General features: G+C 53.7%; 175 protein-coding genes, 2 tRNA genes and 1 rRNA gene (1 of these 178 cut by a window edge). 99 read left to right on the forward strand and 79 right to left on the reverse strand.

Going from position 1 to position 230,686, the window contains the following annotated elements:
• Positions 1–101, forward strand: a 5S ribosomal RNA gene (rrf, locus tag P1X16_RS22730); the annotation flags it as partial.
• A 525-nt stretch (positions 102–626) separates the two neighbouring features.
• Here rrf and P1X16_RS22735 read toward each other — a convergent pair.
• Together P1X16_RS22735 and P1X16_RS22740 are read right to left on the reverse strand one after the other, a co-directional pair.
• The gene (locus P1X16_RS22735; protein ID WP_277234119.1) at positions 627–2,825 is read right to left on the reverse strand and encodes a BamA/TamA family outer membrane protein; all 2,199 of its coding nucleotides are present in this window, start codon (positions 2,823–2,825) and stop codon (positions 627–629) included.
• A gap of 292 nt (positions 2,826–3,117) precedes the next feature.
• Entirely contained in the window at positions 3,118–8,313 is a 5,196-nt protein-coding gene (locus P1X16_RS22740; protein ID WP_277234121.1) for a translocation/assembly module TamB domain-containing protein, read from the reverse strand.
• 182 nt (positions 8,314–8,495) lie between these two features.
• On the opposite strand from P1X16_RS22740, the gene P1X16_RS22745 reads away from it, so the two are divergent.
• The 11 genes from P1X16_RS22745 (at position 8,496) to P1X16_RS22795 (ending at position 37,686) form a co-directional block, all read left to right on the forward strand.
• Complete coding sequence (locus tag P1X16_RS22745; RefSeq protein WP_277234123.1) at positions 8,496–11,222, forward strand: 4-alpha-glucanotransferase; 2,727 nt, start codon at positions 8,496–8,498, stop codon at positions 11,220–11,222.
• 353 nt (positions 11,223–11,575) lie between these two features.
• Positions 11,576–16,198, forward strand: a complete 4,623-nt coding sequence (locus P1X16_RS22750; protein ID WP_277234125.1) for a right-handed parallel beta-helix repeat-containing protein — start codon at positions 11,576–11,578, stop codon at positions 16,196–16,198.
• Between the two features lie 512 nt (positions 16,199–16,710).
• Positions 16,711–26,505, forward strand: a complete 9,795-nt coding sequence (locus tag P1X16_RS22755) for a T9SS type A sorting domain-containing protein (RefSeq protein ID WP_277234127.1) — start codon at positions 16,711–16,713, stop codon at positions 26,503–26,505.
• A 173-nt stretch (positions 26,506–26,678) separates the two neighbouring features.
• Entirely contained in the window at positions 26,679–27,668 is a 990-nt protein-coding gene (locus P1X16_RS22760; protein ID WP_277234129.1) for an NAD(P)/FAD-dependent oxidoreductase, read from the forward strand.
• Positions 27,669–27,795: 127 nt separating this feature from the next.
• A complete protein-coding gene (locus P1X16_RS22765) occupies positions 27,796–28,800 on the forward strand; it encodes an SDR family oxidoreductase (RefSeq protein ID WP_277234130.1) in 1,005 nt (334 codons plus the stop codon).
• Between the two features lie 70 nt (positions 28,801–28,870).
• A complete protein-coding gene (locus P1X16_RS22770) occupies positions 28,871–30,400 on the forward strand; it encodes a M20/M25/M40 family metallo-hydrolase (RefSeq protein ID WP_277234132.1) in 1,530 nt (509 codons plus the stop codon).
• Between the two features lie 111 nt (positions 30,401–30,511).
• Entirely contained in the window at positions 30,512–31,114 is a 603-nt protein-coding gene (locus tag P1X16_RS22775) for a gluconate 2-dehydrogenase subunit 3 family protein (RefSeq protein ID WP_277234134.1), read from the forward strand.
• Positions 31,115–31,260: 146 nt separating this feature from the next.
• Positions 31,261–32,940 carry a GMC family oxidoreductase gene (locus P1X16_RS22780; protein WP_277234136.1) on the forward strand — a complete coding sequence of 560 codons (1,680 nt, stop codon included), beginning with the start codon at positions 31,261–31,263 and terminating at the stop codon, positions 32,938–32,940.
• Positions 32,941–33,262: 322 nt separating this feature from the next.
• Positions 33,263–34,597, forward strand: coding sequence for a family 1 glycosylhydrolase (locus tag P1X16_RS22785; RefSeq protein WP_277234138.1), 1,335 nt, complete (start codon positions 33,263–33,265; stop codon positions 34,595–34,597).
• 125 nt (positions 34,598–34,722) lie between these two features.
• Positions 34,723–36,165 (forward strand): pitrilysin family protein, encoded by a 1,443-nt coding sequence (locus tag P1X16_RS22790; protein WP_277234140.1) that lies wholly within the window; start codon positions 34,723–34,725, stop codon positions 36,163–36,165.
• 60 nt (positions 36,166–36,225) lie between these two features.
• On the forward strand, positions 36,226–37,686 hold the full coding sequence (locus tag P1X16_RS22795) for a pitrilysin family protein (protein ID WP_277234142.1): 1,461 nt from the start codon (positions 36,226–36,228) through the stop codon (positions 37,684–37,686).
• A 399-nt stretch (positions 37,687–38,085) separates the two neighbouring features.
• On the opposite strand, the gene P1X16_RS22800 is transcribed toward P1X16_RS22795, so the two are convergent.
• The gene (locus P1X16_RS22800) at positions 38,086–39,606 is read right to left on the reverse strand and encodes a catalase (protein WP_277234144.1); all 1,521 of its coding nucleotides are present in this window, start codon (positions 39,604–39,606) and stop codon (positions 38,086–38,088) included.
• Positions 39,607–39,807: 201 nt separating this feature from the next.
• Here P1X16_RS22800 and P1X16_RS22805 point away from each other — a divergent pair, with 201 nt between their 5' ends.
• From P1X16_RS22805 to P1X16_RS22820, 4 genes are all read left to right on the forward strand, one after another.
• Positions 39,808–40,737: a LysR substrate-binding domain-containing protein gene (locus P1X16_RS22805; RefSeq protein ID WP_277234146.1), complete on the forward strand. Its 930-nt coding sequence runs from the start codon at positions 39,808–39,810 to the stop codon at positions 40,735–40,737.
• 464 nt (positions 40,738–41,201) lie between these two features.
• Positions 41,202–44,372 (forward strand): fibronectin type III domain-containing protein, encoded by a 3,171-nt coding sequence (locus tag P1X16_RS22810; RefSeq protein WP_277234148.1) that lies wholly within the window; start codon positions 41,202–41,204, stop codon positions 44,370–44,372.
• 187 nt (positions 44,373–44,559) lie between these two features.
• Positions 44,560–45,336, forward strand: coding sequence for an alpha/beta hydrolase (locus P1X16_RS22815; RefSeq protein ID WP_277234149.1), 777 nt, complete (start codon positions 44,560–44,562; stop codon positions 45,334–45,336).
• Between the two features lie 70 nt (positions 45,337–45,406).
• Positions 45,407–46,210 (forward strand): aquaporin, encoded by an 804-nt coding sequence (locus tag P1X16_RS22820; protein WP_277234151.1) that lies wholly within the window; start codon positions 45,407–45,409, stop codon positions 46,208–46,210.
• Between the two features lie 24 nt (positions 46,211–46,234).
• Here P1X16_RS22820 and P1X16_RS22825 read toward each other — a convergent pair whose 3' ends face one another.
• The 4 genes from P1X16_RS22825 to P1X16_RS22840 all read right to left on the reverse strand — a co-directional run bounded on the left by P1X16_RS22825 (position 46,235) and on the right by P1X16_RS22840 (position 49,909).
• Positions 46,235–48,574 (reverse strand): patatin-like phospholipase family protein, encoded by a 2,340-nt coding sequence (locus tag P1X16_RS22825; RefSeq protein WP_277234153.1) that lies wholly within the window; start codon positions 48,572–48,574, stop codon positions 46,235–46,237.
• A gap of 179 nt (positions 48,575–48,753) precedes the next feature.
• The gene (locus tag P1X16_RS22830) at positions 48,754–49,104 is read right to left on the reverse strand and encodes a DUF2752 domain-containing protein (RefSeq protein ID WP_277234155.1); all 351 of its coding nucleotides are present in this window, start codon (positions 49,102–49,104) and stop codon (positions 48,754–48,756) included.
• 60 nt (positions 49,105–49,164) lie between these two features.
• On the reverse strand, positions 49,165–49,461 hold the full coding sequence (locus P1X16_RS22835) for a CD225/dispanin family protein (RefSeq protein ID WP_277234157.1): 297 nt from the start codon (positions 49,459–49,461) through the stop codon (positions 49,165–49,167).
• Positions 49,462–49,540: 79 nt separating this feature from the next.
• Entirely contained in the window at positions 49,541–49,909 is a 369-nt protein-coding gene (locus P1X16_RS22840; RefSeq protein ID WP_245120476.1) for a DMT family protein, read from the reverse strand.
• A 688-nt stretch (positions 49,910–50,597) separates the two neighbouring features.
• On the opposite strand from P1X16_RS22840, the gene P1X16_RS22845 reads away from it, so the two are divergent.
• Positions 50,598–52,235, forward strand: coding sequence for a PA14 domain-containing protein (locus tag P1X16_RS22845; protein ID WP_277234161.1), 1,638 nt, complete (start codon positions 50,598–50,600; stop codon positions 52,233–52,235).
• Between the two features lie 120 nt (positions 52,236–52,355).
• On the opposite strand, the gene P1X16_RS22850 is transcribed toward P1X16_RS22845, so the two are convergent.
• The 3 genes from P1X16_RS22850 to P1X16_RS22860 form a co-directional block, all read right to left on the reverse strand.
• On the reverse strand, positions 52,356–53,093 hold the full coding sequence (locus P1X16_RS22850) for a phospholipase D-like domain-containing protein (RefSeq protein ID WP_277234163.1): 738 nt from the start codon (positions 53,091–53,093) through the stop codon (positions 52,356–52,358).
• Between the two features lie 126 nt (positions 53,094–53,219).
• Positions 53,220–54,425 carry an amine oxidase gene (locus P1X16_RS22855; protein ID WP_277234165.1) on the reverse strand — a complete coding sequence of 402 codons (1,206 nt, stop codon included), beginning with the start codon at positions 54,423–54,425 and terminating at the stop codon, positions 53,220–53,222.
• A 194-nt stretch (positions 54,426–54,619) separates the two neighbouring features.
• Complete coding sequence (locus P1X16_RS22860; protein WP_277234167.1) at positions 54,620–55,582, reverse strand: cation diffusion facilitator family transporter; 963 nt, start codon at positions 55,580–55,582, stop codon at positions 54,620–54,622.
• 200 nt (positions 55,583–55,782) lie between these two features.
• On the opposite strand from P1X16_RS22860, the gene P1X16_RS22865 reads away from it, so the two are divergent.
• Positions 55,783–57,261, forward strand: a complete 1,479-nt coding sequence (locus P1X16_RS22865; RefSeq protein ID WP_277234169.1) for an APC family permease — start codon at positions 55,783–55,785, stop codon at positions 57,259–57,261.
• Here the strand turns inward: P1X16_RS22865 and crcB are convergent.
• The 5 genes from crcB to P1X16_RS22890 all read right to left on the reverse strand — a co-directional run bounded on the left by crcB (position 57,224) and on the right by P1X16_RS22890 (position 60,825).
• Entirely contained in the window at positions 57,224–57,601 is a 378-nt protein-coding gene (crcB, locus tag P1X16_RS22870) for a fluoride efflux transporter CrcB (protein ID WP_277234171.1), read from the reverse strand. The two genes, P1X16_RS22865 and crcB, sit on opposite strands and share 38 nt — an antisense overlap.
• Positions 57,602–57,694: 93 nt before the next feature.
• A complete protein-coding gene (locus P1X16_RS22875) occupies positions 57,695–58,108 on the reverse strand; it encodes an EamA family transporter (protein ID WP_277234173.1) in 414 nt (137 codons plus the stop codon).
• Positions 58,109–58,186: 78 nt separating this feature from the next.
• Positions 58,187–58,693 carry a GNAT family N-acetyltransferase gene (locus tag P1X16_RS22880; RefSeq protein ID WP_277234175.1) on the reverse strand — a complete coding sequence of 169 codons (507 nt, stop codon included), beginning with the start codon at positions 58,691–58,693 and terminating at the stop codon, positions 58,187–58,189.
• 106 nt (positions 58,694–58,799) lie between these two features.
• Positions 58,800–59,792, reverse strand: a complete 993-nt coding sequence (gene hemB / locus P1X16_RS22885; protein ID WP_277234177.1) for a porphobilinogen synthase — start codon at positions 59,790–59,792, stop codon at positions 58,800–58,802.
• A 310-nt stretch (positions 59,793–60,102) separates the two neighbouring features.
• Positions 60,103–60,825 (reverse strand): glycosyltransferase, encoded by a 723-nt coding sequence (locus P1X16_RS22890; RefSeq protein WP_277234179.1) that lies wholly within the window; start codon positions 60,823–60,825, stop codon positions 60,103–60,105.
• A gap of 1,402 nt (positions 60,826–62,227) precedes the next feature.
• Between P1X16_RS22890 and P1X16_RS22895 the strand changes: the two genes are divergently transcribed.
• On the forward strand, positions 62,228–63,238 hold the full coding sequence (locus tag P1X16_RS22895; protein ID WP_277234180.1) for a glycosyltransferase family 2 protein: 1,011 nt from the start codon (positions 62,228–62,230) through the stop codon (positions 63,236–63,238).
• An 88-nt stretch (positions 63,239–63,326) separates the two neighbouring features.
• Positions 63,327–65,066, forward strand: coding sequence for a hypothetical protein (locus P1X16_RS22900; protein ID WP_277234182.1), 1,740 nt, complete (start codon positions 63,327–63,329; stop codon positions 65,064–65,066).
• Between the two features lie 24 nt (positions 65,067–65,090).
• Here P1X16_RS22900 and P1X16_RS22905 read toward each other — a convergent pair whose 3' ends face one another.
• From P1X16_RS22905 to rocD, 10 genes are all read right to left on the reverse strand, one after another.
• Entirely contained in the window at positions 65,091–65,843 is a 753-nt protein-coding gene (locus P1X16_RS22905; protein WP_277234183.1) for a class I SAM-dependent methyltransferase, read from the reverse strand.
• A 128-nt stretch (positions 65,844–65,971) separates the two neighbouring features.
• Positions 65,972–67,216 (reverse strand): WcaI family glycosyltransferase, encoded by a 1,245-nt coding sequence (locus P1X16_RS22910; RefSeq protein ID WP_277234184.1) that lies wholly within the window; start codon positions 67,214–67,216, stop codon positions 65,972–65,974.
• Positions 67,217–67,265: 49 nt separating this feature from the next.
• Positions 67,266–67,802 carry a colanic acid biosynthesis acetyltransferase WcaF gene (locus P1X16_RS22915; protein ID WP_346771262.1) on the reverse strand — a complete coding sequence of 179 codons (537 nt, stop codon included), beginning with the start codon at positions 67,800–67,802 and terminating at the stop codon, positions 67,266–67,268.
• 520 nt (positions 67,803–68,322) lie between these two features.
• Complete coding sequence (locus P1X16_RS22920) at positions 68,323–69,468, reverse strand: glycosyltransferase (RefSeq protein WP_277234188.1); 1,146 nt, start codon at positions 69,466–69,468, stop codon at positions 68,323–68,325.
• Positions 69,469–69,470: 2 nt separating this feature from the next.
• Positions 69,471–70,613: a glycosyltransferase gene (locus P1X16_RS22925; protein ID WP_277234893.1), complete on the reverse strand. Its 1,143-nt coding sequence runs from the start codon at positions 70,611–70,613 to the stop codon at positions 69,471–69,473.
• Positions 70,614–70,716: 103 nt separating this feature from the next.
• Positions 70,717–72,078 (reverse strand): hypothetical protein, encoded by a 1,362-nt coding sequence (locus P1X16_RS22930; RefSeq protein ID WP_277234190.1) that lies wholly within the window; start codon positions 72,076–72,078, stop codon positions 70,717–70,719.
• A 28-nt stretch (positions 72,079–72,106) separates the two neighbouring features.
• On the reverse strand, positions 72,107–74,473 hold the full coding sequence (locus tag P1X16_RS22935) for a tyrosine-protein kinase (RefSeq protein ID WP_277234191.1): 2,367 nt from the start codon (positions 74,471–74,473) through the stop codon (positions 72,107–72,109).
• Positions 74,474–74,511: 38 nt separating this feature from the next.
• On the reverse strand, positions 74,512–75,312 hold the full coding sequence (locus P1X16_RS22940) for a polysaccharide biosynthesis/export family protein (protein WP_277234193.1): 801 nt from the start codon (positions 75,310–75,312) through the stop codon (positions 74,512–74,514).
• 437 nt (positions 75,313–75,749) lie between these two features.
• Positions 75,750–76,451, reverse strand: a complete 702-nt coding sequence (locus P1X16_RS22945; RefSeq protein ID WP_277234894.1) for an exopolysaccharide biosynthesis polyprenyl glycosylphosphotransferase — start codon at positions 76,449–76,451, stop codon at positions 75,750–75,752.
• 478 nt (positions 76,452–76,929) lie between these two features.
• The gene (gene rocD / locus P1X16_RS22950; RefSeq protein ID WP_277234195.1) at positions 76,930–78,180 is read right to left on the reverse strand and encodes an ornithine--oxo-acid transaminase; all 1,251 of its coding nucleotides are present in this window, start codon (positions 78,178–78,180) and stop codon (positions 76,930–76,932) included.
• A gap of 205 nt (positions 78,181–78,385) precedes the next feature.
• On the opposite strand from rocD, the gene P1X16_RS22955 reads away from it, so the two are divergent.
• Together P1X16_RS22955 and P1X16_RS22960 are read left to right on the forward strand one after the other, a co-directional pair.
• Positions 78,386–79,693, forward strand: coding sequence for an LEA type 2 family protein (locus tag P1X16_RS22955; protein WP_277234197.1), 1,308 nt, complete (start codon positions 78,386–78,388; stop codon positions 79,691–79,693).
• 147 nt (positions 79,694–79,840) lie between these two features.
• Entirely contained in the window at positions 79,841–80,338 is a 498-nt protein-coding gene (locus P1X16_RS22960; protein ID WP_277234199.1) for a methylated-DNA--[protein]-cysteine S-methyltransferase, read from the forward strand.
• 35 nt (positions 80,339–80,373) lie between these two features.
• Here P1X16_RS22960 and P1X16_RS22965 read toward each other — a convergent pair whose 3' ends face one another.
• Positions 80,374–81,261, reverse strand: coding sequence for an alpha/beta hydrolase (locus tag P1X16_RS22965; protein WP_277234201.1), 888 nt, complete (start codon positions 81,259–81,261; stop codon positions 80,374–80,376).
• 251 nt (positions 81,262–81,512) lie between these two features.
• Between P1X16_RS22965 and P1X16_RS22970 the strand changes: the two genes are divergently transcribed.
• Positions 81,513–82,232: a tetratricopeptide repeat protein gene (locus P1X16_RS22970; RefSeq protein WP_277234203.1), complete on the forward strand. Its 720-nt coding sequence runs from the start codon at positions 81,513–81,515 to the stop codon at positions 82,230–82,232.
• Between the two features lie 221 nt (positions 82,233–82,453).
• Positions 82,454–83,188, forward strand: coding sequence for a hypothetical protein (locus P1X16_RS22975; protein ID WP_277234205.1), 735 nt, complete (start codon positions 82,454–82,456; stop codon positions 83,186–83,188).
• 102 nt (positions 83,189–83,290) lie between these two features.
• On the opposite strand, the gene P1X16_RS22980 is transcribed toward P1X16_RS22975, so the two are convergent.
• Complete coding sequence (locus tag P1X16_RS22980; RefSeq protein WP_277234206.1) at positions 83,291–85,741, reverse strand: M4 family metallopeptidase; 2,451 nt, start codon at positions 85,739–85,741, stop codon at positions 83,291–83,293.
• Positions 85,742–86,005: 264 nt separating this feature from the next.
• On the opposite strand from P1X16_RS22980, the gene P1X16_RS22985 reads away from it, so the two are divergent.
• Positions 86,006–86,794, forward strand: coding sequence for an SDR family oxidoreductase (locus P1X16_RS22985; RefSeq protein WP_277234208.1), 789 nt, complete (start codon positions 86,006–86,008; stop codon positions 86,792–86,794).
• 112 nt (positions 86,795–86,906) lie between these two features.
• Here the strand turns inward: P1X16_RS22985 and P1X16_RS22990 are convergent, their stop codons facing one another.
• Both P1X16_RS22990 and P1X16_RS22995 read right to left on the reverse strand, forming a co-directional pair.
• Entirely contained in the window at positions 86,907–87,797 is an 891-nt protein-coding gene (locus P1X16_RS22990; RefSeq protein ID WP_277234210.1) for a hypothetical protein, read from the reverse strand.
• Between the two features lie 50 nt (positions 87,798–87,847).
• Complete coding sequence (locus P1X16_RS22995; protein ID WP_277234211.1) at positions 87,848–89,152, reverse strand: amidohydrolase; 1,305 nt, start codon at positions 89,150–89,152, stop codon at positions 87,848–87,850.
• Positions 89,153–89,335: 183 nt separating this feature from the next.
• Between P1X16_RS22995 and P1X16_RS23000 the strand changes: the two genes are divergently transcribed.
• Positions 89,336–90,001 carry a phosphatase PAP2-related protein gene (locus tag P1X16_RS23000; RefSeq protein ID WP_277234213.1) on the forward strand — a complete coding sequence of 222 codons (666 nt, stop codon included), beginning with the start codon at positions 89,336–89,338 and terminating at the stop codon, positions 89,999–90,001.
• 233 nt (positions 90,002–90,234) lie between these two features.
• The gene (locus tag P1X16_RS23005) at positions 90,235–92,457 is read left to right on the forward strand and encodes a tetratricopeptide repeat-containing sensor histidine kinase (RefSeq protein WP_277234215.1); all 2,223 of its coding nucleotides are present in this window, start codon (positions 90,235–90,237) and stop codon (positions 92,455–92,457) included.
• Between the two features lie 41 nt (positions 92,458–92,498).
• On the opposite strand, the gene P1X16_RS23010 is transcribed toward P1X16_RS23005, so the two are convergent.
• Together P1X16_RS23010 and P1X16_RS23015 are read right to left on the reverse strand one after the other, a co-directional pair.
• Positions 92,499–93,284, reverse strand: coding sequence for an SDR family oxidoreductase (locus tag P1X16_RS23010; RefSeq protein WP_277234217.1), 786 nt, complete (start codon positions 93,282–93,284; stop codon positions 92,499–92,501).
• Between the two features lie 93 nt (positions 93,285–93,377).
• Entirely contained in the window at positions 93,378–94,193 is an 816-nt protein-coding gene (locus P1X16_RS23015; protein WP_277234219.1) for a phytanoyl-CoA dioxygenase family protein, read from the reverse strand.
• A gap of 297 nt (positions 94,194–94,490) precedes the next feature.
• Between P1X16_RS23015 and P1X16_RS23020 the strand changes: the two genes are divergently transcribed.
• The 3 genes from P1X16_RS23020 to P1X16_RS23030 all read left to right on the forward strand — a co-directional run bounded on the left by P1X16_RS23020 (position 94,491) and on the right by P1X16_RS23030 (position 98,447).
• On the forward strand, positions 94,491–95,252 hold the full coding sequence (locus P1X16_RS23020; protein ID WP_277234221.1) for a WG repeat-containing protein: 762 nt from the start codon (positions 94,491–94,493) through the stop codon (positions 95,250–95,252).
• 260 nt (positions 95,253–95,512) lie between these two features.
• Positions 95,513–96,355 carry an energy transducer TonB gene (locus P1X16_RS23025; protein WP_277234223.1) on the forward strand — a complete coding sequence of 281 codons (843 nt, stop codon included), beginning with the start codon at positions 95,513–95,515 and terminating at the stop codon, positions 96,353–96,355.
• A gap of 532 nt (positions 96,356–96,887) precedes the next feature.
• A complete protein-coding gene (locus P1X16_RS23030; protein WP_277234225.1) occupies positions 96,888–98,447 on the forward strand; it encodes a hydroxymethylglutaryl-CoA reductase in 1,560 nt (519 codons plus the stop codon).
• An 88-nt stretch (positions 98,448–98,535) separates the two neighbouring features.
• Here P1X16_RS23030 and P1X16_RS23035 read toward each other — a convergent pair whose 3' ends face one another.
• Positions 98,536–99,063 (reverse strand): hypothetical protein, encoded by a 528-nt coding sequence (locus tag P1X16_RS23035; RefSeq protein ID WP_277234227.1) that lies wholly within the window; start codon positions 99,061–99,063, stop codon positions 98,536–98,538.
• Between the two features lie 120 nt (positions 99,064–99,183).
• Positions 99,184–100,392 carry a homogentisate 1,2-dioxygenase gene (locus P1X16_RS23040; protein ID WP_277234229.1) on the reverse strand — a complete coding sequence of 403 codons (1,209 nt, stop codon included), beginning with the start codon at positions 100,390–100,392 and terminating at the stop codon, positions 99,184–99,186.
• Positions 100,393–100,690: 298 nt separating this feature from the next.
• Between P1X16_RS23040 and P1X16_RS23045 the strand changes: the two genes are divergently transcribed.
• Positions 100,691–101,689 (forward strand): transglutaminase domain-containing protein, encoded by a 999-nt coding sequence (locus tag P1X16_RS23045; protein ID WP_277234230.1) that lies wholly within the window; start codon positions 100,691–100,693, stop codon positions 101,687–101,689.
• Positions 101,690–101,851: 162 nt separating this feature from the next.
• Here P1X16_RS23045 and P1X16_RS23050 read toward each other — a convergent pair whose 3' ends face one another.
• Positions 101,852–103,534 carry a S41 family peptidase gene (locus P1X16_RS23050; protein WP_277234232.1) on the reverse strand — a complete coding sequence of 561 codons (1,683 nt, stop codon included), beginning with the start codon at positions 103,532–103,534 and terminating at the stop codon, positions 101,852–101,854.
• A 402-nt stretch (positions 103,535–103,936) separates the two neighbouring features.
• On the opposite strand from P1X16_RS23050, the gene ruvX reads away from it, so the two are divergent.
• From ruvX to P1X16_RS23070, 4 genes are all read left to right on the forward strand, one after another.
• Positions 103,937–104,347: a Holliday junction resolvase RuvX gene (ruvX, locus tag P1X16_RS23055; protein ID WP_277234234.1), complete on the forward strand. Its 411-nt coding sequence runs from the start codon at positions 103,937–103,939 to the stop codon at positions 104,345–104,347.
• A complete protein-coding gene (gene def / locus P1X16_RS23060) occupies positions 104,344–104,943 on the forward strand; it encodes a peptide deformylase (RefSeq protein ID WP_277234236.1) in 600 nt (199 codons plus the stop codon). The genes ruvX and def overlap by 4 nt, the downstream gene beginning before the upstream one ends.
• A gap of 316 nt (positions 104,944–105,259) precedes the next feature.
• Complete coding sequence (locus P1X16_RS23065) at positions 105,260–106,192, forward strand: zinc dependent phospholipase C family protein (RefSeq protein WP_277234237.1); 933 nt, start codon at positions 105,260–105,262, stop codon at positions 106,190–106,192.
• A 90-nt stretch (positions 106,193–106,282) separates the two neighbouring features.
• The gene (locus tag P1X16_RS23070; protein WP_277234238.1) at positions 106,283–106,447 is read left to right on the forward strand and encodes a DUF5522 domain-containing protein; all 165 of its coding nucleotides are present in this window, start codon (positions 106,283–106,285) and stop codon (positions 106,445–106,447) included.
• Between the two features lie 343 nt (positions 106,448–106,790).
• Here P1X16_RS23070 and P1X16_RS23075 read toward each other — a convergent pair whose 3' ends face one another.
• Positions 106,791–107,636, reverse strand: coding sequence for a class I SAM-dependent methyltransferase (locus P1X16_RS23075; RefSeq protein WP_277234240.1), 846 nt, complete (start codon positions 107,634–107,636; stop codon positions 106,791–106,793).
• Positions 107,637–107,854: 218 nt separating this feature from the next.
• Here P1X16_RS23075 and rpmB point away from each other — a divergent pair, with 218 nt between their 5' ends.
• The 6 genes from rpmB (at position 107,855) to rimO (ending at position 113,065) form a co-directional block, all read left to right on the forward strand.
• Positions 107,855–108,094 (forward strand): 50S ribosomal protein L28, encoded by a 240-nt coding sequence (gene rpmB, locus P1X16_RS23080; protein WP_022825070.1) that lies wholly within the window; start codon positions 107,855–107,857, stop codon positions 108,092–108,094.
• 133 nt (positions 108,095–108,227) lie between these two features.
• Entirely contained in the window at positions 108,228–109,859 is a 1,632-nt protein-coding gene (locus P1X16_RS23085) for an aminopeptidase P family protein (RefSeq protein ID WP_277234244.1), read from the forward strand.
• Between the two features lie 229 nt (positions 109,860–110,088).
• A complete protein-coding gene (rpmG, locus tag P1X16_RS23090) occupies positions 110,089–110,271 on the forward strand; it encodes a 50S ribosomal protein L33 (protein ID WP_227610342.1) in 183 nt (60 codons plus the stop codon).
• A 7-nt stretch (positions 110,272–110,278) separates the two neighbouring features.
• A complete protein-coding gene (locus tag P1X16_RS23095; RefSeq protein WP_277234246.1) occupies positions 110,279–110,440 on the forward strand; it encodes a DUF4295 domain-containing protein in 162 nt (53 codons plus the stop codon).
• Positions 110,441–110,628: 188 nt separating this feature from the next.
• Positions 110,629–111,603 (forward strand): signal recognition particle-docking protein FtsY, encoded by a 975-nt coding sequence (gene ftsY / locus P1X16_RS23100; RefSeq protein ID WP_277234247.1) that lies wholly within the window; start codon positions 110,629–110,631, stop codon positions 111,601–111,603.
• Between the two features lie 145 nt (positions 111,604–111,748).
• Positions 111,749–113,065: a 30S ribosomal protein S12 methylthiotransferase RimO gene (gene rimO, locus P1X16_RS23105; protein WP_277234248.1), complete on the forward strand. Its 1,317-nt coding sequence runs from the start codon at positions 111,749–111,751 to the stop codon at positions 113,063–113,065.
• Positions 113,066–113,138: 73 nt separating this feature from the next.
• Here rimO and P1X16_RS23110 read toward each other — a convergent pair whose 3' ends face one another.
• A complete protein-coding gene (locus P1X16_RS23110) occupies positions 113,139–114,344 on the reverse strand; it encodes an acyltransferase (protein WP_277234249.1) in 1,206 nt (401 codons plus the stop codon).
• Positions 114,345–114,710: 366 nt separating this feature from the next.
• Here P1X16_RS23110 and bshC point away from each other — a divergent pair, with 366 nt between their 5' ends.
• The 3 genes from bshC (at position 114,711) to P1X16_RS23125 (ending at position 117,615) form a co-directional block, all read left to right on the forward strand.
• Positions 114,711–116,303, forward strand: coding sequence for a bacillithiol biosynthesis cysteine-adding enzyme BshC (bshC, locus tag P1X16_RS23115; protein WP_277234251.1), 1,593 nt, complete (start codon positions 114,711–114,713; stop codon positions 116,301–116,303).
• Positions 116,304–116,416: 113 nt separating this feature from the next.
• Entirely contained in the window at positions 116,417–116,989 is a 573-nt protein-coding gene (locus P1X16_RS23120; protein ID WP_277234253.1) for a 5-formyltetrahydrofolate cyclo-ligase, read from the forward strand.
• A 113-nt stretch (positions 116,990–117,102) separates the two neighbouring features.
• The gene (locus P1X16_RS23125) at positions 117,103–117,615 is read left to right on the forward strand and encodes a biopolymer transporter ExbD (RefSeq protein WP_277234255.1); all 513 of its coding nucleotides are present in this window, start codon (positions 117,103–117,105) and stop codon (positions 117,613–117,615) included.
• A gap of 512 nt (positions 117,616–118,127) precedes the next feature.
• On the opposite strand, the gene P1X16_RS23130 is transcribed toward P1X16_RS23125, so the two are convergent.
• The 3 genes from P1X16_RS23130 to mnmD all read right to left on the reverse strand — a co-directional run bounded on the left by P1X16_RS23130 (position 118,128) and on the right by mnmD (position 121,049).
• The gene (locus P1X16_RS23130; RefSeq protein ID WP_277234257.1) at positions 118,128–118,751 is read right to left on the reverse strand and encodes a GDYXXLXY domain-containing protein; all 624 of its coding nucleotides are present in this window, start codon (positions 118,749–118,751) and stop codon (positions 118,128–118,130) included.
• Positions 118,752–118,754: 3 nt separating this feature from the next.
• The gene (locus P1X16_RS23135) at positions 118,755–119,969 is read right to left on the reverse strand and encodes a DUF2157 domain-containing protein (protein WP_277234258.1); all 1,215 of its coding nucleotides are present in this window, start codon (positions 119,967–119,969) and stop codon (positions 118,755–118,757) included.
• Between the two features lie 393 nt (positions 119,970–120,362).
• The gene (gene mnmD, locus P1X16_RS23140; RefSeq protein WP_277234260.1) at positions 120,363–121,049 is read right to left on the reverse strand and encodes a tRNA (5-methylaminomethyl-2-thiouridine)(34)-methyltransferase MnmD; all 687 of its coding nucleotides are present in this window, start codon (positions 121,047–121,049) and stop codon (positions 120,363–120,365) included.
• Between the two features lie 140 nt (positions 121,050–121,189).
• Between mnmD and P1X16_RS23145 the strand changes: the two genes are divergently transcribed.
• From P1X16_RS23145 to rlmN, 3 genes are read left to right on the forward strand one after another with little or no spacing between them, the layout of a single operon-like run.
• Entirely contained in the window at positions 121,190–121,615 is a 426-nt protein-coding gene (locus tag P1X16_RS23145; protein ID WP_277234262.1) for a thioesterase family protein, read from the forward strand.
• A gap of 50 nt (positions 121,616–121,665) precedes the next feature.
• The gene (locus P1X16_RS23150; protein ID WP_277234264.1) at positions 121,666–122,172 is read left to right on the forward strand and encodes a hypothetical protein; all 507 of its coding nucleotides are present in this window, start codon (positions 121,666–121,668) and stop codon (positions 122,170–122,172) included.
• A gap of 54 nt (positions 122,173–122,226) precedes the next feature.
• Positions 122,227–123,297: a 23S rRNA (adenine(2503)-C(2))-methyltransferase RlmN gene (gene rlmN, locus P1X16_RS23155; RefSeq protein WP_277234266.1), complete on the forward strand. Its 1,071-nt coding sequence runs from the start codon at positions 122,227–122,229 to the stop codon at positions 123,295–123,297.
• 81 nt (positions 123,298–123,378) lie between these two features.
• Here the strand turns inward: rlmN and P1X16_RS23160 are convergent, their stop codons facing one another.
• The 3 genes from P1X16_RS23160 to P1X16_RS23170 form a co-directional block, all read right to left on the reverse strand.
• A complete protein-coding gene (locus P1X16_RS23160) occupies positions 123,379–124,587 on the reverse strand; it encodes a hypothetical protein (protein WP_277234267.1) in 1,209 nt (402 codons plus the stop codon).
• A 393-nt stretch (positions 124,588–124,980) separates the two neighbouring features.
• On the reverse strand, positions 124,981–126,132 hold the full coding sequence (locus tag P1X16_RS23165; RefSeq protein WP_277234269.1) for a hypothetical protein: 1,152 nt from the start codon (positions 126,130–126,132) through the stop codon (positions 124,981–124,983).
• Between the two features lie 183 nt (positions 126,133–126,315).
• A complete protein-coding gene (locus P1X16_RS23170; RefSeq protein ID WP_277234271.1) occupies positions 126,316–127,284 on the reverse strand; it encodes a YihY/virulence factor BrkB family protein in 969 nt (322 codons plus the stop codon).
• Positions 127,285–127,430: 146 nt separating this feature from the next.
• Here P1X16_RS23170 and P1X16_RS23175 point away from each other — a divergent pair, with 146 nt between their 5' ends.
• Positions 127,431–128,273: a hypothetical protein gene (locus P1X16_RS23175; RefSeq protein ID WP_277234272.1), complete on the forward strand. Its 843-nt coding sequence runs from the start codon at positions 127,431–127,433 to the stop codon at positions 128,271–128,273.
• Positions 128,274–128,368: 95 nt separating this feature from the next.
• On the opposite strand, the gene P1X16_RS23180 is transcribed toward P1X16_RS23175, so the two are convergent.
• The 3 genes from P1X16_RS23180 to P1X16_RS23190 all read right to left on the reverse strand — a co-directional run bounded on the left by P1X16_RS23180 (position 128,369) and on the right by P1X16_RS23190 (position 130,692).
• Complete coding sequence (locus tag P1X16_RS23180) at positions 128,369–129,097, reverse strand: DUF3891 family protein (RefSeq protein ID WP_277234275.1); 729 nt, start codon at positions 129,095–129,097, stop codon at positions 128,369–128,371.
• Positions 129,098–129,225: 128 nt separating this feature from the next.
• Positions 129,226–129,678 (reverse strand): hypothetical protein, encoded by a 453-nt coding sequence (locus P1X16_RS23185; RefSeq protein ID WP_277234276.1) that lies wholly within the window; start codon positions 129,676–129,678, stop codon positions 129,226–129,228.
• Positions 129,679–129,702: 24 nt separating this feature from the next.
• Positions 129,703–130,692 carry an NAD-dependent epimerase/dehydratase family protein gene (locus tag P1X16_RS23190; RefSeq protein WP_277234278.1) on the reverse strand — a complete coding sequence of 330 codons (990 nt, stop codon included), beginning with the start codon at positions 130,690–130,692 and terminating at the stop codon, positions 129,703–129,705.
• 331 nt (positions 130,693–131,023) lie between these two features.
• On the opposite strand from P1X16_RS23190, the gene P1X16_RS23195 reads away from it, so the two are divergent.
• The gene (locus P1X16_RS23195; protein WP_277234281.1) at positions 131,024–132,118 is read left to right on the forward strand and encodes a patatin-like phospholipase family protein; all 1,095 of its coding nucleotides are present in this window, start codon (positions 131,024–131,026) and stop codon (positions 132,116–132,118) included.
• A 74-nt stretch (positions 132,119–132,192) separates the two neighbouring features.
• Positions 132,193–133,440, forward strand: a complete 1,248-nt coding sequence (gene kbl, locus P1X16_RS23200) for a glycine C-acetyltransferase (protein ID WP_277234283.1) — start codon at positions 132,193–132,195, stop codon at positions 133,438–133,440.
• Between the two features lie 124 nt (positions 133,441–133,564).
• Here the strand turns inward: kbl and P1X16_RS23205 are convergent, their stop codons facing one another.
• The 3 genes from P1X16_RS23205 to folP form a co-directional block, all read right to left on the reverse strand.
• A complete protein-coding gene (locus P1X16_RS23205) occupies positions 133,565–135,061 on the reverse strand; it encodes a patatin-like phospholipase family protein (protein WP_277234286.1) in 1,497 nt (498 codons plus the stop codon).
• A gap of 564 nt (positions 135,062–135,625) precedes the next feature.
• Positions 135,626–136,468, reverse strand: a complete 843-nt coding sequence (gene cdaA, locus P1X16_RS23210; protein WP_277234288.1) for a diadenylate cyclase CdaA — start codon at positions 136,466–136,468, stop codon at positions 135,626–135,628.
• Positions 136,465–137,346, reverse strand: a complete 882-nt coding sequence (gene folP, locus P1X16_RS23215) for a dihydropteroate synthase (RefSeq protein WP_277234290.1) — start codon at positions 137,344–137,346, stop codon at positions 136,465–136,467. The genes cdaA and folP overlap by 4 nt, the downstream gene beginning before the upstream one ends.
• A gap of 147 nt (positions 137,347–137,493) precedes the next feature.
• Here folP and P1X16_RS23220 point away from each other — a divergent pair, with 147 nt between their 5' ends.
• From P1X16_RS23220 to P1X16_RS23240, 5 genes are all read left to right on the forward strand, one after another.
• Positions 137,494–138,066: a DUF1599 domain-containing protein gene (locus P1X16_RS23220; RefSeq protein ID WP_277234292.1), complete on the forward strand. Its 573-nt coding sequence runs from the start codon at positions 137,494–137,496 to the stop codon at positions 138,064–138,066.
• 160 nt (positions 138,067–138,226) lie between these two features.
• Positions 138,227–139,327: a BT_3928 family protein gene (locus P1X16_RS23225; RefSeq protein WP_277234294.1), complete on the forward strand. Its 1,101-nt coding sequence runs from the start codon at positions 138,227–138,229 to the stop codon at positions 139,325–139,327.
• A 67-nt stretch (positions 139,328–139,394) separates the two neighbouring features.
• Positions 139,395–140,450: an ABC transporter permease gene (locus P1X16_RS23230; protein ID WP_277234296.1), complete on the forward strand. Its 1,056-nt coding sequence runs from the start codon at positions 139,395–139,397 to the stop codon at positions 140,448–140,450.
• 121 nt (positions 140,451–140,571) lie between these two features.
• The gene (locus tag P1X16_RS23235) at positions 140,572–141,093 is read left to right on the forward strand and encodes a shikimate kinase (RefSeq protein ID WP_277234298.1); all 522 of its coding nucleotides are present in this window, start codon (positions 140,572–140,574) and stop codon (positions 141,091–141,093) included.
• A 69-nt stretch (positions 141,094–141,162) separates the two neighbouring features.
• Entirely contained in the window at positions 141,163–141,837 is a 675-nt protein-coding gene (locus P1X16_RS23240) for a sterol desaturase family protein (protein ID WP_277234299.1), read from the forward strand.
• A gap of 214 nt (positions 141,838–142,051) precedes the next feature.
• Here the strand turns inward: P1X16_RS23240 and P1X16_RS23245 are convergent, their stop codons facing one another.
• The 3 genes from P1X16_RS23245 to nhaA all read right to left on the reverse strand — a co-directional run bounded on the left by P1X16_RS23245 (position 142,052) and on the right by nhaA (position 144,849).
• On the reverse strand, positions 142,052–142,225 hold the full coding sequence (locus P1X16_RS23245; protein ID WP_277234300.1) for a hypothetical protein: 174 nt from the start codon (positions 142,223–142,225) through the stop codon (positions 142,052–142,054).
• Positions 142,226–142,432: 207 nt separating this feature from the next.
• Positions 142,433–143,257: a phosphatase PAP2 family protein gene (locus P1X16_RS23250; RefSeq protein ID WP_277234302.1), complete on the reverse strand. Its 825-nt coding sequence runs from the start codon at positions 143,255–143,257 to the stop codon at positions 142,433–142,435.
• Positions 143,258–143,529: 272 nt separating this feature from the next.
• A complete protein-coding gene (nhaA, locus tag P1X16_RS23255) occupies positions 143,530–144,849 on the reverse strand; it encodes a Na+/H+ antiporter NhaA (protein ID WP_277234304.1) in 1,320 nt (439 codons plus the stop codon).
• A gap of 1,134 nt (positions 144,850–145,983) precedes the next feature.
• Between nhaA and P1X16_RS23260 the strand changes: the two genes are divergently transcribed.
• Positions 145,984–147,339 carry a sigma-54 dependent transcriptional regulator gene (locus tag P1X16_RS23260; RefSeq protein ID WP_277234306.1) on the forward strand — a complete coding sequence of 452 codons (1,356 nt, stop codon included), beginning with the start codon at positions 145,984–145,986 and terminating at the stop codon, positions 147,337–147,339.
• A gap of 844 nt (positions 147,340–148,183) precedes the next feature.
• The gene (kdpA, locus tag P1X16_RS23265) at positions 148,184–149,884 is read left to right on the forward strand and encodes a potassium-transporting ATPase subunit KdpA (RefSeq protein ID WP_277234307.1); all 1,701 of its coding nucleotides are present in this window, start codon (positions 148,184–148,186) and stop codon (positions 149,882–149,884) included.
• A 25-nt stretch (positions 149,885–149,909) separates the two neighbouring features.
• On the opposite strand, the gene P1X16_RS23270 is transcribed toward kdpA, so the two are convergent.
• A complete protein-coding gene (locus P1X16_RS23270) occupies positions 149,910–150,341 on the reverse strand; it encodes a hypothetical protein (RefSeq protein ID WP_277234308.1) in 432 nt (143 codons plus the stop codon).
• 142 nt (positions 150,342–150,483) lie between these two features.
• Between P1X16_RS23270 and kdpB the strand changes: the two genes are divergently transcribed.
• The 7 genes from kdpB to opgC all read left to right on the forward strand — a co-directional run bounded on the left by kdpB (position 150,484) and on the right by opgC (position 161,658).
• Positions 150,484–152,529 (forward strand): potassium-transporting ATPase subunit KdpB, encoded by a 2,046-nt coding sequence (gene kdpB / locus P1X16_RS23275; RefSeq protein WP_277234310.1) that lies wholly within the window; start codon positions 150,484–150,486, stop codon positions 152,527–152,529.
• A 300-nt stretch (positions 152,530–152,829) separates the two neighbouring features.
• The gene (gene kdpC / locus P1X16_RS23280) at positions 152,830–153,405 is read left to right on the forward strand and encodes a potassium-transporting ATPase subunit KdpC (RefSeq protein ID WP_277234312.1); all 576 of its coding nucleotides are present in this window, start codon (positions 152,830–152,832) and stop codon (positions 153,403–153,405) included.
• Between the two features lie 123 nt (positions 153,406–153,528).
• On the forward strand, positions 153,529–154,674 hold the full coding sequence (locus tag P1X16_RS23285; protein WP_277234314.1) for a porin: 1,146 nt from the start codon (positions 153,529–153,531) through the stop codon (positions 154,672–154,674).
• A gap of 176 nt (positions 154,675–154,850) precedes the next feature.
• Entirely contained in the window at positions 154,851–156,023 is a 1,173-nt protein-coding gene (locus tag P1X16_RS23290; RefSeq protein WP_277234316.1) for a sensor protein KdpD, read from the forward strand.
• Positions 156,024–156,203: 180 nt separating this feature from the next.
• A complete protein-coding gene (locus P1X16_RS23295; protein ID WP_277234318.1) occupies positions 156,204–158,006 on the forward strand; it encodes an ATP-binding protein in 1,803 nt (600 codons plus the stop codon).
• Between the two features lie 363 nt (positions 158,007–158,369).
• Positions 158,370–159,830: an HTTM domain-containing protein gene (locus tag P1X16_RS23300; protein WP_277234320.1), complete on the forward strand. Its 1,461-nt coding sequence runs from the start codon at positions 158,370–158,372 to the stop codon at positions 159,828–159,830.
• A gap of 715 nt (positions 159,831–160,545) precedes the next feature.
• Positions 160,546–161,658, forward strand: a complete 1,113-nt coding sequence (gene opgC / locus P1X16_RS23305; RefSeq protein ID WP_277234322.1) for an OpgC domain-containing protein — start codon at positions 160,546–160,548, stop codon at positions 161,656–161,658.
• A gap of 494 nt (positions 161,659–162,152) precedes the next feature.
• On the opposite strand, the gene P1X16_RS23310 is transcribed toward opgC, so the two are convergent.
• The 3 genes from P1X16_RS23310 to pheS all read right to left on the reverse strand — a co-directional run bounded on the left by P1X16_RS23310 (position 162,153) and on the right by pheS (position 163,877).
• Positions 162,153–162,226: transfer RNA gene (locus tag P1X16_RS23310), tRNA-Asn, on the reverse strand.
• A 96-nt stretch (positions 162,227–162,322) separates the two neighbouring features.
• Positions 162,323–162,802, reverse strand: coding sequence for a hypothetical protein (locus tag P1X16_RS23315; RefSeq protein WP_277234324.1), 480 nt, complete (start codon positions 162,800–162,802; stop codon positions 162,323–162,325).
• A 37-nt stretch (positions 162,803–162,839) separates the two neighbouring features.
• Entirely contained in the window at positions 162,840–163,877 is a 1,038-nt protein-coding gene (gene pheS, locus P1X16_RS23320; protein ID WP_277234326.1) for a phenylalanine--tRNA ligase subunit alpha, read from the reverse strand.
• Between the two features lie 248 nt (positions 163,878–164,125).
• On the opposite strand from pheS, the gene P1X16_RS23325 reads away from it, so the two are divergent.
• The 3 genes from P1X16_RS23325 to P1X16_RS23335 all read left to right on the forward strand — a co-directional run bounded on the left by P1X16_RS23325 (position 164,126) and on the right by P1X16_RS23335 (position 166,047).
• Entirely contained in the window at positions 164,126–164,614 is a 489-nt protein-coding gene (locus tag P1X16_RS23325; protein ID WP_277234328.1) for a hypothetical protein, read from the forward strand.
• A gap of 66 nt (positions 164,615–164,680) precedes the next feature.
• Positions 164,681–165,067 carry a hypothetical protein gene (locus P1X16_RS23330; RefSeq protein ID WP_277234330.1) on the forward strand — a complete coding sequence of 129 codons (387 nt, stop codon included), beginning with the start codon at positions 164,681–164,683 and terminating at the stop codon, positions 165,065–165,067.
• Positions 165,068–165,402: 335 nt separating this feature from the next.
• Positions 165,403–166,047: a hypothetical protein gene (locus P1X16_RS23335; protein WP_277234332.1), complete on the forward strand. Its 645-nt coding sequence runs from the start codon at positions 165,403–165,405 to the stop codon at positions 166,045–166,047.
• 116 nt (positions 166,048–166,163) lie between these two features.
• Here P1X16_RS23335 and P1X16_RS23340 read toward each other — a convergent pair whose 3' ends face one another.
• On the reverse strand, positions 166,164–167,447 hold the full coding sequence (locus P1X16_RS23340) for a pitrilysin family protein (protein WP_277234334.1): 1,284 nt from the start codon (positions 167,445–167,447) through the stop codon (positions 166,164–166,166).
• Positions 167,448–167,582: 135 nt separating this feature from the next.
• Positions 167,583–169,031, reverse strand: coding sequence for a hypothetical protein (locus tag P1X16_RS23345; RefSeq protein WP_277234336.1), 1,449 nt, complete (start codon positions 169,029–169,031; stop codon positions 167,583–167,585).
• A gap of 584 nt (positions 169,032–169,615) precedes the next feature.
• Here P1X16_RS23345 and P1X16_RS23350 point away from each other — a divergent pair.
• From P1X16_RS23350 to ytxJ, 4 genes are all read left to right on the forward strand, one after another.
• The gene (locus tag P1X16_RS23350; protein WP_277234895.1) at positions 169,616–171,595 is read left to right on the forward strand and encodes an alpha-ketoacid dehydrogenase subunit alpha/beta; all 1,980 of its coding nucleotides are present in this window, start codon (positions 169,616–169,618) and stop codon (positions 171,593–171,595) included.
• A gap of 60 nt (positions 171,596–171,655) precedes the next feature.
• Complete coding sequence (locus P1X16_RS23355) at positions 171,656–171,961, forward strand: hypothetical protein (protein WP_277234338.1); 306 nt, start codon at positions 171,656–171,658, stop codon at positions 171,959–171,961.
• Between the two features lie 128 nt (positions 171,962–172,089).
• On the forward strand, positions 172,090–172,404 hold the full coding sequence (locus P1X16_RS23360) for a hypothetical protein (protein ID WP_277234340.1): 315 nt from the start codon (positions 172,090–172,092) through the stop codon (positions 172,402–172,404).
• 12 nt (positions 172,405–172,416) lie between these two features.
• The gene (gene ytxJ / locus P1X16_RS23365; protein WP_277234342.1) at positions 172,417–172,758 is read left to right on the forward strand and encodes a bacillithiol system redox-active protein YtxJ; all 342 of its coding nucleotides are present in this window, start codon (positions 172,417–172,419) and stop codon (positions 172,756–172,758) included.
• A 117-nt stretch (positions 172,759–172,875) separates the two neighbouring features.
• On the opposite strand, the gene P1X16_RS23370 is transcribed toward ytxJ, so the two are convergent.
• Positions 172,876–173,283 (reverse strand): OsmC family protein, encoded by a 408-nt coding sequence (locus P1X16_RS23370; RefSeq protein ID WP_277234344.1) that lies wholly within the window; start codon positions 173,281–173,283, stop codon positions 172,876–172,878.
• A gap of 120 nt (positions 173,284–173,403) precedes the next feature.
• Here P1X16_RS23370 and P1X16_RS23375 point away from each other — a divergent pair, with 120 nt between their 5' ends.
• Together P1X16_RS23375 and lipA are read left to right on the forward strand one after the other, a co-directional pair.
• Positions 173,404–174,189 (forward strand): hypothetical protein, encoded by a 786-nt coding sequence (locus P1X16_RS23375; protein WP_277234346.1) that lies wholly within the window; start codon positions 173,404–173,406, stop codon positions 174,187–174,189.
• Positions 174,190–174,385: 196 nt separating this feature from the next.
• A complete protein-coding gene (gene lipA / locus P1X16_RS23380) occupies positions 174,386–175,291 on the forward strand; it encodes a lipoyl synthase (protein ID WP_277234348.1) in 906 nt (301 codons plus the stop codon).
• A gap of 238 nt (positions 175,292–175,529) precedes the next feature.
• On the opposite strand, the gene P1X16_RS23385 is transcribed toward lipA, so the two are convergent.
• Both P1X16_RS23385 and P1X16_RS23390 read right to left on the reverse strand, forming a co-directional pair.
• Positions 175,530–176,180: a hypothetical protein gene (locus tag P1X16_RS23385; RefSeq protein WP_277234350.1), complete on the reverse strand. Its 651-nt coding sequence runs from the start codon at positions 176,178–176,180 to the stop codon at positions 175,530–175,532.
• Between the two features lie 75 nt (positions 176,181–176,255).
• Positions 176,256–176,855 carry a DUF4136 domain-containing protein gene (locus tag P1X16_RS23390; RefSeq protein ID WP_277234351.1) on the reverse strand — a complete coding sequence of 200 codons (600 nt, stop codon included), beginning with the start codon at positions 176,853–176,855 and terminating at the stop codon, positions 176,256–176,258.
• A 214-nt stretch (positions 176,856–177,069) separates the two neighbouring features.
• Here P1X16_RS23390 and P1X16_RS23395 point away from each other — a divergent pair, with 214 nt between their 5' ends.
• Entirely contained in the window at positions 177,070–177,366 is a 297-nt protein-coding gene (locus P1X16_RS23395) for a hypothetical protein (protein ID WP_277234352.1), read from the forward strand.
• Between the two features lie 100 nt (positions 177,367–177,466).
• On the opposite strand, the gene gcvP is transcribed toward P1X16_RS23395, so the two are convergent.
• Together gcvP and P1X16_RS23405 are read right to left on the reverse strand one after the other, a co-directional pair.
• Positions 177,467–180,391 (reverse strand): aminomethyl-transferring glycine dehydrogenase, encoded by a 2,925-nt coding sequence (gene gcvP, locus P1X16_RS23400; protein WP_277234353.1) that lies wholly within the window; start codon positions 180,389–180,391, stop codon positions 177,467–177,469.
• A 658-nt stretch (positions 180,392–181,049) separates the two neighbouring features.
• The gene (locus P1X16_RS23405; RefSeq protein ID WP_277234355.1) at positions 181,050–183,254 is read right to left on the reverse strand and encodes a T9SS type A sorting domain-containing protein; all 2,205 of its coding nucleotides are present in this window, start codon (positions 183,252–183,254) and stop codon (positions 181,050–181,052) included.
• 257 nt (positions 183,255–183,511) lie between these two features.
• Here P1X16_RS23405 and P1X16_RS23410 point away from each other — a divergent pair, with 257 nt between their 5' ends.
• Positions 183,512–184,735 (forward strand): NAD(P)-dependent oxidoreductase, encoded by a 1,224-nt coding sequence (locus P1X16_RS23410; protein WP_277234357.1) that lies wholly within the window; start codon positions 183,512–183,514, stop codon positions 184,733–184,735.
• A gap of 152 nt (positions 184,736–184,887) precedes the next feature.
• On the opposite strand, the gene P1X16_RS23415 is transcribed toward P1X16_RS23410, so the two are convergent.
• The 3 genes from P1X16_RS23415 to P1X16_RS23425 form a co-directional block, all read right to left on the reverse strand.
• Positions 184,888–185,718 carry a DUF1206 domain-containing protein gene (locus P1X16_RS23415; protein ID WP_277234359.1) on the reverse strand — a complete coding sequence of 277 codons (831 nt, stop codon included), beginning with the start codon at positions 185,716–185,718 and terminating at the stop codon, positions 184,888–184,890.
• A gap of 61 nt (positions 185,719–185,779) precedes the next feature.
• Positions 185,780–186,376 carry a hypothetical protein gene (locus P1X16_RS23420; protein WP_277234361.1) on the reverse strand — a complete coding sequence of 199 codons (597 nt, stop codon included), beginning with the start codon at positions 186,374–186,376 and terminating at the stop codon, positions 185,780–185,782.
• Positions 186,377–186,568: 192 nt separating this feature from the next.
• The gene (locus P1X16_RS23425) at positions 186,569–186,787 is read right to left on the reverse strand and encodes a CsbD family protein (protein WP_245120702.1); all 219 of its coding nucleotides are present in this window, start codon (positions 186,785–186,787) and stop codon (positions 186,569–186,571) included.
• A gap of 267 nt (positions 186,788–187,054) precedes the next feature.
• On the opposite strand from P1X16_RS23425, the gene P1X16_RS23430 reads away from it, so the two are divergent.
• Entirely contained in the window at positions 187,055–188,608 is a 1,554-nt protein-coding gene (locus P1X16_RS23430) for a hypothetical protein (protein WP_277234363.1), read from the forward strand.
• Positions 188,609–188,713: 105 nt separating this feature from the next.
• On the opposite strand, the gene P1X16_RS23435 is transcribed toward P1X16_RS23430, so the two are convergent.
• Complete coding sequence (locus tag P1X16_RS23435) at positions 188,714–189,103, reverse strand: hypothetical protein (RefSeq protein ID WP_277234364.1); 390 nt, start codon at positions 189,101–189,103, stop codon at positions 188,714–188,716.
• 331 nt (positions 189,104–189,434) lie between these two features.
• Here P1X16_RS23435 and P1X16_RS23440 point away from each other — a divergent pair, with 331 nt between their 5' ends.
• On the forward strand, positions 189,435–189,836 hold the full coding sequence (locus P1X16_RS23440) for a hypothetical protein (protein ID WP_277234366.1): 402 nt from the start codon (positions 189,435–189,437) through the stop codon (positions 189,834–189,836).
• 177 nt (positions 189,837–190,013) lie between these two features.
• Positions 190,014–191,036 carry a hypothetical protein gene (locus tag P1X16_RS23445; RefSeq protein WP_277234368.1) on the forward strand — a complete coding sequence of 341 codons (1,023 nt, stop codon included), beginning with the start codon at positions 190,014–190,016 and terminating at the stop codon, positions 191,034–191,036.
• Positions 191,037–191,062: 26 nt separating this feature from the next.
• Here P1X16_RS23445 and P1X16_RS23450 read toward each other — a convergent pair whose 3' ends face one another.
• Positions 191,063–191,584, reverse strand: a complete 522-nt coding sequence (locus P1X16_RS23450) for a hypothetical protein (protein ID WP_277234369.1) — start codon at positions 191,582–191,584, stop codon at positions 191,063–191,065.
• Between the two features lie 457 nt (positions 191,585–192,041).
• Between P1X16_RS23450 and P1X16_RS23455 the strand changes: the two genes are divergently transcribed.
• The 3 genes from P1X16_RS23455 to odhB all read left to right on the forward strand — a co-directional run bounded on the left by P1X16_RS23455 (position 192,042) and on the right by odhB (position 198,204).
• Positions 192,042–193,238, forward strand: coding sequence for an L-dopachrome tautomerase-related protein (locus P1X16_RS23455; RefSeq protein WP_277234371.1), 1,197 nt, complete (start codon positions 192,042–192,044; stop codon positions 193,236–193,238).
• 266 nt (positions 193,239–193,504) lie between these two features.
• Positions 193,505–196,357 (forward strand): 2-oxoglutarate dehydrogenase E1 component, encoded by a 2,853-nt coding sequence (locus P1X16_RS23460; protein ID WP_277234372.1) that lies wholly within the window; start codon positions 193,505–193,507, stop codon positions 196,355–196,357.
• Between the two features lie 119 nt (positions 196,358–196,476).
• The gene (odhB, locus tag P1X16_RS23465; protein WP_277234896.1) at positions 196,477–198,204 is read left to right on the forward strand and encodes a 2-oxoglutarate dehydrogenase complex dihydrolipoyllysine-residue succinyltransferase; all 1,728 of its coding nucleotides are present in this window, start codon (positions 196,477–196,479) and stop codon (positions 198,202–198,204) included.
• Positions 198,205–198,367: 163 nt separating this feature from the next.
• Here odhB and P1X16_RS23470 read toward each other — a convergent pair whose 3' ends face one another.
• The 4 genes from P1X16_RS23470 to P1X16_RS23485 all read right to left on the reverse strand — a co-directional run bounded on the left by P1X16_RS23470 (position 198,368) and on the right by P1X16_RS23485 (position 203,795).
• Positions 198,368–198,757, reverse strand: coding sequence for a group III truncated hemoglobin (locus P1X16_RS23470; protein ID WP_277234374.1), 390 nt, complete (start codon positions 198,755–198,757; stop codon positions 198,368–198,370).
• Between the two features lie 164 nt (positions 198,758–198,921).
• Entirely contained in the window at positions 198,922–201,477 is a 2,556-nt protein-coding gene (locus P1X16_RS23475; protein ID WP_277234375.1) for a glycogen debranching protein, read from the reverse strand.
• Positions 201,478–201,840: 363 nt separating this feature from the next.
• A complete protein-coding gene (gene yedA / locus P1X16_RS23480; protein WP_277234377.1) occupies positions 201,841–202,761 on the reverse strand; it encodes a drug/metabolite exporter YedA in 921 nt (306 codons plus the stop codon).
• Positions 202,762–202,880: 119 nt separating this feature from the next.
• Complete coding sequence (locus P1X16_RS23485) at positions 202,881–203,795, reverse strand: AraC family transcriptional regulator (RefSeq protein WP_277234379.1); 915 nt, start codon at positions 203,793–203,795, stop codon at positions 202,881–202,883.
• 197 nt (positions 203,796–203,992) lie between these two features.
• On the opposite strand from P1X16_RS23485, the gene P1X16_RS23490 reads away from it, so the two are divergent.
• From P1X16_RS23490 to lpdA, 7 genes are all read left to right on the forward strand, one after another.
• Positions 203,993–205,648 (forward strand): M1 family metallopeptidase, encoded by a 1,656-nt coding sequence (locus P1X16_RS23490; RefSeq protein ID WP_277234381.1) that lies wholly within the window; start codon positions 203,993–203,995, stop codon positions 205,646–205,648.
• Positions 205,649–206,136: 488 nt separating this feature from the next.
• On the forward strand, positions 206,137–206,787 hold the full coding sequence (locus P1X16_RS23495; RefSeq protein WP_277234383.1) for a Crp/Fnr family transcriptional regulator: 651 nt from the start codon (positions 206,137–206,139) through the stop codon (positions 206,785–206,787).
• 456 nt (positions 206,788–207,243) lie between these two features.
• On the forward strand, positions 207,244–207,624 hold the full coding sequence (locus P1X16_RS23500; RefSeq protein ID WP_277234385.1) for a hypothetical protein: 381 nt from the start codon (positions 207,244–207,246) through the stop codon (positions 207,622–207,624).
• A gap of 146 nt (positions 207,625–207,770) precedes the next feature.
• Entirely contained in the window at positions 207,771–208,214 is a 444-nt protein-coding gene (locus P1X16_RS23505) for a hypothetical protein (protein WP_277234387.1), read from the forward strand.
• 65 nt (positions 208,215–208,279) lie between these two features.
• Positions 208,280–208,975, forward strand: coding sequence for a carboxypeptidase-like regulatory domain-containing protein (locus P1X16_RS23510; protein ID WP_277234389.1), 696 nt, complete (start codon positions 208,280–208,282; stop codon positions 208,973–208,975).
• Between the two features lie 143 nt (positions 208,976–209,118).
• Positions 209,119–209,538 carry a hypothetical protein gene (locus tag P1X16_RS23515; RefSeq protein ID WP_277234390.1) on the forward strand — a complete coding sequence of 140 codons (420 nt, stop codon included), beginning with the start codon at positions 209,119–209,121 and terminating at the stop codon, positions 209,536–209,538.
• Between the two features lie 412 nt (positions 209,539–209,950).
• Positions 209,951–211,357, forward strand: coding sequence for a dihydrolipoyl dehydrogenase (lpdA, locus tag P1X16_RS23520; RefSeq protein WP_277234392.1), 1,407 nt, complete (start codon positions 209,951–209,953; stop codon positions 211,355–211,357).
• A 128-nt stretch (positions 211,358–211,485) separates the two neighbouring features.
• Here the strand turns inward: lpdA and P1X16_RS23525 are convergent, their stop codons facing one another.
• On the reverse strand, positions 211,486–212,448 hold the full coding sequence (locus tag P1X16_RS23525; RefSeq protein WP_277234394.1) for an HTH domain-containing protein: 963 nt from the start codon (positions 212,446–212,448) through the stop codon (positions 211,486–211,488).
• 75 nt (positions 212,449–212,523) lie between these two features.
• Complete coding sequence (locus P1X16_RS23530) at positions 212,524–214,197, reverse strand: hypothetical protein (RefSeq protein WP_277234395.1); 1,674 nt, start codon at positions 214,195–214,197, stop codon at positions 212,524–212,526.
• Between the two features lie 320 nt (positions 214,198–214,517).
• On the opposite strand from P1X16_RS23530, the gene P1X16_RS23535 reads away from it, so the two are divergent.
• The 5 genes from P1X16_RS23535 to P1X16_RS23555 all read left to right on the forward strand — a co-directional run bounded on the left by P1X16_RS23535 (position 214,518) and on the right by P1X16_RS23555 (position 218,101).
• Positions 214,518–215,744 (forward strand): S41 family peptidase, encoded by a 1,227-nt coding sequence (locus P1X16_RS23535; protein WP_277234397.1) that lies wholly within the window; start codon positions 214,518–214,520, stop codon positions 215,742–215,744.
• Between the two features lie 199 nt (positions 215,745–215,943).
• The gene (locus P1X16_RS23540) at positions 215,944–216,414 is read left to right on the forward strand and encodes a hypothetical protein (RefSeq protein WP_277234399.1); all 471 of its coding nucleotides are present in this window, start codon (positions 215,944–215,946) and stop codon (positions 216,412–216,414) included.
• A gap of 272 nt (positions 216,415–216,686) precedes the next feature.
• Complete coding sequence (locus tag P1X16_RS23545; RefSeq protein WP_277234401.1) at positions 216,687–217,025, forward strand: hypothetical protein; 339 nt, start codon at positions 216,687–216,689, stop codon at positions 217,023–217,025.
• 107 nt (positions 217,026–217,132) lie between these two features.
• Positions 217,133–217,792 carry a porin family protein gene (locus P1X16_RS23550; RefSeq protein ID WP_277234403.1) on the forward strand — a complete coding sequence of 220 codons (660 nt, stop codon included), beginning with the start codon at positions 217,133–217,135 and terminating at the stop codon, positions 217,790–217,792.
• A 235-nt stretch (positions 217,793–218,027) separates the two neighbouring features.
• Positions 218,028–218,101: transfer RNA gene (locus P1X16_RS23555), tRNA-Asp, on the forward strand.
• A gap of 87 nt (positions 218,102–218,188) precedes the next feature.
• Here P1X16_RS23555 and P1X16_RS23560 read toward each other — a convergent pair.
• Positions 218,189–219,043 (reverse strand): DUF5694 domain-containing protein, encoded by an 855-nt coding sequence (locus P1X16_RS23560; protein ID WP_277234404.1) that lies wholly within the window; start codon positions 219,041–219,043, stop codon positions 218,189–218,191.
• A gap of 295 nt (positions 219,044–219,338) precedes the next feature.
• Between P1X16_RS23560 and P1X16_RS23565 the strand changes: the two genes are divergently transcribed.
• The gene (locus tag P1X16_RS23565; protein ID WP_277234406.1) at positions 219,339–220,469 is read left to right on the forward strand and encodes a putative sensor domain DACNV-containing protein; all 1,131 of its coding nucleotides are present in this window, start codon (positions 219,339–219,341) and stop codon (positions 220,467–220,469) included.
• Between the two features lie 95 nt (positions 220,470–220,564).
• Here P1X16_RS23565 and P1X16_RS23570 read toward each other — a convergent pair whose 3' ends face one another.
• Positions 220,565–221,026, reverse strand: coding sequence for a cold shock domain-containing protein (locus tag P1X16_RS23570; RefSeq protein ID WP_277234408.1), 462 nt, complete (start codon positions 221,024–221,026; stop codon positions 220,565–220,567).
• 304 nt (positions 221,027–221,330) lie between these two features.
• Here P1X16_RS23570 and eat point away from each other — a divergent pair, with 304 nt between their 5' ends.
• The 3 genes from eat to P1X16_RS23585 all read left to right on the forward strand — a co-directional run bounded on the left by eat (position 221,331) and on the right by P1X16_RS23585 (position 224,738).
• The gene (gene eat, locus P1X16_RS23575) at positions 221,331–222,659 is read left to right on the forward strand and encodes an ethanolamine permease (RefSeq protein WP_277234410.1); all 1,329 of its coding nucleotides are present in this window, start codon (positions 221,331–221,333) and stop codon (positions 222,657–222,659) included.
• 169 nt (positions 222,660–222,828) lie between these two features.
• The gene (locus P1X16_RS23580) at positions 222,829–224,220 is read left to right on the forward strand and encodes an ethanolamine ammonia-lyase subunit EutB (protein WP_277234412.1); all 1,392 of its coding nucleotides are present in this window, start codon (positions 222,829–222,831) and stop codon (positions 224,218–224,220) included.
• Between the two features lie 41 nt (positions 224,221–224,261).
• Entirely contained in the window at positions 224,262–224,738 is a 477-nt protein-coding gene (locus tag P1X16_RS23585; protein WP_277234414.1) for a cupin domain-containing protein, read from the forward strand.
• 248 nt (positions 224,739–224,986) lie between these two features.
• On the opposite strand, the gene P1X16_RS23590 is transcribed toward P1X16_RS23585, so the two are convergent.
• Positions 224,987–225,610 (reverse strand): DUF4159 domain-containing protein, encoded by a 624-nt coding sequence (locus P1X16_RS23590; protein ID WP_245120759.1) that lies wholly within the window; start codon positions 225,608–225,610, stop codon positions 224,987–224,989.
• Positions 225,611–225,835: 225 nt separating this feature from the next.
• Here P1X16_RS23590 and P1X16_RS23595 point away from each other — a divergent pair, with 225 nt between their 5' ends.
• Together P1X16_RS23595 and P1X16_RS23600 are read left to right on the forward strand one after the other, a co-directional pair.
• Positions 225,836–226,453 carry a porin family protein gene (locus tag P1X16_RS23595; protein ID WP_277234417.1) on the forward strand — a complete coding sequence of 206 codons (618 nt, stop codon included), beginning with the start codon at positions 225,836–225,838 and terminating at the stop codon, positions 226,451–226,453.
• 79 nt (positions 226,454–226,532) lie between these two features.
• Complete coding sequence (locus P1X16_RS23600) at positions 226,533–227,195, forward strand: porin family protein (RefSeq protein WP_277234419.1); 663 nt, start codon at positions 226,533–226,535, stop codon at positions 227,193–227,195.
• A 74-nt stretch (positions 227,196–227,269) separates the two neighbouring features.
• Here P1X16_RS23600 and P1X16_RS23605 read toward each other — a convergent pair whose 3' ends face one another.
• From P1X16_RS23605 to P1X16_RS23615, 3 genes are all read right to left on the reverse strand, one after another.
• Complete coding sequence (locus tag P1X16_RS23605) at positions 227,270–228,595, reverse strand: TldD/PmbA family protein (RefSeq protein ID WP_277234421.1); 1,326 nt, start codon at positions 228,593–228,595, stop codon at positions 227,270–227,272.
• Between the two features lie 156 nt (positions 228,596–228,751).
• A complete protein-coding gene (locus P1X16_RS23610; RefSeq protein WP_277234423.1) occupies positions 228,752–230,401 on the reverse strand; it encodes a TldD/PmbA family protein in 1,650 nt (549 codons plus the stop codon).
• A 198-nt stretch (positions 230,402–230,599) separates the two neighbouring features.
• Positions 230,600–230,686: the final stretch of a TldD/PmbA family protein gene (locus P1X16_RS23615; RefSeq protein ID WP_277234425.1), read on the reverse strand. Its footprint extends 1,569 nt past the window's final position; the window shows 87 of its 1,656 coding nt (coding positions 1,570–1,656); the start codon falls outside the window, past its right edge — the gene reads right to left on this strand; its stop codon occupies positions 230,600–230,602.

The following is a 230,686-nucleotide window of genomic DNA, read 5'->3' on the forward strand; positions in this document are numbered from 1 at the left end:
TAGCCCGGGTGTTCACCTCTTCCCATTCCGAACAGAGTCGTTAAGCCCCGGAGCGCCTATGGTACTGCCTTCATCGGTGGGAGAGTCGGTCGCCGCCAACCTTACTATAACCTGTTCGCCCCTCCGGCTCTGTGCCGTTGAGGGGCGAACTTGTTTCCAGGCAGTCGCAGCCGGGTAGATGCACACAGAAAAGCGGTGAGTCCGAGGATGCACCGCCTTTTGTGATATAGAGTTTACGTGAGTGCGGAAGGAGTAGGGCTTAGGTTGAGGCGGTAGGCCCAACGACGACTGCGACCAGGTCCTTGGGGTGCAGGTACTCTTGGGCTGGGGCTAGCAGCTGGGCCGAGCTAACCTCATTGACTTCATATAGGATGTTGATTGAGTCAATTCCAGCTCAGTGCCTATACATAAGCTCTTACTAGTTCTTGTAATCAGAGTTATGAATAGCCAGGCCGTTTTAATGGATGGTTCTATCATCGATTATCGACTACATGAGGATTATGTCTATCTATGGGCAGTACAAAAGACAGAAGCTCTAGCTGTATAGCCAGAGCTTCTGTCTTTTGTCGAGGTGTTTTCTTTCCTGCTTACACTTGAGAGTATGTTGAGCTTAGTAGGTTTTAAATTTAGAATGGGTACCCTATAGCAATATTCAGCTTGATGGCCTTGTACCCTGTATCGTTGGCAGGAATTACGTTAGTCGGTGTAATTATAGTTGTGTTGTCATACGGGTAGATTAGCGGGTATGCAGCGTCAAGACGGATGACGAAGAACTGTACGTCAATGCGGATGCCTGCACCAGCGCCTACCGCCATTTGCTGCAGGAAGGTTTTGAATTGGAACTGACCGTTTTGGCCATCGGGGTTACCATTGGAATCGTAGGTGGCGCGGCTGGCATCAGCATTTACCAGCCAAATGTTACCAGCATCTACAAACAATGCGCCTTTTACATATGGAAACAGGTCTTGACGGTATTCAACATTGGCTTCCAAGCGAATGTCACCCACTTGGTCGTAGAAGCCGCTATTGGCATCGCGCTGTGCTTGGGTGGGACGATAGGTGCCTGGGCCTATGCCACGAGCGTTAAATGCTCGCACACTATTAGGGCCACCAATACCGTACTGTTTGAGATAAGGAAGCACATTGGAGTTTAGATAGGGTATACCTACGCCGACAAGCAAACGGGTAGCAATTTTGTTGCCACTGGTTGGATTAGCGGAAGTACGGAAGTAGTTACGGACTTCTAAATCGACCTTAGTGTACTGCGAGTATTCCTGACCGAATAGGGCATAGGCTCCATTCTCTGTCTTGGAAGAACCGCTAAGGTTCTGGAGCAGGTAGGCTAGGTTTCCTGATAGGTCGAGCCCGCCACTAAAGTAAAATTGGTTGCGACGCTGTTCTAAGGACTGCTGGTTGTAAGTGTATTGGTAGCTACTACCCAAGATGAATTGCTGTCGGAAGCTATTTGCCAAAAATGGCCGCTCATTGAGCAAGTCTGTGAATACCTGCTCTTGGTTGCTTAGCCTGAGGTATTGTAGGTCGATGGGCTGAAGGCGTTGCTCGTTGGTAACCTTTGTCTTCCAGCTATAGCCGTAGCCTAAATTGAAGATGTCTTCCTGGAAGTATTTGGTTCGTAATACATACTTATAGCCGGCTTCAAAAAAGGTGCGGGGTTGGAAGTCGGAGTTGCGCAAGCGGATATCAAAGGGCGGTGTGATGAGGCGCGGAACGAGCAACTGCGCATCCAAGCCGTACTGCGTGGAGGTAACACCAGATAAAGCGCCCTGTCCTGTTTCGGCCGATGCACTGGCGTTTATAAGGAGCTGTTCTGCCCCACGGAGTGCCGACCTATTGCGAAACTGTAGTACCAAGGACGGCCCAGTGAAAATGTTGGACGTGTTCATCTGAAGCTCGGCACGCAAAGACTTTTTAGGTACCTGCGTCATGCGTACAAAGGCATTCAGATGACCATAGCCGGCAGAGTCGGGGACGTTACGAGCGGGACGGAACCGGATATCAACGTATTTGAAAGTGCCTAAGCTCATGAGACGGCTCAAGGTCTGGTCGGAGCGGCGGCGGCGGTAGAGGCTATCGGGATAAAGAAATGTAGCGTTGGTGATGGCCTTCGCCTTAAAAACTTTCTCGTCAGGGAAGTAACGATAGCCTCTAAAGAGTATTGGTGTACGACCGACGGAGGCGGTATCGGATAGTGAGTAGTCAGTATTAAGAGTAACACGATTTAGAACGTAGGGGCGTGCCGCACGATCCTGAATGCTGTTCTTTACCGTTACGTAGATATTTACTTGGTTGTCGAGGGTGCTATCTACTTGGAAAAGGATGTTGTCGGGTGAGAAATAATAGTAGCCTTGGTTCTTGAGGATGCCATCAATGCGTACTCGCTCATTAACTAAAGTCTGAAGATTATACGGGTCACCTACTTTCAATAGAGAACCGGCTTTAGTGGCTTGAATAGCTCGGTCAACGAGCGTATCACGGTTAGGAAACTGTATTTCCTTGATGAGGTAAGGCTTGCCAACCTTGGCCGTATAATCAACTGAGGCAGTCTGATCTTTTACTTCGACTTTGGCATGTACAGCTGGCTTGAAATAACCGCTGTTGTTGAGCCGGTTGACCATCAGACCCTTCACTCGTTGAGTATCTACTTCACTCAGCAAAACAGGCTTTTCGCCGTATTTGTCGGCTATCCATTTGCCTATGCCTTTGGTCTTGCCTTCGCCGAGATGCCAGAAGTACAGTTTAGGACGCTGCCCTAGAAAAGAGGTATTAGGCTTAGGAGCAATAACCCCTTCTAGTTCCGTGGTCAAAAGACTCTCGTTTGGGATGGGACTATCTGACTTCAACTTTACGGTGCTACCAGTGTATAACTTGGAGCCTTCCGGGATGTACTTGGTACCTGAGCATGATGCCGCCGTTAGTAAAACAACCAGAGCTGCCCACCGTCCGAACTTATTTTTCCAACTCCTTACTTTAGAAGTAGAAGAATAAGCCAGACCATTCTTGACTGGACGAGGAGCACTAGTGAGCATATGCAATAGGTGTTTTGTTGAGCTTCTGAGAAAACTGCCGGCGCGGCACTACCGAACGTTGTCGGTTGGCCTAGCGGCCAGAAGTGGTAGCACGCTGGGCGGTCCGGAGGGAGTCGCGGCGGGGAGCAGTGGTGAGGACGTTCGAGGAATCGGAGTTGGCTTTCCGCTCGCGGCGGTTGCGGCGACGGTTATCTTTCACTTCTTCTTTCACTTCCTTGTCAAGCCCTTTGAAAAGGTCCGCCAAGCTTTGATAGTCGCGCTGGAAAATCAGGGAGACACCGTTCCGAATTAACGGGCCATCAATGTCGGAATAGGAGTTATTCCGAAAGGCGCGGAGGCGGATACGGCCGTTGGCTAGTACGTTGTACTCGATACTTACGTCGCCGGCGAAGGCGCTAGGGCTCTGCTGCCCTTGGGTGGCTTGGTTGCCTCCACCAGCCAGGGGTACATCAGTGCCTAAGCGTACGCTTACCCGGTCATTGAAAAGCTGTCGGCGCACTGCTACATTCAAGTCGGTGCGTGTTTTCTCCGAGCCACTTGAAAAATCGGCGGAAGAGTTGACCCCTAGTTCTACACCTAGGTTAGACAAGTAGCTGCCCGTAAGATTATTGAGTTGCTGGGTTAGTACTTGGCTGGCACTGCCGCGCAGTTGGTCGGCTACCAGGCTACCACTGCTGCTCTGGAATGGGTCGCTGGCAAGGAAACGGTTAAGAACCAGCAGCGAAAACACCTGCTTATTGAGTTCCGACGATTCGCTAGGCTGGCGTAACTGCGCCAAGCGGGCCTCAATTTCGTTGCGGCCAATGGCAGTGCTGTTTTCAGGGAGCTTGATATCAAAGCCAATAGTTGGCTTGAGCAATTCACCTGTGACATTCAAGTAAACCTGGAAAGGCGTTGCATTACGCAAGCGCGGATCGTCAGTGGTAGGGCCTTGGGAGGCCAGCAGTTCTGCGGGAGATGCTTTCACGTTGTAGATAGCCGCAATACTCAACTGCGCATTGTACGGGTCACCAGACCATACCAGGTAGCTGCCTTGGCCGATAGTGAACTCGCGCGAAGCCAAATCATAAAGTGACATGTAATAGCTGCCTTCAGCTACTTCTAAGCGGCCGGCTAGGGTAATAGAGCCGGCGGCATCGATGGTTGTATTGAGGGTGCCGTTAGCCCGTACTTTTAGGTTGTCGCCGGAAAGCGGATCGATGATGACGGTGAATTGGCTTTTGTCGTTGACCGTGATGCGGGCGGAAATATCGTAGCCAGCAGCTGTTTTGGCAGTATCTACGGGTACTTGCTGGGCCAGCATTGGGTCGATGGGGGCGCTTTTGTCGACCCACTCTACAATACCATCTGTCTCTACCAAGCCCGCTTCGTCGTTGGGCGTGACAACAGTCAGGTTGGAATCGTCGCCGACAACGGCGCGGGTATTGATGACTGGGAGAGCGAGAGTACCACCAATGCGGGTATCGGAGTCAACAATTAGCCGGCCATAGAACAAGGGGTTGTCGCGGGCGGTGCTTTGGATAGCTACAAAATCTTCGGTGGTGGCGTTGAGGTTGAAGCGGTAATCATCCACATAGTTTTGGGTGAGCACCCGGCCTTCCACTACTGCTTTGTTGCCCAAGGAGTCGAGCACCGTGAAGTTGTCGAAACGCAGCCCTTGGTTGTCGAAATTGATGGCTTGGTTCTGGATGCGGAAAGGTGCACCTAGCTGGGTGAGCGTGAAACCAGCATCGGCAGTGGTAGTAAGGGTGCCGTTGATGCGGGGCTGGCTGACGGTGCCATTCACGGTTAAGTTACCGGTAATGCCACCAACAGTTTCTTGTAACTGGCCGAGTGAGAAAGGCTCGGCAATCTTCAGGTCGAACCGATTGACATTGATGGCAAACTGAATGGGGCTTGGCGGCGTGGCCAGATAGTAGCCAACCGCCTGCACATCCATACCCTGTTGGTTGGTAAGCCGCACATCGACGTTGTAACGGTCGGGGTTGGGGTTCGTCGCTTTCAAGTTGATGTCACCTAGCACCGACTTATTGAAGGCGAAGCCTGTTAGAGCTGCATCCGCCGTGAAAGCCTGCCGAGGTTGACCGAGGCTAAAGGCAATAGCTTGGCCATTGAGCGTACCAGCTACCAGCGAATCCTGCAAGCCCGCGGCGCGCGCTAGCCCATTAATTTCCAGATTGCCCATGCTCACCTGCAACGGATACTGTGCGCCAGCCAAGGTTTGCAGCGTCAGGAACCGGTTGTTGCGGCGGAACTCTACGTTTTGGGCGAAGATGGCGCCATTGGTTGTTGTGTACCGAAGCTCGTTGCCGGGCGTTACGTTCCATTCCACGCCGTCGAGCATCACTTTCGGGTCGAAGCTGAAGGCATAAGCGTCGCCGCCGCGTAGCACCCGCAGCACGCCCGCTAGGTTCAGCCGCTCGGCGCTGTCGGACTCGGCAATGCGTAGGCGGGTGCCAACCTGGTTGTTCTGGATGCTGCCCGCCAGCGTTGGATTCGGAATGCGCAACGACGTGTCCTGGCTGATCTGCCGCAAACCTAACGCGTAGTCTAGCTTCTGAGGGTCGGAGCTGACATCAAGCTTTAGAGAATCGAGGGCGAAGCCTAAGTATACAATCCGCTCGATGCGGCTTCTGAGGCGAAGATCAGCTTCGCGGCTGTCGAAGGAGCCAGTGAGCTTGAAGGGCGTAAGTTGCTTGAGGTCGGGTACCAACCGCTGTATCAACTGCGTGTTCTTCACGCTGGCATCGAAGCTGAACTGCCGATATGCCGCCGAAGGGCGGAACTGCACCCCCGGCAAATCGAAATACCGGTCGATATGGCTCTGTAGTACGGTAGCCAAGTCACCGAGGGCGGTGTTGCCTTGCAGGTTGAAGTCGGCAATATTGGAGTTGAAGGCCACTTCGGTACGGCCAGGGCGCTGCAAAATACGGCCGCTCACCGAGTCGAGGGCAATAGGCTGGTTGTCGCGCACCACCACAATGTTGCGACCCGTGAAGGTGCCGTTGATGGAGTTGGCATCGGCGCCGCTGAGGTTGGCCGTTAGGTCGCCCTGTACGCGCAGGTCGCCGCCGGTGTAGAAGCCAAGGGCCGTAAGGTTGGCGCCGCGCAGGTTAAGGCGTTGTACCTCGTAGCTCGGGTTATCAGCGTTGCGCAGGTTGATAGTCGCCAGCAAATCCAGGTTGAGGTTCGGGTCTCGGCGGCTGCGGGCATCTACTACGTACCGGTTCCGGTCGATGCCCACGTTGGCGGTGATACCCCGGTAGGTGTAGTTGTTGTAAGTGGCGCTACGCACATTGGCTACTAACTGTCCGCGCAACAAGTTGGGGTCGAGGCCCCCGCGGCCAGAGAGGCGGCCGTCGGCAGTGATGCGGCCAATAGTGGGGTCACGAAGGACTTTGCCCACATCGAAGCCTTGCACGTTGAACGTGGCGTTGATGGGCTCCTGCCCTTTCGGTCCGGCACCAAGGTCTACTTTGGCGGCTACGTTGCCGAAGCTGGTGGTAGCGCGTAGGTCGGTGTCGAAGAGCATGGCTGTGGGCCGGCCTCGGAACGTGCCCGCTACGCTGATGCGTGGCGGCAGCTGAAAATCGGGTGGGATAGTACCCTTCGGCACCAAGCTATTGATGTCGGCCGAGGTAGTGGTGAACTGCTGAATGTTGAAGTCGGTGAATAGGCGCTGGTCGGTTTCAGGCAAGCCCTGAATACGGCCGCTGGCTTTCACTACCGTGTTGCGGAAACCTACAAAGTCTAGGTCCCGGATACGCAAGTCGCTCACGCGCCCGCTTACGCGCCCACTCACCAGCACCGACTGGTTGGGGCCCGTATTGAAGGGGGGGGTGGAGGCCAAGTCGGGTGCTAAATACAGGATGTCGCGGAAGCCGATGCGCACGTCGCGCAAGTCGCCTTCGATGCCGAGGTTGGGCAGCTGCTTGGTATCCGACAGCGCGTCGAGGCTGGCATAGCGCATGCCAAGCGTCTGGCGGATGCGGGTGTGCGGCGTTATTAGGTCGAGGTTGGTAAGCCGGGTTTGCACCGAGTCGAACACCACATCGGCCTTGGTAGAGGTAATCTGAAAGCCGCTTTGGTCTTTGCCAGCTAGCTGCGTAATGCGGCCAGTGGTGCTGTTTTCCGAGTAAGAAAGATTCTCGAGGTTGAGCGTGAGGTCGGTGAACTTGAGGTGATTGTAGTCGAGGGCGGGTACGCGGGTACGGAGGCGGGGCTCATCGAAATTATCGAAGGCGACGTCAACACCGGTAATGTCGGAACGCTTCAGCGTGACCACCCAACTAGCTTCCTGGCCGGTGGCTTTTTCTACGGCATCGTTTATATCTCGTACGGCCTCGGCCGGGTTAACGACGCGCTTCTCAACCGGTACGTTTTCGTTTTGGGCGTAGGCAACGCTGGTGTTGCGCAGCCGGAGCGTATTCAAATCAACCCGAGAGTTGATAAGGTCGATGTTGTCGGCCGTAATGTCGGCCTCGCCCACGCGGGTGCTAATGAACTGGGCCGACGGCGTATTTCTGTACACCAAGCTGACGTTGTTGAGGGTGGCTTTGTTTAACCCAAACGTTAAGTCCAGCGGCTCGGAAACGGCCGTATCGGGCGGCGCGGTTTTGCTCTGCTCCATGCTGATGCTGGTGTTGCGCAGCGCCACTTGGTCAATTCTGTAGATAGACTGGTCTACGTCCACCGCGTCCATGTTCACGGCCAGCTCCCCAACCTTGGTGCTTAGATTCAGGCCCTCTATTTGGTCGTTGTAGGTGAGGTAGATGCTGGTTAGGCGCAAGTCGCCGATGTCGTATTTGAAGCCTGAGCCGGTAGTATCGGCCGGAGTAGTGGTAGTGGTATCGCCAGCGGTGAAGGCATTGACAATGAAGTCGTAATTGGAAATACTGTCGGGTTCGGTACGGCTGATGGCCAAGCGGCCATCGTTTAGCTCCAAGGTCTTGACGTTAATTTGTGACTTGGCAAGCGCCCAAATGTCGAGGTCAACTCCGAGGTGGCCTACCGAAAGTAGCGTGTCACCCTTTTGGTCTTCAACATACACGCCGTCCAGGTTCAGCGCGTGTTTGAAGTCGGTTCGGAACTTGCCGATGCGCACTTCGGTGCCAATTTTATCTTGTAGATAGGTTGCGGCTTTGCGCGCAACAAAGTCCTGCGTAGAAGGAAACTGCAACGCTACTACCACCCCGATTACGAGCAGCAGAACGAAGCCAACAAGGCCCAAAACAACATACAGTGTACGACGAAGGTAAGTAGGCACAGGCGTGGTAATCAGACAGAGTGACGGTTATTACAACCAAACGGAAAAACCAAGCTGCGGGTTGGAAGGCAACCGTGCAGGTGTATCTCAAACGTTGTGGAGGGGTGTCCGTGGTGCGTTAGGTCTCGATTAAAACCTATACTCCCTATCTTTCGTGTTCAATCTATTTCCTTTCCCCATCCATGATTCTCCGTTTTTCCTTGCCCTTTCGTACTGCGTGGGGCCAGCGGCTGATGGTGTCCGGCTCCGAGCCTAGCCTAGGCCAATGGAGCCTCGACCAGGCTTTGCCGCTGCATTACAGTTCCGACTCTGGCATTTGGAGCCACGAAATCAGTGTCCCCGACGACCAGCCCGGTACCATCGATTACAAGTACGTGTTGGTGGACGAGCGGGACGGCAGCCGGCAACAGGAGTGGGGCCCCAACCGGACCGTGGCCTACGATGGGCGGCAGTTCACCCGGCTGGTGTTGGAAGATTTCTGGCGGGCACCTGCCGAACCCGAAAACGAATTGTTTACAGCGGCTTTCACCAAGGCTTTGTTTCAACGTTCGGCTAAGAGCGGCAAGACAACCCCAACAGCCCGGGTAGCCGATTCGGTGGTGCGCTTTCAGTTGGCCGCGCCGCGCGTCGAGCCGGGCCAGCAGCTGTGCGTGCTTGGCTCCGATGCTGCCGTGGGGGCGTGGGATGGCCGCAAGGCGTTGGTGCTCTCCGATGCTGCCTACCCGACTTGGGTGGCTGAGGTAGCCCTGGAACAGCCCGAACTGCCGTTGCGCTATAAGTATGGCATTTGGGACCCGAACGAGAGACAAGTAGTGCAGCTAGAAGGGGGAGAGGACCGGATACTGGAACCTTCCACCGACCGCCAAACCCTGCGGGTGCGCGTCGACGACAAGTTTCGCTACCTCAACACCTGGCGCGGCGCCGGGGTAGCACTGCCCGTGTTTGCCATGCGCAGTCAGCGCGGCTTGGGCGTAGGCGAGTTTCCAGACTTGAAGCTGCTCGTAGATTGGGCCGTGAGCACCGGGCTGAAGCTGGTGCAGATTCTGCCCATCAATGATACTGTGGCCACACACACTTGGGTTGACTCGTATCCGTACGCGGCTATTTCGGTGTTTGCGCTGCACCCGCAGTATCTTAACCTCGACGCCATAGCTCCACTGCACGATGCCGCCGCGCAGCAGGAACTTGATACGCGCCGGCAAGAGCTGAATGCACTTGACTTCGTGGACTACGAGCCCATGATGACGGCCAAGTGGAAGTTTATCAAGCAGCTTTATCAACAAGAGAAACCCAACTTCCTCGCTGATCCTGGCTTCCGAGCATACTACGACGAGCAACGCGCTTGGCTAGTGCCCTACGCCGCCTTTTCGGGTTTGCGCGACCGGTTCGGCACAGCGGATTTCCAGTTATGGCCCGAAGAGTTTCGCACGCCTAAGCTGGCGGACGAGCTAACCCGGGAAGATGCCCCCGACTTCGATGAGTTTGGCGTACACTTCTTCACCCAGTTCCACCTCGACCAACAGCTGCGCGATGCCGTAACCTACGCCCGCCAGCACGGGGTGGTGCTCAAGGGCGACCTGCCTATTGGCATTTACCGCCACTCTGTAGATGCCTGGACGCAGCCCGAACTGTACCACATGCATCAGCAGGCCGGCGCCCCACCCGACGACTTCTCGACCACCGGCCAAAACTGGCGCTTCCCCACCTACAACTGGGAACGGATGGCCGAAGATGGATACGCGTGGTGGAAGCAGCGCATGGGCCAACTAGCCCGCTACTTCGACGCCCTGCGCATCGACCATATTCTGGGCTTCTTCCGCATCTGGGAGATTCCGGCGCATTCGGTGGAAGGGTTGCTGGGGCATTTCTCGCCGGCTCTGCCTCTTTCGCAACAGGAGATTCAGCAGCGGCTCGGCTGGTTTGATTACGCCCGGTTGTGCGAGCCGTACATCCGCTGGCGCCTGGTGCAGAACATCTTCCATGGGCAGGCGCAAGCTGTGTTCGATGAGTTTATGGAGGAAATCAGCAGCGCAGGCGACATCCGACTGAAAGAGCACGTGCGGACGCAGCGCCAAGTAGAAGCGGTATTCGAGGCGAAAACCGCCGCCGATCCTGCCAACGCCGACCATTATAAGTGGCTGCGTACGGGCCTGTACCAACTCATCAACGAGGTGCTGTTCGTGCCCGACGACTTGCGGCCCGACCACTACCACCCGCGCATTACCCTCCACAAGAGCATTTCGTTTGCGGAGCTAGACGAAGAGTCGCGCCGTCGCTTGTACCACGATATCTACGTCGATTTCTTCTACCACCGTCACGAAGGCTTCTGGCGCGAGCAGGGCCTCGTGAAGCTGCCCCCCGTGCGTTATGCCACCGACATGCTAATCTGTGGCGAAGACCTGGGTATGGTGCCGGAGTCGGTGCCGGGCGTGATGAAGGCGCTTGGTATCCTGGGGCTCAACATTCAGCGGATGCCTTCCAACCCCAACACCGAGTTCGGGCACCCCAACGACGCGCCGTACCTATCAGTGGTTAGTCCGGGCTCCCACGACATGAGTACGCTTCGAGGCTGGTGGGAAGAGGATCGGGTGAAGACCCAACATTTCTTCGAGACGATGCTAGGCCACCACGGAGAGCATGCTCCTTATTATTGCGAGCCATGGGTGGTGCGTGAAATCGTGGTACAGCATCTGCACTCTCCGGCAATGTGGGCCATCATCCCGCTCCAAGATTTGCTGGCCATGAGCACTGACTTACGCCGTGCTGATCCACATGATGAGCAAATCAACGTGCCAGCAAACCCACAGCATTTCTGGAAATACCGACTGCATATTTCTTTAGAAACATTGAAAGAGAATATTGAATTTAATGAAGAACTTGTTTCCGCTGTTGTTGGAAGTGGAAGATAGAAAACTGTTTTAGGAGCGAATACGCAATCATAAATACCAGAAGAGCCTTGCTACTGCAGTAAGGCTCTTTCTGTTTTCCCATATTAGGATAAATCCAAATGGCATCTGCGTTACGTAGGGCGAAAAAACTGCTTAGGTAGAAGTAGGAAGGGTTTTTAATATTCCTAAAATGACACAAGAGTCGTCCTAAAAATGGGAAGATTCAACGAGCGTAAGACCATCTTGATCGAGAAGCTCGACTGTAGCGCTGCCTGTTTAGGTAGTTTTGGCGTGATATAAAGGTGTTAGCAAGCAATTGTCTTTCTGATCTGCCTTTTATCAAGCCTACAGATCATTTTTTGAACATTTCGATTATGCGTTTACTAGTACGCACACTGCCTGCGCTGCTATTCGTGCTACCAGCAGTAGCTCAAGCAAGTGTTGGGCCGCAGCTGATTCAAAACAGCACCTTTGGCAAGCACCCGGAAGTCAATGCTACGCCATACAGCATTGTAGCAGGTACAGACCTAGGCAACTGGACGAGTGCTTGGGCCTACACCAATACGGATGTGCAACCAACTGGCACCGCAGTTTCCATTCAAATTGGTACTTCCAGCACGGTGGCGTTAAGCCAAGCTGCTTTTCCGGGCGACAATAGCAATGGCGTACCGGCTTCCACTACTTGGTTGTACATGCGGGGCACGACGGCAGCGGCCAGCACGGCCAATTTCTGGCAGCAAAATGTGTCGGTACGGCCTAACACCACCTACACGTTCTCCTGTTACGTTTCGAATGCAACGGCTGTCGGCAGTACCGCTACTAATACGCCCCAACTGCAATTTTTTATTGGCGGCGTTCAGTTCGGAACTACTGTAACGGTTGCCAATGAAACTACCGCCAGCGGTGGGGATAAGTGGACTAGATATTCCGTGTCCTACACGACGTCTGCTTCCCAAACGGCTCTTGCCCTGGCTTTGCGCAATCCGCGTTCTACCACTGTTGCTAGCGGCAATGAGATGGCCGTAACCAGCATCTCTTTTCGTAGCGACAACGCAGGCGCCGTAAACAGCCGCTACAGCTGCGACGGACAGTTCTACCAAATTCGTCAGGTGGTTACTACAACCGCGCCCGTGGTTAGCTCCACGCGGTTGTTCAACGTGGACCGCACAACCGGTAATGCCTATACCACCGTCGAACAAAAGGATTTGGGCGGTACGCTAAACTGCCTCGGCTACCGTCCCGGCGACGGTCTGCAATACGCCCTTACCTACGTATCGAACGAGGTGAGTAGTAATAACAATGCCGCTGGCGCAGACCGGATCGACGAATACACAGAGCCGATGGAGCTCCACGTTATCGACCGGAATGGTGATGTAAAATCGTTGGGAGCAGTGGGCAACCTGCCCGGCAACCAATGGGCCGGGGGCGTAATCGACCGTGCTGGCTACTACTACGTGGTAAGCCAGAACTACAACTCAACGGCTGATCCTACGCTACTCTACCGCATCGACCTCAACAATATCGAGCGGGGGCAACCCTTGGTGGCCGAGCGCATTACGCTGAGCGGCATGCCCAATACGACAGCCAACAATGCCGCGTACGCCATGTTCGACATTGCTTTCAACGCCAAAGACGGCAACCTCTACGGCGTCGATTATGCAAACCGGGTGTACAAATTAGTGATGAGCGGCACGACAGCTACCGTCACGCTGGTCGGGGCTACTGCTATTCAGGCTACCGTAGATGGCGCTCTAGGGACCTGCTTTTTCGACATCTCGGGCGCACTGTATGTGTACGGCAACGGCACGTTAGGTACTGCTAATTCAGGTAAGTTCTACATCGTTGATATCAGCACGGGCGCGGCCACGCTGCTGTCTTCCATTGAGCCGGCTGTAAATAGCGACGGCGCCAGCTGCGTGACCCCTGACCAGAGCCTTGACGTAGTAAAAGAAGTGGTAAGCATAAGCCCTGTTTCGGCTACGCAGTTCAACATCGGGTTCCGCATACAGGTGCGCAACAACGGCTCTATTGCTGATCCTAACGTGCAGGTTTCCGACTTGCTTTGGAACGGAACAACAACGGCCAATGCGGGCACTACTTTCTCGGGAGCTAGCAACGTCACTATTACGGGGTTGACGGTAACGAATTCGGCAGCGGGCTCCACTCTGGCCGCAAACACGACCTTCAACGGTAGATCGGGCAATGCAGGCATGCTCACAGGTAGTCAGACGCTTGCGCCGGGCCAAGGAGCTGTAATCACGTTTACCGCCCAGGTAACCTTCCCCACGGGTGGTGTGCCAACCATTGCGCAAAACAACACAGCCTATGCTACCAGTACCGTTGCCAGCTTCGTGGGCTACACTCTACAAAACAGCACACTGGTACCACCGCCCGATTTGTTGGCACAAGATGCTTCTACCAACAGCGCCGCCCTCCCCGAAACGCCCAATGCTGACGTGGCCTCGCCCTCGCCGATTTACTACAACACGGCTATTGTGGGCAATGTATTCGAGGACATCAACTACGGAGGCGGAGCCGGCCGCTCGCAGGCGGATAGCAATGGAGAAGGAGTTTTTCAGGCGCGAGTAGAACTGTACTCGGCAACTGGAGCCTACGTGGGGGCTACTACCACCGATGCAGCCGGTAACTACAGCTTTGTGAACGGGATAAACAGTATCACGTTAGCTGCCAATACAGTTTATCGGGTTCGGGTTGTCAACTCGTCCGTGAAAAGCAACCGTCCCGGCAGCATAGCTGGTTTGCTGCCTGTGCAAACTTTCCTTAACGGTGATGTGAATCGGGTAGGCGGCGAAAATCCCAACGAATCGGATTACGGTAACCGCACGATTGCGCTGCCGCTATCAGCAGACGCCACTAACCTGACTTTGGAAATCCAGTCTATCACGCCGACCTCGGGAATTGGCTCGGTAAAAACGCCAGTCAATGGCCCGGTCGTTGGTGTTGACTTTGGTTTCAACTTCGATGTTGTTGTGAATACCAACGACAGTGGGCAAGGATCTTTGCGCCAGTTTATTATCAACGCAAATACTCTTGGCAACGACAACTTGAGTCAAGCTTATAGCGGTGCTATTGCTGGTCAGGAAGCCGCTATTTTCATGCTCAATAATGGGACCCTCACTACTGCGCCTGCTGGCCTGCGTGCAGGGATGGCCGCTGTATCGGGCTACGATGCTATAACGAAGGTTTTCACTATCACGCCTGCTACAGCACTGCCCACCATTTCGGCGGCCAATACAACGATTGATGGCGCGCGTCAGGCGGCCATTACAGGCAACAACATAGCTGCTGTTGCAGAAACTACAACTGGCCCCGAAGTGGTCTTAAACTTCAACAACGTTGCGGGCCTGCTGGTAACGGGCGGCACTACGCGCATCGAGAACTTGGGCCTCAATAATGCCCGCGGCACCAGTACTACGGCCACTACTGGCATACTCGCCGATGGTGCCGGAGTTACTTTTAGCGGCGCAGCAACCGCGGGGTCGGTGTTGAACATGGTCACGACAGCGGGCAATACAACGGCGGGCGCCCGTCTTCAAAGCGGCGCCACAGGTGTAACTGTTACCAATAACGTGTTGAACGGCAGCGCTGCCGTAGGTTCCGTAACGGGTGAAGGGTTGGTATTGGCTGGAGCTTCTCGCAATACTATCTCCACCAACACGCTTTCCAACAACAACGGCTTTGGGCTGCTCCTAGAGGCTGGTCAGACCAACGACGAGAACACCATTTCAGCCAACATCTTGCGTAACAATGGCCTAGGAACAAGCACTGAAGATGCTGGCTTAGTTATAGCGAGTGGCAACAATAACTTAATCAGCCAGAACATATTCAGCGCCAATGCGGGTACGGCCGTAGTAGCTGCCGCAGGTACCAGCAGCAACCGCATCACGCAGAATAGTATGTCGGGCAACACGGGCATCGGCATCGACCTGATGGCTGCTGGATCTACCGGATTGAATGGCGACAATGTAACCCGCAACGACAATACCGATGCCGATATGGGGGCGAATGGCTTGCTCAATTTCCCGGTGCTTACTCAAGCGGTAACCAATGGCGGTAATCTGATTGTAACAGGGTATGCCCCCGCTGGTGCGCTGGTTGAACTCTTTGTGGCCGACGTAACAACCGACGGTTTTGGCGAAGGAAGAACTTACCTCACAAGCTGGACCGAGGGTTCTGCGCAGGATACCGACAGGGGACAATGGGGATACAGTGGCTTGGTATCTGGCGTAAACCAAGGAGAAGAATCAGTTGCCAATCGTTTCACGTTTGCCATTCCTCTCACTAGCCTCTCTCCCGAGCAGCAAGCAGCCCTTGGCGCCAATGCCCGTCTTACGGCTACGGCCACCTTATTGACCACCGTAAACGGCTTAGCAGTTGGAAATACTTCCGAGTTTTCGGGCAACACGGCCCTGCTTCAAAACCGGCCGTTGCCCGTAGAGTTGGTACGTTTTAGCGCTGTAGCCCGTAACATCGACGCGCAGCTAACTTGGGTTACTGCATCCGAGAAAAACAGTGCCCGCTTTGTAGTAGAGCGCAGCTTCACAGGCGACAAATTCGAAGCTATTGGTACGGTAAATGGCCAAGGAAACAGCGCCGAAGGACATACTTATCAGTTCACAGATCAGCAAGCGGCAACCACTACCGGCACTGTTGCTTACTACCGCTTGCGCCAAGTAGACACCGATGGCACGAGCAGCTTGAGTGGTGTGCAAGTGGTGCGTTTTGCTAGTGTTGCATCTGCAATAGTTGCCTTCCCTAATCCAACGGTTGCAAATACTTCTCTTGATTTGCGCAGCTTACCTACTGGTACTTGCCAGATCAAAGTAACCGACCTGACTGGCCGTGTGGTATCAGTTGCTACGGGAAGTACTGGCCAGATATATCCGCTTGCAACAGCGCAGCTTCCACGAGGCAGTTACTTGATTATTGTTCTCGGAATGGGACAGAAAAAGACTTGCTTGTTGGTCAAAGAATAACACTTAGATCTTTTAAAGTTGAAAAGCCTCTATCATATCGGTAGGGGCTTTTTTGTATCGTAAGAATTATAAATAATAGCTCGTATAATATTAATGCGTGGTTATACTATCGAAATAAATTTTATAAAAAATTATAGATAAGAAAAATGTATTCTCATATTGAAACAGTGGAAAAAGCTAAATTATTTAAATGTGTTGATTTAATTATATTACTGATAATCAATTTATTGAACTTGATATAAATAATGTTTGCTTTATAGAATCCGACTTTATTTATATATCGTAAAGTGTTAATTAGGTTTGCATCCTGTGCATATGAGCAATTTAGCGATGCTAAGGGCGCTCAAATTGTCGGTTCAAAAACTGGCATTCACCGAGATGGTGTTTGTATTCAACGAAAAACTTGATAAGCTCCTACTTGACTACTGTAGTTTTGAAAATAAGCTCAACAACCATAGCACTTTAACTAGCAATCATATTTCTTTTTCATTTTCCACCCTTTTTCTCGTCCTATGAGAACAACCTTACGATTTGCAGTCTTGCTCCTTGCATGGCTGACGTTGTTGCGAACGGATGCGTGGGCACAGGCATGTACTACAGCTAGTACGCTGAACTATGCCAATGCTGCTACAGGCGACCGAAGAACGGCTACCCAAACGGTTGGCGGCACTTCCTTCACGTTCAGCGACTACACTAGCACTGTGCTTGCTAACCAAACCAACACCTTTGCAGTCGGTACTAATGGTAACGTTAGTGGGCAGACGTTGGTGTGGCAGTTGGATAATGCAGGCGTTGCTGGTACAAACAGCTCTTCCGTTACGCTTACGTTTACACGTCCTGTCAGCAACTTAACTTTCCAATTTCAGGATATTGATTCTGACGTCAATTTCATTGACGATTTGGTGTTTGAGGCGTATGTGAATGGCAGCACCACACCTGCTACGTTGGACGCTACAAACTTCACGACTAGCGCCAACAACGAGTACGTAAGTGGAGGGCGAGTACGGGGTAAAAATGGCAACGTAGGCGCTGGCAATACAGCTGGCAACCTGACTGCCCGTATGCCCGCCAACGTAACCAAGCTGGTTCTTTACTACAACAACTCAGCTGCTTACACAGCCAACACGAGTCGTTTGCAAACGCTAGGCATCAACGCCATTAGCTGGTGCGCACAAGCCGACGTATATGCTCGGTTTACTTCTGCGCCAAACTCTTCCGTTACGGGACAAAGCCTTACATATACCGCTGAGTTTGGTAATAACGGACCTGATGCATCAGCTGCAGGGGTAGTACGCCAAGTAACAGTGCCAACCGGTGCCGTAATAACAAACGCTGGTGGTGGTACCATTTCTGGTAGCACTATTACGTTCCCAACAGTTTCAATAGCCTCCGGCACCAGTACTTCTGTTACGTACACGTACACAGCGCCAACTGTTGCATCCGAGTACAACAACGTTGCTACCGTCTCGACGACGACGCAGAGCAGTGAACCTACCGACAATAACACGGCAACTAGCAGAGTATTGGTAACATCCGCCACCGATGCTTGCGCCGCCCCTCTAACTGTGGATTTTGCTGGTCGTGCTAACGGCGAAAACTGGAAAAACCGCGCGTCAGAAGGATTGCCAGCTCCAGTTAGTGCTACCAAAGTTGGTACTAGCAACTATGCTTTCAACGACACAGAAGGCACGTTGCAGGTTGGAACGCTCAACAACGAACGAGTAATTGTGTGGAGCAACAACTTCACGTCCACCAACGGTAGCAACTCCATCCAGTTCAACTTCAGCCGGCCGATTAGCAACTTCAGCGTTGAAGTAGCAGACATTGATGCCTCAGCAGGACTTCTTGCTTCTGATTTCAGAGACCGTGTAACGTTTGCCGGGTCTAATACGGCTGTAACTCCATCTACCGCTGTAACCCCCACCCTGACTTCTTCTGGTGCTGTTACAGTGGTAGGAGCCACCGCTACTGGTGTAGATGATGGCAATGCCAATACCAGTGCTAGAGTGTGGGCTTACTTTCCTCTTCCTATCACAACCCTAACCATCACGTATGGTAGTGGAACGCTGAATGTGACCAATCCTGATGCGCAAACCATAGGGATTGTAGATATGACGTGGTGCCGTCAGGCGCCAGTCGCTCTTAACGTAACTAATTCAGCCACTATCCCGGCCACTGCAGGACAGGTTGGTATCGATAATCTGAATAGCTCAGTAGATGGTACAGTACAGGAATACATAGTTACTGCTATTCCAGATGCAGCAGCAGGGATTCTGTATTACAATTCAACCGGTACCACTTACGCACCCGTAGGTGTTAACCAGGTATTAACGCCAACTCAGGCAGCTAGTCTGCGCTTCGATCCTGCTGCTACTGCTACGGCTACTTCTACCACGTTTCAATATAGAGTTCGTGATGATGCTGGAACAGCATCGACAGGCGTAGCAACCTACACTATTCCTTTACGTGCCGTGACTGCTTGTGCAGGCACATCCACGTTGAGTTTCGCGGCGCCTCGGGCTTTGGGGCAAGAATGGAAAGGCGTCACGGAAAGCGTTCCTGCTAGTTCGTCGCTCACAACGGTTACAAGCGGCTCTTATCAGACACCAGCTTCAGCTACGGCTAGCACGTTTCAAACTGCCACCTTCAATGGGGTGCAGACCTTGCAGTGGCAAACAGATTACGCTAGCACCACTGCTAACTCGTCCAGCGTAACCTTTACCTTCAACCGTCCGGTGAGCAATTTCACGGTGCGCGTGCAGGACATCGACAGGACGGAGGACGGAACCAACTCGTTTATTGACCGAGTAATCTTCAGCGGTGCCAATGCTGGCACGGCAGTAGTGCCAGTACTGAGTCCGGTAGGACCTAATGTCAACACGGTCATCATCAGTGGCAACACGGCGACAGGCTCGGTAGCTAACACGGATCCAAACAACGCAACCGTGGTGGCCTATTTCGCCGACCCGATTACAACGCTAACCTTAACGTATAGCAACATCTCTACTGCGTCGGCTAATCCCACCGCAAATGCTGTTGGTATTGATTTTATGGATTGGTGCCGCTTGGCGCCCGTAGCAAACGACATCACGAATACCAGCGTATCTAATGCGGTTGGTCAAGTTCCGGTTAATAGCTTAAGCTCTACGGTTGATGGCTCAGTGGCCAGCTACACTCTCTCAACTATTCCGCCGGCGGCTCAAGGGGTACTTTATGTGAATGGAGTGGCTGTTACTACTACCCGTACGCTAACGGCCTTAGAAGCCACACAACTAACATTCGACCCAGCAGTTACCTATTCGGGAACTGCAAGCTTTACTTACACCGTCACAGACGATGCTAACGTAAGCGACCAGACGCCAGCTTCGTATACAATTCCGGTAAGCAACAGCGGTGCTGCTGGTACGAGTGCTGCCTGTGCTAATCCTGGCCGGGATGGTTCGCCGACAGCACTGACGACGAACCCTAACACGTACTTCCCTGGCACGGCTTCGGCAGCAGCAAATGCTACTACTATCACGGTAGGAGCAGCCTCCGGCACGACACCAATTGCCATTGGCGACTTGCTGCTGGTAATTCAAATGCAGGGAGCTGATATCAATGCTACCAACACCGACGCTTATGGCGACGGAGTAACGGGAGGTGGTGCAAATGGCAACCTCATCAATGCCAACTTCACGGCTGGAACCTACGAATATGTAGTAGCCAATAGCGCTGTACCAGCTACGGGTGGTACCATTCAGTTGGCATCAGCGCTGAAAAATGCTTATACGAATGCTGCCGCTACGGCTACTAGCGGGCAGCGTCGCTTTCAAGTAATTCGGGTGCCACAGTACGAGAACCTAACCTTAGGCGGCAATATCGTTGCAACACCTTGGAATGGTAGCGTTGGTGGTATTATTGTTATTGATGTTGCCAAGCAATTGAATTTGAATGGCAATACCATTAACGCATCGGGCGCGGGCTTCCGCGGTGGCGCAGGTCGCGTGTTAGGTGGTACAGCAGGCTTCCTTGCCACTGACTACCGGACGGCTACTACTTCCAACGCGAGCAAAGGGGAAGGCACAGCAGGTACTCCTCGCTATGTTAACTCCGGCACGGCCGTAGTGGATAACGGTGTCGATGGTTACCCTGGTGGTGATAACGGTCGCGGAGCTCCTGGCAACGCGGGTGGCGGTGGAACCGATGCCAACCCAACTACGAATGACCAGAACACGGGCGGCGGCGGCGGTGCAAACGGCGGCAGCGGCGGTAGAGGTGGTAACGCCTGGACTAGCAACCGAGTCGTAGGTGGTGAACCAGGTGCAACTTTCTCTGCTGTCAGCAGCAGCAGATTGGTACTTGGTGGTGGCGGTGGTGCTGGTGTAGTTAACAACAACACCCCCTATGCTTCTAGTGGTAGCGCGGGTGGCGGTATCGTAATGGTTCGCACAGGTACAATAACTGGCACGGGCTCTATTACGGCAAATGGTGTCAACGTTCCCGACGGCGCTACTATTGACGGTAGCGGTGGTGGTGGTGCAGGTGGTTCCATTCTGGTAACGGCCGCTACTCCTGCCGGACTCAGTGGCCTCACTTTGACTGCCAACGGTGGTAAGGGCGGCAACAACAGTCCTGGTGCCGATGCTCATGGTCCTGGCGGCGGTGGCGGCGGTGGCGTAGTGCTAACCAACGGTTCAGCACAAGCAGTTAATGTGTTGGCAGGTGCCAATGGCGTTACGAACTCCACCAACAACTCGGGTGCCTATGGTGCGCAGCCTGGCTTGGTAGGTGCTACCAACACCCAGATCAGCAGAAGCATTGCCAACAGTGTAGAAGGTGCGAACTGCTTGTCAGATGTGGCAACCACTCTGAGCACAACTCAAACTTCGGTATTGGCTGGTGCTAGCATCACCTACACAGCACAAGTACAGAACTTAGGTCCTCAGCCAGCTACCACAGTGGCGCCTAAAGTGCAGTTGCCAGCTGGTTTGCAGCTTACGACGGCCAACTTGCCCGACGGCGGTACTTATGATAATAACACAGGCCTAGTAACCTTGCCTTCTACTAATGCCTTGGCTAGTGGAACAACACTGACCTACCGCATTGTCTTCAATGCGCCTAACTACAGCACTACTATCCAGGGCGTAGCAAGCAGCACTTCGGTTAGTCTCGACGGAACGTTGACGAACAATGATGGTAGCCAGAGCAATGCGAGAGTTACCACTGTCGTGACGCTTCCGGCTAACGGCTGCGCAGGAACTCCTTATGGCTCAACCGCCAGCAGTGGTTTGTACACGGAATTCTATGCCGGCTACTTCGCTGACAACATGGGTTATTTCGCGGCTAATACACCGGCGTTAACTCGGGTTGATGGGACTATTAACTTCCCTAATTCACAGTGGGGCAACATCGTACCGCCAGCTGGCGGTACCGTTAGCAACCCAGATCGATTTAGCACTCGCCATCGGGGCAGCATCAATATCGCCACGGCTGGAACTTACACGTTCTACCTAACTTCTGATGACGCTTCTTACCTATGGTTGGATGGTGCTGCTTTAGCTGCTACGCCTACTACGGCCAGCGCAACTCTCGCCCTTCCTGGAGCTCACTCGGCAGTTACGGTTCAGAAAACTGTAACCCTGTCGGCTGGTTCGCACAACCTACTCATCTTCTATGGCGAAGATGGTGGCGATAACCACTTGGTTCTGGAGTACTCTAGCACAACGGCAAACATTGCTCGGCAGGTTGTTCCAAACTCGGTGCTGTGTGCTAGCTTGGCTAACGTACCCCCAGTTGCACTTAACGTAACCAACTCGCCAGCCATTCCTACCAATGCTGGACCAACGACAATCGCCTCATTGGCTGGTACTGACCAAGATGGTACAGTTACCAACTACGCCATTGCCTCTCTGCCAACGTCAGCGCAAGGTGTGCTGCGTTTGGGCAACACGGCCTTGACAGTAGGTCAGGTTATCACGGCGGCGCAGGCGGCACAGATTACCTTCCAACCCACTCTCGGGTTTGTTGGCAACGCTACCTTCACGTTCTCGGCCATTGATAATGGTGGGCTGTATTCCAATGAAGTAGCCACTTACACGATTCCGGTAAGCGGTGCTTCTGATGTATCGACTACGTTGGCTGGTCCTACGGTTCTGAACGCTGGCTTGCCTTCGGGCACTTACACTGCCACCTATACGAACAACGGGCCAGGGGTAGCTTCTGCCGTAACGCAGAAGGTAACCATCCCAGCTGGTGCAACGAACGTGCTCGTCAACGGTGTAGCTTATACGCCTACCGGCAACGTGATTGACTTCGGTACGGTTGCCAACCTTGCTAGCGGTGTTACCAACACGTTCACGTACAGCTTCACAGCGCCAGTTACCAGCGGTTCTGTAGCGCAAACTAGCAACGTAACTACCACTTCTGACCAGGGTGCCAACACAGGACCTGATGCCGCTACGCTCAACGTTACCATCAACCCGGTAGCCGACGTAGCTACAACTGTAACGGCTTCGGCTGCTTCTGTTGCCACTGGCCAGCCTGCTTCCTTCACAGTTACATTCACCAACAACGGTCCTTCTACGGCCAGCAACGTTGTGGGTACAGTGCAACTGCCAGTTGGCCTAGCAGGTGTTAGTGCTACTAATGGCGGAACGTACAACCCCAATACGGGTGTGGTATCATATGCCTCGGCAACCTACACGAGTGGTACGAGCAACAGCTCGGTGATTTCCTTCACGATGCCGGGCAACGGCTCCGTGACGGCTACTTCAACTATCAATACCACGACCAATGAAGCCGGCCAGACCGCAAACGACGTAGCAACTGCTACCATCAACGGTACGGCATTGTTTGATGTGACGACGAGCATCGCAGGTCCTGCTACCACAGTAGCTGGCACCATGACGACCTACAGCGTGCTGACCATCAACAACGGTCCTTCCACGGCTACCAACATCGCACAGACGGTGCAGTTGCCAACGGGTTTGACCAACGTATTTGTCTCGAACGGTGGTACTTACAACGCAACAACCGGTGTAGTAACATTCCCGACGCTGGATGCCATTGCTAGCGGCGTGAAGGTGAATAACACGGTTAGCTTCGTAGCACCCGCTACTACCTTCCCGATTTCTGCTACTGTTAGCGGCGATACGAATACTGCCAACAACACGGCGTACCTCAACGGTAGTGCAACACCTGCCAGCGTAGCAGTAACGTCCGCTTCTACTACCAACGCGAATATTTACACGACCATCACGACGCCAAGCGCCGATGCGCAGCCTGGTGCTCCTATTACCTTCACGGTAGTAGCCGGCAACAAAGGTGCAAATACGGCTACCAGCGTAGTGGAGCGGGTTGCCTTGCCAGCTGGCTTGACTGGGGTTACCATCACGGGTCCTAACGGAGCAAGCAATGCCAACTACGACGCTAACACGGGTGTAGTAACGTTGCCAACCACTTCTCTGGTCTCGGGTGCAACCAACACCTACACTATTACAGTGAATGCTCCTGCTTCGGGCATGATAGCCGCAGTAGCCAGCATTTCGGCCGCTACCAACGATGTGATGGTAGCCGATAACGTAGCCACCACCGATGTAACGGTAAACGCGTCTTCGGACGTAGCAACGACCATCAGTGGGCCTACCAAGGTGAATGCAGGTCAGAATGTAACCTACACCGTGACTACGACCAACAATGGCATGGTGCCAGCAGCTAACGTGGTACAAACGGTGAACATTCCGGCAGGTCTAACCAGCGTGAGCTTGTCAGGCAACGGTACTTACGACCCCAATACGGGTATCGTAACGTTCCCTGCTATTGCCAGCCAGGCAAGCGGCAACACGGTGCAGAACACGATTTCGTACGATGCTCCGGCTATCAGTTCCTCTATGATCATTGCTTCGGTGACTTCTTCTTCACCAGACAATGTGAAGGCCAACAACAGCGCGGCCGTAACGACTACCGTTGACGCTATTGCCGACGTAACCGTAGTTATCAGTGGTCCAACTAGAATTGTGCAGGGCAACCAGATCGATTACCTGGTAGTCACGACCAATAATGGCCCATCGATAGCGAACAGCGTAGCCACACGAGTACAGTTGCCGGCTGGTTTGGGAGCAATAACCCTCTCGACAGGTGGTTCTTATGACAATGCAACGGGCTTGGTGACCTTCTCTACGTTGGCAACAGAGCGTGCTGGCCAGGAAGGGACGATAACAAACGTTATCCGGTTCATTGCGCCAGCTGGAGTGAGCCAAATCAACGCGACTGCCAGTGTATCAACAACGAGCGAGGAAGCTACTTATAGCAACAATACCTCGAGCATTGTGACGACGGAGGTAGCGCCGACTACTGCTCAAACCGATCTGCGCACGAGCGTTTCTTCTACACCTGCTACCTTGATAGCCGGCCAGTCAGCTTCGCTGTCGGTAACGACTACCAACGGCGGTGGCAGCACAGCAACGGGTGTTGTACAGCGTGTCGCGCTGGAAGTAGGCTTGAACATCACTTCCATCTCCAACGGAGGCTTGTATGACCCAACTACGGGTGTTGTAACCTTCCCGGCCATCTCTCTGGCATCAGGTAATACGCGGACTAACACTATCGTGTTGGCAGCCCCTGGCACTACGCCGCTGCAAGTGCGTGCACTCGTAACTGGCGACCAGTCAGATCCGACTTCGACCAACAACTCCGACTTCCTGAACCTAACTGTTACGCCACGTGCCGACGTTACCACTACTGTGAGTGGCCCAACAACAGTTGCTGCTGGTGATGCCGTTACGTATTCGGTAGTCACGTTGAACAGCGGTCCTTCTTTGGCAAGCGACGTTATTCAGCGGGTTACTATCCCGACTGGCTTGACGGGAGTAGTGGTTTCGAACGGTGGTACCTACACGGCAAGCACTGGTGTTGTAACCTTTGCTACCATCACTAGCCAAGGCACTGGAGCAAGCGGGCAGGTGATGAACTTGATTAGCTTCACGGCGCCAAGCAACTCGTATTCGGTAGTAGGCAACGTTACTACTAACACCACGGAGACATCTACATCCAACAATTCGTCGACGGTGACGGTGGCCCCTGCCAGCCTAGCACCAATAGCCAATTCGGTTGTGAATGCGCTGCAGACGCCGGAAGGCAATACGGCGGGTCCGTTGTCTCTCTCGCCACTGAGTGGTACCGATGCAAACGGCAACAATACCATTGCCAATTACCGCATCACCTCTATCCCAACTACTACCCAAGGCGTTCTGTCGCTGAACGGTACGGCTGTGATGGTTGACCAGCTGCTAACCGCTACTGAGGCTGCAAACCTTAAGTTTGATCCGGCCGCCGGGTTTGTTGGCAATGCCTTCTTCGGTTACAATGTCATCGACAACAGCGGACTTGTGTCAGCGGCACCTGCCCTGTACACCATCCCGGTAGGTCAAGACCTGAACTCGGTATACACCCTGACTCCAGCAAAAGGCAATACCAACCCGTACGTGAATGGGGATATCATTGCCAACGTGTTCGATGCCAACAGTGGTGCATACAACAACGCTACGCCACAAGCAGTAACCGATACGGGTGTCCGGACGGCTACGCTGACGAGTGGTTCGCTACCTGCGGGTACTGCCCTCGATCCTGTGACGGGTATCATCAGCGTTACCAACCGCTTGTTGCTAGTAGGTGGTAGCTACCCAGTAACTATCACGACGGTGGACGCCAATGGTGGTACCAACTCGAATACTTTCGCCATCATCATCGGACAGCGTCCGCTGCCGGTTGAGCTGAAGGAATTCGCGGTACGGGCTGTGAAAGTAGATGCCTTGCTGGATTGGAGCACGGCTTCGGAGAAGAACAGCGACCGGTTCGAGATTGAGCGTAGCCTCGACGGCACAACCTTCGAGAAGATTGGTACGGTACGCGGCCAGGGTACCACCCAGGCAACTACTACCTACGGCTTCACCGATGCTGGTATCGGCGCCAAAACGCAAAGCGTAGTCTACTACCGCTTGCGTCAGGTAGACACCGACGGTACGGATTCTTACTCGCCGGTTCGTACGGTGCGTTTCGAAGCACAAGCCGCCGTTACTGCCAAGCTAAGCGTGTTCCCGAACCCTGCTGCTTCTTCCGACCGAGTAGTAACGCTCGACCTGAGTTCCCTCCCAAAGGGTGCGTACCAGGTCTCGCTGCTCGACGCTACTGGTCGCCTGATTGGCACCTACTCGGTAGAAGGTGGTGTGAACAAGGTAGTTAACGTGCAGACGCTGCCAACCGGTACCTACATCGTGCTGGTCCGTGGCAACGGCCTCAACCTGAGCCAGCGCCTGATCAAAGAGTAACGAGCTAAAACTAGCTAATAGAAAAAGCCCTGCTGGTATCCGGCAGGGCTTTTTTTTGTGTAAAATCATAGGAGCACTAGTGTGGCGCTACAGGCAAATCTTGAGCTCGAAGCCTAACATATAGTCAGGGTTAAGGGTATATGTAAGCTGACTTTCTTCTGCTATTTCGTGCCATGCCTGTTGCTGCTTCCACTCCGTCTGTTACACCTCGCCCGCGTCGTCACCGTCCGCCAGCGGCTCCTTTGCTCGACTACGATGTGGTGATAGTAGGAGCAGGTAGCGCGGGCTTGAGCGCCGCGTTGGTGTTGGGCCGTTGCCTACGGCGGGTATTAGTTTGCGACGGAGGTGCCCCACGCAATGCTCCTTCGCCGGGCGTGCAGAGCTTTTTCACCCGCGACGGTATCAAGCCGGCCGATTTACTGCGGCTCGGGCATGAGCAGTTGCGGCCTTACACAACCGTCGAGGTGCGAACTGCGCGTGTGGTAAATCTGGAAGCAGTACCAACTGGATTTCAGCTGACGCTAGAAGGAGAATCAGGCCGAACAAGTATGTGTACTGCTCGAAAAGTGCTGTTGGCAACAGGCGTACAAGATGTGCTGCCGGATGTAGAAGGCATGCGTGAATTGTGGGGCAAGGGGGTCCTGCACTGCCCGTACTGCCACGGGTGGGAAGTGCGCGACGAGCCCTTGGCCGTGTTCGGCCACAGCAAAACGGTAACGGGGTTGGCTCTACTCGTGAGCCGGTGGAGCAGGGATGTAATTGTCTGTACGGATGGTTCGACCAGCCTTACTGCCAATGCCCTTCGCCGCTTGCGCCAACACGGTATCAAGGTGCGCCAAGAAAAGATCAGCCAGTTAGAAGGCACCAAGACGGGCAAACTAAAGCACATCGTTTTCGAGAACGGGGAAAAGCTGGAACGCACAGCAGTTTTTATTCATCCGCATCAGCAGCAACGCAGCCAGTTGGCCGAGCAGTTGGGCTGCCGCTTCACTAAGAAAGGCGGGGTGTGGGTCAATAAAAACGCTGAAACCACTTTCCCCGGCCTCTATGCCGCCGGCGACGCCACCCCAGGTACCCAGCAGGCGTTGCTGGCTGCCGCCAAAGGCGGACAAGCTGCTATTTGCATCAACGAGCAACTGACCAGGGAAGAATGCCCTAAGTAGTGAACGGTGAGGTAATGCGCTTGGCGTTTGCGGCGTGCTGTTCGCGCTGGTAGAATCTAGGGCGCACGACTTCACCACTGCTCAGCTTTTTGCGTAGAGTAGAACCCAACCTCTACCGTACGACCTCATGGCTGCCAAAAAAGCTGCTCCGAAAAACTCTGCTGCAAAAGACGCTGCCCCCAAGAAGCCTGTTGCCAACAAGCCCACTGCCACTACACCCGCTGCCAAAAAAGCCGCAGCCGCTACCACCGCACCCAAACCGGTGAAGCGTCCCACGGCCAAGGACATGAAGCAGCACGCCGAGAAACTACCCTACCCGGCCAAGCAGGCCGATATGAAGTTGCAGCCCGGTATGAATCTCAGCACGTACCGCGCCGCCAGCAAGCTTCAGGACAAGATTGCGCTGATAACCGGCGCCGATTCAGGCGTTGGGAGGGCGGTGGCGGTGGCCTTTGCCATGGAAGGAGCCCACGTGGCCGTGCTTTACAACGAGAATACCGTGGATGCCGAAGAAACCAAGCGTTTGGTAGAGGCGCAGGGGCGGCGGTGCATCTTGTTGCAGAGCGACGTGCGCGACCCTGAGCAGTGCAAGCAAGCCATCCGCCGCACCCGGGCCGAGCTAGGGGGCCTGAACATCCTCGTCAACAATGCCGCTTTCCAGATGAGTGCCGAGAAGTTCGAGGATATTCCGGAAGAGCAAATCCGCCGCACCTTCGACACCAACATACTGGGCTATATCTGGATGGCGCAGGCCGCCATTCCCCACCTCCAGCAAGGCGACTGTATCATCAACACCGGCAGCATTGTGGGCCTCACGGGTATCCCGATTTTAGTGGATTATGCCAGTACCAAGTCGGCGATTCACGCCCTTACCAAAAGCCTGGCTACCTACCTCGGCGAAAGAGGAATTCGGGTGAACTGCGTGGTGCCGGGCCCAGTCTGGACGCCTAATATTCCGGGCACCATGCCCGCCGAGGAAATCGAGAAGTTTGGCTACGAAGTGGCCTTGGCCCGCCCAGGTCAGCCCGAAGAATTGGCACCAGCCTACGTGTTACTGGCTTCGCAAGATGGCTCTTTCATGACTGGCTCCCTCGTGCACGTGACCGGTGGCAAGATGAGTTCCGACCAATAAAAGGTCGGTTCGTTTGCGTTGCGGCGCCTATCTTACCAGCAGGTGAGCACAGTAAGGCTCCGCTTTTGGTATGAAAAAACGATACGCATCGAGTCTGGTCTTGCTGGTGGCGCTGGCAGGTTTTAACGCGCCCGACACAGCCGTGCAGAAAATTCGGCAATACCGGCAAGCGCACGAGTTGCCGCTGCTTACCGAGTACATGCAATTTGTGGGTATTCCCAACGTAGCCGCCGACAGCGCCAACCTGCGCCAGACGGCCCGCTTCATTGTGGGCATGATGCAGAAACGAGGAATCCGGACGCAACTGCTGCCGGCTACCACGCCCGGCGTACCGCCCGTTGTGTATGGTGAGGTGCGCACGCCCGACGCCAAGCGGACTATCGTGTTCTATGCGCACTACGATGGCCAGCCCGTCAATGCCGCGCAGTGGGCCACGGGGCTTAGTCCGTTTCAACCACAACTGGCCAGCGCGGCACTGGCGCAGGGTGGCCAGTTGCTTCCGATGGTGCGCGCCGGTCAATCCATCAGCCCCGACTGGCGCCTGTACGGGCGTAGCAGTTCCGACGACAAAGCGGGCGTAATGGCTATTCTGGCCGGCTATGAGGCCTTGGCGCAAAGCAAGCTCAAGCCGGGCGTCAACATCAAGTTCTTTTTCGAGGGCGAAGAGGAAAAAGGCTCGCCTCACCTCAGCGAAATAGTGGAAGGCCACCGGGCCCTGCTGGCCTCCGACCTCTGGATTATCTGCGACGGACCGGTCCATCAGTCTGGGCAAAAGCAGGTGGTGTTTGGCGCCCGCGGCGACGTGAATGTCAACCTCACGGTATACGCTTCCAAGCGGCCCCTGCACAGCGGCCACTACGGCAACTGGGCGCCCAACCCTGCTCTTGAACTGGCGCAGCTATTGGCCTCTATGAAGGACAGTACGGGGCGGGTCACCGTAGCAGGGTTCTATGATGACGTGCAGCCGCTGACCGCTACCGAGCGCCAGGCACTTGGGCGGGTCCCCAACCTCGATGCCACCATTCAGCAGGAACTTGGTTTTGCGCAAGCCGAAGGCAACGGGCAAACGCTGAGCGAATTAATCAACCAACCCTCGCTCAACATCAACGGCATGCGTAGTGCCAACGTCGGGGCGCAGGCGGCCAACGTGATTCCCACCATTGCCGAAGCCACGCTGGATTTGCGCTTGGTGCTTGGCAATGACAGCAAACGACAGGTAGAGAAAGTGGTGCGCCATATCCAGCGGCAAGGTTTCTTCGTGACAACCCAAGAGCCCACCGACGCCGAGCGGGCCCGCTACCCCCGCATTGTGCGAGTGGAACCCAAGACAGGCTACAACGCCGAGCGCACCCCCATGGACCTGCCCATTGCCCGCGAGGTGGTAGCCGCTGTACAACGCACCACCCCGCAGCCAGTGGTGCAAGTGCCGACCTCGGGTGGCAGCTTGCCGCTGCATGTTTTCAAGAAGATAAACGCCATAACGCTCACCGTGCCAGTAGCTAACTACGACAACAACCAGCACGCCGAAAACGAAAACGTGCGCCTAGGCAACCTGTGGGACGGCCTCGAAACCATGGCCGCCATCATGCAGCTAAAATAATTTTCGTAGCTCAACCGTAATCCAGATAATATTTTCAGCCAGCGGGAGGATTTCACTCGTAAGCGGTTTATACCTCGACAGTACCAATTGTGCTGTATTAGCTGCTTTGTGATGTCTGCTCCCGTATATCCTTCTGGTACTGTTCGTTCGCTGCTGGCCACCGACCTAGTGACCGATGCCACCCGCGCTGCTTTGCAAGCCCGCCTCGATGCCCCAGTTCACGAGCCCGAGTTCTTCGAGCCCCAGACCTATGCATTGCTGCAGGCCGTAGCGGCCCGCCTTATTCCGCAGCCCGACCGTACCGAACCCATCGACGTGGCCGCGGGTATAGACAAGCGCCTCGTCGATGGTAAAGCCGACGGCTGGCGCTACGATGCCATGCCCCCCGACCGGGAGGCCTACCGCCTCGGCTTGGGCGGCATCAACCAAGCCGCCCTGTCCCTGTTTCAGCAGCCCTTCCTGAAGCTGCCCGAAGTGCAGCAAGACGCCGTGCTGGAAGCCGTAGCCGCCGGCACCGCGCCCGGCGACAACTGGCAGCAACTCCCCATCGGCCGGTTTTTCGAAGAAATGCTGGCCGAACTAACCGAGAACTACTATTCCCACCCGCTGGCGCAAGAAGAAATTGGCTATGTGGGCATGGCCGACGTGCCTGGCTGGACGCACATTCAGCCCAACGACTTAGAGCCCCGGGAGCCAGAGAGACTAACTGACTAGCAGAGAGCCGAGTAAAGCAAGACATGTTGAATGGCGCGATTCAGTATATCAGCGGCCATGCATGTCATTTTAGCCATTACTCAGGTGCTCCGCTACTCCCTTACTCTCGGCTCAGTTACTCCGCTACTCCATTACTCAACGAAGCTATGCCCGACGAAGAAGTTCTCGAAGAAGGCGTTCTGAATCCTATAAAAACCGAAATCCAGGACCCGCTTTTGCAGGCCATCTTGGAAGAAAACGGCGAATTTCTAACAGCTCCTACAGAGCTAGAGCAGCCGGCCCCGCTCCCCGACCCCGTGGACGAAGTGGACTGCGTGGTGATTGGAACCGGAGCCGGGGGCGCGCCGCTGCTGGCTCGCTTGGCTATGGCTGGCCTGAAAGTGGTAGCGCTGGAAGCTGGCCCCCGCCGCAACCCCATCACCGACTACGCCACCGATGAAAAGGCCCAAGCCTTTCTGTTCTGGAACGATGAACGCCTGTCGGCCGGGCAAAACCCGGTAGCCTTCGGCAACAACAACTCCGGCACTGGAGTAGGGGGCTCCACCTTGCACTACACCGCCTACACGCCCCGCGCCCAAGACGACGACCTGCACCTGCACCGCGACTTTGGGGTGGGAGTGGACTGGCCTTTCGGAATAGAGGAACTGGAGCCCTACTACGATGAGCTAGAGCAGTTTCTGGGAGTATCGGGGCCGACGCCGTACCTGTGGGGTGCGCCGCGGCGCAGAGGTTACCCATTGGCGCCGCTACCGCTCAACGGTGCCGCGCTACTGATGCAGCAGGCATGTGCGCAATTGGGCATCCAAACTTCTCCGGCGGCCAATGCGGCCCTCTCAGCGCGGTACTATCAAGAGGGGGTGGGCTGGCGCGAAGCCTGCACCAACCGCGGCTTCTGCCAGGCCGGCTGCAACGTGGGCGCTAAAGCCAGCATGGACGTTACGTTCCTGCCGCTGGCCGAAGCCCACGGCGCCGAAATCCGGGCCGATGCATTTGTAACCGAGATTGAGCGCGACGAGAAAGGCCGCGTGACCGGTGTGGTATACGAGCAATATGGCGTGACCGTGCGGCAGCGTTGCCGCCACTTGTTTCTGTGCGCGGGAGCCGTCGAAACGCCGCGCTTGCTCTTGCTCAACGAGTTGGCGCTTACCAGCGGACAAGTCGGCAAGCACTTCATGGCGCACCCAGGCATGCAGGTGTGGGGTACTTTCGCCGAGGACATCCGGCCCTACAAAGGCATACCCGGCGGGCTGATTTCCGAAGACACGCACCGGCCTAAGGATGCTGATTTTGCCGGTGGCTACTTGCTGCAAAGTATCGGCGTAATGCCCGTAACATTTGCTTCGCAAATGGCGCGGGGCCGCAAGCTGTGGGGCCAGCAGCTGCGCGACTACATGCGCAACTACAACCACATTGCGGGCATCAACATCCTCGGCGACTGCTTGCCCCACGCCGACAACTTCCTGGAGCTATCCGACGAGAAGGACGCCCGCGGCTTACCTAAACCGCGCCTCCACTTCACGGCCCAAGAAAACGAGCTGCGCATGAATGCCCACTCCGAGAAGCTGATGCGCGAGATATGGACCGCCGCCGGCGCCACCGACCTGTGGGCTTTCGAGCGTTACGCCCACGTCATCGGCACGGCCCGGATGGGCCTGAGCGGCGACGATGCCGTCGTTAACCCCGACGGCCGCGCCTTCGACGTGCCCAACCTCTACATCTGCGACAACTCTGTTTTTCCCAGTGCCCTCAGTGTCAACCCCGCCCTCACCATCATGGCCCTCAGCCTCCGCACCGCCGACAAATTCCTGGCTAGTTATAATGCCTAGTGCTTCGTGTTCCCATCAGGCCGTCATGCTGAGCATAGGCGCAGCCGAAGCATCTCGCATGATGACATTGCCAAAGTAGTCCTGTCATGCTGAGCATAGTCGAAGCATCTCGCGTGCCGACGTTGCCACACTAACCGTCATGCTGAGCGCAGTGCAACGAAGCCGAAGCATCTCGCTCGAATCATTGCGGCAGAAGGTATTTACCACACTAGCGAGATGCTTCGGCTGCGCTCAGCATGACGGGCAAGTGAAAGCTTCACGGCCGTGTGCAGATAGTTTTCCTTGAATTTTATTAGAACAGCCTAAGCACCAAACGCTAAAGATGAAGAGCTTCCTTACCCATATTACAGATCATTTCGGCGACGGAGGCTACGAAGGTGACGAGTTTGGCGGCGCGGCAGGCCACGACGGGAGCGGCTTGCCGACCGGCGCACCTGGCAACTTTATGTTCGCTACCGGCATCGAGTGCTCGTACCCTACCATTGCGGGCGGCACCATCCGGCGCGACCTGCTGGCCGAAACCGACCACTACAACCGCTATAAGGAGGACCTTGGCTTGGTCAAGGAAATGGGGTTGAAAGTGCTGCGCTACAACCTGCCGTACTACCTCATTCAGAAAGCGCCCGGCAAGTACGATTGGGAGTTTGCCGACCGGGCCATGGCCGAAATTCAGCGCCTCGGCATAACCCCGATTCTGGACCTGATGCACTTCGGCGTGCCCGACTGGATTGGTAATTTTCAGAACCCCGAGTTGCCCGTCTTCTTTGCCGAGTACTGCGGCGCTGTGGCCCGTCGTTACCCGTGGGTGCGGTTCTATACGCCTGTCAATGAGATATATGTAACGGCCCGCGCTTCCGCCAAAGACGGCATCTGGAACGAGCAATTGAAAGATGACCGCGCGTTCATTACGGCCATGAAGCACATTACGGCCGCCAGCATCATGGGCACACAGCAGATTGCCAAGCACCGCCCCGACTGCGTGATTGTGCAAAGCGAATCGGCGGAGTACATCCACGAAATGCGGGCCGTGGCTACGCCCGAAATCTGCCTCATCAATAAGCTGCGCTTTCTAAGTCTGGATTTGCTCTACGCGCACCCGCTCGACTCGGAAGTGCTGCTCTACTGCCTCGACAACGGCATGACCCGGCAGGAACTCGACTGGTTTATGGCCGGCGAGCCACCCGGTTACCAAGTGATGGGCAACGACTACTACGGCCGCAACGAGCGGATTATCAAGCCCGACGGCAAGTGGTGCCAGGCCGAAGACGTGCTTGGCTGGTACACCATGACGCGCCAATACTACGAGCGGTACCGCAAGCCCGTCATGCACACCGAAACCAACACCTTCGACGCCAAAGACGCCGAATGCTGGCTCTGGAAGCAGTGGGTGAACGTGATGCGCATTCGGCAAGACGGCATTCCGGTTATCGGCTTCACCTGGTACTCCCTGCTCGACCAGTTGGACTGGGACATCTCACTGGCAGAAAAGCGCCTTGCCGTCAACGCCTGCGGCCTCTACGACCTCGACCGCAAAATCAGGCCGGTAGGGGAGAGCTACAAGATGCTGATCCGCGAATTTGGCCAGATAACCATGGTGCCCTACGCCGAAATGTTTGCCGTAACCAGTCAGCCAGCTATGCTCAAGGTGAAAGTGTAGGTTGGCGACTTATAGGCTTCGCGCTACAGCCTATTATTCTCGGCTATATCATATAGCCGCTATTCTATTTTTACTTGGAATTATGTAGGTTGAAGATGTTTAATGAACATTTTCAATTTACTGCTATGCGTACCTTCCCATTATCCCGGCAGCTCGCTTGGAGTGCGGCTCTGCTGTTGGGCCTTCATGCGTGCAGCCCCAAAGCCACTACCAGCATCACTACCCCGGCCGCTACGGCGCCGTCTACTGCTACCACCACGCCATCGCAGCCTGCTGTAGCTGCCTTCCAGATTCCGGTGGAATACTACACCTTGCCCAACGGCTTGAGAGTGGTGCTTTCGCCCGACCATACGGCTCCAACGGCCACGGTAGCGGCGTACTACAATATTGGCTTTCGCAACGAGCCCCGCGACAGGACGGGATTTGCGCATTTGTTTGAGCACCTGATGTTTCAGGGGTCGCAGAACCTCGGCAAAATGGAGTTCATCCAGTTAGTGCAGAAGAATGGGGGCATCCTCAATGGTTCGACGCGCTTCGACTTCACCAACTACTACGAAGTGGTGCCCTCGCACAAACTCGAAACGCTGCTGTGGGCCGAAGCCGACCGGATGCGCGGCCTCGCCATCACGCAGGCCAACCTCACCAACCAGCAAGGCGTGGTGAAAAACGAGGTGCGCGTAAACGTGCTGAATGCGCCCTACGGTGGTTTTCCGTGGCTCGATATGCCGCAGAAAGCCAACAAGAACTGGAACAACGCCCACAACTTCTACGGTGACCTGAAAGACCTGGACGCCGCCACGCTCGAAGACGCCCAATCGTTCTTCAAAACCTACTACGCGCCCAACAATGCCGTACTGGCTGTAGTCGGTGACTTCGAGCCTGCTGACGCCAAAGCTTTGGTGGCTAAATACTTCACTGATATACCGAGTGCCCCGCAGCCACCCAAGCCCGACCTCACCGAGCCGCGCCAGGAGCAGGAACTGCGCTTCACCAAAGACGACAAACTGGCTACCAAGCCGGCCCTAGCCTTCGCCTACCACATGCCCGAGCGCAACACGCCCGAGTACTACGCCCTCATCCTGCTCGACCAAATCTTGCTCCAGGGCAAAGACAGCCGCCTCTACCAAGCCATGGTGCAGAAGCGCGGCTACTCCGACAACGTGAACGGGGGTATCAACTACCTCGGCAACGCCTTCAACTACGCCGGCCCCATGCTATGGATGGGCGACTTAACCTACGACCAAAATATAAAGTCCGACTCGGTAGTGAGCGTGCTCGATCAGGAAATCAACCGCCTCAGCAAGGGCGGCATCAACCAGGCAACCTTGGATCTGGCCATGGTGAAACTGCGCTCGAGCCTCTACGACCAGCTCAGCGGCTCCGACAACTTCGGCCGGGCCGATATGCTGGCCGCCTTCGCTCTCTTCGACAACAACCCGGCCCGCATCAACACCTTAGAAGCCGAATTCCGGAAGGTGACACCGGAGCTGATGCAGAAAACCATTCAAGAGTATTTGCGGCCCACAAACCGTACCTTGCTTATCGTCAATCCGTTGGCGAAGAGCTAGGAAGTTCTGTGCCGCCTCGCGCCGCCCATACGAAGTGTCTACCTCTAGAAGCTGAACTCCATGAAACCGCTATACCTTACGCTGCTCTGCGCCGCCTTCGCCGCTGTTGTAGCGCCCGTTGCCTCTGCTCAAACCAAGCCAGCTAAACCAGCCGCCAAGCCCGCCGCGGCTAAAGCAGAGGTGCCTGCCACTCCCAAGCAAGCGCCGCCCGTTGGGGGTACACCTCGTGATTTTGCACTGCCCGCCAAAGAAGAATTCGTGCTGCCCAATGGCTTGAAAGCTAAGTTGGTACCCTTTGGCCAAGTGCCTAAGGTGACCATGATGGTAGCTATTCAGGCCGGCAACGTGCACGAAGCCGCCAACGAAGTAGGCATTGCCGACCTGCTGGCGCGATTGCTGGCCGAGGGCACTTCCACGCTCAACGCCACCCAAATAGCAGAGAAAATAGCGGCTATGGGTGGTTCGCTGGACATATCGGCGGGGGCCGATCAGACCTATGTTCAAGCGTCGTGTTTGTCGGAGTATGCGCCGGAGCTGGCGACTTTGCTGGCTGAAGTGGTGACGCATCCGGCGATGCCCGCCAGTGAGTTACCGCGCATCAAAACTGATTTCAAGCGCCAAATGAACTTGGCTCGCGCCCAGCCCAGCATGCAGGCCCGCCAGAAGTTCACGGCGGCGCTATACGGCAACCATCCCTACGGCCGCCCGCTGCCCACTGATGCCTCCATCGAGGCCCTGACCATGGAACAGGTGAAATCGTTCTACCAGAACCAGTATGGCGCCAAGCGTACTAGCGTGTACGTGGCCGGCAAGTTCGACGCAGCCGCCCTCCGCGAGGCCATCACCAAAGCCTGGAGCGCATGGACGCCCGGCCCGGAGCCGCGCATCGAAGTAGCCAAAGCCCAGATTCGGCCCGACATCACCACCCTCGACCGGCCTAGCGCTCCGCAGTCTACCATCGTCATTGGCATGCCCGTCGTGGACCCCAGCCACCCTGATTACCTGAAGCTGCGCGTAACTAACTCGCTGCTAGGCGGTTCGTTTGGCTCCCGCATCACGCGCAACATTCGGGAGGACAAAGGGTACACCTACTCACCCCGTAGCGTAATCGAAACGCACTACCGCGCGGGCAGCTGGAGCGAAATTGCCGACGTGACCACCCAGGAAACCGGCAATTCGCTCAAAGAAATTGTGTACGAAGTCGAGCGGCTACAAAAAGAAGCGCCTTCGGCCGAGGAACTGAAAGGCATTCAGAACTACGAGTCGGGGTTGTTTGTGCTACGCAATTCCACGCCAGCCGGTATCATCAACCAGCTCAACACCCTCGACCTGCACGGCCTGCCCGACAGCTACCTCACCGAGCAAGTCAAGAACATCAACGCCGTAACGCCGCAGCAAGTCAGCGAAACTGCCCGCAAGTACGTCCGCCCCGAAGCCATGACCGTGGTAGTGGTTGGCGACAAGAAAATCATTGACCCCCAAATCAAGAAATTCCAAGCTTCTCGCAAGAAAGCTTTGTAGAAGCAAAGAAGGCTAGAATTTGCAACTAGAAGACTAAGAGCTAGTTTAGGTCCCCATCTAAGCAGGAGCTAGGGGTGGTTGACCACTCATTGAACGACTCGTGCCTCTTGTATCATGGTGCTTGAACGTCATGCTGAGCGTAGTGCAACGAAGCCGAAGCATCTCGCGTGCTGACGTTGTCAAAGTAATAGTCATGCTGAGCGCAGCCGAAGCATCTCGCTCGAATCGTTGCGGTAGAAAAAGTTTACCACACTAGCGAGATGCTTCGGCTTCGTTGCACTGCGCTCAGCATGACAGGACAGTCTAGGCAAACAGAGGCTAACTAAAAGCCTAGCTTTTATATTAAATAAAAAAGCCGCTCCGAGTTACCCGGAGCGGCTTTTTACTTGCTCATTGCAGCTACACCGTTGCAGCGGCGGCAGCTGGGGCGTGCTCCATTGGAATTTCGGCGTCTACGCCGAGGCCTTTGGCAATGGCCATCCCGAGGCGTACATCGGCGCGGAACCAGTGGCAGAGCTGGCGTTGCGTGATAAGGTCTTTCTTGGGGCCGTCAATGCCGCTCATGGCGCCCACCACGTTGTTGATGAGGTTGCGCTGCGCTTGCGGGTCGAGGAGGCGGAACAGGTTGCCGGCTTGGGTGTAGTGGTCGTCGTTGCCGGGGCCAGCGTTACGGTCGTAGCGGTCGGCGAAGAGGCCGTCTAGTTCCTGTGCGGGTTCTCCCACGGTTTTGTCTTCCACAGGTCCGTCGAAAGAGTTGGGGAAGTAGTTTGGGCCGGCGCCGCCGTTGTCGCCGAGGGCCATGCGGCCGTCGCGCTGGTAGTTGCTGAAGCCGTAGGGGCAGGCATTAACGGGCAGGTGCTCGTAGTTGACGCCGAGGCGGTAGCGGTGCGCGTCGGGGTAGCTCAGGATGCGGCCTTGCAGCATCTTGTCGGGCGAGTAGCCGATGCCATCCACCACGTGGGCCGGCGAGAAGGCCGCCTGCTCAACGTGAGCGTGGTAGTTTACGGGTACTTCGTTGAGCTCCATCACGCCCACTTCGTGCAGCGGAAACTCGCCTTGGGGCCACACTTTGGTGAGGTCGAAGGGGTTCCAACGGAAGTTCTTGGCTTGCTCGTCGGTCATCACCTGGATGAACATCTTCCAACGGGGGAAGTTGCCGTTGTCGATGGCGTCAATCAGGTCGTGCTGCGCGAAGTCGGCATCTTCTCCCTTCATCCGAATGGCTTCGTCATTCGAGAAGTTCTTGATGCCCTGCTCGGTGCGGAAGTGGAATTTCACCCATACCCGCTCGTTCTGGTTGTTGATCAGCGAGAAAGTGTGCGAGCCGTAGCCGTGCATGTGGCGGTAGCCGTAAGGCGTGCCGCGGTCCGACATCAGAATCGTGACTTGGTGCAGGCTTTCGGGGTTCAAACTCCAGAAGTCCCACATCATCGTGGGGCTCTTGCGGTTAGAGCGGGCTTCGCGCTTTTGGGTATGAATGAAGTCGGGAAACTTCACCGGGTCTTTCACAAAGAACACGGGCGTGTTGTTGCCTACCAGGTCCCAGTTGCCGTCTTCGGTGTAAAACTTCAAGGCAAAGCCGCGCGGGTCACGCTCGGTATCGGCCGAGCCTTTCTCGCCGCCTACTGTGCTGAAACGGGCAAACAGCTTGCACTCGTTGCCGACCTTACTGAACAGCTTGGCCCGGGTGAGGTGCGTAATGTCGTGGGTGACCGTGAATTTGCCGTACGCGCCGCTCCCCTTGGCATGAACCACCCGCTCTGGAATCCGCTCCCGGTTGAAGTGAGCCAGCTTCTCGTGCAGGAAATAGTCCTGGAGCAGCAGCGGGCCCCGCGCTCCGGCGGATACAGAGTTTTGGTTGTCGAAGATGGGCCGGCCAGCAGCCGTGGTGAGCTTCTTCGGTTGGGTTGATTCTTCCATGATAGTAGAGGAGTTAGTGGCGAGAAACCACCGTCGGCACGCCTAGTGCAGCAACGGAAGCTCGACAAAGGTGCTGCATCCAGTTGTATAAAGAAAATCGATTTTATTGATTCTATTATAGATTTGACTTATAATAAACTCGTAGCCCCGCCTCACACTCCAAAGAGGTAAGCGGGGGTGACGCTCTCATCTTTTACACCCATGACTGTTCAGCAACTCGAATATTTGGTAGCCCTCGACACGCACCGTCAGTTTGTGTTGGCCGCTGAGAAATGCTTTGTCACGCAGCCTACGCTTAGCATGCAGCTTCAAAAGCTGGAAGACGAACTTGGCGTGTTGCTCTTCGACCGTACCACTAAAGGTGTGCAGCCCACGGTAGTAGGAGCAAAGGTGGTGCAGCAGGCCCGCCAGGTGTTGCGCGAAGTGCGGCATCTGCACGAAGTAGTACAGCTGGAAAAAGGCGAGTTGGTAGGGGAATTGCGGCTCGGCATTATTCCTACGTTGGCTCCGTACTTGGTGCCCTTGTTTCTGGTGGAGTTGGTCGAGCATCATCCGCAGTTGCGGGTGCAGGTAGAGGAGTTGCAGTCGGCGCAGATTGTGCAGAAGCTCAAAGACCATACGCTGGATGTTGGGTTGCTGGTCACGCCCCTCGACGACCGGCAGCTGCGCGAAATTCCGGTGCTGGAAGAGCCTTTCCTCGGCTACATTGCGGCCGACCATCCGCTGTATCAGCAAACTACTATTGCGCCGCAAGACATGGGTGCGCCTGGGCTTTGGCTGCTACAGCAAGGGCATTGCTTTCGGCATCAGGTGCTCAACATTTGCGCCCCGGCCCCCGTCGATACCACGCGCCCGTTCACGTACGAAAGCGGCTCGATTGAAACCCTGAAGGAGCTGGTGCGGCACAACCACGGCTACACGCTAGTGCCCGAGCTGTCGGTGCTGCAAGAACTCGACAACCCGATGGTGAAGCGCTTTGCCGCGCCCGAACCCGTGCGGGAGGTAAGTTTGGTGGTACACCAGGGCTTTGTACGGCTGCCCCTGCTCACGTCCCTGCGTGATATTATCGTCAAAAAAGTGCCCGAACGCCTGCACGCTGGCAAGTCAGCTCAGAAAATACGGTGGAAGTAGCAGCACTCTCTTCGGGCAAGCTAGCTAACTGAAGAAATGTAGTTGTCTTACTTTGAATGGATTAGGCTAATACTTTGGCTATGCTATTGATTTGCAGTAGATAACAGGCTATAGATAGGTGCTCGTAAACACGAGGGAAGCGTATGACCTAGGCGTGGCAGCTCAAGGAAAAGCCGGGGTAAGCGCATTCTTCAAGACAGATTAGTATAGAGGCTCATACTTCTAGTGCTTAAGGCTAGGCTACATACCACTTCCTAACTCTGCTACACAATACTAATTATTGTCTAAAATATTATATATTGATTTACCCTATAAGCAGCGGTAAGACCTCCGTATTAGATTAGTTAAAAAACTAATGCAATGGTTTATATGTGGGGTAGATAGGCCGAAGGGCAGCTTCGAAATTGCAACCACTGTATTGGATCTGTTTAGTTTCTCTTTCTCCACCTTTTACATCTTTCCGAATGAGAGCAAACCTTTACTCACTTATTTCTTGGTCGCCAGCCAGGCTTCGGTCGCGGCTGACAGCGGTGGCGGCCGCTATGCTACTGGCCCCTGCTGCCTGGGCTCAGATTGAAGTTCCCGCCGGGAATGTCGACTCGGGCACCAACGGGCGCAAGCCTTTCGGTACGTGGTGGGGCTACGAGCGGAGCGCCATGATTTATACCGCTGCCGAAATCGGAACTACCGGCAATCTGACCCAGATAGGCTTCTACCTCAACGGGGTAAATGCACCCGGCGCTGCGGCAACTAAAATCTACCTCAAAAAGGTAAGCAACGCCACCTTTGCGGCCGCTACCACGGTAGCTGCCGAAGAAATGGGCGCCACGTTGGTTTACGATGCTACTATCCCAGCGGCTTCGTTCACGGCCAATAAATGGGTGAGTGTGCCACTAACGGCTCCATTCGCTTATGATGGTACCGCCAACTTGGAGGTGATTGTGGAAACCAATACCGCGCCGGCTGGCAACGAGACAAGTGCCGGCAAAGTGTTTCGCTATTCTTCTACCGGCACCAACAACCGAACCCAGTTCTGGCAAACCGACTCCGCCCCACCCACCACGGTAGGAACGCTGAGCCTCCTACGGCCTAACATTCAGCTAACTGGCCTTGCACCATTGGCTTGTGCCCCGGTAGTAACCTTGAACGTGACGAACATCACGACTACCTCGGCGCAACTCTCGTTTACGCCTAGTATTTCCAGCACCAGTTATACCGTAACCTACACGCCCACCGGCGGTACGGCTACCACCATAACGCCCGCCCCTACGGCTTCCCCAATCAATCTTACGGGCCTAACGCTTAATACCACGTACACGGTAACTATTACCAGCAACTGCGCGGGTAGCACCACTTCGCCGGTAGTTACCACCACGTTCACCACGCTGGCCGTAGCCAACGACAATCCGCTCGGAGCCATTGCGCTGCCTATTTCCACTACTTGCGTGCCTACCAATGGCACCAACGTGGGAGCTACCACCACGCCGCCCAACGGCTACACCAACCCCGGGGCAGCGCCTAACAATTGCGGCGCTGCTCTCACCCCCCGCGACGTGTGGTACACCTTCACCACGGCGGCGAGTGGGGCAGGCAGCACGGCGGTTAGTTTACAGGTGACAGGCAGTCCGGCCGGTTACATTCGTGTGTTCAGCTCCGCAAACGGGGCAGCGGGCCCTTTTACGGAAAGAGCTTGCGCTTCGGGTGGCGCCAACAACACGGTGTCCATTCCACTGAACTTAACGGGCCTTACGGTCAATACCACCTACTATGTAGCCGTGTCGGGGTATGGCTCTGCTGATGCAACGGGTCCGTTCACGATCTGTGCAAGTAGCACGCCCGTAGCCATATGCGCTCCGCCTTTAGCTGTATCTGTTGGCAGCATCACGGCTACGTCGGCCAACCTGGTATTCACGCCTGGGGCCGGCAATACCAGCTACACCGTGACGTATTACCCAACGGCCACGCCGGCCATGACGACCACCGTAACCCCGACCCCAACGGCCTCACCGGTGCCACTTACTGGGCTCACGGCCTCCACGGCTTACACCGTAACCCTCCAGCCCTTGTGCGCAGGCGGTGGCACTACAGGGCTAGTTACCCGGACGTTCACCACAACGCCGCCGCCCCCAGCCAACGACAACTGCGCCGGAGCCACGGCCCTCAACACTACGGCTACGTGCACGCCAATTACCACCACCAACGCCGGCGCTACCGCTTCAACGGGGGTGCCTGCGCCAAGCTCGACCGCAGGTACCGGCTGCTTCGTAGCCGCAACGCCCGTCAATAACGACGTTTGGTATAGCATGGTAGTGCCAGCTTCCGGTGGACTCACCGTCACGACCAGCGCCATAGCAGGGTCGCCAGTGGAAGATATGGGCCTGGTGCTGTATACGGGTACCTGCGGCGCGCTTACCGAAGTAGGCTGCAGTGACGACATCAGCTCGACTAACTTCTTTTCGAGTGCACGAGTGGTGGGCCTTACTCCTGGGTCCACGGTATATGCCCGCGTATGGAGCTTTGGCACCACGCCTACTGGTCAGTTCGGTATCTGTGCCGTGCCTACCATTGCCAACGACGCGGCAGTTCAGATTATATACACCGTGAGCAAAGCGCCTATATCGGCTCCGCAGGTAATTCAGGCAGTTGTTCAGAACCTAGGCTCGGCACCACTAACCAATGTGCCGGTGCTCCTTGCCGTAACGGGTTCCTCCCCGTTTGCAAACGGAAAAATAGTACCAACGCTGGCACCCGGCGCTTCAACTACGGTCACGTTCGATACCTATACCCCAACGGCTACCGGCAACAACACCATTACGGTAACGGTACCAGACGACGGGTTGAACGCCAACAATTCGCAGACCGCTACCACGGCTGTTACCACCAATAGCTTGTCGTATTATATTGAGGGGCAAGCTACTACCACCTCCGTTAGTGTTTCGAGTACCAACCCGGGCGGTACGTTGGCGGCCAAACACATTATCAATACCCCTTCTACTATCGGTGAAGTGCGGCTGACTTTCTTGGCGTCCACGGCGGTAGCAACGTACCAAGTGGTGATACTGAATGCCACGGCAACCGGGCAGCCAGGTACGGTGCTCTTCACCTCACCGACCTTAACCAAGCCAACGACAGCCGGCGTGGTAACAGTGCCTATAATGAATACGCCCGTAAATGGCACCTTCTTCGTTGGGCTGAAGGAAGTTTCGGGTGGGGTTGGTATTGCGTATCAGGTGGAAGACCCGCTGCGCCCCAATACTTACTTCTACCAAACGTCCGCTACCGGCGCTTGGGCCGACGTAAATACCACTACCCTGAGAACCCGCCTCGGGATAGAAGTGGGCTTCAGCACGCGCGTGCTTTCGGCGCGTAGCGCGGCCTTCGCGCAGGATATTTCCCTGTATCCTAACCCGGCGCATGATGCCTTCATGCTGAAACTTCCTCCCATGGCAGGCCAGCGTACGGCCAAGCTGACGCTTATCAATACGCTAGGCCAACAGGTGCAAACCCGCACAGTACAACTCGGCGCCAACGGCACCGAAACGCAAATAAAGGTTGACGGCCTCGCAACGGGCCTCTATACCCTGCAAATCCAAACCGCCGATCAGCTAGCTACCAAGCAAGTGGTGGTGGAATAGAGTAACAGCCAGCAAGACAGGCGAATAACTGTCCTGACTAGTTTCCAAGAAAAGCCTGGCTTACTCAAGCCAGGCTTTTTGCTGTTCAGGTTGGTAATAAGTTCGCCTATTGCGTATGCTGCCATAAGTTCATCACAAGTTGGCGGCAAGTATGTTATGCTTAGCGCTACCCTTACTCTTGTTTCCTATGCTACCGTCATCTTCCCCGCCTGTGCCCGGTGCAGCTCCACTTACATTCGTGTGTTTGCATTACTGGGCCGGCTCGAGCAAAGAGTGGCAAACCGTGGGCGAACTGCTAGCGCCAGAATACGGCGTGCTAGCCCCCGACCTAGGAGGCTTTGGCGGTGCGCCAGCGCCGGCCGGCGGGTTCACCGTGGATGCGTATGCCGACGAGGTAGCCGCGTATATAGCAGCGCGGCAACTGCAACAGTATGTGCTAGTTGGGCACAGCATGGGAGGCAAAATTGCCCTGGCCCTCGCCGCTCGGCAACCCCTCGGGTTGCGAGGCGTAGCGCTGCTGAGTCCGTCGCCGCCCACGCCCGAACCCATGACCGAAGAAGACCGGCAAGGCAGCCTGCGGGCCTTCGGGAAGCGCCAAGAAGCTGAAAAAACGTTGCGCACTATTACCGCTCGGACGCTACCTTCTGCTGTGCAGCAGCAGATTATCGACGACAACCTACGGGCCAGCAAGGCCGCCTGGAATGCGTGGCTGCTACACGGCAGCCGCGAAAATATAGCAGCTCGGCTGCAGCACTTAAGCGTGCCTTGCACCGTGCTTGCGGGCGACCAAGACGCGGTATTGTCGCCGTCGGTGCACGGGCTCGAAACCCTGCCATTGCTCCCCGAAGGTACCCACCTCGACATTGTGGGCGGTGCCGGCCATCTGCTGCCCTACGAAGCGCCCGAGGAAGTAGCAACCCTGCTGCAAACATTTGCCCGGCAACTTCCCCCGGCAGCAAACTAACTTGTTGGCGACCGGCTGCGTTGGAGGAAAGGTGCGTGAACCTCAGCAAACAGTAGCATTTTCGAGTCGTATGATAGCCGCGTGGCGTCGGCACTGGCCGCACTACCTGGCCGAAGCGCTTGGGCTGGCTTTCTTTATTAGTTGCGCCAGCTTGCTTACCGTTTTGCTGGAGCACCCAGCGTCGCCCGTTCAGCAAGCCCTGCCGAACTCGACGGTGCGGCGTGGCCTGCTAGGGTTAGCCATGCTCTTGGTCGTGGTGACTATTGTCTACAATCCGTGGGGCAAACGCTCGGGAGCGCACATCAATCCGGCCGTGACCTTGGCTTTCTGGCAACTAGGTAAAGTGCGCCTTCCCGATGCTGTTTGGTACGTGGTGGCCCAACTAGTAGGCGCCATCGTGGCCGCGCAGCTGATGAGCCGGGTGCTCGGCCCCTTGTACGCTCACCCGGCCGTTAAGCACGTCGTAACGCAGCCCAAGCCAGGCGGTGCAATGGTGGCTTTTGCCGCCGAATTTGTCATCTCCTTTGTTCTGATGCTGGTGATGCTGAAGGCCTTGCACTCCAGTAAACTTAAGAAGCTAACGGGCTGGCTGATAGGCGGACTAATTGCGCTTTACATCTTAATCGAAACGCCTTATTCGGGCATGAGCCTGAATCCGGCACGCAGCCTTGGTACGGCCCTGGCGGCCAACAGCTATTATGGTCTGTGGGTATATTGGGTGGCCCCGCCCTTGGCTATGTGGCTAGCAACGGTGCTGTTCCGGCGCTTCTACCACGGCGAAGACCTAGACTGCGCCATCCTGGCGGGCTGTGGCCCAGGCACCTCGTCACCCCACTCACCCGAAGAAGAGCCACCCCAGTATCCCGACGAGTGAACTAGTGAGGAGTGAGGTTGCTACTTAGTCCAATGCTCTTTCGCGGAACAGAACGTAGCCGATATGAGCAAACACCCCAAATTTATGGTCAGGGTCGTCGTAGTGAATGAACTGTAGCGAAGCGGGTCCTACTGGAGTTTGGTAAACAAAGCCAGACATGGCCGTAAGGTAGGGACGGCTGAAGCTGCCGCGAGCGGCAAGCAGCGGGTTGCTTTCCGACCGCTCATAGGGGCGGAACAAGGCGTGGACGTATACTTCGCTGCGCCATTCCAATGACCCAATTACGGCCTTGATATAGCGCAATCCTACCGCTGCGTAGGAGGTGCCCCGATAACGATCCAGAAACAACGTGCGAGAATCGGGGAGGGGCAGGAAGGCCGGCGCCGACGTGAGCGACGAGCGGTAGGTGGCAAACCGTCCCTGCGTGGAAGCTACTGCATCCACGGTATAGCCCCAGGCATGCACGCGGCGACCTACCGAATCCACTTTGTGGAAGGTGAAGTACTGCTCGGTGTAGAAGCGCGCTTGCAACCACTGGTGGTCCTTGTTGCGGGCCGACAGTCCCGTTGCGGTGGAACCAGGTCTGTATTCTTCTTCCCCGAGTACCCCGCGTAGCTTGATTTCGGCCCGCCGACCCCCAACAGCGTACTGCCGACGGTTCAGGGAATTACGCTGAAACTCCAGGGTGCCGGTGAGGCCACGCTTGATGCGGCTTTCATCGAGTTCGGCTCCGCTACTGATTTCGTTGGTATTGGCAAACCGGTCGCGGTTCGTGAACAAACTGCCCCCCAAAATAAACCGGCTACGGTAGTTGGGGCTGTAGCCCACCACGAATCCCGTGCGCAGGTCGCGTTGCTGCAACTGCGTATTCTGCGCGGTGCTGCCCAGCAAAACGCCAGTATCTTGGTAATTGAAATTGTTGAAGGTGACAATGGGCTCGAAGTAGAACGGCGCATTGCCAGGAATACTGATCCGAAAAGAGCCCTGCGCCCCGTTGTAGAAGCGCCCAATGGTAGCATCGGCTTGCACCGTGTATAGCAGGCGGTTGAGGTAGCGGTAGGCCCCGCCCAAGTAAAAATTGCTCATCGAGCGCGAAGACAGCAGCACCCCCAAGTCGGTGGTGAGGTTGCTGTTTTGGCGGGCATCCAGGTTCATCACGTACCCGCCGAGTTGGCTGTCGTAGCGGACCCGGGGGTAAACGTTGTTGAAGAAGTCGTTGTTGACGAGGCGGTAGTAGCCTTCCTCCACATCACCGGGCGAATAGCTGGAACCGGTACGCTGAAAGAAGCGCCGAATAAACTCTTGTTGCTGGCGCGGCACACCTTGCACGGTTATTTGCTTGAACTCGGGACGGGGTGCCTGCTCCTGAAAGGCGCGCCGGCGCGCCTGTAAGGCCAGCGTATCCTCGCGCCGTGGAATACGGGTCAGTAGTTCGTCTAACTTCTTTTCTGTGGCTTGCTTGCCCAGCATCAGCAATTGGCCCACTTTGTTGAAATCACCAGCCGTGTAACCAGTCAGATTAGGCTGAATAAAGACCCCGTTGCGGCCGACCGACGTGGTATCGGCGCCATTGAAGCCCACAAACAGCAGCGTGTTGGTAAGCAATTCGTCGTCTTTTTCTTTCGGGTATTTGTTGAAGGCCACATCCCCCACGTTCACCCCGATGATAATGTCGGGCTTGAACTCTTCGCGCATTACGTCGGTCGGAAAATTATCAACTACGGCCCCGTCGAAAAGGTAACGGCCGTCGGGTTGCCGAATGGGCCGAAACGCCAGCGGGAAAGCCATGGAATTGCGAACCGCATCGGACAAAGAGCCGTTGCGCTGCACTACTTTCTCGCGCGTAAACACCTCCGAAGCCACGCTGCGGTAGGGCACCATCAGTTTATCGAAGTTGTAGCCGGAAATAGCGCCGGCTGGGGCGAGCATGGTGGCCAGTACGTAGTTCAGGGTTACGTCATCCACGAGCTTAGGCGTCACGCGGGCCTTCAGCGTCGAGTCGATGGCGAGGCGCAGGTGCAGCGCCGCAGGGTTGTAGTCGTTGTCGTAGTAGTTGTAAACCTTGCCTTCGAGCGGCTCGCCCGACACCCAGTTCTGAAACTCGGGCCGCAGCACAATCTCCTTTATCTCGCGGGGCGAGTAGCCCGCCGCGTACATACCGCCCACAATGGCCCCCATGCTCGTCCCGACGATGTAGTCGATGGGGATTTGGTTTTTTTCCAGCACTTCCAGCACCCCCACATGGGCTAGCCCTTTGGCACCGCCGCCGCTCAGCACCAAGCCTACTTTTTGAGCTTGGGCCAACGGGCTACTCACAAGCAGCAGCAACAGTAAAAATTCGAGGATACGGCGAGTTTTTCGCATATAAGCAAGTAGGTAAGCTCCACCTTACTGGAGCGCGTTTCGTACGCAGCCATCCCAGACAAGTTGCGCCAGTATGGAAGTGTAAGGCTCGGTACAAATAACACAAGAATACGCAACGCCTGCTGCCGACCAATCAGCCGCCGCAAGCATTCCTAAACATATGGATTAGCCTGGTTGGTTCAGGGCGCTAGCCAAGCGCCCAAGGAACCCGGAAGGTTGCGGAGCACCGTGAATAAAACAGTGAAAATCACTACGCTCCAGCCAAACCAAGGGCGATACAGAAACGAGTTGCGGTGCGGGCGCTTGCTTAGCCACCCGCGCAGTTCTTCCATAACTCCAACTACCAGAACCGGAGTGGCCAGTGCCGCTAGCAAATTAAAGCCAATAGCTTGCCCGACGCGGCCATGAAGAAGGGCATGAACGGCGCGTTGGGTGCCGCAGCCTGGGCAGTGCAGGCCAGTGAGCGTATGCACCAAGCAGCGCGGAAAAGGATATTGCGCCGGGTCGAGGCGAAAGTAAAGAGCGGCCAACAATAGCGCAGCCAGTAAGCTCAATACTAGCAAGCCCCTGCCCTGACGATACAAAATCACTTAAAAGCCTAAAGCATGCAAAATAACTCCTCCAGCCCCCAGCACGGCCACCAACACGAAAGGAATAACTACCTGCAATACTCCCCCAATCAGCCCGTATTTCACCCACTTACCGGCATTGACCGAGGCAGCCTGTGCCCCCGCATAGTCACCCACTGATAAGCGAGAATTAACGTTGGCGGCATTCACAATGGCCACGATGCCAAAAGGTAGGCAGCAGAAGATGGTAACCAGAACAGATTCTACCAACCAGTTCTTGGGCGGAATACCTGTGGGCGAGGTGTACGACTGTTCCATGCGGGCGAGAGGAGGAGTGTGCAGACCCCTGAAAAATAGCGAATTCCAAATACAATCCTACGCGCCTCACTTAGCCGCGTCATTTTTTGAAGATGAAATACACCGCAGCCACCAGCAGCATAAAGCCGATAAGGTGATTCCAGGTAAGTTTGTCGGTCTTGAACACGTACACAGCGCACAGCGTGAAAACCGTGAGAGACACCACTTCCTGAATCACTTTCAGTTGAAACAAGTTGAACGGTCCGCCATTCTCCTCGAAGCCTAACCGGTTGGCGGGCACCTGAAATAGGTATTCGAAAAATGCCAGCCCCCAACTGATCAGAATGACGCCTACCAGCCCTAGGCCGTGCAGCCAGCTTATCTTTTTGAACTGCAGGTGCCCGTACCAGGCAAACGTCATAAACAGGTTAGAAACAACAAGCAGCGAAACAGTATAGAGGCTTTTCATTGGTGGCGTAAAGTCGAGATAGGCAAACAAAGCACTTTTACGTGAGCTTACGGTGTAGACCGTCTGCTAGAGCAGAAAGCACGAAGAAGAACCGCTTCGATGTTGAGGCAGAGTAGGCATGTCTATTCCGCTCGTCATTCACCCAACGGCAACTTCCAGTCCAGCTTACAGGGCCTCTCTACAACCAATACCGAGAAGCGTTATAGTTCCGATGAGCAGCATAGCCCTTGTGCCTTACCAATGCTTGTGTGGACTTTTAGGAGCGGCTATACCAGAGGCTGCACTGTGTGAAGTTTTCGGCCATCAGATGCATAATCCCGAGCTGTACTCCTACCTACTGCCAAAGACGATTTTGGGCCCCAAATAAGCAGCTTGTTCTACTGTCGAGCTAAGGAGTAGAGCTTTGTGGAAGCACCAAAATGAAGAGCAGTTTCAAAGTGGGAAACAACAACTGCGAAACAACAAATATAGAGTTTTGTAATTGCATTTTGCAGATAAAAGTTTTAAATCAAATCAGGTCTGTAATATAGGCTAAAAAGATGCCGCTAGAATTGTTTTATATTGTAGCGGCTCTGTAAATGGGCTCGTTTGGTCGGGAGTATGAAGTGATACCAAATGCTTTTTCTTGTGCGGTGAGGTATGCTGCTTCTTGGACTTTCCTAATTTGTTCATCAACTATTCTTATTCTGTGCGACAGATTTTATTCCGTTCTATACTCGGACTCGGCATACTCGGCGAAGCACTGGTCGGCTCGTCGTTTGCCGCTGCTCCTGGCCCTGGTCAGCCGGGCCATATAGCTAGCGGTAGCGCTCCGTTGGCAGTTCGGACTTCGGCGGCCGATCCGGTGCAAGGGGCAGGCACCGGGCTAACGGCCATCTATTTCAGCAATGGCACCTTGGCTGGTGCTCCGGCTCTTAAGCGGATAGATGCCGCCATTGATTTTCAGTGGGGCCCGGGCTCACCCGGACCGGGAGTGCCAATCGATAACTTCTCAGTGCGGTGGGAAGGACTGCTGGCCGCCCCCACCACCGGGCGCTACAAATTCACGGTGGCTACCACCGAAGGCGTACGGCTGTGGGTGAATGGCAAGAAAGTGCTCGACACCTGGGACGGTAAGAAAGCTGATCCAGCCGGGGCTTCTGCCAACTTAGCGGCCGGCGAAAAAACTAGCATCAAGCTAGAGTACTACGACGAAGAAGGCGACGCGCGAATTCAGCTGCAGTGGGTGCCGCCCGGACAAGTTGCTCAAACTATTCCTACGGGCAACTTGTACCCGCTCGGTTCCTCTACCGGGCCCGATCCGGCCGGCGGCGCCAGCGCGCCTGCTGCTGCGCCCACACCTGCTCCGGTAGCCAAAGCCCCAGCCAAGGAAAAGCAACCAGTTGCCGCCAAACCAGCAGCACCTGCCAAAGAGCCAGCCGTAGCTAAAGCAACGAAAGAGGCGAAGCCTGCTAAAGAAACTAAAGTAGCTGCTGCGCCTGCCACCGAAGCAGCTTCTGAAGCTAAGCCTGCTGCAGCTTCGAAACCCGCAACTCCTGCGGCTGCCACTCCGTTCGTGCCGGGTGTCTATACCTTAACAGCCCGCTCCGATGGTAAGGCCCTGGAAGTGCTTGACCAAGCGCAGCCCAATGCGGCCGTGAATCCTTCGGCGGAGCTGGCAACGAATGGCTTACCCCAATGGAGTATTGAAAGCGCCGGCAATGGCTATTACCGCATTGCGGTGCAAGGCGGACGCAAAGTGCTGGAAGTATTAGGTAGTGCTACTTCCAACGGTACGCCCCTGAGCTTATGGCCTTTCTATAGCGGCAACAACCAGCTATGGTCTGTGGAGCCCGTGGACGAAGGCTTCTACAAGATTACTGCCAAGCACAGCGGCAAGGCTATTACAGCCAACACGCCCGAGGAAGGCGGCCTTCAGCAGCGACGCTATGCCAACCGGCCTACGCAACAATGGAAGCTAGAAGCCATTAAGCCTGTTGTTTTGACGCCAGTTGCCGGGCGCCGCACCACCCCAGGAGTAGGAGCCAACCAGCTAAGTGTATACCCCAATCCGAGCAACGGCGTGATGCAGATGGCCTATGAGCTCAACATAGAGCAGCCTATCGGGTGGGTGCTTTACAACCAGCGCGGGGTGGCCGTACGAGTTTCCGACTATCGCCGCCAAGGGCCAGGCGCTCAGCACCAAACGCTCGACTTCCGCAGTCTACCTCCAGGTGACTACTTTTTGAATTTGACGGTGGGTACCGTAAACACCAAGCATCCTGTGCAGATCCGGCGCCCCTCGGCTGAAGCTCCTGCCCCGACGGCCACTACGCCCACAGAATAGCGTATTCTTCGAGTTCCTCTAGTAAAAGCGCAACGCAGCCCGGTACCAAACCTCTGGCTGCGTTGCGTTTTTTTCTGCTATCTGGTTCATGGGTCAGCCGTGGGAAACCTGATTCCGCTATCAACCAGTGAATACAGTCATCTGGGGCCATAGGCGCTCAAACTCCCGAACGTAGGGCTGTACCATGGCGTGGTCGTCGGTAATAACGAGGTTTTCGAGGTTGAGCTCGGCGGCAGAACGAGTCCAGTTGTAAGAACCAGTTAAGACGGTGTGCTTGTCGGCAACGGCAAACTTATGGTGCATATGATACTCTGTATGATCCATGCGCACCGGAATACCAGCCTCGAAAAGCTGGCGCACATCCGAACCCCGATCAAAGAGCTTATCGTTGTCGGTGAGCAGGCGCACCACCACGCCCCGGTGGTGGGCGCCGAGTAAAGCATGAGTCAGCCGGTCATCGGCTACGGTGAACACGCATATATCCAGCTGGCGCGCCGCCTGCCCAATAAAGCGTTGGATGGCCGCTACGCATTCCGTGCCAGGGCTGAAATGCACTTCGGTACGTGTGGCGCGAGCAGGTGGGCTGGCCGGTGGCAGCAGTAAGGCGCTAGCCGCTTCTAGCCATTCCACCACAGCCTTATCCTGAAAACTATTGAACCGGCCACGGGCCAGTACAAACAACTCGTGCCGTAGTTCGTGCAAATCAGTCCCGTGCTGGCCGTGTTCGGCTAAGCGCTGCCGCAGTTGCCGCGCTTCCTCCATCGACAGGGTGGAATCGGCAAACGCCCGCTTGAAATGCTGCAACAAGTCTGTTGTGGCAGCCGCTAAGCGGCTCGATCCATGCAAGTTCTGCGACATAGCTGACAGAGGATAGATTAGAATAGCACCGCACTCTATTTCACCTTGGCAAAGTAAGCGCTTGTATTGCAAGCTCGATTAATACGACGCCAAGTGGCTCAGCTTTGCCTTTACCGCAGGTGCACCTTATGGCAGCGTAAGCTCTTGAGGTAGTGCTAGGGTTGCAAGGGCCTTGGCCACGCGGGTTTGCGCCTTTTGCAAAGCTTTGGCATAAGGCGCATGGAGCACCCGCAAGGGCGGGCCGTCTGGCTGCACTACCGCGTCCCAAAGGCCCGAGCGGTGCCACTCTTGATCCAGAAAATCCCAGTCCGGCCGGTCGATGATGGGGTAGAGGCACACGCCCCACAAGGGCACACCCATTTGCAAAGCGGCAACGCATTCCTTGCCAATCATATCCATCCACTGCGGCCGGTCTACACCGGGGTGGCTGGTTTCGGTAAGTACAACGGGCTTGTCGTAGCGCTTGTATGCATCGGCCAACAAGTGCCGCAAGGGGCGCCACCGACGGTCGGCAGGCTTATCGGCCCACGGAATGCGGGCCCGAGGCTCGATATCCCACTGGTTGTCGTAGTAGAAATTGAAGCCGAGGATATCTAGATACTCAGGCCGGCCACCAAGCTCAGGACACATACGACCCGTGAGCATATCTACGGCTTGAAACTGATTTTCGTGGTGATGCGCTGCCCGAGCCTTCTCGTGGTGGTCGGAACCGGCCCTAGGTCGGATGTTGACAAGCGGTTCTGTTGTAAGAATCCGCACACTCGGATCAACCTCCCGCATGGCCACCACCCCTTCAATATAAGCGCGCATCAGGCGGTATTTCACTTCCCAACCTTGGTGTATGCAATAAGGAGAAGTGCCCCGAGCGTCGCCACCTAGCCAGCTTATAAAACTAACCTCGTTGATGGGCGTTACAATTAGCTCACCTTCCGGCTGCTCAGCCCGGTAGAATTGCACGAAGGCTCTGCACAACGCCGCAAAGCGCCGCGCAAACATCGGGTGCAACGGCGTTAGATCGTCGGGGTAGCCGAAGTGGCAAATATCCCAAAGCTGCTGAATACCGTGGCGACGGCCCGCAGCAAGCATAGTGCGCACCGTGCTCCAGTCGTACTGATACGGTACCTTCTCGATCTGGCTCCACCGAATTCCTTCGCGTACTGTCCCTAGCTTGTGCTGCCGAAGGTCTTGATAATCTTGCTCAAGGAGCTGTAGATGGCCGGTCAATGGCAAGAAATCCACGCGGTGACCAAAGCAGTTAAGCTGGTCGGTGCATTCGTAGCCAGCCATCCAAAAGGATTGGAAGGGGTTGGTATCAGTAGGAGCAGGGGGCATAGGTGCGGAGTTGGAAGAAGACACGCTTCGGTTTTGCCGAGCTTACAGACTACCTTTTACCGCAAAAGTCGAGGTCGAGTTGTTGAGGTGAAAGCAACCGGCTGCGGCGCTTGCAACTACGGCAACCAAGCTCGCAATAGCAATTTCTTTCGGTTTTTTGGTAATAATCTTCTATGAATCAGCGCTATGCGAGGTTAGATCTGCGGCGACACGGCCGTAGAATCGGAGGCTAATGGTGCACGCTGCTTGCCAGCAATGGATTTGGCTTCGATAAAGATGCGCTTGAAATCCGGATACTTGGTCCGTATGGTGTCTTGTAGTCGGCGGACGGCCTGCTCCACTTCGTTGGCCGACAGATGATCCTGAAACTCTACGTCAAGTGCTAGCACCACGTCGTGCGGGCCTAAATACATAGTTAGCGGCCGGCGGATGGCTTCCACCGCTTGGTCTTGGCGGGCTAACGCCTCAAGTCCGTCCAGTGTCTCATCATCCACGCCTTCGCCTACTAGTAGGCCTTTGGTCTTGTAAATCAAGAAAATAGCCACCGATACCAGCAGGATGCCGATGCAAATGGAAGCACCCCCATCGAAGAATGGATTGTTGAGTAGGTGCCCGAAGTATACGCCCGCCAACGCAATGACCAAGCCTATTAAGGCTGCCGAGTCTTCCATCAGAATGGCAAACACCGAAGGGTCTTTGCTGCGGCCCAAGGTTTCCCAAAAGCCAGATTCCCCCCGACTCTTATTGAATTCGCGGAATGCGAGAAAGAAGGAAATACCTTCAAACAGCAGTGACAAGCCTAATACGACGTAGTTCCAAGTGGGGTCGGTGATGGGAGAAGGGTGCCGCAGGTGCTCGACGCCCTCGTAGAACGACATACCACCTCCCACCGAGAACACCAGAATGGCCACAATCAACGACCAGAAATACAGTTCTTTGCTGCGCCCAAAGGGGTGGCGGGTATCGGCTGGCTTCTCGGCTTGTTTGACGCCGTACAAGATCAAAATGCCGTTGCCGCTGTCCACAAGAGAGTGAATACCTTCCGAGAGCATAGCCGAGCTACCCGTGAAGAAAGCCGCTACGAATTTGGAAATAGCAATGGCGACATTGGCCCCAATGGCCCCGTAGATGGCAATTTTAGAAGATCCAGCAGACATGAACGACGTAGTTTTGCAGCCTTAAGTAAGGCAAATGGGCTACCCGTGGTACGGAGCTACCCAGAGTGAAGTTGACGAAATGCGTATTCGGCAAGACGTAGCTAAACTGTATTGCAACCAAACGGCTGGGCAGCGCAAGACTTTGAAAACTTAGCAGCGCAGCTTCGAACAATTCCATTTAATCCGACTTTTACGCCTCTATGGCTGAACCTGCTACTACCAACTCGGTTGCTTCTGCTGCTCCACTTCGTCGGCGTTTGGGGCTGATCCAAGCCACTGCGCTCAACATGATTGACATGGTGGGCATTGGGCCCTTCGTCACGCTGCCGCTGGTAATGGGGTTCATGGGTCCCAACTTTCTGCTTGGCTGGCTAGCTGGCGCCGTGTTGGCGCTAATCGATGGGCTGATTTGGAGCGAGCTGGGCGCCGCTTATCCCGAAGCAGGAGGTTCTTACCGGTTTCTGAAGCTAGCTTACGGCGAGCAGAAATGGGGCCGATTGATGTCGTTTCTCTACGTGTGGCAAACGTTGGTGCAAGCCCCGCTGGTGGTAGCGTCGGGTGCCATTGGCTTCGCTCAATACTTCAGTTACCTGGTGCCGCTCAACTATACGTGGCAGCCCAAACTGGTGTCTGGCGCCGTGGTCTTGCTGCTGATTGCGCTACTCTACCGCCGCATCGACGATATTGGTCGGCTTGGGGTTATGCTTTGGGTGGGCGTACTGGGTTTGATGGGCTGGCTGATTTTTGGTGGCCTTACGCACTCAACCTACCCTGTCGCCTGGCTGCCTGCTGGCGGGGTCAGCGGACTGCTGTCTTGGCACGACGGACAACTGACGGGCTTACTACTCTCGGCGGCATTGGGGCAAGCTGCCGTCAAAACGATCTACTCTTACCTAGGTTACTACAACGTGTGCCACCTGGGCGGCGAAATAGTTAACCCGCAACAAGTTATTCCGCGCAGTATTTTTCTGAGCATTCTGGGCATCATGGCGTTGTACCTGCTTCTCAACTGGAGCGTAGGAACCGTTATTCCGTGGCAGGAAGCCAGCAAGTCTCAGTTTATCGTGAGCTCCTTTGTAGAGAAAATCTATGGTGCTACCGCCGCCAAGGCTGCTACGGCCCTGGTGCTGTGGGTAGCGTTTGCGTCGCTGTTTGCCGTGCTGCTGGGCTACTCGCGTATTCCGTATGCGGCGGCCGCCGACGGCGAGTTTCTGCCGGTTTTTGCCAAAACGCACCCTACCAAGCAATTCCCGCACGTGTCGCTGCTGATTCTGGGAGGCGTAGGCTTTGTGTTCAGCTTGCTGTTTCGACTAGGCGAGGTCATCAGCGCCATTCTGGCCATGCGGATACTGGTGCAATTTGTGGGGCAAGCAATAGGGTTGGTGCTCCTGCGTCGGCGGCGCGGCACAGCGGGCCTTCCGTTCAAAATGCCATTGTATCCGTTGCCAGTAGTAGTTGCCGTAGTGGTGTGGCTGTGGGTTTTTTGGAGCATTAAGGATGGTGCCTTGCTCTACGAAAGTGGCAGCACACGCATCTTTTTGCCCTTCCAAGTAGCAGCCTTGTTAATGATGGCACTAGGCAGCATCGTGTTCCTGCTCTGGAGCCGTCGGCTAGGCCGTTGGCCGTTTCAGAAATTACCTTCTACAGAGCCCGCACCAGTGCCACCCCGGCAAATGTAGCCAGCAGGCCAAGCAGCACGCTCCCTGCTACATAAAGGGCCACTAGCAGATAGCGCCCATTTTCAAGCAAGGTGAGGGTTTCGTAAGAGAAAGTCGAGAACGTAGTAAAACCGCCGCAGAAGCCAGTAGTAAGCAGGAGGCGTAGCGTAGTTGAGGCCAGGGTGCCTTTCTCGGCTAATGCATAGAACAAGCCTATCAGCAGGCAACCCAACACGTTGACTAGTAATGTGCCTAATGGAAAAGGGTGCGTGAAATGCCGTGTCACGGCCATTTGTGCCAAATAACGGCTCACGCTGCCTACGGCTCCGCCCACGGCAATAACTGCGAGAAGTCGAAGCATAAGGTAGGGCTGAATTATAACGGAAAATTGGCAGCGAGAAGCTAGAGTTATAACAAACCTAGCCTTTCGGACTGCCAGCTGCCCGAAAAGTACTCACAGAATCAATACCAGCGTCCCACCAATAATAAGGGCAGCACCTAAAGCGGCTTTCAGCGTAAGCGCCTCGCCCAGAAACAAGACCGACAAAACAATAGCAATGGCCACGCTCAGCTTATCAACGGGAGCTACTTGCGACACTTTCCCTAACTGCAACGCCTTGAAGTAGAAGATCCAAGACAGGCCTGTTGCCATTCCAGACAGCACCAGAAAAAACCAGTTGCGCGGTGTAAGAGCATAAAAGTCGGCAGCGCTGTCTCTGGCAAACACAATGCCCCAGGCCACAACCAAAATCACGACGGTACGAATAGCCGTAGCCAAGTCAGAATTAACTCCCTTGATGCCCACTTTAGCCAAAATAGCGGTGAGAGCAGCAAAAACTGCTGAAAGCAGGGCATACGTCCACCACATAGAATTGTCAGTTACAGATTGCCGGTTGCCAGTGTACGGTTTAGTACTGCAAATGGGCAACAGCTTATAACTGGTAACTTATCCTGGTAGCTGCTTTTCGTAGCAGAAGAAGCGTAGCCCCGGCCGAAATGCCAAGGTGATTTCGCCCGCAAACCGATAGCCTAGCTTTGGAAAGAGCCGCTGGGTAGCCACATTTTCGGAATTGGTATCAACGCGCAACACCTTCAAGCCCTGCTCAGCGGCAAGCGTTTCAGCTTGCTGCAACAACGCTACCGCTACCCCTTGGCCTTGCGCGGCAGGGTCTACGGCGAGACGGTGCGTCACGAGGGCAGGCTCAGTGACGTCCCAATCGGCTTGGCTATATTCTTCGTCTTGGTCACGCGTAAGGGCTGCTATGCCAACCAGCTGGCCTGCCAGTTCCGCTACCCAAAGTTGTTGTTGGGTGATATCGTTTTGGAAAACAGCCTCGTTTGGGTAATCAGCTGACCATTGGTAGTTGCCAGCCTCATTCATCAACGGCACCACGCGGCGCACCAGCGCGATAATAGCAGGCAGGTCAGTGGCAGTAGCGCGACGCAATAGCATGCATTACGTGAGTAGGTGGATCAGAATAGCCAAGAAACAAAGTTGGGCAAATCCACTGGTTAACCACCGGATTTGCCCAACAAATTTGCGTTGAAATACAAGTCAATTACCCCCGGCGCAGCACTTCAGCCGCCTCCTTGGCGAAGTAGGTAAGAATGGCATCGGCCCCGGCCCGCTTAATGCTGGTCAGCACCTCCATCATGGTTTTCTCGCCATCGAGCCAGCCGTTTTGCGCGGCTGCTTTCACCATGGCATACTCGCCCGATACGTTGTAGGCTGTCACAGGCAAGTTGGTGTGGTTCTTCACATCCATAATCACGTCCAGGTAGCTTAGGGCCGGCTTCACCATCACCATGTCGGCACCTTCCTGCTCGTCGAGAACCAATTCGCGTAACGCCTCGCGGCGGTTGGCGGGGTTCATCTGGTAGGTTTTCTTGTCGCCTTTCTTGGGCGCCGAGTCGAGGGCGTCGCGGAAGGGACCGTAGAAAGCAGAGGCGTACTTAGCCGTGTAGCTCATGATGCTCACGTGGTTGAAGGCGTTGCTGTCAAGCACATCCCGAATCCATGCTACACGGCCGTCCATCATATCCGAAGGACCGATAATGTCGGCACCGGCACGAGCTTGGGCCAACGCCATTTGCCCAAGTACTTCCAAAGAAGCATCGTTCAGAATTTCACCGGATTCGGCGTCTACCACCCCGTCATGCCCATCAGAACTGTAGGGGTCCATCGCTACGTCGGTCATAATCATAACCTCCGGAAACTGACGTTTGATTTCAGCTACAGTTTTCAGATAGAGGCCTTCAGGGTTAGCGCTTTCCTTGGCTAGCCGATCTTTTAAAGCGTCGTTGATGCTCGGAAAAGGGGCGAAGCTGTGGATGCCTAGCTCCACGCACCGCCCGATTTCGTCAATCAGTCGGTCGGCTGTGAAACGGTGAATGCCCGGCATCGAGCTAACTTCCAGCGTTTGGTTTTCACCTTCAATAAGAAAGACAGGGTATATGAAGTCGTGCGTGGTGAGTCTGGTTTCCTGCACCATGTCGCGGATAACGGCTGACTTGCGGTTGCGGCGCGGACGGTGCGTGGGGAGCTGAGGCATAGGGTTGTTCAGTTGATAAGACAGGACAAAACAACTGAATTAAAGGTAAGGTTGCGTTGGAAGGCAGTGTTTCTTAGCCTCCACAAGGTTTCCTTGACCAACAAGTGAGCAATACACCGCTCTCTTAATTAAGTAAAACCAGTTCCGTTGGTGGCCGCTAACGACAAAAGTCCCAGCTCTCAAAGTAAGAACCGGGACTTTTGTCTTCTATTTCGTCTTCACTTAAACTCCAGCAGAGCAACTACCTATTAATATCAAAATCAAACTAGTAGCCACCCAACATCTTTTTGTATCAAGGCCGCAGATAGCATTATTGACTGACCGGCAAGGCCGAAGTGGCTACTTCATTAAGGGCGCTTACCCGCTTGTAGCCTGCTGCAGCTTCCAGAATGCGTAGATAGCGGGCTGCTACCACTTCAGGCTGATGGGCTGATAGGTGAGCGGGTGCTGCCCGTCTAAGCTCTAGCTCCATAGCTGGATCGTGCAGGATGCCCAAAATGGTGCTTGCCAACGATTCTACACTGCCACGCTGGAAAACTAGACCTGCTTTGCCAACAGCATCAGGCAAACCGTCACTATTTGAAACAATGGGTAAGCATCCACAAGCCATTCCCTCCAGCACCACGTTACCGAATGCCTCCCCGTACAACGACGGTACTAACTGGTACCGATAACGGTTCAATTCTCTAGCTAAGGCCCGTCCTTCCAGGAAGCCAATGAAATGCACGTAGGCTTTTATCCCAAGAGATGCTACTAAGGCTTCCAAGTTTTCACGTTCAGGACCGTCGCCGATAATAGTGAGAGAAGGTTTGTCAGCGCCCTGCTTTGCTTCGTCTAACCTAGTCAATACTTGATGAAAGGACTGAATAGCCATAGCTACTCCTTTCTGCGATACGAGGCGCCCTAGAAATACGAAGTTGTTGGTCCGCTCTACATCAGGAATCATCATGAAATCCTTGGCCCGGTAGGGGTTGCCGATAACCGAAGAGGCTGGCCAGTTTTGCTTGCGTACAGCTTCGCTAACCGAAATCACAGAATCAGCCCTTTTCAACCAGTTTCGCTTCAACCAACTGGCACTGCTGTCCCATTCTATTGCTGTATTCAAAGCAATGACGGAAGGCCGGCCAAAAAACACGGCAGGCCAAGCTAATCGTACACACGGATTGTTCTCGAAAACAATATCAGCCCATTCGTGCTGCTGAAAGAGCTGAGAGGTGCTGGGGTTTCGAACAACTCGGAATGGAAATTTGGCGTCTTCAGCTGTAACTGTACTCGACCAGGTTAGGATACGAACCTCGTGCCCTGCGCCCGCAAAAGCACTGGCATAGATTTCAGAGTTGACCTCTATACCCCCTATGTCTGGGTGGAATTTGTGAGAGAGCAATAGTATTTTGAGGGACATAAAGCGAATCTAAAGAGATTTTATAAAATAGTTGCCGTTTTTAGTGCTAAGCCATAATGTGATATGGCTGATCAAAGAAGTATATGGTATTATCTATTTTATCGAGCAAAGTGCAAAGTTATGGTTCTAGTGCAAACTATTTAGCGTGCTCATAAAAATAGTTGGATATGTTGTGTTAAGCTTTGAAGTTTCACGGGTAGCCAAGCATACTTAATAGTATGATCATCCAGATTAGCGTTGCCGAACAGCGCATAGGCGACTTACGATTGATACAGCGCTTCGGACTTCTGTATTGATGCTGACTGTAGATTATACAAAGGGTGATAGCAAGCAATGGCAATATTTTCTACTAAGCCCGTCGCGCTAGATAAGAGTATTGCACAAAAAGAAATTGACTGCCCTAGCTTCCAGCCAAGTAAGCCGCATGTACATATAATTATAGACTATATATAATATTTTAGCCTGTTATAGAATAACAGTCCCTATCTTTAAGGGAGTTGCCACATGTAATCGGTATGTGAATGATCAATTCTACTACTGTATACAACCCTTAGTTACTGTGCTATAACTTGAAAGGTCTATAATACGGTGCCGAGAGCAACAGCCAGCAGTGCATAATGGTGGCCGTTATGTATCTAGCTGTGCGAGCTACGAAAGCGTTGTATTCACCGAGGAGCTACTGCTGTACTGCTAGCAACTAGAAACACTAATCCTTCCTAACAAAACAGACCTATGCCAATTTAAACTTGGAGGATTACCGTACTAAAATGGCGTTTATTATCTTTCGGACGCTAGTTATCAATGAATGGTTCAGCTTGGACTGCATTGTAGCTAAGAAATGTCCTAAAGCTGCAGTAAAAGTTTTCGCTAAATAAGTTTGATTGATGGTGTTGTTTAGCAATAGCGACAACCTTTTAAAATAAGTATCAGATAGTAATCATCATCTGTTGTCTATTAAGAGCTAGGTAACAACAAACGTTCTAAACTCACTTTTGCCGTAAAAGGCAAAAGTGAGTTTACAATCAATACGCTAATGAAGATTTCAGTCTGCATTCCTACTTACAACCAGTCGCAATACTTAGCACTTGCCGTGCGTAGCGCGTTCAACCAAACAGTTGCACCAAGTGAAATCATCATATTAGATGATTGCAGCACTGACAACACTGCAGAAGTCTTAAAAGAGTTAGAAAAGGAAATACCGGTACTGAAAAACTTTCGGCAGCCGAAAAACGTCGGTATTTCCAAAAACACCGATGAATGCTTGCGCAAAGCTACCGGTGAGTACATAGTTCGTCTTGATTCTGATGACATACTAGCCCCTACTTACATCGAAAAACTTTCCACTTTGTTGTCTCGTCATCCTGAAGCAGCCTACGCTCATGGTGCCATTCAGGAGATTGATGAGCACGGAAACTTTCTTCGGCAAAGATTGCTCATTCGTCCATCTGGATTCCAAAAAAGCGAAGATGCCTTGTTGGCCTCCAAGAAAGGTTATAGGGTAGCAGCCAACATCATTATGTTTAGAAGAGCGGCTTTAGAGGCCGTCAACTACAACACCGGACGTCCTAACTCTGCCGAAGACTTTCACCTTTCTGCCGAATTGGCTGCCGCCGGATTTGGTAATATCTACCTCGACGAAATTCTGGCTTTCTACCGCGTGTGGTCTGATGCGGGTAAGGTGCGTCAGCGGCGCAAAATGTTGGAAATAGATGGCGTGCGTAAGGTGTTCGAAGAGGTTTTGGAGCCCGCGTATAAAAAACGTGGCTGGAACATATCTCAACTATACAAGGAAAGAGCAAACTTTGCAGGGGTACTATCAGATTGCTTAGGCTCCGACGTTTATACAGCTCAAGAAAAATCAGAATTAGCGGAGGCTCTCAACCTCCTATCTTCTTCCAAAAGAGCACAAATGTTTGCTTGGGCTCATATGAATGGATTTGGATCTATTTTGAGCAGTTATAGTGATTTTATGACGGCGCTAAAAGCGACATTCAAGAAATATCGGCGGGGTCTGAGACATAGTGATATTCCTAATCCAATTTAGAAAGTATTACCTCGCGCTTTAGAGTGGTTAGAGCGTTAATGCGGCCTAAGTTCGCGGCATAAGCTTGTAACCACCGATATAATTTTTAATGACAAATAATGCTCGAATAATTCGAATCGGAGTACTTTATCAGGGGGGCTACCTCCGCTCTTGGGAAAGCCAAGCGCTCCGCGCTATCTCGCTACTGGCCAATACTTCGTTGGAAGTGTTGATTGAAGTAGACACAAGGAATGGTAAAGCAGTGCAGCCTGCACAAGCTGGAAGCCTACTATGGCAACGCTACCTGAAGTGGTTTTACAAGCCCTCGGCTCTTCTGCAAACCACTACCACCCGCGACTTTGCTCTTGACATACCAAAGCTTACGTGTACTCCTCGGCAGCAAGGTGCTGGCGTTGAACTCGATGAGGCAATTGTTGCTGCTATAAGCGGTTATCAGCTCGACTTTATCTTAAGCTTTGCCGACCAAACTGTTAACACGTTGGTTGCCAAGCTAACTAAATCAAATATTTGGTATTTTCAGTTTGGAGCACAACGCAACAAACCAAACTTACCGATTGGTTTTTGGGAGACGTGTACCCACAAGATCGTCACACCCGCAATGCTTTGTCAATTAGCAAGTTCGGGAGCAACCACGGTGTTGAAGCAGGGGTACTTTCGGACGTTGCTGCATAGCCTGTCACTTAGTGCAACTACCATTTACACGGAATGCGCCAATTGGCCTACTGACATCTGCCGCCAACTGCTTGCTGGCGGTGAGTTGCCCAGCTTGGCGCTTCAGCCGCTGCCTGCCGCTAGTGAAGTTCAATTACCATCCAACGCGGCTACATTACGCTTTTTGGGGGGCTTAGTGAGGCAGAAGATTCAGCAGCTATACAACATTTACCTGCAGGCCGATCAATGGAACATGGGGGTAGTGAATAGGCCTATTCAAGACTTCTTACGCCCAGAAACCCTACGTGGGGTAAGGGTAGATGCGCCTGAGCTTCCTAGCCGCAACGTGTTCTATGCGGACTGTTTCGCACGGCAGGAGGAGTCCGGAACGGTGGTGTACTTTGAAGCATACGACTACCGGGTGCGACGCGGCAATATTTCGCGCCTCAGCTACCCATGGCAGCAAGGCAGCACACCCGAGCTGGTCTTAGACTTCCCATTTCACTTATCGTATCCATTTCTTTTCGGGCCCTATTGTATTCCCGAAGGGTGGGTTAGCAACAGCATCCGCATGTATGACCTGCGGAAGCCAGTCACGGATCCTGCTGCGGGCCAGCTATTGCTGGAGGCACCTGCCGTTGATTCTACCTTGCTGGAGTATGATGGGCGTTATTGGCTCTTCTATACCCGCATGGACCGTGACCCCATGCTCAATCTGTACATCTCGTACGCTGTCAGCTTAGAAGGGCCCTGGCACGAGCATCCACAAAATCCAGTTAAGACGGATATTCGAAGTGCGCGTCCTGCCGGGCCATTTTTCGAGGAAGCCGGCAAACTCTACCGTCCTGCCCAGGACTGTGCCAAGGACTATGGATACGGCATCACCATCAATGAGGTGCTCACGCTCACGACAACCGAATACGCCGAACGAGAAGCAGCCGCACTAACCTCTCCGCATCCCGATTATCCAGATGGCTTGCACACTATTACCGCAGTTGATGCAACCCACACCATAATCGATTTTAAGCGCCGCCGCTTTATTCCTTTCGCCTCGCTATTAGCTATCTGGATATGGGTATCAGGCTTTATCCAGTTCAAAAAGAAACCGCGTAAAACGGAAGTTGCTGCGCCGAGCCCAGCAGTACCAGAAGCAAAAACTGCCAACTCGGTTCATTGAGGCCACAATAGCTTCAACGCTCACCTAAGCTACTTTTCTGCCCGTAATGATATAGTGCTTGCAGAAGAGGTGCTTGAAAGGATACATCTGTTGTTTTAGGCTCTCAGGCAAGTTTGTCTTTAAGCGCGACAGGTAAAGCTGTTGTATGGGATACACCAATAGAGCAGCTGGCAAATACACTAAGTCTTTGGAATAAGAAGAGGTGTATTCGATTTTCTCGATTTCTATCCCGTGCTTGCGCAAAAGCCGGCAAAGCTCTTGAACAGGTACATTCTCGGTTAATTCCTCGGTGTCATCATAGATCGGCCGGAACATCCGATATCTCCCAAAAAGGAGATAGGCTATCCGGTCAATTATGGTAGCTGAATTATCATTCGTGACGATAAAGGTTCCACCGGGTTTTAAACGAGAAGCACAGTTCCTGATAAATGATAACGTATTACTAAACATCATTACGCCGCTAATAGAAGTAATGAGGTCGAATTGCTGTTGATCAGGCAATGTGAAATCCTTTGTCAAATCCATTTCAACGAAGGATACATCTTGGCTCTTATTTGAGGGAGGGAATAGGTCCGCGCCCCATAGTTTTGCGGCCGGAAATAGCTTCCGCAAATACGTTAAGAACTCTAAGTTGCCACACGGCAAATCCAAGGCCTGAATAGTAGCACCTTTAGGAAATCTATTGGCAAGATTAGCCAGGATAGTATAGTTAACGTCCTTCTGCGTTTGACCTCGCTCTACAACAAAGTCAGCAGGAAGAGTGGCTTTAGAAGACATGATCTAAAATTATGCGTAATCAGTAGACTGCTAGATACTAAAATAATGGTACTAATATAAGCGTATATAACAGGAGAAAACCTCGCAATTATAAGGCGGCTTACTCAATGTATTGCGAGCATTGAGTATTAAGAATTTATGACGGTGCTCTCAAACGTCCTCATAATCTTTTCTATTGAAAGGTAATTTTCGGCGTAGGTGCGGGCATTCTTGGTAAGGCGCTGATTATCTTCATCAATAGCTTTGCGCAAACCTTCATTTAAAGCTTGTTGGTTTTCAGCCTCTACCAGCAAGCCCATGTTATATTTGCTTAAAAGCGAATACAAGCCTGAGCCTTCATTTGCCGTAACAACAGCTAGGCCACCTACCGCCAATATGGTAGTCAGTTTAGATGGCATCACTAAATCACCGGCTGTGCCTTTTTGAATAACCAAATGAATATCAGCCATATTCAAAAACTGGTTAAACTTTTCGAACGGCTGCAAAGGCAAGAACACTACATTCTTTAACTGCAAGCCAGCAGCCATATTCTGTAATTTCTCTTTGTAAGGTCCTGAACCACAAATGACGAATTTTACAGATGCTCTGTTTTCGAAGCTTTTGGCAGCGTGCAAAATATATTCCAAGCCTTGCTTTTCACCGATTGCCCCCGAATACAAAACGATAGTATCGTTGGGATTAAAGCCGAATTGCTCTTTCAGCCCAGTCTTATTATCGATTGGAAAAAAGAGTGAATTGTCAGTCCAGTTCGGAAATAATAACACCTCTTTCTGCGCTTTGGCTTCTATCTTCTTAATCATGTCTTCCGATATACTACTGATATAATCGGCCTGATTGAAGATATATTTTTCTACTTTAAACAGCGTGTCAATCACGCCTTTCGAGCGTATCATATTCAAATCTCTAGCAGCTTCGATCTGCAAATCTTGGATATGGTAAGCGAATTTAGCTTTCGATATTTTTTTGCAAACTATTCCCAACAAGCCAAATTGGAAAGAGGGAGCAACCGTAATAACCGTATCGAATTTCTTAGTTATAAGTAACTGTATGAGTTTCAGCGAAGCAGTCAAAGAAAAAGACATGTCCAACAACATTCGCTTCAATCCTGAAGGAACGGAAGGTACATACATGGGGCACCTATGAACGTGCATTGTGCCCCCTGAAGGAAGAGTTACGGTTTCCGTTTTGAAGCTGTACCGGTTGTTGTAATAAGCCGCATCTACCTTCCACTGCGGGTAATACGGGTAAGCGGTTATTACATCGCACTGGTAATTGTTTTTGGCTAACCATGCCATCATTTCCCCGCTGTATTTACCAATACCAGTAGGCTCGGGAGAAAAGTTATATCCAATAAGTAATATTCTTTTCTTCATGCTACGAGGAGGGTGGCTCTGGGCTAAACTCATACTTTTTCCGCTGCGCCTACTTAAGAATTTCGCGCTTACGCATATAGGTTGCGGGATTGCCGGCATAAATACCCCACGCATCCAGATTTTTAGTAGCTACCGAGTGAACCGTAAGAATCGAGTGAGACTCGCACCGTACACCAGGACATACCACTGACTGAGCACCTATCCACACCCCGTCTTCCAAGGTTATCTTTCCTAATTTATAAGGAAAGCTACTGACTTTGTAGTCATGGTTGCCGGTGAGCAGCATAGCGCCTTGCGAGAGAGTAACGTTGTTGCCTATTGCAACATCTTCCAGGTTATCAATCCAGACGGATTCCCCGATCCAGCAATTCTTGCCGATTGTGAGGCGCCAAGGATTCTTAATCCGCACTTTGTTCTTGATTACCAGTCCTTCGCCTACCCGCGCCCCAAACAATATCAACAAGGAGCGTTTGAGTTTGTAAGGCCATGGGAAGAAACTGTCCATGATCAAGTAATTGAAGAAAAACCAAATCAATACCTTGAGCTTGGGTCCGGCTACGTACCCCTCCGTATCGAATTTAGACAAATCAGTCTGCAACATACAACAACTTTATCTTGGCTGATTCTTAAGGACGGCCCAAAGTATTTTGTATAAATAGATCCCTATAACTACACCGGTTACATTTAAAATAATATCATCAATATCAGGTACCCCTATTCTTAAGACGAACTGAATCAATTCAATAGAAAAGCTTAGGAGAAATCCAATGAGTATTATTTTGCGTTTGGTATAAACTCCAAAAACGTTGACTAAGAAAAAAGCAAGCGGAATAAAAATGATTATGTTTCCGAGCAAGTTCGCAACGTTATTCTCTAAGCCAATCAGATCAGACCGCCGAAACGACTGAATCGTGTGTTTAATAGGAACCAAGTTTACAAGATTATCTCGCCAGACAAGTGATTGTCTTCTTCGAGCAAAAAACACGATATAAGTCAATAACCCGGCGTAAGAAAAAAATAAGAAAGTTCTTATATGCTTCATTAAATAATAGAACTGTGCGGTTTTGAGCGGGAAATGACGTAGCGGCATTTTTTTCTATGCTTACTTATTGAGGAATTAATGTTTTATAGTAGTCTGTATATTGCTTGGTTAAGTAATTCTTGTTGAAGTCGTGGGAAATAATTTCTGGCGCATTTTCTTGAATGAACTTGCGCTTTTCCGTTTCCCGATAGACAACTTCAAGATCCGCAGTAACTTGGTCGATGTCGTGGATATTGGTTATCCACCCCAAATCCTTGTCGGCTACATAACTAGATAAGCCCACATTCTTGCCTAAAAACACGGGAGTGCCCACCGACAAGGATTCGATTACAACAACTGCAAAATTCTCGTTGTGTGAGGTAAGAGCAAATAGATCTATTTCAGAATAAAACTTCATTTTCTGAACGTTGTCTTTCCACCCAACCCATTCTATCTTATCTGCATTACCGCATTCTACGGCTAGGTTCTTTAGCTTATTAACATAGTCATCCTCGCCAGTACCAGCTACCTTGAGCTTATAGTTAAAAGAGACTTTCGACAAAGCTTTAATTAGGATATCCAAGCCCTTCTTCGGGTCTATTCTTGAGATGAACCCTACTGTGAAGACACTATTCGCATCTCTTTTTGTTGGGGGCTTTACATTATCAAGTTCCACCAGATTAGAGATAATTGCTCCATCCCATTTCTTCTTTAAGATGAGCTGGCTTTCTTCCCACTCCATGGGTGTTGACACGTGGAGGTAGGTATTATTAAGCAATGATTTGCCTACAACGGTTTGTAGGATCTGCTTCTTAACTTTATTGTTTGTAGTTAATATATAATCACAGAACATGCCGTGGGGTGACAGAATTGGCTTCACGCCGCGCATACGGCAAACTGCTGCCGCTGCTACAATTGCAGGGCTCCACCACGAATGCAGATGGACTACATCAAAATCTTTCACTGTCTGAAAGATCTTGTTCCAAAACCCGGGCGACAAATGCGAATTACCTTTCGTGTATCTTTTAAAATAATACACTTTAACGCCGTCGACTAATACTTCCTCACCGGTTTTGACATCCAATTCCTCTTTGCCATTTGCGGTAGTTGTGTACACTGTTACGTCGTGGCCATTGCGGACCAATGACTCAGCTAGTAAATACACAACGGCCATTAGGCCTCCATATATGTAAGCAGGTTTGTAAACAGGAATTATGAAAAGTATTTTCATGTCTAACGGGCCGAACTACTTATTTCGGCTGTTTCTTTTGTGCAGGTTAAATAAATCTTCTCGATTTGATCCAATAGGGTTTTAGGCTCAAATCTTTTGGCATTTAGAATGCCTGCTTCTACCGCACGGCTTCGGTCAATGGGAGAGAGGGAGAGGATCTGTTGGAGTACTTGAGCAGCTTCGTCGGCCCAAGTAGTAACTTGCTCTTCAACAGCAGGACGGCGAGGAGCCAGGAAACCTGCATCTCCTGCCACTTCTGTCATTGGCGCCTCGTTGGTTGTGAGAACTAAGCATCCGGAGGCCATTGCCTCCGCAATAGGCCAGCCAAAACCTTCGGCGAGGGATGGGAAAAGGAACACAGAAGCCCCGGCATACGCCAACTGTACAAATTCGTCCGAGATATTCGTGAGAAAGTGAATATCCTTTTGATAGCCAGATTGCTCACGCAGCTGCTCTAGAGCTAGCGTTGGAGCCTCACCAATCAAGAGCAGCGGGAGGGTGCCGCCCGTGTTCTTGCGCCAGGCAGTATAAATCTCGATAACCCCAGCTCGGTTCTTATACCACTGATTTCCGCCAATGTGAAGGAGGTAGCCAGCGTTTAAGTCTATACCCGTTTGCTTGGTTAAGGAAGCCCGTGCCTGCTCTATATCTACGGGGCCGAACTTCTGGTTTAGCGCGTTGTAGACTGTCTCTGAAGAGCGGGGAGGGGTGGGCAGAAAGTGGGCAAGATCCTGCTGCGTCTTGCGAGAAACAGAAATGAAATTCTTGGCTTGTGAATAGCCTTGCCGGATGTACTTCTGGTACTGCTGCCCCGACCAGCCCGTGGGGTTCTCGGGTATGGCCCCTAAAGCAGACCATTGCGCTAGAAAGTCGTGGCAGTGCACCACGTGCGGCCGATCTGCTACCAAGGGCACCCAAGGGCCTAAGGCATGATCTGTAAACACGAAGAGAGTATCGGGCGAGTAAGTAGATAAACCCTTGCGGACGGCACTAGGAAATGTGATGTACTGATCTATGTAGTGCAGCCATTTCCTTAATGCTTTTGGAGCAGGAAGCCGAGATACTTTTGCTTGAGGCGAAAGTATCTCGACGTTATGCCCACGTTCTTTCATTCCTTCTGCCAGCATTCTTGCGAAGCGGGGCATGCTCTGATGACCGAGGAAGTCGGGATGTGCAAAGAAAACTATGTTCACGTCGCTGATTTTAGTGTAATACTAGTGCCACACAGCGTGGCCAGACAAGTCTCAATCAGCTTGTGCGAACTACACGTTTTTGCGGGGCGCTTCGCAGGGAAGCAATAAGCAGCCCCGCTATTAGGGTGCTGAATCCTAAGGCAGTTGGCTGTGCCCATTGTCCTTGTGGTATCAACAGCAGGCCATTGCTCAGCAGAATCCAGGGCAAAAAGTCGCCCACGCTAAGCTTTTCATAGCAAGCAAGGCCAACTTTTATGCAGAAGCCAACCCGGAGGAAAATTACGATTATCCCGAATAAAGGACCCATTTCGCCAATTAGGCGCGCCCACTCTTCTTCTGCTATCAGAAACTGTGTGCCGCCGCTCAGGAGCATACTTCCTACGTTTGTACCCATTCCGATGCCATAGCCGAAGAACGGAGTATTAGAAGAGCCGGTAAGAGCCGCTATCATACCACCCAAGTAGCGGTTGCCAATGGTACCTTCCAAGCCGCCTTCTGTTTCGCTGGCGCTTGTGAAGCGCGAAAGGAAAGCTTCGGTAGCATTCTGGAAGAAGCTGGCTTGACTCAAGACTGCCAAGGCTACGACCATAGCAAAAGCAATAGGAATGATCTTGGACAGGTACTGAGGTTTCCGGGCAACCGCTGCCAACGTGAAGATCATGGTTACGCCCACGCTAAATAGCAAGGAGCGGCTAATCGACATCGGTATGGCCGCAAGCAATCCGGCTGTCGCCGCAATCAAGATTATGCGATTGACGTTTTGAGAGTTCAGCCAGAAGTAGAACACAAAACACGCAACAAACATGAAAAACTGCGTGTTGCCGTTGGTGAAAGAGAAGGTGCCTGGCGGGCGGAAATAGTTTAGCGCACCGCTGTAACCTGCACCAGCCATATCGCCGCCTACTCCACGGTTCACCCAAGCCGACTGTGGGCTATAGAACTGCAACGCAATAAGGACTGTCATCGGAATGGCTATCCATAACGTTACCTTCCCTAGCTTCACTACATCCTCACGATTGAAGATGCGGCCAATCACGAATATCATGGGGAAGTGAAGTAGCAGGATGCGAGCTCCATAGATAGCTACTGCGATGTTGCCGTGGCCGAAAAGCACAGCCGTAAAAGTTGACAGTACCCCAATCAGCATCATCCCAATCAAGTAGGGATTAGCTGGGAGTAAACCGCGCTGCCAAGTGACGAATAGCAGCCATACGACCAACGGGTCGCGGACAATAAGAAGAGGGGTTGCTAGACCTGGTAAAAACCATTTCCGCAACGCCCCCTCAAATATTAAGAGTAGAAAATAAGCCCAAACCCCTTGCTTGAGCAAGCGGTTTGGGTCTTTTGCTGCATTCTTGCGCCGCTCCAACACGGCCCTTGGCTCCGGGCGAACTACTGCAATGTTGGTGGTGGACACTGTGAAATTGCTTAAATAAGATAATCGACTATTGAGCTTCTAAGCTCTTCTTCTTTGAGCTTGTGCTCACCTCTTCGCCATAGCCGTAACCATAGCCATAGCCGTAGCTGCTCGTATTTTCCTTCTTCGCGTCGTTTAACACGATCATCGGGTGGTTCAGACGCTTGTTCTGATAGATGGAGTCGATAATCTCTATCTGCTTCTTATAGGTGAAGCCGTAGCGAAGCAGGTAGATGGTCGAGTCTACTAATGGGCTCAAGCTGAACGCATCGGATACTTGGCCAATTGGGGCCGTATCGATGATGATATGATCAAAGATGTCTTTAAGCTCGTTGATAAGGTGCGCAAGCTTAGCAGACATCATCAGCTCAGCGGGGTTGGGCGGTAGTGGCCCTGAGCTTATCACGAACAGATCAGGTGCTTTTTCCGAAGTCCGGATGATGTCGTTGATAGTGATGGAGTCGGACGTCAGGTAGTTTGTGATACCTACATTATCGTTCAAGCCAAGCTTAGCTGACAGTGTGGGCTTGCGCAAATCCAGCTCAAGCAAAACTACTTTCTTGCCAGTCAGGGCTAAGCTAGCGCCAAGGTTGATGCTGAAGAAGGTTTTGCCTTCACCGCCCATGCTCGAAGTGATGAGCATGACCTTGTTCTCTTTACCAATAGCCGCAAAGTGCAGGTTGGCACGCACAAGCCGGAACATTTCCACAATTGGGCTGCGGCTGTCCTTGTTCACTACTACCGCGTTACGAGCACTGCGCGAGTTGTGGCAGATTTCGCCAAGGATAGGAGTTGCTGTTGCTTTCTCGACATCCAACCGGCTCTGAACTTTGTCGTTCAGCATGTTTTTGATGAAGATGCCAGCAAACGGAATTCCTAGACCGGCAAGGAGCGCAATCAGATAGATGTTCTGCGGGTTCGGGCTGATTGGGTAAGGCGTGCTTACTGCCTGGTCGATAACTCGGGTGTTGGAAACGGTGGCAGCCAGAGCAAGAGCAACCTCTTCGCGCTTTTGCAACAGGAACAGATAAAGGTTCTGCTTTACAGCTTGCTGTCTGTTTATTTCCAGCAGCTCTCTTTCCATCAAGGGTACCCGCTTGATTTTAGACTGGAAATTACCCGAGTTCTGCTTTAGGTTATTGCTGGTAATAACAAGGCCCTTCTTGATGTTGCGCAGGTTCTCTAAGATGTTACGGCGCAAATTAGCCAGCTGCTCATTGATGCCTACTACAACTGGGTTTTCAGCTGTGCTAGTGCGCAATTGCACCTCGCGTTGCAGTTGCAAGTCATTGAAGCTTGTAATCAAGCCTAGCAAAGTAGGATCTTGAATTCCGAGAGAGCTAGGTACCGTTTTATATTCCGATGAGGACATGTACCGCTCAATCGACTCCAATACTTCGATTTGAGTAGCCCACTCCGAAAGCTGCCTGTTGTAGTCGCTAGCTTGCGACAAATAATTAGAGGCCTGTGTGGAAACGTCTGCTATCCCCTCTTGGCTCTTGTATTGCTGAACATTCTTTTCTGCGCCAGCAAGCTCCGCCGTAATGTATTTCAAACGTTCGTCCAGGAAAGCAACAGTGTTAGTTGCTTTGGCATTTTTGTCTTCTACAGATTCCTTTTCGTAAACCTCAATGATCTTGTTGATAATATCCTCACCGCGTTCAGGAATAGGATCAATTATACCCATGGTGATTACGCTAGCATTTTTAGCGCTGGGCTTAATGTCAACACGCGAGAAAAATACATCAGCCATATCTTTTAGCTGATGAAACTGAATGTTTATTTTCTTGTTCGGACCCTTTGTATTTGTGTAAAATGCAGGGCCAGGCGCTACTGTAAATGAGCCATAAGGTCTGGTTATTTCCTCGCCTAGCTGATAAACATTAGTTTTTCCATCTGACTCAATTAGCTTGTACGAGTTGTTACCCGTCAATAAAATTGAGAAAGAAGGATTGGGATACTTAGGATTCATTTTCTTGGTAATGATCTGAATAGGCAGACCCTTACCATAAATTTCAACGTCGCGAATCCTTCCTTCAACTACATAGCTTATTGACAAGTCGAGTTCTCTTATCACTCTTTGCATCAGAGTTTTCGACTTCAGGACCTCCACTTCGTCGTCCACGTTCTTAGACGACTTAAACAAGTCTGGGTCATTGATTGCCATTGCCGAAGACGTGCCAGACTCTGACTTTTCGTCTTTGATCAGAATGAGGCTGCTTGTATAGTATTCAGGAACAGCATAGTACCGCAGGTATGTGTAGGCAATACCAATAGCAATAACGGCTCCTAGAAGAAACAAATACCAATAGCGCAGGTATTTCGAAAACGCGGATTTTAAATCCACCGCTTCATTTCTTTCCGAAGAAAGAGGAAACAATTCTTGATTACTCATATTCTTAAAACTCAGTTTGAGGGTTATTGAGTAATTGCTTATCTAAATATTATAAATGACACCACACTGATTAGAGAAGCTATGGTGGCAATTACTGGTAAGTAATAGTTGCTGGAGCTGGCTTGTAATCCTTTTGCCTTCTCAGCCTCCACATAGACGATATCGTTTTGCTGAAGATAATAATAAGGTGAGTTTAAGCTTTCCTTATTGCTCAGGTCAATTCGTGCAGTATTTCTAACTCCGTTTTTTTCCCGAATGATCAGTACGTTGGTTCGCTTGCCATAAATTGTCATGTCGCCGGCAAGGCCAAGTGCTTCTACAATATTGATGCGTTCGGTGCGAACATCAATAGTTGCTGGGTGGTTCACCTCACCTACAACAGTCACTTTGAAATTTAAGAACCTGATGTTGATGATGGGGTTTTTAACGTATTGACTAATCTTCGTCGTCAGAAGTTGAATAGCTTCAGTTTTTGTTAAACCAGCTATTTTCAGCGTGCCTAAAACAGGGTAATTGATTGAACCTGTTTTGTCTACTAAATATCCCTCATTTAATTTTTCGCCGGAGCCTGCGCTACCTCCCCCACCTGGAGCTTGCAAAAGACCATTGTTAAACAAAACATTTGATTCAGGATTTAAGCTACTTAGTGTAATACTTAATAAATCATCTGGTTGAATAACCGGCTCTACTTTATTAGTAATAGTTGATGTATACGTTTCAGACTCTTTTAAATTACCGAAATACGTTAAGCTTCTATTGGCACAGGAACTAAAAAAGAGTAATACAATAAAATATTGAAAATTCCTTCGCATTTTTGAATCTTTGAAAAGTGTGGTCATTGTGGGTGAATAATAATAAATCAAGGCTGATTGCAAAAATCAGTGATTTATATGCTTGAATGTAGGTGCTAAGGTACTTGATTTTGCTTGACTTCCCATAACCCCAACTGTGCAGTGCTGAGGTAACAATTGGTTAAACTTGCTTGTAAATCAGCTAATTGCCGGTGTTGAGTGCTAGCTGCCTTTCCATCTACTACTTGCTCCACTTGCTTTTCGGCTGAGCCATTCGCTCCTGGCTAACCTAGTACGAGCTAAGCTCCTGTATGGCGACTAAGTAGTAAGTGGGCTATTGATGCTGGTTTGGTGCCTGGCAACTACTAGGTTCACATACATGCAAGGTGTCAGTAGAGGCAATGCTTGGAGATACAAGCCGCGACTTATACTACACAACTCGGTTCGTGTTGCAACTTGTTAGGAACGTCTAACAGCTGGAGGGCTTAGAAAACATGATTGTTGTTCCGGAACACTTGTGTGACAGTCATTAGCACAATCTTTAGATCGAGCCAGAACGACCAGTTCTCCAAATAATGGATGTCGGCACTTACGCGTTTCGCCATCGCCTCGGTTTCCTTAGTTTCGCCGCGGTACCCTGATACTTGTGCCCAGCCTGTGATACCAGGTAGTATCAAATGCCGATCCATGAAGTTGTCGATTACTCTAGAGTAGTCTTCGGTATGACGGAGCATGTGCGGCCGTGGGCCAACTACCGACATTTCACCTTTCAATACGTTGATGAACTGCGGTAGCTCATCGAGGCTAGTCTTGCGTAGAAAGGCACCCACTTTCGTGATGCGGCTGTCTCCCTTTTGAGCTTGCTTCAGATCAGCATCGGCATTGATGCGCATGCTTCTAAACTTGAAGCAGTAGAATGGGGTACCATTTTTTCCAGTCCGGAGCTGCTTGAAGAATACTGGTCCCCTTGATTCTAGTTTGATAAGAAGTGCAATTATCGGAATCAGCCAGCTTAGGAGCAGGATCGCCACAATTGCAGCAAACAGGTAATCGAAAATACGCTTCGCAGAAGAGGATTGTATAGCTAGCTTAGGAGCCTTTTTGTGGCGCCTGTAGTTCATGGAATTCCGCTTCTCTAGAGTCGGTGCGGCGCTCCACTTGAAATGTAAGGTCGATTCCTGTTGCATGAATCCAATATAATATGTATTAGTCACAAAATTATCGTATAAAAACGTGTCTTCAAAAAATAAATCCAAATAATTTAAGGAATACTGATAAAATATAATTTTTATAGAAAATTCATGTCGTCTTCAAATGAGACAATTTTGCCCTATTTGGTGTATAGAAGACAGAGCACTGGAGAACACCTCAATAAGGTAGTAAGCAGTAGATCAGGCAGTAGGGCTAGATTATGGACTTTATGCAATCGGTTGAATAGCTAATCACGGATTCAGCTAATTTTGCCCACTTAGCAAGCTGCTTATTTCTAGAGCCCCTCTGCAGGTAAGTTGAAATCCGTAAATGGTCATAAATCAATTTTCGATAACACCAAGTCTAAAGGTGCTGGTCATCGAAATTGCTCGATGAGTCAGCGTCTTTTAGCTGCAAAAAAGAAGCGGGCTACCCTACTTAGGTAGCCCGCTGAAGCTAGAAGGAAGTAAAGGACTAAAACTCCAGAATTACTTGCTCAATTACGTCACAAGCTTCATGAAGCTGTTCTTCGGTAACAACCAAAGGGGGGGCAAAACGGATGATGTCACCGTGGGTGGGCTTGGCTAAAACTCCTCGTTCCATTAAGGTCACACACACGTCCCAGGCGGTGCGGCCGTCAACTGTTGGTTTTATCACTATTGCGTTAAGCAATCCTTTGCCACGCACCAATTCTATCACTTCTGGGCGCTTGGCCTGCACCCGGCGCATACGCTCCCGAAATACTTCACCTAGCACGCGCGCATTCTGAATAAGCTTTTCGTCGAGAAGCACATCGAGGGCAGCCCGTAACACTACGCTGGCCAGTGGGTTACCGCCAAATGTAGAGCCGTGCTGCCCTGGCTGGATGGTAAGCATGATTTCATTGCGAGCTAACACCGCTGAGACGGGCATTACACCTCCGCTTAAGGCTTTGCCGAGAACCAAGATGTCGGCGTGTACGCCTTCGTAGCAGACGGCCAATAATTCGCCGGTGCGACCTAAGCCAGTTTGTATCTCGTCGGCAATGAAGAGTACTTTATGCGCTTTGCAAATAGCGGCGGCCTTAGCAAGGTAGCCTTCGGAGGGCACTACCACCCCAGCCTCGCCTTGAATAGGCTCTACCAGAAAGGCACACACATGTGGATCCTGCACGGCTTCTTCTAGCGCCTCCAAGTCATCGTACGGTACTACCTGATAGCCTGGTGTATAGGGGCCGAAGCCGCCGGTAGAATCGGGGTCAGTGCTGAAGGAGATAATACCCGTGGTGCGGCCGTGGAAGTTGTGTTCGGCTACTAGAATGCGGGCTTGATTGGGAGCAATTCCCTTTTCCTGGTACCCCCACTTGCGGGCGAGCTTGAGCGCCGTTTCTACGGCCTCGGCACCCGAGTTCATGAGCAAAGCTTTGTCGTAATTGAATAACTCACAAAGCTGCTTCTCGGCCGCGCCTAGCTGGTCGTTGAAGAAGGCGCGAGAAGTGAGGGTAAGTCGCTGAGCCTGCTCGGTAAGGGCGCCAATAATGCGCGGATGACAGTGGCCTTGGTTGACAGCCGAATAAGCCGACAGGAAGTCGTAGTAGTGCTTGCCGTCTACGTCCCAGAGGTGTACTCCCTCGCCGCGGCTGAGCACCACGGGCAGCGGGTGGTAGTTGTGGGCTCCATACTGGTCTTCCAGCGCCATGAGCTGCTGGCTGCGGCTTTGCGTGTCGGGGGTGGGGTGAAGGGACATAGCAGAAAAGGTGGGTAGTGGTAACGTACTGTTGGTCAAACCTACGCAAAAAGACTTGGGCTTGATAGCAGAACGGTGAGGTAAACTCGGCTATAACAAGTTGACTGCAAGTGCTCGTATAGAAACATCTAAGATTCTGACTAGCAATGCCTTGTAAGGTTGAGCTTGGAGCTGAACAATAAATTCGCAATTAAGCTTAACCATAATGGCTACTCGCTCCTATTATCAACGTCATCCCATTGTCTCTGCATTCGCGTTTCTTCTTTTGCTACTGGTTGGAATAGTAGGGTGGGTGTATGTGAAGAACGATAAAGGCAAAGGGCTTGTGCCCACACTGGCCGACAAAGGCAAAGAATTGCTGCCCACCTTGGAAAACACGTCTTTGGCTGTTAGCAGCATGAAGGGTGACTCCGTGAAAGCCCAGGTGAAGCTAGACGTGCGCAACAACATGCCCATTACGCTGCGCATCGACAGCTTCCGGTACCAAACTCGCCTCAACGGAGACCTGCTCACGCAAGGCGCTAAAAGCACCCCCACGGTGTTGCGCAAAGATTCTATTAGCCACATGCAACTGCCGCTGGCTCTGGACCTGAGCAAGGTGAAGAACAAGCTAGCAGCCAGCCAAGAGGATAGTGTGGATGTGCAGTTGTCCATGGACTTGTACACCAAACTGCCTATAGCCGGCACCAAAAAAATACCGGTCACGCTTACCAAGCGCATTTTCATGCCGAAAATGCCGACACTGGAGCACGTTTCGTTTGCCGTGAATAATATCACCCCCGACTACGTGTATGCCCAAATGGTGATGGACATCCAGAACCACATGCCGATTACGCTCCGTATCGATAGTTTGAACTACCGCACCAGCGTAGATGGCCGAATGCTAGCCAGCGGCAATAAGCGCAAGCCTACTGTGCTAAAAGAGAAAGACTTAAGTCACATGCAGATTCCGGTCACGATGGACTTAAGCAAAATAAAGAACGCCGTTAAAACCAGCCAGCAAGACTGCGTGGACGTGAAGATGGTAATGAATCTGTACGCGCGGCTACCCATGGCAGAAGGCACGCAGAAAATTCCAGTGAATATGACCAAGCGAGTCTACGTCCCCAAGCTACCCAAGATTGAAGTGGCAGACATAGACGTAGAACACCTCGGCCTCAAAAATGGAGAGGCTATTATCAACCTCAAAGTCACGAACTACAACCCTTTTCCTGTGATTGTCCGTCGGGTGTCGTACGACTTTCGGGTGAGCGACGATATGCAGGTACAAGGGGTTGAGGAAAAGGACGTCTCGTTTAAAACCCGTGGCACCGAGCTGATGCCGATCCGGGTGAAGTTCGAGCCGAAGGCCCTACCGAAAGTGGGATATAAGACCATCTTCAGGGCCAAGCAAACGCCGTACAATTTGAAAGGATCAATGGTGGTAGCCGCCGGTAAGGACAACCCCAAGGACATGACCATGAACTTCAGCAGCGCGGGCACCCTAAAAGACTTGAAAGATATTCCGAAGTAGGCCGTTTGCCACAGCAGGAAGGTCTAAGAAAGTGCACTAGTAGAGCGCCGCTAGATAGCAAGAACCAGACTGGCCCGGAAGCAATTAGTGGTATTTTTGCACCTGCTGTTTCGGTGTACACCCACTTTGCTTTCAGTGAATTGCTTTATGGCAGCTGCTTCCATTGCTCAGGCTTATCTGTACTCACCTCTAGGAACTATAGCGTTGCAGGGTACTGAGGCGGGTCTTACTGCTTTGCAGTTCCTGGATGAGTTGCGGCCAGAGACGCCAGTGTCTGCGCTACCGGAGTGTTTGTGGGAAGCACACCGACAGGTAGCAGCTTACTTCAACCGTGAGTTGCGCGATTTTCAGTTGGTGTATGCTGTACCGCAGGGCACCGAATTTCAGCGCCGGGTGTGGACGGCTTTGTCCGGCGTAGGATTCGGTCGTACGGCCTCTTACTTAGACCTAGCTCGGCAACTAGGTAACCCCGGCGCCGTGCGGGCGGTGGGCGCAGCCAATGGGCAAAACCCGTTAGGGCTGGTTTGGCCTTGTCACCGCATTATCGGGGCAAATGGGCAACTAACCGGGTACGCCGGGGGCTTATGGCGCAAGAAGTGGCTGTTGGAGTTTGAGCAACCCGCAGCACAAGGAAGCTTATGGTAAAAGTGTGCTTTTGGCGCCAGGCAAGTACACGCCACTCAACTTTTTGCTCTCACCAGCTTCAGTAGCTCTTGGTAAACTACATTGTTCTTCCAGTACAGCTGCAAGACCATGGGAACGTGTTTTTTGCCGGGCAGCACCGTGAACTGTGGCGGCCAGCCCAGGTCAGTTAGCTTCTGTTGAAACTTGCGGCTGCTGTTGCGAATAGAAGGGTAGGTTTCTCCCCCGATGAAAATAACGAACGGCGGCGTGGCGGCCGTAACGTGGTACAAAGCCGAAACGTCTTTCCACACTTCGGGCTGCTTGCCATAGGGAATCAGGTATTGAGCGTCGCCGGGGTATTCGAGTTTGCTGAGGTACTCGAACATATCAAGGCCGGCGGGGTCATCGAGGAGGGTGCCGCGGACGGGGTTGGTGGCTAGGCCGCGTCGCGCAAACAGGCGGTTGTCGGCGGCGAGTAAGGCCGCAAGGCCCGCGCCTGCCGAGTGGCCCATTAGGAACACGCGTTGCGGGTCGCCGCCGTATTGCCGGATGTGTTCGGTGGTCCAGATAACGGCGCGGGCGCAGTCGTCGGCCATGGCGGGCACTTCTACTTTCGGGGAGAGGCGGTAGTTAATAATCACGGCTACTACGCCCTGCTTGGCCAAGCGACGCCCGATAAAAGAGTAGAAGTTCTTGTTGCCGCTGTTCCAACTGCCCCCATGAATGAAAACCACTACTGGGTAAGGGGTAGAGGCTTGGAGGCGGGGAGCATACACATCCAGCAGGTGCCGTTCGGCATCATAGGCCGGATCGGTAGCGGGCACGTAGGCTATGTCCTGGGTGCGGCGGCTGGGGCGGGCGGTGGCATATTCGTTGGCTACTACAAGCAACAAAGGCAGCAAGAGCAGAGTAGGCAAGGCCAGCCAGCGGCGGGAAACACGCATGTAGAAGAAAATCAGGGCAGAAAAAGGAAACAGCAGCTACCGGCTTATGGGTGCATGAAGGCGCCAGCAACGGGAGCGTGACACTTACGCGCATACCGCTGGTTTAGGATGGTGGCGCCAGCAAAAAGATGCTGGTCTGTTCTCATTTCGCCTTGAAGGCACGAAGGCTGTGGGAGCGTACGTTATATTTGCTGGAAGCCAGTTACCACTAGCTAACTTCTTCTACTGCATTTTATTCCTGTAAAACGTCAATGAAATACTTGATTTGCCTGCTCCTAGGCTTTAGTACCCTGCTGACACTGCCAGCGCAAGCTCAGCGCAAAACCAAAGTAAAAACCAAAGGGGACGCACCCGTTAGCGCTGCCAACCGCTTACAGCCTCTGTTTGGGGGCATCTCGCCGGCGCAGGCGCAAGCCCTGGTTGGGGCAGCTTTCCTGGCCGACATAGAGCGTAGCTTTGCCTCCAAGGCCGAAGCCAGCAAGTTCTTTTCCACGAAGGGCTACGAGTACTTAACCGAAGGCAAGGCAGATACTGCTATCTACCGCTTCAACCTAGCGTGGCTGCTCGACCCCAAAAATGCCGAAGCATACCGTGGCTTAGGCGTAGTTGCCAGTCGCAACCCTACCCCCGACGAATCTATCAACTTGCTTACGCAAGGCTTGGCCCTAGCTCCCAATGATGCGCTGATGCTGGGCGACCTGGGCAGCAGCTACCTCATCCGCTACGAGCAAACCAAGAAGAAGAAAGACCTAACCACTGGCTTTGACTACCTGCAAAAAGCGGTGGCCGCCGATCCCAAAAATGCGGTGGCTTGGCAGCAAATCGCGCGGGTGTATTACTTGCAGGAAGATTATGCCAAAGCCTGGGATGCTGCGCATAAAGGCGGCGACCTAAGCATCAACAGCATCGACTTCAACTTCCTGAGCGAGTTGATGGCCAAAATGCCGGATCCGCAAGGCAAATTCAAATAAGGCTGTTGTCTGCCGCTGTAGTGTTTCCAGACAAGCGGTACCGCTGCTGGTCCAACACTAGCCCTTCAACCTGGGGTAGTTTAGTTGGATAAAGCGGTAAAGTCAGCATACGAATAAGGGTAAGCGGATCACTGACTAGCATCTACTTTTCCTTCTCCTATCAACCTAGTCCGGCTGCGGTACGTAGCCAGCGGCCTAGCTTGTTCACTTAATCTTACTGCGTGAAGCACCTTCTGCTGATTTCTTCTTTCGCGGCCAGTGTATTGCTGGCGCATTCCGCTATGGCCCAAGAAGGCCCCGAGCGCCGGCGGCGGCACTACAATGCACAGGCCCGAGCATACTACCGTGGGCCCGTACGCTTCACAGCGGGTGGTGGGGTTGGCTTATACAGTGGCGACCTAGGCGGCTTGTCCGAAAATTTTCCTGGCGGTAGTGTCAGCTTGGGGTTGCTCTATCTTATTCGGCCGCACCTAGTTATCGGCGCCGAAGGCACTTATTTTCAACTTGGCGCCAAAGACCAGTTGCCGGAACGGGGGTTGGCTTTCAAAGGACAGAATATAAGCGGCGTCACGTTTCTGCGCTACGAGCTGATACGGGATGAAAGCCAGTTTGCCAGCCCCAAACGAGACGCGGCGCTCGTGAAGCCCTATATAAAGGCCGGGGCCGGCCTTTTGCTCTACAATCCCAACGCGTACAATGGCACCAGCCGCCCCAACCAAAACACCTCGTACATACGGCCCGAGCGCAATGATTATCCGGCGTTGGCTGTGGTAGCGCCTGTTGGGCTCGGCGTGGTTTTGCGCCTTACCCCCAGGATTAATGCCACCGTTGAAGGAGCCTACTATTTCACCACCACCGACCACCTCGACGATGTCAGCCAGCGTGCCAACCCTAACCAGAACGACGGATATGGTTTGGTGGAGTTAAAGCTAGAATACGCTCCGTGGAACCGGTAAAGCTCTTCAGCTGAAACGTAAGGTCATCAGCCAACGCAATAAAAAAGGCCCGTCAGTCCGACGGGCCTTTTTTGTTTGACATACTACTTACTAGCAGTACATCTATTCCTTGACGAAGCGCTGGTGGAACACTTTCTGTCCGTCGGAAACTTCGAGCATATAAATGCCCTTCGCCAACGTCGATACGTTCAGTTGCCCGCCTTTTACCTGGGTGCCAAGTACCTCTATGCCCTGCAAATCAGTTACGCTCACGGCTACGGCCGTGCCATTGCCAGGCGTAGTGATGCGCAGCATATCGGTAGCTGGGTTCGGATATATTTCCAGGGGTTGCGTGCGGCCTGAACCTATCAGGTCCAGGTTGCTGTCGCTCTTGCTTACGGCTACTGCTTCTTGCAGCGCCGTGCCACCCGAGATAGTAATGCTGTAGTCCTCGGTTTCGCCGTAGGTGTAAGAGCCGCAGCTGCTCGTAGCCGAAGCATCACTCATTACCACGCGCAGGCGGGTTTTGCCGCTCTTGGCCGTGGTTGGTACGGTGAAGCTGGCATTGAGCGTACCCGTGCTAGCACTGCTGCCATTCACAATGGTTTCACCGCTGTCAATGAAGTCGCCGTCTTGGTTGTAGTCGATGAAAACTTTCCAGTACTCGGTATACGCCGTGGATGCAAAGCCGGCCGAGAAGCTAATCGTCTGGGCGGAGCCTGCCGTTACAGTAGTGCCGAGGGCCGTGCCATCATAGTAGCCCGCATCTTTGCTGGAAGTGCGGCTGATGCTGCCGAGGCCAACGAAGTCGATCCACTCATAGCTCGTGTTAGTGCCCTTGCTGGTGCAGTAAGTTGAGGTGGTAGGCGGTGGGGTAGTGCCCCCAGCCGCTGCGCCCACGCCCACGGCATACCACGCGTTGGTTACGGCCGTTACCTGCGCCGAACCGGCTCCATAAAGGTCGGTAGCTGCCTGAATAGAATAGGTCCGGGTTGCGGCATAATTCGACGAAGCCGTCAAATACACACTTTCGGTACGGTAGGCGATTTTGGCCGCGGCGTCAATGCCAATACCCGTTACGCTGAAGGAGTTGCCGAGGTCGTTGGTGCCAGTTTTGCCAACGCTCAAGATATAGAACCAGTGGTTGAGCACGCCGCTGTTGGTGTGTACACCGCCGTTGTCGCCGGTGCCAGCATACCAGTTGGTGCCTTTATAAGTATCGGGCTGGCCTTCGGCATTGGGGTTGCTCATTGAGCGTAAGGAGGGCCGTACTTTATCGATGTCTTCGCCAATCAGCCAAGTAGCTTTGTTGGGCGCTTTATAGTACTCGACAGCGGCACCCCAGATGTCGGAGAAGCCTTCGTTCAGCGCACCCGATTCGTTGGAGTACGTGAGGTTGGCGGTGCTGGAGCATACCGCGTGTCCGATTTCGTGGGCGCAGACGTCGAGGGAAGTCAGCGGGTCAAAGCGGGTGTAGCCGTCACCATAGGTCATTACGGAGCCGTTCCAGTAGGCATTCTCGTAGCCTTTGCCGTCGCCAGGCGTGTCGTCGAAGTGCACGTAGCTCCTGATTTTGGCGCCGGCGTTGTTGTAGGAATTGCGAGCGTGCACGTTCTTCCAGTAGTCGTACACGGCTTGAGCACCCCAGTGGGCATCAAGGGCCGCATTGTCGAAGTTGGCGTTGGCGTACTCGGTCCAGTTATTGTCGGCATCCACAAAGTCGACAGCATTGGTGTAGCTGCTGCCTTTTTTGCAGTTATAGGTTTCGATGCCCAGGCCGCGGGTTGCTTCGCGGAGGTAATACCCGCCGGTGGTTGTGCTGGTCGCACTGCTCTGAGTACCGGCATACTTGGTGGCAAAGGTGCCAGTAGCAGCCACGTGCTTGATGATGGCATCCTGCAACACGATTTCGCCCGTTTCGGCGTCTACATAAATGTAAGCCCGGCTAATAGGCGCCTTGGCGTAGACGTTGAACTTCCAGGCCAACGTAGGTTTGCCGTGCTGCGCCGGATTGGGGTTACGGTCGTTGCGTACAATCACCAACTCGCCCTGCGGACGGTAGGTGGCAGTAGGATCGTTTTCCAGCTTTTTCAAGCCCGCTTCTTCTACGGCATCTTCCCACATATACTGGCTGGCCCCCACAAAAGCTAGCGCGTACCGCAGCGCAGTAGCAGCATCCATGGAAGGCGACGTCTTAAGGCCCTCGATACGCTCTATCTGGCCGCTCATGCTTTCCACCTTGCCTTGCTTGGCGTGCAGGGTATAAGCCGCATGCTCCACTTTAACGCCTTTGTAGTACTGGTTGTACTTCTCGTGCACGAACCCAAGGCCATCGGTTTCGGTGCGGGTTTGCAGCATCTGGTCCTCTGTTTTCAGTTGCAGTTGCTCGGTTAGGGCCTGCCGAGCTTGGCTTAGCGTATAGGCCGGCGTTTCCGGGCGAAACCGTACAAGGGCAGGGGTGCCGTCTTCGGCCAAAAACTTCTGTGCTGCGCGGGTAACCTGTTGGGCATGCGCCGCCGAATAAGGCAGAGCACCGAGCAGTAAGAGAGCTGCTACAGGGTATTTTTTGATCATAGAATTGAATGTTGGTTGGGTTGGGAAAGGAAGAAAAGCCTGCCGTTGGAAGGCAGCAAGGGTGCCAATTTATGATTTCGATAATTAGAAAACGATTGCACTAAAAATATGATCAGTTAAACAGTATATAATTTAAAATATATCAATAATATTTATTATAAACTTTCTTAGCTAAATGCATTTTATCCTTTAAATGCGTAATGTTGTCGAGGATTTGCTTGATCTAAAAGCCATAGTTTTACACCGTCATCTTCACCGATCATCATGCAGCAACTACACCCCTTATTACAAAAGCGCTGGAGCCTAAGTGGACAGTTGGCCGTCGTAACAGGTGCATCCAAAGGCATCGGCGCGGCCGTAGCGGCCGAGCTGTTGGCTTTCGGTGCCACTGTAGTGGCCGTGGCCCGGCAAGCCCCGGAGCTAGAAGCCCAGGTAGCAGAGTGGCGTACCGCCGGGCTCGATGCTCACGCCGTAGCTGCCGATGTAAGTCAAGAGGCCGGTCGGCAGGTTGTACTGGCTGCGGCGGCAGCGCTTGGGCCCGCCTTGCATATCCTTGTCAACAATGTAGGCACCAACATCCGCAAGCCTACCACCGACTACTTAGCCACGGAGTATCAGTATCTGTTAGCCACCAACCTTGAATCGGCGTTTGGGCTAAGCCAAGCTGCTTACCCACAACTGAAAGCAGCGGGCGGCGCTAGCATCATCAACGTGTCGTCGGTGGCCGGGCTCACGCACGTGCGCACCGGCGCTATTTATGGCATGACCAAAGCTGCCCTGATTCAGCTCAGCCGCAATCTGGCCGTGGAGTGGGCATCGGCGGGTATCCGAGTGAATGCTGTAGCGCCCTGGTATATCCAAACGCCGCTGGCCGCCACCGTTCTCGCCAACCCCGACTACTTGCAGCAGGTAGTGACTCGCACACCTCTGGCCCGCGTTGGCGAAGCCGAAGAAGTGGCCGCCGCCGTTGCTTTTCTTTGCTTGCCCGCCGCCAGCTACATCACGGGGCAGTGCCTAAGCGTTGACGGGGGCTTCACCATCAATGGCTTCTAAGCAATACTTCATTTGAAATGAGCTTGCTACAAGAGGCATAAATTGCTTTTAAAACCACAAAGGGCGCTCCGAGGCGCCCTTTGTGGTTGATAATGGTAGGCTGCTTTAGCTTTTACACTGCAAATCGTCCCGCCATATCTATGACTCCAGCCTCATAGCGCGCAAACGAGCCTTCGGCAGTATCCAGGTACAAGAAGGGCTCGATGAGCTCTAGTTCCATAAGCAGGAACTCGCCGTTGACTTCCACGCCATCGACGCGGGCATAGAGGCAGTCGGCGGCGAAGCGACCCACGATGTCGTCGGCGATGTGGCGTAGGTGGGTAGGCGCTTCACGGGAATCGATGCCACCGCCCAGGTAGTGCTGCACTCGGAAGTCTCCTGACTTTGGTGTTTTCAGTACGCTGTGGCTGTATTGGCCGCCCAAGTATATCAACGACCATTCGCCTTGGCTTTGGATCTGGGGCAGGAAAGGCTGGGCCAGAAAATCCTCGCTTTGCAAGAGGGCGGTTAACTCCGGGGCCCGCCGTTGGGCCTCGGCCAAGTTCATGTCGAACGTGTTTTTGGCACCACCGCTCACCGCTGGTTTCACCACCAAGCGGTTGGTGTGCAGCGCCTGAAATACAGTTTCGGCCTCGAAGGTGGTGCCGCGCGGCAGCCACCGTGTGGGCGCTATCCGGACGCCCTGCCGCTCCATATCGAGCAGATACTGCTTGTCAGCATTCCAGCGGACCGTAGCCACGGGGTTGAGCATCCGGATGTTTTCTTGCTCCATGCGGTCCAGCCAGGCATAAAATTCCTGTACCCGGTCGAAGTAATCCCACGGTGACTTTAGCAATACTAAATCATAGCTATGCCAGTTCACGGCCGGGTTGCTCCAGATCCGAGGCTCTACGTGGTGGCCTTGCTCCCGCAAGTAGCGCGTCAGCAGGTTGTCTTCGTCATCGATGTTGGGGGCTGCGTATTGCGCTAAGCTTTCGCAGGTAACGAGGGCTATGTTAAGCACGAGAGGTAATGAATGAGAATAACAGGAACTGCATTAGATGCGCAATAGGCCTACTTCTTCATGCCTAAGTAGTCGGCTGCCAGGGTGGCAATGGCTTGTACACCTAGCGTAAGGCCACTTTCATCAACAAAGAAACCCGGCGTGTGGTGCGGGGCAGTTTCGGCGGGGTTCTTACCCTTGGGCATGCCGCCCACAAACACAAACAAGCCGGGCACCTTCTCCTGGAAGTAAGCAAAGTCTTCGGCTCCGGTTACAGCTTTTTGCAGCACCACATGAGATGGACCTGCCACGCGTTGCAGAGTGGGCAGCATCCGCTCGGTTAGGCGCGGGTCGTTGTAAGTGATGGGGGCATAGTTGACAATATCCACCTCGGCTGTAGCGCCCGCGCTTGCCGCAATGTTGGTAGCCGTCCGCCGAATGGCAGCCCATATCTTCTGCTGCATGTCCTTGTCAAGGGTCCGGATAGTGCCGGTCAGCTCCACTTGGTCGGGGATGATGTTATTGCGCACCCCGCCGTGGATCATGCCTACCGTTAGCACGGCGGCATCCTCGGTTAGTTCGGTTTGGCGACTAACAATGGTCTGCAACCCCGTCACGATTTGGGCTGCCGTTACCACCGGGTCCACTGCCAGCCACGGGTACGCCCCGTGCGCCGACTTGCCTTTCACCTTGATAGTGAACACGTCGGCGGCGGCCATAGTACCTTCGGGGCGGTATTTGAGGGTGCCTACTTCGGTTTGGGCATTGATGTGCAAGCCGAAAACGGCGTCTACTTTCGGGTTATCGAGTACACCTTCTTGCACCATGAGGCGGGCGCCACCTACCACACCGGGCAAAGAGCCTTCCTCGGCTGGCTGAAAGATGAATTTTATGGTGCCGGGTAAGTCTTTCTTTACCTGGCTCAATACCTCGGCCGCGCCAAGTAGCATGGCCACGTGCGTGTCGTGGCCGCAGGCGTGCATCACGCCCACTTCCTGCCCGTTGTAGGTGGTGCGGGCTTTCGAGGCAAATGGCAAGGAAGCGGCTTCCGTAACGGGCAAGCCATCCATATCCGCCCGCAAAGCCACCACGGGGCCTGGTTTACCTCCTTTCAGAATGCCAACCACGCCCGTGCGGGCCACTCCGGTTTGCACTTCCAGCCCTAATTTTTTGAGTTGCTCGGCTACTATACCGGCGGTGCGCGTTTCCTGGTTACCTAGTTCGGGATGCTCGTGAAGGTCGCGCCGGCAAGCTATTACTTTCGATTCTTGGGCGGTAGCCAGCTTGGCTATGCGGGCATTAAGCGCCGCGTTCTGGGCTGCTGCCGGTAAGGTCAGCGTAGCCACAAGGGAAGTCAGGACTAAAGAATGCTTCATGTAGGAAAATGGGATTGGGCGCAAAAGATACTGCCCCGCCAGTAAAGGAGCGGCCCAGTGCGCAAGGTTTCCTGTGTACCTACTTCCCCAACATGTCCAGCAAGCACCACTTAATCCGCAAAGCACAGCTTATGAATATAGCGGCATGCGTTACTTTTGCGCCTGTTTTTGTGTAATCGTCTCATGCCCCATCTGATTGCTGCTCCCGATTCTGTGCCAGCCGCTTGGCCGGCCGCTTGGCAGCAGGCTGCTTTCCGGTATCGGTTGCTGATTACGCTGCTATTGCTAATAGCGCTGGTAGCTAATCTGCCACATTTTTTTGCTTGGCTGCAGACCCGGCCGGGCACTCTACTGCCCGACCCGTTCCTGGCTTTACTGCCAACGCACGAGGTATCGTGGTTTACCTTCATTGTCATCTATGTAAGCGCCGGAGTTGCGTTCACCTACGTGCTGCCGCGGCCTTATGTGCTGCTTCGTTTGCTGGGAGCTTATTGGCTGATGCAAATTTGCCGCGTCATGCTGCTTGCGCTGCTTCCGCTAGAGCCTCCGGTTGGCCTATTGCCCCTACGCGACCCAATTATCGATACATTCATTTACGTGTCGGCAGGTCCAATCACCAAAGACTTGTTTTTCTCAGGGCACACGGCTACGGTTATGCTGTTTGCCCTGGCTACGGGCACAAGCCAGCGTCGTCGGTGGCTGCTAGCTGCCACTGCCGTTGTGGGGCTGTTGGTGATGGTGCAGCGTGTGCACTATACGTATGATGTGGTAGCCGCCCCCATTTTCGCCCTCGGCTGTTACTGGTTGGCCGGCTGGTGGGCCGATCCAGCAAACAAAGAACTGGTGTGAAGCACAAAGTTCTTGGCCAACAGTCTACTTGCCTAGTGAGTAAGTAGACTGTTGGCCAAGGGCTTATTTATAAGCACTCTGTGTTAGTTTTATAGCATATTTACGTTTGCAAAACCTGTAGGCAATGCTCCTGAAAAGCGAGTATATTAATAGAGTAGGTCAATGTTTTTCTATAGAAGTTCCTTCTATCTTGCTTAGCCATTCAGCCCTAGCTGTTGGCCCCAACTCTATACATGAAGTGGATAATCACGCTATTGGCCTTACTCGTAAGTGGGCCGCTGTTAGCGCAATACAAATACTGGGGCACCGATTACGACTCGCTTTCACAGGCGGTACACAGCCAGCAGGCTGACACCACCCGCTTGCGCGTATTAGTGCAGCTAGTCGATATAGTTGACTTGTCGGAGCTGCGGCGCCGGCGCCAGTTGCTACCCCAGCTCGACGAGCTTTTGGCGCTCAACAAACAACTCAAGAAATTCGACGATGTACCTTACCAGCAGCTACGAGTAGGCGTGCGGCTGTGGGCCCAGGACCCGCCCAACCCGCAAGCACTGGCGGCCATGCAGCAAACTATTTTCTTGTTTGATGAGGCCAAACGGCAAATGCCCCGGTTGCTAATTGCTATGGCGCCGTTGTTCAACCAGTTGCGTCAGGTGCCGGCTCGGGGCGTGTACTTTCGCGAGAGGCTAGCTGCCTACAAGCTGCGCGGCGATAAGAAAAGCATGGCGGCTTGCTACTTGGCCCTCGGTGGCTACTACCGCCATAAAGGCGACTACAACCAGTCGATAAGCCACTTGCTGCAAGCCGCTGACTTATTTCGAGAGTTTGACCGGGCTCATTACGTTAACGAAATTATGGCGACAGGCGCTGCTTACGCCGATTGGGGAAATACGCAGCGGGCTTTGCACTACCTGCGGCTAGCTATGAAGTTGGAAGACGCCTACCAGATTGAAGGAGTAAAGCGTTTCTTTACTATCGAAGCTATTTCCAAGGTGCATCTGCGGCTAGGTCGTCATCCAGAAGCACTGCGCTTTGCCGATATGGGATTGAAGGCTGCGCGTACCGACTCGGCCACTGAGGCGGTGTATACTGCTTATGCTTTGGTTCAGAAAGGTGCGGTGCTGCTTGGAATGCACCAGCCTGAACAGGCCTACCCCTTTCTGCGCCAAGCCCAGCACCTCGACGATTCCCTGCACTTGCCCATGACGGGCCGGGTAGGAGAGTTCGAGCTAGAAGCTACGTGGGCGCAGTATTATGACGCTCGCCACGATTACCTCCGGGCAGAAAAGCATTGGCTTCGGGCGTACCAAAAGTCCACTGCGGCTCGCATGGATGTGCTACTGCCTCGTTATCTGGCGCAGCTTTCCCGCTTCTACGACGCGCAGAAGCGGCCAGCCGAAGCACAACGCTACTCGCGGGCTTACCTAACCCTAGCCGATACACTCAGTGCGGCCGAAGGCGCTTTCCACGTGGCACAGTACGAAGGCGAACGTACAGAGCAAGCTCAAAATGCCCAGATAGCCAATTTGCGCCATGAGCAGGCACTGCAAGCGCTGCGCATCAAGCAGCGCAACCTGCTGCTCGGCGGGGCTTTTCTGGTAGTTATTCTACTGTCCGGTTTGGGGGTGTTTATCTACCGGCAGCTTCAACGTAACCGGCACACGTTGCAGCAACTGCGGCAGGCGCAAAACCAGTTGGTTCAGTCCGAAAAGTGGGCTTTCGTGGGAGAGTTGTCGGCGGGTATTGCACACGAACTACAAAACCCGCTCAACTTCATGAAAAATTTTGCGGAAGTCAGTACCAAACTCATGGATGACATGGGCACCGGTACGTCGGTGCAGCAAAACAATCTGCAGCAGGAAATAATGACGGGCTTGCGCCAAAACCTGCGCGAAATCAGTGAGCATGGCTTGCGGGCTTCCGCTATAATCAAAAATATGCTGGAGCACTCCCGCTCCGGTACCGGCCAACCCGTACCCACCGACCTGAATAACCTTGCGGCCGAAGCTGCTCAGCTAGCTTACAAAGGATTCCGCACCCAAGATCCGGCGTTTAGCGCCACGCTCAAGACCGAGTACGATCCACAGCTACGACCCGCGCCAGTGCTGCCGCAAGACTTGAGCCGGGTTTTGATAAACTTGTGTACCAACGCGCTACACGCCGTGCGGCAACGCCAGCAAATAGGCGAAGCGGGCTATGAGCCCGAGATATGCATGTGTACCGCGCAGCATAGCAACGCAGTGGAAATTCGGGTGTGCGACAACGGGGTAGGAATGCCCGAGAGTGTGCAGCGGCAGATTTTCGAGCCTTTCTTTACCACCAAACCTGCTGGCGAAGGCACCGGTTTGGGGTTGTCCTTGAGCTACGATATTGTGAAAAAAGGCCACGGAGGCAACCTTGTTGTGAGCAGCGAAGTCGGCAAAGGCACCGAATTCATCATCACGCTACCCTGCTAAGGGCATACGAGTATTGCAAAGACAGTCGTAGGAAGCTGCCCTTACTTCAGGTGCTTCTCGTAGATGCCAGCCGCAATTTTTTCGGTTAGGGCTTTGGGTACAAGTCCTGTAAGCTTCGAGGAAATCTTGTTTAAAGCGCCCGGAATAATTTCGGCTTCGCCCGCTAATAGGGCTGCAATACCGGCTTGCGCCACCTGCGCGGGTGTCATCGAAACCTTGTTGGCAGTTTCTTGCAGACCTGCGCTCATCCCAGCCCGGTCGGCAAAGTCGGTGGTGGTAGCGCCGGGGCTGAGGCAGCTCACTGACACGCCCGATTCGCGCAACTCGTAGCGCAAGCCACGGGAAAAGCTTAGCAGAAAAGCTTTGCTAGCAGCATAAAGCGTGAGCGTAGGCACGGCTTGGTAAGCCGCAGTACTAGCCACGTTCAGGATATAGGCTTTGGGTTGCCGGTGCAAGGCCGGTAGCAGTAGGTGCGTTAGCGCCACGGGCAGATGCATGTTTAGTTGCAGCATGTTTTGCTGCTCCGCCAAGGTTAGCTCCTCGAAGCGGCCCCAAATGCCGTACCCTGCATTATTGATAAGTACCGTCAGTTCCTGCGCCTGCGTGCTTACCCACTCGGCTACCCGCTCAGCTGCACCAGCAGAGGCTAAGTCGCAGGGAAGAACATGCGCCTTAATCTTATGCAACTGCCGCAGCTCGGCAGCCACGGCCTCAAGCTGGTCGGCAGAGCGGGCCACGAGCAGCAGGTCGTAGCCACGGCGGGCTAGCTCGACGGCAAAAGCCCGGCCGATGCCACGCGAAGCGCCAGTGATGAGAGCAGTAGGCATAGAATCGAATAGCGAAGATGAAGTAGTAGGCTGAATGGGTGAGCTTGCCGTTTCACCCAATTAAAATGGCAAGCTCAGCATTCCGGCAACTTACTATTTCACCAAGTGAAGAAACCGCAAATAGAACGGCGTAGGGCTGTTTTCAGACTTAGGTTGGTACTTGCCAGCCAGAATCGGGATATACATCACTCGCCGCCGAGATACTTCGCCTATCAGCGGCGACTGTGCCACGCGGTGCCACATGCGGCCATCGTGCACCGTTAGGTCGCCAGCTTCGGTTTCAACGGCAACTTCGTTGGGGTCGAAGCTTACGTCTTTGTAGTACTTCTTGCGGAACAGCATTTCGCGCAGTGGCTGGCGGTGCGTGCCTGGTATCAGGCGCAGGCCCCCATTGGTCGAGGGCGTGCCATCGAGGTGGAAGCCTACGTTGAGCATCGGACCGATGCGCTTACCGTAGAACACGTCGCGCAGGGAGTCGGTGTGCCACCCCATTTGCGAAAACTCGCTGCCCGTTACGTTCACGTAGTGGTTGATGACGAGGCCGTCTTTCTCGTTGATGCCAATCCGGCCACCGGGAGCTTCGAGCAGCGGGAAAAGCGCTTGAAACCGTGGCTCCTCCAAAAATTCGCGCAGCTCCGTGCTGTAATGATTCGCGAAAGCGAAGCGCTGCACAATGGGGGAACCATCGACGTCCTTGCCGTACTTGATCGGCACGCCATTTACTTTCTGCACGTCGTCGGCTAGCCATTGACGCTGCACTTGCTCGGAAGCGCGCAACAGGCGCTGCACCGTGCTCAGGTCAGCAAAGCCCCGAAAGTGTAAGAATCCATTTCGCTGGAAAAACGCCAGTTGTTCAGCCGTGAGGGCAGAGCCTAGGGTGAAACGCGGGTAATTCTGTAGTGAAGACATATAGAGCGGAGGCGACCGGCAAATGCGCCTGCGGGCACAAAGATAGGAGAGTGGCACCGGACCGTGCCTTGCTTGCCGTAAAATTACGGTAACAAGGAAAATCCCAGCACTGACACTTGCGACCTTTTGGGCAGCCAGACTCCCAAAATTTAGCTTGATACGTGAAGAACAAGTGAATCAACCCGCAAACGAGCCACAGGTTTTGTGGGCTTGCGTACCTTCGCTTAAATGCCTGAATTCCGGTTTATTTCGTTTCCATCCCGGCGATATTTACGCCTTCTGTTTTGCACTCTGAGCGTGCTTGCCGCACTGCTGACCGATACGCCATTGCTCGCCCAAGCGACTAGTTCCCAACTGGTACCTTTCCGCCGTGGCAACCGCTGGGGGTATGCCGACCACACGCGGCACCTGGTGCTGCCCCTGGCCTACGACGAAGCTGGGCCGTTTGTGAGCGGAGTAGCCTTGGTTCGGCAGGGTGCCCTTTTCGGCTACATCGATGGCGGCGGCAACCCCGTCACGCCAATGCAGTTTACGCACGCCAGCAATTTCAACCAAGGCCGCGCCCACGTCGAGCTAAATGGCGAAACCTTCGATATTGACCTGAATGGCCAGCGCCTGAGCACACCTACCGACCCCGAGCCGGAAACCGATTACTTGGAGCAAGGCGACATAATGCGTCGGCAGGGTAAGGTCGGATTCCGCTTCACGGCTGGCTCCAGCACGGTGGTTCCCGCCGAGTACGACGAAATTCAAGACCTGCACCATGATGGGCTGTTAGTGGTTCGCCAAGGCACTAAGTGGGGTGTATTGAATGCCAAAGGCAAACTAATATTACCACTGGAATACGATGCCATTCGAGCCACGGCCACCAACGGCTTTGCTTATCCGATAGTAGAGCAAGCAGGCCGCTTTGGGTACGTCGATAATGAAGGTAAGCTCATGACAAAGGTGAAATACGCCGCGGCCGAACCGTTCATAGAAGAAGTAGCCCGCGTAACAACTCCTGAAGGCAAGACCGGCTACATCGACAGCCGCGGCAAAGAGTATTTCGAGGAGTAGGACCGACTGCAAACTAGGGTGTGAACCGGTAGTGAACCAACCGTCATGCTGAGCTTGCTGAAGCATCTCGCTCGAATCGTTGTAATGGCAAAAGGGTGTACCACACTGGCGAGATGCTTCGGCTGCGCTCAGCATGACGGCCGGTTTTTAAGCTAGAACCCACTTCTGGATACCTGTCCGTACTGTCTGAAAGGAGCAGCACAAGATTCAGGTTCGCCATGCGTTGCACGGTATAGTCTAGCCCTGCTAGACAAGACTCTATGCTACCGCTACCCATCCTCAACGTCCGCCTGAACGCCTGCCACGAAGACTGGCAGCAAATGACACCCGTAGCTCAAGGGCACCACTGTAGCATCTGCGACCGGGTGGTCCTAGATTTCACGAAAAGCACGCAAGCAGATCTGGAATCAGCCTTCCAAGCATCTGCTGACGGACGTGTCTGCGGCCGGTTCCGGCAAAGTCAACTTGCGCCAACACTACAACTACGTCCAAAGCTGCGGCGGTTTCTAGTGGCACTGGTGTTAGTATGCGGGTTGGGCCTGACGAGTAATGAAGCATGGGCCCAAGTACGGAAGGCAACACAGATGGCTAATTGCCCAAACGAAATAGAACTGATATTAAAGACTCCGAGGGAGTTGAATCCAATAACTCTCATCAAACATATAAAGCACGAATCAGTGATGGCTACACCTATTCTCCCGGAGCTAACATGGATAAATGACAGCGAAATTTCAGGAGGATTTATGGGGGCTGTTATAGGTAATGAAGTGGCTAGTCACAGAGAACCTCAGGTTTATAGCCACACAGAAAAAATGCCCGATTACAAGTTTGGCGGCCTAAAGGCACTACCTGACTTTATTAATAGGAATTGGGATTGGCCAAAGGAAGCAGCAGATGTAGATGGGCGGATATTTATCAACTTCATTATTGACAAGAATGGTCGAATGCGCAATGCCCATGTCATTAAAGGCATTCATCCGTTGCTTGATGCCGAAGCACTTAGGGTGATAAAATTGCTCAATGGTCAGTTTACTCCTGGTAGACACAATAATCAACCTGTAAACGTAAACTACATTCTGCCCATCACAATCAAGCTCAGCTGATATGCAACAGACGCTTCTAATGTTAAGCAGTCTATGCTTGATGAATGGCCATGTTTGGGCACAGCAAACTAGTCTTCGAAAGCCTGCTTCCACTTACAAGTCAGAAGCAAACGTTTCAAACACTATAATCTGCTATTTCCCACCTATGCCAGATTATAAGGACGGCGGATTTGAGGGAATGCGCAAATTCATTGACACGCATCTCCGGTATCCTGTGGGGCACCGGGAAAGAGGGCGAGTGTATGTAAGCTTTATCGTTACCAAGACAGGGAAAGTGAGCAATGTGCGCATACAAAAAGGGTTTGGACCCGCTTTTGACAATGAGGCGATGCGGGTTATTAAGATGCTAGGCGAATTCACAACTGTCACACAGAATGGGGAGGTGTATGATGTGCCGTTCACTGTACCGGTCTTTTTCAATCCGAAATAGGTACTAAAGCTTTGCTAGTTGCAGTGCTGCTGAAACCTTTCTCTGAAAAATTCGCACTTTACCACCAGCATCGTCCTACTCCCACTCTCGTCTTCTGCTCCCATGATTTTCACGCCTAGCCCCATGCTGCTGAAGCTGCTCTACACGCGCGGCAGCTTGCGCAATACGCCCAACGGTATTGCCTTCAGTATCAAAAACCGCCTCGATACCGTCCGCTTCACCCGGCTGGACTATATAGAAGTGGGAGGCCAGCGCGTTGCTCCCGAAAACATTGCCTTGGACTTAGGCGATGGTGACATCCGGCCCGCGCACGATGTGCTGAGCCGTACTCCTGGCGGATTGGAGTTTCCCGTGGGGCATAGTATCACTTTCTACCTCACGGCCAATGCGCTGCCCGAGGGTATTCATCCCATACGGGTGCAGTTTGCCGCCGACCCCTTTGGCGACCTGTCGGTGGAGGTAGAAGACGCCATTGTGCAGCAGTCCGATAACCGCACCCGGATTCCACGCCAGAGCCAAGACGATTATTCCGAGGCGGCCATTCAGGCCCGGCAGCGCTTCGCCGAGGAATTTTCCGGTCAGGAGTTCAAGCACCTCAAGCACTACTCGTTTGATGCACATATGCTGCAAGGCAACTGCGAGCATTTTACGGGGGTAGCGCAGATTCCAATAGGGCTGGCGGGCCCGTTGCGCGTGAATGGCGAATCTGCCCAAGGCGACTTTCTAATACCTATGGCTACCACCGAAGGTACCCTGGTGGCCAGCTACAACCGAGGTATTCAGGTGCTTAACCTCTGTGGTGGCGTCAAATGCACCGTTATAGGCGATGCTATGCAACGCGCGCCAGTATTCGTGTTCGACGATGCCCGCGGTGCCCGCGACTTTGGCCGCTGGGTAACCGAAACCATCGACCAGATTCGGCCGGAAGCGGAAAGCACTTCCAGCGTAGCCAAGCTGCAATACATTGATACCTACTTGGCCAACAAGTTTGCGTACCTGCGCTTCAACTTCAGCACCGGCGACGCCGCCGGTCAGAACATGGTAGGCCGTGCCACATTTGCCGCCTGCTCCTGGATTCTAGAGCATTATAAAGGCGCCCCTATTCGGCACTTCTACTTGGAGTCGAATTTTGCCACCGACAAAAAAGCGTCCCAAATCAATGTGATGCGCACCCGCGGCAAACGGGTAGTGGCCGAGGCCGTCGTGAAGCGTGAAGTTCTCCAACAGCGCATGCGCGTGACGCCCGAGCAACTGGCCTACCACGGGCAGGTCAGCAACGTGGGTGCCTTCTTATCAGGGGCCAACAACAACGGGGCACACTCGGCCAATGGCATTACCGCGCTGTTTATTGCCACCGGGCAAGATGTGGCTAACGTGTCGGAGTCGTCGGCAGGTGTATTGTATTCCGAAGTAACCAAGGAAGGGGATTTGTATCTGAGCATCACTATTCCGTCGCTCATTGTGGCTACTCACGGCGGCGGTACAGGCTTAGCCACTCAAAATGAATGCCTCCGCATGCTAGGCTGCGTGGGCCGCGGCACGGTCAATAAGTTCGCTGAAATAGTAGCGGGCGTCGTGCTGGCCGGCGAGCTAAGCTTAGGCTCGGCCATCAGCAGTTCCGATTGGGTAAGCAGCCACGAGCAATACGGCCGCAACCGGTAAAGCAACCACTTTAGGTAGTAATCCTAATCAACCAAAAAGGCCCATTCATTTCTGAATGGGCCTTTGCGTGAACTACAGGTAGAAGCTTTTACAGTGGGTCAGCCGTAACCCTAAAACGCGTGTCGCTGCGCAGGGTGATGTCGCTCGAAATAGGCTTGCGAATTTCGGCTTCGGTGGTAAGCGTGTAGCTTTTGGCCTTGATGTACTTGTCTAGCACCGCCTTCGTGGGCTCTAGGTTTATGGACTTGACACCGAGTGGCACATTGTCCAAGGAGGCTAGCAGCACCTTGTCGTTGCTGTCCGTGCTGATGTAAATTCGGATGAGCTTCAAGAAGTCTAGGTTCTCGCTACTTGGATCGGTGACGGTGAGCGTGAGTTGAGTTAGCGTCACCTTCTTCACCAAATTGGCGTTCGTGCCTTCGGTGCTAAACTTTTCTTCCGATTTTGTGGGAACGGTAAGCGGCGTCAGGGGCACCACCTTTCCAAGTGGGAATCCACCCGATACCTTGATGTTCTGTGAGTCCTCGATGTTGAAGGTCAATAGGTCGTCGATTTTCTCGCAGCCCATGGTAAGTAGCAAAAACGCTAACGGAAATAGTAGCAGTATTTTTTTCATGGAAGTTGAATTTTGCCACGAAAATACGAGTAGAAGAAATGCCAGGATTGCTTTGCCAGTCAAATAAAACGCCTTCCCAAACAAGTTCAGGAAGGCGTACAACTTGATATCAATCAATTACTAATCCATCATGTCGGCTGATTTAGGTGCTTCCGGCACGAAGTCAGGCTGCCAGCTCATGGGGTAGCGCGGGTCGACATAAGGTAGCGCGGCTTCTGTAAGGTAAAGAGGCCGGAACGTGTCGACCATCACGGCTAGCTCGTGGGTTTCCTTTTTGCCGAGGCTAGCTTCCACGGTGCCCGGGTGCGGCCCGTGTGGGATGCCGCTCGGGTGCCAGGTGAAAGACGCCAAATCCACGCCCCGCCGCGACATAAAATTGCCGGCTACATAATACAGCACCTCGTCGGAATCGACGTTGGAATGATTATAGGGCACTGGGATGCTTAGTGGATGATAGTCGAAGAGCCGCGGTACAAACGAACAAATCACAAAGTTGTGCCCTTCGAAATGCTGATGCACCGGTGGGGGTTGGTGCAGCCGGCCCGTTATCGGCTCGAAATCATGGATGCTAGTGGCGTACGGATAGAAGTAGCCGTCCCAGCCGACCACATCAAAAGGCGAATGGCCATAGGTGAGGTGGTGCAACTGGCCTTCCTTCTTGATTTTCAGTAAGTACTCGCCTGATTCCTGCGTGTCATCCGCGACCAGTTCGCTCGGTGGCCGGATGTCCCGCTCGCAATACGGCGAGTGTTCGAGCAACTGCCCAAAGTGGTTGCGGTAGCGCCGACACGTTTCCACTGCGCTAAACGATTCGATAATGAGCAAGCGCACGGGTCCTTCTTCGAAGTGTAGCTGGTGGATGATGGTCCGGGGAATTACCACATAGTCGCCGGGCTCGAAAGCTACTTTGCCCATCTGGCTCCATAGTTCACCGCGGCCTTCGTGCACAAAAATCACTTCGTCGGCCAGGGCATTTTTGTAGTAGTAGCTCATGCGCCGCTCCGTCGGGTTGCAGATGCTGAGCGTGACGTCGGCATTGCCGAGCATGGTTTGGCGGGCAGCTAGGTAGTCGCCGCCGGTGGTGGTTTGGGCTAGGGTCCGTAAATGGCTCGGCTGCAAGGGTCGGTCTTTGAGCAGCTTGGGACTGAAAGGCTCGGGCTGACCTAGCTGTCGGATATCGGTAGGCGGGTGCCGGTGGTATAGCAGCGAGGAAACGCCGTGAAAGCCGAGCGTACCAACCAGCTGCTCGGAGTACAGCGTGCCGTCGGGCTGGCGGAATTGGGTATGGCGCTTGCGCGGAATTTGGCCAAGGCGGTGATAGTAAGCCATAAAGACCGGGTGGGTTTGGGTGGAAAGTGGGACGGAAAGCGTGAAACGTGAAGGTAAGAACGTTTGAGAGGAGTGAGGATATGCGCACCAGTCAGCAGCTTTTTCTGTTGTCTGTAGAGGCGTCGTTTAAATCCGTAGTTACTGTTTGATGGCCTTCTTCACCCTATTTGGGGCAGAGCTAGACCTGACTTCTAAGCAGTTGAAATCCGTCTTGACAAACAAACCCTCTTTCGATACGTTACTTTTGTACCTCCTGTATTGGCCGCCGATGGCCGATTAGGACATGTTCTGCTGCTTTATGTCTACTGCTATCCTCCGTTACTTGCTGCCTGCGGGCTTTGCACTGCTAGCTGCCGGGCCTACGCCCACACCACGGATTCGCACCTTCACTTTCGATTACACGGCTACAGTGCCCGCTCTACCGGCCGGCACCGATTCGGTAGAGCTATGGTTGCCCGTTCCGCACCCTGATGCTTCGCAAGACATCCAGCAACTGGAAATCAAGACGAAGGTTCCCTATACTATCTCCGACGCGCCGTTCGGCAACAAGGTCCTTCATCTTAAGGTACCTGCCGCACAAGCTACCGGCCTCACCGTCGATATGAGCTTTCAGGCAACGCGGCGTGAGCATCAAAATCCTTTCTTGGCGGCTACCAAAGGCAAGCCTACACGCCCTATGGAAGCTACCGACCCCAACATGGCCCGGTGGCTAGCTCCCGACCGCCTTGTTCCGCTCGACCCCAAAATCAAGGGCTGGGCGCAGGAAGTGGTAGCAAAAGCCAATGCTAAAACTGACCTCGAAAAAGCCCGCGCCATTTACGAGCACGTCGTGAGCACCGTTACCTACGACAAAACCGGCCAGGGCTGGGGCCGCGGCGACATCTACTACGCCTGCGACGCGCGGCGCGGCAACTGCACCGATTTCCACGCAGTATTTATTGGGTATTGCCGGGCGTTGGGTATTCCGGCGCGATTCAGCATCGGGTTTCCGTTGCCCGCCGAGCGCGGCACCGGCGAAATCAAGGGCTACCATTGCTGGGCCGAGTTCTACACCAAGCAAACCGGTTGGGTGCCCGTCGATGCGTCGGAAGCCGCCAAAGACCCGTCGCGCCGTACCTACTTCTTCGGGGCGCACGACGAAAACCGCGTCGAACTCACCCGTGGCCGCGACTTAGTGCTGGCCCCGCAGCAGAAAAGCAACCCGCTCAACTATTTCGTTTATCCTTACGCCGAAGCAGACGGCAAGCCACTCGAAGGAGTGAAGGGTCAGTTTCGGTACCAAGACAAAAAGCTGTAACGGTTTGTCAGGTGGGCTTTTACCTAAAACGCTAGTCATAAGCTACTCAGGTATTCGTGCCCACTGATCGGCGTGATTTCTAGTATAGCGTAAAATCAAAACGGCCGGAGTTCCTCTCTCCGACCGTTTCGCGGTATAGCCTCAGATAACAATAGATAAAGGTTAATTCATTGACAGCTTCTGCATAGGATTAGCTGAACCGTTGCCCATAGCCTGTACGGCCTGCTTCAACTCGATATCCTGCTCGTGCAACACGGCATAGTAGGTTTGCTTGCCATAAGCGCTCCGGGCGATGTACGCCTTGATTTGGTTGCGCAATAAGCTAGCGCAAGTGCGCAAGTGTGTAGGGTTAGCGGGCATTCCGTCGCGCACTGCCATGTCAACTAGGGCTTGCAACTGCGAGTCGCTAATGCGGAATGTGCTAAGGAACTGCTCGGGGCGCAGTGCTTCTAGCTCTGTTTTGTGCTCTTTATAGTAGTTAAGCGCGTACTCCCGTACCAAATTGTGGCTTTGTAGCCGGGTATAGTAAGCTGAAAAAGCTGAGGTATCACGAGGTACAAATATGTCGGGCATGATGCCGCCGCCTCCGTATACCGTACGCCCGTGGTCGGTGTGGTAGCGCAACGAATCAGCGAAATGGATGCTATCGGCATGGAATAGCTCCCCGTGCCGCAGCCGATTCTGTAGATCCTGCTCGTAAGCAGCCAGCCCCTTGCGGTACGACTTCTGGATGCTACGGCCCGAAGGTGTGTAGTAGCGCGCAATAGTTAGCCGCAGTTCCGACCCGTCGTTTAAAGCAATAGGCTGTTGTACCAAGCCTTTGCCATAAGTGCGGCGGCCAACCACTAGCGCTCGGTCGTGGTCTTGCAGAGCGCCGGCCACCACTTCAGCGGCTGAGGCACTGCCTTCGTCTACAAGTACTACCAAAGGTCCTTCCTCGAACTCGCCCGTTACCCGCGAAAAGGTCTGGGTGTCGTATTGGTCGCCCTTACCGTCGGTGTACACTATTTTGCGAGTACCGCCAATAAACTCATCGGCTAGCTTGGTTGCGCGGTCGAGGTAGCCGCCAGGGTTGCCGCGCAGGTCCAGCACCAGACTGGTCATGCCTTGGCGGCGAAGGTCACCAAGGGCCTGCTTGAATTCGTCGTAGGTACCCGTAGCAAAGCGGCTGATTTTGATATAGCCAGTCTGCTTATCGAGCAAATAAGACACGTCAACCGAATTGTTGGGGACGCGGTTGCGGATAACGGCCACGTTTAAGGGCTTAACCTGATGGTGACGTAGCAATTGCAAAACCACTTTCGAGCCGCGGGTGCCGCGCAGCTTCCCAAACATCTGTTCAGTGGTAATATGGATGCCCGAAACCCGCTCGCCGTTCACCGCCATAATTCGGTCGCCGGGTTGCAAACCGGAAAGCTCGGCTGGGCCGCCACTAAGCGGTGCTACCACTGTCACGGTGTCGTGGAAGATGTTGAATTCCACGCCTACGCCGTCGAAATCACTCTGCAGAAAAGACGAAGCTTGCTGCTGCTGCTTAGCAGGAATAAATACCGAGTGTGGGTCAAGCTGCTCCAGCATCCGGCCAATAGCATAGTCCGATAACGCTTCAGCATCTACTGAGTCCACATAGTCGCGGTCGACGTAGGAGAGAATCTCTTTGAACTTAAGATAACCACGGACCGTCCCATCAGGATTTTGATTGGAAGGCCGAAACGGATTAGAGCCCAATAGCACCCCGCAAGCCAGCGTAAAAGCCAGTAACAGCGGCTGTCGCACCTGCCGCCGCGAATTGCGGGGCGTAGGCTCCGTTGCAGGCGTTAGCTGAGGCGTAGACTCTGTTGTCATAAGAAGCTAAGCAAGTAAAGGTTCAGGCTGTGAGGATGCTGCTTGACGCTGAAGTATGAATCAAAAATATTAAAACTTTTCCAAGAAAATAGGCTGGCTGATGGCAGTCTAGGCATTTTCAAATAACAATGCAATTTTATCTTTATTATAAGCAAGGAAACACGTTATGAGGAGAAATAACTTGTAGATTTTCTAGTTGGACTAATCTGTTGAAGCAGATGATTGGATCCGTTTTGAGTGGTATAAAACCAATTTGTTGGGTTTCGTGAGTGAATCGATGCCAGCGCAAGTAGAAGTAGCGGAACGTGGTATAGAACCAGCTATTTTTACTGGTCTGTCGTATCTTTGAGACGGTAGCCTTGGTGGCTGTTGCTGTAGTGTCACATTGAACATCATTCCGTCATGGGCCGTATTCTCGCCATTGATTATGGCAATAAGCGCGTCGGGCTCGCCGTAACGGATCCACTACAGCTCATAGCCACCCCCCTCGACACGGTGCACAGCAAGGATTTGCTGGCGTACCTGAAAACGTATCATCAGCGCGAACAATTGGCAGCAATAGTAGTTGGGATGCCTAAAACGCTTCTCAATGAAGCAACTGACAGCACTAGCGCCGTTGTTGGCTTGGTACGGAGCTTGCGCCGCGAGTTTCCCGGCTTGCCTATCCACGAGATAGACGAGCGTTATACCTCGCGGATGGCGCACGCCGCAATGCTAGCGGGTGGCCTCAGCAAAAAAGACCGCCGCGACAAAGCCACCGTCGACCGGGTAAGCGCTACCCTTATTTTGCAATCTTTTCTCGAATCCCAATGATTTACCCAATAGTTGCCTTTGGCGACCCTGTACTGAAAGCGCGCGCCAAAGACATTCCGCACGATCTACCGGCCGACGAGCTAAAGCAGATTGTACAGGACATGTTCGAAACCATGTACCATGCCCACGGGGTGGGGCTGGCCGCGCCGCAAGTAGGCAAGAGCATCCGCTTGTTTGTCATCGACTCCGAGCCAATGATTGATACCGAGGACGAAGAAACCGGCGAGCCGCTACCCGATGCCGAAAAGCCTGTGAAACGGGCATTCATCAACCCGAAGATGGTGAGTGAGACCGGCGAAGAGTGGGGCTTTGAGGAAGGCTGCCTCAGTATTCCGGGCGTGCGAGAGATGGTGTACCGTCACGAGACCATCGTGCTCCGTTACGAAGACGAAAACCGGCAACAACATGAAGAAACTTTCGGTGGTATGACAGCCCGTGTTATTCAGCACGAATATGACCACCTCGAAGGCGTACTCTTCACCGACAAGATTTCAGGATTTAAAAAGCAACTCATCAAAGGCAAACTCACCCGTATCAGCAAAGGCGACGTGAATGCCGATTACCGCATGCGCTTCGCTAGCCAAGGGCGCCGATAGACAGTCAGACTTACTTATCTTCAAAAGCCAGCTTCCAACGACAGCTGGCTTTTGTATGCTATATGAATTGACTATTAGCATTTTCCACTTATAAGTAGGGTTGCTGTACGCTATATATAGCGGTGCAGCAACCGTTTTCAGCTAGGGTTAGGTCCATTCTCTCGTTGTTTGAGTGCCGTTAGCGGTGCTAGACTAACTGTGCTGGCAGTCAGTTCCTTGATTGCTGATAGGTCTTCCTTATCTTTCTTGCTTGTATTGCTATTGTTCAAACTATATGCCTCGCGTACTATCTCTATTGCTAATAACAGTCTTGTGCTTGTTGCCACTACAGCCGCAGGCATGGGGGTTCTTTGGGCACCGGCTCATCAACCGCCTGGCAGTGTTTACATTGCCGCCTGAGATGATAGGGTTCTATAAAACCAACATCGAATACCTCACCGAGAATGCCACCCGGCCGGACTCCCGCCGCTCCGTAGTGCCTAGCGAAGCTGCCCGCCACTTTCTGGACGTGGATGTATATGGCGACTCTGCCTTAACCAAATTGCCTCGCTCATATGCCGATGCAGTAGCTAAGTACGGCGAAGACTCCTTGATGAAGCATGGCATTGTGCCGTGGCAAGTGGTTAGAATGAAAGGCCAGCTCACAGAAGCCTTTCGCCAGCGGGATGCCGACCGAATCCTGAGTTTATCGGCTGATCTTGGGCACTATATTGCCGATGCCTGTGTGCCGCTACACACCACGCACAACTACAATGGCCAGCTTACGGGGCAGCGCGGTATTCACGGATTTTGGGAATCACGGCTGCCTGAGATTCTGGCGGCCAACTACGATTTCTTCACTGGCCCCGCGCCTTATCTGGATTCCCCATCCAAAACGATCTGGGCAACCGTAGCCCGCTCCAATGCTGCCGTCGATTCGGTATTACGGTTTGAAAAGGAATTAACGAGCAAGTTTGCCGACCATAAAAAATATGGCTTCGAGGAGCGCAACAACCAAACGGTGCGCGTGTACTCCCGTGAGTTCAGCCGCGAGTACCACCAGCGGCTCACAGGCCAAGTAGAGAGACAAATGCGCCTAGCGCAACGTCTAATTGGCGCTTTCTGGTACACCTGCTGGGTAGACGCTGGGCAGCCCGACTTAGACAAGCTACCAAAACAGCCTTCTCTGAAAGAGCAGCAACGCCTAGCCCAGGAAACAAAAGAACTGCGACAAGTCCCTCCTGTCGTTTCTCCCGGTCACGAGGATTGATGGAGCAGCGCAAGCCACCGTACTACTCACACAGCGCAGGTACGAAATTATGGTGGAACTTTACGGCTCGTCTGACTGCTGACAGTTTCTATGCCTAGCTCTGCTTTTCTAGCTCAACCCCTCCAACCCGGCGACTACTACCTTACACCCGAAGGTTATATGGTTTTCACCGAACAGTATCACCGGCGGCGCGGCAACTGCTGTGGCAACGGTTGCCGTCACTGCCCTTGGCGAAAAGTCAAACCTGCTAAATAAAGGCGTCTCATGTATAGATACCCTTACGCCTAACAGTTTAACTGTAATAGGTAACTCTTAACAAAGCCCGCCACGTCACATCTACATGTGATGCGGCGGGCTTTTAGATTGAGTAACTTGCCACAGTAAAAGTTACTAGAGTTCAAACTTGTTTATTCGGCTAGTAGCCAAATGTTTATCTATCAATTGTCTATTATTTCACACTTTATTCTAAGTGATTTGTCTGCTATGTTACAGGGATAATGGATATATCTAGTAAAGCAGAAGGGCGCGGCAATAAATTGCCGCGCCCTTCTGCTTTACTTCGCTCTTTATTGACGCTAATAACCGCTCTATCAACAGCTCAATTCACTCGCAGCCAATAAGAGCCACCGTGAGTTTCAACTCCTTGTAAGGCCGGCTGCTGCCAGAGAGGGGTCAAGATGCCACTCAATTCGGGGTCTTGGCTTATAAAGTAGTTCGGCAAAATTGTTTCGTACTTATCGGGATTGGCTAGTATGAAAGCCGCCAGCATGTATTGCTCTGAATATGCTCGGTCGCACATAAACTGCGGATAATCGTAAGGCAGATAGATGTCATGGATATGCACAATGACGCCAGGAGCCAGCCGTGGGAGTACCTCCAGGAAGAACACCATGGAATCGGAATTCGGCAATACTCGGTGCGAATTATCAATGAACAGGATGTCATTGGCCTTGAGAGAGTACAGAAACGAGAAGTCAGTATCCTCGAATGGCTTGCGCACTACATGTTGCGCTAGTTGGTCTATTTCCGCCCGCGGATAAGGGTCGATAGATGTAATCTGAGTCGGCAGGCTCTGGTCACGGATAGCCTTGGCGGCTACTTTAGTGGAATTGCCCGAGCCTACTTCCACATATTGGGCTGGCCGGAAATGCGCAAGCATTCCATAGATGGCTACTATGTCGAGGCCTGGCAAAAAGGTGTTGTTCCAAGCGGGCTGCTTGGTATCAGTTTCAACCTTTGCATCCTTCACCTGCTCGAAGATAGGCTTGTAGGTCAGTATGCCGTTGAGTAGCTCTCGATATGTTTCGCGGTGCCGGTTGATGAGGTCATAGAGCGGCTGATGTGGCGGTTTGCCGTGGCCATAGCGAGGTTCGAAGCTAACTTTATACTCTAAGAAAAGATTCTGGTATTTGGGCGATACAAACTGATAGAGTTCCTTCAGCATGAGAGCAGGTGGTTACAAGAGAAGCTTGGCTGTTTCGGTTGAGTCAGCAGTTAGCAAAACTACTGTTTTCTAAGTTTCTGTTTCAGGGAAACCAGCATGTCATAAAAGCAAGTTGTTATTTTCCTATCGACTTGTTGGGGAGACATTTGGCGATTATCAAACTTATACCGATATTTGCGCCCCTGTTTCTAGCATTGTAACCCCAACCTTCAAATATCATGGCCCGAGTTTGTGATTTGACCGGCAAGCGTACCCGCGTAGGCAACAACGTGTCGCACGCTAACAATAAGACCAAACGCAAATTCTACCCGAATTTGCAGAAGAAGCGCTTCTACATCCCCGAGGAAGATTCTTGGGTAACGCTGAAAGTAGCTACCAGCACCATCCGCACCATCAACAAGAACGGCATCATGTCGGTCCTGAAGAAGGCAAAAGAGCAAGGCTTCATCGTTTATTAGTAGAGCCTTTTCCGGCTTACTCTAGAGCGAAAGAATAAACAGACGCGTACCCGAACTGAAAAGCAATTTTCGGTTCGGGTACGCGTCTTTGTTGTATCTAACTAGCTTCGCCTTTGTTCTTCTGCTCTTCTTTATGACTCGGTTTCTTTGCCCGCTGCTGCTGACCTTCGCTTTAAGCGCCCCATTGGCTGATGGATATGCGCAACGGGCTGCGGGCCCCGGCCGCCCTACCGACTTCTTGGCGCCAACCTTTCATAAGAGCCGGCGAGAATTGTTGCGGCAAACGTTGCCAGCTGGTTCAGTAGCCGTACTGTTTGCGGCGCCCGTCCGCAACCGCGCCAATGACGTCAATTACGTATATCATCAAGCCCCCGATTTCTACTACCTAACTGGCTACGACGAGCCGGATGCCGTGTTAGTGCTCTTTAAGGAACCGCAAACTATAGGTGGGCAAGCGGGTATCACGGAGGCCCTGTTTGTGCAGCCGCGCGACCCAAAAGCTGAATCCTGGACAGGAAGACGATTAGGCATAGAAGGAGCGCAGCAACAGTTGAAGCTACAGTACGTGGCCAATAATACCGACTTTGCTGGTGCCGGTATTCGGTGGGCAGACTTTCAATACATCCATTTTCTCGACCTGCCTACGGATGTGCGCGACGACGCACGAAATCCTGCCGACTTGTTTGACTTGGTTGCGGGTTTTCGCCAGCAGGCCGGCATACCGGATGCATACGACACTAAGAAAGCAGAAATCTATCGTGCGGTTGAGCGCAATGGCATCACGAATGCGACGAAGGTAAAAGCCTATCTGGAAAGCATGATCAAGGCGCAGCCTGCTTTGGCGACGGATACTTACATACAGAATTATCTCCAAGCTACCACCGATGCGGAGCGCCAGAAAGCTATAACAGCTCGCCCTACCAGTCGCTTTGAGAATGCGGTACTTGATGATGCGCTAGACGAGATGCGCGCTGTGAAAACTCCTGAAGAGCTAAACTTGCTACGCCGGGCCGTCCGCATCAGTGCAATAGGCCAGCAGGAAGTAATGAAGGCAATGCGTCCCGACATGGGCGAAATGGAAGTGCAGGGCCTGCACGAGTATGTGTACAAACAATACGGCGCCGAGTTTGAAGGTTATCCGAGCATAGTGGGAGCGGGGAACAATAGCTGCATCCTGCACTACGAAACCAACGATAAGCCGCGTCTTGGCAACGACTTGGTACTAATGGACTGCGGTGCCGAGTACCACGGGTACACTGCCGACGTAACCCGCACCGCACCCGCTTCCGGTAAGTTCAGCCCAGCGCAACGGCAGATATACGAGTTGGTGCTAGCGGCGCAGGATGCAGCCATCCAGGAATGCAAACCGGGCAATGAATTCCAGGCTCCCAACAAAGCCGCACAACAAGTAGTGGCCGATGGACTGATGAAGCTTGGCATTATTCAGAAGCCGGAAGAAATGCGTCGCTACTTTCCGCACGGCACCAGCCACTACCTCGGTCTCGATGTGCATGACCGGGGCAACTATGGCCCCCTCAAAGCTGGCAACGTTATTACGGTGGAGCCAGGAATCTACATTCCGGAAAACAGCCCGTGTGACAAGAAATGGTGGAATATCGGCGTGCGCATCGAAGATGATGTGCTCATTACTGCCACTGGCGCCGAGAATCTTTCCAAGGAAGCACCCCGCACAGTAGCCGAGGTAGAAACTATGATGGCTAAGTCAAGTGCCCTCGACGATTTAAAGCTGCCTACGTTGAAATAAGTAGAGTCGCTTCTTTAAGCTGTAAAGAGCAATGGAGAAGAGAAATATTCTGCCTCTACTGTATAGCTCTGCATTTTGGAGTTAAGTACAAGGCTGCAGAATCAACCAGCTCGGTGGTAGAGAGGTGAATGTCAAAGTGATATTCACTACTACATTATTGACTTGAGTGTTTGTCAATTCCGAAAAGACCTGTACCTTTGCAGTCCTTAATCCCAAAAACCCCGTCGAGATGGCTAAGAAAGGAAACCGGGTGCAGGTAATCCTCGAATGCACCGAGCACAAGAACTCGGGTCAGCCGGGCACCTCGCGCTACGTCACCACCAAGAACCGCAAGAACACCCCTGAGCGCATTGAATTGAAAAAATTCAACCCCGTGCTCAAGAAGATGACCGTTCACAAGGAAATCAAGTAATTGAGTTATGGCTAAGAAAGTAGTAGCAACCCTGAAAGTAGCAGGCGGTAAAGACTGGGCGAAAGTAATTCGTGCCGTTAAATCCGATAAGACTGGTGCCTATACCTTCCGTGAGGAAATGGTGCCCGTTGACAAAGTGCAGGATTACCTAACCACTGGCGTTAAGTAGTTCAGCGCCCTCGTGGCCCCCTGACCGAAGTGAAGAAGTCCCGCCAGTGTGGGACTTTTTTGCGTTATATGTAGCGCGAAGCTCCAGCTTCGTGTATCACCGAACGAGCGGAACGGCACCCCGTGCAACCGCTCGTTCAACCTCTGCCACGCTGCGCGAAGCTGGAGCTTCGCGTTACACCCTATCCCATGGGCCTCTTCGATTTTTTCAAAAAAGACAAGGAAAACAAGGAGCAGCAGGAGTCGTTGGACAAAGGGCTGGAAAAAACTAAAACCAGCTTCTTTGACCAGCTCAGCAAAGCCGTAGTCGGCAAAGCTACCGTCGATGAGGCGGTGCTCGACGACCTGGAGACCTTGCTAGTACACGCCGACGTTGGCATCGATACCACGGTGAAAGTCATCGACCGTATCGAGAAGCGCGTGGCGCGCGACAAGTATGTCAGCACTTCGGAACTGGACCGGATTCTGCGCGAAGAAATTGTGGACTTGCTGCAAGACAACCGTACTTCTGGTTCCAGTGCCATCCTCGACCGGCCCGACAGCCCCGGACAACCCTTCGTGATTATGGTAGTGGGAGTCAATGGTGTGGGCAAAACTACGACGATAGGTAAGCTCGCGCACCGTTTCCATAGCGCCGGCAAGAAGGTGGTACTAGGAGCCGCCGATACGTTCCGAGCCGCCGCCGTCGATCAGCTTATTATCTGGGGCCAGCGGGTAGGCGTACCGGTTATTTCGCACGGTATGAACACCGACCCTGCCTCGGTAGCTTATGATGCCATCAAGCAAGGGGTGGACTTGGGAGCCGACGTCGTGATTATCGACACGGCCGGCCGCCTGCACAACAAGGTGAACCTGATGAACGAGCTGAACAAGATCAAGCGCGTGATGCAAAAGGTGATTCCGGATGCGCCCCACGAGGTGCTGTTGGTGCTCGATGGTAGCACTGGGCAGAACGCTTTTCTGCAAGCCAAAGAATTTACGAAAGCCACCGAGGTATCGGCGCTGGCCATTACCAAGCTCGACGGTACGGCCAAGGGCGGCGTGGTCATTGGTATCTCAGACCAGTTGCAGGTGCCAGTGCGCTATATCGGAGTAGGAGAGAAGATGACCGACTTGCAGCTGTTCGACCGGCGCACCTTCGTCAACTCATTGTTTAAGAAATAGCACACATCCTAATAGTGTTGTTGCCCGAGCGAAGCGAAGGACCTTTCCCATCGGAACGAAACGATAGAACGAATTGTCGTTCACAACTAGTTTGTTCCGGCGAGAGGAGGTCCTTTGCTTCGCTCGGGCAACAAAAAATCAACGTATGAAAGTTAGAAGCCAGCAGGCCAATAAAGTAAACGTCATCACGCTTGGCTGCTCCAAGAATATTGTCGACTCGGAAGTGCTGATGGGGCAATTGCGCGCCAACCAGTTTGAGGTGACGCACGAAGCCGACAAGAGCGACGCCAACATTGTGATTATCAACACCTGCGGCTTCATCGATAACGCCAAGCAGGAAAGTATTGATACCATTCTGCGCTACGCCGACGAAAAGGAAGCTGGCAAGCTGCAGAAGCTCTACGTAACGGGTTGCCTTTCGCAGCGCTACAAGGACGACTTAGAGGTGGAGATTCCGCAGGTAGATGCTTACTTCGGAACGCTGGAGCTGCCGCAGCTCATGAAGACGCTGGAAGCTGACTACAAGCACGAACTGGTGGGCGAGCGGCTTCTGACCACCCCACAACACTACGCTTACTTCAAGATTGCCGAAGGCTGCAACCGGCCGTGTTCGTTCTGCGCCATCCCGCTGATGCGCGGCAAGCACGTTGACCGGCCTATCGAAGACTTAGTGCGTGATGCCAAGCGTTTGGCTAGCATGGGCACCAAAGAACTGATCCTCATTGCCCAAGATTTGACCTACTACGGCCTGCAAGCCTATGGCGAGCGGAAGCTAGCTGACTTGTTGCGCCACCTTTCGGATGTGGAAGGCATTGAGTGGATTCGGATGCAGTACGCGTATCCCTCGCAATTTCCGCTGGATGCACTGGACGTAATGAACGAGCGCGCCAACATCTGCAAGTACTTGGATATGCCGTTGCAGCACGTATCAGATAACATGCTCAAGACCATGCGCCGTGGCATCAGTCGGCGGCGTACTATCGAGCTGGTAGATACCATTCGGCAGCGCGTGCCCAATATTGCTTTGCGTACCACGCTCATTGCGGGCCACCCCGGCGAGACGCAGCAGGACTTCGAAGACCTCTACGACTTTGTAGAGCAAACCCGCTTCGACCGGCTTGGTATCTTCACCTATTCGCATGAGGATAACACGCATTCCTTCACTCTGCCCGATGACGTACCGGCCGATGTAAAGCAGGACCGTGCCGACCAGATCATGGAATTGCAGCAAGGCATTTCGATGGAGTTGAACGAGCAGAAGGTGGGCCAAACCTACAAGGTGCTCTTCGACCGCAAGGAAAGCGGCTATTTCGTGGGCCGCACTGAGTTTGACTCACCCGAAGTTGACAACGAAGTGCTGGTGCCCGCCACCAAAAACACGTTCGTTCGCCTCGGTGACTTTGCCAACGTTAAGATCAACGAAGCTTCTGATTTCGACTTGTACGGCCAGCTAGTTTCGTAACCTACTACTGACCAACAACAGAAAAGGCGCCTCTTGTACAAGGGGCGCCTTTTCTGTTAGTAGGAATTGCTGACTACGCAGAAGGGCTTCCTAAATCCAACTGCATAAGTTGTCCTGATGGGGTAATGACTTGCTCCATCGCCTTGCCAGCTTTTTCGATAGAAGGCTTGCGCTTGTTTTTCAGGAGCAAGAAATATTTCTCGAAATACGTGTAGCTCAACCAAGCCAACCCTGCGCTCAAAGGCAGTGCAATAGCAACTCGGATAACTGTATTGAGCGGTGTAGAAGGGATGTGCAACTGGTGCGAACTAAGGGCTAGTAGCTCAAGCACAATGCTGTGCAAGCAGTAGAAACCATACGTAAAGGTGCCCCAATACGTCAGGAAGGGGATGTTCTTGATTTTAAACCAGGAGCGAGTAGCGTAATTCTGCTCTAGAATAACCAGAACAAAAAAGAAAGATTGCGTGATGTGCTGATCGGTAACGGCTTTTATCGCTGAAGGAAGAAATTTCTGTGGCCCTAGAGTAAGTAGGCCGAGCAGATAAATACCGGTAATGGTCCAGCGCGACCAACCAGCAATAAATTGACGGAATGCCGGATAGCGGAAACAGAGCCAACCAGCGCCGCCGCCCATTGCCATATCCGATATAACGGCGAATGTATGCCGGTACGTCAGGAAAAAGTTAGCCTGATGCGTGAAGCGGAACCAGAAGGAGGCCGCCATGATCAACAGGAACGCGCCCGGCCGCCAACGACGGAAAACAAACATCAGCAATACGGGCCACACCAGATAAAATTGCTCCTCAACGGCTACAGACCACAATACAGCTAAGCTGCCAGCGGCCGGCTGCACTCCCTTCCAAACTGAATCCATGTTGCCAAGGAAAATCATGTGCAACCCGAGGCTGGCAGTTTCATGATGGGGCATGTTGAACCAGTGCATGACGAGGGGATGCACAAAAAATCCATACACGATGACCACATAGAATACAGGCCAAATGCGCAGGATACGGCGGCGATAGAAATCCAGCAGGTTAATTCGTTGGTGCCGTTGCTCTTCTTCTAAGAGGAGATAAGTAATCAGGAAGCCTGACAGTACATAGAAGAAATTGACCCCTAGAGTGCCCTTGTTGAATATACTAAATGCAGGAGAGGAAGCTAATTCTCCAGGCGCAGTGGCTACAAGGCCATGAAAAGCAAAAACTCCTAGGCAAGCTAACGTGCGTAATCCGTCTAGATTAGGAAAATAAATTTTGGGTCGCTGAGAGCTGGATTGCATAGACACTCGACATTAAAGCGTTTTAATGCCCAAATATTGCTAAATAATATGGATGTGGTACAAAGTAGCACCACTTTTTTACTGATAAATCTAACTATCCTAGAATAGTTATAACAAGAACAGGGGTACCTAAGGTTTAGATTATATTTTTATTGCACTCTATACGTGAATTTATAGATGGAAGTTTCTAATTCTAAATGCATTCAAGGGGTTAAGTGTTATTAATTTGTAGTTAAAATATAGATATTTATATATTAATAGGGTGTGGGGTTGTGCATGTAAGTACCCCTCGGGTTGAGCGGATCCCACAAATTGCCAGTTACTTTGTGGCGGCTGGCCGGTTATAGCCGAATTATTCTTCATTGTATGTCCGTCACGACCCTGCGCTACGCCGATACCGGCGCATTTTCCTCTTTGCTCACTGCTTATCTGGCCCGGCACGAAGCCCTGATTCCATTTTATCACCGCTTTCCGACCCTCGATGAATTTGCAGCGCAGATAGAAGAGAAGAAAACCCACTACACCCCCGAAGCCAGAAAGCGGCTAGTTGCTGCCCTGCGGGAACAGTACGCTACGCTGCCCGATGTACACGAGCAAGTACAAGCCAACCTCGACTTGCTGGCTAAGGACACCACCTTTACTATCACCACCGGCCACCAGCTTAATCTGCTAACGGGCCCTCTGTACTTTGTGTACAAGATCGTAACGGCTATCAAGCTTAGTCGTCAGCTGAAAGAACAGTATCCGCAGTACGATTTTGTGCCGATGTACTGGATGGCCACCGAAGACCACGACTTCGCCGAAATCAACCATCTGCACCTGTTCGGGAAAAAATACGAGTGGAACTCAACTGAACAAGGCGGACCAGTAGGGCGGCTGAAGCTAGCTGGCCTGCGGGAAGAGCTACTCGACCAACTGCCAGCCGACGTGCCCGCTGCCTTCCGTGAAGCATATCAGGAGTCGGCAACGCTGGCCGAGGCCATGCGTCGGCTTACGCATAGCATGTTTGGGCAGTATGGCTTAGTAAGCCTTGATGCAGACAACCCCGACTTAAAGCAAGCGTTGGTGCCGGTACTGGAACGCGAGATTCTAGAGCAAGCTTCCAATAAAGCGGTGCAAGTAGCCAATACACAGCTGGAAGCTGCTGGTTTCAAGCCGCAAGTGTATTCGCGCCCTTTGAATCTGTTTTTCCTGACCGATACCGGCAAACGGGAGCGTTTGGAGTACGATGCGGCCGCCGACTGCGTGCAGATAACCGTGCGCAACACCAACCGATGTCATACCCAGGAAGAACTACTAGAGTTAGCCCGGCAGCATCCCGAGCAGTTCAGCCCCAACGTGGTGCTGCGGCCGCTGTACCAAGAGCTGCTCTTACCCAACCTGTGTTACATCGGGGGCGGCGCGGAGGTGGCATATTGGTTTCAACTAAAGCAGGTGTTTGCCGATAATCAGGTGCCGTATCCGATTTTGCTGCTCCGCAACTCGGCCCAATACATCGGAAAAGCTAGTGCGGGCAAGTTGCGCAAGCTCGGTCTGACTTCGACGGATATCTTCCGGCCGCTGCCCGACCTGAAGAAGCAGGTCGGTGCATCGTTAGGGCAGGAGGAGGTTAGCCTTGCGGCGCAACAACAGGCACTGGCGGCCGTGTTCAAGGAAGTATCGGACTTGGCGCAGCGCCTCGATCCTACGTTGGTACGCACGGTGGCAGCCGAGCAGCAGAAAGCCGCTAGCAGCTTAGCCGGACTAGAGAAGCGCCTAAGTAAAGCGGCGGAAGCCAAGCATGAAACGGCGTACAGCCAGCTCGCCGCCCTCAAGGACAAGCTCATGCCCGACGGCCAGCTGCAGGAACGTATCGACAACGTACTTAGCATCCTGATTAACAATCCGCAGTTCATCGACCAGTTGTTGGAAGCTTTCGACCCGCTGGCGCTGGAGTTTACGGTGCTCGAAGAAGAGTAGTAACGCAGGACGCCTAGCTTTGCTGTTAGTTGCCGTAGCGCGGGCTAAGTTTCCGCGCTACGGCAAACCATATGAATAGTGCCCGGCGCATGCTGAAGCCTATACTACACTCCATGACCAAAGCTGACTTGCGCCGTGAGGCCTTGGCCCGCCGCCGAGCCTTGTCCGCTGACGAATTGGTGCGGCGGAGCATTGAACTGCAGAAGCGCTTATCGGAGCACTTCGCGGTAGCAGCGTGGAATTGGCTGCATGTGTTCCTGCCAATTCCTCAGCAAAACGAGCCCGATACCTGGCGCATCATCCGCTGGATATGGGAGCAGAAACTGCCCGTGCAGCTAGCTGTACCCATCGTACAGCCCGACGGCCAAAGCCTACGCCACTACCGCCTCACCCCCGACACCCAGTTAGCTACCAACCGGTGGGGAATACCCGAGCCAGTTGGGGCCGCAGAAGTTTTGCCGCCGCAGTTTGATGCTGTTCTGGTGCCGCTGCTTGCTTTCGACGAAGAAGGCCACCGGGTAGGCTATGGGAAAGGCTTCTACGACCGGTTCTTGCTGGATTGCCGCTCAGATGCGTTGCGTATTGGGCTGAGTTTGGAGCCGCCGGTTCCGAAGATTATAGATGCTTGGTCGGGTGATGTACAGCTCCATGCGTGCGTGACGCCGGAAGGGGTGCGGTGGTTTTGAGAGGCAGCAAGGCAGCCATGACCAATAGGGCAGACGGTAGCAGAAATCACAAGCAATAAGCAGCTACACAGTACCGTTGCTTGGTTGTTCGTTCACTATATACTGTTCTCGTTATGGCTGAAATTCAATCTTCCGCTCCCGCTGGCCGTGGCACCAAGCCTCGCCGCAAGAAAATGTCGACCCGCATCGACATGACCCCCATGGTCGACCTGGCCTTCCTACTGCTCACCTTCTTTATTCTGACGGCTTCGTTCAATAAGCCAACGGTTATGGAACTGGCTATGCCTGATAAGAAGGGTCCTTCGTCCGATATATCTGCAAGTCGGGCGCTCACGCTAATCCTAGGCAAGAACGGCCAGGTGCATTACTTCTTCGGCTTGAATACCAAAGCCGAGCCCGCCACACTACACACCACTACGTTCAGCTCGGAAGGGCTGCGGCGGGTGCTACTTGAGCGGCAACGGCAACTGCCAGCTCCCACGGTACTTATCAAGGCTGGTCAGGATGCTAAATACCGCGACTTAGTAGACGTGCTAGATGAAATGACCATTACCGATCAGCAGAAATACGCGTTGGTTGACTTGTCTGCTGACGACAAGAAGCTGCTGGAAAAGAACTCGTTATAAGTTGGAGTAAGCTAGCTGCTTGCTGCATCAGCGAGTAGCTAGCTTACCGACTTGGTAGCTGCTATAGCCGAAAGTAGCCACTGCCAAGAGCTGCAAGACATACGCGCCGTTTAACAGTACTTGGTAAAAATTAACAGGTGATGCAGGAGGTATTTCGGTAGCGTTTAGAGGTGGATAAATTCTCCAGCCCCCCATACTGCCTACAACTAGCGGCGAAAGCAAGCAGGTAACTATGCCAATCAACAGGGCACTAAGTGCTGCAAGCAGTAGGTAAGTCTGAAGAGGATACCGACTTCGCAATAACATAAAGAAGCCGACCACCAAGAGGAGAAGTAGAAATAATACTCCCACAAACACTACAGGCTGCACAACGAAATAGGTGTTGTGCATCTGGATATCAAGCTGTGGCTGCAACAGCGCGCCGAATCCGAGAAAGACACCTGCCAGCAAAAAAGCTAACCCCAACGACACCAATAACCAACGCAGCACTAGCTGCAACGTTTTCGAGGATATCACGGTGTGGTTGGTGAGGTAGAAGATGTCGGCAGCACATCCACTTGCTTGATGCGCGCCTGCCCCCACGGCGCAATACTGACTTGCACTCGCAATGATTGTTTTGGCTTGAGCTTACGGCCAGTGTCTTCGGGTACATAATATCGTTCGAAGCCGTAGCGGAGGCGTATGCTGCGCCGAAAAGCATCGGCCACCCATCCCCGGAGCACTACTTGGTTGGCCGGCACGGTAGGCTCCTGCGGATACACGCCCACCGCCTCGTAGTTGCCCTGGCGGGACTCTAGCACCACGTACACGGCCTGCTTGCGGCGCGGCCTACCGGGGCCCCGCCACAAGTGACCGGGAATTTGGCTGATGCTATAATTTAGGTTGAGATAGTCGCCGTAGAGTAGGTCGCGCGGGTCTACGGGGGTGCTACGAAGCGTGATGGTCCGGCCAAAAGCAGCGGTAGCATAGCCAGCGGCGGCTACTGCTAACACAAACAGCACCTGCGCTACCACCAGCCACCGCACACCCTGCCGCCGGCGCGACTCTTGCACCTGCGGCAACGGCGCGGGTGTAGGCAGCGTGGTAGCAGCCGGCGTAGCGGCATTCGAAGAAGAAAGTTCGGGAGAAGTCGGCATGGGTTAGTCGGGGGCTTTCACCGAAAATGTTTGGGTGGCGCGGCGCCGCAAAACCCACCATAAGCCGAGCAGCAGCAACCCACCCAGCAAGAAAAACAGCGACTTATCCATGAAGCCCCACGTGAGCTTGAAGTAAGCAACTGCCGTGGTCAGGATAAACAGGGCGGTGCCGAGCGTTACGCGGTCCGGGTTGTGCTCGTGATGGGCGCGGGCTAGCACCGACCCGGAATATGCGTACAGCACTACCAGCGTAGCCACGGCCAGCGGCAGCCCGCCCGGCAAATAGAAGCCCGGCAACAGCAGCAGCCAGTCGGTGGCGCTGCTTAGGCGGCCTCGGGCTCGTTTGCCCCATAGCGACAAAGCCAGTACCACGCCAAGCGCCGCCAGATATGCTAGCAACGGTGGCCGCAATTCTCCAGCGTAGGTATCCGTTTCGCCGAACAAAGCCAGCCCCAGCGTGAACAGGAAAGCAGCCACTAGCGGCGGCCCTTGCAAGGCGCGGCCGGCGGGCCGGTCGGTTTGCCAATCACCTGCCGCGTAAATCAACATGGCTGGTACAAAGAACCACGTGATTTTGATATGCAAGTGGTTTATCAGCAAGGCAGCCTGCCACAGTAGGCCCGTTGCTAGTACGCCACCTAGCAGCGAATCGGGGCGGCGCCACCAGTAGTAGCCTAGTCCGCCCGCGGTTAGCGCCGCCGTGAAATAGCTGAACACGCCTAGCTGCCCGGTGTTGTAGCCCTGCACAATGCCTCCGATAACAACGGTAAGCAGAAATACAAACTGGCTACGGTACAGCCACGTCAGCAGGATGCCGACTACCGCCCAAGCCAGCAACCCCGTAAGGTCGTAGCCGATGAGCTGGTACATCTGGCTGGTGAGCACAATGCTGGCCCCGAACAGAATCAGCCCCAAGCCTACCAGCCCCATACCCAGCGCCTCGTACTGGCGGCGCAGAAAGTATTCGGCGGCGGCGTAAGCCCCCGTCAGACTGCCGAGCAGCAGCCCTAGCCGCATGAGTTCTGGCATCTCCTGCCAGTTGGCGGCCACTACGCTCAATGCACTCAGCCCGATAAGCAAACTGCCTAATAGTGGCAGCAACCCTATAGCACGTTGTTCGGCCGGGTAGAGAGCCAGCAGTTGCGCGTGCTGCTCCGGGCTGATAATGCCTTTGCGCACCCATTCCACCCCGTCCGTTTCTAATAATTTACGACTCATAGATACTGCAACATACGCAGAAGGTATAATTCACGAGCTTTTCCTGCGACACATGAGAAGCTGTAGTTCTGTACGGATCCCAAAAGGTTCTCTGGTATTCGCCTTCGTTGCTAGTTAGGGCTGAACTGCTGGAACCACTGTACGTCCACGTCGCGGTACCATTCTGTGTGCTTTGAAACGCAACCACAAGCTGGGCACCACGTGTCTAACCATTGTTTGCGGCAGTTTGGGCATTGGCCAGCCGTATCAAATGTATTCCACTGGTGCAGGCAGGTGCACTGCCAAAGCTTGTCGTTGCCCGAAGGCTGCCAATTGCATTTCGGGCAAGCAATAATGAGTTGATGGTCAGGCATTACTTGGCAATGTTAGATTACAGTCGTGAGGTTCGGCGGGTTATGCCGCTTTTCTCGCCCGCGTCATTTCGCGCTTGCCGGGTGGACCCGGAATTTTCTCCACCAGCCAGCCAGCGGCCTTCAGGCTGCGACGGAAGCTACCCTTGGCGCAGTAACTCACCAGCACGCCACCTGGTGCAGTGGCGGCGTAGAGTTGGGCAAACACCTCATCATTCCACATATCTGGCTGCTTTTCAGGCGCAAAGGCATCGAAGTAGACAACGTGGTAGGTGTCGTTGGGCAGTGGGGTGTCTTGCAGGGCACCGGCAATTTTATGGAGCGCAAACCGCGGCGTGAGTTTCACCAACGTATCCCACGCGGCGCTGTGCAATTGCTGATGATAATCGAGTAGCTCTGGGTTGAGCACGTACCGCTCCACGCCAAGCGTCTCGATGACAGCGACTGGCAACGGATATTTCTCGATGGTGTCGTAGCGAATGGGGGAGGGGCTGGCTAGGCTGCGCTGCAAGGTCAGCAAGGCGTTGAGTCCGGTGCCGAACCCAATTTCCAGTATCCGCACTGGGCTGGTAGACCCTGCCAGCACTGGTTCAAGGCCGGCGCCTAAGTATACGTGTTGGGCCTCCTGAACTGCTCCGTGGGTGCTGTGGTAGTGCTCGTCTAGCTCGGGCACGTACAGCGTACTCGAGCCGTCGGCCGTGACGCGAACTTCTACTTTGGGAGTAATCATGAGGGTGAAAACGATAATAGCGCTAGTAAAGAAGGAATAGCAGAAAGATATACGAGGTAAGGGGTGGCGCGGCTTGTTTGCTGGTTGGTCCGTATGCAGAAAGCCGCATAGCAATTTTGGTTTTCAACTAAGCTCTCCTTATGCCCCGCGTCAAAGTAAATCTACCCGAAACTTTTCTGTTCTCGGTTGCCATTCCCGTCCGCATCACCGACCTCAACTACGGCGCCCACCTCGGCAACGATTCTTTGCTCGGGATACTGCACGAAGCTCGGGTGCAGTTCTTCCAGCACATAGGCCAGTCAGAGGTGGACCGCGCCACGGGGCAGGGCTACATCATGGCCGATGTGGCTATCGAGTACAAGGGAGAAGCGTTTTACGGAGACGTGCTGCACATTCAGATAGCCGCCAACGACCTGCACCCCTACGGCTTCGATGTGGTGTACAGCGTTGTAAACCAAGACGGCCGCGAAGTAGCCAGAGCCAAAACCGGCATGCTCCGCTTCGATTACAATACGCGGAAGCTGCTGCGTTTGTCGGAGGAAGTAACGGCCCGGTTGAGTAGTTAAGCTTTTGTCAACGATAGTCCGTTATCTTTCATCTCAACGCTTCCTCTGCTATGTCTTTATTCATCAGGCCATTTGGTCAGCTGTTGCTGCTGGCTGCTTTACTTTTTTCGACAATAGAGCAGGCAACTGCTCAGGCCCAGGCTTCCAAAGCACGTGCTCAGGCAAAACCACCTGTCACTCTCGATTCCTCTAAAGTCTATACGTATGTGGAGCGCATGCCAGTATATCCTGGCGGTGGCGGGACAAAAGCGCTGACGGCCGATTTCTTGCGTGAGTTTCGCAGTGCTAGCGCTACGGCAGGCTGCTCGCCTCCTACGCCAGTGTTTGTGAGCTTCACCGTAGGACCTAGTGGGGTTATTTACAACGTGGCAAGTGTCAACAACGTGATAAGTGTTAACAATCAACCTGCTCCCAACAACTTGCCTAAGCTGTCTGCCGCTTGCGAAGGGGCCTTGGTTGCGGCAGCCAGTAAACTGCCGCGCTTCACGCCCGGCACGCAAAATCGACGCCGAGTGGCCGTAACCATCACTTTGAAACTAGCCGAGCCGACGCCATAAGAGAAGTTGAATTTCCAGGAACCCAACTGCCTCACTCGTTGTATCTTTGCAGCTATGATGATTGACCTGCCCGTAGTTTCCAAACGCGACATTCGCAAAATCAGCCCCGACGAGCTCAAAACCTTTATGGTGGAGCACGGCGAAAAGCCGTTCCGTGCCAAGCAGGTGAGCGAGTGGCTGTGGAAAAACACGGCCTCCTCGTTCGAGGAGATGAACAACATTTCCCTGGCTACCCGCCAGTTGCTGGCCCAGCACTTCGTAATCAACGGCGTGACGGTGCACAACAAGCAGCTTTCCAACGACGGTACCATCAAGTCGGCGTTCAAGCTCTACGATGGCAACATTGTGGAGGGCGTGCTTATTCCGCACGACACGCGCATGACGGCCTGCATCAGCTCGCAGGTGGGCTGCTCACTCACGTGCAAGTTCTGCGCTACCGGCTACATGGACCGTAAGCGCAACCTCGACGCCGCCGAAATCTATGACCAAGTGGTGCGCATCAAGGAGCAGTGCGAAGCCGAGTACGGCACGCCGCTTACCAACATCGTGTACATGGGCATGGGCGAGCCCCTGCTCAACTACGCTAACGTGGTGAAAAGCATCGAGCGCATCACCGCGCCCGATGGCTTGAACATGGCGCCGCGTCGCATTACGGTGAGTACGGCCGGCATTGCCAAGATGATTAAGAAGCTGGCCGACGACGACGTGAAAGCCAACCTGGCCCTGAGCCTGCACGCGCCCAACGACGCCAAACGCAATGAAATTATGCCCATCAACGAAGCCAATTCCCTGGCTGCGTTGAAGGAAGCTCTCCAATATTATCACCAGAAAACAGGCCGCAAGGTAACCTACGAGTACATCGTGTTCGAGAACTTCAACGACACGCCGCAGGATGCCGAAGAGCTGTTCCAGATTTCGAAATGGTTGCCTTGCAAGGTGAACCTCATCGAATATAACCCCATCGAAAACGCTGACTACCGCAACACTGGCGAAGCGAAGCTGATGGCGTTTCTGAAGTATTTAGCCGACCGCGGCGTGCAGACCAACCTGCGCCGCAGCCGCGGCAAAGACATCGACGCCGCCTGCGGCCAGCTAGCTGTAAAAGAAAAGTCAGAAGCGGCCTAGTCGTAGTTGTAGTAACCCTAAACACCAAGCGCCACTCGTATTGCTACGAGTGGCGCTTGGTGTTTAGGGTTACTGTAGCCATCAGTATCGGCTGCCTCTGCCAAAGCGGAAGGCAAGGTCCAGATAGACAGGCAGAACCACAAAAGGGTCTTCGGGGCCGCTGAAGGGTACGGCATAGATGCCGCCGAGCCCAAAGCTAAAGCGGCGGTTTGCGTAGCGGGTGCCAAACAACCCAAATGTTCCAGGCTCACTATTGATGAGCAAGAAGTTCTCGTTGACCAACGACCAACCTCGGCTGATACGCTTCTGCGCACCGTAGTGCAGCACGGGCGTGTGGTCTATTCCATTTTTGTCGATGCTGTAGCCTAGCCCCACGCTCACGTTATCGTCGGCGGAGCCGTAGGTAACCACACCATAGCCGATGCCAGCGCGAATAGGCTCAAACTCGGGGTCTAGTTTTGGGAGGCGCACGTACATCACCCCGCCGCCTACGTGCCACTTTTCGCTGAGGCTTGCCGTCAACTTGGGCGTAAAGAGCAAAAATTGGTCGCGCAGGGGCACGGTAGGAACAGCTGAAAAGAATACCCCTGCCGAGAAATTGTTAGTGAAACCATACGTAGCGCCAAACAGCAGGCCGTCAGTTTGCTGTACATACCCTTCTCCGCGACGTAGGTTACGAGCTGTTGGGACCAGAAACAGCCGGTGGCCGTTGCCCACCGAGAACCGAGTTTTCAGCCGGTAGCCGGGCTGGGGTAGGGGTTCGATCCGAGCTATGTCGGTCCGCTCCACAACAACCAGCCCGGAATCGGCGGTGAGCAGCTCTATGCGCTTACGATAGTGCAACAACTCTTCCCCTTCTATCACCGCGCCGGAATGCAGTTCCACTCGGTACCAGCGACGACCATTCGAAAAGGGCAATTTGATTTGGTAGGGACTGATTCGAGGAAGCTTGTTCAGTTCCTGCTTGCGCGTCTCGATGGTCTCGCGCACGGCCGCAAACTCGGCGGAAGAAAAGGGACGCAACATAGTGCGGCCGTCGCGCAGCAGCGTGCGCAGGCGAATGGTGCTGTCGAGGAGTAAATTCTGCTCGAAGCGGGCTTCAACGAAGTTATCAGCAGCGTAGTAGGAAAACAAGCCGTAGGTGGCTTTCTCCTGTGCATCAATGACTTCACCAACTATGGCACTGACGATGAGTGGGCAGGTAGTAGGTGGTGACTCTTGGGCGACAGTTTGGTAGGAAATAGGGCAAGCGAACAGCAAAAGCCAGCATAGAACACGGATGCGCTGCATAAGACTGTATGTATAACATGGAATGGCTTACTGTTTATAAAGCAATAGTTAGGTTGGAATAACTGGCAAAGCAAAACCTAACAAACCGTCCTCATCAGTAGTATTTAAGACCAAAAACGAGTTGGAACTACCTAGCAGAAAGTGTGGCTGAGCAGCCGTTTCGTTGGTCTGCTACGCTTATAATTTGATAGCATAGTAGGCTGGTAACACCTGCTCTCGTTGCGTGTATAGCAAAGAGTTCTTTCTGCAAACGATGAAAAAGGCTCTTGTTGTATGGGGAGTAGCCACGAAGGAGAAACTCACAACTTGTTGTTGCTTTACAACCGCTTACAAAGCGAAGGCCCGACTGTAATCAATACAGTCGGGCCTTCGCTTTGTAAGCGGTTGTGCAGGCTACTTGGTTTTGCCAAAGCGGTATGCAATTTCCACATAAGCTGGGTAGAAGCCGCCCACATCAGTCCCGTACACGAACCCTAGGCTGCCGCTGAGGCGAGTAGCAGCCAAACGTACACCAAGCAATCCAAGTAAGCCGTCGCCGGCAAAGTATGTTTCGTTCAATAAGGAAAGGCGGCGTGATACGCGTGTTGCTCCACCTACCACCACTATGGGGGTACTTTCACGTTCTCCATCGACAAAGGCATAGCCTAGACCAAGCGTAGCATTGTTGTCGGCAGAGCCATAGGTTGCTACGCCATATCCGATTCCGGCGCCACCACTTTCTCTGAAGCCAAAGGCTCGAGCGTATAGAACCCCACCTCCTACATTGAATTTCTCGCTTACTGGTACACTCACTTTGGGAGTAACGGCCAACACTCCAGCTCCAAGGCCAGGAATGATAGGGAATAGTACGCCGAGTGAAATGTTGTCGGTGATACCGTAGTTGGCACCAAATAGAAAAAGGTCGATGTTTTGAACATAGCCTTCCCCTTTGCGTAAGTTTCGGGCAGTAGGTGCAAAGAACATACGCGTCCCGTTTCCTACTGGCTCCCAACCGCGCTGGGCCTGGGCAGTGGAAAGCAGCACTAACCGACGAACATTCAGCTTCTGAACGGTAATGCGGCCTAAATCCGTAGTTGTAAAATCCAGTTCGGTTTCTCGCTCGGCTACCAGTACACCAATAAAGGAACTGCCCGATACCAGTTCAACAGAATATGTCTGGCCCAAGGAATCAATACCCAACCTGCCGGGCTGCTGATTCAAGGAGTTCTTTAGCTCCCGGTTACGGTCCTCGATTAGGTTGCGCACACTTTCAAACTCACGGGTTGTGAAGGGGCGTACCCGCTCGTCACCATTGCTGAGAGTAGTTTGCAGAGTGATAGAGCTTTGGGTGCTATCGGAGGTCGTGAAGCGCAGAAAGCGAGCTTCTCGGAACATATCCGCCGAATAGTAAGGAAATAGGCCGTATGCTATTTTTTCCTGCTTATCGATAATCTCGCCTACCGCAGGATGCACGATTATTGTATTGGCGTTTTGTTGTTGGGCGTGCGCCACAACACTGATTAAGCATCCTAAAAATGCTAGTACCGCCTTCAATTTATAGAACATAGGATATGCCAGATAAGTGGGTAGGCAAACCTACCATTTCCGGCATATACTCAAGCGTTTGCACGCAAAAAAAAGTACTTGAAAAGTAGATTGTTAAACAACCCAGTTGGATACTGGTATCTAAGTTGAAAACAAGCTTTACAAGCCAACTAGCAGGTTTGGCTGCACCGCAAATCTGACTTTTCAATTCCGCCAACGGCCCACGGCGCGGGGGCGGCCGGTCGAGATTTCCTCGTTGGATTCACCTTCTGGTACCTCCCGGGTTTCGATGCGCACAGCGTGGGCTTTGGGTTGCACTTTCTGGCCAAAGGCGTCGGCAAACTCTTGCGTAAATTCTGCGCCGAAGAAAATGATGAGCGAGGAGTAGTTCACCCACAGCAGCAGCACTATAGCCGAGCCTGCCGCCCCAAAGGCCGAACCAGGGTCGGATTTGGCAATGTAGAAGGCAATCAGATACTTGCCTACCAGAAATAGCAGGGCCGTAATGAAGGCTCCAATGCCTACGTCGCGCCAACGAATGATGGCGTCGGGCAGGAAGCGGTAAATGAGGGCAAACAGCAACGACGTGATAAAGAGCGAAAGGGCAAAATCAACGAGATGAATGAGCACGATGGTGACTTCCGGTAGGAGGCGTTGCAAGTAGTCGGTGAAGGAGCTGAGAACGGCACTAATCACAAAGGAGATAAGGAGTAGGAGCGCCACGCTCAAAATCAGACCAAAGGAGAGAAGCCGGTCGCGGATAAACTGCCAGATGCCGCTCCGGGGCTTTACTCGCAGGTTCCAGATGTCGTTGATGCTCTCTTGTAGCGTAACGAAAAATGTGGTGGCCGCGAAAATAAGCGTGCCGACACCGATGATGGAGGCAATACCACTTTTCTGCTGCTTGGTAAACTCGGCAATCGAGTCTTGAAGAAACTTAGCGGAATCGGCTCCTACCAAGCCCTTCATCTGCCCGTAGATCTGGCCCGTTACGGCCTCGCCGCCATACACCGAACTAGCTACCGTAATGACGATAAGTAGCAGGGGCGGCAACGAGAAAATGGTGTAGTAGGAGAGGGCTGCGGCATGCCGAAACGAGTTGTTGGATATAAACTCACTGCCCGTAGCCTTGAGCGTATTGACGATGTCGGAGAAGCGGTAGTGCGTAGCCATAAAGCAGGTGATTCAGAAAGAGTCGCTCCAACTAGTACGATCTTACGGCCCTGGCGTTCGATGCAACAAAGCAAAAGGCAGTTGCTTACACAGAGTAGCGTAGCTTAGTAGTAGGACCAGAGCATATTTTTTCTTTGTTTTAGCCTATGAACATCTCCTATTTTACCCGTCAGCTAGCTGCGCTGTGGCCGGCCTTGTTGCTTGGCAGCCTGGTGGCTTGTAATTCCACCAACGAGAAACCCGCTTCGGGCGCGGCCGATACGCCCCGCACCGACAGCCTGGCTTCGTATCCGTCCGCCGAAGGCTTCGATAAAGCGGGTTCTGACGAACGAGCTCAAGCCCTAGCCGACGAAGTGATGCGCCAAATGGGCGGTTACTCGGCCTGGCAGCAGACCCGGCTGTTGGGGTGGGACTTCCTCGACGGTTCTTACCAGCTATGGGACAAGAAAACCGGAGATTTTCACTGGCAGAAAGACAGCTTAGTAGCCAACTACAACCTAACCACCAAGCAGGGCCACGCCTACCGCGGTGGCAAGGATATTTCGGATATGGAAGAAGGCAAGAAGCTGCTCGAAAAGATGTACCCCATCTGGGTGAACAACTCGTGGTGGCTGCTGATGCCCTTCAAACTCAAGGACTCCGGCGTTACGCTCACCTACAAAGGCCCTGGTAAGCTGATGGACGGCACTACGCCGGCCGAGGTGCTGAACATGACCTTCAAGAATGTAGGCGTCACGCCCGACAACAAATACGAAGTTCTGGTAAATCCTCAGACCAAGCTCGTGGAGGAATGGGCCTATTATCCGAAGGCCACCGACGCGCAGCCGGCTTTCCGCCGCCGCTGGTCGGAGTACAAGCAATACGGCCCGCTTAAGCTCGCCACCGACCGTACCGACGGCAAAGACGGCCGCCGCCTCGACCACGTGTACGCCAGCACCGAGGTGCCCACCGGCCTCATGGACAGCAAAACCCCCGTATCGAAACTGTAACGTAACAGCCAGCTCGATTCTGTTTGAAAAAAAGTCTGCCGTAGGAAAGCGAAACCGCCTTTCTTACGGCAGACTCTTTTTTAACCCGTTGAAAGCTATTGCTTAAATTCCCAAGTGAGTGTTTCAATGGGTGCTTCACGCAAGGCGGCGGCGAGTTCCGCGTCGTCTTTGAACTGGAGCTGGCGCAACAGGCTGGCTTCCACGCTCACCGTGAATTGCTTTTCTCGGAAAGGCCAGGGATGCACGGTGAGTGGGCCGTTTTCTGCGGGGCGTTGCACGTCGTAGCGCTGGCCATCCGTGCCAGTATAGATTTCGAGGGCGCGCGCCATTTCGGGTAGCTCTTGGCGGCAGAGAATCAGGCTGAGCCGGTCGCACCAGTGCATGAGGTCGTAGGCGTGCTGGGCTTCCTGTTTGTTAACTTTAAGCTGTTTGCGCCATGTGTTTTGCTGCGTCCTTTGCTCATCGAGAAAAGCGTCAGTGGTGGAGTTTTCGCCGCGCATACTCTCGTAGAGCGTGCTTACGTGCATGCTGGTGAGTAGGCTACGCCAACGTCCTTGGAAGCGTGCTGCGTGCAGCACGCCTTGGGCCTGCTCCAACGAGAAATCCTTCATCGTGAAATTGGCAGGTGCGCCAGCGGGCGTGAGGCCGTAGTGACCGTCCCAGTTGTGTTGCTCGTCGTCGTGCTGTGCTACGGCGGCTAGAAGGCCGACCCACTTGTCTAGTGGCAAGAAAGCAGGCCACTCGTGCATGAGCTGAGCAGCTAGCAGCGCATGCGCCTGCTGGTAGATAATTTGCCAGCCATCGGCCGTGTAGTTTACGATCATAGCGTCTTGCGGTGTGCCGGGTTCCCGCACAGGAACGCATAGTAAAACCAGAGGTTTTTGGGAAACCTTGAAAACATAGCACCCACTAGTTTAGAGAATGTTATCAGAAGGTGCTGTTAGGAGATAATTTAGCCCGCCGTAGCTATATGTTTCAGCAGTTGGTCGGCCCAATAGGCAGGAAGCTCAATTTTGACGCCACCAACCCGAAACTTACCAGCGGTGTATTCTAGCTCGCTTAAGCGGCTAACTTGAAAAGAAGTAGGGCTATCTAACACCTCAATAGCAGCATAGGGGATTCGCACCAATACAGCAGAACTCTCCATATTACGAATTAAAACATCCTGATTGTCAAACTTGATTTTCAATGCCTTTGAATAGGTAATTCCTCCTATCTGGCCTGATATCAGCTCTACAGAATGCAAGTTTTCCGTACTGCCGAACTGTTGGTGTAGCTGACGCCACCCCGGTTGAAACGGGTTCGGGAAAAAGAAAAATCCACGGCGAATTTGTATCCGGATAAACCAGAAAAACAGGTACAAAACAATACCTGTTCCTACTAGCTGTACAAATGCTACAATCACGTTATCAGACTCTCTTGTATGTGCTTATTGGAGTACTAACGCCTCCTTCAAGTGTAGCAGCATATCGTCGGTCATCCTGTCAAGTGTGAACTGCGGCTGCCAATTCCAATCCTTACGAGCTTGCGTGTCGTCGATGCTGGCGGGCCAGGAGTCGGCAATTTGCTGGCGCGAATCGGGTTGGTAGCTGATGCGGAAGTCGGGGTAGTGGCGGCGGATGCTAGTGGCTATTTCTTCGGGCGAAAAGCTCATGGCACCGAGGTTGTAGCTGGAGCGCACCGTGAGGCGGTCGGCGGGGGCGTGCATTAAGTCGAGGGTAGCTTGCAGCGCGTCGGGCATGTACATCATCGGCAGGTAGGTGTCTGCCTTCAGGAAGCACTCGTACGGCTGATCAGCCACGGCCTTGTGATAGATATCGACGGCGTAGTCGGTGGTGCCACCGCCGGGCAGGCTTTTGTACCCGATTAGGCCAGGGTAGCGCAGGCTCCGCACATCGAGGTTGTGCTTGCGGAAGTACCACTCGCACCACTGCTCGCCGGCCAGCTTGCTGATGCCGTACACCGTGTTGGGGTTCATTACCGTTAGCTGCGGCGTGTTTTGGCGAGGCGTATCGGGGCCAAATACCGCAATGGAAGAGGGCCAGTACACTTGTTTCACGCCCAAGTCGATAGAGGCATCGAGCACGTTGAACAAGCCGTCCATGTTCAGCTGCCAACCGAACTTCGGGTTCTTCTCGGCCGTGGCCGACAGCAGGGCCGCCAAGTGGTACACCTGTTTGGGCTTGTACTGCCGCATAACTTCTTCTAGCCGCGGTTTGTCGAGCACATCCAGCAACTCAAACGGGCCGGCTTGCTGTGTTTCGTCGCCTTTGGAGGCCCGTACATCGGCGGCCACCACGTTGGAAGCGCCGTACAGCTGGCGTAGCTCATGAGTCAGCTCCAGCCCAAGCTGGCCGCCGGCTCCAATGACGAGAATGGTATCAGCAGCGGTAGCGGCAGTGCGAGACGTGGTTTCCATGCAAACAAGTTCGGGGACGGATGGGGAATACAGATGGGGAATCAGGCCGCAAAGATAACGGGACGCCACGGTTTGGTCGTTGAGCCACCGACTACTTCACGGAACTGAACAGTTGAATCTTAGTTGCATACACAGTCTAGACAATCATCTTAGGGAAACGCTCGATTAAGTAGTTGTCCCCTCATTCGCAGCAGTTGGGTATGATTAAAAGCCCAATACTGGCGTAACGCAACTCCTGATGCCATACGGGTATCCTATCTTCGAGCGGGTATCTAGTTGATTATAAAACGGGTTTTTACATCTCATTACGTTTCAAATGCTGACGCGGGGTATGCGTTTTTTTGTGCTGTTTCTTTTGCTGATTGGCGGGGTGCGTATAGCGCAGGCGCAACCAGCCAAGCCTGTGTACCGAAACCTAGTGATGGAAGGGGGCGGCATCCGGGGTATTGCGTACGGGGGCGCGCTGGCCGAGCTAGAAAAGCAAGGCGTGCTGGCGGGCATACAGCGGGTAGGAGGCACGTCGGCTGGCGCTATACAGGCGGCATTGCTGGCTGTAGGCTACACACCCGCCGAAATCATCGAGGTAGTTAACAACACGCCGGTGCAGCGCCTCAACGATGGCCGGCTCATCTTTTTCGGGGGCAGTACGCGGCTTGTGAAGCAGTACGGCTGGTACCGGGGCGACCAATTCGCGAAGTACCTGAGCGAACTGGTCGCTCGCAAAACCCTGAACCCTGACCTCACGCTAAGCCAACTCCACTCTCTTGCTCAGCAGCAGCCCACCCACTACCGCGACCTGTACACCACCGGCACCAACCTTACCACGCAGCGCGTGCAGGTGTTTAGCTACGAAACCCACCCCGATATGCGCGTAGCCGACGCCGTCCGGATCAGTATGAGCATCCCGCTGTATTTCCGCGCCGTGCTGCTCGACAAGCAAGGCCATGTAGTGCGCCAACCCGCGAAAGGTCAGGAAGTGGAAGTGTTGGTAGATGGTGGCCTGCTGGCCAATTACCCTATTCACCTCTTCGACCACCCGCGCTATCTTTCGCCCGGTGCTGCTCCGGCTGCTAATCTTACTGCCTCCGCACCAGTCGCAACTACCAGCGAAGCGCGCAGCTTCAACCCCGAGACCCTCGGCCTGCGCCTCGACCGTGCCGAGCAGCTTTCCTACGACGCGCAGCCCGGCGGCCGACAGCAACTCGCTCCCTACGCCATCCACGACTTCGGCTCTTACATGGGAGCCCTCTACAATGTCGCCATTGAAAATCTGAATCCCGCCCACCCCGAAGACTGGACCCGCACCGTCAGCATCAGCACCCTCGGCTTTACCCCCAAAATCAAACGCATTTCCGACAAGCAGAAGCAACAGCTCATGGACAGCGGTCAAGCAGGCGTGCAGGCGTTTTTTGCGCGGAAGGAATGAGGAGACGAGGTCCGCCGCTTGGCAACACTAGTCCTGTATCTTTGTTGCCAAGTACCACCTTACTACGCTATTCCATGTATACCACCCTCCAGCCCGACCTCGAAAAGCAGCTTCAGGATATTAAAGACGCCGGTCTTTACAAGAAGGAGCGCGTTATCACCTCACCGCAGGGTGCGGAAATCAAGACAGAAGAGGGAGGCGAAGTGCTGAACTTCTGTGCCAACAACTACCTCGGTCTTTCCTCGCACCCCGAAGTAATCAAAGCGGCCAAAGAAGCCATTGACACGCACGGCTACGGCATGTCGTCGGTGCGCTTTATCTGCGGCACGCAGGATATCCACAAGCAGCTAGAGCAGAAGCTGGCCGAGTTTCTTGGCACCGAGGACACCATCCTCTACGCTGCCGCCTTCGATGCCAATGGTGGTGTGTTCGAGCCGCTCTTCAACGAGCAGGACGCTATTATCTCCGATGCGCTCAACCACGCCAGCATCATCGACGGGGTACGTCTCTGCAAAGCTCAGCGCTACCGCTATGCTCACAACGATATGGCCGATCTGGAAAAGCAGCTTCAGGACGCGCAGGCCAAAGGCACCCGCCACCGCATCATCGTCACAGACGGCTCGTTTAGCATGGACGGCACCATCGCGCAGCTCGATAAGATCTGCGACCTAGCCGACAAATACCAGGCCTTGGTGATGATAGACGAGTGCCACTCCATGGGCTTCCTCGGCAAAACCGGCCGCGGCACCCACGAGTACCGCAACGTACTTGGCCGCGTTGACATTATTACCGGCACATTAGGCAAGGCCTTAGGCGGCGCCATGGGTGGCTTTACTTCGGGCCGCAAAGAGGTTATTGAGATGCTGCGTCAGCGTAGCCGGCCCTACTTGTTCTCCAATACGTTAGCTCCCGCTATTGTAGGCGCCTCGCTCCGGGTCTTGGAGCTTCTGACCGAAAGCACTACCCTCCGCGACCAGCTAGAAGAGAACACCAAGTACTTCCGCCAGAAAATGACGGAAGCCGGTTTCGACATCAAGCCCGGCGAGCACCCCATTGTGCCCGTTATGTTGTATGATGCCAAGCTCAGCCAGGATTTTGCGGCCAAGATGTTAGAGAAAGGTATCTACGTGGTGGGCTTCTACTATCCTGTGGTGCCGCAGGGCCAGGCCCGCATCCGGGTGCAGCTCAGCGCCGCCCATACCCGTGAGCACCTCGATAAAGCCATCAACGCCTTCATTGAAGTCGGCCGGGAGCTAGGCACCCTCAAGGACCGCTCAGCTGCTAGGTCCGAAGCCGGCCAAGTAGTAACCAACACGCCGTAAGGCATTTGGCCGCCTACTAAAGCCGCCTTATCCAAACAACAGCAACGCCCGAACCACGGTGGATACTCTCTCCATCGTGGTTCGGGCGTTGCTGTTGCGTTGCAACTGTATCAATCTATTCAGTCTATGACGCGGGGGAGTCGTGCAAGTACTTCGGCCGGCCGCAGGGCCAGTCTAGCTCCACTCCGATGGACTTTTTAGCCAACGCTGTGCGCTTCTGCGGGCTTGCCTGCAATTCCATTTCGTTGAGCTGCTGCGATTGTTTTATCAGCTCGGCTTTGGTGGAGCGTAGCTGCTTGTACGGTTCCCACTTGAACTTGCGCAGAAAATTGACGGAGCCCCGTACTCCAATAGCAAACAACTCCTGCTTTTTACTTTCAGGCATGTTGAAATCCAGCCAGTTGTAACGCTCTACATCCAGGCAGTGGACGAGGTGGCTGTAGTCAGGGTTGCGTTGGATGAAGTCGAAATCGTATTGGGTGCGGGTGGCGTCGAACATGGCGCCGAGCGTTTCGAGGAAAGAGTTAGTGGCTTGGGGCTTATTGCGGTCGATGCCCAGCTTGACGCCAAACGTAGGGGCTTCCGGCACCTTATCGCTGTTGTGAAACAAGTCGATGGGGAAGTTCGACATGATGCCGCCGTCCATGAAAACCGCAGATTCGGGCACCTTAGCCCCTACGTAGCCGAAGCCATGCCACGTAGCCAGATACTTGTCGGAAGCGCCGGGTTCCGAGCCCGGCAGATTATGAATGCGGTAGGGCTCAAAAAAGAAAGGTACCGACATCGAAGCCCGCACCAACTCCGATGGCGACACCTGCTTCCAATCGGCCCAATAAAGGGGGGCCATTTCCGGAAATATAGCTTTGGTTTGGGTGGTAATATCGGCGGCCACTATGGCCAAGCGGCATAAGTCGTCGGGAGCGTAGGGTTCCAGCGCTACGCTGCCGTCCGGCAGTTGCAAGCGTCGCTTGAGGCCCCCGATTGGCACTTCGCGCCGGCGCTCAATTAGCGCTTCGATGGTAGGCGTTTCGGCTTCTACCAGATGGTTGTGCAGCCACTGCTGAAACTCGAGGCCGGGGTGTAGTCCTTGCCGGTCGCGGAAGTTATCAATCACCTGTAGGCCATCATTAACCACGGCCGCAATGTCGAGTTTGTTGCGGAACCACGCCCCGAGCCCTGTTTGTGTTTCGGCGTGGTCAAGCAGCGTTTTGGTGAAGTCTTTGGCGTCTTCGTCGCCGTCTACAAACTCGTAGAAGTCTTGGTGGGCCAGGATGTCGAGTAGTTGCTGCCCAGCTGCTTCATGCCGCGGTTTCAACCCTGCCAGCAGCATCGTCACAATGGCTCCGGCCGACGTGCCACCTAGCCGCAGAAACCGTATGCCTGCCGTTTCGAGCCCGTACACGTAACCTGCTAGCGCAATACCTAGCATGCCGCCACCTTCCAGCACGAAGTCCACGTACTGGTTGCCAGCGTCGTCTACGATGTCGGAAATACGCCAATCAGGGTCCATGCGCATGGCTTGTAATTCCTCTAGCGCATCTTGTACAGTTCCTTGGCTAAGAAATGGATTTGGAGTAGGCTTTACCTCCAGTTCTGGAAAGAGAGTGGATTGAGTGGACATCGGAAAGGAAGGTAATGAAGGATATAAAGAGCGGCTGCTTGCATAACTCCGCTTGAAAAACACGAAGACTAGGTGCCAAATAGCTCACAATCAGTTGGTATAGCCGAAGTGCGCGTGGTCTTAAACGGCAATAGCGTCGGCGTTCGAGCCAGATACTAGCCAGAGGATAGAGTTATAAGAAATACAGAAACAGCTGCCTTGCTGGCTGAACTGTTTACTGGAGCTACACGAAATCAACTTCACTACGCCCCGCAGTGAGGGGCGACAATCAGCGCGCGGTGCGTAGCGCTGAGGAACGGTAGGGCCTATTGGCAGCCAACGCTGTTGGCTGATGTATTAAATTTATTGAATATATAACAACAGTCAAATTATTGACTGAAATAGTACAAGCTTTTATTCACTGGTTCACCTCTTAGCCTCAAACCAACTGCTTTCCTGTTGGGAATGGTCTGCTTAATCTTGCGCAAAATGAGGGTATTACTTAAGCAAGACGCATGGGGCAACGCTCCTCTTCTAGAGGAAGAAAATAGCTCAGGCTTTGAAGCTGAAAACTCGGGCTGAATGCTACGCGGCCACTTCCGCCGCCGATGATGCCGACGCTGTGGTGGACTTTGGAGCCGCATCAAACAGAAACTCGTTGAGGCGTGTCCGTAAGTCGGCCGGGGCGAGGTTGCGGAACACCTCGCCGCCGCGCACCAACGACATCTGGCCGGTTTCTTCGCTCACCACCAGCACCACCGCATCCGTAACTTCGGAAAGGCCGATGGCCGCGCGGTGACGCAACCCTAGGGCCGCGGGCACATCGGGGTTTTCGCTCACGGGCAGGATGCAGCGCGCCGCCTGAATGCGGCCGCGGCTGATAATGACGGCACCGTCGTGAAGGGGGCTGGTTTTGTTGAAAATGCTCATCAGCAAGCGTTTGCTTACAGTGGCATCTATCAGGTCGCCGGAGTTGGCGAAGGGCGTAAGGTCAGAGGCGAGGTTGAAGGCGATAAGCGCGCCGGTGTTTTTGCCGGCCAAGCTCTTGGCAGCTTCCACAAAGGGTGTGATGTTCATGCGCTCAGCCGCCGAGTTGTCGCGGCGCCACGGGAAGTTGCGCATCCGCTCGAAGGCCGTCACTTTGCCCACGTTCAGCAAAAACCGCCTGATTTCCTGCTGAAACAAGATAATGCCCGCCAGCACGCCCACGCTCATAAACTGACCTAAGATGCTGGTCAGCAGCTCCATGCCCGCAGCTTTTACTACCAAGTAAAACAGGTAGATGGACATGAAGCCCAGGAAAATTTTCAGCGCGACGCTTCCCGTTAACAGCTTGTAGAGCTGATAAAACAGCACCGTGACCAGCAGCACGTCGATGACGTCTATCCAGCCAATGCGCAGGAAGCCGATGCTGAAAGAACCAATCACGGGGAGGTGGGCGGGAAGGTGGGAGAAACGAGCTGAATTGTTTGGATGGCTTCGGCTACGTCGTGTACGCGTAGCAACCGAGCGCCGTTGAGCACGGCCAAAGCATTGACGGCAACTGTACCCGTGAGGGCTGCATCGGGCGTGAGGCCAAGGGGCTTATACACCATACTTTTTCGGGAAAGGCCCGCCAAAATGGGCAAACCAAGCACAGCCAGCTCCGGCAAGCGCCGCAGTAGCTCGTGGCTTTGCGCCGGCGTTTTGGCAAAGCCAAAACCGGGGTCTAGCACCACATCGGTTACGCCGTGTTGGCGGAGCTCCACCAGCTTGTCGCGGAAGTAACGCACCAGTTCCAGCACAATGTCGCCTTCGTAGTGCGTGTGCTGGGTCATGGTTTGGGGCGTACCACGCAGGTGCATCAGAATGTAGGGCACGCCCAGGCGGCCGGCCGTGGGTAGCATGTCGGGGTCGAGGGTGCCGCCGCTGATGTCGTTGATGATGTCGGCGCCGGCGGCTACTGCTTCAGCGGCTACCGTGGCCCGGAACGTGTCGATAGAGAGAAACGCCTCGGGAAAGGCCCGGCGGACCACCTCTACTGCGGGCAGCAGGCGGCGCATTTCTTCGGCTTCGCTGATGTGCTCGGCACCGGGCCGCGACGAGTAGCCGCCCAAGTCGAGGACGGCAGCTCCCGCGTGCAGCATGGTTTCGGCGCGGCGCAGCAAGTCGTCGGGCTCTTGAATGCGGCTGCCAGCAAAGAAGGAATCGGGGGTGAGGTTGAGGATGCCCATCACCCGTGGCCAGCCAAGATCCAGCACGCGCCCGCCAGGGCAACGCAGGGTTTGCGCGGCCGGAAAACACGTATCTTTCGGGGTCTGGAGCATGGTTTCTGGGTGGTAACGATAAATAAATCTGAGCGGCTCCCACAGCTTCACTACCTCCCGTGAGTTTCTTGCTGCGGGACGTCAGAGGAGAATGACGTTCTTGCTACTGACGTGTTTGACGTCACCCAACAAAATAGGCGTAAAAACTTGGAGAATCAAACCCAACACGAGTACGATCAGATAATAGGGCAGTGCCGCGCGCTGTTTTTGGCTAAAACGCATGACTATGGCACGGCGTGGCGCATTATGCGCCTGCCCAGCATCACCGACCAGATTTATATCAAAGCCCAGCGCATCCGCAGCATTCAGGAGAAAGGCACCCAACTAGTGGCCGACAACGTGGACGGCGAGTTTGTGGCCATCATCAACTACTGCGTCATTGCCTTGATGCAGCTGCGCCTTCCGCCCAATGCACCTCTCGACCTCGACCCCGCCGACGTAGCCGCTGCCTACGACCACGAAACTGCGGAAAACCGGCGCTTGCTCTTCGCCAAAAACCACGACTACGGCGAAGCTTGGCGGCAAATGCGCATCGAGAGCATCACCGACATCATCTTGATGAAGCTGCACCGCACCAAGCAGATCGAAGACTTAGCGGGCCGCACGCAAGTTTCGGAGGGCGTAGAAGCCAATTACCGCGACATGCTGAACTATGCTGTGTTTGTGTTGATTAAGAAGGGATTTGCAGAAGCTCCCGCGCGTACTAGCGGTGCCGAATAAGGGAAAATAGAGAGTGGTACCACTCGGCTATCCATCCTACATTTGCGTATCTGCCTTGGCATAATTCGTTGAAATAAATTCAATTGTAGCAGACAGCAGTAGAACCGGTTTGCCCTGTGTTCCTGTACTTGCCTTGCTACTTAGTTACTTAACGCAGTTCATGAAACAAATCACCCGAATCTGCTGGCTGTTGCTGGGCGTGATATTCATTTTCTCGGGTTTGGTGAAGCTGAACGACCCGGTGGGTACAGCCCTCAAACTAGAAGAGTATTTCGAGGTGTTTGCCGAAGACTTCGGCCGCTTCTTTCTGTTTTTCAAGCCGTACTCCCGCACTTTCAGCATCGTGCTCAGCTCGTTGGAGGTGATACTAGGGGTGGCGCTGCTGCTGCGCTGGATGCTAAGCAAAACCCTATGGGTACTGCTGGTGCTGCTGGTGTTCTTCGGCTTCCTGACGTTCTACTCGGCCGCGTTCAATAAAGTAACGGACTGTGGCTGCTTCGGCGACTTTATCAAGCTCACGCCCTGGACCTCGTTCTTTAAAGACTTGTTCTTGCTGGGCTTGTGGGTGGTGGTGTTCCGCAACCAGCGCTACCTGCGCCGGGTGTTTGCCAAAGGTCAACTAGGCGTTATGTATATCACCATTGCCTCGGCCGTGGCCATCGGCATTGGGGTGCGGGCGCTTGGGCACTTGCCGTATTTTGACTTCCTGCCTTATAAGGTCGGCAACAACATCGGGCAGTTGATGAAGGCTTCGTCGCCGCTGCGCTACAAGTACATAATGGAGCGCAACGGCGAAAGCAAGGACTTCACCGACTACCCCACCGATTCCACTTGGAAATTCAAGCAGATGGTGGCCTTAAACCCCGAGGCTGGCCCAAAAATCACCGATTTCCGGGTGTGGAACGACGAAGGCGACTTTACGCAAGAGCTGCTGCAAGGCAACCGCCTGCTACTCATTGTGCAAGGCACCGAAAAAGCTGACCGGGACCGGTTCAAGCTCATCAACGACTTGTTTGCGGCCGCCCAAAAGTCGCGCCGGAAGATTTCGGTGTTGGTACTTACCAGCAGCAGCCCGGCTGCTTTCGATGCTTTCCGCCACGACGTGAATCTGAGCGCGCCCTTCTACTACGCTGATGCCACCGTGCTCAAATCCATGATTCGCTCCAACCCAGGGTTGATGCTACTGCAAAACGGCACCGTGAAAGGCAAGTACCACTACCACGATATTCCCGCCATTGGCGATATAGAAAAGCTTCTGTAATTCAGGTGTTGGTTGTTGAACAAACCAATACTCAACAACCGACAGCCAACAATCAACAACCAACGACTTGCTGTCTTTTGTCTTACGTCGCCTGGGCCAGGGCCTGCTGATATTGGCGGGCGTGGCGTGCACCGTGTTCTTTCTGTTTCAGGTGCTGCCCGGCGACCCGGTGGCCTTGCTGGCCGGCCAACGGTCAGACTTGGCTACCCGCGCCGCCATTGCCGCCGACCTCGGCCTCAACGAATCGTTGCCCGTGCAGCTCGGTGGTTATCTCAACGACATTTCACCCCTAGGCGTACACCCGCGCGATTCGGCGGGCGTGGCCAAGTACGGCGGCATAACGCTGCTGCCGGTTGGCGGGAAGGCTGTGGTGCTAAAGAAGCCTTACCTGCGCCGCTCGTTCCAGAGCAACAAAGCAGTGCTGAGCATCTTGCTCGACCACTTTACGGGAACCCTGTGGCTGGCACTAGCCGCCATGCTACTGGCCGCGGTGCTTGGTATTGCCTTCGGGGTAGCCGCCGCCCTCAAGCCCCATTCCTGGCTAGACCGCACGTTGATTACCACCTCGGTACTAGGCATTTCGGTGCCGTCGTTTGTGGCGGGTATACTCATTGCCATCACCTTCGGCTTCTACTGGAGCTCATGGACGGGCCTCAACCTAACCGGACAGCTCTACGAAACGGACCCATTCACGGGGCGGCATTTGGTGTTGCGCAATCTGGTGTTGCCGGCCTTTGCGCTAGGCATTCGGCCGCTGGCAGTTATCACGCAGCTCACCCGCTCGTCGATGCTCGATGTGCTTAGCCAAGACTACATCCGGACGGCCCGAGCCAAGGGCTTGTCGGGGTACCGGACGGTGGTGGGGCACGCCCTCAAGAATGCGTTGAACCCAGTGGTAACGGCCGTGTCCGGCTGGTTGGCCTCGCTGATGGCGGGAGCGTTTTTCATCGAGTACATCTTCAATTGGAAAGGCCTGGGCACAGTCACGCTGCGCGCGGTCGAGAACCTTGATTTTCCAGTTGTTATGGGTTCCACCATCTTTATTGCAGCCTTGTTCGTGCTCGTCAATATTGCGGTTGATGTGCTCTATGCTGTACTGGACCCTCGGGTGCGGCTGAGTTGATATGCTGACTGTGTGAGTTGATGTTCCGAATAACGATGCTCACCAGTCAGTGTCTTACCGTATCAGCAGTCAGTGCTCAACAACCAACAATTACCAAGTCAACAATCAGACTATCAACGTCATGCGTCTTTACTTAATTGGCATGCCCGGTTCCGGCAAAACTACCTTGGGGCGGGGGGTGGCGGCATCGTATGAAGTGCCGTTTCTGGACTTAGACGAGGAACTGGTGCAGCAGGAGGGACGGAGCATACCCACTATTTTCGAGGCAGAAGGGGAAGCATATTTCCGGCAGCGCGAAGCAGAAGTATTGCGCGAGGTGGTGGCCCGGCACCCCCAAATGGTGCTGGCTACTGGCGGGGGCACACCCTGCTTTCACAACAACCTAGATGTACTGCTCGAAACGGGCCTTACGCTGTATTTGAATGTGCCTGTTGCTACCTTGGTTGGCAGGGTATTGGCAGCGGCCAAAAGCCGACCGTTGCTGGCTGCTTTTCCGGATGCAGTAGCATTGGAGGCTCGGCTCCGCGAAACCTTACAGACGCGGAAACAGTTTTACGACCGAGCTCCACTGCGCTGCGAAGGCCCGACCTGCACAGTAGCGGCGGTGCGTCAGCTATTGGCTCAGTATCAAACTTCGGCCTGATACAAAGAAGGTAGACCCTTTGCGCTAGGTTGCGTACTTTTGCTCCCTGAAATAAGCCTATTATCGACGATGTCAACAGAAACTGCGGCTTCCCCACTGCCAACCCCCACGCCTGCTAAAGCTCCTGAGAATGTGAAGCCTAAGCATAAAGGTTCGGCTCAATTATTCCAGAATCCTGTATTGGAGCGGCTTTCGCACACGCACATTGCGCTGCCGGTATCCATATTCGTTGTTACTGCGGCGGTTAGCCTGTACTATGGCATCACGCAGGGCTTCACAACCGGCTTAGCAGCTTTCGGGCAGTTTTTGGGTGGTTGGTTCTTGTTCACGTTTGCGGAGTATGCCATGCACCGCTACCTGTACCACATTCCAGCTACCACGCCGGGGCGTATCAAGTTTCAGTATACCATGCACGGCGTCCATCACGAATTTCCCAAGGACAAGACTCGCTTGGCAATGCCCCCCATCATCACGGTGTTTGTGGCGTCGTTGCTGTTCTTTATTTTCCGATTCGTTTTTGGTAGCGCGGCCTTTGGCGTGCTAGCAGGCTTTGTGTTCGGCTATGCGCTCTACCTGTTTGTGCACTATGCCATTCACGTGTATGCCCCGCCAAAAAACTTCCTGAAAGTATGGTGGACGCACCACGCGCAGCACCACTATCGTCAAGATGAAATTGCCTTTGGCGTAAGCAGCACCCTCTGGGACCATATCATCGGGACCATGCCCGAAAAATCGAAGAAGTAGCCTTAGTGCCTTCTCTAACAGAACGGCCTGCCAAGCATTTGGCAGGTCGTTCTGTTTTAGGATAGCAAAGTATCTGCTCGGCTTCATTAGTTGACCTGACGGCGCTACGTAACGCACCCATAGTGGAAGCATAGGGTGCTGACAATAGGATTGTAAACACAAAAGGCGGCTCCTATGCAAGAGCCGCCTTCTTATATGTATACTGGCCAGCGACTTAGCGGCTGCGCATCTTGGTGACAATAAACCAAAGGAGCAAGACCACCAGGAAAACTACAATGAGGCCCGTCCATGCACCGGCTTTAAAAATAGAACCGATGGCGTCGCAGCTGCTAACAGTCAGCGACAAAGCAACGAGGCAAAAAGCGAGTAAAGGACGATAGGTGGTCATGGAAGCGTGGTTGAGGTAGGGAGAGGAAACAGCCCCCGTGCGGGGCACTACCCTAGATACTGTGTCCGTCAGAAAAAGTTGAGTTCAAACCCAACTCCTAACCCCAACCTAAACAGCAACATGAATTCAGCTACACGACGGAAAAGCGCTTTGTGAGCATCAAACTTGGTGCAGATGTTCGGGCTGCTGGCGCCCTTGTAAGTCCGGCTATCGTACTGGCCGCCAGGTGAAGGTGAGGCCTGTGGCACCCTGGTTGTACATGGGCGAGAAGCTCGTGCCTTCTAGCAGCCGCGGCTTACGGCCCCAACGGTTGCGGTGCGAGAGGTAGGCTAAGTGCGCCGACAGGATACCGAGCCCAGCCCCCGCAAACACGTCGCTTTCCCAGTGTTTGTTGTTGAGCATGCGCAGTGCGGCTACGCTGGTGGCAATGCCGTACGCCCCGACGCCATACCACTGGCTTTTGTCGCGCAGTTCGGCGTGCACGATGCTAGCGGCGAGAAAGGCCTGTGCCGTGTGTCCCGATGGAAACGATTGGTTGTCAGAAGCGTCGGGCCTGGTAACGCCCGTAATACTCTTCAGGCCAAATACGGTGAGCAGCATAAAGCCTTCCGCTTTGCCAATGATAAGGAGCGTATTCAACCGGTCGTTGCGCGACTCGACGCCGGCTAGCGCTACGGCTCCAAGCTCCAAATAAGGCGCGAAAATTAGGGCATCGTCGACGCGGGTGTGAAAGTTTGGGAAGTGCCGTCGGATGTCATTTCGGGCATCGTAGCTGCTGTAGAAGCCGTTGCCGTTGATGGTGCTGATGCCATATCCAACAAGTACGGCGGGTACTATAGTGGCCTTGAAGAGCTTGCCCTTGTACCAGGGCTTCGGCGTTGGGGCTGATACGGCTGTTGGATTCTCGAACTTGTGCAGCGTATCCGGGGCAGCAGCGGGTGGAGAAACTTGCGCCTGGACCGAAGAAAAAGAGCCGACGCAGAAGGTAAGTGCGGCAACCTGAGTGGTTAGAAAAGAACGTACTGAAAGCACTTCAAAAAATAGAAAGAGGTACTAGAAAAAGTGAAAAGTGTACGGCCTCCCAAAAACAGCAGCTCTACCTGATCTAGTGGTAAATCAGTTAAAGCAAGCAGGTAGAGGTGCTAGGGGCTCGCCAATTTCGAAGCTACTGTTCCAAAATTGTGCATACACGCTGATGCTACGCGTTGGGAACGTAGTAGTTTCGGACGAGCTATGAGTCTGGCTTGCCAAAGCACAACCCTATCGGGTGTCAACTAGCTAGCAATAGTAGAGCTTCTGAATGCTTAGGCATCCCGCCCAGCAGATGATGTGTTGTACAGCAGAAAATACCCGGCGGTACCTGCCAGCAACGAAGCGAGCAGAATGGCAAGCTTAGCTACAGCTTCTCCTTCCGAGTGCTCACCGAGAGCCAGCAACGTAATAAACAGCGACATTGTGAAGCCGATACCACCTAAAATGCCGGCTCCCCACAAGTGTCGCCACGAAACGTTGGGCGGCAAAGACGCCCACCCCAAGCGCACCGCCACCCACGACAGCGCCCCGATGCCTAGCGGTTTGCCCAGTACCAACCCGGCCATAATACCTAGCCCAAGAGGCGAAACCAACTGCCCGAACACGTTGGTATCAATGGCTAAGCTGGTATTGGCAAACGCGAAAAGTGGAATGATGCCAAACGACACCACGGAGTGCAACCGCTGTTCGAGCTTTTGGGCTGGCGAGCTAATCGTTTCGGCAAGGTGCTCTAGCTCTTCACTAATGGTCCGCGGATCAGCATTGGTGCCGTGGGCTTCGTCGCGCAGAAAGCGCAGCCGGTCGTCGAGCAGCCGCAACAGTTCCGGCCTATCCTGGCTGATGCGCGAGGGTACGGCGATAGCCAGGAGCACACCAGCCAGCGTGGCATGAACTCCCGACTCCAGCATGAAATACCACAAAAGCCCACCCAGAGGCAAGTAAAGCCAAAGACTAGGAATATTCAGTGTATTCAAGAGTAGTAGTACGCCCCAAGTGCCTAACGCCCAGTACAGATACATCAGATGAAGATCCTGGGTGTAGAAACCAGCAATAACCAACACGGCGCCCAAATCATCGACAATAGCCAAGGCTGTGAGAAACACTTTCAGTCCTAAAGGCACGCGCGGACCCAGCAACTGCAGCACCGCTAAGGCAAAGGCAATATCGGTAGCCATAGGAATGCCCCACCCCCCGGCCGTGGGCGTACCCCGGTTAAGCAGGTAATATACCAGCGCCGGTATCAACATGCCTCCTAAGGCGCCCATAACGGGTAGCGCCGCCTGGCGTACCGAAGCTAGTTCGCCGTCCAGTACTTCTCGCTTTATTTCCAGCCCGACGATCAGGAAAAAAATCGTCATCAACCCGTCGTTGATCCAGTGTAGGAGGCTTTTGTCGAGCACGAAGCTGTTCAGCGAAATGCGCAGGTGCTGGTCCCAGAGCGCTGGGAAGTACTGGGCCGGGCCCCATTCCGTATTGGCGAGTATTAAGGCCAAGACAGCGCTGATCAGTAGCACTATACCTCCCGCTGCCTCGCGGCGAAAGAATTCGGTGAAGGGTTGTACTAACGGGCGTATTATTTCGGCTACAGCCATACAGAACAGAAAATGATGCGTCCCGGCAAAGCAGGCGGACCAGATTAAAAACCAAATGAGCCGTCATGCAAAGCACGAAAGATGCTCGCTAAAGCAACTGCACTTACGCAGTTACTACGTATCGGTACAAGGTACGTGCCGACGAGTGGTGGCTACTACGTCCACCTAAGCTTTGGCAGCTACCGTCAGAATGTACGTCCAGAGTATTTCGTGGAAAGGTAAGGCCGTTGGTTTCCACTATACGGTCTTACCCACCCAGTCTACTCAACAAAACCAATATACTTGGCAGGGTGGTAAGCAGAAGACCAAGTACGAGAACAAATAAGCACCCTACTGCGAGCCACCAAGTAAGAAGCTGCTCGGGAGTTTCCGGTCGGGGCCACCAGAGCAGAAGAGGAAGAACCATCGGCAGCAAGCTGATACCCTGTGTGTACTGAGTTAACCGCAAACTCACACAAGTAATAACCGCAAGCAACGAGCCCGCCAACAGCAAGTACTGTTGCCAGCGGGGAAGATCTGGCACCGGTATCATGGCGAACCTCTGACTAACGCGACGCATAGTGCCTGATATTCTGATAGATAAAGGGCCTATCTTCCGAAGGGAAAGCAGCGCGCAGCCCCGCTAGTAGCGTGTGGCATGCGCTTAAAGAAGAGGTGGCCGTAATTGACACAAAGGCCGCCACTAGGGGCAACCACTGAAAAGCACTGTTCTGGTAAATGGCTTTGTACTGCTTGACGTACTGAAAAGTATGCTGCATAATATCACGCTGAGAAAAGGCAAAAGAATAGCTGCACACTTCTGGCGGGAAGTGGCAACAGGCTGTAAGGCGCCAGTCGTCAGGGTGGAGTGAGCTTGAAAATAATGCGAAAAGTAAAGGTTTATAATCCGGGTAATAGTAAAGATACGCAAACAGCTTTTAGATAGATATCGAGCACTGCTTCCTTAGGAAAGCCTGGACGTAGGGCAAGGGTTATTGCTTGGCTCTCGAATACAGCCCGATTGAGGTCTGCCTCAGAGTGGATTTGCAGCGCCGGAATTAGGTTGTGCGCATCTACGAATCGAGCTTTGTACGGCAACTGTGCTTTGCGTATGCCTGCTGCTCTGAAGTTGCCGATGATCTTCCCTCTTGCCCCATGCCTCAATCCAATACCATCCTCCTCATCGACGACGAAAACAGTCTGCGCCAGTTGGTAGGTCGGGTGCTGGAACTGGAAGGCTACACCGTACTCATGGCTGCCAATGCCCAGCGTGGGCTAGAAATCCTGCGTGAACACACCTCAGATGTTTTGGTGGTGCTGTCGGACGTGAAGCTGCCCGACGGCCACGGGCTGAGCTTGTTGCCGCGCTACAAAGCGGTGGCCCCGCTAGCCGAGGTAATCCTGATGACGGCTTTCGGTACCATTGCCGATGGGGTGCAGGCCATGAAGTCGGGTGCCTTCGACTACCTCACCAAAGGCGACTCCGATGACCAACTGGTAGTAGTAGTGGAGCGGGCCGCCGAAAAAGCCCGCCTCCAGCGCCGCGTAGCCGAGCTGGAAAAGCAACTGGCCTCGCAATTCACCTTCGATTCCATGATAGGCCACTCGGCGCCGCTGACGCAAGCCAAAGCACTAGCGTTGCGAGTAGCGCCTACCGACAGCACCGTGCTGCTGGAAGGACCCACGGGTTCCGGCAAAGAGTTGTTTGCGCAAGCCATTCATGCCGCCAGCCCGCGGCGCACCAAGCCGTTCGTAGCCGTTAATTGCAGCGCCTTTCCCAAGGATTTGCTGGAATCGGAGCTGCTAGGCTACCGCAAAGGTGCTTTCACGGGGGCGCTGGCCGATAAGCGTGGCCTGATGGAGGAAGCCAACGGCGGGACGTTGTTTCTGGACGAAATAGGGGAGTTGCCGCTGGAGCTGCAAGCCAAGCTGCTGCGGGTGCTCGAAACGCAGAGCTTCACCAAAATCGGGGATACCAAGCCCATATCCGTGAACGTGCGCATTGTGGCCGCCACCAACCGCAACCTGCGCCAGGAAGCCGAAGCCGGCCATTTCCGCCCCGACTTGTACTATCGGTTGGCGGTGTTCACAGTAGCGGTGCCTGCGCTTAATGCCCGCCGCGAAGACATAGCGCCGTTGGCCGAGTACTTCCTGCACTTCTATGCCGCCAAGCTGCGTAAGCGCCTGCGCGGCATGGACCCGGAAGTACTTGCACAGCTCCGCCGCCACGACTGGCGCGGCAATGTGCGGGAACTGAAAAACGTGCTGGAACGCGCCGCCATCCTCGCCGACACCGATACGCTAACCGTCGACGACCTGCCCACCGAGTTTCAGTATTTTGCAACGGAGCCAGTAGCCGATGAAGCCTCCGACAAAACCCTCCGCACCCTAGAAAAACGCCAGATTCGAGTGGTGTTGCAAGAAACCGGCGGCAACAAAATGGAAGCCGCTCGTCAACTCGGTATTGGCACCAAAACGCTCTACCGCAAAATCCAAGAGTACGGCCTGTAGCGTTGCCACCAACACGCTGTAGAGGCACGACACTGCGCGTCTCAATGTTGAATAATCAGCATGTCTACGTGTGAACTATATAACTAATTGCAAATCAAATTCATACAAAGCGTCATGCTGAGCGCAGTCGAAGCATCTCGCATGCTGACGTTGTACAAATGATGTTGCCAAAGTAACTGTCATGCTGAGCGCAGCCGAAGCATCTCGCGTGCTGACGTTGCAATGGCAAGGGGTTTACTACACTAGCGAGATGCTTCGACTACGGCTCCGCCTTCGCTCAGCATGACCGTCTTTCTTGGTGATACTCATATAAAGTAAGTAGTCCAGCTTAAAAAATCAGCAACGTCGAGACGCGAAGTGTCGTGTCTCTACAAATGGTTTAACCGGGTTATTCTGACCGACGCACCGGGTCAGAATAACCCGGTTTTTCTATGTCCAGCCAACGCCTAATCCGATGGGGATTAAATATAGGTATTGATAATCAAGCTGATACAGTGCATCTGGCTGGCAGGATTACAAACCGGGTCGGGATTGGCAAGAGGGAATGTGAACGTCAACAATCTGGCACTTATGGCACCTGCTCTTATGATTCCCTTGCTCACCGCGGCCGGCTGTGCTGGCTTCTGGCTCTTCTTTAAATCCATCGAGTTTTTCGACCACATCTAGCCCCGGCCTTCCCCATGATGATTGCCCTTTTTGTCTTGTCGCTGGCCGTGTTTGGCTACCTGATTTACGTGCTGCTCAAGCCCGAACGATTCTAATTTTTTGGGTTGCCCACGAGGAAGCGCCTTGGCCTCTACCACCTCGCTGAAGCCGGCAACCAGCCTCCGCATTTTCAACTGATATGAATTCTGAACTACTGGGCATCATCGGCATTTACCTGCTGACGCTGGTGTTAGCCATTCCGCTGGGCCGTTATCTGGCGCGCGTGTTCAAAAGCGAAAAGAACGCCCTGGATTTTCTGGCTCCTCTTGAACGGAGCGTGTTTCGCCTCTCGGGCATTGATGCCAAGCGTGACATGACCTGGCAGCAGCATATGGTGGCGCTGCTGACCATCAACCTGGTGTGGTTCCTGCTGGCCATGGTGGTGCTCTGTACCCAAGGCGCTTTGCCGCTCAACCCCGACGGCAACCCCTCCATGACGCCCGATCTGGCGTTCAACACCGCCATTTCATTTCTGGTGAACTGCAACTTGCAGCACTACTCCGGCGAATCGGGGTTGAGCTACCTCTCGCAGATGGTGGTTATCACCTTCCTGCAATTTGTGTCGGCGGCTACCGGTATTGCGGCAGCAGTGGTGGTAATCAACGCTTTGCAAACCCGCACCACCGATAAGCTGGGGAACCTCTACAACTACTTCGTGAAGAGCATCACACGGCTGCTACTGCCGGGCTCGTTGGTGGTGGCCCTGATTCTCGTGTTCAACGGCACCCCCATGACGTTGCAAGGCAAGCAGCCGCTTGTAACCGTGCAGGGCGACTCAGTGGCTGTATCGCGCGGGCCGGTGGCGGCTATGGTGGCTATTAAGGAGTTGGGTACCAACGGCGGCGGCTTCTTCGGGGCCAACTCGGCGCACCCGCTCGAAAACCCCAACTACCTCACCAACGCCACCGAAAACATTGCCCTGACCATCATCCCAATGGCTATGATTTTTGCGCTGGGTTTCTACCTGAAACGCCGCCGCTTGTCACTGATGATTTTCGGGGTGATGACCATTGGCTTTGTGGCGCTGCTGGCCCCTACGGTGTACTATGAGCTACACGGCAACCCCGCCATCAGCCGCATGGGCATCGACCAAAGCCTAGGGGCGCTGGAAGGCAAGGAAATGCGCTTCGGTGCGGCGGCCTCCGCCTATTGGTCTATCACCAACACGGTTATTAGCTGCGGCTCCATCAACTCCATGCACGATTCGTTTATGCCGATTTCGGGGCTGAGCCAACTGCTGGGCATGATGACCAACGCGTTTTACGGCGGCTGCGGCGTGGGCTTGCTCAACTTCTTCGCCTACCTCATCATTGCCGTGTTTGTGGCCGGGCTGATGGTGGGCCGCACGCCCGAGTTTTTGGGCAAGAAGATTGAAGCCCGCGAAATGAAAATTGCCGTCATCGTGACGCTGTTGCATCCGCTGCTGATTCTGGCGGGCACGGCCCTGGCTGCGCACACCTACGTGGGCAACCCCACCGAATACGCCGGCTGGCTGGCCAACCCTAGCTACCACGGCTTCTCGGAAATGCTCTACGAGTACACGTCCTCGGCCGCCAACAACGGCTCGGGCTTCGAGGGCCTCGGCGACAACACGCCGTTCTGGAACATCACCACCGGCGTGGTGCTGCTCTTGTCGCGCTACCTGCCCATCATCGGGCCGGTAGCCATTGCCGGCCTGCTGGCCCGCAAAAAATACACCCCCGAAGGCGCCGGCACCCTCCCCGCCGACACGGCTACCTTCGGCGCTATGGTGCTGGCTGTCATCGTCATCATTGCCGCCCTGGCTTTCTTCCCCGCCTTGGCGCTAGGCCCGCTGGCCGAGCATTTCTCGCTGTATTAGCCAGTATCGAGTAGGGAGTATTGAGTCAGACCCTGCGCTGGTTTTCTGCCAGAACTGAAAAGGTGAAAGACAGAGTATCGGTTGCTGGTGTCAGTAAGTCTTTGTTAGCAAACCAATCAAGATGGAAGTGTTCACCGGGACTCAGGCTTGATAGGCTTTTTAAAAAACTCCTCAGTTTCTGGAATGCTTCCAAGTCACCTGTAATCTTGAAATCTACACCCTCTACCTGCATTGTAATCAACCGGTTTGACTGGTCAACCAATTCTAATGACAGGTGATGTAATGACTTAGGATAGTAAATATTAGGTATTTGTCTGAGTGAAAATCCTTTTGTTGGGAATTCAGTCAGGCAGTAGGAGAAGCTAAGAAAATCAGCAGAGGTACCCGAAATATCAATTTCGGTGTGGCCTTCGAATTCCCCTTGTAGTGAGCAGATATTAACAGATAGTTCACACATAGTTATGAGAGCATACAAAGCTATTTCCAAATACACAAACTAAGTGCTTAGAAGCAGCAATTGATAACAACCAGTATTCTGGCAATGAGGCGAGTTCAGGCACATCTGCAACTCGTTTTATTCTCTTTCTCCTCAACTCCAAATGTCAACTAAATCTCAATCTCTCTTTCAACCATCGCTGGTGTCGGAGGCTGTGAAACAGGCTTTCGTGAAGCTCGACCCGCGCATCATGTTCCGCAATCCGGTGATGTTCACCGTGGAAGTCGGGACGGTGGTAATGCTGCTCGTGACGCTCGGGCTGCTGGTGCAGCCTGATGCCGCGCAAGGCAGCTTTGGCTACAATTTCACCGTGTTTCTGGTGCTATTACTGACCTTGCTGTTCGCTAATTTCGCCGAGGCCATTGCCGAAGCTCGCGGCAAAGCGCAAGCCGAAAGTCTGCGCAAAACCCGCGAAGAAACCCCCGCCCGCGTCATCGATCAGAACGGCAATATCAGCTCGGTTAGCTCCTCGCAGCTCCAGAAAGGGCAGGAGTTCATCGTGGAGGCCGGCGAAATCATTCCGACCGATGGCGAAATTATCGAAGGCTTGGCTACCATTGATGAGTCGGCAATTACCGGCGAATCGGCCCCGGTGATTCGGGAAGCGGGCGGCGACAAATCCTCGGTAACGGGTGGTACCAAGGTGCTGTCGGACCGGATTCGGGTGGTGGTGACGACGGCCCCCGGCGAATCGTTTCTCGACAAAATGATTGCGCTGGTGGAAGGCGCGTCGCGGCAGAAAACGCCCAACGAAATTGCCCTCACCATCCTGTTGGCGGGCTTTACGCTGGTGTTCGTGATTGTGTGCGTGACCTTGGCCCCGTTTGCTGATTACTCGAAAACGCCCATTGCCATTTCCGCCTTCATTGCGCTGTTCGTGTGCTTGATTCCGACCACCATTGGTGGTTTGCTTTCGGCCATTGGTATTGCGGGCATGGACCGGGCGTTGCGCGCCAACGTCATCACCAAAAGCGGCAAAGCCGTGGAGACGGCCGGCGACATCGACGTGCTGCTGCTCGACAAAACCGGCACTATCACCATCGGCAACCGCAAAGCTACCCACTTCTGGCCCGCGCCCGGCGTCGATGAGCAGCAGTTCATCGAATACGCCACCGTTTCGTCGCTCACCGACGAAACGCCCGAAGGCAAATCCATTGTGGAGCTGGCCCGCGAAAAGCAAGTGGACCCGCAAGCCCTGCGCAGCCGCCTCGACGGCGCTGAGCTCATCAAGTTCACGGCCGAAACCCGCAGCAGCGGCGTGACGCTCGCCAATGGCACCCGCATCCGCAAGGGCGCCTCCGATGCCATCCGCCAGCTTGCCGTGAAAGCCAACAAGCCCTTCCCGCAGGAAGTCACGCAGCGCACCGACGCCGTAGCCAGCAACGGCGGTACACCGCTGGTAGTCAGTGAAAACGACCGGGTATTGGGCGTGGTGGAATTGCAAGACATCATCAAGCCCGGCATTCAGGAACGGTTTGAGCGCCTGCGCAAAATGGGCATCAAAACCGTGATGGTCACCGGCGACAACCCGCTCACGGCCAAGTTTATTGCCGAAAAATCGGGCGTCGACGACTTCATTGCCGAAGCCAAGCCCGAAGACAAGATGACCTACATCCGCAACGAGCAGCAGCAAGGCAAGCTGGTAGCCATGATGGGCGACGGCACCAACGACGCCCCCGCCCTGGCCCAAGCCGACGTGGGAGTGGCCATGAACTCCGGCACCCAGGCCGCCAAAGAAGCCGGCAACATGGTGGACCTCGACAACGACCCTACCAAGCTCATCGAGGTAGTGGAAATCGGCAAGCAGCTGCTCATGACCCGCGGCACGCTCACCACCTTCAGCATCGCCAACGACGTGGCCAAGTACTTCGCCATCGTGCCGGCCTTGTTTATGGTCGCCATTCCGGCCCTCGGCGCGCTGAATATCATGGGGTTGAAGTCGCCACAATCGGCCATCCTAAGTGCTGTGATTTTCAACGCCATTATCATCCCGGCTTTGGTGCCGCTGGCCCTGCGCGGCGTGGCCTACAAACCCATCGGGGCCTCCGCTTTGCTGCGCCGCAACCTGCTCATCTACGGCCTCGGCGGCGTCATTGTCCCCTTCATCGGCATCAAACTGATTGACCTGGTAGTAGGCGCCTTCTTGTAATCAACTGATTAATAGAACGTCAAACTCCCTCCTCAAATGAGGAGGGGACGCGGTGGCAAAGCCGCCGCAGGGGTGGTTGACCGCGTTGCTGATGTTGTTTGTAATGAACGACTCAGCAGTGCGATTCAACTGCCAAATGAAACAACTACTCAGCTTTCCGCCGAATCACTCGCAAGTCGTTCACACGGCTTTACCACCCCGCCCTCCGGGCACCCCTCCTTGAAAAAAGGAGGGGAACTAGCTTCTAGCCTTTAGCTGGCTAATCGATTCTAGCTCCAAACTCCTTGCTTCTACCTTCTCATGAAAAATAACCTGCTTCCTGCTTTTCGTCTTTCCCTGGTCATGCTCGTGCTGTGCTGTGTGGTGTACCCCGCTATGGTGTGGGGTGCGGCGCAACTCTCGCCGGGCAAGGGGGAGGGCGTACAAGTGAGCCATAAAGGCCGCGTGGTGGGCTTCGCCAACGTCGGCCAGAAGTTCGACCGGCCCGAGTACTTCAACACCCGCCCTTCCGCCGTGGACTACAACGCCAGCGGCTCGGCGGGCTCCAACAAAGGCCCGAGCAACCCCGACTACCTGAAAGAAGTGCAGACCCGGGCGGGCGCCTTCTTGCAGCAAAACCCCACGGTGCCGCGCAACCAGGTGCCTGCGGAAATGGTGACGGCCAGCGGCTCGGGCCTCGACCCGCATTTGTCGCCCGCCGGGGCCTACGCGCAGGTGGAGCGGGTGGCTCGTCTGCGGAACTTGCCCGTGGAGCGGGTGCGGGAGCTGGTGAAAAGCCACATCGACGAGCCCATTATCGTGTTCTTTGGTCCGGCCGCTGTGAACGTACTGCGCCTGAATTTGGCCTTGGATGAGCTGGCTCCGATTCGCCGCTAACCAGGCGCAGGCCGCCGCAGTCTAGGCCATTCTCCAGAAGCTTTATTTGAAAGAACTAGTTTGCCTGCCAGTCGGCAGAAAACCGCTAATCCTACTTCGCCTCGCAACCGTAGGCGCTCCTTCATGAACCACGTATTGACCTTGGGCCTCGCCCTTACTGCCACTGCCGCCGCTACTAGCCATGCACTGGCGCAAACCACCCCCGTAACCGATACCACGCTAGTAGTGCCGCCGCAAGTTGCGCCCGCTCAAGCCACGCCCAACCCGCTGACTTTCTACGGCTTTGTGGATGGCTACTACGGCTACGATTTCAAGCACGCCGACACCCAAGACCGGCCAGGCTTCCTGTACTCGCACGACCGGCAAAACGAGTTTACGGTCAACAATGCCATCATCGGGATACGCTACGACAACGGGCAGGTGCGCGGCGCGTTGGGGCTGCACGCCGGCACGTACGTAGCCGCCAACTACGCCGCCGAAGACCAAGTGTTCAAGCACATCTACGAAGCCTACGCCGGTTTCCGGCCGTTTGAAAAGGCGTGGCTGGATGCCGGTATTTTCGGCTCGCACATCGGGTTCGAGTCGGCCATTAGCAAAGACAATTGGACGCTGACCCGCTCCCTGATGGCCGAAAACTCGCCGTATTACGAAGCCGGGGTTCGATTCACCTACGAGGTAGACCCCAAGCTGACCCTGACCGGCTTGGTCCTCAACGGCTGGCAAAACATCCGCGAAAACAACCAGAAGAAAGCCATTGGAACCCAAATTCAGTGGAAGCCCACCGACAAGCTGCTCATCAACAGCAGCACGTTCTACGGCAACGAGCAACCCCAAGGCTTGGCCCGACGCCGCCGCTACTTCCACAACTTCTACGCCACCTACGCCGCCACCGACCGCCTCTCCTTGGCCGTTGTATTCGACGTAGGCAAGCAAGAAAGAGCCGAGCGTGGCGGCAAAGACGACACCTGGCACACCGGCGCCGCCTTCGTGCGCTACAAGCTGGCCGACAAATGGAGCACCACGTTGCGCGGCGAGTACTACAACGCCGACCGAGGCGTCATTATCAACTCGATTTCCCCGGTAGCTTCCGACCAAGATTTGAAAATACGAGCCGCCTCCCTCAACCTCGATTACACGCCCACCAGCAACGTGGTAGTACGCATTGAAGGCCGCGGATTCCGCTCCCCTCAGCCCTTCCTGACCGACCGCAACAACCAACCCACCGACAACTATGGCAACCTCACGTCGAGCATTGCCATTTCGTTCTGACCCAACAACATTGTCGACCTAACCTGACTTTCGGCTCGACTTTCAGCATTCCCTGTCTGTCATCCTGAGCTTGCGAAGGACCTTCTCCCGCAAGAACTGCCGGCGAAACAACGACCACCGTTCCTGTCCCATAAGGTCCTTCGCAAGCTCAGGATGACAGATATACTTTAGAAGAAATGTCTCCCACCGATGATAATAACCTGCGCGACCAATCTGCCGAGCGGTTTCTGCGGCTGGTGCAGGAGCGGCGGCGTGGGCGGCTGAAAATCTACATCGGGCTGGCGGCGGGCGTGGGCAAAACCTACCGCATGCTCCAGGAGGCGCATGATCTGCTGGCCCACGGCGTAGATGTGGTGTTGGGCTATGTGGTGACGCATGGGCGGGCGGGCACCGAGGCACAACTACAAGGCCTACCGGTGCTGCCGCGCAAGCAGATTTTCTACAAGGGCCGGATGCTGGAAGAAATGGACGTGCAAGCCATTTTGCAGCGTCGGCCCTCGGTGGTGGTGGTCGATGAGCTGGCTCATACCAACGTGCCGGGCTCCCTCAACGAAAAGCGCTGGCAAGACGTGGAGCAGCTCGTCAAGGCCGGTATTTCGGTTATTTCAGCCGTGAATGTGCAGCACCTGGAAAGCCTGCACGACCAGGTGCAGAAGATAACCGGCACCGACGTGCAGGAGCGGGTGCCCGACCAAGTGCTGAAGCTCGCCGACGAGGTGGTAAATGTGGATCTCACCGTGCCCGAACTGCGCACCCGCCTGGAAGAAGGCAAAATCTACGACCCGCAGAAGGTGCCTTCGGCACTAAAGAACTTCTTTCAACCCGAAAACCTGTTGCAGTTGCGCGAACTGGCCTTGCGAGAAGTAGCCAACCAGCTCGGCCGCCAGATTGAAACCGATGCCGCTGGTGCCACCGCCGTAGCGCCCCAGCGCCGCAACGCCGACCGGCTGCTGGCCTGCATCAATACCAACGCGCGGGCCGCCAAGGAAATCATCCGCAAAACCTCCCGCCTCGCCGACCGCCTCGGCGGGGCCAAGTGGTACGTGCTCTACGTGCAAACCCCCGCCGAATCCGTTGATAGGGTAGGGCTGGCCACGCAACGCCACCTCATCAACAACCTGCAGCTGGCTACCGAGCTGGGCGGCCAGATTCTGCGAGTGAAAGCCGATGATATTGTAACCGAAGTGATGCGAGTCGCTGCTGAAAAAAACGTGTCGTTGCTCGTCTGCGGCGTCACGGGCAGCAAAAGCTGGTGGGCTCGCCTTACGCGCCGCGGCATCACCGATAACCTAATCCGGCAAGTAGCCCACGATACCCAAGACCTCGATATTTACTTGGTAACCTATTAGCGCCTATTGTTAGAATAAAAAAGAACGTGTCATGCTGAGCGCAGCCGAAGCATCTCGCGTGCTGACGTTGCCATGCTAACTGGTTTTACCACACTAGCGAGATGCTTCGGCTCCGCTCAGCATCACACGTTCCTTTATCCAAGTTCTCGAGCTTCCCAAGCCCCAAGCCTCTAGCAGTTCATGAATCTTAAGACCAAAATTACGCTGGCTTTCACATCCATGCTGCTGCTGCTGCTTGGGGTGAGTGGCTATATGCTGTATTCCCTCAACCAACTGGACCGCACCTCGCGCAACGTACTCAAGGACAATCTATACTCTGTGGAATTGGGCCAGCAGATGCTGCAGGCTCTCGACCAACTACAGGTTCGGGAGGCACCCGCGAATAGAGAGGCGCAGCAACGCTTTGAGTTGCTGCTGGCGCGAGAGGCGGGTAACATTACGGAACCCGGGGAGCAGCAAGTGGTTGATTCCTTGTTCGACAGGGTAGTGGAGTTGAACCGGTATCTGGCTTCCGATACTACCTCGCCGCAACTATGGAATGCGCACATGGCTGGTTTCCGCCAACTGACCTACCGCATGGTAGCCCTGAACACGCATGCCCTCACCCGCAAAAACGAAGCTGCCAACCGCACGTCAAGCCAGCAAACCCGCTACGTGCTGGCCCTGCTCACCTTCGCGGTGCTGGTGGCGCTACTGTTTGTACTAAGCGTACCCGAAGCCGCTGTTATGCCTTTGCGCCAACTCTCAGCCAGTATCGACCATGCTGCCAACCAGGACTTTACGGCTTCGATTCCGGTGAAAGGGCACGACGAGTTTGCTACTGTGGGCCGCAACTTCAACCGGATGCTAGTGCAATTGCAAAGCTACCGCACCTCCACGCTGGCCGAGCTGATGGCCGAGCGCAACCGCGTAACCAGCATCGTGAACACGCTGGATGAAGGCCTGCTGCTCATCGATCAGAACCGCCGCCTTATCGTGGTGAATCCGGTAGCCAGTATGCTGCTCGCCATGCCCACTGAGAAGCTGCTAGGCCGCCGCGCCGACGAAGTAGCCGCTGAAAACGACCTGTTCAGAGAGATGCTACACCACCTCGATGTGCCAACCCCGCAGCGCGAACAAGAAACGCCGCTGCTCACCATTGCTCAGCAAGGCGAAGAAGTGTACTACCATCTCAGCGTACACGATGTGGTTAGCTTCAACGAGGCCCTCGACAAAAAGGAATTTGTAGGTTCGATTCTGACGTTGCGCAACATCTCGGAGTTTAAAAAGCTAGACCAAGCCAAATCCAACTTTCTGGCTACCGTATCGCACGAGCTGAAAACGCCGCTGTCCAGTATCAACTTTAGCTTAAAGCTGTTGCAGAACGGCAAAGTCGGTCCGCTTAATGCCGAGCAGCAGAACATTGTGCTTACCCTCAAGCAGGAAAACCAGCGGCTCTTGAAGCTGGTAGGCGAGCTAATCGACGTATCACGTCTGGAGTCGGGCAATATCCAGCTGAACTTCCAGCCGAGCCACGTGCACGACATCGTGCAGTTTGCCGCCGACACCATCCAGCTTCAACTCAAGCCCAAACAACTCCACTTAGCTGTGGAAGTGCCCAACAACCTGCCCCCAGTGCGTGCGGACATCGAGAAAACCGCCTGGGTACTGCTCAATGTGCTGGCCAATGCCATTCGCTACTCGCCTGAGCAAGAACAAATCCGCATCAACGCTATTTTATCTGCCGACAGCCAGTATGTACAAGTGAGTGTGCAAGACAAGGGCCCTGGTATTGCGCCGCAGTATCAGGAGAAAATCTTTCAGCGCTTCGTTCAGATTCCTGATAAGAACGGCTACAAAGGCGGATCAGGCCTAGGCCTCAGTATTGCTCGTGAGTTTATTGCTAGCCAGGGCGGCCAATTATGGGTGGACAGTGAGCTAGGCGCGGGCAGTACATTCACCTTCACGCTGCCCGTGGCTCCTAGAACGGATACACTGGCTTAGCGCCAGTTTACCACCTGCTCCAATATGGTGGAAGTAGTTAAGAGAAAGGGAGTTAAATATCCAAATTCAACTGCATGTCGACGGCCCATTAGGACCAAGAAATAGTTGTAGGCTGTGCAGCTCATTACTAATCAGCAGTCATAGCAGAGTTTAGAGCTAAAGCAATTCTAGCCGCTGCTAATTCAGATTTGCTGTCGGCTGTCACCCCGGATGAACAGTTAAGATCAACTACCAACAGTGAGTTTATCCTAGCTGCTTTTACAGCAACTAACACGAGTCACAGCTTATAGTTATAGCGAGGTATTTGGAAATAGAATATAGATTGTACAATTTTACTTTTATTTATAATATATAACATAATTCATGGGGGAGTACTCACTGCCATACAATGGCCGGCTTGATAAGCTTGCGCTTTTTAGTTTTGCTTGGGCTGTCGCAAACGTGTTTCATGCTTTATCGTTTGCTGATCGAATCAGTTTGCAGCATCCTTTTGCCATAGGTGTTTTGACGGCAGCCGCTCTAGTTACGCTGATCCCATGGTCAGTGTGGCCTCTTCTGCTAATGCTGTTTTGCAGCGTGCTAAACACGTTCGAATGGATGCCTTTTGCTCCTAACCACATCACGTTCGAATTCATTATGAACAGTGGCATACTGGCAACACTTGTTTGGTCGATTGTCCGGCTCTATCTGAAAGAAAAAGCTATTGCGGCGGTAAGAACACCTGATTTCAGAGACGCTTTATTCCAGACAGTTGCTCCCTTTATCCGCATTAGCCTATTTATTCTCTACTTCTATGCTGTGCTGCACAAACTAAACTGGGACTATTTCAACCCCAATATTAGTTGCAGTGTGTTCTTATTGTCTGGTTACGCAGGTAGAATTTCTTTCATACCAGACAACACTCTAGTGCAATGGTCGGCAATATGGGGTACTATACTAATTGAAGCTGCGATACCGCTACTGCTCTATTTCCGAAAAACCCGCTATGCCGGTGTCTTGCTTGGATGCGGATTTCACTATTTCCTTGCTCTTCATCCGCATCCAGGGCTGTATAGTTTTTCAAGTATGCTATTTGCTATCTACTTTCTATTTATAGCCGACGATGTTGCGTCTACAATCCATAGCTTCATAAGTAACATTTCATATAAAAGACAACGTCTACTGTCGTTACTTCGAGTACTCTTCTTTGTTGCGGTACTAGTATTGCTTATGCTAGCATTAACAGCAGGTGCTCATATCGATAATATTGTGCACAAGTTGGTTATAATAGGTTTCCTAATCTGGCTCTTGTGGGGATTAGTACTCATGGCCCTTTATCTGTTTACTACGCTGCGCCATGTACAGTTAGCGAATAGTTCTGGTGCACTGTTTCACATTAAACAACCAATATTATTAGTTGTGCCCCTGTTAGTGCTCTTTAATGGCCTAACACCTTACTTAGGTATTAAGACGCAAACTAATTTCTCTATGTTCAGTAATCTAAGGACAGAAGGTAATATAAGTAATCATCTGTTTATTCCGACTGCTCTGCAAATTTTCGATATGGAGAAAGATTTAGTCGAAGTAACTAAAACTAACCTCCATGGGCTTCAAGACCTTGTGGACAACAAGCAGGTTATACCTTATTTTGAGTTTCAGCGAATTACCAGTACTGCTCATTCCGACTTCTACGCTACATACATATACAGAAACAAAGCGCAGACAATTGTTGTAAAAGGAGAAAGTAGTAACCATCCTGAGTTATTGACTGCTCATAATTGGCTCGCTGCAAAGTTCATCCGCTTTCGTCCAGTCGACAAAGGACCATGCTTATGCAAGCATTGATATAAAAATGCTTATTAGGTTATTTGTAAAACGTTGAATGTCTATTTTTTAAGCAGCTGAGTGTTTGATAATTTGTTTATTAAATAAATTTGAAAATTGTTGTTTATTATCTACTAGAAAGGCATCAAGTACGGCGACATTGTTTTCTATATTACTGAAAGCTCTGATTAACTAAAACTAAATTGTAGTTGATCAAGTAGTCTGTTTTAACGGTGTGCATTGTATAGAGCTCTAGTAACATAATGTTTCCTAATTGTTATGAGGTGCGTGTAAGCTGCAACTTGTTCAGAATACCAGAATGCTTAAAGTAATGCGCAAATAAATCTTGTAAGAAAGTAATTGATTTTGATTAGGGTATAAGAGCACACTAGGTAGATGCTAATCTATATCAGTCTTAAGATCAATGTTCTTGTATAAACATCTATACATAGGCCACATACTATTGATGGTTCCTGTATAGGATTATTTAGGGTTGATAGGCGGATCAAGTATGTCCTGGAATCAGGTTTAGGCTATCGTTATAAAAATAATCAATATATTTATGCGTTAAAGGCAAAAAAAGCCATTCTTCACACCCTCGTTGCTTGAACCGTTCAGCTAGCAAGCATCAAGCTTGCAAAGTGAAGATCAAGCGAATAGGAGCATACAAACGGGTTATAAGCCAACAACTACAAGTTTGCTAGGCTCACAGTCTGTATGTATTAAAACTTGCCTGATGAAAAGAAGCGCCCAATTAGATTTCTTTAGAGGTCTTTTATTGATAGTTATTACAATAGATCATGCATTAACGTATAATAATATTATAAAAAGATTTACCTATGAGTTTTTTGGCTGGGTTTCAGCAGCGGAAGGATTCGTATATATATCAGGTTTAACTGCAGGCCTGGTGTATTACCACAAATACGTAGAAAAGGGAGAGCAGCATGTAGTGAAAGCAGCCAGAAACAGAGTTATAACTCTCTATAAGTATCATGTGGCATTGTTGTTCTTTGCTTTTTTAATTATTATATCTAATTATTATATAACTGAGTATTGGTCACAGTATTATGGCTATTTGTTCCAAAAGCCGCTACTGTCTATTATACTAAGTAGTGCGCTGTTATATCAGCCTATGTTCATGGATATATTGCCCATGTACACAATTTTCGTGGCTTTCATTCCTATTCTAGTTAAATGCTTTAATAAAGGATTGGTATGGCAAGTACTTACTGCATCGATAGCTATCTATATAGCAGGTGCCTTAATCCATCCTTATCACATAATTGATGCTCTGGTTTCCAACAAGAATATCCAGACTGGATTCTATAATTTATTGTGTTGGCAATTATTATTTGTCCTAGGTGCAATTTCGGGCTTCATGTTCTATAGCGACAGAACTAAAAAAATTATCAATAGCCGCTATATTTTCTGCGTATGTACATCTGTTGCTTTTGTGCTATTTATTGAGAAGAATTTGCATTTAGGTATTTCTGAAATCAACATCGAAAGGCTGACCGAGAAATCTGGTTTAGGGATAGTGAGGTTAGTAAATTTTCTTGTCTTATGTTTCATGGTTATATATGCGGCCGCTCGTAACAAAAATTGGTTTGTTAATAAGTATATATGTTATCTAGGTAAGTACTCGTTAGAGGTGTTTTCTTTTCATATTGTATTGATAATTACCTTTATGCCTCTAAAGGTGTACCTCAACAATATTTATACAGTTAAGCTCACGGAGAATTTCTATTTGTATCCTTTAAGTAGTTTGTTTGTGCTATTTCTATTAGTGCCAGCCTTGTATTTGGCTCCAACTTTAGTAAACAAAAAAATAGTGCCCATTACAAAGTGAGCCAGTCTTAGCTTGCTTCGTTATAAGTAGCTTTTGATTGCAAAATGTAGCCCGATGTAAATTCGTGTTTACATCGGGCCTTTTGTTATGCCAGTTGCTTACTGGAAAAATTCACAAGCTGTATTCCACCTGTAGTTTACTTACTGGTAAGATGCACCTGTTTGCTGACACTGAAGCTAGGTCCAGCAACTAAGCCATAATAGCAATCAGTGCTGTGCTCAGTGCTTTCTTGCATACTGCAATTGAGACATTCATCTTTACTCCTTGTGCGTTGTAAGCAGGAAGTCAACTCCTCATATGCAGTGCTAGCAATTTCTGCCTGCACAAAAAGCAATTAGAAGCCACGCCAGATGTGTGTTTACACTTTGGTGAATCTGAGGGAAAACCTAAACAAAAATCAGCCTCTGCGTTTAGCTGCAAAGGCTGCTTTTCATGGTATACAAAGAAGAAGCCCGGCAGTCTACTCGAGGTGAGTAAACTGCCGGGCTTCTTTGCGCTCCCTCCTGGGCTCGAACCAGGGACCCTCTGATTAACAGTCAGATGCTCTAACCGGCTGAGCTAAGGAAGCGGTTATGGCAACGGCTATCTGTCGTTGCGGGTGCAATATTAGGTCAAAAGGAAGGGTTGTGCAAGCATTACTCTCAAAAATATTTCAAGAAAGTGCCTAATTGGTGATACTCAGTATGTTTCCTGAAAGTGCAGTGCTGTATTTGCGGAGCGGCCGACTTGCAGGACCGCCTTGTACGCGGCCTTGCAAGTCGAACTGTGAGCCGCAGCAGGCATCTTTCAGAAACAAGCGTGAAGGATCAATGCTGACCCGGGCGCAGGTATCGCTGACACGGTAAGGGCAGTTACGCTCGAAAGCAAGGTAAGTGCTAGCGTTCTGCCGCACGATGATTAAGCCCCGCAGCCCGCCAGTAAAATAAATGGCGCCGTTGTCGGCACGAAGGGCAGTGTACTGCTGATTGGTGATGTTAAGACTCTCGCTGAAGCTAACTATAGGAATCTGCGGCTCGACATTGGTCGTGTCGGAGCCGCAGGCTACTACTAGTTGACTGCCAAGCACAGCTACCGCCACCAAAGCACGCCAAGTGTTTAATGTAGGCCGCGGAGGCACAGAGGGGGCAGTGGGCAGTTCTATCATTCGCTACAGAGAGAAATAGTGCTTGCTAAACTGCAGGCTACTGCACGGCCTCAAACTGGCGCAGAAACCGCAGGTCGTTTTCCGTGAATAGGCGTAGATCCTTGATCTGGTATTTAAGCATCGTGATGCGCTCGATGCCCATGCCCCAGGCGTAGCCAGAATAACGCTCCGGGTCGATACCAGATTGCTCTAACACGGCCGGATCTACCATACCACTTCCGCCTATTTCAACCCAACCGGTCTGTTTGCAGATGTTGCAGCCTTTGCCTTTGCAGATAAGGCAGGTGATATCAATCTCGGCGCTAGGCTCGGTGAAAGGGAAGAAAGAAGGACGGAACCGTACTTGTACATCATTGCCGAACAGCTCCTGCACAAAGTAGTATACCGTCTGTTTCAGATCGGCGAAGCTGACGTTTTCATCCACAAACAAGGCTTCCACTTGGTGGAACATCATGTGAGCACGGGCCGAAATAGCTTCGTTACGATACACGCGGCCCGGCATGATGCTGCGAATAGGTGGCTTCTGCGTTTGCATCACCCGTACCTGCACGGGGCTAGTATGGGTGCGTAGCAACCACTCTTGTTCGCCAGGGGTACGGTGGACGAAAAATGTATCCTGCATATCCCGAGCCGGATGGTTTTCGGGGAAGTTGAGGGCGGTAAAGTTGTGCCAGTCATCTTCAATTTCCGGTCCCTCCGCCACGTTGAAGCCAATGCGCGACAGGACGCGCACAATCTCCTCGCGCACCAAATTTAGGGGGTGGCGAGTACCTAACTGGTTAGGGATGGCAGGCAGTGTGTAGTCGAACGTGGGGTCGGCGGGGGCATTGCGAGTGGCTGCTTCCAACTCCTGCTGGCGCTCCTCGAAACGGGCTAGTGCCTGCTGTTTGAGTTGGTTCAGCTCTTGGCCCACCGCTCGGCGCTGCTCTTGAGGTACGTTTTTGAGCTGATCGAACAGATCGGCTAGCTGACCTTTGCGACCAGTGTAAGCAATGCGGAACTGATCGAGCAGTTCGGGCGTGCTCAGGTCATAGGCTTCAATTTCGGCGCGTAGCCGCGTGATATTCTCCTGCATAGTAAGGCAAAGATAAGTTTCTGGCGGCTGGTTTCCTGTTTCCGACTATAGTGCCGTGCTGAGTTTTAAGCGAAGGATAAGGCAAAAATCAAAACTCATCATCGAAAAATAAAAGTTGGTACGGTTGCTGCAAAAGGCATTCACACCAGCGGCTCACAGCCGGAACGCGGGGCGCCACCCGTTCAGCTTAGTTGGTCTTTTTTGAGCATCAAGCCGCCTTCCTTATTTATTCTTCTGCCTTCCTTGCCATGAAAACCCTACTTTTCACTGCTTTCCTTGTGGCTGCCTCGGTCAGCGCTTCTTTTGCTCAAACGCAAACCCCAGCCACTGATCCTTGGTTGGACACGCCGGCTACTACCGTTGAACCAGCTGCTAGTGCTGCCGATGTGGAGACTCCACAATACAACACGGGCTGGAGTTCGGCTCCTGGTCATAGCTTGAGTTTGCATGGTAAGCCTACCACTGATTATTGGGGCCGTCCGCTCAAGAAAAAAGCAAAGAACTTAACCACTGTAGCTGCTAAAGAAGCCGCTTATGCCGAAGAGGAAAGCGCCGATCCTATGATGCATTCATCGGGGGTAATGGTGGCGCCGGGTATGAGTTCCTCGCCTTACCGTGGAGTGAGTACCGATTATTGGGGCCGCCCTTTGAAAAAGAAGACAAAAAACTCCACTCTAGCAGCCAAGACAGTGCAAGAGGAAGCTTCTGTCACAGCTAATACCACAATGGGTTGGTAAGTACGGCCGAGATAGGTAGATTTCTCGTAGGTTAGAAAAATCCAGCCTTCACTTAATCCGCCTATCATGCGTTCGTCTCTACTTCTGTGTGTGTCGCTGGCTTTCGCTGGCCTATTACTCGCTGCTTCTGTACAAGCACAGCAAACTACTCGCTCCTCTAGCACTAAGAAGGCTGCCAACGGGTATCATCGCACCACCAACACCAAAGCCAGGCCTCGGGCTGGTGCTTATGCTCGCTATGACCGGTCCGGCCGTCGTAACGAAGACGATATGAAATTGGCCCCTGGATTGCGCCTGAATATGCCAAGCCCGCCTACTACCGACTACATGGGCCGGCCTCTAAAAAAGAAAGCGCCGAAGGTAGCGGCTACTAGTGCTACTTCGATGTCTTCGGAAAGAACAACACCTACCAAAGCTGCCCCGGCTACCCTTAAAAAAGCCCGTAAGCGCTAAAAGCCGTCTTTGTCAAACTCAGCAGTTTAGTGTTATTCCGATATGGCCTTGCTGTAAATCAATGAAAGCCTTGCCCCGCACGGAGCGAGGCTTTTCTTGTTTTCACTGTTTGCTAGCCACAGGACAAAATTTTTTACAATATGTATTAGTCTCTATATTATAGTTGATTATGTGAGCGTTAACTAAAAAAGTGCGGTCCGATTTCCTTTTTAAAACCGATACTTCTCCTGCCAGGAACTTCTGCTTTTCTCACGCGTTTGAGGGGAAAGTGTACAAGTACTTTCTTGACTGTAGGAAGGTCTGTAACTTGCACAAACTATTTAAAGCATTTTCTGATGAATCGAATCTTCCTCCCGTTGCTGTTGGCTGGTGCTGTTCTTATAGCTGCTCCTTCTCAAGCTCAATCCAAACAAACCAAGTCATCGGATGGCTGGGGTTCTTCTGATGGCTGGGGCACACCAGCTCCAGCGCCTAAAAAGGCTACCTCCACCAAGAAAGCAGCAGCGGCTCCAGCAGCCACTACAGCGCCTGTCCCAGCTCCGGCAGCTGCCCCCGCAGAAGCACCTGCTCCGGCCAACGAAATGACCTCAGGCAGGGGTGGATTTGGAGGAGCTGCTGCGGCTACTGCCGCGCCAGTTGAAATGCAGCCCGGAGGATCAGTGGTCGCTCCTGGTTTCACGGCTGCACCTTCGCACCGCGTAACCACCGATTATCGTGGCCGGCCAATTGCTCCCTACATCCGTCGCAACGTGCGTCGTCCTGATCCAGTGGTAGCACCAGCGCCCGCCCCAGAGCCAGAGCCAGCTCCGATTGTAGAAACTCCGGCCCCAGCGCCTGCTCCAACAGCGGCCGCCGCTACTGCAACCAAAGCTTCGGGTGGCGCTACGGCCGCTCCAAAGAAGACCACTACCGCTCCCAAGAAAGCAGCACCCGTCAAAAAGAAAGACGACGGCTGGGGTTCGGGTGGTAGCGGCTGGTAAGCTCCCACTCATTTGACTAGCACTAATAAGGCCTACTCGAGTTATCGGGTAGGCCTTTTTCGTATTTGAAGACAGGTAGACTACAGTGCTACTTGCTTTTGAAAAGCACTAGTAGTTTAGTCTTCGGCTGATAGGGCAACTTCAACTGGCTCAGGCACGACAGTAGTCTGTGCTCGGTAGTAAAGCGTGCTGCAATTGTCGGGGCGAAGCACTTCGCGGGCAGCTGCTTGCAGATCGGCAGGCGTTACGGCTTGCAAACGTGCGCTTTCCTCGTTTACCAGATTAGCATTGCCCATTAGCTTGCTATAAGCCAAATTCATGGCCCGATGTAGCAGTTCTATTTCGCCGAACACTATGCTGGCCTCGGCCTGATTCTTCACCTTTTCCAACTCGGCAGCCGAGACTTGCTCGTCGCGGAGCGCTGCTATTACTGCTTCAACGGCTGCATCGGCAGCTTCCAGGGTCACGCCCGTATTAAGCTTACCGCTTATTACCAACAAACCGGGCTCCAGTGAACCCGTAGCTGTGGCAGAAATAGAGTTGAACAAGGGCTGCTCTTTCACCAGTTGCTGGTATAAGCGGCTCGACTTGCCACGACCCAACAGGTCACCTAGCAAGTCAACGCTGTAGTACTCAGGAGCCGTCCGGGCGGGCATGTGGTACACCTTATAAAGTGCATCAAGCGGAACGTCGGCGGTGACCTCCAAGAACCGGGCTTCCGTCTGGCGTGGCTCAACGGGTAGTTGCCGCTCGTAGCGCGGTCCGCCAGGAATTGGACCAAACCATTTCTCTGCTAATTGTTTTGTCTCTGCTACCGTTACGGCGCCAGCCACCACCAGAATGGCGTTCTGCGGAGCGTAGTGCTTTTTGAAAAAAGCCCGTACATCATCCATCACCGCATTTTCGATGTGGCTGATTTCCTTGCCAATAGTTGCCCACTGATAGGGGTGGTGCTGATAAGCCAAAGGCCGTAATTTCAACCATACATCACCGTAAGGCTGGTTGAGGTAATTTTGCTTGAACTCTTCTACTACCACTTTACGCTGCACTGCCAGCCCGTTTTCCGAGAAAGCCAAGTTTAACATCCGGTCCGATTCCAACCAGAACCCAGTTTCGAGGTTGGCCGCCGATACAGTGAGGTAGTAGTTGGTGACGTCGGGAGAGGTGAAGGCATTGTTTTCGCCGCCTACGCGCTGCAGCGGTTCATCATAGCTCGGGATATTGATAGAGCCAGAAAACATCAGGTGCTCAAACAAGTGCGCAAAGCCAGTATGGGAGGCCTCTTCGTCGCGTGAACCGACATTGTAGAGCACATTGAGCACCGCCATAGGCGTGGTATGATCCTCGTGTACTATGCAACGCAAGCCATTGGCCAAAGTGAATTCTTCGAAATGAATCATGAAAGCGAAGTTGTGAACGGGTACTTATCTAACTACAAGCACGCGGGTTGGGTTCGGAATTTCTTCTGTCTGTACGCAGGAGCTTACACAGGTATACTTCTAGGACGGATATAGGAAAGGCAGCCGCTTGAATGCTTACCACCCTTCGTGGTAGTAGAGCTTCTTGCCCTTGGTTACGCCCCAGTATTCCAAGAGTTTCGCCTCTGTCTCTGTGTAAGCGGGGTTGTTGATCTTCCACCATGCCATAACAGTGCATTCCGCACTTACCCGCACTATTGGTTCCGTAGCCTGTGCAAGACGCTCCAACCCCTGCCGCTCACAGGAATTGTTCTCTTTAAGAAATAGCGTATCTACTCCGAGGTAAAACAAAGAAACTACGAGAACACCAGTTAAATACTGACGGCGGAAATGAGTTGGCAGATGGTGCAGCAGGAAATAACTTGATAGAGCGTAGAAAAACATCAAGCCCAAAATGATCGGTAAGATAGAGTCGCGCCTTACGATAAGAGGGCGGTAGGGCCGGTAACCGCCCAGCGGTAGCAGCAGCAGATAAATCAGGGCAAACAAGCCGAGCCACCCGAAAATGCGGAGAATACGCTGGCTACCTGGGCTGTCAGGGAGTAGGCGTCGGATAAGCCATGTATTTAGAAATGCAGCCACTAAAAGCACGATCAGTCCTGGTTTGCTCAACTGCCACATAATACCGGACGGCAAACGCATGTATCGTCCCCATATGGGTAGCACGCTCACTGTACTTTCCTTCTCACTAAGGCCGATATAGAGAGAATACAAACAGAGTAGTGTAAACACGCCGAGCAGAAATAGAGGTAGGGTTGGAATTTGCCCAATCCGGATGATCCGCTGCCCCAGCGGCAAGCCTATCCCTGACTGCCACCGGCGAATAGCCCAGTGCAATGCAATTCCGAAAAACAGAACCGACACAATGCCCGGTATAATAGCGCCATTGAAAGCGAGTACGACCATGAGGCCGATTAAGGCTAACTGCCCGGGCCAACTAATACGAAGCGGCGTTCCATCGTAAGCCGCTTGATAAAAGGGCAGTAGCAATAGCAGCAGCAATGTCATCGGAAACGCGTAGAAGAACGTGTAAGTAATCGACGGATCGATGATGCCCATTTGGCCGTTGTAGCCAGATAATTGAAAAAGAGGGACTAGTAAAGCAATAGCAATCCATAAGTTGAGGTTGCTGAGCCGGTAAGTACCGCTGATGTATACACCTAGCACATATAGCAACAACGCTTGTACACTTACCGCAAACAGCGCACAAGCGGCGTAGATACTACTTATGGGGTCAGTTATGCGTTGTAAAGCGAAAGGCACCGTTTTGAAGTACCCAACCATAGACGCATGTGCAAAAAAACGGTTGGGAGCCACATACGACTCATTGCGGGTTAGCGCGCCCCAGCCGAAAGGATCTGTGAGTACCTGCCGACACTCGGGCGCAGGGAGTACAATAGAGGGCAAGTCGCCTTCTAAGGGCAGCTGGTAGGCTTGTACAAACGTATAGCCTAAATCCAGCACCACAAACAAGCCGAGTAATACAAACAGAGTGCTTTTCTTCATTTACGGGGTGTAGCCAACTACAAAGTCGACTTGTGAACAGAGGTGTGCAATTCAGGTGAGCATCAACAGGAAGCCGCAGTAGTAGCATTGGGCCTTGACACAATCTTGTGCCAAGTCCAAGCCTACGCTAGCAACACGGAAGTTTGCAGCAACTGTTGAAGTATGCAGGGCGAGATAACTATCAGAATACTGCTACTATGAGCTTGAAATGCTTGGTGAATAGCAGATTATGAAACAACGGAAGCACCCCGAAAAGGTGCTTCCGCAAAGCAAGATAAAGAGAAGCCCAACAGCTTTGCAACTATGCTACTTACCGTTGAGTAAGTGCCTCAGCCGTAGTGCAAACGGCTTTTTAGGGTTGGGCCGCAACAAAATAGGCAGCCGCTACAAGTGCCGTTGAAACGTGTTATATGCTTGCAAGCATAAGTCCGGCCGTTTGATGTAACTAGCGGAAGTACCTTTGAAAGCATCATTTTCTAATTCTTATTTCCCTGCTGCCTGTCGGATCGAACGGTATGATTCATTCTCCCTACGACCCAATCCGTTACTTTTGGCCCCGACACATAGCCCATCCGCCCCGCCCCATGCATTTCGACCGTAAGGACTATTCCAACGAAACCCTTCTGTTTCTCTACCAGCACCTACTCAAGCCGCGCCTGATAGAAGAGAAAATGCTGATTTTGCTCCGGCAGGGCAAGGTGAGCAAGTGGTTTTCGGGTATCGGTCAGGAAGCCATTTCGGTGGGTAGCACACTAGCCCTTCAGCCCGACGAGTATATCCTGCCGCTGCACCGCAACTTGGGGGTATTCACTGGCCGCAATGTGCCCCTCGACCGGCTATTTGCGCAGTGGCAAGGCAAGACCACCGGCTTTACCAAGGGCCGCGACCGAAGCTTTCACTTTGGCTCCAACGAGCATCATATTGTGGGGATGATTTCGCACCTGGGCCCCCAGCTAGCTGTGGCCGACGGTATTGCTTTGGCTGATGTACTAGACCAGCGGCAGAAAGTAACCATAACGTATAGCGGCGACGGGGGCGCCAGCGAGGGCGACTTCCACGAAGCCCTGAATGTGGCCGCTGTGTGGCAACTGCCCGTTATTTTCATTATCGAAAACAATGGGTACGGCCTCAGCACGCCGAGCCGGGAGCAGTTTCGCTTCAACTACTTCGTGGACAAAGGCCCGGCCTACGGCATGGAGGCGTTGCAAATAGATGGCAACAACGTGCTCGAGGTCTATGACACTGTGCATCGGCTGGCCGAAGATATGCGCCGCAATCCGCGGCCGGTGTTGCTGGAGGCTCTTACCTTCCGGATGCGCGGGCACGAGGAAGCCAGTGGCACCAAGTACGTACCGCAGGAGCTATTCGAGGAGTGGGGGCAGAAAGACCCGGTTGAGAACTACGAGAAGTGGCTGCTTGCTGAAGGCATCTTAGACGAAGAAGCCCGAATGCGGTATCGCCACACCATCAAGCGCGAAATAGAAGAAGGCTTGCGAGTAGCCGACGAGGTGCCAATGCCCACGCCCAGCGAAAAAGAAGAGGTAGGGGATATGTACCGCGCTTTTCAAGCGCCTAGCCAAAGCCCCGCCGTTGATGCTCCTGCTACTGACAAGCGCTATGTGGATGCTATTTCGGATGGCTTGCGGCAGAGCATGGAAAAATACCCCGAATTGGTACTCATGGGCCAAGACATTGCCGACTATGGCGGGGTCTTCAAAATCACCGAAGGTTTTGTAGCACAGTTTGGTAAAGCGCGGGTTCGCAACACGCCACTTTGCGAATCAGCCATTGTGGGTGCCGGCTTGGGGTTGAGCGTGAAAGGCAAGAAGGCCATGGTGGAAATGCAGTTCGCTGATTTCGTGACTTGTGGCTTCAATCAAATTGTAAATAACCTGGCCAAAAGCCATTACCGCTGGGGCCAGAACGCCGACGTGGTAGTGCGCATGCCTACCGGGGCTGGCACGGCGGCGGGCCCGTTTCACTCGCAAAGCAACGAAGCGTGGTTTACCCACACGCCGGGTCTGAAAGTAGTGTATCCAAGCAACCCACACGATGCCAAAGGGTTGCTTTGCGCCGCCATTGAAGATCCCAATCCGGTGATGTACTTCGAGCACAAGATGCTCTACCGCAGCATCTCCGGCCCTGTACCCGACGCCTACTATACCACACCAATTGGCAAAGCAGCTTTGGTGCGCGAAGGCAATACGTTGAGCATCATTACGTATGGCGCAGGGGTGCATTGGGCGCTGGCGCTAGCCAATGAGTTGGACCTGGATGCTGATATTCTGGACCTGCGCACCTTGTTGCCGTGGGACGAAGAGGCAGTACGCCAAACGGTCAGCAAGAATGGCCGCGTCCTATTACTCCACGAGGATACGCTGACGGGCGGACTCGGCGGCGAGTTAGGCGCTTGGATAGCCGAGCATTGCTTCCAATATCTCGACGCCCCCATCCAGCGCGTTGCCTCGCTTGATACGGCCGTTCCTTTCTCACCTAATTTGGAAAAGCAGTTCCTGCCGCAGCAGCGTTTGCGGGAAGCAGTAGATAAGTTATTGAATTATTAGATAATTTCGGGTAGCCAGGACGTTGCCCATAAAGCTAATTATTAGGAAATACAGTGTGCTATGAAGCTTAGAAAACTATTTGTGTTGATGATGAGCGGGTTATTGCTTCTGGCTGCTTGCCAGAGTCACCGGTATGCGCTGCCTAGCCCGAAGGGACCACCGCAGCCGAAGGTTAAAAAAACCGCCAAGAAATCGGCCGACCAAAACGCCGATGGCAGTGATGTAACTGCCGAGCCGGTGGAAGTGAAGCCGCAGAAGAACAGCTACGATAAAAACGGATTGCTCAAGAAACCAAAGTACGAGCGCCGTCGGCTAACGCACAAAGTTGGGCAGCGCAAGTTTCTCGGTTTCGTATTACCCTTCTAGAAGGGTTGATAAGCAGATAAACGCCGACGTGCCTGCGACTATATAGTAAGCAAGACCGCTGTGGATAGGTTTTTGCGTGTCAAACAACTCGTCAGTTATAGCTCTCCATTACCTCTTTTTTCCATCCCATGCGACTGTTTGCCTTAACTGTGGTTTTGTTGCTGGCTGGCTTCACGGCTTCTGCTCAGACCACCGAGCCCAACCACCGGGCGGCCAACCGCCGCGCTTTGCGCGATGCACGCAAGTACCCGGCGCCCTACAAAGACTCGCACCTAGCTGTGGATAAAGCTGCCCTCAAGCGCGGTGATGGAGGCCGAGCAGCAACGCCGAACGACGGCCGCCAAAAGTATAAGTTCGACAAAACGGGCACCGCCCGCGTAAGTGAACCTAGTACTATTAGTCTGCGTCTTCGTAATAAGAAGACAAAGACCACCGGCAACTAAACCTACCGCCCTATGATACCTTGGCAACCCCTTACGCAAGCAGAGCAACTGCAAGACATTGTGCGCGAGTCGCACGAAAAACCAGTGCTCATCTTCAAGCACAGCACCACCTGCTCCATTAGCGCCGCGGCCAAAGGTAAGATGGAACGCCAATGGGCGGAAGCAGGCCTCGACGATACCAAGCTCTACTACCTTGACTTGCTGCGCTTTCGCCCTATCTCCACCGAAATTGCGCAAAAGTTTGGGGTACAACACGAGTCGCCCCAACTACTACTTATCCAAGATGGGGAGTGCCGCTACAGTGCCTCACATATGGGCATTCGGCTGAGCGAAGTGAAAAACGTAGTAGGCTAGTAAGTCAACAGCTGATACTAGGCTGCTCTTTAACTACAATAGCCAGCCTCAAACCAAGTGTTCTGCTAAAGCAGTTTGTTGGGTTTGAGGCTGGCTACTGTTCTTAAACTCATTTACTTATCCTGCGTATTCGAACTGAACCTCTTGCCGGATTTCCGGGTTGAGGCTAAGGGCCACCGGGCAAGTGCGAGCTGCGTTCTCCAACACCGTCCGCTCTTTCGTGCTAAGACTGGCGGGCAAGTGAAACTGCACGTCAATCTGCCGAATACGGCGCGGGTCTGCAGCCATATGCTTGGTGACGTTGTAAGTAACTCCTGTGAGGTCTAAAGCAAGGCGTTCGGCTACGATGCCCATGATGGTCATCATGCAGCTTCCTAGGGCCGCACTTACAAGGTCGGTGGGCGAAAAAGCTTCTCCCCGGCCATGGTTATCGACGGGCGCGTCGGTAAGAATAGTGTTGCCGGAGGCAATATGCGTGGCTTCGGTGCGCAAATGACCGGCGTAGCGAGCGGTGGCTGTGTTCATATTCAAGGAAGTAAGCTAGTAAACAAGATGATGCCAGCAAATTTACGTACTTTCGATAGGGTGGCGTCCAAGCCCTCCACCTGTTCTGTTTATCCGCTCATCCTATCCTCCCCGTTTCCCTTGCGACGTCTACTTTCTCTGGCTGGCCTGTTGACTATTTTCACGGGTTCGGCAGCTCAGGCGCAAAGCGCTTCGTCCTCGCCCAACGATGACCCTTCCTACCGGAAGGAGTTTGTGTATGGCGTTAATTTCAACACTAGGGGCGGTTTGATTGGTGGTGTTTCGGTGCGTTCAACGCGGGTGCTCACCGAAAACTGGTCGCGCTTCTGGAGCATTGAAGCTGTGGAAGTGAAGCACCGGAAAGAACGGCGAGTAGCTAGTTTCAATGGCAGTTCGTTTGTGCTCGACAAGGCCAACTACTTTATTGTGTTGCGCCCCTCGGTAGGAGCGCAACGAGTGGTTTTCCGCAAAGCCGCCGAATCTGGCGTGCAGGTGAATGCATTGATGTCGGCTGGCCCGTCTATTGGCTTGCTGATGCCTTACTACATCAACTACGATTTCACGCAGCGGGATATCAACGGACGCCCCATTGGCGGTGAAGATGTGCGTACCGAGCAGTACGACCCATACATTCACACCGACCAGTCTCTAATTCGCGACCGGGCGCCGCTCTTCAGCGGTGCCAGCGAAACGAAGCCGTATATCGGCGCTCATTGGCGCGGGGCGCTTAGCTTCGAGTACGGCCGTTACCGCGACGCGGTAGCCGGCATCGAAACGGGCGTATTGCTAGAGGTCTACGGCAAACGGCCCGTGATTCTTCGTTCCCGCGACGTGCCCGATAGCAAAATCAATAATAGCTTTTATCCTTCGGTATACCTCACCATCTATTTGGGGTCGAGAAGCTAATTGCTGATTTTAGTTGGCTGCTGACAGAAGCAGTACTTTTGCAAGAGACTTTGTTGGGCTGGTGAAGACTAGCACTCAAACAAAGTCTCTTTTGTTTGTTGTTACATGATGCTGGTCTGTTTTCTACTGCGCTTTCATAAAGACTAGTTGTCGTCTACCGCTCCATACTAACTGTCAGACCAGTTACCTTTGCTACATGGATGATTTGCTGTTAACCTTGCCTATAGTGCAACCCCAAGTGCCGGCGCCCGCCAAGCCGCGCAAGCCCGATTGGCTGCGCGTGAAGCTGCCCGTAGGCCCTGAATACGCCGCCGTGCGCCGGTTGGTGGACGAGCACAAGCTCCATACCATCTGCGAAAGCGGTAACTGCCCCAACATGGGTGAGTGCTGGGGTGCCGGCACTGCTACTTTCATGATCCTTGGCAATGTGTGCACTCGCTCGTGCTCGTTTTGCGCTGTAGCCACCGGCCGCCCCACCGAATACGATACCGACGAACCCCGCCGTGTGGCCGAAGCCATTCAGCTAATGAAGGTGAAGCACGCCGTCATCACCAGCGTCAACCGCGACGAGTTGAAGGACCGTGGTGCGAGCATCTGGCACGAAACCGTAGTGCGCATCAAGCAACTGTCGCCCGAAACCACCATCGAAACGCTAATTCCAGACGTGAAAGCGAACTGGGAGGCACTAGATTTGATGATTGCCGGCGGGCAAGAAGTGGTGTCGCACAACATTGAAACGGTAGGCAGCTTGTACCGCTTGGTACGTCCTCAAGCCAAGTACGACCGAAGCTTAGAGCAAATCCGGCGCACCAAAGACGCTGGTAAGCGCACTAAATCGGGCATTATGCTGGGCCTGGGTGAAACCAAGGACGAGATGTACCGCGCCATGGACGACCTAGTGGCACACGGCCTCGACATTCTGACGTTGGGCCAGTACTTGCAGCCAACCAAGCGCCACCTTGAAGTAGCTGAGTTCATCCACCCCGAATTGTTCGCGCATTACCGCGAAGAGGGATTAGCCCGTGGCCTTAAGTATGTGGAAAGCGGCCCGCTAGTGCGCAGCAGCTACCACGCCGAGCGCCATGTGAACGTGCCGATCTAGCAAGCGCACAATTCATGGCTTGTACAAACAAAAAGGGAAAGGGTCAGCTGCTGGCCCTTTCCCTTTTTGTTGAACGCAAATAGGAGCAATTGCGCTGGCGGGCTTTGCTAGAGCTTGAGGATAAGCCAGATGAAGTGTATAAGCTACTTGCAAGTCGGCGGAGGCATTACCATGAACAGAATGGCGCTTTGCTGAGCCTAGCAAAGTCTGAATCGTGGCTTAAGCGGCAGTAATTGTACTAGAGCCCGATGTGCCTCAAGTAAGCGTCATTATTGACGTACAGGATGTACGCTTTCTGTGTAGCGGGGGCAAGTTGCAGGTTTTGCTGCGCTGCGGCCAACAGACGCCGGCTTTGCCGGCCCATCCGGTGGCTCCAGAAAACCACTATCGTGTAGTCGGCAAACGACTCCATAGCTTGTACGCGGCGGCCATCTACAGTGCGCAGAAAGGGCGCTAGCTGAGCAAATGAAAGCATGCTGTCGGGTGGGGCCTGACTAATGGGGGGAAACACCTCCATCTGCCGGTCTTGGTTCCAGTCGAGGTTAGGAAAGCCACCAGCATAGCGGTTGACGTAGTACGATATTAGCTGGCCATCCCGGTTGTAATACAACAGCTGCAAGGGCTGTGCGTGGTTCTTCGCTTCGTCTTGCATCCGCAGAGGCTGGCGCTTCAGAAACTCGAAATAGCTGACATCCAACACAAAGCTTTTGCCGGGTGCCACTCCTACGCCGTAATCCTGTGCATACTCTCGCACCTGAGTAAAGTCAACGGCATCGGTGCGGCGCATTCCATACACTCCCTCCGCCACTTTGGTGCAGCCTGCAGTTCCCACGCTGGCTAGCAAGAGTGGCGCAACAACAAACCAGTAGGTGGGAAAGGAGGAAGCCATAACATAAGGTACAAAAAAAGCCTCTTAAAACTAAGAGGCTTTCTACCTATAAAAGGTTGTCAGTAAGGCTATTTATTAACGACGAGCATTGGCGTCGGTAGGGGGGTAATTGCCCAAGATGCCGTTCACAATGCGGTGAACTTCCTCTTCGGAAATGCTTTGGTTATCGACCTGTGCTTGGCCGGTGCCGCGCCACGCAAGCTCTTTGCGACGAGCGTCTACCAAGTCGATGATAACAGTGCCAGCTTTATACTGCGTAACGGGCGAATACAAGCCGCGGTTATAGAGACCATAGCCGTAGTATGGGTAGCCAAGGCCGTTGTAGTAAGGCGAAACCTGCTGCTTCTCCTCTACTTTGGCGCTGTAGGCAACAAACAAGTCAGCGTCTTTGTCGACCCGAGTTAGGCCTTTGGCAGCTAACTCACGCTCAACGGCAGCTTGCAGGCGCTGGTCCAAAAACGACTCGTAGCCTTTAGCGGGGCCACCTTCAGCGTCAACGGCTTGCTGTGGATACCAAGCCCAGGTTTTGTAGGTACGGAAATTAACCGAGTGGTCGAAATCAGAGGTAACACCCACTCGAGAAGAAGTAGCGCAACCGGAAACACCCAGTAGCAGCGAAAAACCGATAGCCATAAAAGCGGCTGGACGGGCAAGAAAACGGGTGATGGAGTTCATGGATATGGATCAGTATGAAGGAAACAGCAACTACTCGAAAAACGGCTTCAATAAGCCTGTTTCACACTTTTCGTTGCTTATTACTTCAACGTTTTCGAGTGGGCCAATGTTCCCCGACAGTGGATATAACGGGGGGAATCTATTAAAATTATTCCGAGAAAATTATCTTCTTATTTAAGAATCTAATTACCTTCCCCAACCTTAAAATTCAACGATGAATCGACCTCTGCTCCTTTTACTCAGTTTACTGGGTTTTACTGCCTGCACAGCAGCAAAAGAAAACACCAGCAGCACCAACACCAGTAAGAACCCTGTGGCGCACAGCACAATCGTCGATTGTGTGCTCTACGATGGCATGACGAAAGAGTCGACTCAGTTGACTAGCCTCACCTCCGGCGCGGAGGTGCAGGTAACAGACACGGTTGATGTCTACTTTGTGAAAGCCCGTGTGACCAAGGACGGCAAAACACTCAACGGGTACATGTACCGCACCTGCTTTCCACAACGGTAGTCGGGTGGCGCTTAGGACCGGGGACGGACGTAGTAACGCATAAAAAAGGCCTGGAACTTTGTTCCAGGCCTTTTTTATGTGAGGTGCCAAATAGGGTAGCTTAGTACGAAGGACCTTTGTCGGTTTCAACTAGCTTCTCTTCGGCATCGGCATATTCTTCCACCGAGGTGCAAGAGCAAATCAGGTTCCGGTCGCCGTAGGCCGAGTCGATACGCGAAACGCTAGGCCAGAACTTGGCGGCGCGCACGTAGTCGGTGGGGTATACGGCTTGCTCGCGGCTGTAAGGACGGTTCCATTCTTCGGTGAGGACAACGGCAGCCGTGTGAGGAGCGTGCTTGAGCAGATTGTCTTTGGCATCGGCGCGGCCAGCTTCTACCTCGGCAATTTCCTTGCGGATAGAAACCATAGCCTCGATGAAGCGGTCCAGTTCCTCCTTGCTTTCCGACTCCGTGGGCTCTACCATCAGCGTGCCAGCCACCGGGAACGAAACAGTAGGAGCGTGGAAGCCATAATCCATCAGGCGCTTGGCAATGTCTTCTACCTCGATGCCTGCTTTCTTGAACTGCCGGCAATCCAGAATCATTTCGTGGGCGCAACGACCATTAGCGCCGGTGTACAGCACAGGGTAGTGCTCTTCCAGCTTGGCCTTGATGTAGTTGGCATTCAGGATAGCCGTGCGAGTAGCTTCCGTGAGACCTTCGCCGCCCATCATGCTGATGTAAGCATAGGAGATAGGCAGGATGCTAGCCGAACCCCAAGGCGCCGATGATACGGCACCCGCTGTCCGGCCATCAGCATCCACTACTTGGTGGCCTGGCAAGTAAGGAACCAAGTCGGCAACTACGCCAATTGGGCCTACGCCGGGTCCGCCGCCGCCGTGCGGAATGCAGAAGGTTTTGTGCAGGTTTAGGTGGCACACGTCGGCCCCGATGGTAGCGGGCGAAGTGAGGCCAACTTGCGCGTTCATGTTGGCACCGTCCATGTACACGCGGCCGCCGTGCTGGTGAATCGTTTCGCAGATGTCGATGATGGTTTCCTCGTACACGCCGTGCGTGCTCGGGTAGGTTACCATCAGGCAGCTTAGCTTGTCGGCGTACTGGGCGGCTTTGGCCTTAAGGTCTGCCACGTCAATGTTGCCTTCCTCGCTGCTCTTCACCACCACTACCTGCATGCCCGCCATTACGGCCGATGCAGGGTTGGTGCCGTGAGCCGAAGCCGGAATCAAGGCAATGTTGCGGTGCTGGTCGCCGCGGGCATCGTGGTAGCCTTTGATAGCCAGCAGACCAGCGTACTCGCCTTGGGCACCGGAGTTAGGTTGCAAGCTTACGGCCGCAAAGCCCGTCACCTCACATAGCCACTGCTCCAGGTCTTGGAAGATCTGGGTGTAGCCTTGCGCTTGCTCGCGCGGGGCGAAGGGGTGCAGACCCCCAATCTCTGGCCACGTCACCGGAATCATTTCAGCGGTGGCGTTCAGCTTCATGGTGCACGAGCCGAGCGGAATCATGGAGTGCGCCAAGCTCAAGTCCTTGTTTTCGAGGTGCTTCATGTAGCGCAGCATCTCGTGCTCGGAGTGGTGCGTGTTGAAGACTGGATGCGTCAAGTACGGGCTGGTGCGCAGCAGAGCCTCGGGCCAGCTTACCGAAATTTCGGTGGGCAAGGTCACGGTCTTCACTTCCTTACCAAGCACCTTGGCAAACACAGCCACGATGTAGGCTACGTCTTCAATTTCGGTGTTCTGGTGCAGCGAAATGCCTACGCGGGGCGTGCCGTGCTCTTCGAAGTAGCGGAAGTTGATGCCCGCAGCCTCGGCTTCTTTCCGGATGGCAGCTTGCAACTCTTGGCTTTCCAGCTTGATGTCGAGGGTATCGAAGTAGAACTCGTTGCGCTGATCGAGACCCAAGGCCTTCAGCTCCTGCTCTAGCACCTGCGTGAGGGCGTGCACGTTGGTAGCAAACTGCTTGATGCGCTGCGGCCCATGATACACGGCAAACATACCCGCCAGCACCGACAACAATACTTGCGCGGTGCAGATGTTGCTGGTCGCTTTTTCGCGACGGATGTGCTGCTCCCGGGTTTGCAGCGCCATGCGGTAGGCCTTGTTGCCGGCTGCGTCGATGCTCTGCCCGATAATGCGGCCGGGGATTACGCGCTTGAACTGGTCTTTGGTAGACAAGAAGCCGGCGTGCGGTCCGCCGTAGCCCATGGGCACGCCAAAGCGCTGCGAGTTACCTACGCAGGCGTCGGCGCCCATCTCGCCGGGAGGCGTGAGGAGCGTCAGGGACAACAGGTCGGTAGCCACGGTCACGAACAGGTTGCTGTCGTGAGCCTTGGAAATGAAATCGGTATAGTCGTACACGGCGCCGTCGGCGGCGGGGTACTGCAGGATGGCGCCGAACAGCGACTCGTCGGTGAGGTCGGCCGTGCGGTGGTCACCTACTACTAACTCGATGCCGAGCGGCGTAGCGCGGGTGCGCAATACGTCAATAGTTTGGGGCAGCACTTGCTCCGAGACGAAATAGCGAGTTGCGTTTTTCTTCTTGGTTAGCGAGTGGAACATGTGCAGCGTCTCGGCGGCGGCAGTGCCTTCGTCGAGCAAGCTGGCGTTGGCAATTTCAAGGCCGGTCAAGTCAATTATCATTGTCTGATAATTGATTAGTGCTTCGAGGCGACCTTGGGCAATTTCAGCTTGATACGGAGTATAGGCGGTATACCAGCCTGGGTTCTCCATAATGTTGCGCTGGATAACGCCCGGCAGTTGGGTGTCGTGATAACCCAACCCAATGTAGTTTTTGAAGAGGCGGTTCTTGCTGGCAATGCCTTTGAACTTCGCCAAAAAAGCCCGCTCCGTGAGGGCTGCGGGCAAGTTTAGCGGCTGCTTCAGGCGAATAGCGGCCGGCACAGTCTCGTCGATTAGCTGGTCAAGCGAATCGACGCCAATGGCGCGCAGCATGTCGGCCACGGCGGCAGAATCAGGTCCGTTATGACGGTCAATAAATACGTCGGCGGCCTTGGGTTGGAGCAACATACAGAGTATTGAGTAGTAGAATGAAGTATCAGGACAGACCCCAACAAAGGTAACTTGAAAAAAGTAACCCGAATTGCTTGATTCCTAAATCCATCAACTCCCTAAAAGTTTGGGGCGCCCAAACGAATCTTATTTCGTTCGGGCGCCCCGTACCTGTTTAGCTAGCGAAAGCCACCAAAAGACCTAAGCCATTCAGTGCTTTTTAACTCAAATAATGCCGCATCAGCACGCTAAATATTGACCGGGTCGAAAGTGCTCGGTTCATATTAGAGCAACGCACTTACTAGTATTAGTTGGTTCTCGTCAGCCTGAGCTTGCTGAAGCGTAGCTGTAGTGAGGTGACGTTGTGGAGGTACTGTCATGCTGAGCGCAGTGCAACGAAGTTGAAGCATCTCGCTAGTGTGGTAAAATCATTTAGCATGGCAACGTCAGCATGCGAGATGCTTCGGCTTCGTTGCACTGCGCTCAGCATGACTGGAATAGTTTGGCAACGTCAGCAGGTAAGATGCTTCAACAAGCTCAGCATGAATGTTTTAGTAAGTTGTTCTAGTGTTTCAACCATTGTGCCTCTCTTTTGCTAAAAGCGTCACATTAGTTGAGGTGTATGCCTGCTTTTAATGCTAGAGTATGTCAGACCAAGCTGGACGATTGGCTGCTGTCATTGCTTGAGCACCTTCACGGTGGTTTGCTGGCCATCGGCGGTGCGGACGCGCACGAGGTACAAGCCGGGCTTCAGGTCGAGGCCGCCGTTGAAGTCGTCGCGCCGCTGCCCCTGCTCCACTACTTGCCCGGCCGAGTTGTAGATGAGGTAGGTGAACTGGCCGGCTGTTTTGATGTGGATGGCGCTGGTGGTTGGGTTAGGATATATAGCTACTCCTATCCGGTTGAGGCTGCCCGTACGCGTACCGAGCGGACCGTTGTTGGTGCTGTCGGCTAGCACGATGTTGGGCCGAGGAGCCGGGGCCATGCCGGTACCTAAGTAGAAGCTAGTATGGGGTGGCTGGTTGTACGCCGAGTTTTCGTGCGCTACAGCCAACCGGTACTGCGAGTCGTGCATGAGCGTGTAGATGCGCTCGGTGGTAGGCGCGGCGGTCGAGTACAGCAGCAGGCTCTGGTTGTCGCGGGCGCGCAGCAGAATCTCTTCGCGCCAATCGCCCAATATGTCGGCCGTGACGCAGGGGTTGGCTTTGGTCGTGTTGTTGGTTTGGGCGTCGCCGTCGGTTACGGTGCTTGGAGTGAGCAGCCGGGTTAGGCTATTAGTAGCCGGGTTCCACTTCTCTAGGCGGACGGTGGCCACGTTGGTAGTGGAATTATAACCGGCATCCAGCAATTCGCGCGACAAGTCGCCATCCCACCAGACGGCAAAATTGATGGTGGGCTTCGACGTACTGATTTGAGTACCCATGCAGGTGTAGAGTCCTCCCGTCGAACCCCACATTTCATAGCCCCTGTGGTTGGGGTCTACATCGGCAGCTAGCCCACGGCCGATGTCGCCGGTACCTGGCACGCCCCACAGCGGCTGGCCCGTGAGGGCATCGCGGAATTCGAGGCCGTATTGGCCGTACTGCGAGGGGGTTTCATGAGGCTGCCAAACTTCCTGGCCCGGACGGTCGGGGTCCATGTCGCTCATGTGCAGCGCGTCGCCGTGCCCGAGGCCGTTGACGTACAGGCCGGTGCCATTGTCGCGGATGGCGCTGGAGCCGTTCACTATTTCGTCGCGGCCGTTGCCATCTACGTCGCCCACCGTGAGCTGGTGGTTGCCCTGGCCCGCGTAGGCACCGTTGCCTGGCGTGTCGCTGTCGAAAATCCAGCGCTGGGTGAGTTGGCCATTGCGCCAGTCCCACGCCACGCGCACTAGCCGGGTGTAGTAGCCGCGGCCCATAATCAAACTCGGCCGCACGCCATCCAGATACGCCACCGTTGAAACGAAGCGGTCCACGCGGTTGCCGTAGTTATCGCCCCACGACGTGACGGCGCCGCGGGCCGGCAAGTAGGGAGTAGTAGCCATGGCTGCTCCGGTGCGGCCATTGAAAACAGTCAGGAATTCGGGACCAGCCAAGACGTAGCCAGCGGTATTGCGGTAGTCGGCGCTGGCGTCGCCAATAACTACGCCACGGCCATCGACGGTACCATCGGCTGTTTTGCAGGCTACTTCGGCTTTGCCGTCACTGTCGAGGTCGTACACCATGAGCTGCGTGTAGTGGGCACCGGCCCGGATGTTGCGGCCCAGGTCGATGCGCCACAGACGGGCGCCGTTGAGCCGGTAGGCATCTAAGTACACGTTGCCGGTGTAGCCCGACTGCGAGTTGTCTTTGGCATTGGACGGGTCCCACTTGAGCACGATTTCATACTCCCCATCACCGTCTAGGTCGCCTACGCTGCAGTCGTTGGCCGAATAGGTGTAGGCAACGCCGTCGGGGGTAGTGCCGCCGGCAGGTTGCTGGATGGGAATACGCTGGTACAGCTGCTGCCACACGCTAGCCGCGGCCGAGGCGGGCTGCTCTACCCCGTTGAGCACCGGGCGAACGGTGTAGGTGCCGTTGGCGTCGGTAGCATCGGTAATGTTGGTGGCACCCGTGATGGGCGTGGCGTTGATTTTGGTGGTGCCCCGGTACACATTGAAAGCAATGCTGGCCGGATCGGTACCGAACAAACGCCACCCGACATACACTTCGTTGGGAGACGTTCGGATGGCTACTACGCTTCGGTTGAGTTTCTCCATGCGCCGTTGTGCCTGCGCTACTTCAGTACTCACCAACAAAGCAAGCAGAAGAGCAAGTCTGCTGACGAAGACGAGTATCCGGCGCTGCCAGAAGCCAGATGAAGAACTGAAAGTGGGTGGTAAGTAAACAGTCTGCTTCATAGAGGTAAGGGGTATGGTGGGTAGGAACTTGCTGTTATCAATAAAGCAGGTGCCAGAGCCCGAACCATCCTGTGCTCTACTGGCTAAGGCGCTATACCATAATCATGTACGCTAGAGGTAACACGTGGCCGCGCAGTTGCTCAAGGCCCCTGGGAGGTAGCGCCACAACTCACGCTGCCAAACACACGGAGCACGACAGCAGCCCAGCGAAAACCAATAGATTTGAGCTGGATTCCCCACCCACCCAAGTACAGTCTATGAGCTCTATCACCATCGGCCTGATCTGCGAAGGCAAGACCCCACCCGACAAACGAGTGCCCCTCACGCCAAAGAAATGCGTGGAAGCAGAAGCGCATTATCCTGGCCTGCGCATCGTCGTGCAAGAAAGCCCGCACCGCTGCTTCTCCGACCAAGAATACCGCGACTTAGGATTGGAAGTACGAACCGACGTGTCGGATTGTGACATTCTGATGGGCGTGAAAGAGGTGCCCGTCAGCCAACTGATTCCCAACAAAACCTATCTGTTCTTTTCGCACACAGTAAAAAAGCAGCCTGCCAACCGGGAGTTGCTGCGGGCCATACTGCGGCACAACATCACCTTGATTGACTACGAGTTGATGACCAACCAAGAAGGCGGAGAACGTATTGTGGCGTTTGGCCGCTGGGCCGGTATTGTGGGCGCTTACAACGGACTGCTGACGTATGGCCGCAAACATGGGCTCTATAACCTGAAGCCGGCCTATCAGTGTGTTGATATGGAGGATATGCAGGAGGAGTTCTTCAAAGTGAAGCGTCTGCCGCCCATCAAGATGGTAGTCACGGGCTCGGGTCGTGTAGCGCAAGGTGCGTTGGAAGTTCTTGATTTGATGGGCTTGAAGCGGGTCAGCGTCTACGACTACCTCTACCACGACTTCAACGAGCCGGTCTACACCCAGCTGCGCAGCTCCGACTACAACCGCCGCCGCGACGGCCGCGTGTGGGATACACCCGACTTCCACCGCAATCCGCAGGAATACGAATCCACTTTCGGTACCTTCCTGCCTGTCACGGACCTGCTGATTGCCTGTGCTTACTGGCACCCGGCCGCGCCCAAGTTGTTTACCGAGCAAGACACCCAACGTCCGGATTTTCGTATCAACACTATTGCCGACGTTACCTGCGACGTGAATGGCTCAGTACCCACTACCAAGCGCAGCAGCAGCATCCCCGAACCAGTTTTCGACTATAACTGCCGCACCGGCGAGTTGGAGCCTGCTTACTCTAACCCGTCTAACATCAGCATCATGGCCGTTGATAACCTGCCTTGCGAGTTACCACGCAACGCCAGCCGAGACTTCAGCCGCCAGCTCATCGACAATGTATTGCCCCACTTGCTAGGCAAGCCTGGCCAGGACGAAGTAGTGGAGCGGGCAACTATTGCCCGCCACGGTCAGCTCCTGCCCCGCTACCAATACCTCAGCGACTATGTAGCCGAGCAATAGCCGGTCTGAGTTTGCCTAGAAGCTAACTATCTATCTTATCTGTAGCCGTTATTCAACACAAAAGCTTCCAGCGGCCTCATGGAGCTGCTGAAAGCTTTTGTTGTTTTTTAGAAGTAAAGGCGGTGTGAAGCCCTTTGTATAATAGGAGTAGCTTATACGCCCCGCAACACAGGATAACGAGCTTGCACAAACATATAGAGGCCGTACGCCATAAGGCCTAACGCCACAATACCTAGCACGGCCGGGCCCATAGTAGCTAGTAAGTCGAAGGCTTCATCGGTGGTACCAGTCTCTGAGGCGCTAGACTTTTGCCCGGCTTGCACAAAGAAGTAACCAATGATGCCCATCACAATGCCCCGTGCCGTGTACCCTACTTGGCCCGTGCGGTAGACAATGTTCTGCTGGTTGGCAGGTAGGTCGCTGGCGTTTACGTGCTTATGAAACTTGCCGGAGTAAGCGTTAATAATTTGGTAGATGCCTGCCCCAATAATAGCCAATCCTACTGCTATGATGATCCAGTTGCCGCCGGGCCAGCTGAGCACTTTGGCCGTCAAGGTTTGCTGGCTGCTGCCACCTTCGTTGGCGCTGCCACTGAAAGCTAGCTGCGCCGCATACCAAGCCAAACTAGCATAGAGTAGGCCGCTACCCATGTAGCCGATGCGCCGGCCTATGCCCTTGGCTCCCGAACCCTTGTTTTCGGTGTCGCGCACGGCTTGCACAAAGCGCCAGATAATGTAGCCAAGTAAACCAAGCGCAATAAAGCCAAGCAGTACGGGGCCGCCGGGCAGGTCCTGCAAGGTATGAACGGCTTGCTTTTTGTCGGCGGTTTGGCCGCCGCGCTGGCCGGTAGCAGCTAGCAGCGCCAGCAGACCCATAAGCAGATAAACCAGGCCTTTGGCCGCAAATCCGAAGCGTGCTAGCGCTCGGATACCCGACGAAGGGGAAGTGGGAACAGCAGAGGAAAGTGTGTTAGCAACAGTCATGGTGTGGAGTCTTAGTGGTGGGTAAGACATCCGTACGCAGAAAGCTACTCTGTTGTTGAAACTAGATGGCGGGTGGGCGCGGTTCGGTAGGCAGCCCCGTAACCCGGCCTAAGGCCCCCATCGGACGGTAGACGCTTGCTCCCCGTTGTAACAGCGGCAGGTTCATGGGAAGATCCAGGGTAAGAATGGGTTTGCCTTTCGCAACCGGGTGGTTCAGTAGCCGGTCGATGTTGCCGCCAGCAGTCATATAAGGCACAAAAAACTGATCGGCTAAGTCGGCCACTATCAGATTTCGGATTTCCGCCGTTTCGTCGGTGATGGTTCGCACCGTGCTTTCAAAAGGGGTAAGAAACAGCAGGCGGCCAGCTTCTATTTCAGTTCCGTACTCGAAGCGAAGGTTAGGCTGAATGCCCCGACCCAATACATAGATGATGGGCTGTTGTGGCCCCTGTAGCAAGTAACGAAAAACAGCCTGTTCTAGCTTGGAATGAAACCCCGACAATACGCAAGTATGGGCATAGCGCTGTTCAAGCGCCCACACGTAAGTAGGTCGTTCAATAGCTTCCGGGTATTGACGTGAGCAGAAAAAGGCAGTTTTCGGCTGCCGTAATAGAGCCGGATTACCCAGGGTGCGTAATTCCTCTGGATTAATGCTCATAGGATGGGAACAAGGCAGTTTCGGTAAAGGTAGACAGATAATAATAATTATAATACATATACGAAAAATTATGTAAGCTGCACACTATACACAAGAATCTTGATCTTCAAATGAAGGGTTTGGGGTCTAAAGCAAATGCCTCAGACATTGCTGTCCGAGGCATTTGCTTCAAACTTGAAAACACATCAACGCTTAAAAAGTGCGCTTAAACCAAGCTTTAATATCTTCAACTGCCTCACCCGTTTTGTGTTGTAGGCTGCCGAACCATTCGTCCTGCTTGCCTTCCTCATATGTGAGGTCATCGTCGGTGAGGCCACCCCATTTCTGCTTGGCTTGACCTTTTATTTCATTCCAGTTACCGCGTGCACGCAATTCGGTGCTGTCGTCGATGCCATTATTGTTAGCGTCCATAGGAAGTGGGTATTTGGTGGAGAGCATACGGATATACGGCTAAGGTGCTAGCTCGACCGAAAAAACCAGCTATTATTTATGTTCAGCCTCTCTATCAAGTTTTTGTAACGATACTTAGCCTAACAAATAAAATCAGGTCTTAAGGTTATCGGCGACTTGAATTTCTGTTATAAGCTGGTTTCTTTAGGTTGTTATGTTGGGCATCAGCCTGCCAGTGTTAAAAAGCCAGCCTATTTACCTTATTTACCTTGATTTCAATTATTTACTATGGATGATCTGCGCACTACCCTGGCCACTTTCTCGCCTGAGGACCGCAAGGATTTCGCGCAGTTTATTCAGCGTCAGAAGCGCAAGCAAAAAGGCCGGATGGACTTGCGCCTCTACGAGTTGCTGCTGCACCCCAAAGAGTACACAACTCCCCAGCTGCTGGCCCGCCTCTACCCCGAAGAGCCCAACGCCACGGCGTACTACGCCTTGCGTAAGCGCCTGCTCCGTCACCTCACCGACTACCTCTTGCTGCGCCAGCGCCACCACGACCCTACAGCAGCTTCTTCCGTACGGGGGTTGCTTACGTTGGCGCAGTATCTGTTCGAGGCTGGCGTACCGCGCTTGGCTTGGACCACCTTGCGCAAGGCCGAGAAACTAGCCCGCCTCAACGAGCAATACGAGTTGCTTAACACGGTCTATAATTTGCAGATTGCCCACGCCGGCAGTGAATTTGCCGATCCGTTGGAAGAAATCATTCGGTGCCGCCACCTCAACAAGAAAGCCGCCGACGAAGAAGAACGCGCCGGCATTGCCGATAGCCTTATTCGACAGCGCCTGCGCCAAGCCCGCGTAAAGGGTCGGGCCGGCGAAGCCTTCGACGGAATTTTGCAGGATGTACTGCGCGAATACGATTTGCAGGAAGCCTTTGCCCGCCGCCCTGCCGTGCTCTACCGCCTGATGTCCATTGCCCGCAACGCCATGCTGGTGCGCCGAGACTTTGCCTCCTTTACGCCCTTTGTGCTGCGCTGCTACCACCTGATGGAAAAGCGCCACGGCTTCCAACCCGCGCATCGCTACTACCAAGTGGGGCTGCTGTACATGATTGCGCACGCGCTTTACCGGGTGCGGCGTTTCGAGGAATCGGTGTGCTACTTGGAGCTGCTGCGGGGAGCCCTAGCTCAGGAAGGGGGCGCAAGCTACCGCGCCGAATGGCTGCCGCGCTACACGTTTCTGCTGGCAGCCAATTACGCCTTCCTGCGTCGCAACGCCGAAAGTATTCAGCTGATGGAAAATGCCTTACGCTCTTCTGCCATTACCCTCTCTCCCCGCGACCAACTCACGGCTCGGCTCGGGCTAGCTTTCCACTATTTCGCAGAAGGCAAATTCGCCAAAACCAACCAAGCCCTAATCAACATCGGCCGCTCCGACCACTGGTGTGAGCAGGAAATGGGCTTGGAGTGGCTAATTAACAAGAACATAGGCGAAATGCTCGCCCAATTTGAAATGGGCAATTCCGACTTGGCCCTGAACCGGCTGCGGTCCATTGAGCGGCTGCTGCGGGAGCGAAGCGGCGTCGAGGATGGCGGCCCTTACGCCTATGTACTCAGCTACCTCGCCCTGGTACGCCAGATAATCGATAATCCGGAGGCCATGCAGCAGCCGGAATTCGCCCGTCAGGTAGAACAAATGCCGGAGTCATTGCCCCTGCAGCGCGAAGATTTACAGGCGCTTAGCTTCTACGCTTGGCTGCAGGCTCGCATCATGCGCCGGCCTTATTACGAGGTACTACTAGAATTTGCTGATGTGCCAGCGGAGGCTGATGTAAAGAAATAAGGCTGCGGTACTAGGCTGCGAATAGTTAGTGAAAAAGAAAAAGGCCGCACAGCAAAACCGGTGTAACCAGGTCTTGCTGTGCGGCCTTTTGTAGCCGGGGTTGTACTACTCTTCCCGAGCAGCCTTGTTTACTTCAGCCTTTGCTTCAGCAGCCGCTTGGTCGATTTTCGCGTCTGCTTTGTTCGCAGCGGCTTCGGTAGCGTTGGCAGCTTTTTCAGCGCCAGCTTCTATTTTCTGGCCGGCTTTTTCACCTGCGTTGTCGATGGCGGTGCCGGCATTCTCGGCGGCAGCTTCGGTGTTGGCGGCCGCTTTGTCTACTGCATTTTCGGTGGCGTTAGCGGCGTTGTTCGCCTCGGCCGATACGGCGTCGCCAGTATTTTCGGCAGCGGCTTCGGTGTTGTTGGCAGCAGCCTCAGCGTTTTCTTTGCCGGTCTGGGTGCAAGAAGTAGCGGCAAAGGCAACGGCGGCAGCTACGAACAGAGTTTTAACAGACATTTTCATGGTCAAGGAAAAGATAAAAGGTGGTTGGGAAACTCGTCCGTTAATTAGCATCGGCCAGAAAGGTAACCCAACGGTACAGTGCATTTTCACGAAGCAAAATGCTTGAGCAGCAACGTCAATAGGCATCTGCCTCCATCTATTCTAGCGAGCGGAAGTGTGGCCGCTACATGCCTCTATAAGGTGGTGCCTTTTCTCTACTACCGAAAGCAGGCTACTGGCAGCTGGCAACCGGAGCTGCATCAGGACTGCAGGGGTACAACTCAACTTTTCCCAGCGGGAGTAAGTATAGGAAAGTAAGCTCTCCCGCTCACTGACTTTTATCATCATGGACTCCACTGCTTCTACCCCCCAGACGCCCGCCACACCCAATGTGCCGCTCGACGTCACTGATCAGCAGAATACTGCTTTGCTCGAAGACACGCTCAACTTGCTCAATGCTGGCGTACCCGATCAGCGTGACCAACACGGCCTAGCCGAGATAGAGCGGTGGGAAGCGGTGCTCCAAGCCTCCGAGCGGCCTGGTTTGGCCAAAATCATTCAGGAACTTGCCACCCTGCGCGAACAACTAACTGCTTCCGACACGGAAACACACGACCTGGCAGAAACCATAGCCACCTTGGGCGCCGAAACCGCCAAGGTAGCCGACGACCCCAACGCTGATTATTCGGCTCCGCTCGGCCATTTAAGTAAAGTGCTTATTAAAATGAGTTCTTCGCTTTCCCGCTAAGCTGCTTATCAACAAAAGCGCCCCGGCTCGATCAAGCCGGGGCGCTTTTGTTTGTGGTGTTTCCAGAGTTGGCCATCTGCTTCGAAGAAGGAAGTGGCGGCGGAATCATGCAGTCAAGCTTTACTGTGCTTGAATAGTAGGCTACCTTTGCGGGCCCTTATTCGGGGTTGTCTACTTATGCCTGCTTCTTCCGCCCTCGACGATTTCACTTTCTACGACCCATTCGACGGCATGCGCTTCGGGCCGGAGCAGTGTTTTCTGTGTGGCACACCTACTACGCCCGCCGACTTTGTTCCTGTCTTCGCCGATTGGCTGATGAGTCGGTACAAGCTGCACGGCCGGCAAATCAAGTTGCTCGACCTCAGCATCGTAACCTATCAGGACTTGCGCATTCCCTGCTGTTCGCGCTGCCGTACAGAGCACGTTGAGCCGCTGGAAGCACAGGTAGAAGCCGCTGCAAGTGAAGGGGTTGAAGCACTAAGAAGCTTAGACGATAAAACCTTGTATTTGTGGCTTGGCAAGATGTTTTACGGAGTGCTGGTAACGGAACTGCTCAACGAGCTAGAGCCGCTGGCAGTGCCGCAGTACCCACTAGCCGAAAACGCCCGCATGCTGCGCCGCTTTCAGGCGTTCTTCCAGTGCTTTCAGGCCTTACGAGTGCCCGTGGAATTCGAGGATTTCAGCCCGGCCTCGATATTCGTGCTCGAAGTGGATCCAGCTCAGGATGATATGGCTTTCGAGTACGACGACGACCTAAGTACCCTGGCCTTCAGCATCAAACTTGACAACGCGGTTATCACGGCGTGTCTCGTCGACAATGGTATTATTCGGCAAGCTATGCGCCGTGTATACCAAGATGCTAGCCGGCCTCTGCATCCGGTGCAAGTAGCTGAATTCAAGGCGCGTGTTTACTACGCTGCCTACATCTTGAACGTGGTGCCCGATTATTTCCCGCGTAGTCGCAAGCCCGGTGCAAACCACATAGAGATGGACACGCTTATCGACGACATCACTGGCGACATTTTCAACCCTTGGGAAAATGCGGCCTATGGCCAGTCGTTGCTGGAAATGTGGAAGCGGTGGAATATTCCGCTGGCAGAAATTATGCAGGATCCTGAGCAGCCGCTTTCCTTCCTATACGAAGCGGATGGAGAACCCCGGCAGCTAACGCGCTACCCAGAAGAAACCCAAGAAAACTAGAAAAAGAGGAGGGAGGCAAACGGCGGCTAGCTAGCCTGCCATATCTGCTTGGGAGTGACCTTGCTAAGCTTGATCTTACTCCAGCGGCCTTCGAGGCCCGCTTTGCATTCCCGTTCGTTTACCAGCACATCCACGCAATGGCGGTGGCGGCGGTTCATGGTGTCATGAATGATGTATTCGCCATCGAGGGCGTCGGAGATGCCCCGGACTTGTACCTTCTCGCCGTAACGGAAGGGCCCTCCCCAGTCTTCAAGTAAATCGCGGGAAACGGCTAGCCAGCGGGTGCGGCTCGAATGGCGGGTTGGAATGATGGAACCATCGGCGGTTTCCATCGGAGCGTTGTCAGTTTGGCCAGGTTCAGGCCAGTAGGTGGTTGCCGTAACGGTATACGACAAGGTTTTGGGAAGCTTTTTAACAGCTGGTACGGGAACGGCAACAGCCACCGAACGGGGGCTAAGACTAGCTACAGTGGAAGGCAGAGCTAGAGCAGGAGAAGAAATGGTGCGCGGAGGGAAGAGGAAGGTTAAGAGGAATAAAGCAATGGACATGGCTTTTGGGTTCGTGCACTCTCACTTAGTCCGGAGAGGATGGACAGCCGGCCCGACTCGGCTTCAGGGACGGGCATAACTCCTTTCAAGTAGAAAAGGTTGCGCCGGTTTTTTATGTCAACAGCCAAAAGGCCGATACAAGCGTGTTAAGCAACAAATAAGGGTGATAATCGGACGAAAATAATAATAGATAGGATTTAACTATACTTTATACAGTACGAGGGGCCAAAGATAGGTGAATTTTCATGACGAACTGGCAACCTGGTCTTCGGCCGACTGCCAATTAGTGTGTTTCAGGCTCAACCTTGTACTGAGCTTAGCAGTAAATGGAGCAACCATCCAAAAGCTGGTTTGAAGCCGGGTAACGGGCATGTCAGAGGCTTAGAAAGCTGCTTGCGCCTGAACCGTAAGGCTAAATTTTTCATCCTATCATCCCGAAAATTTCATGAATAAATTCATGCCTAATTTTTTAGGCTTACCCCTCCTGAAGCCAGTTGCCTTGCCCGCTACCGTACTTGCTGGTCTGCTTGTTAGCAGTTGTTCATCGCCTTCCAACACTGCCAATCAAACCGGTACAGCTACTTCATCTGACTCTACCGCTACGGCTGCACCCCAAGCACCTGCCAATTCGCCGCTGCAAGTGGTAGCCGCATTTCGGGAGCCGCAAATTGTAGGGGTGGCAGTACTACCCGATGGCCGGGTATTCGGCGACTTTCCGCGTTGGGACAACAACCCCGTCAATCCAGTTGCCGAAATTGGTACGGATGGGTCAGTAAAGCCCTACCCAGATGCTAACTGGTGTACTTGGAACGAAACGGTGCGCAACGAACCCCAAAAACACTGGATCTGCCCGCAGAGTGTATACGCCGATAAAACCGGCATGCTATGGGTGCTCGATCCGGCTTCGCCCAATATAAAAGGTATTGTAGTCGGCGGCCCGAAGCTGGTGAAGATTGATCCGAAGACCAATAAGATAGCGCAGAACATTAGCTTCCCAGAAAGTGTGGCTGCTCGCAAGTCGTACCTCAACGACGTTCGGGTTGACACAGAGCGCAACTATGCCTACATCACCGAGTCGGGCATCGGAGCCTTGGTGGTAGTGGATCTGAAGACCGGCAAGGCGCGCAAAGTGTTGGAGAAGCACGCTTCCATGCTAGGCGATACCACGCTGAATATCAAGGCAGATGGGCATGAGATGATAGACCCTACTGGCAAGAAAGCCCGCTTCAACGCAGATGGTATTGCCCTCAGCCAAGATTTTCAGTACCTCTACTGGAAGCCACTTACTAGCTACACGTTGTACCGCATCAAGACGGAAGCGTTGCGCAATGCCGCTTTGACCGACGCTCAACTGGCGCAGCAAATAGAAGACTTAGGAAAGGTGCCTGCCTGCGACGGTATGGAGATTGATGCGCAAAACAACCTTTATATGTCCGCATTCGAAAACCACTCCATTGTGCGCCGGACACCTGCTGGTAAGATTGAACCGGTAGTGCAAGATCCTCGGCTTGAATGGCCGGATACGTTTGCTTTCGGACCCGATGGTATGCTTTACGTCACCAACTCGGCTATTCACAAAACGGCTACTTGGAACAAAGGAATTGGTCGGCAAGATCAGCCCTATCACATTTTCAAAATGAAGCTAACGCAATAGGCAGGTTTTCATTGGTTTATACATAGGCTTGCTGTGAAATTGTAGCAAACCTTTGCAATAATTCTGGTAACAGAAAGCTCTTTCCTGCGTTCAGGAAAGAGCTTTCTGTTTTATTTTGAATAGATTGGTTTGCTTCTTTGTTGAGCCAGCAAGTCTGCTTTGAAAGCAAGGATTTGATAATGAGCTAAATTCGTGTAGTCGAATATGGGTTTTTGCCTCATTGACAGACTTGTTATCTTTACCCCCGACCCAACAGCTCCCACCGCATGGATGCATATTCTTATATCGCCAACGCCCACGGCGACTACATCGACCAACTCTACCAGACCTATAAGAAGGACCCAGAAGCGGTTGACTTCGGCTGGCGGAAGTTTTTTGAGGGCTTCGATTTCTCTCAGCAGTATCCCGACGGCGATGTGCCGCAGGCCGTAGGCGAAGGGGTACTCACGCAACCTGCTTCAACCAACGGCACCGAGCAGATCCGCTCCGTCGATACCGTTTCGGCTGATAAGGAAACGCAAGTGCGCAACCTAATTCACGCCTATCGTAGCCGCGGCCACTTACGTGCTAATACCAACCCGGTGCGGAAGCGCAAAGACCGTAAGGCGCGTCTCGACTTGGCTGATTTTGGGCTAAGCGAAGCAGACCTAGATACGGTTTTCAAAAACGGCGAAGTACTAGGCCTAGGAACCAATACCAAACTGCGCGACATCGTAGCGGCGCTCGATAAAGTGTACACGGGCACAATTGGCTTCGAGTACATGTACATCCGCGACCCGCAGGTGCTCGACTGGTTCCGGGGAAAAGTAGAGAAAGACTCGCTGAGCTTCAACCCGAGCATCGAGTACAAGAAGCGCATCTTGAGTAAGCTCAACGAGGCAGTTGTATTCGAGAACTTCTTGCACACCAAGTTTTTGGGGCAGAAGCGTTTCTCGCTGGAAGGTGGCGAAACCACTATTCCCGCTCTCGACGCCATTATTCAGCGCGGTGCCGAACTTGGAGTGGAAGAAGTGGTGATTGGTATGGCTCACCGGGGCCGCCTGAATGTGCTGGCCAACATCATGGGCAAGACCTACGAGCAGATCTTCTCGGAATTCGAGGGCACTGCCGTACCGGATTTGACCATGGGCGACGGCGACGTGAAGTACCACATGGGTTACAGCAGCCAAGTGGATGCTGCCGGTAAGACCGTAAACCTCAAGCTCGCGCCCAACCCTTCGCACCTCGAAGCCGTGAACCCAGTGGTAGAAGGTTTCGTGCGTGCCAAGCTCGACCACGGCTACGCCAACGACTACGACAAAATGCTGCCTATCCTTATCCATGGTGACGCTGCATTAGCGGGCCAGGGTATCGGCTATGAGGTAACGCAGATGTCGCAGCTGGAAGGCTACAAGACGGGCGGTACGGTCCATTTTGTTATTAACAACCAAGTTGGTTTCACCACCGACTTCGAAGACGCCCGCTCGTCTATCTACAGCACCGACCTAGCCAAGATCATCGACGCGCCTGTGATTCACGTCAACGGCGACGACCCCGAGGCAGTAGTGTTTGCGGTGCGTTTAGCTACTGAGTATCGGCAGGAGTTCCACGCCGATATCTTTATTGATATGGTGTGCTACCGCCGGCACGGTCACAACGAGTCGGACGAGCCGAAATTCACGCAGCCCACGCTCTATAATATCATCAGCAAACACCAGAACCCCCGCGAGGTGTACAACGCTACGCTCGTGCAGCGGGGCGACGTAGATGCTGAGCTGGCTGCGCACATGGACAAGGAGTTCCGTGAGACGCTTCAGGCGCGCTTAGATCTGGTGAAGCAGAAGCCCCTGCCTTACAACTACCAGGCGCTCGAAAACGAATGGCGCAGTTTGCGCCGCAGCAAGCCCGAGGACTTCGATAAGTCGCCGGAGACTGGTATCAGCGAAGAAGTGGTAGCAAAGGTGGGCAAGGCTCTGACAACTCTGCCTGAAGGCTTCCGGCCATTGAAGCAAATTGAAAAGCTGATCGAAGAGCGTAAGAAAATGTTCTTCGAAACGCGGGTGCTCAACTGGGCGGCTGGTGAATTGCTGGCTTATGGCTCGTTGCTGAGTGAAAAGCACATTGTGCGGGTAAGCGGCCAGGACGTACAGCGCGGTACCTTCTCGCACCGCCACGCCGTATTGCACGATGCCGAAACGTCGGCGCCGTATAACTCACTCAACCATATCGGTGAAGGCCAGGAAAAGCTGAACATCTACAACTCGCTGTTGAGCGAATATGGCGTGCTTGGTTTCGAGTTTGGCTATGCCATGGCTAACCCGACTGCTCTGGTAGTATGGGAAGCGCAGTTCGGCGACTTTGCCAACGGTGCGCAAACCATGATCGACCAGTTTGTGGTGTCTTCGGAAAGTAAGTGGCAGCGGATGAACGGGGTAGTCATGCTATTGCCCCACGGCTACGAAGGCCAGGGCCCTGAGCACTCCAACGCCCGTCCCGAGCGGTTCTTGCAGTTAGCTGCCGAGAACAACATCGTGGTGGCCAACATGACCACGCCGGCCAACTTCTTCCACGCTCTGCGTCGCCAGCTAACGTGGGAGTTCCGCAAACCGCTGATCGTGATGTCGCCGAAGTCGATGCTGCGCCACCCACTGTGCGTGTCGCCGGTAGAGGAGTTTACCAGCGGTGGTTTCCGCGAGGTGCTAGGCGACACATTTGCTGATGCGAAGAAAGTGAAGCGCGTGCTGCTGTGCTCTGGCAAAGTGTATTTCGACCTGCTAGAGGAGCAGCACAACTCGGGCCGCACGGACGTTGCCATTGTACGGATGGAGCAGCTGCACCCCTTCCCAAAGAAGCAGCTAGACGCGGAACTGGCAAAGTATCCGAAGGCAAAAGTGTATTGGGTACAAGAGGAGCCCGAAAACATGGGCTACTGGAACTACCTATTGCGTTTCATGCGCCGCGAGTTGGAGGATGTTATTGCGCGTAAGCCTTCGGCTTCGCCAGCTACGGGCTACAACAAGGTGCATATCAAGGAGCAAAAAGACTTAGTTGCCCGCGCCTTCGATAAGCCCAGAGAAGCTGTGGCCGACTCCACTATCAAGGAGGCCGTAGCCGTAGCCGACAAAAGTCAAGACGCATAATAAAAACGGTGCCCTGGCAACTAGCTAGGGCACCGGCTTTGTGTTGTTTGCTACATCGAATTACAATCTAATGAACTACCGGCTACTTGCTGGTATCACAACCCCTCAACATCCCACTCATGGGTCTGGAAATCAAAATCCCCGCTGTTGGCGAGTCCATCACCGAAGTAACTATTGCCAAATGGCTGAAGCAGGACGGTGACGCAGTGAAGCGCGACGAAGTTATTGCCGAGCTAGAGTCAGATAAAGCTACGTTTGAGCTGCCCGCTGAATCGGATGGTATTCTGAAGATCCGCGTGGCGGAAGGTGAAACCATCGGTATCGGGACCGTTATTGCAGATATTGGCGGCAACGGCGCGGCCTCTAACGGTGCAACAGCACCTGCGGCGGCCGCTCCGGCAGCGCAGGCAACTCCGGCAGCACCTGCTAAGCCTTCGGCCGACCCTATCAGTCAAGGTGAGGAAAATCCGCAGGCTAGCAACCAAAGCGGCTATGGTGGCTCGCAGTTTGGGTCGGCTGATAGCCCAACGGCAGCCTCAGCGCCCTCGGCAGCTCCAACTCAGGCAACTCCCGCTCCAGCTGCTAGCACCGGTGGTGCAGCGGTAGAAATGAAGATTCCAGCGGTAGGCGAATCGATTACGGAAGTAACCGTAGCGAAGTGGCTGAAGGCCGACGGCGCGCAAGTACAGCGCGACGAAATCATTGCCGAACTGGAATCAGACAAGGCCACGTTTGAGCTGCCTGCCGAAGGCACCGGTACGTTGCGCCACGCTGCCAAAGAAGGCGAAACCATTGGTATTGGTGCTACTATTGCCCGCATTGAAGGTGGTAGCGGCGCCGCTGCCGCTCCTGCAGCCACTGCGCCAGCAGCTGCGCAGGCTGCTCCTGCGGCCGCCGCACCTGCCGCTTCGGCTACAACCAGCTACGCTACAGGTACTCCTTCGCCAGCCGCCGGCAAAATTCTTGGGGAGAAAGGCATCAATGCAACCGACGTGCAAGGCACGGGCCGCGATGGCCGCATCACCAAAGAAGACGCTCAAAACGCGCAGGCTCGTCCAGCTGCTCCAGCCCCGGCTGCGGCTCCGGTAGCTTCCACTCCCGCTCCTGCGGCCAAGCCAGCAGAGGCTGCTCAACCGGCTTCCGGCAACCGCAATCAGCGCCGCGAGCGGATGAGCAACCTGCGCAAAACGGTGGCCCGCCGCTTGGTATCGGTGAAGAACGAGACGGCCATGCTCACCACTTTCAACGAGGTGAACATGCAACCCATCATGGACTTGCGCACCAAGTTCAAAGACAAGTTCAAAGAGAAAAACGGGGTGGGCTTAGGCTTTATGTCGTTCTTCACGAAAGCCGTATGCGTGGCCTTGAAGGAATTCCCTTCCGTGAATGCGCAAATCGATGGCACCGACATCGTGTTCAACGACTTCTGCGACATCAGCATTGCCGTATCGGCTCCTAAGGGACTAGTCGTGCCGGTAATTCGCAACGCCGAAGAACTGTCATTTGATGGTATCGAGAAAGAAGTTGTACGCTTGGCCACCTTGGCCCGCGACAACAAGCTGACCATCGAGCAGATGACAGGTGGTACGTTCACCATCACGAATGGTGGCATATTTGGCTCGATGATGAGTACGCCGATTATCAATGCTCCGCAATCAGCCATTCTTGGTATGCACAACATCGTGCAGCGTCCCGTGGCTGAAAACGGCCAAGTAGTAATCCGTCCGATGATGTACCTCGCCCTGAGCTACGACCACCGCATCATCGACGGCCGTGAGTCAGTATCGTTCCTGGTGCGCGTGAAAGAGTTGCTCGAAGATCCAACCCGCTTGTTGTTGGGGGTATAGACTTCCGCTTATGTTAAACCAAAAGGGCTCCTTGCATAGTGCGAGGAGCCCTTTTGATTGTGGGAATTTGGAAGGAAGGGTGGTGGAGGCTGCCTTATCGATTGTCAGGTAGTACTACTTAACAACCGATAAAACATGGAGCGGGTGGTGGTTGGTAGTTCGTCTAATCGACGGGAAGCTCACGCGAACGAAGGATACCTAGGCGAGTGGCCATTTGCTGCGCTACTCGCTTTGCTTCCTCTGCCTTGGTACCAGCAAAATGCTCTTCTACGGTTGTAGAGAATAGTTGCAGCCAGTGCTCCACGTGGGCACCGCTACGTGGTAATACCACTTGCTCGGGCAGCGGGTCGCCGCCCGACTGGCCTTTTCCAAGCAACGTGTTGCTCCAGTAATGGTATTGGGTGGTAAGATAGTGCGGCCAGTGAATACGAGCCGCAGCTCCGAAGCTAGCACCTAATAGCGTATCGTTGGTGGCCTTAAAGCATAACGTATCCACCAGCGTCTTGATGTCGCCTTCGGTCTGAATGTCGCGAAGAGTAGCAGAGGTCTTCATGGGCAGATAAGGATAAATTGGGATGCTAGATACGTAGCGAATTTACGCAGGTTGCCTTGGTTTCGCTAATAATTTTTTATTGAAATTTTACAATCCAATTCGATATGCCCTCTTTTCATTTAAACGCATCCAAGCATTAGTATGTTAAAAAACATATTAAGCTATTAATTGACTTTAGTTAACCTGATAGTGTCAAGTAACGCCTCATTCACCTCCCCATTCATGTTCTCATTGGCAGGCTCCAAGCTGAGCAGTAGGGTATACGAGCCTTCCTGTAAGTTCACTACAATAGAATTGCTGAATCCCCAATCTTCCCACGCGTCTTCTCCGCGCTGCGGTAGCACGATGGTACCTACTACTTGCTGATTAATGCGTAGCGTACGAACAGCACACTTGTTGCTGGTGCTAACGGGGCCGTTGCCATTAGCGTAGCGAAAATTTACTGCGTAGGAGCCAGTAGAAGGCACAGCTAGAGTCGCTGCAACGCTTTGATTTACAGTAGCGCTAGTCTTTATTACTCCATTGCCAGTGTGCTCTTGATGAGGCTTTTCTGATGGTAGGGTACTGGCTTCAAACTCGAAAGTGAGACCAGCTGCAGCAGTACCGACGGGCTGAGGTTCGCTGGCAAAGCTCTCGAAGCCTAGCGCATCTACAGCTACCACCTGGTACTCGGCGTATAGAGTAGGAGTAGGCACCAGAAAACTGGTTTTGGTGGTGCGCTCAATAGGCTGCCCGTTGCGCAGCACTTTGTATGAGTCAACTCCCTCTGCTGCAAGCCAAGAAAGAAGATTGGCCGCGTAACTCACTATTGGCGTGGAAGGCGAAACGTGATGAGCGACCTTATTTTGAGTTGAAACGGGCAACACGTCGTTGGTTAGCTCTATATACAGCGTGTGCTGACCGCTGAGGCTAGCTGGTACTGTAGCATCTAGCAGCGGCTGACCATCGAGCGTGATGATGCGAATCACGTTACCGAAGCCTCGTAACTCTATATCCAGCGTTGCCTGCCGGTAGCGGAAACCCGTGAGACGTCGGGTGCCTTGCAGTGCCTGCGGCACGAACGGCCGGAATCTTAAGCCGTCCACATGAAACTCCATGCCAAATAAACCTTTGTACACCAGGCCTAGCGCCCCCGAAATACTCCAGAGCATTACGTTGCTGTTCACTTGCGTGCCGGCGAAGTCGCCATTGCTGGCTACAAAGTTTTCTTTGTTGGTCAAGAACAAGGCAGCCGCGCGGGCTACGGCAGCTATGCTTTCCATGAAGGCAGCTTCGTTGCCTGCCTTGGCAGCTGCCAGTCCCCAGTAGCTTTCCACAAAAGGCCACACGCCATTATTATGATAAGGTAGAATGCCCGGAATCTGTGGGTAGATGCACGGAACACCGTAGTCCATTACGGGTGTACGGGCCACCACCGAACGGCTGCGCTCTGCATCAGCAATACCAAACAGTACCGTTAGGGCCTCACCCAGAGCCTCAGCACGTGGCGACAGTATAGGATACGTGCGGCCGTAGCGGTATTGTCCGTAGTAGCCTTGGTCGGGCAGCCACAGGTGCTGGTTAATGGCGGCTTTGATGCTTTCTGCCTGAGCTTGGTGCTGCGCAGCAGCCTCGGGGTCGCCTAGCTGCGTGGCCATCAGCGCCAGCACTACGTTCGTTTGGTAGTGGACAGCGTTGGTACCCAAGCATTCCGACTGGTAGATGTCTGCGGGTTGCATCCAAGTCGGGTAAGTCTGCTCGCGCCAATCCAGAAACGAGGATTCACCGCGCACCAGGCCCGTTGCGGAGTTGTAGGCGTTCAACTGGTCGTCTTCCACCGAACTCCTGATAATGGGGTACACCTGCCTTAGCCAGTCCTCGTCGCCGCTGGTGAGGTAGATTTCCCAGGCCGCCGTAGCCCAGACAACCCGGTCGGTGGAGCAGGGGTAGGCACCGCCCGTACCCGTGTCCTGCACAATGCGGCCGTGCCGCGTGATCTTGCGCAGCAAACTGGTTTTAGCTACTTCGGGCTGAAGTGCTGCCTGGGCCAGAACAATGCTGTAGCTGATGTCGCGGGTCCAGACGCCAGCCCACTCCTGGCCCGTGCGGAAGGTGCCGTCGGGCTCTACGGCACGCTTTGCTTCTTCCAGAGTTAGATTATAGAGAGCGTCGAGCAGCGGATAGTCGGACGTGTACTGCGGAAAATCCGATACGTCGAGGCTTTGCTTCCACTGGCTAGCCGTTGTAGGGCTGGTGTGTGTAGGTGCACAAAGCTGCACTGTGGTTTCGTAGATGCCGTTGCCATCGGGGTCTTTCAGCTCCAGCTGCGGCATGTTGGCAAGATCAGCAAACTCCCAGCTCAGCGGTGGCGTGCTGCCGGCTACATACACATGCTGCAGGTCGTCTTTATACAGGTTCTGCCCGTTATATAAGGTGTAGAAGCCGTGGCTTTGAAAAGCGGCCAGCACCGGCCGCAGATCCAGCCGAATTTTCAATGAAGTATTTGGGGTAAGGTAGGCAGCAGCGGGCAGCGGCGTTTCGTCGTGGTATTGATGCCCAAACACGATGGGCGGGGTTTCAACCAAGGTGCCGTCAGCAGTAGGCAGCACCACAAACGAGTGATGCTGGCCCGGCGGCAGTTCATTATCCTCACCGTTCAAGCTGAACTTGAAATTCACTTGCAGACTTAGCGCCTCGTCGGCAGGGCTCTGGTAATCAGATGTAAGTTCCGTACGAGACAAAGCTCGTGCTGTATACTGGCCTTGCACCAGCCTGTCGCGGTAAAGCGTGTACGCAGCTGATTCCCATACAATGATTGAGGGTGTTGCGGCTTCAGGTACTGCAGAAAGTGAAGTAGTAGGGGATTGTGCCATTAAAACCAGCGCCTGTAGGCCGGGCGCGAATAGAATACAGGTGAAAATGCCCGGCAAGGTGCATCCCAGAATGGAAGAGGTCGTACCCTCTACTTTATTTCCCGCGAATTAGTCTGCCCGTATTACCAAAACGCACGAAGCGTACAGACTGGTTACGGGCGCACTAGCCAAAGCAGCCTGTATGAGCAGTAACTACGTAGAAGAGCGGCCTGCTAAGTGGCGTTCTTTTCTTCAGGCACTGGCTTTTCGGCCACCTAGCACTACCAGCGCCACGGCCACCACAATCAAGCTGGCGCCAAGCAGCATTTGGGGATTCAGCGCTTCGCCGGCAAACGCCCACCCTAGTAGCACCGCTACCACCGGATTCACAAACGCATACGTGCCCGCCAGCGCTGGCTCTACCACCCGCAACAGCCAGATGTAAGCCGTGAAAGCCACAATCGACCCAATGGTAACCAAATACCCATACGCCAGCCACGACTTCGGCGTGACTTGTGCTACCTGGAAATCCGTTGCTTCACCGCGCAGCAACCCAACTACGAGCATCAGTAAGCCGCCGCAGAGCATCTGCATGCCGCCCGATAGGAAAGGGGAGGGGCTTGGCTGGTTCTTTTTCGAGTAGAGCGAGCCAATAGCCCATAGTAAAGCCGCTATCAGAACCAAGCTTATACCTAATTGCTCATGCCCTGGCAGTGCTACGTGGTTGGCCTCCGACGCGCGAGCCAGCAAATACACGCCAGCTAGTCCACATAGGAGGCCTAACGCTACCCACAGCGTAGGCCGCGCCGCGGTACCAGTCCACCAGCCTAGCAGCGCCAGAAACATAGGCACCGTAGCCGCCAGCAGCGCGGCCAGCCCCGACGAAATGTATTGCTCGCCGAGCGTCACGCCACCGTTGCCGAACGCCAGTAGGCATATACCAATTATAAGTGCTTTTCGCCAGCCCGCCGCAGTGGGTGCTGGCTCGCCGCGCCAACGCATAAACCCGTAGAGCAAAGCTCCCGCCAGCGCGTAGCGAGTACCTGCCATCAGGAGCGGCGGAATTGAGTCGATGGCGAATCGGATGCCTAGGTAAGTGGAACCCCAGATAATATATACGGCTGCAAAAGCCAGCAACACAGAAGCACGCGAAGGTGCGGGAGTGGAATTCATAGAGAAAGAATAGAGGCGCAAACTTAGCGCCCACCTCGACTTGCTACCATCCGAATAATGCGTAAATAATCAACACCGAAGCGTCACGGTAACTGCAGTCCGTACTCCCTGCAACTTGCTTAACTCGCGTGTTGGAGACGATACTGCTGCGGGCTAAGCGCGAACACCGACTTGAACAGCCGGCCAAACGAGCTAGGCGACTCGAAGCCTGCATTGAGGCTAATATCTTGTACCGGCAGCTCCGACTGCGTAAGCTGATGGCAGGCTTTGGCCAGCCGTACGTTGGTTACATATTGATGAGGCGAGTAGCTGAACAGCTCCCGAAAGTGCCGCAGCAAGTGGTTTTTGGAAAGCATGCTGGCGCCGGCAATGGCATCTAGGGTAAGCGCCTCGGCGGCTTGCTCGTCAATGAATTCGCGAGCTAGGTGCAGGCGCCGGTAAATTTCCAGGCGAGTGGTAGGCTTGATGGCCGATAGGCGGGCGGCGGTGTGCTGTACGGCGCGGCGGTGTGTCAGTAGTAGGTCGAGCAGAATGTGGTAGAGCCGCTCTTCCAGTTCCAACTCGGTCATGGGGTGGGCTTCCAAGTGTTGGCGGAGCAGCGTGAGTTGGCTGCGCAGCCGCGGCGTGGCCGTGAGTTGGTCTTCGTAAAACCACACCATCGAGCCCCGGCGGTCAATAGGATTGGCCAGCAAGGCCTCATTGGAACCTGTATCGGCGGCTACTTGCAGCAGCTGCGGGTCGAAGTAGATAGCAAGCCCATGCACCCATTCCGTAGACCGTATCGTGCTGGAATACAACTGCCCAGCATTGACAACCAAGCACCTGTCTTTCTCCACCGTAATCTTACGGTGCCGGACGTAATACGCCTCTGTGCCCACAAACGAAAATTTCAACGATAGCCGGTCACTATGGGTAGGCCAACTACAGAACTTGCTCCGGGAGTTGATAACCGTGTTCTGGCCAGGCGAATTCTTGAAAAAGGCAAAGTCCTGGAGCGACTTTTCTTCACTGTCAACTATCGATTGAATGTACATAGCATCTACCGCAAGAATCAAGAAGAAAAACAAAGGAACAGCGTGCCGCTAGCTTGTACTGTGCCAATAACACCTTTTTCGCAGAAGACTCGTGCAAGTAGCGTTTCCAGCATACGTCGAGCTACGTAGTCTGGCCGCTACCAAGCAGCGTTTTGCTTGCAATGCCGTTCTTTACCGCACACCCCAATTGTTCGTCTGTGCGCTACTTCTCCTTCCTACTAGCCGGCCTGATGGGCCTAGCTCATCTTTCATCGGCCCAACTCCTGCAGCCCAAGGCTGTCTTCACTCGTGCCGACTCTTTGCGTGGTGCCCTAACTCCGCTGCGCACCTGCTACGACATCAATTACTACCACCTAGATGTAAAGCTGGACGTGGCGCGCAAGTCGCTCAGCGGCTCCAACCTGTTCCGCTTCACGGCCACCCAGGACTTCACCCGCCTCCAGTTCGATTTGTTCAACAATCTGGCCGTGGAGAAGGTAGAGTACCAAGGCAAAACAGTACCCTTCACCCGCGAAGCCAATGCGGTATTTGTGACGTTCCCGGCCCCTATCCGCAAAGGCAGCCGCGGCGAGTTCACCGTGTATTACTCTGGCCAGCCGACAGTGGCCCAGCACGCGCCCTGGGACGGTGGTTTGGTGTTCACGCAGGATGCCAAAGGCAAGCCTTGGGTAGCTACTGCCTGCCAGGGAGTGGGCGCCAGCATTTGGTGGCCCACCAAAGACCACCAAGCTGATGAGGTGGACAGCATGCTGATTAGCGTTTCGGTACCGAAGGGCCTGAAAGACGTATCCAACGGCCGCCTGCGCAAAACCACAGCGCTGAAAGATGGCTATACCCGCTTCGATTGGTTTGTGCGCAACCCCATCAACAACTACGACGTGGCCCTCAACGTCGGCGACTACACCCACTTCGGCGACACCTACGACGGGGAGAAAGGCAAACTGACGCTAGACTATTGGGTGCTCCCCGAGAACCTGGATAAGGCCAAAAAGCAGTTCGCGGCCAATGTGAAGCCTATGCTGAAGAGCATGGAGTCTTGGTTCGGCCCGTACCCCTTCTATGAAGACGGTTATAAGCTGGTGGACGCACCACACCTTGGCATGGAGCACCAAAGTGCCGTGGCCTACGGCAACAAGTACCTCAACGGCTACCTAGGCAAGGACCGCTCTAATAGTGGCTGGGGAATGAAATGGGACTTCATTATCATCCACGAAAGTGGCCACGAATGGTTTGGCAACAACATCACGTCCAAGGACATTGCCGATATGTGGGTGCACGAGAGCTTCACCACCTACTCGGAAGCGTTGTTTGTGGAAAGCCAATTCGGCAAGCAGGCAGGGCAGGAATACATCCACGGCCAGCGGCGCAATATCCGCAACGACGGTCCCATCATTGGTCCGTACAATGTGAACAAGGAAGGCTCGGGCGACATGTACGACAAGGGCAGCAACATGCTCAATACGGTCCGCACGGTTATCAACGACGATGCCAAGTGGCGGCAAATTCTGCGCGGCCTTTCCCAAACCTTCTATCACCAAACCGTCACCACCGAGCAGATAGTGGGGTACATCAATCAGCAAAGCGGCCGCGACCTTACCCACATCTTCGACCAATACTTGCGCCATTCTGGTGTGCCAACCTTGGAATTACGCTTCGAGTATGGCAAAGCGCTGGCCCGCTGGATAGCTGACGTACCAGGTTTCGATATGCCAATTCGTGTCCGAACTAAAGGCGGCGAATACCGATTCATCACCCCTACTACCAATTTCCAAGCTATAGAAGTACCCGGTCTGACCAAAGAGAATGTCGAGGTTGATACTTTAAATTACTACGTGGGGACACTGGTAGAGTAGAACGCACAACACGTATGCTTAACTAGACAAGGAATGGTGGGATTGAATATAATCAAGTTGGAAATTATAAAATATATGTGGTCTCATTTTGGGATTAATTTCTATATATGACAAAATTAAGAAGCCTGATTTGGCTAGGATTTGCTACTAGGTATACCCCTATTTAGTGCTTTAGATAATTTTTGCTCATAATAAAGTTGTTATGTGTACTTTTGTACATTAAAGCAGTTTAATTTAAGGCTGTCAACCGAACAAAAGAAGTGCTTTTGTAGTTGCCTGAATGGTACTATGGTGCGTAAGCTCGTCAGTAAGTAGGTTTTAAACTGGATTGTAATTTTACTAGTGCTGTTTCTCGGCTTCTAGTCAAGAAACAGAAACAAAGGAGAGATAGATAACGGAAGCTGGAGTAATAAGCGCTAGAAAATAAGAATATGGTAACGCCACTTGTCCCAACCCATTGCCAGAATTGCCCGCATCTTCATAAGTCATTGCTGGGTTCTTGCCAACTCAGTGAACTGGCAATGATTTCGGGGGGGAAAGTGCACCAGTCGTACCAGAAAGGGCAGATAATTTTCGAGCAAGGCAGCCGGATCGGCGGTTTACACTGCATTCATCAGGGCAAGGTGAAGGTTTCGAAGGTGAGTGCCAACGGAAAAGAGCAAATTATTCGGTTGGCTAAAGAAGGTGACGTGCTCGGGTATCGGTCGTTGATGATTGGCAGTGTGTATACCACTGCCGCGGTAGCCCTCACCGACTGCATTGTTTGCCAAGTGCCGCGCCTCGACTTTCTTAGCATCATCGAGCAAAACCCGCAATTTTCTGATTCGCTGACTCGGTTGTTGGCTAAGAGCTTAGGTGAGGCAGAAGAACGAATCTTGAATACTGCCTACAAGTCGGTACGGGAGCGGGTAGCCGAAGCACTGCTGTTGCTGCACGATGTCTTTCGGCCAAGCACGAATACCGTTTTCAGCATCCCAATTTCCCGCGACGATCTGGCAGCTTTGGCCAGCACCGCCAAAGAAACGGCTAGCCGGCTGCTTTCCGAATTTCGCGACGAAGGCCTGGTGTCAACCCAGGGAAGCCGCATCAGGATATTGAACCTAGACAAGCTTACCCAAATTTCTACGCTCAGCGACTAGCTAGCCGCTTTTAACCCAAGCCAAAGAGGCTCTGAAGAGTTGTTTTTCGCTTCCTAAATCCAGTCGGTTTCTTTGCTCGTATCTCCCCGCTCGGAAAAAAACCGGGCGGGGAGAGTTGTTTTTATGGTGCTTGTTGTATAAGTTAGCATAAATATAATTTTATTGATCCCATAATGGGTTCCCACATTGTAGAGCGTGGGAAAAGTTTGACAAGAATCATTTTTGATCTTGACGATAATCATTTTTTCTAGGTAGGGAATTAGGGAGATTTGTAAACCAAGTCAGCCTGTTTCTGCGACGATTGGTCCAGAGTCAGGAAGTTTCTAAACCGGCTTATTGACTGCTACATTTTACCTCTACGGTAGGCCAACGCGTGGGCCTGCTTCCGGTAGAAAAGGCAACCAAAAGCGTGAACGAATCGGCATTTCCCTCACCCCTTTTTATCCTAGAAAGTAAATGGCTTATTCAGTCAACAATCCCGCTGGTAAAGTAGTCCAGGACGTAATTACCGACCTGCCTAGCCTAACTGCCGTTGCAGTGGTTGACACCACTTCCGGCATGAGCCTCGCTTCCCACTCTAATTCGCCCAGCCTCAATCCTGATACTGCCGCGGCCTACAATACCGAAGTGGTAAAACAGAAGCAGAAGGCAATGGCCGCCCTCAAGCTGACCGGCGAAAAGATTGAAGACATCCTGATTAGCCTTACCAATCAGCTGCATCTTATTCGGCTCAACGATGCCGGTACCAAGTTTATCTACCTGGTAGTAAACACCCGCGACACCAACTTAGCTATTGCCCGCGACGTGCTCCGTACCCACGCTAGCCAACTGAGCTAATTCGGCTGGTGCATTTTCTGGCCTTGTAGCTGGCAGCGTTGGCTGCAGGGCCAGGAAAGAGAGAGGGGCGGTTTCGCGAGGAAGCCGAACATATTTTTTGCCTATCGCCGGGTACTAGGTGCGCCAGCGTGTTTCATAGGCCTTATATGCAGATACCATTTCTTCAACGCTTACAGGCACTAGCCAGACCTACCGTCGATAAGGTTGTGCCCGCAGGTTCTAGTCCAGAGTCGGTCGCCGCCGAACAGCTACTCCAGCAAGTGCTAACGGGGCTGCCGGAGCTAATAGGAGCGGCAGTAGTGCAGATAGATTCAGGACAGACTTTAGCGTCTTACACCACCGCGCGGGAGTTCAATATCAGCAAAGTGGTAGGGTTCAACGCCGAAGTGATTCGGCAGCAGCGCCTCGCCATGCAGGCGCTGCTGCTGCCAGCCGAGGAGCAGTTGGAGGAAATTTTGATTACGCTTCAAACGCAGCTGCACTTGTCGCGGCTGCTCCCCGATGGTCGCTGCTTCTTGTATGCCGTCGTCGACTCTCGGGACACCAACTTGGGCATTGCCCGGACCGTGTTGCGCACCTGCAATGCCTAGCAGGCCGCTTACGGTACTCTCATTAGACTTCTTCTAAACTCTCACTTCCTAGTTTCCCTACTCTTATGAAATTGACAGCTTCTCCCTTCGATGAGCAAACCGGCGAACTGCTAGCCGTTTATCGTGATGCCTACCTAAGCGGTGATTTGAGCCGTTCTTCAGCTAAGGCAGTAGAAGAGTACCTACGTCGGGATGCCGATAAGGCCCACGAAACCCTCAACCGCTGGCAGGAGCTGCACAGCGAAGAGCCAGCGGCTTTGGCTACGCCAAACTGGGTGCAAAAGCAAGTGCAGCACATCCGGGCCGAGCCCGTGCGTTTCCGTCGGCGCGCTACCACCATGGTTGCCGTAACGGCCCTGCTCGGCACGATGGTATTTGCTGGCACTAGCTTGCCCACCGACCGTACTGTGGAAAGCCTGCCCACCGAAACCATGATGCTCCCAAGCGAGGCAGGACTGGAAGCCGCCTCTACCTCGGCAGCTGCCTCTTCCATCCGCATGATTACGGTGCGTGGCCGCATCCTCAACGAAGATGGTGCTCCCTTGATCGGTGCTACTGTTATGCACCCAAGCAGCCGCCACGGCGTGTCAACCAACGCTGACGGCGAGTACGTAATGCACGTTCCGGCTGGCACCAGCACCCTCAAGTATGGCTACGGTGGCTACCAGGACGAGGAGATGGCCGTGAAAGGAAGTAGCACCACCAACGTAACGCTGCTGCCGAAAACGAAGGCGCAGAAGCGCCACTGGTGGCAGTTCTAAGCGCAACCTGCGTTTAGCATTGTAAAGAGTAAAGAGTTGTTGGGAAGTGCATGGGCTGTGAAGTACTCGTTGTCGGGCGCTACGATGCATGAGCCGACCAGCAACACACAAAGAGTAATAAACAGCTTTCGTAACCTGTCTGCGTGAAACCGAAATCGTACCGAAGAAGACCACCCAAACAGAAGCCGGCCGCTCCCGACCCGCTTGCCGCTCGGGTGGTGCAGCAGGTGCTCTTAGAACTGCCCGAGTTGCTAGCGGTGGCAGTGGTAGATGTAGCCTCAGGCACTAGCCTGGCCGCGCATTCCACTGCCACCATCAACCCCACTACGGCGGCCTCCTTTAATGCCGAAGTAGTAAGGCAAAAACAGAAGGCCATGGCCGCCCTGGAGCTGGCCGACGAGCGCATCGATGATATTCTTATCACGCTGTCCAACCAACTGCACTTGCTCCAGCTGACTACTGATAGCAGCCGGTTTATATACTTGGCGGTGTCGGCGCAGTACACCAATCTGGGCATCGCCCGGGAAGTGCTGCGGGCACAAGTAAGCCAGTTGGAAGCTTAGCTGCACAGCGTGTTGTTCTATATGCAAAGCTCCTTCTCTTAACCAGGGAAGGAGCTTTTTGCTGTACAACATATAGGCCCAAATGTTGGGTGTGTGGATAGTAAGCAAAAAGGTCGTCCTGCTTGATCTGGCGTCCGCACTGTTCACGGAGCCTGGTGCAGAGCGAGTGCCTCTATATGCCGCAAAAGCTTTTAGGACTTTGCGCAAGTGAAAAAGCTGTCCGAGCTGTTGCTAGTGGCAGACTTGTTTGCTAGTCTGTAACGGGCAGATAAGTAGTGGGCTGGAAGCGAAGTAAAGATTATTTCGGGAGCGTCATCGTTTGCGTAAGGCATATCTCAGAATTTCACCAGTTAACAACTTCGCCGTTCGTACCTTCGTGGCCGTTGATTTCCACCGAACTCACCTTCTGAGTATGAACCAATACGACGTTACCGTCATCGGCTCCGGTCCAGGCGGTTATGTAGCGGCTATCCGCTGCGCCCAGCTTGGCCTCAAAACGGCCCTCATCGAGAAATACGACACTCTAGGCGGCACCTGCCTGAACGTGGGCTGCATTCCTAGCAAAGCCCTCCTCGACTCGACGGAGCACTTCCACAATGCTGGTCACACCTTCAAGGAGCATGGCATTGAGCTGAGCGACCTGCAGATCAACATGAACCAACTCATCGACCGCAAAAACGGCGTCGTGAAGGCCAACGTCGACGGTATTGCGTTCTTGATGAAGAAAAACAAAATCGACGTCTTGAAAGGCGTGGGTTCGTTTGTCGACAAGAACCACATCCGCATTCAGCCCACCACGGGCGGCGAGGAGCAGCAGATCGAGACGAAGAACGTTATCATAGCTACGGGCTCCAAGCCAACGGTGCTGCCTTTCATTCAGCAAGACAAGCAGCGTATCATTACCAGCACCGAGGCCCTGAACATCCGGGAAGTGCCCAAGCACATGATTGTGATTGGCGGCGGCGTAATCGGCCTGGAAATGGCTTCCGTGTACGCCCGCCTCGGCGCGAAAGTGTCTATTATAGAGTTCATGGATTCGCTCATCCCGACCATGGACCGCGCCCTCGGCAAAGAGCTGAAGCGCATCCTGGGCAAAATTGGCATCGAGTTCTTCCTGAGCCACAAAGTAACCGGCGCTACCCGCGAGGGCGACACCGTGACCGTAACCGCTACCAACCCGAAAGGCGAGGAAGTGAAGTTTGAAGGCGACTACTGCCTGGTAGCCGTGGGCCGCGTGCCCTACACTGCGGGCCTGAACCTGGAAGCGGCTGGTGTAGAAATGGAAGAGCGCGGCCGCATCAAGGTAGATGAGCACCTGCAAACCAACGTGCCCGGCATCTACGCCATCGGCGACGTGATTCGGGGCGCTATGCTGGCCCACAAGGCCGAGGAAGAAGGCGTGTTCGTGGCCGAAACCATTGTAGGTCAGAAGCCGCACGTAAACTACCTGCTCATCCCCGGCGTGGTCTACACCTGGCCGGAAGTGGCAGGAGTGGGCTACACCGAAGAGCAGCTAAAGGAGCAGGGCAAGGCCTACAAAACCGGCTCGTTCCCCTTCCGTGCCTCGGGCCGCGCCCGCGCCTCCATGGACTTAGACGGCTTCGTGAAAGTGCTGGCCGATAAGGAAACCGACGAAATCCTGGGTGTGCACATGATCGGCCCCCGCATCGCCGACCTCATTGCCGAAGCCGTAACTGCCATGGAATTCCGCGCCTCCGCCGAGGACGTGGCCCGCATGAGCCACGCTCACCCCACCTACGCCGAAGCCATGAAGGAAGCCTGTTTAGCTGCCACCGAGAACCGGGCAATTCATATGTAATTTCGGGTTAAGCGTTAGAAAGCCAAAAGAGGTCGGTACTCCTAAGAGTATCGACCTCTTTTGGCTTTACAGTAATAGCTAATCTGATTGCCGCTGATATATATTTTTAATGGAAGATAATTAGTCATTTAATTGTCTTTATCTGGAATGTTATGCTCTTTACAATATAATGTAATCTCAGTATCTGATGAAAAGTAATTATCACAAAATTCTTCCAGCTCTTTCTCGCTAGATCTTATATATCGGTCTTCCGCTTTCAGTATCTTATCTATTTTATCAATGAACTTATCAAAATCATTATTAATATGACAAAGCTTGTCAATTGTCTTAAAATCAAGACTTTTAAATCTAGATTGATGAATAATTTTGCTTTCGTAAGGATTTGCTTTTAGCTCAATTACCCCAATACCAAATGATTGATTGAGTCGACTTATTTCATCACTCAAATTATCACCTATCTCGAAGGCGACTAAATAACCATAGTTCGCCCAGCTCGAGTTTGAAACAGCTTGGAAATAGGCTTGTTTCAAATCATAATCGGTGTTTATCTCTCGCTTGAGCTCGTACGAAGTTATTTTAAACGACTCTGCAACACTGATAGACTTAATAAGGCTTTGACTGGTTCTTGTGTGCAGACGAGTAAACTCAACTCCAACCATATCTGGATGAATCCATTTTTGGTTATTGTCTTTGCTGTTTACAGATTGTTCGTGGTATATAGTTTTGGTAGATATGCCAACGCTTTTTAGGTATGTGCTGAATAATTTATGTAAGGATCGTTCACTGTATGAGGTCTTTTTCTGATTAGGTAGTTGTGTGACTTGTATAGATGTAGTTGCAATAGGGAAAATTGCATTTTCATTTTTGCTTAGGTAATAACTAAAGTTGCCTTTGCCTGTACTTATCCTCTTTACCCTCGAATCACCATTTCGGATAAAACTGCCTAGCATAGCTGAAACTGTAGCAGCTGGTGTTTTGGCCTGTCCAAAATCATAATATTTCTTTTGGACCACATGCCCACAAACTTCATTATAGGTAGCTAAATTGCCCAAATCCTCTAAACTTTGAAGAATGGCTTCTTTGATAGTCATGGTGTAATTGGTATGCAGGATTGAGTTGTGATTAAAAAGGAAGTATACGCTTTATGATTCGACTCTTTTTTTCCTTCACGTCTTCTGCACCAGCTTAAAACCATCTTTCGTCACGAGGTACTGCTGGCCTTGGATGGTGATGGTTTCGCCTTCTAGCAGCTTGCTTAGGTTCTCGATGTCGCCCTCGATAGTGTGCAGGGAGAAGTTGTGCTTGCGGGCCAGGGCGAGGTACTTGGGGTTGATGTAGTCGTGAACCCCGCAGAGGATGATGCGGACATGGGCGGTGGTGTTTTTGAGGAGCTTGGCGTCGCGGGGGAAGGTGTAGTTGTCGGCAATCAGGATAAGGTCGGTGGAGTCGGGAGCGGCTGTAAGTTGCTGAGCGTAGAGCAGGGCTTCGGCGTCGTTTTCGGGCGCATCGCCGCCCCCGCCGGCTTTCATTGTTTCGATGAGCTTGCTTTTGATGGCTTCGTAGCTGTCAGTTTTTACGTGGTAGAGGCCGCCGGTTTTGCCTACGCGCTTGTCTTTGTCGGGCTGGTCGTTGCCATCGTTGAAGAACACGAAGGTTTTCTCGTCTTCGAGGGCGCTGAGTTGCAGCCAGGCTAGCAGGTCGTAGGTGTAGGGAAACATGCTGCCCGTTACGTCCGTCACCACCACTTCCTTGCTCCACTCGGGGTGGCGCTGCATCACGCGGGTAACCACGTTGGCATCGGGCGGCAGGGCCAGCTCATCGGCGGCGGTATCTGCAGCGGCCAGCAGCTCGCCTTTCTTGGTGATGCGCGCTTCGCAGTAGTCGTTTTTGTGTTGCTTGTTCTTCTTTTTCAGGAAGACGCGGTAGAGCCGGGCCGCCGAATCGGGGAGGGCGAAGTTGGTGAAGCCCATATCGGCCTCGCCTAGTAGTTGAAAAGGGCCAATGGGAAGCCGGATAGCGCCTTTGGCAATAAACGGAAACATCTTCCGGTTGATGGGGAAACCGGAGCTGAATACCACGCTTTTCCGGATGGCTTCTTCTAGCTCGGTTGTACACAGCGGCTTGCCGGTGGGTTGTACCTTCACGGTTTGGATAGTGCCATTAGCCGCCACCCGTAGCTCAAACTTCACCAGCTGCGCATCGCGCTGCGAGCAGTGGTAGAGCCGGCGCAGGCGGCGGGCCATTTGGCGGTTGCTGAAGCGGGTGGTGGGCAGGTTGCAGGCCACCTTTTTGCCTTGGGCTTTCTTGCTGGCTTTGGGGTGCTTCTTTTCCAGGAGGCGCAGCTTGCGCGTGAGGCTGTCGAGGTCGGCGCGGCTGGTGGCGGCGGTGGCGTGCCGAGCCACGTACACCACAAATCCATGGAAAAACGGCTGGCAAGCGGCCGGGCTGTTGCAGCCGGTTTGCTCCACCAGCGTCCACGTCACGGACTCGTCCTGCAGCAGACCCGGCACCCCGGCCGCCAGGTTCCGGATGCGGCTAAGGTTGAGCTGGCGCTGATTGAACGTCGGGTTCAGCCGGAAAGCCGTGTACACGAGGTCGACCCGCACGATGTGGCGGTCGGTTAAGTGCAAGGCCTGCAAGTCGGCGCCCGAGAAGGTAGAGGGTAGCTGCAGGGCTTCCAAATCGGGTAGCGGCTGGTAGCGCTCGGTGCGGTAGGCGTTGAGCTGGTCGTAGAAGACGTTTAGTTCGGCTTCGGACGGCGCGGTTTGGGCACGGGCGATGCAAGTAGTCAGCAGGAGAATAATACTACAGAAAAAAGCTCGGAATGATACAGAGAACATAAAATAGGATAGAGAGCACAAGGGAGTGCAAAATACGGGTTTGCCGGCAGGTGGCCTAGCGTGACCGCGCCCCGTCCCACTCTACTTACTGCGCAGAACCCTCCGGGAGAGGGGATGTTCTGACGAGGTCGGTGAAGTTGCCTGGTGCCCTTCTTCCCGAGGAAGTCGCGCATTAAGCGAGGTGGGGCGGGGGTGAGGTGATCCGGCAATTAGGATCATGTAATACCAAGCGGTTTTAGTAACTAGGTGGAGCAATTCTTTTCTCGTTCCTAAGCTTTTCCGCAGTGCTCTATACCTGTCAGCGCCTGGTGTGTGCGCTCTTGTTGCTTCTTCTGCCCGTTACGCTCCAGGCTCAAACCAAGCTCACGCCGGAGCAGTACCAGCAAGACTTCGACTATTTCTGGACGACCGTCAACGAGAACTACTGCTACTTCGACAAAAAGCAAACGGATTGGGCGAAGGTGCGCACGTACTACGCGGCGCAACTGCCGGCCATCACTACCAAGGCCGCGTTTACCCGCCTACTAGAAAACGCCCTCAACGAACTCTACGACAACCACGCTTCTCTCTCCACTAATCTGCCCGATTCGCGCCGCCTGCTGCCTACGGGCACGGATGTGTGGGCACACTATCAGCAGGGCAAGCCCGTGGTGGTAGCCGTACGCGCAGGCTACGGGGCTGAGCGGAGCGGCCTGCGCCCCGGTATGGAAATCATAGCGGTGAACGATAGGCCTATTGCGCAAGCGGTGCCACCTCTGCTAGGTCATTGCCTGAAAACCGTAGACGAAGCCGCCCGCGAAGTAGCTCTCAACCAAGCCTTGGCCGGCACCCACAACACCCCGCGCAAGCTGACGGTACGCGCCCAAGGCAAGCAGCGCGACCTGTACCCCGACGCACCAACTGCACAGTTGGAGAACATCCGTTATCCGCGCCTGCTCGAAAGTCAGCAGCTAGGCACCATCGGCTACATCAAAATCAATAACAGCCTAGGCGACAACCGCCTGATGGCTGCTTTCGACAGTACCCTTGATGCGCTGGCTGCCACCACAGGCCTTATCCTGGACCTGCGGGAAACGCCTAGTGGCGGCAATACCACCGTGGCCCGGGCCATCATGGGTCGTTTTATAACCGAGGAGCAGCCGTATCAGCGCCACGAGTTTCCGGCCGAAGAACAGGAGTTCGGCGTCAAGCGTAGCACCCTGGAACTGGTGTCGCCAAGGCCGCGGCCTTACACCCGGCCTCTGGTGGTGCTGGTAGGCCGCTGGACGAGCAGCATGGGTGAGGGCATTACGATTGGGTTTGATGCCATGCGCCGAGCCACCATTATGGGCACCGAAATGGCTCGCCTCAATGGCGCTATTACTTCGTTTCGATTGCCAAATTCAAGCTTTGGCTTCAACATTCCCACCGAGCGACTTTACCGGGTTGATAAACTGCCCCGGGAAAACTTCGTGCCTGCCAAGCGCCTCAATCCCAATGCAGAAGGCACTGCCGATACAACACTAGCCGCCGCTGTGCAGCTTCTCCAGAATACCCGCAAACCCTAAACACTTCCACCTTGTCAGGAGCAGGTGCTAGCATTGAAAGCGAGCGGCTACTGAAGCTGCTATTGCTTTAGCAACTGCTCGCTTCAGTGCTCTAGCAACCCCGGAAGACTTAATGCAGGATGCAGCCCAACCTTGTTCTGTAGCGAATCAGCTTGTGGTCAGGACTATTCAGCCCCACCCAGAGCGCAAAACCACGTAGATGCGGTTCTGGCTTTTGCGTGCGTTGCTGATGAAGAATATACTCAGAGGTATCGTGATTGGGGGCTGCCTTTTCTGGCCTGTGCTTGCGTATGCCGGTGAAAAGGAGGTAAAGGCCGTGTTCCTGTTGCAAGGAGGAATTGGCGGGATACTAATTGGCGCCGGGCTTTATGCTGGCTTTATGGCACTGTCAGCAATGCTTTTCAGGAAGAAGGCCGTGGTTGCGACGCTTTTTGCGCTGTCCGTTGCCTTTTATGTGTACATGCAATACTGGTCGATTTACTTCCTGGCTATTGCTTTACATTTTATGCGCACCCACCAGATGCAATATGCGTTTGGGGAGCTAACCAGCACCCTGACTTGGGTTTTGCTTTTTATTGGTATCTGGGGGCTGGCGGTGTTTGGTATTGCGCTTCGGATGTGGATAAGCCGGAACCAAGCTCAGCAAGCAAGTACGCTAAACGAACAGTGAACAAGCAGCCATAAGTTTTGCCGTAGAAAGCTAGCAAGTGAATCGTCGCCTAAAGATTCCAGTTCTTTTCTCTTAAACTTTGCGGGAGTAGGGCATCAGATAAGTTGCGGGCAAGCTCAAGAGTAAGACCTCTGCTAGGGAGCAGTGATAAAAAGCAGTGTGTGGAAAAAGAAACCTTGACAGCAAACCTTGCGAATAACGAACCCACAGAGGCAGCGCTGAAAAGCATTGTACTTGTAGCGGACCCAGTTTTAAGTTTTCTCGTCACTCTCATGGCTAAGGACAAGAAGAAGCACTCGAAGAAAGGCATTCAGTCAGACGACTTGCTGGATGAAGCAGCTATAGCACTCAAGAAGTTTCGCAAAGTCACCAAGCAAATCGGTAAGCTGAGCACGGGCCAAAAGATAGTAGGCGGCATAGCGTTGCTAGCGGCTGGCCTGACGTATGTGGCGAAAAAGCAAGCAGAAGCTGGCTCCGCAACCGACGCCTCGCCGGATGCCAAAGCAGCCGAGCAAACCCTAGCCAAGATGACGGACGAGAAAGAAACGCCCGCGCCTCCATTTAGAAAAACACCGCACCGGAGCAAGAAAAGCAAGCATATTCTGGACTAATGCTGAGCACTGGTAACCATCTAGTGGAACTTGCATTTGCAACTTTCAATGCGGATAGAGACTCTAGTGGGTAATAGCAAGTGATTGCTTGCTTTAACTCCACTGATATGAGCCGTATCATAATTATCCTGTGCATCCTGTTGCTTGCTGGTACAGCCCAAGCTCAATTTGGATTAAGAGCAGGAGTAAATTCTTTTACCCTCTCCATTCAATCGGAAGAAGATCAACAGGCTAGCGCAAGTAGAAAGACAGGTTACCACGCGGGGATATTTTATGAGCTCAAATTGACCAATAAGGTATCCTTACTCCCCGAGGTGCAATACAGCCGTCAAAGCACCAATCTACAGGTGGTAAATTACAGAGTTGCCGATGGCGGTTACCAAGGTGACTATCGTTTGCAGCTAACTTATTTAGCTGTACCTATTCTAGTGAAAGCTAATCTTGGTAAATTCTTTCTGGAGGCTGGACCCCAAGCGAGTTATCTGCTAGCTGCTCACGAAGAGGGCACCGAGTCGCTAGGATATATTTGGGGCACTACCCAAAACGACGTCGATCGGTCCGCTACCAATCGTTACCGGCGGTTTGATGTTGGCTTATGCGCCGGCGCAGGAGTGAAGTTGCCGGCTGGATTTCGGTTGGGGATAAGAGCTTATAGTGGCCTTGTTTCCCTCACTCACGGGCCTATAGCCTATTATAACTACGGCGGTAGCTTAAAGAACCAAGTGATGCAAGCTTCTGTGAGCTACCTATTCAAGACCGGTTCCTAAAGACAAGTCTTCTTATAAGGCCTGTAATTCTGCGCGCGAGGTGCCGATGTTATATAGGTTCATAGTTTTCTGATAACGAGTGCAATGGAATCAAGAACAAGGCGCGACGCCTTGTTTTCAAGAGAGAAAAAAGCTTTTCTGTCCCACAGAAGCAGTTTTTTTCTTGTAAGTATCAAATTCGCTCTTACCTTTGCAGCACTTTAGCGAAAAGCACTCGTGCTCAGCTAAGGAAAATGGTTCGGTAGTTCAGTCGGTTAGAATGCCGCCCTGTCACGGCGGAGGTCGCGGGTTCGAGTCCCGTCCGGACCGCTTCGAAAGCAAGTAATTGCTTGAAAGCTTAAAAAGCCCCTTAGCTTCTGCTAAGGGGCTTTTTTATGTTGTTATTCGCCCTGCTAGCTATTTGCTTTTCAAGACGGTTTTCAGCTCTTGTATTCTGAACCGGTGGTCTAACTCGATGAATTCCTTCATCATGGCGGCGTGTCCGGCACCGACCAGCACCATTACCTTGTCGTCGGACGCTTGCACTGATTTCTGCACCAGCGAATACATGTACAAGTTGCGCCGATACCATTCAGACACCAAGTACGGGCCGGCGAAGTTGCTGGTAGTGCCCGCTCTGTTCAACCTGTCGATGTAGAAGGCTTTGTTGGCCTTGAGGTCTTCTTTGGTGTTGAAATCCAGTAAAATCTGCGTGAGGGTGGAGGTTTCTACTTTCTTGTTGAAGCTTGTTTCTACGGCTTTCAAATCGCTTTCAATGCCTTTAATCAAGGTTTCTTGCTGAGCTTCTTTCATTGCCTTCATCACACTGTCGTAGGGGAAAGAAGTCTTGTTGTAATCGAGGGCGTAAATTTTGGTCAGCTTCGCTTTTTTGCCGGCCCGGAAAGCCAGCTGAACAATCTCGTTTTTCAGATAAAAGTCTCTGCTTTTCGGATTCGGGTATTTCGTCTTGATGTATTCCTCGTAGTTCTCACCGAGGTACTGCATGTAGAGCTCATCAAGCCCGGCTTGGTCGTCGGAAGACCATTCCACGAAAATTTTATCGGGCGCAAACTGGTTGATCTTGTTGGTGATGGTTTCCAGTTCGGTTTGCACTTTCGGTGCCATCACATCGAAGGTTTTCATCTTGGCCAAGTCAGCCCCCGGATTGTGAAAGTGGAAAGTGCCAATCAATAGCAGCTCGGCTTGCTTGGTTTGGGCAACACTTGCGGTAACAGTGCACAAGAGCAGCAGTAGGAGGTAAACTCTTTTCATATAAGGAGTTGTGGAGAAATAAAGCGAAAAGAAGCTAGTGAATTGTTTACTTAATGCGTGTAGCAGCAGGAACGTTAGGCGCCGAAAGCTACTCTAAAGCGGCAGTACGGGCGACTGTGCTCAATATAATGCCGTCGGGCTTGCTTGCCTTGCCCGAACAAGATAGGGTAGAGCACGTTAGGGCCGCTACACAATGTGTAGCACCGAAGTACCGCCCTTGGGGCACCACCCTCCCACCATACAGACGAGTATAAAGGAGTAGCATCCAACCGCAAAAGCTCCGTACTTGCCGAATATGCTTTCTGAACCCACCTACCTGGCGGCCCGTGTGGTCGCTCCCATGATTGAAACCCACTTTGCCCGCCACCACGCGGCCGCCGTTGCGCAGAACACAGAAGTATTGGCTTCGCCACCGTCGACGAACCTAGTGGAGGTGATGATTGATGCTGCCTTTTGGGCGAGCCTGCGCCGCGAAGAAGGGTACCCGCCTAAGATTTCGCTGGCCCTGCTGCAGCCCGAGCAAGCCACGCAGCCGGTGGTGTTCAGTAAGCGCCGGCTTATCCCGTACAACCTACTCAAGCTGGCGCCCGCCGTGGAGCTGCCCGGTATTCATCTGGGCGTGTGGTACGACGAGGAAGGTCTTTACGTGTGGGGCACGGCCACCGGCATACCGCCGCTGTGTTTGGTGATAGAAGTGGTAGAGCCCGGCTTGCTGGTAGTGAAGCACCGCCGCGCCGATGGTTTCGGCAAGTTTGTGAACGTGGCCATCTTGCGCGGCGACCAGCTCCAACTCGTTGATGCCGAAAGCGCAGCCATGGACGACTGCCCGGCCCTACAAGCTTTTTTGCCGGGCCGCAGCTTGCCCACCACCACCGGCGAAACCGACAACGTGCTTGGCGAACTAGCCACCGTGATGCGGGCCCATGGCCGGGGCGGCTTGGTGTTGGTGGTACCGCCTAATTCCACGCAGTGGCAAGAGTCTATTGTGAAGCCCATTACCTACCCTGTGCGACCAGCTTATATCGGCATAGCGGAAGGGCGGCAGCAGGAGCAGGCTAAATGGAAGTGGCGCGAGGAAATCCAACGGGCCATTGGCATTGTGGGTGGCTTCACGGCCGTAGACGGCGCCACGGTCATAACGCGCGATTATCATTTGCTGGCCTTCGGCGTGAAAGTAGCCCGCGCCGAGACCAGCGTACCCGTCGATAAGATGGTGCTGACGGAGCCCGTAGTCGACAGCGAGGCCCGGTACCTGCACCCGGCGCAGAACGGCGGTACCCGGCACTTGGCGGCAGCCCAATTCGTGTATGACCAGCGCGATGCGCTGGCGCTAGTAGCTTCGCAGGACGGCTACTTCACGGTATTCGCTTGGTCCGAAACGCTGCAAATGGTGCACGCCCACCGCATCGATGTGCTGCTGTTGTAGCGCAGACCCCAAGTGCGCGACACATACTACTGGCCAGTAACAACAAGCGGCGGCAGCTCCTAGGAACTGCCGCCGCTTGTTGTTGATAAGCTAGCCTACTCGACTGCCTTTTTCACCCCGACAGCGCTAGGGCCTTTCTGACCCATTTCCACTTCGAAAGTTACTTTGTCGTTCTCTTTTATCGTGATGCCTCCTAGGCTGTTAGCATGCACAAAAACGCTCTCCTGCGTCTGTAGGTCTTTGATGAAGCCGTAGCCTTTCGAGTCGTTGAAGAACGTAACCGTACCCTTCCGGATGGGATCGTCCTGCTCCTGGTCTTCCTGCTTCAATGCCCCAATGCGGACATCTTCGACTTTGATTTCCTTTTTCTTGGTAGGATCGGGGGGAGTGGTCGAGATGTTGCCGTTCTCGTCTACATAGGCAAGCATCTCATCAAGGTTTAGCCCTTTTTTGGCAGCAGCTTGGCGCTCTTCTCTGCGCTCCTCCTTGTCCATCTTTTTCTTCTGGCGCTTTTTCTCGTTCTCTTTCTTACCGAAGCTTGCTTGGGATTTCCCCATGTGTGTTGGTTTGGTTTTGGTCTGAATGCTTATAAAGTTAAGCATTTCAAATATAGTATAGACTATTACAATGAAGCACAAGCTAAAGTTCAGTAGGGAGTGAAGGGCAAACCACTTGTGCGCTTGGGGCAGGTGCTTGCTCAGGCCTGTTTACTGAGTTGTTCTGCTGAATCCGGGATGTGCTTGTTGGAGCAGAGAGAATGGGTTTATCCTCAAAGCAATTCAGCTATAAGCCAGCAAGGGCGCCGGATTTTGCGCAATTAGCGCTATGTTAAGGGCTTAGCTTCCCATATAACATTCGTGTATGAACGACGCCGCTTCGCCGCCTGCTTTAAAAAAAGTGTTGAGGCCACTGCACCTGTGGGCTATTGCGGTGGGGCTGGTTATTTCCGGCGAATACTTCGGCTGGAACTACGGCTGGGCCGTTTCGGGCACTGTAGGGTTTCTGGTAGCCACGCTCCTGATTACGGTGCTCTACGTTACCTTCATTTTCAGCTTCACCGAGCTAACTACCGCTATTCCGCAAGCAGGCGGACCTTTTGCGTACGCGCACCGCGCCTTAGGGCCGGTGGGAGGATTTGTGGCTGGCTATGCCACGCTGGTGGAATTCTTGTTTGCGCCACCCGCCATTGCGTTTGCTTTGGGTAGCTATGTGCATTTCCTGTATCCGAGCGTGCCCGTGTTGGCAACAGCGCTAGGCAGCTACGTGCTGTTTATCGGCATCAATCTGCTGGGTATCAAGGAGTCGGCGCTGTTTTCGTTGGTGGTTACTTTGCTGGCTGTGGCCGAGCTGCTGCTATTTATGGGGCTGGTAGCGCCGCATTTCAAAGCCAGCAATTTCCTCGCCGACCCCATACCCTTTGGGGCCGCGGGGGTATTTGCAGCCTTGCCCTTCGCCATCTGGTTTTACCTGGCCATTGAGGGCGTAGCCATGGTGGCCGAGGAAGTGCAGGACCCCCGGCGCACCATCCCGATTGGCTACACGTATGGACTGCTCACGTTAGTTTTCCTGGCATTAGGCGTAATGGTCCTTACCGGCGGCGTCACCAACTGGCACCGCCTCAGCACCATCGACTACCCGCTACCCGAGGCGTTGAGTTATGCGCTGGGCAAAGGAAGTCCTTGGACTAAAGTGTTTGCCAGCATTGGCTTGTTTGGCTTGGTGGCTTCTTTTCATGGTACCATCATCGGGTACTCGCGGCAGGTGTTTGCGCTGGCACGAGCTGGCTATCTGCCGGGCTTTCTGGCCCGCGTTAACCTGAGGTTTCAGACGCCGCACTGGGCCTTGGTGGCCGGTGGGGTAGTGGGTTGCGTATCGCTGCTGACGGGTACCACCGACAAGCTTATTATTTTGTCGGTGCTGGGCGCGGTGCTGATGTACCTGATTAGTTTGCTTAGCTTGTTTGTGCTGCGGCAGAAAGAACCAAACTTGGTACGGCCGTTTGTTACGCCGTTCTACCCTTGGTTTCCGCTAATTGCCACGGTGCTGTCGGTGGTGAGCTTGGGGGCTATTGTGTATTACAACTGGCTGCTGAGCTTGGTGTTTTTCGTGGGCCTGGGGTTATTACTAGGGTTGTATGTGCTGCTGGGCTTGGCGAAGAATAGCGAGGTGGCAAACAAACCCGTGTTGTAATTCAGCTTGCGTCTTCTGTCATCCTGAGGCGGTAGCCGAAGGACCTTCTTCCGCCTAAAAGGCCTTGATAATAACGACTCGTACTTTGAGCGTAAGGTTCGTCGGCTACCGCCTCAGGATGACAGAGTTTTGAAGTTTCAATTCGCTACTTCGTCTTATCACGTGCACCATGTCGTACCGTCACACCATCCGAAACGGGGTTTATCAGTTCCCGGATCTGAAAACGCTGCTGGCCAAGGCCACGCCACTGCGGTCGGGGGATGTGCTGGCGGGTGTAGCGGCCGACACCTACGAGGAGCGGGTGGCCGCGCAGCTTGCGCTGGCTGATGTGCCTTTGCGCAACTTCCTCCACGAGGCGCTTATTCCATACGAGCAGGACGAAGTAACGCGCCTGATCCTCGACACGCACGATGCCGCCGCGTTTGCACCTGTAAGCCACTTCACCGTGGGGCAGTTGCGCGACTGGCTGCTGGCTGATACAACCGATACGCCTACGCTGCAGCAAGTAGCACTTGGCCTGACGCCCGAAATGGTGGCCGCTGTCAGCAAGCTCATGCGCAACCAGGAGCTAATTGCCGTGGCTCGCAAGTGCGAGGTGATAACGCAGTTCCGCAACACATTGGGCCTACGGGGCCACTTGGCTACTCGCCTCCAGCCCAATCACCCCACCGACGACGCCCGCGGTATTGCCGCCAGCCTGCTCGACGGCCTGCTCTACGGCAGCGGTGATGCCGTCATTGGCATCAATCCCGCCACCGACAGCCCCGCCGCCGTGCGGAATCTGCTGGAAATGCTCGACGCTATTCGGCAGCAGTATGTCATTCCCACCCAATCCTGCGTGCTGTGCCACGTCACGACCACGCTGGAACTAGTGCGGCAGCAAGCCCCGGTGGATCTGGCATTTCAGAGTATTGCCGGTACAGAGGCTGCCAATGCTAGCTTCGGTGTCAACTTGGCGCTGCTCGATGAGGCATGGCAAGCCACCCTCAGTTTGAACCGGGGCACGGTGGGGCAGCACGTCATGTACTTCGAAACCGGCCAGGGCAGCGCCCTCAGCGCCAACGCCCACCACGGCCTCGACCAGCAAACCTGCGAAGCCCGCGCCTACGCCGTGGCCCGCCGTTTCCGGCCGTTACTGGTTAATTCGGTGGTCGGCTTCATCGGTCCCGAATACCTCTACGACGGCAAGCAAATCATTCGGGCGGCGCTGGAAGACCATTTCTGTGGTAAGCTGCTCGGCCTGCCTATGGGCATGGACATCTGCTACACCAACCACGCCGAAGCCGACCAAGACGACATGGATACCCTGCTCACGCTGCTCGGCGTGGCTGGCTGCAACTTCATTATGGGCGTACCCGGCGCCGACGACATTATGCTTAACTACCAATCCACGTCCTTCCACGATGCCCTCTACATCCGGAGCGTGCTCGGCCTGCGCGCCGCCCCAGAGTTCGAGGCCTGGCTACAACAAGTGGGTGTGTTTGATGCGCAGGGCCGGTTGCGGCCAGCTTCGGCAGAGCACCGGCTGTTGGAAATGGGGCCGCTGAAGCCGCTGGCGTAACGCCCTTATCTTGCCCCACCATTGCCCAACCTTTCATCATCATGACTGCGCCAGACCTTATCCATCACCTGCACTTGCTGCCCCATCCGGAAGGCGGCCACTACCGCGAAACGTACCGGTCGGCCGATACGATGACTACGGTTGAGGCGCAAACCAGGAATGTCAGCACCGCCATTTACTATTTGCTGGAAGACAGAGAGAAATCCTGTTTTCACCGGATTAAGTCGGACGAGCTGTGGTTTTTCCACAAGGGGCAGGCCTTGGAAATCGTGTTGATAGCAGACGGTCAGGCCGCTACCATCGTCCTCGGCAACGACATTGAAAACGGTGAGCTTTTCCAGGCCGTCATTCCCGCCAATACCTGGTTTGCAGCCCATGTACAGCAGGGAAAGGGCTACGCGCTGGTGAGCTGCACCGTGGCCCCAGGGTTCGATTTCACAGATTTCGAGTTAGCCCAACGAGCCGAGCTAACCACGCAATTTCCTCATCTGAAAGCCCTGATTGAAAAGTTCACCTAAGCTGTGTAGACAGCAAAGTAAGCAGGTCGTCATTCCAAGCTGGCCGTGGAATGACGACCTGCTTAATTGCGGTTGGGTTGTTGTGAGCCGCCTGCTGACCACACGCTGTAAGCTAAAGCCAGACCACTCAATGCGTTGGAGATAGTAAAGCATCCTGCTTCAATGGATGAAGACGTATCTGACATCGAGTTTTTCAACTGGTATCAGAAGTTCATTGATTAATCTCAGTTACCTGTACTAGCAGCGTCCTACGCCGTCAGTGCGTACAGCAAGATGTTGACGCCGAATTTAGTGTTGTCTTCGGCTAGGAAGCGTTTGTTGCGGAAGTCGTAGTCCCACTCGCAGCCGTAGTCTTTGTTGGAATAGAGCACGCCGAGGCGGCCGTTGATTTCTATGCCTTTGAGGTAGTCGTGCACCAGGTCGTCGCCCCAGCCGTTGAGCTCGAAGGAAGTGGGCGGCGGGCCGTCGGGAAACTTGAAGAACTGCGAATAGATAACGTGGGTCTTGGGTATTTTCTTGAGGGCACCAGCCCCGAAGCACTGCCGCATCTGCTCCTCGAAGGAGCGGGCAAACAGCCCGTCGATGTCGTGGTTGCAGTCGTCGACGAATACGAAGCCGCCGTTGCGCACGTACTGCGTGAAATTTGCTTTTTCCTGCGCCGAAAATTGTACCAGCCGGTGCCCCGACAGGTAGCAGAATGGGTGCCGAAACAATTCTGGCGAGTCGAGAGCTACTACTTTCTCTTTCTGATTGACCGGTATTTTGGTGTATTGAATCAGGGAGTGCAGCAGGTTGGTTGGCATTCGCTCGTCTACGCCATCCCAATCGCCGGAGCGGTATTGCAGACGCACGAAAGTAAAAGGAACAGGCATTCGGGACGGTGAGGTAGAAGGCAAGACTACTAGTGGTAGCCAATAACAGACAAAAATATTTGTGGGAGGTGGCTTGGAGTAAAGAAAAATCAATTGCTGCCCAAGAAAGCTATAAACTGTATTGGCTTGAACCTCAAGCCAAAAAGTTATTGGGATAGGAGATACGACTGTGGCAATGAATTTGCGTTAACTGGTTTTATGTATAACCGATCTTCTTTTCCTACCATGAAACCTTTGCGAATTCTTGCCCTGCTTTTCCTGCTACTCGCTGGTGCTAGTCAGGCCCAAGCCCAATTTGGCATTAAAGCCGGCATCAATAATGCCGTGCTCGATGGCCAGAATATCAACATGGACACCGACTACAAGACCACCTACCACGTCGGGGCCTTTCTGCGGCTGCCGATACTAGGGCCGTTGTCTATTCAGCCCGAAGTGCTGTATTCCCTGCAAGGCTCTCAGTTCAAGTCGACCGTGTCCAACTACGATACCAAGCTGCACTATCTCAACATTCCGGTGCTGGCCCACGTGAAAGTAGGCCCCGTGTATGCCGAAGCTGGCCCACAGTTCGGTGTACTACTCGGTGCCCGCGAAAACGGTACGCTCCGCATCAGCGCCGCCGACGGCTACGGCCCTGTTGACCGCACCGCCGATAGTAACTACAAAAAGAACGATTTTGCCCTAGCAGCTGGTGCGGGCCTCGAACTCGGTAGCCTCATTATTGGGGCCCGCTACACCGCTGGCCTCAACAACATCAACGACGTAGCAGACTTGAATGGCGCCAACGATCCACGCCTGAAAAACCGTGTTATTCAGGCATTCGTGGGTATTAAGTTTGGGAAATAGTGGATGATACAGAGGAGTTTTGGGAGTGCTGTTGCAATTGATTTGCTTGCACAGCATTTCTTTTTCTCTTCCATCATTCATGAAAAAAGTTACTCTATTACTAAGTGTTTTGTTGGGTTGTGCGGCAAGTGGGTGGGCGCAAACGAGCGTTCAAGTGGGGTTGAAAACGGGGGTGAGCTTGGCCGTTCTCGATGGCACTCTCAATCAGGAGACGAGTTTTAAGCCGGGGTTCCATATTGGGGGCGTGTTGCGTATGCGGCCTTCCAAGCACATTGCTGTCCAGCCAGAGGTAGTATACTCGCAACAAGGGTCCGACAACAAAATACCAGTTGGCGGAGGCATAACGCTTGAAAACAAAACCAAACTTTCCTATTTGAACTTCCCCATGCTAGTAAAAATCTACGTGGGCGACGTCTTTCATATCCTAGTAGGGCCACAAGCTGGCTTATTGCTAGCCGCGCGGCAGGACGGCCAAGTAGGATATTCCTCTGGCTCGGGCGGCAGTGGTTTTAGAACTGAAAACCTGGATGTCAAGAGGGATTTTAAAAGCGACGTCAGCCTGTGTGGCGGGTTTGGCGCAGATATGAAGAACGGCCTCCTGGTATCTGCTCGCCTGAATTATGGCTTAACCGACATCAACAACAGCGCATATATAAGACAAGTGCGCGACTCCTACGGCATTGGGGGAATACACAACCGCGTGGTCGAATTCTCGCTAGGTTATATGTTCGGTAGCAAATAAAGTTTGCACCAAGCCCGCAACAAAAAGCCCAGTCTGCGAACCAGACTGGGCTTTTTGTTGCGGGCTTGCTTGCGCTACACCGCGTCTGATAAGCTGGTGAAGGTGAAGTCTCGAATCTTCAAGGGCGGGACCATGTTGCCGCCCAACCGCACCGGCTTGCCCATGGCTTCGATGTTGTTGAGCATGATAACCGGGCTTTCGTTGAAGCGCATGTTCTTGATGGGGTGCTTGATCTTGCCGTTTTCGATGTAGAACGTTCCGTCGCGGGTGAGGCCGGTGACAAGGAGTGTCTGCGGATCAACGTCGCGGATGTACCACAGGCGCGTGACCAGGATGCCCTTGGCCGTGCCTTTGATGAGGTCATCGACGCTTTGGGTACCGCCTTCCATGATCCAGCCGCTAGGGAAAGCAGTAGCAGGCTTTTTGCTTTTCTCGGCCCAATAGCGAGAGTAATACAGATTCTTCATCACGCCTTTCTCAACCCACGTCATGCGCTTCACGGGCAGCCCGTCGCCGTCGAACACACGGCCAGGAGCCGTGGCGTTAAGCGGATCGGAGTAAATGGTAACGCGCGGGTCGAAAAGCTTTTCGCCGAGCTTGTTGCCGCCGCCTTTCTTGCTGAGGAAGCTACGGCCTTCGTCGGCTTCGCGGGCATCGAGCGCGTACATCAGACGGTTCAGAATACCTTCGTCGGAAACCAGGGCGGCGGGCTCCAGAATTACCGTGTACTTGCCGGGCTCAATGGCCTTGGCTGCTACCGAGCCGGCAGCTTTGGTGGCGGCAATGCTGGTGAGCGTTTTGGCGTTGAATTTAGCTACGTCGGTGTAGTCGGCCACAGCGTAGCCCGAGCCAGTACCGTCAGCAGTGCGCACGGTTACCGAATAATCTAGCCGTGTGAATTGCTGGTAACCTTCCAAGCCTTTGTTGTTGCGGATGGCCACGAAGCTCGGGCCGTCTTCGAGGTAACCAGCGGCCGTGAGCTTGCGAGGTTCGCAGAGCGCAATGCTGTCGGCGGCCACTTGGGCGCGGAAGTCGGCCGTGATGCCGGCTGTGGCCGCGGCGTAACTGTTGGGCGTGAGGAACTGCTGCGGCCCGAGCATGGGCATATATTCGGGGTCTTCGGGTGCCAGTTTCGCTATTTCCTCGGCCCGCTGCACGCACCGGCGTAGGGTGGCATCGTCGAACTGGTTGCAGGTAGCCACACCCGAGCGTTTGCCGAACCGGGCTTCTACGGCCAGGCTCACATTGTCGGATGAGCCGGCGGTACTCACGTTGTTGCGGGCGTAGCGAATGTTGCCAGTGGTGCGGCCATTGAGCTGGCCCGCGCACTCATCGGCCGTGCTGAAGCTCAGGACCTTCTTCAGGATGGCCTGCGCTTCGTCTTGGGAAAGTATTGCCATGGGGTGATTGTTGAGTTGTTGCTTGCTGGCTAGTTATTGGCTGATGTAGAGCAAGTTGCTCTGCCATTCCGAGCAGAGCGAAGAATCTGGAGTAATCAGTTGACGACCTCACTCTGATTCCTTGCTTCACTCGGAATGACAGTTCAGGTGCACTAACTAGCCAATTTTCCGTGCCGTGTTGATGACGTTGACGCCGTTGAAGCGAGTAGTAGCCGAACCGTGGCTCACCGCCGAAATCTGGCTCGGCTGGCCCTTACCGTCAAAGAAAGTACCCATAAGCCGATAGTCGGATTGGTCGCAGGAGCCGGCGCAGGAGTTCCAGAACTCTTGCGTGTTGGCCTGGTAGGCTACGTCCTCAATCATGCCCGCTATTTTGCCTTTCTCGATGGCGTAGAACACCTGGCCCCCGAACTGGAAGTTATAGCGCTGCTGGTCAATCGAGTAGGAGCCGGCTCCGGCAATGTAGATGCCCTTATCCACCTTGCTGATCATTTCGTCTACGCTCAGCTTGGCGGTGCCGGGTTGCAAGCTCACATTGGGCATGCGCTGAAACTGCACCGAACTCCAGGCATCGGCATAGCAGCACCCGTCTGATTCCTGCTGCCCCACTACGGCAGCTTGGTCCCGGATTTTCTGATAGTTTACCAGCTTGCCTTCTTTGATGAGGTCCCACTGCTTGGTTTTCACGCCCTCATCGTCGTAGCCCACCGCGCCCAAAGAACCTGGCTGCAACTTGTCGGCTACAATATTCACTTGCTTGGAGCCATAGGGGATGTTCTTGGCTTTCCACTCCAAGGTGGCGAAGCTGGTGCCCGCAAAATTGGCTTCATAGCCGAGTACCCGGTCCAGCTCGGTAGGGTGGCCCACCGATTCATGAATGGTCAAGCCGAGGTGGCCAGGGTCGAGCACCAGGTCATATTTGCCGGGCACTACGCTCTTAGCGGTTAGCTTTTCTTTGGCGTGTTTGGCTGCCTGCGCGGCATCTTCCAAAATGTCGTAGCGCTGCTTGTAGCCGACCACTGTGGTGCCCGTAGGACCTGCTACTCTCTCGCTGGCGCCGGGCGTCAGGTATTCGTAGCCCAACCCCATGGCCGCCGACATCGACTCGCGCGAGCGAAACTTGCCGGTTGCCTTGTCGATGGCCGTGACGGTAAATGTGGGCCAGATACGGTGCACGTCTTGGTCGATGTAGGAACCGTCGGTGCTGGCGAAGTACTTCTGCTCGTTCACCTGGAATAGCGCCGAGTTGATGTAGTTAGCGCCGTTTTCGAGGGCCTTGGCATTGGCGGCCAGCAGCAAGTCCGCCTTTTCCTTCACGGGTACTTCGAAAGGATTTTTCTGGATGGGCGTCTTCCAGCTGACCTCGCCGTAGCCTTGTTGCGGCGCCAACTGCACAGGTTGTTTCTGCACCTTCTGGTTGGCTTTGGCAATGGCCGTTGCCGAGCGGGCCGCTGCCGCAACGCCAGCTTCCGTTATGGTGTTGGTTGACGCAAACCCCCACGCGCCGTTCACCAACACCCGAACCCCCGCCCCGAGGCTCTCGGTGCTGGTAATGTTCTGCACCTGCTTTTCGCGGGTGAAAACGTACTGATTGAGGTAGCGCCCAATGCGCACATCGGCATACGACGCACCAGCAGATTTTGCCGCATTTAAGGCAGCATCAGCGAGGCGCTTTTTCAGGGCCGGGTCCATGACTTCGAGCAGTTGCTCGGGGTCCACAAGCATACCTCCCAACCCAGGTATACTTGGTAGCAGCAGGCCCCCGGCCGCCAGGCCAGTCAGCCCCATAAAGTCACGTCTTTTCAAAGTGCTTGAGAATTAGAAGGTGAAGAAAGAACCGAAGGAAGCAGCCAGGAACAGGTTTCCCATGTGCTATGGATGCTACTTCCAGATCAAGGTTGCTAAAATATTCAAGAAACCGAATGAAAAGTAAATGCCCGCCCGGCGCAAACCGGACGGGCAACCTACTAGGCGAAAAGCGACAAGCTTACATCACCCATTTTGCTAGCCAATCTTGCGCGCCGTATTGATGACGTTGACGCCGTTGAAGCGCGTAGTAGCCGAACCGTGGCTCACCGCCGAGCTCTGTGC

The sequence above is a fragment of the Hymenobacter sp. YC55 genome, assembly GCF_029433095.1.
Lineage (GTDB): Bacteria > Bacteroidota > Bacteroidia > Cytophagales > Hymenobacteraceae > Hymenobacter.

Bases quoted from the DNA above. Each gene is read 5' to 3' on its own strand.
- P1X16_RS22745 (WP_277234123.1), top strand. From the start codon at position 8,496: ATGATTCTCCGTTTTTCCTTGCCCTTTCGTACTGCGTGGGGCCAGCGG.
- P1X16_RS22750 (WP_277234125.1), top strand. From the start codon at position 11,576: ATGCGTTTACTAGTACGCACACTGCCTGCGCTGCTATTCGTGCTACCA.
- P1X16_RS22755 (WP_277234127.1), top strand. From the start codon at position 16,711: ATGAGAACAACCTTACGATTTGCAGTCTTGCTCCTTGCATGGCTGACG.
- P1X16_RS22760 (WP_277234129.1), top strand. From the start codon at position 26,679: ATGCCTGTTGCTGCTTCCACTCCGTCTGTTACACCTCGCCCGCGTCGT.
- P1X16_RS22765 (WP_277234130.1), top strand. From the start codon at position 27,796: ATGGCTGCCAAAAAAGCTGCTCCGAAAAACTCTGCTGCAAAAGACGCT.
- P1X16_RS22770 (WP_277234132.1), top strand. From the start codon at position 28,871: ATGAAAAAACGATACGCATCGAGTCTGGTCTTGCTGGTGGCGCTGGCA.
- P1X16_RS22775 (WP_277234134.1), top strand. From the start codon at position 30,512: ATGTCTGCTCCCGTATATCCTTCTGGTACTGTTCGTTCGCTGCTGGCC.
- P1X16_RS22780 (WP_277234136.1), top strand. From the start codon at position 31,261: ATGCCCGACGAAGAAGTTCTCGAAGAAGGCGTTCTGAATCCTATAAAA.
- P1X16_RS22785 (WP_277234138.1), top strand. From the start codon at position 33,263: ATGAAGAGCTTCCTTACCCATATTACAGATCATTTCGGCGACGGAGGC.
- P1X16_RS22790 (WP_277234140.1), top strand. From the start codon at position 34,723: ATGCGTACCTTCCCATTATCCCGGCAGCTCGCTTGGAGTGCGGCTCTG.
- P1X16_RS22795 (WP_277234142.1), top strand. From the start codon at position 36,226: ATGAAACCGCTATACCTTACGCTGCTCTGCGCCGCCTTCGCCGCTGTT.
- P1X16_RS22800 (WP_277234144.1), bottom strand. From the start codon at position 39,606: ATGGAAGAATCAACCCAACCGAAGAAGCTCACCACGGCTGCTGGCCGG.
- P1X16_RS22805 (WP_277234146.1), top strand. From the start codon at position 39,808: ATGACTGTTCAGCAACTCGAATATTTGGTAGCCCTCGACACGCACCGT.
- P1X16_RS22810 (WP_277234148.1), top strand. From the start codon at position 41,202: ATGAGAGCAAACCTTTACTCACTTATTTCTTGGTCGCCAGCCAGGCTT.
- P1X16_RS22815 (WP_277234149.1), top strand. From the start codon at position 44,560: ATGCTACCGTCATCTTCCCCGCCTGTGCCCGGTGCAGCTCCACTTACA.
- P1X16_RS22820 (WP_277234151.1), top strand. From the start codon at position 45,407: ATGATAGCCGCGTGGCGTCGGCACTGGCCGCACTACCTGGCCGAAGCG.
- P1X16_RS22825 (WP_277234153.1), bottom strand. From the start codon at position 48,574: ATGCGAAAAACTCGCCGTATCCTCGAATTTTTACTGTTGCTGCTGCTT.
- P1X16_RS22835 (WP_277234157.1), bottom strand. From the start codon at position 49,461: ATGGAACAGTCGTACACCTCGCCCACAGGTATTCCGCCCAAGAACTGG.
- P1X16_RS22840 (WP_245120476.1), bottom strand. From the start codon at position 49,909: ATGAAAAGCCTCTATACTGTTTCGCTGCTTGTTGTTTCTAACCTGTTT.
- P1X16_RS22850 (WP_277234163.1), bottom strand. From the start codon at position 53,093: ATGTCGCAGAACTTGCATGGATCGAGCCGCTTAGCGGCTGCCACAACA.
- P1X16_RS22855 (WP_277234165.1), bottom strand. From the start codon at position 54,425: ATGCCCCCTGCTCCTACTGATACCAACCCCTTCCAATCCTTTTGGATG.
- P1X16_RS22860 (WP_277234167.1), bottom strand. From the start codon at position 55,582: ATGTCTGCTGGATCTTCTAAAATTGCCATCTACGGGGCCATTGGGGCC.
- P1X16_RS22865 (WP_277234169.1), top strand. From the start codon at position 55,783: ATGGCTGAACCTGCTACTACCAACTCGGTTGCTTCTGCTGCTCCACTT.
- crcB (WP_277234171.1), bottom strand. From the start codon at position 57,601: ATGCTTCGACTTCTCGCAGTTATTGCCGTGGGCGGAGCCGTAGGCAGC.
- P1X16_RS22875 (WP_277234173.1), bottom strand. From the start codon at position 58,108: ATGTGGTGGACGTATGCCCTGCTTTCAGCAGTTTTTGCTGCTCTCACC.
- P1X16_RS22880 (WP_277234175.1), bottom strand. From the start codon at position 58,693: ATGCTATTGCGTCGCGCTACTGCCACTGACCTGCCTGCTATTATCGCG.
- hemB (WP_277234177.1), bottom strand. From the start codon at position 59,792: ATGCCTCAGCTCCCCACGCACCGTCCGCGCCGCAACCGCAAGTCAGCC.
- P1X16_RS22895 (WP_277234180.1), top strand. From the start codon at position 62,228: ATGAAGATTTCAGTCTGCATTCCTACTTACAACCAGTCGCAATACTTA.
- P1X16_RS22900 (WP_277234182.1), top strand. From the start codon at position 63,327: ATGACAAATAATGCTCGAATAATTCGAATCGGAGTACTTTATCAGGGG.
- P1X16_RS22905 (WP_277234183.1), bottom strand. From the start codon at position 65,843: ATGTCTTCTAAAGCCACTCTTCCTGCTGACTTTGTTGTAGAGCGAGGT.
- P1X16_RS22910 (WP_277234184.1), bottom strand. From the start codon at position 67,216: ATGAAGAAAAGAATATTACTTATTGGATATAACTTTTCTCCCGAGCCT.
- P1X16_RS22920 (WP_277234188.1), bottom strand. From the start codon at position 69,468: ATGAAAATACTTTTCATAATTCCTGTTTACAAACCTGCTTACATATAT.
- P1X16_RS22925 (WP_277234893.1), bottom strand. From the start codon at position 70,613: ATGCCCCGCTTCGCAAGAATGCTGGCAGAAGGAATGAAAGAACGTGGG.
- P1X16_RS22935 (WP_277234191.1), bottom strand. From the start codon at position 74,473: ATGAGTAATCAAGAATTGTTTCCTCTTTCTTCGGAAAGAAATGAAGCG.
- P1X16_RS22940 (WP_277234193.1), bottom strand. From the start codon at position 75,312: ATGACCACACTTTTCAAAGATTCAAAAATGCGAAGGAATTTTCAATAT.
- P1X16_RS22945 (WP_277234894.1), bottom strand. From the start codon at position 76,451: ATGCAACAGGAATCGACCTTACATTTCAAGTGGAGCGCCGCACCGACT.
- rocD (WP_277234195.1), bottom strand. From the start codon at position 78,180: ATGTCCCTTCACCCCACCCCCGACACGCAAAGCCGCAGCCAGCAGCTC.
- P1X16_RS22955 (WP_277234197.1), top strand. From the start codon at position 78,386: ATGGCTACTCGCTCCTATTATCAACGTCATCCCATTGTCTCTGCATTC.
- P1X16_RS22960 (WP_277234199.1), top strand. From the start codon at position 79,841: ATGGCAGCTGCTTCCATTGCTCAGGCTTATCTGTACTCACCTCTAGGA.
- P1X16_RS22965 (WP_277234201.1), bottom strand. From the start codon at position 81,261: ATGCGTGTTTCCCGCCGCTGGCTGGCCTTGCCTACTCTGCTCTTGCTG.
- P1X16_RS22970 (WP_277234203.1), top strand. From the start codon at position 81,513: ATGAAATACTTGATTTGCCTGCTCCTAGGCTTTAGTACCCTGCTGACA.
- P1X16_RS22980 (WP_277234206.1), bottom strand. From the start codon at position 85,741: ATGATCAAAAAATACCCTGTAGCAGCTCTCTTACTGCTCGGTGCTCTG.
- P1X16_RS22985 (WP_277234208.1), top strand. From the start codon at position 86,006: ATGCAGCAACTACACCCCTTATTACAAAAGCGCTGGAGCCTAAGTGGA.
- P1X16_RS22995 (WP_277234211.1), bottom strand. From the start codon at position 89,152: ATGAAGCATTCTTTAGTCCTGACTTCCCTTGTGGCTACGCTGACCTTA.
- P1X16_RS23000 (WP_277234213.1), top strand. From the start codon at position 89,336: ATGCCCCATCTGATTGCTGCTCCCGATTCTGTGCCAGCCGCTTGGCCG.
- P1X16_RS23005 (WP_277234215.1), top strand. From the start codon at position 90,235: ATGAAGTGGATAATCACGCTATTGGCCTTACTCGTAAGTGGGCCGCTG.
- P1X16_RS23010 (WP_277234217.1), bottom strand. From the start codon at position 93,284: ATGCCTACTGCTCTCATCACTGGCGCTTCGCGTGGCATCGGCCGGGCT.
- P1X16_RS23015 (WP_277234219.1), bottom strand. From the start codon at position 94,193: ATGTCTTCACTACAGAATTACCCGCGTTTCACCCTAGGCTCTGCCCTC.
- P1X16_RS23025 (WP_277234223.1), top strand. From the start codon at position 95,513: ATGCTACCGCTACCCATCCTCAACGTCCGCCTGAACGCCTGCCACGAA.
- P1X16_RS23030 (WP_277234225.1), top strand. From the start codon at position 96,888: ATGATTTTCACGCCTAGCCCCATGCTGCTGAAGCTGCTCTACACGCGC.
- P1X16_RS23035 (WP_277234227.1), bottom strand. From the start codon at position 99,063: ATGAAAAAAATACTGCTACTATTTCCGTTAGCGTTTTTGCTACTTACC.
- P1X16_RS23040 (WP_277234229.1), bottom strand. From the start codon at position 100,392: ATGGCTTACTATCACCGCCTTGGCCAAATTCCGCGCAAGCGCCATACC.
- P1X16_RS23045 (WP_277234230.1), top strand. From the start codon at position 100,691: ATGTCTACTGCTATCCTCCGTTACTTGCTGCCTGCGGGCTTTGCACTG.
- P1X16_RS23050 (WP_277234232.1), bottom strand. From the start codon at position 103,534: ATGACAACAGAGTCTACGCCTCAGCTAACGCCTGCAACGGAGCCTACG.
- ruvX (WP_277234234.1), top strand. From the start codon at position 103,937: ATGGGCCGTATTCTCGCCATTGATTATGGCAATAAGCGCGTCGGGCTC.
- def (WP_277234236.1), top strand. From the start codon at position 104,344: ATGATTTACCCAATAGTTGCCTTTGGCGACCCTGTACTGAAAGCGCGC.
- P1X16_RS23070 (WP_277234238.1), top strand. From the start codon at position 106,283: ATGCCTAGCTCTGCTTTTCTAGCTCAACCCCTCCAACCCGGCGACTAC.
- P1X16_RS23075 (WP_277234240.1), bottom strand. From the start codon at position 107,636: ATGCTGAAGGAACTCTATCAGTTTGTATCGCCCAAATACCAGAATCTT.
- rpmB (WP_022825070.1), top strand. From the start codon at position 107,855: ATGGCCCGAGTTTGTGATTTGACCGGCAAGCGTACCCGCGTAGGCAAC.
- P1X16_RS23085 (WP_277234244.1), top strand. From the start codon at position 108,228: ATGACTCGGTTTCTTTGCCCGCTGCTGCTGACCTTCGCTTTAAGCGCC.
- rpmG (WP_227610342.1), top strand. From the start codon at position 110,089: ATGGCTAAGAAAGGAAACCGGGTGCAGGTAATCCTCGAATGCACCGAG.
- P1X16_RS23095 (WP_277234246.1), top strand. From the start codon at position 110,279: ATGGCTAAGAAAGTAGTAGCAACCCTGAAAGTAGCAGGCGGTAAAGAC.
- ftsY (WP_277234247.1), top strand. From the start codon at position 110,629: ATGGGCCTCTTCGATTTTTTCAAAAAAGACAAGGAAAACAAGGAGCAG.
- rimO (WP_277234248.1), top strand. From the start codon at position 111,749: ATGAAAGTTAGAAGCCAGCAGGCCAATAAAGTAAACGTCATCACGCTT.
- P1X16_RS23110 (WP_277234249.1), bottom strand. From the start codon at position 114,344: ATGCAATCCAGCTCTCAGCGACCCAAAATTTATTTTCCTAATCTAGAC.
- bshC (WP_277234251.1), top strand. From the start codon at position 114,711: ATGTCCGTCACGACCCTGCGCTACGCCGATACCGGCGCATTTTCCTCT.
- P1X16_RS23120 (WP_277234253.1), top strand. From the start codon at position 116,417: ATGACCAAAGCTGACTTGCGCCGTGAGGCCTTGGCCCGCCGCCGAGCC.
- P1X16_RS23125 (WP_277234255.1), top strand. From the start codon at position 117,103: ATGGCTGAAATTCAATCTTCCGCTCCCGCTGGCCGTGGCACCAAGCCT.
- P1X16_RS23130 (WP_277234257.1), bottom strand. From the start codon at position 118,751: ATGCCGACTTCTCCCGAACTTTCTTCTTCGAATGCCGCTACGCCGGCT.
- P1X16_RS23135 (WP_277234258.1), bottom strand. From the start codon at position 119,969: ATGAGTCGTAAATTATTAGAAACGGACGGGGTGGAATGGGTGCGCAAA.
- mnmD (WP_277234260.1), bottom strand. From the start codon at position 121,049: ATGATTACTCCCAAAGTAGAAGTTCGCGTCACGGCCGACGGCTCGAGT.
- P1X16_RS23145 (WP_277234262.1), top strand. From the start codon at position 121,190: ATGCCCCGCGTCAAAGTAAATCTACCCGAAACTTTTCTGTTCTCGGTT.
- P1X16_RS23150 (WP_277234264.1), top strand. From the start codon at position 121,666: ATGTCTTTATTCATCAGGCCATTTGGTCAGCTGTTGCTGCTGGCTGCT.
- rlmN (WP_277234266.1), top strand. From the start codon at position 122,227: ATGATGATTGACCTGCCCGTAGTTTCCAAACGCGACATTCGCAAAATC.
- P1X16_RS23160 (WP_277234267.1), bottom strand. From the start codon at position 124,587: ATGCAGCGCATCCGTGTTCTATGCTGGCTTTTGCTGTTCGCTTGCCCT.
- P1X16_RS23165 (WP_277234269.1), bottom strand. From the start codon at position 126,132: ATGTTCTATAAATTGAAGGCGGTACTAGCATTTTTAGGATGCTTAATC.
- P1X16_RS23170 (WP_277234271.1), bottom strand. From the start codon at position 127,284: ATGGCTACGCACTACCGCTTCTCCGACATCGTCAATACGCTCAAGGCT.
- P1X16_RS23175 (WP_277234272.1), top strand. From the start codon at position 127,431: ATGAACATCTCCTATTTTACCCGTCAGCTAGCTGCGCTGTGGCCGGCC.
- P1X16_RS23180 (WP_277234275.1), bottom strand. From the start codon at position 129,097: ATGATCGTAAACTACACGGCCGATGGCTGGCAAATTATCTACCAGCAG.
- P1X16_RS23190 (WP_277234278.1), bottom strand. From the start codon at position 130,692: ATGGAAACCACGTCTCGCACTGCCGCTACCGCTGCTGATACCATTCTC.
- P1X16_RS23195 (WP_277234281.1), top strand. From the start codon at position 131,024: ATGCGTTTTTTTGTGCTGTTTCTTTTGCTGATTGGCGGGGTGCGTATA.
- kbl (WP_277234283.1), top strand. From the start codon at position 132,193: ATGTATACCACCCTCCAGCCCGACCTCGAAAAGCAGCTTCAGGATATT.
- P1X16_RS23205 (WP_277234286.1), bottom strand. From the start codon at position 135,061: ATGTCCACTCAATCCACTCTCTTTCCAGAACTGGAGGTAAAGCCTACT.
- folP (WP_277234290.1), bottom strand. From the start codon at position 137,346: ATGCTCCAGACCCCGAAAGATACGTGTTTTCCGGCCGCGCAAACCCTG.
- P1X16_RS23225 (WP_277234294.1), top strand. From the start codon at position 138,227: ATGAAACAAATCACCCGAATCTGCTGGCTGTTGCTGGGCGTGATATTC.
- P1X16_RS23235 (WP_277234298.1), top strand. From the start codon at position 140,572: ATGCGTCTTTACTTAATTGGCATGCCCGGTTCCGGCAAAACTACCTTG.
- P1X16_RS23240 (WP_277234299.1), top strand. From the start codon at position 141,163: ATGTCAACAGAAACTGCGGCTTCCCCACTGCCAACCCCCACGCCTGCT.
- P1X16_RS23245 (WP_277234300.1), bottom strand. From the start codon at position 142,225: ATGACCACCTATCGTCCTTTACTCGCTTTTTGCCTCGTTGCTTTGTCG.
- nhaA (WP_277234304.1), bottom strand. From the start codon at position 144,849: ATGGCTGTAGCCGAAATAATACGCCCGTTAGTACAACCCTTCACCGAA.
- P1X16_RS23260 (WP_277234306.1), top strand. From the start codon at position 145,984: ATGCCTCAATCCAATACCATCCTCCTCATCGACGACGAAAACAGTCTG.
- kdpA (WP_277234307.1), top strand. From the start codon at position 148,184: ATGAATTCTGAACTACTGGGCATCATCGGCATTTACCTGCTGACGCTG.
- P1X16_RS23270 (WP_277234308.1), bottom strand. From the start codon at position 150,341: ATGTGTGAACTATCTGTTAATATCTGCTCACTACAAGGGGAATTCGAA.
- kdpB (WP_277234310.1), top strand. From the start codon at position 150,484: ATGTCAACTAAATCTCAATCTCTCTTTCAACCATCGCTGGTGTCGGAG.
- kdpC (WP_277234312.1), top strand. From the start codon at position 152,830: ATGAAAAATAACCTGCTTCCTGCTTTTCGTCTTTCCCTGGTCATGCTC.
- P1X16_RS23285 (WP_277234314.1), top strand. From the start codon at position 153,529: ATGAACCACGTATTGACCTTGGGCCTCGCCCTTACTGCCACTGCCGCC.
- P1X16_RS23290 (WP_277234316.1), top strand. From the start codon at position 154,851: ATGTCTCCCACCGATGATAATAACCTGCGCGACCAATCTGCCGAGCGG.
- P1X16_RS23295 (WP_277234318.1), top strand. From the start codon at position 156,204: ATGAATCTTAAGACCAAAATTACGCTGGCTTTCACATCCATGCTGCTG.
- P1X16_RS23300 (WP_277234320.1), top strand. From the start codon at position 158,370: ATGGGGGAGTACTCACTGCCATACAATGGCCGGCTTGATAAGCTTGCG.
- opgC (WP_277234322.1), top strand. From the start codon at position 160,546: ATGAAAAGAAGCGCCCAATTAGATTTCTTTAGAGGTCTTTTATTGATA.
- P1X16_RS23315 (WP_277234324.1), bottom strand. From the start codon at position 162,802: ATGATAGAACTGCCCACTGCCCCCTCTGTGCCTCCGCGGCCTACATTA.
- pheS (WP_277234326.1), bottom strand. From the start codon at position 163,877: ATGCAGGAGAATATCACGCGGCTACGCGCCGAAATTGAAGCCTATGAC.
- P1X16_RS23325 (WP_277234328.1), top strand. From the start codon at position 164,126: ATGAAAACCCTACTTTTCACTGCTTTCCTTGTGGCTGCCTCGGTCAGC.
- P1X16_RS23330 (WP_277234330.1), top strand. From the start codon at position 164,681: ATGCGTTCGTCTCTACTTCTGTGTGTGTCGCTGGCTTTCGCTGGCCTA.
- P1X16_RS23335 (WP_277234332.1), top strand. From the start codon at position 165,403: ATGAATCGAATCTTCCTCCCGTTGCTGTTGGCTGGTGCTGTTCTTATA.
- P1X16_RS23340 (WP_277234334.1), bottom strand. From the start codon at position 167,447: ATGATTCATTTCGAAGAATTCACTTTGGCCAATGGCTTGCGTTGCATA.
- P1X16_RS23345 (WP_277234336.1), bottom strand. From the start codon at position 169,031: ATGAAGAAAAGCACTCTGTTTGTATTACTCGGCTTGTTTGTGGTGCTG.
- P1X16_RS23350 (WP_277234895.1), top strand. From the start codon at position 169,616: ATGCATTTCGACCGTAAGGACTATTCCAACGAAACCCTTCTGTTTCTC.
- P1X16_RS23355 (WP_277234338.1), top strand. From the start codon at position 171,656: ATGAAGCTTAGAAAACTATTTGTGTTGATGATGAGCGGGTTATTGCTT.
- P1X16_RS23360 (WP_277234340.1), top strand. From the start codon at position 172,090: ATGCGACTGTTTGCCTTAACTGTGGTTTTGTTGCTGGCTGGCTTCACG.
- ytxJ (WP_277234342.1), top strand. From the start codon at position 172,417: ATGATACCTTGGCAACCCCTTACGCAAGCAGAGCAACTGCAAGACATT.
- P1X16_RS23370 (WP_277234344.1), bottom strand. From the start codon at position 173,283: ATGAACACAGCCACCGCTCGCTACGCCGGTCATTTGCGCACCGAAGCC.
- lipA (WP_277234348.1), top strand. From the start codon at position 174,386: ATGGATGATTTGCTGTTAACCTTGCCTATAGTGCAACCCCAAGTGCCG.
- P1X16_RS23385 (WP_277234350.1), bottom strand. From the start codon at position 176,180: ATGGCTTCCTCCTTTCCCACCTACTGGTTTGTTGTTGCGCCACTCTTG.
- P1X16_RS23390 (WP_277234351.1), bottom strand. From the start codon at position 176,855: ATGAACTCCATCACCCGTTTTCTTGCCCGTCCAGCCGCTTTTATGGCT.
- P1X16_RS23395 (WP_277234352.1), top strand. From the start codon at position 177,070: ATGAATCGACCTCTGCTCCTTTTACTCAGTTTACTGGGTTTTACTGCC.
- gcvP (WP_277234353.1), bottom strand. From the start codon at position 180,391: ATGTTGCTCCAACCCAAGGCCGCCGACGTATTTATTGACCGTCATAAC.
- P1X16_RS23405 (WP_277234355.1), bottom strand. From the start codon at position 183,254: ATGAAGCAGACTGTTTACTTACCACCCACTTTCAGTTCTTCATCTGGC.
- P1X16_RS23410 (WP_277234357.1), top strand. From the start codon at position 183,512: ATGAGCTCTATCACCATCGGCCTGATCTGCGAAGGCAAGACCCCACCC.
- P1X16_RS23415 (WP_277234359.1), bottom strand. From the start codon at position 185,718: ATGACTGTTGCTAACACACTTTCCTCTGCTGTTCCCACTTCCCCTTCG.
- P1X16_RS23420 (WP_277234361.1), bottom strand. From the start codon at position 186,376: ATGAGCATTAATCCAGAGGAATTACGCACCCTGGGTAATCCGGCTCTA.
- P1X16_RS23425 (WP_245120702.1), bottom strand. From the start codon at position 186,787: ATGGACGCTAACAATAATGGCATCGACGACAGCACCGAATTGCGTGCA.
- P1X16_RS23430 (WP_277234363.1), top strand. From the start codon at position 187,055: ATGGATGATCTGCGCACTACCCTGGCCACTTTCTCGCCTGAGGACCGC.
- P1X16_RS23435 (WP_277234364.1), bottom strand. From the start codon at position 189,103: ATGTCTGTTAAAACTCTGTTCGTAGCTGCCGCCGTTGCCTTTGCCGCT.
- P1X16_RS23440 (WP_277234366.1), top strand. From the start codon at position 189,435: ATGGACTCCACTGCTTCTACCCCCCAGACGCCCGCCACACCCAATGTG.
- P1X16_RS23445 (WP_277234368.1), top strand. From the start codon at position 190,014: ATGCCTGCTTCTTCCGCCCTCGACGATTTCACTTTCTACGACCCATTC.
- P1X16_RS23450 (WP_277234369.1), bottom strand. From the start codon at position 191,584: ATGTCCATTGCTTTATTCCTCTTAACCTTCCTCTTCCCTCCGCGCACC.
- P1X16_RS23455 (WP_277234371.1), top strand. From the start codon at position 192,042: ATGCCTAATTTTTTAGGCTTACCCCTCCTGAAGCCAGTTGCCTTGCCC.
- P1X16_RS23460 (WP_277234372.1), top strand. From the start codon at position 193,505: ATGGATGCATATTCTTATATCGCCAACGCCCACGGCGACTACATCGAC.
- odhB (WP_277234896.1), top strand. From the start codon at position 196,477: ATGGGTCTGGAAATCAAAATCCCCGCTGTTGGCGAGTCCATCACCGAA.
- P1X16_RS23470 (WP_277234374.1), bottom strand. From the start codon at position 198,757: ATGAAGACCTCTGCTACTCTTCGCGACATTCAGACCGAAGGCGACATC.
- yedA (WP_277234377.1), bottom strand. From the start codon at position 202,761: ATGAATTCCACTCCCGCACCTTCGCGTGCTTCTGTGTTGCTGGCTTTT.
- P1X16_RS23485 (WP_277234379.1), bottom strand. From the start codon at position 203,795: ATGTACATTCAATCGATAGTTGACAGTGAAGAAAAGTCGCTCCAGGAC.
- P1X16_RS23500 (WP_277234385.1), top strand. From the start codon at position 207,244: ATGGCTTATTCAGTCAACAATCCCGCTGGTAAAGTAGTCCAGGACGTA.
- P1X16_RS23505 (WP_277234387.1), top strand. From the start codon at position 207,771: ATGCAGATACCATTTCTTCAACGCTTACAGGCACTAGCCAGACCTACC.
- P1X16_RS23510 (WP_277234389.1), top strand. From the start codon at position 208,280: ATGAAATTGACAGCTTCTCCCTTCGATGAGCAAACCGGCGAACTGCTA.
- lpdA (WP_277234392.1), top strand. From the start codon at position 209,951: ATGAACCAATACGACGTTACCGTCATCGGCTCCGGTCCAGGCGGTTAT.
- P1X16_RS23525 (WP_277234394.1), bottom strand. From the start codon at position 212,448: ATGACTATCAAAGAAGCCATTCTTCAAAGTTTAGAGGATTTGGGCAAT.
- P1X16_RS23530 (WP_277234395.1), bottom strand. From the start codon at position 214,197: ATGTTCTCTGTATCATTCCGAGCTTTTTTCTGTAGTATTATTCTCCTG.
- P1X16_RS23540 (WP_277234399.1), top strand. From the start codon at position 215,944: ATGCGGTTCTGGCTTTTGCGTGCGTTGCTGATGAAGAATATACTCAGA.
- P1X16_RS23545 (WP_277234401.1), top strand. From the start codon at position 216,687: ATGGCTAAGGACAAGAAGAAGCACTCGAAGAAAGGCATTCAGTCAGAC.
- P1X16_RS23550 (WP_277234403.1), top strand. From the start codon at position 217,133: ATGAGCCGTATCATAATTATCCTGTGCATCCTGTTGCTTGCTGGTACA.
- P1X16_RS23560 (WP_277234404.1), bottom strand. From the start codon at position 219,043: ATGAAAAGAGTTTACCTCCTACTGCTGCTCTTGTGCACTGTTACCGCA.
- P1X16_RS23565 (WP_277234406.1), top strand. From the start codon at position 219,339: ATGCTTTCTGAACCCACCTACCTGGCGGCCCGTGTGGTCGCTCCCATG.
- P1X16_RS23570 (WP_277234408.1), bottom strand. From the start codon at position 221,026: ATGGGGAAATCCCAAGCAAGCTTCGGTAAGAAAGAGAACGAGAAAAAG.
- eat (WP_277234410.1), top strand. From the start codon at position 221,331: ATGAACGACGCCGCTTCGCCGCCTGCTTTAAAAAAAGTGTTGAGGCCA.
- P1X16_RS23580 (WP_277234412.1), top strand. From the start codon at position 222,829: ATGTCGTACCGTCACACCATCCGAAACGGGGTTTATCAGTTCCCGGAT.
- P1X16_RS23585 (WP_277234414.1), top strand. From the start codon at position 224,262: ATGACTGCGCCAGACCTTATCCATCACCTGCACTTGCTGCCCCATCCG.
- P1X16_RS23590 (WP_245120759.1), bottom strand. From the start codon at position 225,610: ATGCCTGTTCCTTTTACTTTCGTGCGTCTGCAATACCGCTCCGGCGAT.
- P1X16_RS23595 (WP_277234417.1), top strand. From the start codon at position 225,836: ATGAAACCTTTGCGAATTCTTGCCCTGCTTTTCCTGCTACTCGCTGGT.
- P1X16_RS23600 (WP_277234419.1), top strand. From the start codon at position 226,533: ATGAAAAAAGTTACTCTATTACTAAGTGTTTTGTTGGGTTGTGCGGCA.
- P1X16_RS23605 (WP_277234421.1), bottom strand. From the start codon at position 228,595: ATGGCAATACTTTCCCAAGACGAAGCGCAGGCCATCCTGAAGAAGGTC.